183 protein-coding genes, 1 tRNA gene and 1 pseudogene (1 of these 185 only partly in view) are annotated in these 171,018 nt (G+C 68.2%); 111 read left to right on the top strand and 74 right to left on the bottom strand.

Features of this window, described 5'->3' with window-relative positions:
- The 3 genes from Ga0609869_RS14025 to tkt form a co-directional block, all read right to left on the bottom strand.
- On the bottom strand, positions 1-114 hold a 114-nt coding region (locus Ga0609869_RS14025; RefSeq protein WP_281273244.1), incomplete at its 3' end, for a glyceraldehyde 3-phosphate dehydrogenase NAD-binding domain-containing protein.
- Positions 115-201: 87 nt separating this feature from the next.
- Positions 202-345: a hypothetical protein gene (locus Ga0609869_RS14020; RefSeq protein ID WP_170168808.1), complete on the bottom strand. Its 144-nt coding sequence runs from the start codon at positions 343-345 to the stop codon at positions 202-204.
- A 4-nt stretch (positions 346-349) separates the two neighbouring features.
- Positions 350-2,365 carry a transketolase gene (tkt, locus tag Ga0609869_RS14015; protein ID WP_125404803.1) on the bottom strand — a complete coding sequence of 672 codons (2,016 nt, stop codon included), beginning with the start codon at positions 2,363-2,365 and terminating at the stop codon, positions 350-352.
- Positions 2,366-2,560: 195 nt separating this feature from the next.
- Here tkt and Ga0609869_RS14010 point away from each other — a divergent pair, with 195 nt between their 5' ends.
- Together Ga0609869_RS14010 and Ga0609869_RS14005 are read left to right on the top strand one after the other, a co-directional pair.
- The gene (locus Ga0609869_RS14010) at positions 2,561-3,064 is read left to right on the top strand and encodes a hypothetical protein (RefSeq protein ID WP_125404805.1); all 504 of its coding nucleotides are present in this window, start codon (positions 2,561-2,563) and stop codon (positions 3,062-3,064) included.
- Entirely contained in the window at positions 3,057-3,458 is a 402-nt protein-coding gene (locus Ga0609869_RS14005; RefSeq protein ID WP_125404806.1) for a cell division protein ZapA, read from the top strand. Before Ga0609869_RS14010 ends, Ga0609869_RS14005 begins: the two co-directional genes overlap by 8 nt.
- 66 nt (positions 3,459-3,524) lie before the next feature.
- Here the strand turns inward: Ga0609869_RS14005 and Ga0609869_RS14000 are convergent, their stop codons facing one another.
- The 4 genes from Ga0609869_RS14000 to purL form a co-directional block, all read right to left on the bottom strand.
- Positions 3,525-4,373 (bottom strand): hypothetical protein, encoded by an 849-nt coding sequence (locus Ga0609869_RS14000; protein WP_125404808.1) that lies wholly within the window; start codon positions 4,371-4,373, stop codon positions 3,525-3,527.
- A 132-nt stretch (positions 4,374-4,505) separates the two neighbouring features.
- Positions 4,506-4,868, bottom strand: a complete 363-nt coding sequence (grxD, locus tag Ga0609869_RS13995; protein ID WP_125404810.1) for a Grx4 family monothiol glutaredoxin — start codon at positions 4,866-4,868, stop codon at positions 4,506-4,508.
- A 170-nt stretch (positions 4,869-5,038) separates the two neighbouring features.
- Positions 5,039-5,281 (bottom strand): BolA/IbaG family iron-sulfur metabolism protein, encoded by a 243-nt coding sequence (locus Ga0609869_RS13990; RefSeq protein ID WP_125404812.1) that lies wholly within the window; start codon positions 5,279-5,281, stop codon positions 5,039-5,041.
- 130 nt (positions 5,282-5,411) lie between these two features.
- Positions 5,412-7,571: a phosphoribosylformylglycinamidine synthase subunit PurL gene (gene purL, locus Ga0609869_RS13985; RefSeq protein WP_125404814.1), complete on the bottom strand. Its 2,160-nt coding sequence runs from the start codon at positions 7,569-7,571 to the stop codon at positions 5,412-5,414.
- A 115-nt stretch (positions 7,572-7,686) separates the two neighbouring features.
- Here purL and Ga0609869_RS13980 point away from each other — a divergent pair, with 115 nt between their 5' ends.
- Entirely contained in the window at positions 7,687-8,703 is a 1,017-nt protein-coding gene (locus Ga0609869_RS13980) for a DMT family transporter (RefSeq protein WP_211336801.1), read from the top strand.
- Positions 8,704-9,020: 317 nt separating this feature from the next.
- On the opposite strand, the gene Ga0609869_RS13975 is transcribed toward Ga0609869_RS13980, so the two are convergent.
- Complete coding sequence (locus Ga0609869_RS13975) at positions 9,021-9,929, bottom strand: LysR family transcriptional regulator (RefSeq protein WP_125404815.1); 909 nt, start codon at positions 9,927-9,929, stop codon at positions 9,021-9,023.
- Positions 9,930-10,084: 155 nt separating this feature from the next.
- Here Ga0609869_RS13975 and Ga0609869_RS13970 point away from each other — a divergent pair, with 155 nt between their 5' ends.
- From Ga0609869_RS13970 to Ga0609869_RS13925, 10 genes are all read left to right on the top strand, one after another.
- Positions 10,085-13,486: an indolepyruvate ferredoxin oxidoreductase family protein gene (locus Ga0609869_RS13970; RefSeq protein WP_125404817.1), complete on the top strand. Its 3,402-nt coding sequence runs from the start codon at positions 10,085-10,087 to the stop codon at positions 13,484-13,486.
- Between the two features lie 176 nt (positions 13,487-13,662).
- On the top strand, positions 13,663-14,535 hold the full coding sequence (locus Ga0609869_RS13965; RefSeq protein WP_125405406.1) for a lysophospholipid acyltransferase family protein: 873 nt from the start codon (positions 13,663-13,665) through the stop codon (positions 14,533-14,535).
- Between the two features lie 4 nt (positions 14,536-14,539).
- Positions 14,540-15,352 carry a glutamate racemase gene (locus tag Ga0609869_RS13960; RefSeq protein ID WP_125404819.1) on the top strand — a complete coding sequence of 271 codons (813 nt, stop codon included), beginning with the start codon at positions 14,540-14,542 and terminating at the stop codon, positions 15,350-15,352.
- Positions 15,353-15,408: 56 nt separating this feature from the next.
- Positions 15,409-16,437, top strand: a complete 1,029-nt coding sequence (gene argC / locus Ga0609869_RS13955) for an N-acetyl-gamma-glutamyl-phosphate reductase (protein ID WP_125404821.1) — start codon at positions 15,409-15,411, stop codon at positions 16,435-16,437.
- 11 nt (positions 16,438-16,448) lie between these two features.
- The gene (gene ccmE, locus Ga0609869_RS13950; protein ID WP_125404822.1) at positions 16,449-16,910 is read left to right on the top strand and encodes a cytochrome c maturation protein CcmE; all 462 of its coding nucleotides are present in this window, start codon (positions 16,449-16,451) and stop codon (positions 16,908-16,910) included.
- A gap of 63 nt (positions 16,911-16,973) precedes the next feature.
- Positions 16,974-17,585, top strand: a complete 612-nt coding sequence (locus tag Ga0609869_RS13945) for a holin-associated N-acetylmuramidase (RefSeq protein ID WP_125404824.1) — start codon at positions 16,974-16,976, stop codon at positions 17,583-17,585.
- Positions 17,576-18,112, top strand: a complete 537-nt coding sequence (locus Ga0609869_RS13940) for a holin family protein (RefSeq protein WP_125404826.1) — start codon at positions 17,576-17,578, stop codon at positions 18,110-18,112. Before Ga0609869_RS13945 ends, Ga0609869_RS13940 begins: the two co-directional genes overlap by 10 nt.
- Before the next feature lie 152 nt (positions 18,113-18,264).
- Complete coding sequence (locus Ga0609869_RS13935) at positions 18,265-20,244, top strand: heme lyase CcmF/NrfE family subunit (protein WP_125404827.1); 1,980 nt, start codon at positions 18,265-18,267, stop codon at positions 20,242-20,244.
- A gap of 8 nt (positions 20,245-20,252) precedes the next feature.
- Positions 20,253-20,705, top strand: coding sequence for a cytochrome c-type biogenesis protein (locus Ga0609869_RS13930; protein ID WP_438826883.1), 453 nt, complete (start codon positions 20,253-20,255; stop codon positions 20,703-20,705).
- Positions 20,706-20,768: 63 nt separating this feature from the next.
- Positions 20,769-21,545, top strand: a complete 777-nt coding sequence (locus Ga0609869_RS13925; RefSeq protein ID WP_125404831.1) for an enoyl-CoA hydratase-related protein — start codon at positions 20,769-20,771, stop codon at positions 21,543-21,545.
- A gap of 22 nt (positions 21,546-21,567) precedes the next feature.
- Here Ga0609869_RS13925 and Ga0609869_RS13920 read toward each other — a convergent pair whose 3' ends face one another.
- The 7 genes from Ga0609869_RS13920 to Ga0609869_RS13890 all read right to left on the bottom strand — a co-directional run bounded on the left by Ga0609869_RS13920 (position 21,568) and on the right by Ga0609869_RS13890 (position 27,851).
- Positions 21,568-22,263 carry a M48 family metalloprotease gene (locus Ga0609869_RS13920; RefSeq protein WP_125404832.1) on the bottom strand — a complete coding sequence of 232 codons (696 nt, stop codon included), beginning with the start codon at positions 22,261-22,263 and terminating at the stop codon, positions 21,568-21,570.
- Between the two features lie 38 nt (positions 22,264-22,301).
- Positions 22,302-23,447, bottom strand: a complete 1,146-nt coding sequence (locus tag Ga0609869_RS13915; RefSeq protein ID WP_125404833.1) for a M24 family metallopeptidase — start codon at positions 23,445-23,447, stop codon at positions 22,302-22,304.
- Between the two features lie 23 nt (positions 23,448-23,470).
- Entirely contained in the window at positions 23,471-24,655 is a 1,185-nt protein-coding gene (locus Ga0609869_RS13910) for a vWA domain-containing protein (protein WP_125404834.1), read from the bottom strand.
- A gap of 4 nt (positions 24,656-24,659) precedes the next feature.
- The gene (locus Ga0609869_RS13905) at positions 24,660-24,824 is read right to left on the bottom strand and encodes an apolipoprotein acyltransferase (protein ID WP_125404835.1); all 165 of its coding nucleotides are present in this window, start codon (positions 24,822-24,824) and stop codon (positions 24,660-24,662) included.
- Positions 24,821-26,179, bottom strand: a complete 1,359-nt coding sequence (locus tag Ga0609869_RS13900; protein WP_125404836.1) for a DUF2927 domain-containing protein — start codon at positions 26,177-26,179, stop codon at positions 24,821-24,823. The genes Ga0609869_RS13905 and Ga0609869_RS13900 overlap by 4 nt, the downstream gene beginning before the upstream one ends.
- A 4-nt stretch (positions 26,180-26,183) precedes the next feature.
- Positions 26,184-26,630, bottom strand: coding sequence for a GNAT family N-acetyltransferase (locus Ga0609869_RS13895; RefSeq protein WP_125404837.1), 447 nt, complete (start codon positions 26,628-26,630; stop codon positions 26,184-26,186).
- Positions 26,631-27,011: 381 nt separating this feature from the next.
- Positions 27,012-27,851 (bottom strand): AAA family ATPase, encoded by an 840-nt coding sequence (locus Ga0609869_RS13890; protein WP_125404838.1) that lies wholly within the window; start codon positions 27,849-27,851, stop codon positions 27,012-27,014.
- Positions 27,852-28,041: 190 nt separating this feature from the next.
- Here Ga0609869_RS13890 and dksA point away from each other — a divergent pair, with 190 nt between their 5' ends.
- The gene (gene dksA, locus Ga0609869_RS13885) at positions 28,042-28,464 is read left to right on the top strand and encodes an RNA polymerase-binding protein DksA (RefSeq protein ID WP_125404839.1); all 423 of its coding nucleotides are present in this window, start codon (positions 28,042-28,044) and stop codon (positions 28,462-28,464) included.
- Between the two features lie 52 nt (positions 28,465-28,516).
- Entirely contained in the window at positions 28,517-29,692 is a 1,176-nt protein-coding gene (locus Ga0609869_RS13880; protein WP_125404840.1) for an FAD-dependent monooxygenase, read from the top strand.
- Between the two features lie 6 nt (positions 29,693-29,698).
- On the opposite strand, the gene xth is transcribed toward Ga0609869_RS13880, so the two are convergent.
- From xth to Ga0609869_RS13850, 6 genes are all read right to left on the bottom strand, one after another.
- Complete coding sequence (gene xth / locus Ga0609869_RS13875; protein ID WP_125404841.1) at positions 29,699-30,478, bottom strand: exodeoxyribonuclease III; 780 nt, start codon at positions 30,476-30,478, stop codon at positions 29,699-29,701.
- A 65-nt stretch (positions 30,479-30,543) separates the two neighbouring features.
- Complete coding sequence (locus Ga0609869_RS13870; protein WP_125404842.1) at positions 30,544-31,272, bottom strand: hypothetical protein; 729 nt, start codon at positions 31,270-31,272, stop codon at positions 30,544-30,546.
- Between the two features lie 42 nt (positions 31,273-31,314).
- Positions 31,315-32,535, bottom strand: coding sequence for a BaiN/RdsA family NAD(P)/FAD-dependent oxidoreductase (locus tag Ga0609869_RS13865; protein WP_125404843.1), 1,221 nt, complete (start codon positions 32,533-32,535; stop codon positions 31,315-31,317).
- Positions 32,536-32,730: 195 nt separating this feature from the next.
- Complete coding sequence (locus tag Ga0609869_RS13860) at positions 32,731-33,345, bottom strand: cytochrome b/b6 domain-containing protein (protein WP_125404844.1); 615 nt, start codon at positions 33,343-33,345, stop codon at positions 32,731-32,733.
- Between the two features lie 3 nt (positions 33,346-33,348).
- A complete protein-coding gene (locus Ga0609869_RS13855; RefSeq protein ID WP_125404846.1) occupies positions 33,349-33,804 on the bottom strand; it encodes a c-type cytochrome in 456 nt (151 codons plus the stop codon).
- A 167-nt stretch (positions 33,805-33,971) separates the two neighbouring features.
- Entirely contained in the window at positions 33,972-34,301 is a 330-nt protein-coding gene (locus Ga0609869_RS13850; protein WP_125404848.1) for a HesB/IscA family protein, read from the bottom strand.
- A gap of 77 nt (positions 34,302-34,378) precedes the next feature.
- On the opposite strand from Ga0609869_RS13850, the gene Ga0609869_RS13845 reads away from it, so the two are divergent.
- From Ga0609869_RS13845 to Ga0609869_RS13810, 8 genes are all read left to right on the top strand, one after another.
- On the top strand, positions 34,379-35,524 hold the full coding sequence (locus Ga0609869_RS13845; RefSeq protein WP_125404849.1) for a deoxyguanosinetriphosphate triphosphohydrolase: 1,146 nt from the start codon (positions 34,379-34,381) through the stop codon (positions 35,522-35,524).
- 11 nt (positions 35,525-35,535) lie between these two features.
- Positions 35,536-37,359 (top strand): cation:proton antiporter, encoded by a 1,824-nt coding sequence (locus Ga0609869_RS13840; protein WP_125404851.1) that lies wholly within the window; start codon positions 35,536-35,538, stop codon positions 37,357-37,359.
- A gap of 49 nt (positions 37,360-37,408) precedes the next feature.
- On the top strand, positions 37,409-39,154 hold the full coding sequence (gene argS / locus Ga0609869_RS13835; RefSeq protein WP_125404852.1) for an arginine--tRNA ligase: 1,746 nt from the start codon (positions 37,409-37,411) through the stop codon (positions 39,152-39,154).
- A gap of 86 nt (positions 39,155-39,240) precedes the next feature.
- Positions 39,241-40,143 carry an SPOR domain-containing protein gene (locus tag Ga0609869_RS13830; protein WP_125404854.1) on the top strand — a complete coding sequence of 301 codons (903 nt, stop codon included), beginning with the start codon at positions 39,241-39,243 and terminating at the stop codon, positions 40,141-40,143.
- The gene (gene nagZ, locus Ga0609869_RS13825; protein ID WP_125404856.1) at positions 40,140-41,156 is read left to right on the top strand and encodes a beta-N-acetylhexosaminidase; all 1,017 of its coding nucleotides are present in this window, start codon (positions 40,140-40,142) and stop codon (positions 41,154-41,156) included. The genes Ga0609869_RS13830 and nagZ overlap by 4 nt, the downstream gene beginning before the upstream one ends.
- Positions 41,149-41,928, top strand: a complete 780-nt coding sequence (locus Ga0609869_RS13820) for a segregation and condensation protein A (RefSeq protein WP_125404858.1) — start codon at positions 41,149-41,151, stop codon at positions 41,926-41,928. The genes nagZ and Ga0609869_RS13820 overlap by 8 nt, the downstream gene beginning before the upstream one ends.
- Complete coding sequence (gene scpB, locus Ga0609869_RS13815) at positions 41,925-42,575, top strand: SMC-Scp complex subunit ScpB (protein ID WP_245972240.1); 651 nt, start codon at positions 41,925-41,927, stop codon at positions 42,573-42,575. The genes Ga0609869_RS13820 and scpB overlap by 4 nt, the downstream gene beginning before the upstream one ends.
- A gap of 19 nt (positions 42,576-42,594) precedes the next feature.
- Positions 42,595-42,804, top strand: a complete 210-nt coding sequence (locus Ga0609869_RS13810; RefSeq protein ID WP_125404860.1) for a hypothetical protein — start codon at positions 42,595-42,597, stop codon at positions 42,802-42,804.
- 42 nt (positions 42,805-42,846) lie between these two features.
- On the opposite strand, the gene ygiD is transcribed toward Ga0609869_RS13810, so the two are convergent.
- Both ygiD and Ga0609869_RS13800 read right to left on the bottom strand, forming a co-directional pair.
- The gene (gene ygiD, locus Ga0609869_RS13805; RefSeq protein WP_125404861.1) at positions 42,847-43,671 is read right to left on the bottom strand and encodes a 4,5-DOPA-extradiol-dioxygenase; all 825 of its coding nucleotides are present in this window, start codon (positions 43,669-43,671) and stop codon (positions 42,847-42,849) included.
- Positions 43,672-43,719: 48 nt separating this feature from the next.
- Entirely contained in the window at positions 43,720-44,142 is a 423-nt protein-coding gene (locus tag Ga0609869_RS13800) for a DoxX family protein (protein ID WP_125404863.1), read from the bottom strand.
- 132 nt (positions 44,143-44,274) lie between these two features.
- Between Ga0609869_RS13800 and Ga0609869_RS13795 the strand changes: the two genes are divergently transcribed.
- The 3 genes from Ga0609869_RS13795 (at position 44,275) to Ga0609869_RS13785 (ending at position 46,771) form a co-directional block, all read left to right on the top strand.
- On the top strand, positions 44,275-45,171 hold the full coding sequence (locus Ga0609869_RS13795; RefSeq protein ID WP_125404865.1) for a LysR family transcriptional regulator: 897 nt from the start codon (positions 44,275-44,277) through the stop codon (positions 45,169-45,171).
- Between the two features lie 50 nt (positions 45,172-45,221).
- Positions 45,222-45,887: a sulfotransferase family 2 domain-containing protein gene (locus tag Ga0609869_RS13790; RefSeq protein WP_125404866.1), complete on the top strand. Its 666-nt coding sequence runs from the start codon at positions 45,222-45,224 to the stop codon at positions 45,885-45,887.
- A gap of 185 nt (positions 45,888-46,072) precedes the next feature.
- A complete protein-coding gene (locus tag Ga0609869_RS13785) occupies positions 46,073-46,771 on the top strand; it encodes a Hint domain-containing protein (RefSeq protein WP_170168809.1) in 699 nt (232 codons plus the stop codon).
- Here the strand turns inward: Ga0609869_RS13785 and Ga0609869_RS13780 are convergent.
- From Ga0609869_RS13780 to Ga0609869_RS13745, 8 genes are all read right to left on the bottom strand, one after another.
- Positions 46,738-48,933, bottom strand: coding sequence for a 3-hydroxyacyl-CoA dehydrogenase NAD-binding domain-containing protein (locus Ga0609869_RS13780; protein ID WP_125404869.1), 2,196 nt, complete (start codon positions 48,931-48,933; stop codon positions 46,738-46,740). The two genes, Ga0609869_RS13785 and Ga0609869_RS13780, sit on opposite strands and share 34 nt — an antisense overlap.
- An 11-nt stretch (positions 48,934-48,944) precedes the next feature.
- Complete coding sequence (locus tag Ga0609869_RS13775; RefSeq protein WP_125404870.1) at positions 48,945-50,156, bottom strand: acetyl-CoA C-acetyltransferase; 1,212 nt, start codon at positions 50,154-50,156, stop codon at positions 48,945-48,947.
- Between the two features lie 22 nt (positions 50,157-50,178).
- The gene (locus Ga0609869_RS13770; RefSeq protein WP_125404871.1) at positions 50,179-50,814 is read right to left on the bottom strand and encodes a glutathione S-transferase family protein; all 636 of its coding nucleotides are present in this window, start codon (positions 50,812-50,814) and stop codon (positions 50,179-50,181) included.
- 309 nt (positions 50,815-51,123) lie between these two features.
- Positions 51,124-51,336 (bottom strand): hypothetical protein, encoded by a 213-nt coding sequence (locus Ga0609869_RS13765; RefSeq protein WP_125404872.1) that lies wholly within the window; start codon positions 51,334-51,336, stop codon positions 51,124-51,126.
- 35 nt (positions 51,337-51,371) lie between these two features.
- Positions 51,372-53,150 carry an acyl-CoA dehydrogenase C-terminal domain-containing protein gene (locus Ga0609869_RS13760; protein ID WP_125404874.1) on the bottom strand — a complete coding sequence of 593 codons (1,779 nt, stop codon included), beginning with the start codon at positions 53,148-53,150 and terminating at the stop codon, positions 51,372-51,374.
- Between the two features lie 26 nt (positions 53,151-53,176).
- The gene (locus Ga0609869_RS13755; RefSeq protein WP_125404876.1) at positions 53,177-53,575 is read right to left on the bottom strand and encodes a MerR family transcriptional regulator; all 399 of its coding nucleotides are present in this window, start codon (positions 53,573-53,575) and stop codon (positions 53,177-53,179) included.
- A 95-nt stretch (positions 53,576-53,670) separates the two neighbouring features.
- Positions 53,671-54,057, bottom strand: coding sequence for a MerR family transcriptional regulator (locus Ga0609869_RS13750; RefSeq protein WP_125404878.1), 387 nt, complete (start codon positions 54,055-54,057; stop codon positions 53,671-53,673).
- Between the two features lie 58 nt (positions 54,058-54,115).
- Entirely contained in the window at positions 54,116-55,267 is a 1,152-nt protein-coding gene (locus Ga0609869_RS13745; RefSeq protein ID WP_125404880.1) for a putative manganese transporter, read from the bottom strand.
- A gap of 101 nt (positions 55,268-55,368) precedes the next feature.
- On the opposite strand from Ga0609869_RS13745, the gene Ga0609869_RS13740 reads away from it, so the two are divergent.
- The 3 genes from Ga0609869_RS13740 to Ga0609869_RS13730 are packed head-to-tail and all read left to right on the top strand — an operon-like array spanning position 55,369 to position 57,636.
- Positions 55,369-55,806 carry a PaaI family thioesterase gene (locus Ga0609869_RS13740; protein ID WP_125404882.1) on the top strand — a complete coding sequence of 146 codons (438 nt, stop codon included), beginning with the start codon at positions 55,369-55,371 and terminating at the stop codon, positions 55,804-55,806.
- The gene (locus tag Ga0609869_RS13735; RefSeq protein ID WP_125404884.1) at positions 55,803-56,312 is read left to right on the top strand and encodes a PaaI family thioesterase; all 510 of its coding nucleotides are present in this window, start codon (positions 55,803-55,805) and stop codon (positions 56,310-56,312) included. The genes Ga0609869_RS13740 and Ga0609869_RS13735 overlap by 4 nt, the downstream gene beginning before the upstream one ends.
- Positions 56,305-57,636, top strand: a complete 1,332-nt coding sequence (locus Ga0609869_RS13730) for an MATE family efflux transporter (protein ID WP_125404886.1) — start codon at positions 56,305-56,307, stop codon at positions 57,634-57,636. Before Ga0609869_RS13735 ends, Ga0609869_RS13730 begins: the two co-directional genes overlap by 8 nt.
- A gap of 117 nt (positions 57,637-57,753) precedes the next feature.
- Here the strand turns inward: Ga0609869_RS13730 and Ga0609869_RS13725 are convergent, their stop codons facing one another.
- Positions 57,754-58,374, bottom strand: coding sequence for a sulfotransferase family protein (locus Ga0609869_RS13725; RefSeq protein WP_125404888.1), 621 nt, complete (start codon positions 58,372-58,374; stop codon positions 57,754-57,756).
- A gap of 207 nt (positions 58,375-58,581) precedes the next feature.
- Here Ga0609869_RS13725 and Ga0609869_RS13720 point away from each other — a divergent pair, with 207 nt between their 5' ends.
- The 3 genes from Ga0609869_RS13720 to mtnA all read left to right on the top strand — a co-directional run bounded on the left by Ga0609869_RS13720 (position 58,582) and on the right by mtnA (position 61,655).
- Positions 58,582-59,259, top strand: a complete 678-nt coding sequence (locus Ga0609869_RS13720) for a hypothetical protein (protein WP_245972242.1) — start codon at positions 58,582-58,584, stop codon at positions 59,257-59,259.
- Positions 59,181-59,921 (top strand): hypothetical protein, encoded by a 741-nt coding sequence (locus Ga0609869_RS13715; protein ID WP_245972244.1) that lies wholly within the window; start codon positions 59,181-59,183, stop codon positions 59,919-59,921. Before Ga0609869_RS13720 ends, Ga0609869_RS13715 begins: the two co-directional genes overlap by 79 nt.
- Positions 59,922-60,560: 639 nt before the next feature.
- Complete coding sequence (mtnA, locus tag Ga0609869_RS13710; protein WP_125404890.1) at positions 60,561-61,655, top strand: S-methyl-5-thioribose-1-phosphate isomerase; 1,095 nt, start codon at positions 60,561-60,563, stop codon at positions 61,653-61,655.
- A gap of 80 nt (positions 61,656-61,735) precedes the next feature.
- On the opposite strand, the gene Ga0609869_RS13705 is transcribed toward mtnA, so the two are convergent.
- The 4 genes from Ga0609869_RS13705 to Ga0609869_RS13690 form a co-directional block, all read right to left on the bottom strand.
- A complete protein-coding gene (locus Ga0609869_RS13705) occupies positions 61,736-62,782 on the bottom strand; it encodes a YeeE/YedE family protein (RefSeq protein ID WP_125404891.1) in 1,047 nt (348 codons plus the stop codon).
- A gap of 37 nt (positions 62,783-62,819) precedes the next feature.
- Positions 62,820-63,131 (bottom strand): ArsR/SmtB family transcription factor, encoded by a 312-nt coding sequence (locus Ga0609869_RS13700; RefSeq protein WP_125405418.1) that lies wholly within the window; start codon positions 63,129-63,131, stop codon positions 62,820-62,822.
- A gap of 107 nt (positions 63,132-63,238) precedes the next feature.
- Entirely contained in the window at positions 63,239-63,730 is a 492-nt protein-coding gene (locus Ga0609869_RS13695; protein WP_245972247.1) for a GlcG/HbpS family heme-binding protein, read from the bottom strand.
- 5 nt (positions 63,731-63,735) lie between these two features.
- Positions 63,736-64,137, bottom strand: coding sequence for a thioredoxin domain-containing protein (locus tag Ga0609869_RS13690; protein WP_245972249.1), 402 nt, complete (start codon positions 64,135-64,137; stop codon positions 63,736-63,738).
- Positions 64,138-64,204: 67 nt separating this feature from the next.
- On the opposite strand from Ga0609869_RS13690, the gene Ga0609869_RS13685 reads away from it, so the two are divergent.
- The 12 genes from Ga0609869_RS13685 (at position 64,205) to Ga0609869_RS13630 (ending at position 74,870) form a co-directional block, all read left to right on the top strand.
- Positions 64,205-64,942, top strand: coding sequence for a cytochrome c biogenesis CcdA family protein (locus Ga0609869_RS13685; protein WP_125404895.1), 738 nt, complete (start codon positions 64,205-64,207; stop codon positions 64,940-64,942).
- A gap of 21 nt (positions 64,943-64,963) precedes the next feature.
- Entirely contained in the window at positions 64,964-65,518 is a 555-nt protein-coding gene (locus Ga0609869_RS13680; RefSeq protein ID WP_125404897.1) for a thioredoxin family protein, read from the top strand.
- 175 nt (positions 65,519-65,693) lie between these two features.
- On the top strand, positions 65,694-66,176 hold the full coding sequence (gene soxX / locus Ga0609869_RS13675) for a sulfur oxidation c-type cytochrome SoxX (RefSeq protein WP_125404898.1): 483 nt from the start codon (positions 65,694-65,696) through the stop codon (positions 66,174-66,176).
- A 36-nt stretch (positions 66,177-66,212) separates the two neighbouring features.
- A complete protein-coding gene (gene soxY, locus Ga0609869_RS13670) occupies positions 66,213-66,632 on the top strand; it encodes a thiosulfate oxidation carrier protein SoxY (protein WP_125404900.1) in 420 nt (139 codons plus the stop codon).
- A 19-nt stretch (positions 66,633-66,651) separates the two neighbouring features.
- Positions 66,652-66,981, top strand: coding sequence for a thiosulfate oxidation carrier complex protein SoxZ (soxZ, locus tag Ga0609869_RS13665; protein WP_125404904.1), 330 nt, complete (start codon positions 66,652-66,654; stop codon positions 66,979-66,981).
- A 38-nt stretch (positions 66,982-67,019) separates the two neighbouring features.
- The gene (gene soxA / locus Ga0609869_RS13660) at positions 67,020-67,871 is read left to right on the top strand and encodes a sulfur oxidation c-type cytochrome SoxA (RefSeq protein WP_125405423.1); all 852 of its coding nucleotides are present in this window, start codon (positions 67,020-67,022) and stop codon (positions 67,869-67,871) included.
- A gap of 112 nt (positions 67,872-67,983) precedes the next feature.
- A complete protein-coding gene (gene soxB / locus Ga0609869_RS13655) occupies positions 67,984-69,675 on the top strand; it encodes a thiosulfohydrolase SoxB (protein WP_125404906.1) in 1,692 nt (563 codons plus the stop codon).
- 77 nt (positions 69,676-69,752) lie between these two features.
- The gene (gene soxC, locus Ga0609869_RS13650; protein ID WP_125404907.1) at positions 69,753-71,021 is read left to right on the top strand and encodes a sulfite dehydrogenase; all 1,269 of its coding nucleotides are present in this window, start codon (positions 69,753-69,755) and stop codon (positions 71,019-71,021) included.
- The gene (locus tag Ga0609869_RS13645) at positions 71,005-72,042 is read left to right on the top strand and encodes a c-type cytochrome (protein WP_125404909.1); all 1,038 of its coding nucleotides are present in this window, start codon (positions 71,005-71,007) and stop codon (positions 72,040-72,042) included. Before soxC ends, Ga0609869_RS13645 begins: the two co-directional genes overlap by 17 nt.
- 112 nt (positions 72,043-72,154) lie before the next feature.
- A complete protein-coding gene (locus Ga0609869_RS13640; RefSeq protein WP_125404910.1) occupies positions 72,155-72,748 on the top strand; it encodes a thioredoxin family protein in 594 nt (197 codons plus the stop codon).
- 60 nt (positions 72,749-72,808) lie between these two features.
- Positions 72,809-73,525, top strand: a complete 717-nt coding sequence (locus Ga0609869_RS13635; protein WP_125404913.1) for a c-type cytochrome — start codon at positions 72,809-72,811, stop codon at positions 73,523-73,525.
- Positions 73,526-73,604: 79 nt separating this feature from the next.
- Entirely contained in the window at positions 73,605-74,870 is a 1,266-nt protein-coding gene (locus tag Ga0609869_RS13630; RefSeq protein ID WP_125404916.1) for an NAD(P)/FAD-dependent oxidoreductase, read from the top strand.
- A 56-nt stretch (positions 74,871-74,926) separates the two neighbouring features.
- Here the strand turns inward: Ga0609869_RS13630 and Ga0609869_RS13625 are convergent, their stop codons facing one another.
- Positions 74,927-76,534, bottom strand: coding sequence for a peptide chain release factor 3 (locus Ga0609869_RS13625; RefSeq protein ID WP_125404919.1), 1,608 nt, complete (start codon positions 76,532-76,534; stop codon positions 74,927-74,929).
- Between the two features lie 112 nt (positions 76,535-76,646).
- Between Ga0609869_RS13625 and Ga0609869_RS13620 the strand changes: the two genes are divergently transcribed.
- Positions 76,647-77,012 (top strand): nuclear transport factor 2 family protein, encoded by a 366-nt coding sequence (locus tag Ga0609869_RS13620; RefSeq protein WP_125404922.1) that lies wholly within the window; start codon positions 76,647-76,649, stop codon positions 77,010-77,012.
- 4 nt (positions 77,013-77,016) lie between these two features.
- On the opposite strand, the gene Ga0609869_RS13615 is transcribed toward Ga0609869_RS13620, so the two are convergent.
- A complete protein-coding gene (locus Ga0609869_RS13615) occupies positions 77,017-77,862 on the bottom strand; it encodes a universal stress protein (protein WP_125404925.1) in 846 nt (281 codons plus the stop codon).
- 179 nt (positions 77,863-78,041) lie between these two features.
- On the opposite strand from Ga0609869_RS13615, the gene Ga0609869_RS13610 reads away from it, so the two are divergent.
- The gene (locus Ga0609869_RS13610; protein ID WP_125404928.1) at positions 78,042-78,665 is read left to right on the top strand and encodes a nucleotide-binding protein; all 624 of its coding nucleotides are present in this window, start codon (positions 78,042-78,044) and stop codon (positions 78,663-78,665) included.
- 3 nt (positions 78,666-78,668) lie between these two features.
- Here Ga0609869_RS13610 and Ga0609869_RS13605 read toward each other — a convergent pair whose 3' ends face one another.
- A complete protein-coding gene (locus Ga0609869_RS13605) occupies positions 78,669-79,724 on the bottom strand; it encodes a Hint domain-containing protein (protein ID WP_125404931.1) in 1,056 nt (351 codons plus the stop codon).
- Positions 79,725-80,083: 359 nt separating this feature from the next.
- On the opposite strand from Ga0609869_RS13605, the gene Ga0609869_RS13600 reads away from it, so the two are divergent.
- Entirely contained in the window at positions 80,084-80,863 is a 780-nt protein-coding gene (locus tag Ga0609869_RS13600; protein WP_125404934.1) for an SDR family oxidoreductase, read from the top strand.
- A 97-nt stretch (positions 80,864-80,960) separates the two neighbouring features.
- A complete protein-coding gene (locus tag Ga0609869_RS13595; protein ID WP_170168810.1) occupies positions 80,961-82,061 on the top strand; it encodes an ABC transporter ATP-binding protein in 1,101 nt (366 codons plus the stop codon).
- Positions 82,062-82,126: 65 nt separating this feature from the next.
- Here the strand turns inward: Ga0609869_RS13595 and Ga0609869_RS13590 are convergent, their stop codons facing one another.
- On the bottom strand, positions 82,127-82,507 hold the full coding sequence (locus Ga0609869_RS13590) for a rhodanese-like domain-containing protein (protein ID WP_125404940.1): 381 nt from the start codon (positions 82,505-82,507) through the stop codon (positions 82,127-82,129).
- A 234-nt stretch (positions 82,508-82,741) separates the two neighbouring features.
- On the opposite strand from Ga0609869_RS13590, the gene tatA reads away from it, so the two are divergent.
- From tatA to Ga0609869_RS13560, 6 genes are all read left to right on the top strand, one after another.
- Complete coding sequence (gene tatA, locus Ga0609869_RS13585; protein ID WP_125404943.1) at positions 82,742-82,954, top strand: twin-arginine translocase TatA/TatE family subunit; 213 nt, start codon at positions 82,742-82,744, stop codon at positions 82,952-82,954.
- A gap of 34 nt (positions 82,955-82,988) precedes the next feature.
- Positions 82,989-83,474 (top strand): Sec-independent protein translocase protein TatB, encoded by a 486-nt coding sequence (gene tatB, locus Ga0609869_RS13580; protein WP_125404946.1) that lies wholly within the window; start codon positions 82,989-82,991, stop codon positions 83,472-83,474.
- Complete coding sequence (tatC, locus tag Ga0609869_RS13575) at positions 83,471-84,373, top strand: twin-arginine translocase subunit TatC (protein WP_125404948.1); 903 nt, start codon at positions 83,471-83,473, stop codon at positions 84,371-84,373. The genes tatB and tatC overlap by 4 nt, the downstream gene beginning before the upstream one ends.
- Entirely contained in the window at positions 84,370-85,212 is an 843-nt protein-coding gene (locus Ga0609869_RS13570; protein ID WP_125404951.1) for an ATP-binding protein, read from the top strand. Before tatC ends, Ga0609869_RS13570 begins: the two co-directional genes overlap by 4 nt.
- A gap of 371 nt (positions 85,213-85,583) precedes the next feature.
- Positions 85,584-87,914, top strand: a complete 2,331-nt coding sequence (locus Ga0609869_RS13565; RefSeq protein ID WP_125404954.1) for a nidogen-like domain-containing protein — start codon at positions 85,584-85,586, stop codon at positions 87,912-87,914.
- Positions 87,915-88,157: 243 nt separating this feature from the next.
- Positions 88,158-89,036 carry a hypothetical protein gene (locus tag Ga0609869_RS13560; RefSeq protein WP_125404956.1) on the top strand — a complete coding sequence of 293 codons (879 nt, stop codon included), beginning with the start codon at positions 88,158-88,160 and terminating at the stop codon, positions 89,034-89,036.
- On the opposite strand, the gene Ga0609869_RS13555 is transcribed toward Ga0609869_RS13560, so the two are convergent.
- On the bottom strand, positions 89,027-89,770 hold the full coding sequence (locus tag Ga0609869_RS13555; protein WP_170168811.1) for a trypsin-like serine peptidase: 744 nt from the start codon (positions 89,768-89,770) through the stop codon (positions 89,027-89,029). The genes Ga0609869_RS13560 and Ga0609869_RS13555 overlap by 10 nt on opposite strands.
- 136 nt (positions 89,771-89,906) lie before the next feature.
- Here Ga0609869_RS13555 and yajC point away from each other — a divergent pair, with 136 nt between their 5' ends.
- The 10 genes from yajC to Ga0609869_RS13505 all read left to right on the top strand — a co-directional run bounded on the left by yajC (position 89,907) and on the right by Ga0609869_RS13505 (position 96,849).
- On the top strand, positions 89,907-90,236 hold the full coding sequence (yajC, locus tag Ga0609869_RS13550; RefSeq protein WP_125404962.1) for a preprotein translocase subunit YajC: 330 nt from the start codon (positions 89,907-89,909) through the stop codon (positions 90,234-90,236).
- Between the two features lie 8 nt (positions 90,237-90,244).
- Positions 90,245-91,906, top strand: a complete 1,662-nt coding sequence (gene secD, locus Ga0609869_RS13545; RefSeq protein ID WP_125404964.1) for a protein translocase subunit SecD — start codon at positions 90,245-90,247, stop codon at positions 91,904-91,906.
- Between the two features lie 10 nt (positions 91,907-91,916).
- The gene (gene secF, locus Ga0609869_RS13540) at positions 91,917-92,888 is read left to right on the top strand and encodes a protein translocase subunit SecF (RefSeq protein ID WP_125404967.1); all 972 of its coding nucleotides are present in this window, start codon (positions 91,917-91,919) and stop codon (positions 92,886-92,888) included.
- Positions 92,881-93,633 (top strand): sulfite exporter TauE/SafE family protein, encoded by a 753-nt coding sequence (locus tag Ga0609869_RS13535; RefSeq protein ID WP_125404970.1) that lies wholly within the window; start codon positions 92,881-92,883, stop codon positions 93,631-93,633. Before secF ends, Ga0609869_RS13535 begins: the two co-directional genes overlap by 8 nt.
- Positions 93,634-93,642: 9 nt before the next feature.
- The gene (locus Ga0609869_RS13530; protein ID WP_125404973.1) at positions 93,643-94,011 is read left to right on the top strand and encodes an Mth938-like domain-containing protein; all 369 of its coding nucleotides are present in this window, start codon (positions 93,643-93,645) and stop codon (positions 94,009-94,011) included.
- A gap of 90 nt (positions 94,012-94,101) precedes the next feature.
- Positions 94,102-94,716, top strand: coding sequence for a heme ABC exporter ATP-binding protein CcmA (gene ccmA, locus Ga0609869_RS13525; protein ID WP_125404976.1), 615 nt, complete (start codon positions 94,102-94,104; stop codon positions 94,714-94,716).
- A complete protein-coding gene (gene ccmB / locus Ga0609869_RS13520; RefSeq protein WP_125404979.1) occupies positions 94,713-95,369 on the top strand; it encodes a heme exporter protein CcmB in 657 nt (218 codons plus the stop codon). The genes ccmA and ccmB overlap by 4 nt, the downstream gene beginning before the upstream one ends.
- 55 nt (positions 95,370-95,424) lie before the next feature.
- Positions 95,425-96,153, top strand: a complete 729-nt coding sequence (locus Ga0609869_RS13515; protein ID WP_170168812.1) for a heme ABC transporter permease — start codon at positions 95,425-95,427, stop codon at positions 96,151-96,153.
- Complete coding sequence (gene ccmD / locus Ga0609869_RS13510) at positions 96,150-96,308, top strand: heme exporter protein CcmD (RefSeq protein WP_211336802.1); 159 nt, start codon at positions 96,150-96,152, stop codon at positions 96,306-96,308. Before Ga0609869_RS13515 ends, ccmD begins: the two co-directional genes overlap by 4 nt.
- On the top strand, positions 96,301-96,849 hold the full coding sequence (locus tag Ga0609869_RS13505) for a DsbE family thiol:disulfide interchange protein (protein ID WP_245972255.1): 549 nt from the start codon (positions 96,301-96,303) through the stop codon (positions 96,847-96,849). The genes ccmD and Ga0609869_RS13505 overlap by 8 nt, the downstream gene beginning before the upstream one ends.
- Here Ga0609869_RS13505 and Ga0609869_RS13500 read toward each other — a convergent pair.
- Complete coding sequence (locus tag Ga0609869_RS13500; RefSeq protein WP_125404984.1) at positions 96,846-97,199, bottom strand: hypothetical protein; 354 nt, start codon at positions 97,197-97,199, stop codon at positions 96,846-96,848. The genes Ga0609869_RS13505 and Ga0609869_RS13500 overlap by 4 nt on opposite strands.
- Before the next feature lie 79 nt (positions 97,200-97,278).
- Positions 97,279-100,026, bottom strand: a complete 2,748-nt coding sequence (acnA, locus tag Ga0609869_RS13495; RefSeq protein WP_125404988.1) for an aconitate hydratase AcnA — start codon at positions 100,024-100,026, stop codon at positions 97,279-97,281.
- 206 nt (positions 100,027-100,232) lie between these two features.
- Here acnA and Ga0609869_RS13490 point away from each other — a divergent pair, with 206 nt between their 5' ends.
- Complete coding sequence (locus tag Ga0609869_RS13490; protein WP_125404990.1) at positions 100,233-100,931, top strand: DUF1223 domain-containing protein; 699 nt, start codon at positions 100,233-100,235, stop codon at positions 100,929-100,931.
- Here Ga0609869_RS13490 and Ga0609869_RS13485 read toward each other — a convergent pair.
- The 4 genes from Ga0609869_RS13485 to purB form a co-directional block, all read right to left on the bottom strand.
- A complete protein-coding gene (locus Ga0609869_RS13485) occupies positions 100,901-101,812 on the bottom strand; it encodes a lysophospholipid acyltransferase family protein (protein WP_125404993.1) in 912 nt (303 codons plus the stop codon). The genes Ga0609869_RS13490 and Ga0609869_RS13485 overlap by 31 nt on opposite strands.
- Positions 101,813-101,902: 90 nt before the next feature.
- Positions 101,903-102,928, bottom strand: coding sequence for a FliG C-terminal domain-containing protein (locus Ga0609869_RS13480; RefSeq protein ID WP_125404995.1), 1,026 nt, complete (start codon positions 102,926-102,928; stop codon positions 101,903-101,905).
- 136 nt (positions 102,929-103,064) lie between these two features.
- Positions 103,065-103,229: a hypothetical protein gene (locus Ga0609869_RS13475; RefSeq protein WP_170168813.1), complete on the bottom strand. Its 165-nt coding sequence runs from the start codon at positions 103,227-103,229 to the stop codon at positions 103,065-103,067.
- Between the two features lie 135 nt (positions 103,230-103,364).
- The gene (gene purB, locus Ga0609869_RS13470; protein WP_125404997.1) at positions 103,365-104,675 is read right to left on the bottom strand and encodes an adenylosuccinate lyase; all 1,311 of its coding nucleotides are present in this window, start codon (positions 104,673-104,675) and stop codon (positions 103,365-103,367) included.
- 80 nt (positions 104,676-104,755) lie between these two features.
- Between purB and Ga0609869_RS13465 the strand changes: the two genes are divergently transcribed.
- The 3 genes from Ga0609869_RS13465 to Ga0609869_RS13455 all read left to right on the top strand — a co-directional run bounded on the left by Ga0609869_RS13465 (position 104,756) and on the right by Ga0609869_RS13455 (position 106,893).
- Positions 104,756-105,169: a DUF6314 family protein gene (locus Ga0609869_RS13465; RefSeq protein WP_125405000.1), complete on the top strand. Its 414-nt coding sequence runs from the start codon at positions 104,756-104,758 to the stop codon at positions 105,167-105,169.
- Between the two features lie 65 nt (positions 105,170-105,234).
- Positions 105,235-105,834, top strand: coding sequence for a biotin transporter BioY (locus Ga0609869_RS13460; protein WP_125405003.1), 600 nt, complete (start codon positions 105,235-105,237; stop codon positions 105,832-105,834).
- A 258-nt stretch (positions 105,835-106,092) separates the two neighbouring features.
- The gene (locus Ga0609869_RS13455) at positions 106,093-106,893 is read left to right on the top strand and encodes a pyrroline-5-carboxylate reductase family protein (RefSeq protein WP_125405005.1); all 801 of its coding nucleotides are present in this window, start codon (positions 106,093-106,095) and stop codon (positions 106,891-106,893) included.
- Here Ga0609869_RS13455 and Ga0609869_RS13450 read toward each other — a convergent pair.
- From Ga0609869_RS13450 to Ga0609869_RS13435, 4 genes are all read right to left on the bottom strand, one after another.
- Positions 106,869-108,077 carry a bifunctional alpha/beta hydrolase/OsmC family protein gene (locus Ga0609869_RS13450; protein ID WP_125405007.1) on the bottom strand — a complete coding sequence of 403 codons (1,209 nt, stop codon included), beginning with the start codon at positions 108,075-108,077 and terminating at the stop codon, positions 106,869-106,871. The two genes, Ga0609869_RS13455 and Ga0609869_RS13450, sit on opposite strands and share 25 nt — an antisense overlap.
- Before the next feature lie 106 nt (positions 108,078-108,183).
- Positions 108,184-109,167: a hypothetical protein gene (locus Ga0609869_RS13445; protein WP_125405010.1), complete on the bottom strand. Its 984-nt coding sequence runs from the start codon at positions 109,165-109,167 to the stop codon at positions 108,184-108,186.
- 231 nt (positions 109,168-109,398) lie between these two features.
- Complete coding sequence (glnA, locus tag Ga0609869_RS13440) at positions 109,399-110,805, bottom strand: type I glutamate--ammonia ligase (protein WP_125405013.1); 1,407 nt, start codon at positions 110,803-110,805, stop codon at positions 109,399-109,401.
- Between the two features lie 76 nt (positions 110,806-110,881).
- The gene (locus tag Ga0609869_RS13435; protein WP_125405016.1) at positions 110,882-111,220 is read right to left on the bottom strand and encodes a P-II family nitrogen regulator; all 339 of its coding nucleotides are present in this window, start codon (positions 111,218-111,220) and stop codon (positions 110,882-110,884) included.
- A 176-nt stretch (positions 111,221-111,396) separates the two neighbouring features.
- On the opposite strand from Ga0609869_RS13435, the gene Ga0609869_RS13430 reads away from it, so the two are divergent.
- Positions 111,397-113,106, top strand: a complete 1,710-nt coding sequence (locus Ga0609869_RS13430) for an NAD(P)H-hydrate dehydratase (protein WP_125405019.1) — start codon at positions 111,397-111,399, stop codon at positions 113,104-113,106.
- 165 nt (positions 113,107-113,271) lie between these two features.
- On the opposite strand, the gene Ga0609869_RS13425 is transcribed toward Ga0609869_RS13430, so the two are convergent.
- The gene (locus Ga0609869_RS13425; protein ID WP_125405022.1) at positions 113,272-113,538 is read right to left on the bottom strand and encodes a Hint domain-containing protein; all 267 of its coding nucleotides are present in this window, start codon (positions 113,536-113,538) and stop codon (positions 113,272-113,274) included.
- Positions 113,539-113,716: 178 nt separating this feature from the next.
- Between Ga0609869_RS13425 and Ga0609869_RS13420 the strand changes: the two genes are divergently transcribed.
- Positions 113,717-113,801 (top strand) — tRNA-Leu (locus Ga0609869_RS13420).
- 24 nt (positions 113,802-113,825) lie between these two features.
- Positions 113,826-115,157, top strand: a complete 1,332-nt coding sequence (tig, locus tag Ga0609869_RS13415) for a trigger factor (RefSeq protein WP_125405024.1) — start codon at positions 113,826-113,828, stop codon at positions 115,155-115,157.
- A gap of 223 nt (positions 115,158-115,380) precedes the next feature.
- Here tig and rplI read toward each other — a convergent pair whose 3' ends face one another.
- From rplI to rpsF, 3 genes are read right to left on the bottom strand one after another with little or no spacing between them, the layout of a single operon-like run.
- Complete coding sequence (gene rplI / locus Ga0609869_RS13410; protein ID WP_125405026.1) at positions 115,381-116,022, bottom strand: 50S ribosomal protein L9; 642 nt, start codon at positions 116,020-116,022, stop codon at positions 115,381-115,383.
- 12 nt (positions 116,023-116,034) lie between these two features.
- On the bottom strand, positions 116,035-116,262 hold the full coding sequence (rpsR, locus tag Ga0609869_RS13405) for a 30S ribosomal protein S18 (RefSeq protein ID WP_125405029.1): 228 nt from the start codon (positions 116,260-116,262) through the stop codon (positions 116,035-116,037).
- 29 nt (positions 116,263-116,291) lie between these two features.
- Complete coding sequence (gene rpsF / locus Ga0609869_RS13400; protein ID WP_125405032.1) at positions 116,292-116,636, bottom strand: 30S ribosomal protein S6; 345 nt, start codon at positions 116,634-116,636, stop codon at positions 116,292-116,294.
- A gap of 313 nt (positions 116,637-116,949) precedes the next feature.
- On the opposite strand from rpsF, the gene Ga0609869_RS13395 reads away from it, so the two are divergent.
- The 6 genes and pseudogenes from Ga0609869_RS13395 to Ga0609869_RS13370 all read left to right on the top strand — a co-directional run bounded on the left by Ga0609869_RS13395 (position 116,950) and on the right by Ga0609869_RS13370 (position 121,507).
- On the top strand, positions 116,950-117,522 hold the full coding sequence (locus Ga0609869_RS13395) for a hypothetical protein (RefSeq protein WP_125405035.1): 573 nt from the start codon (positions 116,950-116,952) through the stop codon (positions 117,520-117,522).
- A gap of 106 nt (positions 117,523-117,628) precedes the next feature.
- A pseudogene (locus tag Ga0609869_RS13390) lies at positions 117,629-118,216 on the top strand (YceI family protein).
- Between the two features lie 125 nt (positions 118,217-118,341).
- On the top strand, positions 118,342-119,235 hold the full coding sequence (locus Ga0609869_RS13385; protein WP_125405038.1) for a glycosyltransferase family 92 protein: 894 nt from the start codon (positions 118,342-118,344) through the stop codon (positions 119,233-119,235).
- A 161-nt stretch (positions 119,236-119,396) separates the two neighbouring features.
- Complete coding sequence (gene fabD, locus Ga0609869_RS13380) at positions 119,397-120,341, top strand: ACP S-malonyltransferase (protein ID WP_125405040.1); 945 nt, start codon at positions 119,397-119,399, stop codon at positions 120,339-120,341.
- 11 nt (positions 120,342-120,352) lie between these two features.
- Positions 120,353-121,090: a 3-oxoacyl-ACP reductase FabG gene (gene fabG / locus Ga0609869_RS13375; protein ID WP_125405043.1), complete on the top strand. Its 738-nt coding sequence runs from the start codon at positions 120,353-120,355 to the stop codon at positions 121,088-121,090.
- A 183-nt stretch (positions 121,091-121,273) separates the two neighbouring features.
- Positions 121,274-121,507, top strand: coding sequence for an acyl carrier protein (locus tag Ga0609869_RS13370; RefSeq protein WP_125405046.1), 234 nt, complete (start codon positions 121,274-121,276; stop codon positions 121,505-121,507).
- A gap of 70 nt (positions 121,508-121,577) precedes the next feature.
- Here Ga0609869_RS13370 and Ga0609869_RS13365 read toward each other — a convergent pair whose 3' ends face one another.
- Positions 121,578-122,165, bottom strand: coding sequence for a hypothetical protein (locus Ga0609869_RS13365; RefSeq protein ID WP_125405049.1), 588 nt, complete (start codon positions 122,163-122,165; stop codon positions 121,578-121,580).
- Between the two features lie 178 nt (positions 122,166-122,343).
- On the opposite strand from Ga0609869_RS13365, the gene fabF reads away from it, so the two are divergent.
- Together fabF and mltG are read left to right on the top strand one after the other, a co-directional pair.
- Positions 122,344-123,606, top strand: coding sequence for a beta-ketoacyl-ACP synthase II (gene fabF, locus Ga0609869_RS13360; RefSeq protein WP_125405052.1), 1,263 nt, complete (start codon positions 122,344-122,346; stop codon positions 123,604-123,606).
- A complete protein-coding gene (gene mltG / locus Ga0609869_RS13355) occupies positions 123,606-124,760 on the top strand; it encodes an endolytic transglycosylase MltG (RefSeq protein WP_125405055.1) in 1,155 nt (384 codons plus the stop codon). The genes fabF and mltG overlap by 1 nt, the downstream gene beginning before the upstream one ends.
- A 15-nt stretch (positions 124,761-124,775) precedes the next feature.
- On the opposite strand, the gene Ga0609869_RS13350 is transcribed toward mltG, so the two are convergent.
- Positions 124,776-124,985: a hypothetical protein gene (locus Ga0609869_RS13350; protein WP_245972257.1), complete on the bottom strand. Its 210-nt coding sequence runs from the start codon at positions 124,983-124,985 to the stop codon at positions 124,776-124,778.
- 471 nt (positions 124,986-125,456) lie between these two features.
- Between Ga0609869_RS13350 and Ga0609869_RS13345 the strand changes: the two genes are divergently transcribed.
- The 19 genes from Ga0609869_RS13345 (at position 125,457) to Ga0609869_RS13255 (ending at position 140,340) form a co-directional block, all read left to right on the top strand.
- Complete coding sequence (locus Ga0609869_RS13345) at positions 125,457-125,753, top strand: hypothetical protein (RefSeq protein WP_125405058.1); 297 nt, start codon at positions 125,457-125,459, stop codon at positions 125,751-125,753.
- Entirely contained in the window at positions 125,710-127,032 is a 1,323-nt protein-coding gene (locus Ga0609869_RS13340) for a DNA-packaging protein (RefSeq protein WP_245972271.1), read from the top strand. Before Ga0609869_RS13345 ends, Ga0609869_RS13340 begins: the two co-directional genes overlap by 44 nt.
- 124 nt (positions 127,033-127,156) lie before the next feature.
- A complete protein-coding gene (locus Ga0609869_RS13335; RefSeq protein WP_125405061.1) occupies positions 127,157-128,329 on the top strand; it encodes a phage portal protein in 1,173 nt (390 codons plus the stop codon).
- The gene (locus Ga0609869_RS13330; RefSeq protein ID WP_125405064.1) at positions 128,326-128,568 is read left to right on the top strand and encodes a GTA head formation protein, RCAP_rcc01685 family; all 243 of its coding nucleotides are present in this window, start codon (positions 128,326-128,328) and stop codon (positions 128,566-128,568) included. The genes Ga0609869_RS13335 and Ga0609869_RS13330 overlap by 4 nt, the downstream gene beginning before the upstream one ends.
- A 14-nt stretch (positions 128,569-128,582) precedes the next feature.
- Positions 128,583-129,167 carry an HK97 family phage prohead protease gene (locus tag Ga0609869_RS13325; RefSeq protein WP_245972259.1) on the top strand — a complete coding sequence of 195 codons (585 nt, stop codon included), beginning with the start codon at positions 128,583-128,585 and terminating at the stop codon, positions 129,165-129,167.
- Between the two features lies 1 nt (position 129,168).
- Positions 129,169-130,356 (top strand): phage major capsid protein, encoded by a 1,188-nt coding sequence (locus tag Ga0609869_RS13320; RefSeq protein ID WP_125405067.1) that lies wholly within the window; start codon positions 129,169-129,171, stop codon positions 130,354-130,356.
- 144 nt (positions 130,357-130,500) lie between these two features.
- Positions 130,501-131,103 carry a head-tail connector protein gene (locus tag Ga0609869_RS13315; protein ID WP_125405437.1) on the top strand — a complete coding sequence of 201 codons (603 nt, stop codon included), beginning with the start codon at positions 130,501-130,503 and terminating at the stop codon, positions 131,101-131,103.
- Positions 131,100-131,438 (top strand): head-tail adaptor protein, encoded by a 339-nt coding sequence (locus tag Ga0609869_RS13310; protein ID WP_125405069.1) that lies wholly within the window; start codon positions 131,100-131,102, stop codon positions 131,436-131,438. The genes Ga0609869_RS13315 and Ga0609869_RS13310 overlap by 4 nt, the downstream gene beginning before the upstream one ends.
- On the top strand, positions 131,435-131,845 hold the full coding sequence (locus Ga0609869_RS13305) for a DUF3168 domain-containing protein (protein ID WP_125405072.1): 411 nt from the start codon (positions 131,435-131,437) through the stop codon (positions 131,843-131,845). Before Ga0609869_RS13310 ends, Ga0609869_RS13305 begins: the two co-directional genes overlap by 4 nt.
- Positions 131,846-131,864: 19 nt before the next feature.
- On the top strand, positions 131,865-132,278 hold the full coding sequence (locus Ga0609869_RS13300) for a phage major tail protein, TP901-1 family (RefSeq protein ID WP_125405075.1): 414 nt from the start codon (positions 131,865-131,867) through the stop codon (positions 132,276-132,278).
- Complete coding sequence (locus tag Ga0609869_RS13295) at positions 132,278-132,610, top strand: GTA-gp10 family protein (protein WP_125405078.1); 333 nt, start codon at positions 132,278-132,280, stop codon at positions 132,608-132,610. The genes Ga0609869_RS13300 and Ga0609869_RS13295 overlap by 1 nt, the downstream gene beginning before the upstream one ends.
- On the top strand, positions 132,597-132,791 hold the full coding sequence (locus tag Ga0609869_RS13290) for a rcc01693 family protein (protein ID WP_125405081.1): 195 nt from the start codon (positions 132,597-132,599) through the stop codon (positions 132,789-132,791). Before Ga0609869_RS13295 ends, Ga0609869_RS13290 begins: the two co-directional genes overlap by 14 nt.
- Positions 132,792-132,794: 3 nt before the next feature.
- Complete coding sequence (locus tag Ga0609869_RS13285; RefSeq protein ID WP_125405084.1) at positions 132,795-133,448, top strand: RcGTA-type gene transfer agent tail tape measure protein; 654 nt, start codon at positions 132,795-132,797, stop codon at positions 133,446-133,448.
- A 12-nt stretch (positions 133,449-133,460) separates the two neighbouring features.
- The gene (locus tag Ga0609869_RS13280) at positions 133,461-134,093 is read left to right on the top strand and encodes a DUF2460 domain-containing protein (RefSeq protein WP_125405086.1); all 633 of its coding nucleotides are present in this window, start codon (positions 133,461-133,463) and stop codon (positions 134,091-134,093) included.
- Positions 134,090-134,977, top strand: coding sequence for a phage/gene transfer agent baseplate hub protein (locus Ga0609869_RS13275; protein ID WP_125405089.1), 888 nt, complete (start codon positions 134,090-134,092; stop codon positions 134,975-134,977). The genes Ga0609869_RS13280 and Ga0609869_RS13275 overlap by 4 nt, the downstream gene beginning before the upstream one ends.
- Complete coding sequence (locus Ga0609869_RS13270; RefSeq protein ID WP_125405091.1) at positions 134,974-135,396, top strand: NlpC/P60 family protein; 423 nt, start codon at positions 134,974-134,976, stop codon at positions 135,394-135,396. Before Ga0609869_RS13275 ends, Ga0609869_RS13270 begins: the two co-directional genes overlap by 4 nt.
- Before the next feature lie 13 nt (positions 135,397-135,409).
- Positions 135,410-139,321: a baseplate multidomain protein megatron gene (locus tag Ga0609869_RS13265; RefSeq protein WP_125405093.1), complete on the top strand. Its 3,912-nt coding sequence runs from the start codon at positions 135,410-135,412 to the stop codon at positions 139,319-139,321.
- A complete protein-coding gene (locus Ga0609869_RS13260) occupies positions 139,314-140,024 on the top strand; it encodes a DUF2793 domain-containing protein (RefSeq protein WP_125405096.1) in 711 nt (236 codons plus the stop codon). Before Ga0609869_RS13265 ends, Ga0609869_RS13260 begins: the two co-directional genes overlap by 8 nt.
- A gap of 7 nt (positions 140,025-140,031) precedes the next feature.
- The gene (locus Ga0609869_RS13255; RefSeq protein ID WP_211336804.1) at positions 140,032-140,340 is read left to right on the top strand and encodes a DUF7742 family protein; all 309 of its coding nucleotides are present in this window, start codon (positions 140,032-140,034) and stop codon (positions 140,338-140,340) included.
- On the opposite strand, the gene Ga0609869_RS13250 is transcribed toward Ga0609869_RS13255, so the two are convergent.
- Positions 140,324-140,659, bottom strand: coding sequence for a TraR/DksA family transcriptional regulator (locus Ga0609869_RS13250; protein WP_438826878.1), 336 nt, complete (start codon positions 140,657-140,659; stop codon positions 140,324-140,326). The two genes, Ga0609869_RS13255 and Ga0609869_RS13250, sit on opposite strands and share 17 nt — an antisense overlap.
- 84 nt (positions 140,660-140,743) lie before the next feature.
- Between Ga0609869_RS13250 and cysE the strand changes: the two genes are divergently transcribed.
- Positions 140,744-141,568, top strand: a complete 825-nt coding sequence (cysE, locus tag Ga0609869_RS13245; RefSeq protein WP_125405099.1) for a serine O-acetyltransferase — start codon at positions 140,744-140,746, stop codon at positions 141,566-141,568.
- Between the two features lie 149 nt (positions 141,569-141,717).
- Entirely contained in the window at positions 141,718-142,926 is a 1,209-nt protein-coding gene (locus Ga0609869_RS13240; protein ID WP_125405102.1) for a permease, read from the top strand.
- A gap of 234 nt (positions 142,927-143,160) precedes the next feature.
- Here Ga0609869_RS13240 and Ga0609869_RS13235 read toward each other — a convergent pair whose 3' ends face one another.
- The 5 genes from Ga0609869_RS13235 to Ga0609869_RS13215 form a co-directional block, all read right to left on the bottom strand.
- Positions 143,161-144,477, bottom strand: a complete 1,317-nt coding sequence (locus Ga0609869_RS13235; RefSeq protein ID WP_125405105.1) for a pyruvate dehydrogenase complex dihydrolipoamide acetyltransferase — start codon at positions 144,475-144,477, stop codon at positions 143,161-143,163.
- Between the two features lie 13 nt (positions 144,478-144,490).
- A complete protein-coding gene (locus Ga0609869_RS13230; RefSeq protein WP_125405108.1) occupies positions 144,491-145,876 on the bottom strand; it encodes a pyruvate dehydrogenase complex E1 component subunit beta in 1,386 nt (461 codons plus the stop codon).
- A 14-nt stretch (positions 145,877-145,890) separates the two neighbouring features.
- Positions 145,891-146,901 carry a pyruvate dehydrogenase (acetyl-transferring) E1 component subunit alpha gene (gene pdhA, locus Ga0609869_RS13225; protein ID WP_125405111.1) on the bottom strand — a complete coding sequence of 337 codons (1,011 nt, stop codon included), beginning with the start codon at positions 146,899-146,901 and terminating at the stop codon, positions 145,891-145,893.
- Between the two features lie 170 nt (positions 146,902-147,071).
- The gene (locus Ga0609869_RS13220; RefSeq protein WP_125405114.1) at positions 147,072-147,374 is read right to left on the bottom strand and encodes an FtsB family cell division protein; all 303 of its coding nucleotides are present in this window, start codon (positions 147,372-147,374) and stop codon (positions 147,072-147,074) included.
- Positions 147,375-147,520: 146 nt separating this feature from the next.
- Positions 147,521-148,711: a phosphoglycerate kinase gene (locus Ga0609869_RS13215; protein WP_125405117.1), complete on the bottom strand. Its 1,191-nt coding sequence runs from the start codon at positions 148,709-148,711 to the stop codon at positions 147,521-147,523.
- A gap of 150 nt (positions 148,712-148,861) precedes the next feature.
- Between Ga0609869_RS13215 and Ga0609869_RS13210 the strand changes: the two genes are divergently transcribed.
- From Ga0609869_RS13210 to Ga0609869_RS13200, 3 genes are all read left to right on the top strand, one after another.
- A complete protein-coding gene (locus Ga0609869_RS13210; RefSeq protein WP_125405120.1) occupies positions 148,862-149,368 on the top strand; it encodes a peptidylprolyl isomerase in 507 nt (168 codons plus the stop codon).
- Positions 149,361-149,915: a peptidylprolyl isomerase gene (locus Ga0609869_RS13205; protein ID WP_125405123.1), complete on the top strand. Its 555-nt coding sequence runs from the start codon at positions 149,361-149,363 to the stop codon at positions 149,913-149,915. Before Ga0609869_RS13210 ends, Ga0609869_RS13205 begins: the two co-directional genes overlap by 8 nt.
- Before the next feature lie 110 nt (positions 149,916-150,025).
- Positions 150,026-150,994, top strand: coding sequence for a DUF3179 domain-containing protein (locus Ga0609869_RS13200; protein ID WP_125405126.1), 969 nt, complete (start codon positions 150,026-150,028; stop codon positions 150,992-150,994).
- Positions 150,995-151,341: 347 nt separating this feature from the next.
- Here Ga0609869_RS13200 and tyrS read toward each other — a convergent pair whose 3' ends face one another.
- Entirely contained in the window at positions 151,342-152,595 is a 1,254-nt protein-coding gene (gene tyrS / locus Ga0609869_RS13195) for a tyrosine--tRNA ligase (protein ID WP_125405129.1), read from the bottom strand.
- A gap of 66 nt (positions 152,596-152,661) precedes the next feature.
- Between tyrS and Ga0609869_RS13190 the strand changes: the two genes are divergently transcribed.
- Complete coding sequence (locus Ga0609869_RS13190; protein ID WP_125405132.1) at positions 152,662-153,762, top strand: anhydro-N-acetylmuramic acid kinase; 1,101 nt, start codon at positions 152,662-152,664, stop codon at positions 153,760-153,762.
- 31 nt (positions 153,763-153,793) lie between these two features.
- Positions 153,794-154,579 (top strand): sulfotransferase family protein, encoded by a 786-nt coding sequence (locus Ga0609869_RS13185; RefSeq protein WP_125405134.1) that lies wholly within the window; start codon positions 153,794-153,796, stop codon positions 154,577-154,579.
- Positions 154,580-154,635: 56 nt separating this feature from the next.
- Here the strand turns inward: Ga0609869_RS13185 and Ga0609869_RS13180 are convergent, their stop codons facing one another.
- A complete protein-coding gene (locus Ga0609869_RS13180; RefSeq protein ID WP_125405137.1) occupies positions 154,636-155,070 on the bottom strand; it encodes a cupin domain-containing protein in 435 nt (144 codons plus the stop codon).
- 183 nt (positions 155,071-155,253) lie between these two features.
- On the opposite strand from Ga0609869_RS13180, the gene Ga0609869_RS13175 reads away from it, so the two are divergent.
- A complete protein-coding gene (locus Ga0609869_RS13175; RefSeq protein ID WP_125405140.1) occupies positions 155,254-155,451 on the top strand; it encodes a hypothetical protein in 198 nt (65 codons plus the stop codon).
- Positions 155,452-155,554: 103 nt separating this feature from the next.
- On the opposite strand, the gene eno is transcribed toward Ga0609869_RS13175, so the two are convergent.
- The 5 genes from eno to Ga0609869_RS13150 all read right to left on the bottom strand — a co-directional run bounded on the left by eno (position 155,555) and on the right by Ga0609869_RS13150 (position 161,249).
- Complete coding sequence (gene eno, locus Ga0609869_RS13170) at positions 155,555-156,829, bottom strand: phosphopyruvate hydratase (protein WP_125405143.1); 1,275 nt, start codon at positions 156,827-156,829, stop codon at positions 155,555-155,557.
- 46 nt (positions 156,830-156,875) lie between these two features.
- The gene (locus Ga0609869_RS13165; RefSeq protein WP_125405145.1) at positions 156,876-157,751 is read right to left on the bottom strand and encodes a DMT family transporter; all 876 of its coding nucleotides are present in this window, start codon (positions 157,749-157,751) and stop codon (positions 156,876-156,878) included.
- Positions 157,752-157,818: 67 nt separating this feature from the next.
- A complete protein-coding gene (locus tag Ga0609869_RS13160) occupies positions 157,819-158,232 on the bottom strand; it encodes a Fur family transcriptional regulator (RefSeq protein ID WP_125405148.1) in 414 nt (137 codons plus the stop codon).
- A 149-nt stretch (positions 158,233-158,381) separates the two neighbouring features.
- Positions 158,382-159,644, bottom strand: coding sequence for a cation:proton antiporter (locus Ga0609869_RS13155; protein WP_125405151.1), 1,263 nt, complete (start codon positions 159,642-159,644; stop codon positions 158,382-158,384).
- A 165-nt stretch (positions 159,645-159,809) separates the two neighbouring features.
- Positions 159,810-161,249 carry a protein adenylyltransferase SelO gene (locus Ga0609869_RS13150; protein WP_125405155.1) on the bottom strand — a complete coding sequence of 480 codons (1,440 nt, stop codon included), beginning with the start codon at positions 161,247-161,249 and terminating at the stop codon, positions 159,810-159,812.
- 86 nt (positions 161,250-161,335) lie between these two features.
- Between Ga0609869_RS13150 and Ga0609869_RS13145 the strand changes: the two genes are divergently transcribed.
- A complete protein-coding gene (locus Ga0609869_RS13145; RefSeq protein WP_125405158.1) occupies positions 161,336-163,147 on the top strand; it encodes an ABC-F family ATP-binding cassette domain-containing protein in 1,812 nt (603 codons plus the stop codon).
- Positions 163,148-163,245: 98 nt separating this feature from the next.
- Here the strand turns inward: Ga0609869_RS13145 and Ga0609869_RS13140 are convergent, their stop codons facing one another.
- The 4 genes from Ga0609869_RS13140 to Ga0609869_RS13125 form a co-directional block, all read right to left on the bottom strand.
- Complete coding sequence (locus tag Ga0609869_RS13140; RefSeq protein WP_125405161.1) at positions 163,246-163,863, bottom strand: hypothetical protein; 618 nt, start codon at positions 163,861-163,863, stop codon at positions 163,246-163,248.
- Complete coding sequence (locus Ga0609869_RS13135) at positions 163,863-164,618, bottom strand: SDR family NAD(P)-dependent oxidoreductase (RefSeq protein WP_125405164.1); 756 nt, start codon at positions 164,616-164,618, stop codon at positions 163,863-163,865. Before Ga0609869_RS13135 ends, Ga0609869_RS13140 begins: the two co-directional genes overlap by 1 nt.
- Positions 164,619-164,711: 93 nt before the next feature.
- Positions 164,712-166,103, bottom strand: a complete 1,392-nt coding sequence (locus Ga0609869_RS13130; RefSeq protein WP_125405167.1) for a pyridoxal phosphate-dependent decarboxylase family protein — start codon at positions 166,101-166,103, stop codon at positions 164,712-164,714.
- A gap of 86 nt (positions 166,104-166,189) precedes the next feature.
- A complete protein-coding gene (locus Ga0609869_RS13125; RefSeq protein WP_125405170.1) occupies positions 166,190-166,531 on the bottom strand; it encodes an MmcQ/YjbR family DNA-binding protein in 342 nt (113 codons plus the stop codon).
- Positions 166,532-166,693: 162 nt separating this feature from the next.
- Here Ga0609869_RS13125 and cysS point away from each other — a divergent pair, with 162 nt between their 5' ends.
- The 4 genes from cysS to Ga0609869_RS13105 form a co-directional block, all read left to right on the top strand.
- Entirely contained in the window at positions 166,694-168,097 is a 1,404-nt protein-coding gene (gene cysS / locus Ga0609869_RS13120) for a cysteine--tRNA ligase (RefSeq protein WP_125405173.1), read from the top strand.
- 142 nt (positions 168,098-168,239) lie between these two features.
- A complete protein-coding gene (gene cimA / locus Ga0609869_RS13115) occupies positions 168,240-169,859 on the top strand; it encodes a citramalate synthase (RefSeq protein ID WP_125405176.1) in 1,620 nt (539 codons plus the stop codon).
- Complete coding sequence (locus Ga0609869_RS13110) at positions 169,859-170,575, top strand: class I SAM-dependent methyltransferase (RefSeq protein ID WP_125405178.1); 717 nt, start codon at positions 169,859-169,861, stop codon at positions 170,573-170,575. The genes cimA and Ga0609869_RS13110 overlap by 1 nt, the downstream gene beginning before the upstream one ends.
- Positions 170,572-171,018, top strand: partial view of a squalene/phytoene synthase family protein gene (locus Ga0609869_RS13105; protein ID WP_125405181.1) — the 5' portion only. The gene runs 321 nt beyond the window's last position; 447 of the gene's 768 nt are visible here — the first part of the coding sequence; its start codon is at positions 170,572-170,574; the stop codon falls past the right edge of the window. The genes Ga0609869_RS13110 and Ga0609869_RS13105 overlap by 4 nt, the downstream gene beginning before the upstream one ends.

Below are 171,018 nucleotides of genomic sequence, written 5' to 3'. Positions count from 1 at the left end.
CCCGAGATCGTTGATCGCGACCACCTCGATATCGGTGCGTCCCGATTCCACGATGGCCCTGAGAACGTTCCGCCCGATGCGGCCGAACCCGTTGATGGCGACTTTAACTGTCATCTTGTTGTTCCTCTCTCTGTCTCTGGTGCTGTCTTCCGGCGCCAGATGCGGAAAATCCGCCCCAAGGTCAAGCGCCCGAGGGGCGCGTCAGCGCCAGAAGGCGAGATACTCGATCAGCCCGAAGAGCTTGCGGGCGAGAAAGAGCGTGCCGGCGCCATCCTGCAGCAGGATGTCGAGGCCGAGCGCGGCGGCAATGATCAGCAAGAGGATGGCGGCGATGCGGTTCGTCATCGGCCTAGAGCAGCGTCCGGACCTTTTCGGCCACCGCCTCGGCGGTGATGCCGAAATGGCGGTAGAGCTCGTCGGCGGGCGCCGAGGCACCGAAGCCGTGCATCCCGACAAAGCCCGATTTCCCGCGCTTTCCGCGTTCTCCGTAAAGCCAGCGGTCCCAGCCGAAGCGGATCGCCGCCTCGACGGCCACGCGGACAGGCCCGCCGGGGAGGATGCGCTTGCGGTAGGCCTCGTCCTGCTCTTCGAAGATCTCCCAGCAGGGCATCGAGACGACGCGGGTGCCGATGCCCTCGGCCTCGAGGATCGCGCGGGCCTCGACCGCGATGGCCACTTCGGAGCCGGTCGCCAGCAGGATCGCCCGGCGCCTGGCCTCGGAATCGGCGATCACATAGGCGCCACGGGCGGTGAGGTTGACGCCCTTGTGATCGGTCCTGAGCGTCGGCAGGCCCTGGCGCGACAGTGCCAGCACGCTGGGGGTGGCCGTGGCGGTCAGCGCCAGTTCCCACGCCTCGGCGGTTTCGACCGTGTCGGCGGGGCGGAAGACGTTGAGGTTGGGCTGGGCACGCAGGGATGCCAGCTGTTCGACGGGCTGGTGGGTGGGTCCGTCTTCGCCCAGCCCGATGCTGTCATGGGTCAGCACGTAGGTCACCGGCATGCCCATCAGCGAGGACAGCCGGATCGCCGCGCGGGCGTAGTCGGAAAACACCAGGAAGGTGCCGCCATAGGGGCGCAGCCCGCCATGCAGCGCGAGGCCGTTCATCGCCGCGGCCATGCCGTGTTCGCGGATGCCGAAATGCAGGTAGCGGCCCTTGCGGTTTTCCGGGGAAAACTCGCCCAGGTCGCCGGTCTTGGTGTTGTTCGAGCCGGTCAGGTCGGCCGAGCCGCCCACGGTTTCGGGCATGACCGGGTTGATCACCTCGAGCGCATGTTCCGACCCCTTGCGGGTGGCCAGCTTGGGCGCCTCGTCGCTGATCTGTTTCTTCAGCGCCTTGATCCGGGCCGAGAGCCTTTTCGGCGGCTCGCCGGCCAGGACGCGGGCGAATTCGCGCCGCCGCGCGTCCGACAGGGCCGCGCGGCGTTCTTCCCAGGCCAGCCGCTCGGCGGCGCCGCGGCGCCCGATCTCTTCCCACTGGGCCTTGAGGTCGGGCGGGATGTCGAAGGGCTTGCGGTCCCATCCATAGGCGGCCTTGGCATCGTCGATCAGCGTCGTCTCGGTCAGCGCGCCGTGGGCCTTGGCGGTGTCCTGCGCGCTGGTGCCATAGCCGATATGGGTGCGGCAGGCGATCAGCGTCGGGGTGTCCGAGGCCCTGGCGGCGCCGATCACCCGGTCGATATCCTCGGGGTCGTGGCCGTCGCAGTCGTAGACCGACCAGCCGGCGGACTCGAACCGCTTGATCTGATCGGTGCGGTCGGCCAGCGCCACAGCGCCGTCAATGGTGATGCCGTTATGGTCCCAGAACACCACGAGCCGGCTGAGCGCCTGGCGGCCGGCCAGCGTGATGGCCTCCTGGCTGACGCCTTCCATCAGGCAGCCATCGCCGGCAAAGACCCAGGTGCGGTGGTCGACCAGCCGTTTGCCGAAGCGCGCGCGCAGCATTTCCTCGGCGATTGCCATGCCCACCGCGTTGGCCAACCCCTGGCCCAGCGGGCCGGTGGTGGTTTCGATCCCGCGCGCCGCACCGTATTCGGGGTGGCCCGCCGTGACCGAGCCCAACTGGCGGAAGCGTTTGATTTCGTCCAGCGACACGTCGGGCGATCCGGTGAGGTAGAGCAGCCCGTAAAGCAGCATCGAGCCGTGGCCGTTGGACAGAACGAAGCGGTCGCGGTCGGGCCAGTCGGGATGGGCGGCGTCGAATTTCAGGTGTTTCCCGAACAGGACCGTGGCGATGTCGGCCATGCCCAGCGGCATGCCGGTATGGCCCGAATTCGCCGCGGCGACGGCGTCGAGCGCGAGCGTGCGCAGCGCGGCGGCCTGGCGCCAATGCTCGGGATGGGCCTGGGCAAGGGCTTGGATCTCCATGGCGCGCCGTCTCCTTGCAGATGGGGTCGGTTTTGCTTAGCAGGGCCGGCGGCAAGATCAAGCGCGGCGTCCGAAGGACGGGCGAGGGGGGGCGAAATTCCCCCGCGCATTGGCTAAGATTGTTCGATAATACGAGAGCCGATTCGCGCCCCCGCGGCGCCGGGATGAGTACAGACGGGACCGGGAGCAGGCAGCATGAGCGATATTTCGCAACTCGAAGGCCGCATAACCGCGGCGCTGGAGCGGATCGGTAATGGGGTCGAGGCGCTGAAAGCGGCGCCGGCGACCCCGCCGGTCGAGGACAAGAGCGCCGAACTGGCCGCGTTGGCCGAGGCGCTGGAGTCCGAGCGCACCGCCAATGCCCAGCTTGAAGAGCGGGTGAAGGCGCTGCACGAGAAACAGCAAACCAAGCTTGCCGGGCTTGAGCGGCAGGTGGCCGCGCTGAGCGAGCGCGCCGACCAGAGCGAGGCCGAGGCCGCGCATTTGAAAAAGGTGAATGCCGCGCTGCGCAGGGCCAATGCCGACCTGCGCGCGGCCAACGCCCAGGGGCTGGGCGATGCGGGCGCGATCAATGCCGGGCTGGCGGCCGAGCTGGAGGCGCTGCGCGCGCTGCGCGAGGGCGACCGGGCCGAGCTTGACGGGATTATCAGCGAAATCGCCGAGCTGGTGCCGGCCGAGGAGGAGACGCGCAATGCCTGACGTTCAGATCATGATCGGCGGGCGGGCCTTCGAAGTGGCCTGCCAGGAAGGCGAAGAGCCCTACCTGCGGGCGGCTGCCAAGCTTTTGGACGTGGAAGCCTCCAGCCTGGTGGAGCAGATCGGTCGCCTGCCGGAATCGCGGATGTTGCTGATGGCCGGGCTGATGCTGGCCGACAAGACCGCCGCGCTGGACGAAAAACTGAACAGCGTCGAGGCGGCGTTCGAGCAGCAATCGACCGAGATCGAGCGGCTCAAGGCCCGGCCCGTGCCGACGCCCGAGCGGGTGGAGGTGCCGGTGATCCCGGCGGCGGTGACCGAGACGCTGGCCGAGATCGCCGCGCGTGCCGAGTCGCTGGCCGATGCGGTGGACGACGCCGCGGCGAAGTCGGCGTAGGCCGCCGCGTTCCGGGGCAGGAATGGCAGGGTCAACGCGATGCCCGGACGGGCCGCGCGGGCGCGATCAGCGGGGGCGCGTGCGACCGCCGCGGGTTGCCTCGCGGCGCAGCCGGCGGCGGCGCAACAGCCCCTCGACGGTGTCCTGAACGTGCCCGTAGACCACGGCCGCGCCCAGCATGGCCATGATGGCGCCGACAAAGGTCAGCATGCCGCCGATAAAGCCGAAGAAGGCGCCGTCGGGCAGCCACCAGCCCAGCAACAGCATCACGATGCCCACAGCGCCGACGACCGCAAAGCTGCGCGCCATGCGAGCGGGGTCGCCCCAGTTCTGTGCCAGTAGCAGGCGTGCCAGCCGCGAGCCGGCCTTTTCGCCCTCGCCGGCGCTGGCCCGTTCGGCGAGGCCGGGCGAGCCCTGCATCTCTGCGGACAGGCTGTGGCCGGGCGCGGCCTTCCAGCCCTTGGGCGTCAGGATGTCGATGATCGGCGGGGTCTTGAACTGCAGGCCGGCGCGGGGGCGCTCGGCCGTCCCGTCCGCGTCGGTTTCGGGATCGGTCTGGGCATCGGACGTTTCGGTCATGGTATCGCTCCGTTCGGAGGAAGGGGGCCTTGAAACGATTGGATCGGCGGTTTCGATCCCCGCGGCCGCGGGGCGCGTCTGTGCGGGACGGGCGGGGGCCATTTTGCGGGCGGGCGCCGTGCCCACACGTTCGGCCCGGGCCTTCAGACGGGTCCGCAGGGTCTGCAGCGCCGGCCATGACACGAACAGTGCCGACAGCGCGACGACGGACAGCGCCAGGCCGGGGCCCGCCGCCAGAAACAGCGCGCCCGCCCCGTAGGCCGCGACCAAGATGATCACCAGGTCGCGCGACCGGTTCTGCTCTTGCGGCGGCTGGCTATCGTCGGGCGGGCTCATCGGGAGGTCTCCCTGCTATTTCGGCGGCGCCGGGTCGGCCAGCGCCGCAGGGCCTGACATCTGAACAAGATATGTGCCCTGCGGCGCGCAGTTGAAAAGGGGGCGGCGCTGCGGCGCCGGGTCGCGTGGACCTCAGGCGTTGGCAGCGCGGATCTTGTCGGCGGCAGCCTTGTCGTAGTTCACGCCCTTGTCCTCGAAAAGCTGGTCGAGCTCGCCCGACAGCGTCATCTCGGTGATGATGTCGCAACCGCCGACGAACTCGCCCTTGACGTAGAGTTGCGGTATCGTGGGCCAGTCGGAATAGTCCTTGATGCCCTGGCGGATCGCCTCGTCTTCCAGCACGTTCACGTCCTGGAAGTCGACCCCCATGAACCCAAGCACTCCGGCCACGCGGCTGGAAAAGCCGCATTGCGGCGCACCCTTGGTGCCCTTCATGAACAGCACCACGTCATTGGTGGTCACGGTGTCTTCAATGCGCGTCTTCGTGTCGGTCATCGTTGCGTTCCTCTTCCTGTTCGCGAGCCTTCACCGGCTCCATGATTGCCCATCCGCCGAGAACGGGGGCCAAGCCGCACGCCGTCGCCGCCAGGCGCGCATCGCCCACCCCGAACCGGCGGTCCGGCGTCCGCGTGGCAAACGTACCCTATTTGCGCTCGCGGCCATCCTTAGTCGGGCGCGCGGGTGGTCAGCGCCAGCGCGTGCAATTCCCCGTGAGAACCGTCCATCTTGCCCTTGAGCGCGGCGTAGACGGCGCGCTGCTGCTGAACGCGGTTCATACCGCGAAAGCTTTCGTCGATCACCTCGGCGGCGTAGTGATTGCCGTCGCCGGCGATGTCGGTGATGGTGATCTGCGCATCGGGAAACTGAGTGCGGATCAGGGTTTCGATCTCTTCGGGCGCAATGGCCATCTGGATGCGTCCTTTCTGTTGTCATTGAAGATGTAAGGGAGCGCCGGGGCCGGGGCAAGCCGTCAGCCCGCGCTGACCTTGCGAAGCATTCCCTTCACGGGCCACCCGTCCGCCGCGGCGCCTTGCAGGCCTAGCCCAGCGCCTTTTCGAACGCGCCGCGGTAGAGCGCCGAGAGTTCGGCCAGCGGCGCGCTGGCGCCGTCGAAATCGACCGTGCTGCCGCCGAAGCGGCCAATCGCTGTCAGCGTCACGCCGGCCTTGCCTGCCGCCACCATCAGCGCCTCGGCCGCGTCGAACGGCGCGGCGATCAGGTAGCGCGCCTGGTCTTCGCCGAAAAGCTTGCCGGTGTCGACCGCGTCGAGCTGTACGCCGACGCCGCCGGCCTCTGCCATCTCGAAGGCGGCGAGCGCGAGGCCGCCGTCGGACAGATCGGTGGCCGCCGCGATGAGCCGGCGGTTGTCGCGGATGAATTCGCCGTGGCGCCGCTCTGCCTCGAGGTCCACCGCCGGCGCGTCGCCGTCTTCGCGGCCGAACATCTCATAGAGCAGCGCGGACTGGCCCAGATGGCCCGCGGTCTCGCCCAACAGCAGCGCCACGTTGCCGGGCTGCGGCACGCCAGCGATCAGATCGTCGAGATGGTCGAGCAGGCCCACCGCGCCGATCGTGGGCGTGGGCAGGATCGGCGCGCCGTCGGTTTCGTTGTAAAGCGACACGTTGCCCGACACGATGGGCATGTCGAGCGCGGAACATGCCGCGCCGATGCCTTTGATGGCGCCGACGAACTGGCCCATGATCTCGGGCTTTTCGGGGTTGCCGAAATTGAGGTTGTCGGTGGCGGCCAGCGGCCGGGCGCCCACCGCCGAGAGGTTCCGGTAGGCCTCGGCCACCGCCTGTTTGCCGCCCTCGACGGGGTTGGCGCGCACGTAGCGCGGCGTCACATCCGAGGTGAAGGCAAGCGCCTTGTCGGTACCATGCACCCGGATCACGCCGGCGCCGAGGCCGGGGCGGCGCAATGTATCGGCCATCACCTGGCTGTCGTATTGTTCGTAGACCCACTGCTTGGCGGCGTGGTTGGGGCTGCCGAGCAGCGCCTTCAGCCCCTCGATGGGATCGATCGCCGGCACCTCGGCCATTTCGGCTGCCGCCGGGGGCTCGACCCACGGGCGGTCGTATTCGGGGGCCGAGGAAGAGAGTTTGGACAGCGGCAGATCGGCCCAGCAGGAGCCCTTGTGCATGATGACGAAGCGGTCCTCGGCGACGGTTTCGCCGACGATGGCGAAATCTAGGTCCCATTTGTCGAAGATCGCGCGCGCCTCGGCCTCTTTGTCGGGGCGCAGCACCATGAGCATCCGCTCCTGGCTTTCCGACAGCATCATCTCGTAGGCGGTCATCGCGGTTTCGCGCTGCGGCACCTGGTCGAGGTCCAGCCGGATGCCCAGGCCCCCCTTGTCGCCCATCTCGACGGCCGAGCATGTCAGCCCCGCCGCGCCCATGTCCTGGATCGAGATCACCGCGCCCGAGGCCATCAGCTCCATGCACGCCTCCATGAGGCGTTTCTCGGTGAAGGGGTCGCCGACCTGCACCGTGGGGCGCTTTTCCTCGATGCCCTCGTCGAACTCGGCCGAGGCCATGGTGGCGCCACCCACGCCGTCGCGCCCCGTTTTCGCGCCGAGATAGACCACGGGCATGCCGACGCCCGAAGCGGCCGAGTAGAAGATCTTGTCGGCCTCGGCGAGGCCCGCGGCAAAGGCGTTGACCAGGCAGTTGCCGTTATAGGCGGCATGAAAGCGGACCTCGCCGCCCACGGTGGGCACGCCGAAGCAGTTGCCGTAGCCGCCGATGCCCTCGACCACGCCATGCACCAGTTGCCGCGTCTTGGGATGATCGACCGCGCCGAAGCTGAGCGCGTTCATTGCCGCGACGGGGCGCGCGCCCATGGTAAAGACATCGCGCAGGATGCCGCCCACGCCGGTGGCCGCGCCCTGGTATGGCTCGATGTAGGAGGGGTGGTTGTGGCTCTCCATCTTGAAGACCACGGCCTGACCGTCGCCGATATCGACGACGCCGGCGTTCTCGCCCGGCCCGCAGATCACCTGGGGGCCGTCGGTTGGCAGGGTGCGCAGCCATTTCTTGGAGGATTTGTAGGAACAGTGCTCGTTCCACATGGCCGAAAAGATGCCAAGCTCGGTAAAGGTCGGGTCCCGGTTCAACAGGCGGACGATCTCGGCGTATTCCTCGGGGTTCAGCCCGTGTGCCTGGATCAGTTCGTCGGTGATCTGCGGTTCGGTCATGCGGTGCGGCCCTTCGCGTCATTCGTTGCCCGCTCATAGGCCATGCTTTGCAGGGAAGGAAGGGGTGGTCGGCACGCGCGCCGCGCATGGTCTTCCTCGCGCCCCGCGGTGAGTGGTGGACGATCGCCGCGCGGCTGCCGGCCCTGCGCGCTTTCTTAGCCCTTTCGCCTGTGCCACTGTCGCGCGTGACAATCCCGACACAGGTGGCGCGGCAATGGCAAAAGCGGGCGGACTGGTATTTGCGCCAAGCTCGAACCCGACCGGGATCGTTCTCATGGCGCTGGCCATGTTCTTTTTCGCTTCCGCGGATACGATCGCGAAGTTCATGACTGCGGGATACCATCCCATGCAGATCGTCGGAATCCGGCAGCTTGGCCTGTTCGTCGGCGCGCTCGTCTACCTTTCGATCAAGGGCCTGTCCAAGCTCCGCAGCCGCCGTCCGGGCCTGCAGTTTCTGCGCGGGGTCTGCGCGACGCTGTCGGCCGCGCTGTTCGTCATCGCGCTGAGCTTCATTCCGCTCACCGATGCCGCCTCGATTGCCTTCGCCGCGCCCTTCTTCGTGCCCATCCTGGGTTATCTTCTGTTGGGCGAGCCTGTCGGCGTGCGGCGGTGGGCTGCGATCGTGGTCGGCTTCATCGGCACCCTGATCATCATCCGGCCCGGGTTCGAGTCGTTCCACCCGGCCTATTTCCTCGTCGTTCTAGCCGCGTTTCTGTTCGCCGCACGCCAAGTGATTTCGCGCATCCTTGGCGCCACCGAACCGACGGCGACAACGGTGCTCTTCACCGCGCTGACCAGCGTCGCGTTGCTGGCCCTGGTTCAACCCTTCGTCTGGCGGCCTGTCGCGGCGGGCGATGTCTGGCTTTTCGTTCTCTATGCCGCGGCAGCCGGGTTGGGTGAGTTCCTGGTGATCAAGGCGCTGGAGATCGCGGAGGCCGTGGTGGTCGCCCCGCTGCAATACACCATGATCTTCTGGACAACGGGGTTCAGCTTTTTCGTTTTCGACGCGATGCCCGATACCGTGACCTTTGCCGGTGCGGCCATCATCATCGCGTCGGGAATTTACTCGCTCTACCGTGAACATCTGGCGCATCAGCGCGCCGTGGGCCCGCGGGGTGTCGATAGCAAGTAGGGCCTGCTGGGCGTGCCGGAGGCAGCCGTGTGACCGGGCGACGGGCGACCAACGAGGCGAGCGCCAGCTCGCGCCCCGGACCGGCGCCGTGTCGGCCTGGATAGGGGACCATGACGAACCGCCGGCGCGTGACGCCGTTCGGCAGCTTGGCCTCGCGGCAAAAAAGAGGCCGAGACAAAGCTCGGCCCAAGTCCAACAGGGAGGTAAAGGGAAAGCCTCAACTTTCACCTTCCCTTTCGAAATATTGAGCCAAAACTATACATTCAAGAACAAAAATGCTTCGGCGCGGCAAAGCCGTGATGCCTGTTGCACATATCTCACGTCTTTGGCTGGTCCTTGCGGCGCTGCGCGGAGACGGCGATCTCTTCCATGACGAAGTCACGAAAGGCGCCGATGCGGCGGGAATGGCGTAACTCCTCGGGGTAGGCGAGGTAGACCGGCACTTCGGTGCTTTCCAGATCGGGCAGCACGCGGACCAGCGTGGGAAAGTCCTCGGTCACGTAGTCGGGCAGCACGCCGATTCCCAGCCCGTTCAGTACGGCCTGCAACACGCCGAAATAGTTGTTCACCGTCAGGGTCGAGGGGATGTCGTGGGTCATCAGCTCCTGCACCAGCCGCGCGCCGGCATTGACCTGGGTCGAGGCGATGTTCTGGCAGATCAGGCGGTGCGCGCCGAGATCGTCCATGTTTTCGGGCACGCCATGGGCGTCCAGGTAGTCGGGCAGGGCGTAAAGGCGCATTTTCACGCTCATCAGCCGGCGGCGGATCAGGTCGGCCTGGCTGGGTTCTTTCATGCGGATCGCCACGTCGGCCTCGCGCATCGGCAGGTCGAGCACGCGCTCTTCCAGCATCAGGTCGATCTTGAGCTCCGGGTACTTGGCGTAGAGCTTGGGCAGGCGCTTGGCGAGCCACAGCGAGCCGAAGCCGGTGGTGGTGGTCACGCGCAATTCGCCGAACACCTCTTCGACGCTGTCGCGGATGCGCGCCACGGCGGCGTCCAGCCTCTTGTTCATGGCGGTGGTGGCGTCGAACAGCAATTCGCCTTGCTCGGTGAGAATCAGCCCCCGTGCGTGACGGTGAAAAAGCGTGGTGTTGAGGCTTTCCTCAAGTGCGCGAATCTGCCGGCTGACCGCCGATTGCGACAGGTGCAGCGTATCGCCCGCATGGGTCAGCGACCCCGCGTCCGCGACCGCGTGAAATATTCTGAGCTTGTCCCAGTCAAGCATGGCAATATTGCATTGCCGGTTCTCCTTTTACGCAACACTCTTACCGTTGCGCTTTCACGATTGGCAATCGGAACGGGCGCGGGGATTTGATTTTGTAGGTCAGACTATTTGACCTAACATAGGGCCCAAACTCAAAGAGCAAAGGGAGGGTTCGCATGACTCGTCATGACGTGAGCCTGAACGACCGGTACGACCTGTCGAAGACGCCGGTGCTGTTGAACGGCACACAGGCGCTGGTGCGGCTGATGCTGATGCAGGCCGCCCGCGACCGGGCCGCGGGGCTGAACACCGCGGGCTACGTTACCGGCTATCGCGGCTCGCCGCTGGGCGCGGTCGACATGCAGATGGCCCGCGCCCACGACGTTCTGCAGGCGGCCAACGTGCGCTTTCAGCCGGGGCTGAACGAAGACCTTGCCGCCACCGCGCTGTGGGGAACGCAGCAGGCGGAATTGCGGGGCGAGGGAAGATACGACGGCGTCTTTGGCCTGTGGTACGGCAAGGGGCCGGGGGTGGACCGCTCGGGCGACGTGATGCGCCACGCCAATATGGCCGGCACCGCGCCCCATGGCGGCGTGCTGATGGCGATGGGCGACGATCACACGGGCGAGTCCTCGACCACGTGCCACCAGTCGGACTGGGCGATGGTCGATGCCTACATGCCCGTGCTGTCGCCCGCCGGGGTTCAGGAGATCCTCGATTACGGGCTTTACGGCTATGCGCTGTCGCGCTTCGCGGGGGTCTGGGCGGGGCTGAAGCTGATGAAGGACACCGTCGAGGTGACCTCGGTCGTCGATGGCCGGCCCGACCGGATGTCTTTTGTCACGCCCGGTTTCGACATGCCCGAGGGCGGCCTCAACATCCGGCTGAACGATCACTGGGTGCCGCAAGAGGCGCGCATGATCGACCACAAGCGGTTCGCGGCCGAGGCCTTTGCCCATGCCAACCGGATCGACCGGCGGGTCTGGGGCGGGCCGGGGGCAAAGATCGGGCTGGTGGCCGCCGGCAAGAACTGGCTCGACCTCGTCCACGCGCTCAGCCTTCTGGGCATCGACGAGGCCGAGGCCGAGCGGCTGGGCATCGCCACCTACAAGGTGGGCCAGACCTGGCCGCTGGACATGAAGGGCTTTTCCGATTTCGCCGAGACGCTCGACCTGATCGTCGTGGTCGAGGAAAAGCGCAAGCTGATCGAGGTGCAGGCGAAAGAGGCGATCTTTCACGACCGGCGCGGCCGGCGCATCTACGGCTGGCAGAACGACCGCGGGGAAGAGCTGTTCCCGACGCGGTACGCGCTCGATCCGGTGACGATCGCCGAAAAGCTGGGCGGCATCCTGATCGAGGAAGGGCGCGAGAGCGACCGCCTGCGCGCCGCGCTGACCCGTATTTCCGAGGCCCGCCGCGCCGACAATGCCGAGGAGCTGGCCGCGCGGCTGCCCTATTTCTGCGCCGGCTGCCCGCACAACACCTCGACCCGCCTGCCCGAGGGCAGCCGCGCCTATGCCGGGATCGGGTGCCACATCATGGCGATGTGGATGGACCGCGAGACCTCCGGCTACACCCACATGGGCGCCGAGGGGGCCAACTGGATCGGCGAAGCGCCGTTTTCCACCACGGGCCATGTGTTCCAGAACATGGGCGACGGCACCTATAACCATTCCGGCCGGCTGGCGATCCATGCCGCCGTCGCCGCCGGCGTGACCATGACCTACAAGATCCTCTACAACGACGCCGTGGCGATGACCGGCGGGCAGGGCAACGATGGCGGCCTCGGTCCGCATCAGATCGTGGCCGAATTGCTGGCCGCCGGGGTCAAGGCCGTCGAGGTGGTCTATGACGAGAAAGAGGATATCGACCCCAAGAGCTTCCCCGCCGGTGTGTCCTGCCACCCGCGTGACAAGCTGATGCAGGTGCAGGACCGGCTGAAGCGTACCGAGGGCGTGACCGCCATCGTCTACGTCCAGACCTGCGCCGCCGAAAAGCGCCGCCGCCGCAAGAAGGGCGCCTTTCCCGACCCCGACACGCGGGTCTTCATCAACACCGATATCTGCGAGGGCTGCGGCGATTGCGGGGTGCAGTCGAACTGCGTGGCCATCGTTCCCGAAGAGACCGAGCTGGGCCGCAAACGCGCCATCGACCAGTCGGCCTGCAACAAGGATTTCTCGTGCCTCAAGGGGTTCTGCCCCAGCTTCGTGACGCTCAGCGGCGCGACGGTGCGCAAACAGGCCAGCGCCGAGGTCGATATCGGCGATCTGCCCGAGCCCGTGCTGCCGGCTATCGACGGCACCCATAACATCGTCATCACCGGGGTCGGCGGCACCGGCGCCGTTACCATCGGCGCGATCCTGGCCATGGCCGCGCATCTCGACGGCAAGGGCGCGGGGATGATGGAAATGGCCGGCCTCGCCCAAAAGGGCGGCGCGGTGCATATCCACTGCCGCATCGCCGAGCAACCGGGCGACATCTCGGCCATTCGCGTGGCGACCGGAGAGGCCGACGCGGTGATCGGCGGCGACCTGGTGGTGACGGCCGGGGCCAAGACGCAAGGCTTGATGACCAAGGGGCGGACCGGCGCGGTGGTCAATTCGCACGACATCGTCACCGGCGCCTTTACCCGCGACCCCGAATTCCGCATCCCCTCGGGCCGGCTTCGCCTGTCGCTCGAGGCGCGCATGGGCGAGGCGGTGCAATTTCTCGACACCAGCGAACTGGCCCGCCGCCTGATGGGCGACACGATCTTTTCCAACATGATCGTGCTGGGCGCGGCCTGGCAGCGCGGGCTGGTGCCGGTCGGGTTCGCCGCGCTGGATCGCGCGATCGAGCTGAACGGCGCCGGGGTGGCCGCCAACCGCCGGGCGTTCGAGATCGGGCGCTGGGCGGCGGCGCACCCCGACAAGGCGGCCGAGGCGACCGCGCCCGAGGTGGCCCGGCCGAAGACCCTGGAAGATGTGATCGGCTTTCGTGAAACCCACCTGCGGGCCTACCAGTCGGGCCGGCTGGCCCGGCGCTACCGCCGGCTGGTGGAGCGCGCCGACGACGTGCGCCTGAAAGAGGCCATCGCCAAGGGCTATCACAAGCTTCTGGCCTACAAGGACGAGTACGAGGTCGCGCGGCTGCACCTGGAAACCGAGGAAAAGGCGCGCGAGGTCTTCGACGGCGATTTCGACATCGCCTACCACCTCGCGCCGCCGTTCCTGCCGGGCGGGGACGCCGACGGCCGCCCGGCAAAGCGGCGCTTCGGGCAATGGATGGGCGGGGGCTTTCGCGTGCTGGCCGCGCTACGGCCGCTGCGCGGCACGCCGCTCGACCCGTTCGGCTGGCAGCACGAGCGGCGCCAAGAGCGCCGGCTGATCGCGCAGTACGAGGCCGACATGACCCGCGCGCTGGCGGCGATGACGCCCGACACGCGCGACGCGGTCATCGCGCTGGCCGAGCTGCCGTTGCAGATTCGCGGCTTCGGCCCGGTGAAATCCGCGAACCTGGCCGAGGCCGAGACGCGGCGCGCCGAGCTATGGGCCGCAATCGACGCCGGCGACGCACCGATGCGCGAAGCGGCGGAATAGCGGGGCCCGGAATTTCCTGAAATTCCTGGCAGTATTCCTGCCGGAATTTCGGGCCTGAACAGATGGCCCGGCGCGCGCCGGCGCGGCTTTATAAAAGCTTTGCCGGGGCGCCGTTTTGGTGTAGCTCCGCCTCCAGCCCGGCATCGGAGGCGGGGTACGAGGAGAACGAGGCGGCGATGCGCAGCCAGGTCGCGCGGGATATCAGCTATGCCGGTTCGGCCCAGACCAAGGGGGGGCGGGTGCTGATCCGGGTTCTGGAAAACGCGACCGGCAGGCTCGGCCTGATCCGCAGGGCCGAGGGGTATGACCGCGAGGTCGCCGCCGGGCGCGACTTCTGGGAGGTCATGGCCGAGCGGTACGGGCTCAGCCTTCAGGTCATGGCCGGCAGCCTCGACAACATCCCGGCCGAAGGCCCGCTGATCCTGATCGCCAACCACCCCTACGGCATCCTCGACGGGCTGATGATGGGCTATATCCTGTCCACCGTGCGGGGCGATTTCCGCATACTCGCAAATTCGGTGTTCCGCAAGGCGGCGGAGCTGAACCGCATCATCCTGCCGATCGGTTTCGAGGAAACGAAAGAGGCGATGCGCCAGAACATCGAGACCCGCCGCCTGGCGCTCGATTACCTCGCGCGCGGCGGCGCGGTGGGGGTGTTTCCCGGCGGCACGGTCTCGACCGCCGCGCGGCCCTTTTCCTGCCCGATGGACCCGGGCTGGCGGGGCTTTACCGCGCGGATGGTGGCCAAGTCCCACGCGCAGGTGGTGCCGCTCTATTTCGAGGGGCACAATTCGCGGCTGTTCCAACTGGCCAGCCACCTGCACGAAACCCTGCGCCTGGCGCTCTTGATCAACGAGTTCCGCGCGCGGGTGGACGAGCCCGTGCGCGTGGCCATCGGCGAGCCCATCGACCGGGCGCGACTGAATGCCCATGCGGGCGACACGAAGGCGATGATGGATTTCCTGCGCCGGGCCACCTATGAGTTATCTCCAAGCCCTCTGAAGTCGTTCGATTACGGCTTCGAATTCGATGACAGGCACAGGATCTAGCGCAATGGCGGTCGGCATATTCGATTCCGGGCTCGGCGGTCTTACCGTGCTGGACGCCGTCACGCGGCGCCTGCCCGACGTGCCCTTCGTCTATTACGGCGACAACGCCCACGCGCCCTACGGCGTGCGCGATGCCGATGACGTGTACCGCCTGACCACCACGGGGGTCGAGCGGCTGTTCGCAAGCGGCTGCGACCTGGTGATCCTGGCCTGCAACACCGCCTCCGCCGCCGCGCTGAGGCGGATGCAGGAATCCTGGGTGCCCGAGGGCAAGCGCGTTCTGGGCGTGTTCGTGCCGCTGATCGAGGCCCTGACCGAGCGGCAATGGGGCGACAACTCGCCCCCGCGCGAGGTGGGGGTCAAGCATGTGGCGCTGTTCGCCACGCCGGCCACGGTCGCCTCCCGCGCGTTCCAGCGCGAACTGGCGTTCCGCGCCATCGGCGTGGATGTCGAGGCCCAGCCCTGCGGCGGTCTGGTCGACGCCATCGAACAGGGCGACGAGATGCTGGCCGAGGCGCTGGTGCGCTCTCATGTCGAGGCGCTGAGCCGGCGGATGCCGCACCCTGAGGCGGCGATCCTCGGCTGCACCCATTACCCGCTGATGGAGGCGGCGTTCCAGGTCGCGCTCGGCCCCGACGTCACGGTCTATTCACAGGCCGATATCGTGGCCGAGAGCCTCGCCGACTATCTCGAGCGCCGCCCCGAGATGGTGGGCGCGGGCAAGGAAACCATGTTCCTGACCACGGGCGAGCCCCGGACGGTATCGGACAAGGCCACCCAATTCCTGCGACGACGGATCGAATTCGCCGCGGCGTGATTGCGCGGCGCGCGTCCATTCCCTAAATATCCGTCACGTTCCAGGAAGGTCGTTCAATGACCCACTCTATCGCCATCCTCGGCGCCTCGGGCTATACCGGGGCCGAGCTTGTCCGGCTGATCGCCACCCATCCCGATCTGCGCATCGCCGCGCTGTCGGGCGAGCGCAAGGCCGGCCAGCCCATGGCCGCCGTCTTTCCCCATCTGCGCCATCTCGACCTGCCGGACCTCGTGAAGATCGAGGAAATCGACTTTTCCGGCATCGACCTGGCGTTCTGCGCGCTGCCCCACGCCACCAGCCAGGCCGTCATCAAGGAGCTGCCGCGCGATCTGAAGATCGTCGACCTCTCCGCCGATTTCCGGCTGCGCGACCCGGCCGCCTACGAGAAATGGTATGGCAAGCCCCACGCCGCGCCGGAGATGCAGGCCGAGGCCGTCTACGGCCTGACCGAGTACTACCGCGAAGAGATTCGCGCCGCCCGGCTGGTTGCCGGCACCGGCTGCAACGCCGCGACGGGCCAATATGCGCTGATCCCGCTGATAAAGGCCGGGGCGATCGACCTTGACGAGATCGTGATCGACCTCAAGGCGGGGGTTTCGGGCGCGGGCCGTGCGCTGAAGGAAAACCTGCTGCATGCCGAGCTGTCCGAAGGCTTTCACGCCTATGCCGCGGGCGGCGTCCACAGGCATCTGGGCGAGTTCGACCAGGAGTTCAGCAAGGCCGCAGGCCGCCCTGTCGAGGTGCAGTTCACGCCCCACCTTATCCCGGCCAACCGCGGGATTCTGGCCACCGTCTACCTGAGAGGCGAGGCGGGGGCGATTCATGACGCCTTGGCAAGCGCCTACAAAGATGAGACTTTCATTCAGGTTTTGCCCTTGGGCGAGCATCCCTCGACGCGCCATGTGCGCGGCTCGAATTTCGTGCATATCGGGGTGGTGGCCGACAGGCGGCCGGGCCGGGCGATGGTGATCGCCGCGCTCGACAACCTGACCAAGGGCTCGTCGGGGCAGGCGATCCAGAACGCCAACCTGATGCTGGGGCTCGACGAGGCGGCGGGGCTGATGCTGGCCCCCTGCTTTCCGTAAGGGAGAGAGACATGCGCGGACTGAAGAAGAAACGGCGGATACAGGTGATCCTGGTCGCCTTCGTGGCGCTGGCGGTGTCGACCGGGCTGATCGGCTATGCGATGCGCGACGGGATCAATTTCTTCCGCTCGCCCAGCCAGATCGCCGACACCCCGCCGGCCCCGACCGAGGTGTTCCGCATCGGCGGGCTGGTCGAGGAGGGCAGCCTGGTGCGCGGTCAGGGCGAGACCGTGCGGTTCAACGTCACCGATGGCGGCGCTGTGGTGCCGGTCACCTACAGGGGCGTGCTGCCCGACCTCTTCGCCGAGAACCAGGGCATGATCGGCACCGGCCGCCTGGTCGATGGCGTGTTCGAGGCCAGCGAGATCCTGGCCAAGCACGACGAAAGCTACATGCCCAAGGAAGTGGTCGACGCGCTGAAAGAGCAGGGGGTCTACCGCGACGCGGAGGGCGAGGCACCGAACGGTAGCTGAGCCCGGCGTTAACCCCGCCCGAGAAATCGTGCCCCCGGTTTTCATTGAAGCCGGGGGTTTTTCATGCGGTCCGTCCAGCAGCTTGCCGAAGAGATCGTCGCCCGAGAGGGCGGCTATGCGAACGACCCGGACGACCCGGGCGGCCCCACCAGGTACGGCGTCACCCTGCACACGATGCGCCGGCTGGGGATCGACCTGACCGGCGACGGTCGGGTCGATGCCCGCGACGTGCAGCGGTTGGGCCGGGCTGAGGCGGCCGAGATCTTCGTCGAGCATTATTTCCGCCGCCCGCGCATCGACGCGCTGCCCGAGGCGCTTCAGCCGGGGGTTTTCGACATGTACGTGAACGCGGGCCCCAACGCGGTGCGGCTGTTGCAGCGGCTCTTGAACGACATGGGGCAACGGGTGTCGGTCGACGGGGTGATCGGCCCGCAGACCATCGCCGCGGCCGAGGCGGCGGCCGCCGCCGCGCCGGGCCATATCGCCGACGCCTACGGTATCGCCCGGCGCAACTACTATTACAGGCTCGCCGACCGCCGCCCGGCCAGCCGCAAATACGCCCGCCGGCGCGACGGCGGCAAGGGCGGCTGGATCCTGCGCGCGGAAGAATTCATCGCGCCGCGGTATCGTCTCAGCGCGGCCGAGCATCGGGCGAGGGTCGCGGCATGGGGCTGATCGAGGGTTTGTTCTCGTTGGTCTTCGGGCAGGGCCGCAACGTGGTGGCCGAGACGGCCGAGGTGTTCCGTGTCAACGCCGAAGGGGCCGACGCGCGCGAGGCGGCGTTGCGCAACGCGGTGCTGGCCGAGTTCGCCGCCGAATTCGCCCACCCGCGCAGGGCGGCGTTCGATCGGGTTGTGGACGGGCTGAACCGCCTGCCGCGCCCGGCGCTGGCCTTCGGCACGCTGGGGCTGTTCGTGGCGGCGATGGTCGACCCGGCCTGGTTTGCCGCGCGGATGCAGGGGCTTGCGCTGGTGCCCGAGCCGCTTTGGTGGCTGATGGGCGCGATCGTCAGCTTTTACTTCGGGGCGCGGCACCAGGCCAAAGGGCAGGAGTTCCAGCGCGCCATCGCCGAGACGCTGGCCCGTGCACCGCTGGGCGTGGCGGCACGCGCGGCGGCGCCGGCGACGGGGCCGAATGCGGCGCTGTCGGCGTGGCGCGGGCAGGCGACGGCAGAGTACCGGGTTGCTGACGCCACGAGCTGAGGGCGGCGCTGGCCCCGGCATACCGCATGCGGTTGCCGGACCCCTTCCCGACATCGCCGCGTGCGGCCCAACGCTCACGTTTGCGTAACCCCCGCCCTGTGCCTTGCGAAAACCCATTGGCGTGCGGGGCCGTCAAGTTTAAGACATGGCTCATGTTTATCGAGCTTGGCCACTTTGCCCTGACCCTCGCTTTCGCCGTCGCCCTGGTGCAGATGGTGATCCCCCTCATCGGTGCCCACAAGGGCTGGAGCGGCTGGATGGCCGTGGCCCAGCCCGCCGCGACCGCGCAGTTCCTGCTGACGGCGTTCAGCTTTGCGGCGCTGACCTACGCGTTTGTCACCTCTGACTTCTCGCTGAGGGTCGTGGTCGCCAACTCGCACACGCTGAAGCCGATGCTCTACAAGATCTCGGGCGTATGGGGGAACCACGAGGGTTCGATGCTGCTATGGGTGCTGATCGTGACGCTTTTCGGCGCCATGGCGGCATGGTTCGGCGGCGGCTTGCCGCCCAGCCTGCGGGCGCGGGTTCTGGCGGTGCAATCGGCCATCGCCGTGGCCTTCTTCGCCTTTATCCTGTTCACCTCCAACCCGTTCGAGCGGCTGGCCTTCCCGCCTTTCAACGGCCAGGACCTCAACCCGCTGTTGCAGGATCCCGGCCTCGCCTTTCACCCGCCCTTCCTCTACCTCGGCTATGTCGGTCTTTCGATCTGCTTTTCCTTCGCGGTGGCCGCGCTGATCGAGGGGCGCGTCGACGCCGCCTGGGGCCGCTGGGTGCGGCCCTGGACGCTGGCCGCCTGGATCTGCCTGACCGTGGGCATCGCGCTGGGCTCGTGGTGGGCCTATTACGAGCTTGGCTGGGGCGGCTTCTGGTTCTGGGACCCGGTGGAAAACGCCAGCTTCATGCCATGGCTTGTGGCCGCCGCGCTGCTGCATTCCGCGATCGTGGTGGAAAAGCGCGAGGCGCTGAAAAGCTGGACGATCCTTCTGGCCATCGTCGCTTTCGGGTTTTCGCTGATCGGGGCGTTCATCACCCGCTCGGGCGTCATCACCAGCGTTCACGCCTTCGCCTCGGATCCCGAGCGCGGGGTGTTCCTGCTGCTGATCCTCGCGGTGTTCATGGGCGGTGCGCTGACGCTCTTTGCCGCAAGGGCCAGCGCGATGGAGGCCAAGGGCGTCTTTGGCCTGGTCAGCCGGGAAACGGCGCTGGTGTTCAACAACATCCTGCTGGCGGTTTCGGCGCTTGTGGTCTTTGTCGGCACGATCTGGCCGCTGGTGGCCGAGATGGCCTTCGACCGCAAGTTGTCGGTCGGCGCGCCGTTCTTCAACATGGCCTTCACGCCGTTCATGATGATGCTGGGGGCGATCCTGCCCATCGGCGCCATCCTGCCGTGGAAACGCGCGCGGCTGGGCCAGGCGCTGCGCCGGCTCGCCCCGGCGCTGGGGCTGGCCGTCGCGCTGGGCGCGCTGGCCTATGCCATGCAGACCGGCAAGACGGCGATGGGGCCGATCGGCGTGATGCTGGGCACCTGGCTGATCGCGGGCGCCGCGGTGGATCTGTCGGTGCGCGCGGGCCGCGGCGGAACCGGCGCCAAGCTGCGCCGCATGGCCCGGCTGCCGCGCTCCGACTGGGGCAAGGCGGTGGCCCATTCGGGGCTCGGCATCACCATGCTGGGCATCGCCACGCTGTTGGCCTGGCAACAGGAAGACATCCGCGTGGCCCAGGTGGGCGAGCGGTTCGAGGTGGGCGAATACGGCATTGTCCTGGAAAAGGTCGAACGCATCGAGGGCCCCAACTACATCTCGACCACCGGCACGATGAGCGTCTGGCGCGGCGATAACAGGGTCTCGACGCTGTTTCCGGAAAAGCGCGTCTATCCGGTGGCGGGGATGCCGACCACCGAGGCCGCGCTGGATAGCGGCGTGTTCCGCGACATCTACCTCGTGATCGGCGATGCGCAGGCCGACGGCGGGTGGGCGGTGCGCACGTATATCAAGCCGTTTGCCAACTGGATCTGGTCGGGTGCGATCATCATGGCGCTGGGCGGGCTGCTGAGCCTTTCGGACCGGCGCGTGCGTGTCGCGGCCGGCGCGCGTAAACAAACCCCGCCCTCGGGCGCGGTGCCCGCGGAGTGACACCGATGATCAAACGCCTTGCCCTGGCCCTTGCCCTGCTCGCGCCGCTGCAGGCCGCCGCGGTCGAGCCCTCGGAAATACTGGCCGACCCGGCGCTCGAAGAGCGCGCGCGCGAGATATCCAAGGGCCTGCGCTGCCTTGTCTGCCGCAACGAGAATATCGACGATTCCAACGCGTCGCTTGCCAAGGACCTGCGGCTGCTGGTGCGCGAGCGGCTGACCGAAGGCGACAGCGACGAAGAGGTGATGGACTACGTGGTCGACCGCTACGGCGAATACGTGCTGCTGCAACCCACCCTGACGGGTTCGAACATCGTACTATATATCGCGGGGCCGGCGATGCTGCTGTTGGGTCTCGGCATCGCCTTCGTCTATATCCGCGGCCGCCGCCGGCAGGAGACCGCGCAGCAAGGGCTGTCGCCCGAGGAAGAGGCCCGCCTGAAAGAGATCATGGGCGAGTAGCCCCTTTCGCCCCCCCGGCTCCTTTGCCATGGTGCGCGCGGCAGGGGCAGAAAGGGCAGCGCCATGGTCTACAAGGTCATAGAATACCGGGTCGAGGCGGATGTGGCGGTGATCACGCTGAACCGCCCCGAGGTGATGAACGCGCTCAACACCCAGATGCGTGCCGAGATCCTCGACGCCATCGGCCACGGCGCGGCCGAGGCGCGCGCGCTGGTGCTGACCGGCGCGGGCCGCGCGTTTTGTTCGGGGCAGGACCTGGGCGACCGGGTAAGCACCGCCAGCCACGACCTGGAGCGCGTGTTGCGCGACGAATACGAGCCGATGCTGAAGGCGATCACCGATTGCCCGATCCCCACCATCGCCGCTGTCAACGGCGCGGCGGCGGGGGCGGGGGCCAACCTGGCGCTGGCCGCCGACGTGGTGATCGCCTCTGAAACGGCGATGTTTCTGCAGGCCTTCGCCCGGATCGGGCTGATCCCCGATGCTGGCGGCACCTATTGGCTGCCCCGGCAGATGGGGCTGGCCAAGGCGATGGGCGCCGCGCTGTTCGCCGAGCCGATTTCGGCGCGGCAGGCTGCCGACTGGGGCATGATCTGGGAGGCCGTGCCCGAGGACCGGTTCGAGGCCCAGTGGCGCGCCCGGGCCCGCCACCTCGCCGAGGGGCCGACGGCGACCTACACGCGGCTGAAACAGGCGCTCAGGGCCAGCTTCGACAACGATCTGGACACCCAGCTTGCGCTTGAGGCGCACCTCCAGGGCGAATGCGGCGAAAGCCGGGATTTCAAGGAAGGCGTGGTGGCCTTTCTGGAAAAGCGCAAGGCGCGGTTCGAGGGCCGGTAGGGGCGCCGCGCGCGCGGTGGTCTCAGTCCGTCGGGACGGCCTGCCAGCGCGCCTCGAGCGCCTCGATGGCGCGGACGCGTTCCTCGGTCTTGGGGTGGCTCATCAGCCAGGCGGGTACTGCGCCGCCGCGCGCCTCGGTCAGCTTTTCCAACTTGGAAAACAGCGATTTCTGCGGCTCGGTGCCGATCCCGGCCTTGGTCAGCAGGGCCGCGGCATAGGCGTCGGCCTCGTATTCGTCCTGCCGGCTCAGCCGCGCGGCCAGAAGCGTGGTCAGCGCGTTCGCGATGTAGATTCCGATGCCCGGCAGGATTCGGCCCAGCACCATGGCCAGCGCCGTCCTGAGCGCGTTCTGCCCGGAAAAGTCGATCATCCGCCGCCGCGCATGGCCCAGCGCGACATGGCCCAGCTCGTGCGCGATGACGCTGGCCAGTTCCTCGGCGCTGACCTCGCCATCGCGGTAGCGGTTGTAGAACCCCCGCGTCAGGAAGATGCGCCCGTCGGGCGCGGCCAGCCCGTTGACCGGGTCGATCTCGTAGAGGTTCACCCTGATGCGCGGCAGATCCAGCGCCTTGGCCATCCGGTCGGTCAGCGATTTCAACCGCGCATCGGCCAGTTCCGACGAGCGCGCGTCCAGCTCGCGCGACGTGCGCCAGCTCGAAAAACGGTACATCGCCAGCGCATAGAGCACGGCAAGAAGGATCGGGGTGAACTTCAGCATGGTTCAGATATGGGGCCGCGGGCCGGTATGGAAAAGGGTTAAAGCGCGATCAGATCGGGCGCGTGGCGCGACAGGCGCTCGGGGCCGGTTTCGGTCAACAGCACCGAATGGCCGAGGCTCATGGCAAGCCCCGCCTCGCTGTCCATCAGGATCATGTGCAGAAAGAACACCTGGCCCGCGTCCATGGGCTGCGGGTTGCCCGCGAAAAACATCGGGAAATCCACCCAGATCGGCGCAAAGACCGCGCCCATGCCGTAGCCGCAGGCCCTGAGCCGGGCATGGCTGTAGCCCGCGCGGTCCAGCACCTCGGCATGGGCGGCGTAGACATCGCCCATCGGCGCGCCGGGCCGCATCGCCGCCTCGCAGGCCACAAGCGCCGCGCGGGCGGCGTCGTACATTCGCCGCTGCGCCGCGGGTACCGGGCCGATCACGACGGTGCGCATCATCGCCGCGTGATAGCGGGCATGGCTGCCGGCCCATTCGATGGTCACCTGGTCCTCCTCGCCCAGCCGCCAGCGCCCGGCGAAAGACCGGCACATCAGCGCCGCCTGGCCCGAGCCGAGGATGATCTCGTTCGCCGCGGGCTCGCCGCCGCCTTTCAGCATGGCGCCCTGCATCGCGGCCAGGATGTCGCCCTCGAAGGCGCCCGGCCCGAGACAGCCGAGCGCGGCGTCGAGCGCGGCGTCGGCCAGCGCCGCGGCGCGCCGGTGATGGGCGATCTCGGCGGGCGATTTGACCCGGCGCAGATCGCGGATGATCTCGTTGGCCTCTTCCAGCCCCTCGACCGCGCCGGCCACCATGCCCCCGTTATGGGCGGTCAGCCCCGCCGTCCGGGTTTCGATGCCGACCCGGCCCGCGATGCCGAGCCTGTCCAGCAGCGCGGCAAGTGCGCGCTCGGGCGCGGCCCCGGCGGCGTCTTGCCAGATATGGATGCGTTCGCGCGGCAGGGTCGAGGTGAACAGCGCCTGGCGCAGGTCGGGGGTGCGGGTCAGCAGGTCGATCCGGCCGTCGGCATCCAGCACCATGCACTGGAACATGGCAAATCCGAACGTGTCGTAGCCGGTCAGCCAGTACATGCTTTCGGGGGCGAAGATCAGCAGCGCGTCGAGCCCGGCCTGGCGGAGCGCGGCGGCGGCACGGGCGACGCGGGCGGCATATTCGTCGTCGGTGAAATGACGTGGCATGAAACGGATACCTCTGGAACGATTTAACGCCCCAGCATTTTCATCCCCCGCTCGATTCCTTCAAGCGTCATCGGCACCATGCGCCCGTCGAAGATCTCTCGGATCATGCCGATCGACTGGGTGTATTCCCAGAACCGTTCGCGCGTGGGGTTGATCCACAGGTGGTCGGGCCATTGTGCGCGGGCGCGTTCCAGCCAGACCTGCCCTGCCTCGGCGTTCCAGTGTTCGTTGGCGCCGCCGGGGTAAAGCACCTCGTAGGGCGACATCGCCGCGTCGCCCACGAAGATGCATTTGTAATCGGGCCCGTAGGTGTTGAGCACCTCCCAGGTGGGGGTCTGGGCGTCCCAGCGCCGGGCGTTGTCGCGCCAGACGCCTTCGTAAAGGCAGTTGTGGAAATAGTAGTGCTCGAGATGCTTGAACTCGGTCCGCGCGGCCGAGAACAGCTCTTCGACCACCTTGATATGGTCGTCCATCGACCCGCCCACGTCGAAGAAGAGCAGCACCTTGACCGCGTTGTGCCGCTCGGGCCGGGTCTTGACGTCGAGATAGCCGTGGTCGGCGGTGGCGCGGATCGTGCCGTCGAGGTCCAGCTCTTCATGCGCGCCTTCTCGGGCCCAGCGGCGCAGCCGTTTCAGCGCCACCTTGATGTTGCGGGTCCCCAGCTCCACGCTGTCGTCGAGATTGCGGAACTCGCGCTTGTCCCAGACCTTGACCGCCCGGCGGTGGCGGCTTTCGTCCTGCCCGATGCGCACGCCCTCGGGGTTGTAGCCGTAGGCGCCGAAGGGCGAGGTGCCGGCGGTGCCGATCCACTTGTTGCCGCCCTGGTGGCGGCCCTGCTGGTCCTTCAGGCGCTCTTTCAGCGTGTCCATCAGCTTGTCGAACCCGCCAAGCGCCTCGATCTCGGCCTTTTCGGCCTCGCTCAGGTGCTTTTCGGCCAGCCTCTTCAGCCAGTCGCCGGGCAGGTCGACGGCCTCGACCACCGCCTCCATCGGGATCGCTTCGAGCCCCTCGAACGCCTGGGCGAAGGCCCGGTCGAACCGGTCGAGATGGCGCTCGTCCTTCACCATCGCGGTGCGCGCCAGGTAGTAGAACCCCTCGACGTCGTAGGTCACCAGCCCCGCGTTCAGCCCCTCCAGAAAGCTCAGGTACTCTCTGAGGGAGACCGGGATGCCGGCATCGCGCAGGGCATGGAAGAAGGGCAGGAACATCGGTCTAGTACAGACGGTCGAGCAGTACCGAGGCAAAGAGGCCCAGCAGCGCGAAGGCGATGCCGTAGCCCGCCGCGTATTGCGCTATGTCGTAGCCGTTGCCCTTGCGCCGCCGGGCCAGAAGCCCGCCCCAAAGCGCGCCGGCAAGCGCGGCCGGTATCACGATCATGGTCGCCTCCCCGGGCTGAGCGCCGCGATATCGGAAAGTCGGGCGCGCACCTCCTTGTCCGCGCCGAAGCCATAGCGCGCCCAGCCGAGGCTGTCGAGGCGCACCGCCCGCGCCTCGGCCGGGCGGCCGAGATCGTCCAGCGCCTCGGCCTTGATCATCATCATCGTTGCCAGCAGGGCCGCGTTCTGCGCCCGGGCGGTGGCGGCGAGATGGGCATTGATCACGCCAAGGGCGGCATCGGGCTGGCCCGCCGACAGCGCAAAGGCGGCCAGGTGCATCGCCACATGGGCGGCCTGCACCCGCGTTTCGGTCGAGCCTGCATAGATCTGCCCGGCCTGCAGGAAAGAGGCCAGCGCCAGCTCGCCGTTCTCGGCCAGCGCGAGCCGCCCCTGCGCGAACAGGCTGAAGGCCAGCCGCGTGTCGGACCAGCCCTGTCCGCGGGCGATGGCCACCGCGCGGGTGGCGGCGTCGCGGCGGCGGCCGGGCGCGGTGCCGGGGCCGAGCGCGGTTTCGATCGTCTCGATCCAGGCGCGCGGGGTTTCTGGCAGGGGCGGCGGCGCGGGGCGCTGGCCCGCCGGGTTGAGCCGGGCGAGAATGGCGGGCAGGCGGTCGGCCACCGCCTCGCGGCTCATGCCGTTTCTCAGCTCCGGCGCGTAGTAGACGCGCAGGATCAGCATGTCGAACCCGGTCAGGACGGTGTTGAAATTGTCGTCGTTGAAAACGCTCTCGGGCAGCCGGTAAAGGTCGTTGAGCGGCCCCAACGCCTGGGCGATTTCCTCGTGCAGGCAGTCGCGCACCTCCTGCGGGCTGACATCGCCGGGCAGGAAGATGGCCACCTTTTCGCGCCGGGCCAGGGTCGTCCAGTCCAGCGTGCGGCTGCGGCGGGCGCGGCGGTAGGCCTCCCAGCTGTCCACCCGCGGCGCGACGAAGCAGGCGGCCTGCGGCACGGCGCGCTGCAGGGTGGCCCGCGGCACGATCTCGACGGTGATGTTGGCCGGCGCAGCGGCGGGCACGCGGCGGATGCCGATGCCCGCCTCGCGCTGCAGACGGCCGAGCAGGGCGGCCAGGTCGGGCCCGAGGCTGGCCGGCGCGGCGCCGTTGACGCGCAGCGTGATCGGCTCGGCAAAGCGGGTGAGCACCGGCAGCTCCCGGCCGCTTTCCATCCGAAAGGCGAGGTCGAGGAAATCCTTGGCGATCAGCGCATTCGGCCGGGCGGGTGCGCGCGGCCGGGCGATCGAAAAGGTTTTCATGGGCGGCAGTTGCCCGGTGGGCGCGCTGCGGCGGGCGGCGATGTCGTCGGACGGGGCCGCGCAGGCGCCGAGCGCGAGCGCGGCGAGGATCAGCCAGCGCTGCATCGCTTTAGCCCCGCACATATTTGACGAAGGGGGTGAACCGGCCGATGCGGTCGTAAAGCTGCCGGGCGGAATCGTTGAACTCCTGGGTCAGCCAGTAGACCGAGGGCGTGCCGGCGGCGTCTGCCGCGGCATAGACCGCCTCGATCAGCGCGCGACCGATGCCGCCGCCGCGCGCCTCGGCGTCGACGAAGAGGTCCTGCAGGTAGCAGACATCCTCGACCCGCCAGCAGTGCCGGTGACGGATGTAATGGACAAGGCCGGTCGGGGTGCCGTCCTCGATCGCGATCAACCCGTTCATGTCTGGCATGCCCGGGTCGAGAAGCCGGGTAAAGGTCGCCTCGTAAACCTCTGGGGGCAGAGCTGTCTGGTAAAAGTCTAGGTAGGCGCCCCACAGCCGGTCCCAGGCGGCGCGGTCGTCGCTGCGGAGCGGACGGATGATCGGATCGGGCATCGGGGCTGCGGGTCCTTCGGGGATCGGAGCCACAGGATACGGGCGTTCGCCGCATGTGCAAGCGGCGCGCCGATCACATGGGCGGGAAGGGGGCGCAAGGGCGCGCCGTGGTCCGGCGGGTGCGAACGGGGCTGTCGCGGTGGTCATGCCGGTTCGCTGTGCCGGATGGAGCGGACACCGGCATTGCGGCGGCGCTGGGGGGCGCTGCCCCCCGTCCTTCGGACTCCCCCCGGGATATTTGCGGCCAGAAGAACCCATCGCCTGCTTCTGCTTGGTCCAAATACCCCGTCGGATCGCGTTGCGAAGCAAGGCGAATCCGATCTCCGCAAGCGGCCATGGGGCGACCGAGCCCTGTTCGGGAGGGCGTGTCGGTGCCTGCCCTCAACCGCCCCGCCGCGCCATGAAGGCCAGCCGCTCGAAAAGCTGCACGTCCTGCTCGTTTTTCAGCAATGCGCCGTGCAGCTTGGGCAGCGCCGACTTGGCGTCGCGGCGCAGGTCCTCGGGCGTGAGGTCTTCGGCGAGCAACAGCTTCAGCCAGTCGAGCACTTCCGAGGTCGACGGCCGCTTCTTCAGCCCGTTCATCTCGCGGATCTCGTAAAACTGCGTCAGCGCGGCGGTCAGCAGCCGCTCCTTGATGCCGGGGAAATGCACCTCGACGATTCGCTTCATCGTCTCGGCGTCGGGGAAGCGGATGTAGTGGAAGAAACAGCGCCGCAAGAAGGCGTCGGGCAACTCCTTCTCGTTGTTCGATGTGATGATCACGATGGGCCGCGTCGCGGCGCGCACCGTCTCGCCGGTTTCGTAAACGTGAAACTCCATCCGGTCGAGTTCCTGCAGCAGGTCATTGGGAAACTCGATATCGGCCTTGTCGATCTCGTCGATCAGCAGCACCACCTTTTCGGTGGCCGCGAAGGCATCCCACAGCTTTCCGCGCTTGATGTAGTTGGCGATGTCGTGCACGCGCTCGTCACCGAGCTGGCTGTCGCGCAGGCGCGAGACGGCGTCGTATTCGTAGAGCCCCTGCTGGGCGCGGGTGGTCGACTTGATGTGCCATTCGATGATCGGCAGGTTCAGGCTTTCGGCCACCTGGCGGGCAAGTTCCGTCTTGCCGGTGCCCGGTTCGCCCTTGACCAGAAGCGGCCGTTCCAGCGTGATCGCGGCGTTGACGGCGAGCGCGAGGTCGTCATCGGCGACATAGGTTTCGGTTCCGGCGAACTTCATCGGGCATCCTCGGCGGGCAGGGCGATCCTGCCGGCGACCATAGCGCCGCAACTCTGCGCTGCAAGGGCCTGAAATTCGGCAGATCGGCTAGTGACACGGGCGCGCGCTTGGGCTACACGCTGCCGCAGGATCGCCGGGGGGTCGCGCCCCGCAGGGAGCGGCAGGCCCGGCCCGTACCGAGGGAGCAGGGATGAAAGCCGAAGTTTTCTTGCCCGAAGATTACCGGCCCGCCGAAGACGAGCCGTTTATGAACGAGCGCCAGCTCGAGTATTTCCGCCGCAAGCTGAATGCCCTGAAAACCGAAGTGCTGGACGAAAGCAAGAGCACCATCGAGGGGCTGCAGGACGGTGCGCGCAACATCCCCGACATCGCCGACCGCGCGAGCGAGGAAACCGACCGCGCGCTCGAATTGCGGATCCGCGATCGCCAGCGCAAGCTGGTCGCCAAGATCGACTCTGCGCTGCGCCGCATCGAGGAGGGCGAATACGGCTATTGCCAGGAAACCGGCGAGCCGATTTCGCTGAAGCGGCTGGACGCACGGCCGACCACGACGCTGAGCCTGGAAGCCCAGGAACGCCACGAACGCCGCGAGCGGGTACATCGCGACGATTGATCGGGCGGGCTGGCCCACGGGCCCGGCTGCAGGCTTCCGGGAGGGGAAGCGCATGACGTTGAGCGGGCGCAAGATCACCATCCTGGGGGCCGGCATCGCCGGGCTCTGTGCCGCCACGGCCATGGCCCGGCGCGGCGCCGACGTGACCGTGCTGGAAAAGTCCGAGGCGATCCGCGAGGTCGGCGCGGGGCTGCAGATCAGCCCCAACGGCGTGGCCGTGCTCAGGGCGCTGGGGCTGGAACGGGGCCTGGGCGAAAGCGCTGTGCGCGCCGACGCGGTGGTGCTGCGCGACCATCGCGAAGGGCGCGAGGTGATGCGGCTCGACCTGACGCGCAACGCCTATCCCTATTACCTCGTCCACCGGGCCGACCTTATCGCGCTTCTGGCCGAGGCGGCGCGGGCGGCCGGCGTGTCGATCCGGCTGTTGCACGAGATCACGCGGCTGGAACTCGACCCCGGGGGCGCGCGGCTGACCACCGCCCAGGGCGCCAAGTTGCAGGCCGATCTTCTGGTCGGAGCCGACGGGTTGCATTCGGTGGTGCGCAGCGCGCTCAACTCGCATGCGCGGCCGTTTTTTACCGGGCAGGTGGCGTGGCGCGCCGTCGTGCGCGCAGACGGCCCCGTGCCGCCCTTCGCCATCAACCATATCGGGCCCAACAGGCATCTGGTGCATTACCCGCTGCGTGGCGGGCAATCGGTGAACATCGTCGCGGTCGAGGAACGCAGCGCATGGACCGAGGAGGGCTGGAACCACCCCGACGACCCGGCGAACCTGCGTGCCGCGTTCGCCGAATTCCCGCCGGAACTGCGCGCGCTGCTTGATCGGGTGGAAGAGGTTTACCTCTGGGGGCTGTTCCGCCACAGGGTGGCCGAGACCTGGTACAAGGGCCCGGCTGCGATCATGGGGGACGCGGCGCACCCGACCCTGCCGTTCCTGGCCCAGGGCGCCAACATGGCGCTGGAGGACGCCTGGGTGCTGACCGAGGCGCTGGCCCGGTACGACACGATGGAAATGGCCTTGGCCGCTTACCAGGCCGCGCGCCGCCCCCGCACCGAGCGCGTGGTCGAGGCCGCCAGCCGCAACGCCTGGGCCTATCACATCTCCGCCCCGCCGATCCGCGGGGCCGCCCATGGCGCGCTCAGGCTCGCCAACAAGCTGGCGCCGGGATTCCTGGCCGACCGGTTCGACTGGCTCTACCAGCACGACGTCACGGCCCGGTCGGACTAATCGGGCTCAGGCGTCCAGCGTGATCCAGAGCGGCACGTGGTCCGAGGGTTTCTCGCGTCCGCGCATCTCGGTCTCGATCCGGCAGTCGGTCAGCAGGTCGGCGGCTTGCGGGGTCAGCAGCGCGTGGTCGATGCGGATGCCGTCGTTGCGGTTCCAGGCGCCGGCCTGGTAATCCCAGAACGAATAGTGGCCGGGCCCGCGCGTGCGGGCGCGAAACGCCTCGGTGAAGCCGAGGTTGAGAACGCGGCGAAAGGCGGCGCGGGCTTCCGGCAGGGCCAGCGCATCGTCCTTCCACGCCTCGGGGCGGGCGGCGTCTTCGTCCTGGGGGATGACGTTGTAATCGCCCGCCATCACCGCCGGTTCTTCGGCCGCCAAAAGGTCGCGCGCGCGGGCCTCCAGCCGTTTCATCCAGCACAGCTTGTAGTCGAATTTCGGCCCCGGCGCGGGGTTGCCGTTGGGCAGGTAGAGCCCGCAGAGGCGCACTGCGCGGGTGCCGACCACCGTGGCCTCGATCCAGCGGGCCTGTTCGTCGCCGTCATCGCCCGGCAGGCCGCGGGCGACGTCCTCCAGCGGCAGCTTCGACAGGATCGCCACGCCGTTGAAGCCCTTTTGGCCGTGGGTTTCGAGGTTGTAGCCGCGATCCTCGAACGGCTCGCGCGGGAACGCCTCGTCGACCGACTTGATCTCCTGCAAAAGCGCCACGTCGGGGGCGGCAGCGTCGAGCCAGTCGAGCACGGTCTGCAGGCGCGCCTTGACGCCGTTGATGTTGAAGGTCGCAATCTGCATGGCGGTCTGTCCCCTTGTCGGCCGGACTATCCCCGGCGGCGCGGCGAAAGTCCATGCCCGCAGGGTCAGGCGGTCATCTCGCGGGCGGGGCGGTGGCCGGAGGCGGCCAGCCACAGCGCGTCGAGCGCCGAAAGCGCCCCGGCGTCAAAGCCCTGCGTCTCGTCCCAGTAGCGGCCCGAAGGCACCCGATAGCCCAGCGCCGCCTCCTGCACCCCGGCGGCGGCGGCCAGCGCGCCGTCATGGGGCAGGGGCAGGGCGGCGGCCAGCGCCTTGGGCGTGCCGCGGGGAAAGACCAGCCGGCTGGGGCCGCGCGACAGGTTGACCAGCGCACAGCCCTGCCGCGCCGCGCAGATCATCAACCGCGCGGCCTTGGCTTCGAGCGATTGCAGGGTGACGTCGGCGCGCAACGGGTCGGGCGTTCCCTGACCGTAGAAATGGGTGGGGCCTGTGGTAGGGTAGACCATGTCGCAGCCGAGAAAGCCGATGACCTTGGGGCGCAGCGCGAAAAGCGCCCAATAGGCGGCGGTAAAGGTCATTGTTGCGCCCGCGTAAACAATGCCGCCGAAGGCATTGACCGCGGGGATGAAGTCCGCCTCGCGGATCAGGCGCTGGCGGGCGTCGGTCGCGGGCGGCATGCGTCGGGGCGGAAAGTCGTAGGGCGTCACCAGGTCGTCCCAGTCGGGGCGCACGCGCCAGGCGTTGTTGATCGCCACGATCCGGTCGAAGGGCGCGCGCGGCCATGCGCGGCAGGCGGTGACCGAGGGGCCCGAACCCAGCATCAGAACGACGGTCATGGCGCCACCGGGCCCTTGCGTGCAAAGCGATGTTACCGGGTTTTAGCGCGCGGCGGCACCCTGACCAGCCCCGGCGGCGCGCCGGGCCGCGATGGCGGTGCCCGCGGCCCAGCCCGAGGACCAGGCCCACTGGAAATTGTACCCGCCCAGCCAGCCGGTCACGTCCACCGCCTCACCGATCACGTAAAGCCCGGGCTGGTTGCGGCTTTCCATGCTGCGCGCGTCCAGCGCGTCGGTCGCGACGCCGCCCAGCGTGACCTCGGCGGTGCGGTAGCCCTCGCTGCCCGAGGGGGTGATGCGCCAGTCCGACAGGGCGGCGGCCATGTCGCGCAGCGCCGCGTCGGAGAGGTCGGCCATGTTGCCCCGCGGCGCGAGACTGGCGCCCAGATGCGCGGCCAGGCGGCCGGGCAAGAGCGCGGCCAGCGCGTTGGCGGGGCTCTTGCGCCCGGCCTCGGCGCGCAGGGCGCGCAGCGCGGCGAGGGCGTCCCGCCCCGGCAGCAGGTCCAGCGCCACCGCATCGCCCTCGCGCCAGTACGACGACACCTGGAGAACCGCGGGGCCCGACAGGCCGCGATGGGTGAAGAGCAGCGCCTCGTCGAACCCCGCGCCGTTGCAGGCCGCACGCACCGGCAGGCTGACCCCCGCCAGCGGTTTCAGCGCCTCGAGCGGCGCGCCCGACAGCGTCAGCGGCACCAGCGCGGGCCGCGTGTCGGTCACCCTGTGGCCGAATTGCCGGGCGACGCGGTAGGCGAAATCGGTGGCGCCCATCTTGGGGATCGACTTGCCGCCCGTGGCCAGCACCAGCGCCGGGGCGGTCGCCGTCTCGCCGGTCGACAGCGTCAGCACGAACTGCCCGTCACGATGGTCGATCTCGGCCACCGACACGCCGAGGCGCAGCACGGCACCGCCGCGGCGCGCCTCGTCGCGCAGCATCGAAACGATCTGGCGGGCCGAGTCGTCGCAAAAGAGCTGCCCCAGTGACTTTTCATGCCAGGCGATGGCGTGGCGGTCCACCAGATCGATGAAATCCCACTGGGTAAAGCGGGCCAGCGCCGATTTGGCGAAGTGGGGGTTGTCCGACAGGAAATTCTCGGGACCGCAATAAAGGTTGGTGAAATTGCACCGCCCGCCGCCCGAGATCCGGATCTTTTCGCCCGGGACCGCGGCATGGTCGATCAGCAGCGTGCCGGGCCCGGCATGGGCGGCGCACATCAGCCCGGCCGCGCCGGCGCCGATGATGATGCAGGGATGATCACTGGTCATGGCGCTGGCCTACGCAGGTCCGGGTGCAAGGCGCAAGGGGGCCGTGACCCGACGGCCGACGCAGACGGCGCCAGGCGCTTCGCGGGCGTTGTGCGCGATGCAGGCGGGGCGATCGCATTTCGGCAATTCGCAGCGCAGCGGCCATCCGCATTGCGCCCCCGGCGCCGGCCCTGTCGGCGTTGCGCGGTCGCGGCCCTAGCCGTCCTTGCGAACGGTCTTGCGCCCGGTCACCATCGGGCGGATCAGGTTTTCGCCCTTCCATTTCTTGTAAAAGGCGATGGCGGCGATGTGCAGCGCGACAAGCCCCAGCACCACCCAGCTGAGCATCGCGTGCCAAGACAGCGCGGTGCGGGCCCCGTCGTTGCTGACCCAGCCGGCCAGCGGGCCGACGTTGATGTAATCCTCGGGGTCGGCGAACAGCCCCGTGCCGGCATGCACCGCCAGCACGCCCAGCAAGAAAAACACGAACAACCCGCCCACCGGGTTATGCCCGCGCCAGTAGCTGGGCCGCCTGGCGAAGATGCGTCCGACGTAGCGGGCAATCTTGCCGGGCCCGTAGGCGAAGTTGGAAAACCGGGCATGCTCGGGGCCGATGAGGCCCCAGAGCAACCGGAAGGCAAGAAGGCCGAGCACCGCGTAGCCGAAGTAGAAATGCAGGGTCATGATGTCGGGGCCGAACTTGCCCAGCCCCCAGGCGCCGACGACCGCGATCGTCAGCGACCAGTGGAACAGGCGCAGCAGCGGGTCCCAGACCCGGACGGTTTCCAGCGTTTCGCCGTCGGCGTCGCGCGCGGTGCTCGTGTCCTTCATGGCTTAGAAGTCCTTGGCGCGGTAGTCGTCGTGGCAGCCCTTGCAGGTGCCGCCCAGTTTTTGCACGCCCGCGGCGAGTTCGGCCTTGTCGAGACCGGCGACCTCGTTCAACTCGTTCACCGCCTCGACGAAGGCCATGCCCTTTTCCTGCACGCCGGCCATGTCGTCCCAGATCTCGGGAAGGGCGCGGGTCTCGCCGGGCAGGTCGGCTTTCGACGTGCCGGGGGCGTAGAGATGGCCGAGGTTGTAGTTCGTCAGCGTGACGAGGTTGGCGGCATGGGTCTGGGCGGTGGCGCCGTCATACTCGGCCTCGCCCTTCACCATGGCGACCAGTTCGCCCATGTTGGCGCCGAGCAGTTTGTAATAGCCGCGGCGCGCCTCGACGAGGTCTTCAAGCCCCTCGGCCATGGCGGTGGCGGGCAGCGCGGCCAAAACGGCCGTAAGAACGATCTTGCGCATGTAGTCTCTCCAAAGGTTGTGGATGCGTCGCAACGCGGACCTAAAACGGACAGGTCACGATTTTCCGTCGCATTTTTTCCGCGGATCGTTCTACGCGGCGTTGTGACACGTGCGATGAAAATCACCGGCACGACGGGTCACAGTTGCGTGAGGCGCCCGGATTCGCGTCACATCGAGAACGAGGTGCCGCAGCCGCAGGAGCTACTTGCATTGGGGTTGTCGATCGTGAAGCGCGCGCCGATCAGTTCTTCGCTGAAATCGATCGTCGCGTCGGACAGGAAAGGCAGCGACACGCTGTCGATGACCACCTTTTCGCCGCCGCGTTCGAGCACCAGGTCGTCCTCGGAGGGGGCGTCGAGCGTGATCTCGTACTGAAAGCCCGAGCAGCCGCCGCCCTCGACCGCGACGCGCAGGGCCTTGCCCTGGGCGGCGACGCCGATTTCTGACAGCCGCGCGAAGGCGCGCTCGGTCACTTTGGGGGGCAGGGTGAGCGTCATCTCGGCAAATCCCGTATGAAAACCGTTATATCTCGAATATATGGGGCTGGTCAGGCGACGACAAGAACGGGGACGACATGCTGGCACCCTATGCCTGCCGGCCCGAAGACACGCGGGGGCGGCTCTATCCGGAGGACGAAAGCGCCTTCCGCTCATGCTTTCAGCGCGACCGCGACCGGATCATCCACTCCTCGGCCTTCCGTCGGCTGATGCACAAGACACAGGTCTTCGTGGTGCATGAGGGCGACAATTTCCGCACGCGGCTGACCCATTCCATCGAGGTGGCGCAGGTGGCGCGCACCGTTGCCGGTGCCCTGGGCCTGAACGAGGAACTGACCGAGGCCGTGGCGCTTGCCCACGATCTGGGCCACACCCCCTTCGGCCATACCGGCGAGGATGCGCTGGCCGCGCTTATGGCGCCCTATGGCGGGTTCGACCACAACGCCCAGGCGATCCGGATCGTGACGCGGCTGGAGCGCCACTATGCGGGGTTCGACGGTCTGAACCTGACCTGGGAGACGCTGGAAGGCATCGCCAAGCATAACGGCCCGGTGGGCGGCGAACTGCCCTACGCGCTGGCCGAGTACAATGCCCGCCACGATCTGGAGCTTTCCACCCATGCCAGCGCCGAGGCGCAGGTGGCCGCGCTGGCCGACGACATCGCCTATAACAACCATGACCTGCATGACGGCCTGCGCGCGGGGCTGTTCACCGAGGCCGACATCGCCGCGCTGCCCATCGTGGGGGCCTGCTATGCCGAGGTCGACGCGGCCCACCCCGGGCTCGATCCCAAGCGGCGCCGGCACGAGGCGCTGCGGCGGGTTTTCGGAGTGATGGTGGGTGACGTTATCGCCCAGGCCCAGGCGGTGCTGGCCGAAACCCGGCCCGACAGCCCCGCCGATGTGCGCCACATGGGCCGGCCGGTCATCCGGTTTTCCGATGCGCTCTGGGCCGATCTCAAGCAGATCCGGGCCTTTCTGTTCGCGCGGATGTACCGCGCGCCCTCGGTGATGAAGGTGCGCGCCGAGGTCACCAAGGTGGTCGAGGGCCTGTTCCCGCTCTACCTGAAGCGGACTGAGCTATTGCCCGAGAAATGGCGCGAAGACGTGGCCGCGGCGCCCGGCGAGACCGCGCTGGCGCGTATCGTGGCCGACTATATCGCGGGCATGACCGATCGCTTCGCGCTGCAAGAACATGCCCGCCTTCTGGGCGGCTCAGGCTGAAAGGACGGATCATGGCGACAGGGGCGGAAGGCGCGATGGCGCCGGTGATGGCCTTCGCTCTCGTGGGCGCATTGGGGGTGGGGGCGCAATGGCTGGCATGGCGTTTGCGGTTGCCGGCGATCGTGCTGATGCTGCTGGCGGGGCTGATCGTCGGGCCCGCGACGGGTCTGTTCGACCCGGCGCGCGATATCGGCGACCTGATGGGGCCGATGGTGGCAATCGCCGTGGCGATCATCCTGTTCGAAGGCGGGTTGACGCTGAACTTGCATTCGCTGCGCGATGCCGCGCCGGGGGTGGCGCGGCTGGTGGTGATCGGCGCGCCGCTTGGGTGGCTTCTGTCCTCGCTGGCGCTGCATTACGTGGCCGGGCTGGGCTGGGCGACCTCGGCCGTGTTCGGCGGCATCATGATCGTGACCGGCCCCACGGTGATCGCGCCGCTGCTGCGCCAGGCGCGGCTGGCGCGCCGCCCCGCGCAATTGCTGCAATGGGAGGCCATCGTCAACGACCCCGTGGGCGCACTGGCCGCGGTGCTGGCCTTCGAGGTGGTGATCGTGCTGGCCTCGCCGCTGTCGCCCGGCGACGCGGCCTGGGACATGGTCCGCGGCATCGCCTTTGCACTGGTCCTCGGCGTCCTCGCGGGCTGGGGCATCTCGGCCGCGTTCCGCCGGGCGCTGGTGCCCGAATACATGAAGGTTCCGGTGCTGTTCGCCGTGCTGCTGGGCGCCTTCGCGCTGTCAGACTGGGTGCTGCACGAAAGCGGCCTGCTGGCGGTCACGGTGATGGGGCTGGTCATCGCCAATGCCGATCTGCCCTCTTACGCCGAGATGCGCCGGTTCAAGGAACACGCCACGATTCTGCTGGTGTCGGGCGTGTTCATCCTGCTGGCGGCCAACATGAAGGTCGAAACGCTGGCCATGCTCGACTGGCGCGCGGCGGCCTTCGTGGCCGTGATGGTGCTGATCGCGCGCCCGGTGACGGTGCTGGCCTCGCTGGCGTTCTCGCGCGTGCCCTGGCCCGAGCGTTGGCTGGTGGCGCTGACCGGCCCGCGCGGCGTGGTGCTGGTGGCCGTGGCGGGGCTTTTCGGCGAGCGGCTGACATCGCTGGGCTTCGAGGACGGCGCGCGGGTCGCGCCCCTGGCCTTTGCGCTGGTGGCCGCGACGGTGGTGATGCACGGGTTCTCGCTGGCGCCGCTGGCCCGCGCTCTGGGGCTGGCCGGGGCGCAGACGCCGGGGGTGCTGATCGTCGGTGGCTCGCGCTTTGCCACGGCTCTGGGCGAGGCGCTGAAACGGGCCGAGCTGCCGGTGCTGATCGCCGACCCAAACCGGGCGCGGCTGAGCCGCGCGCGAGAGGCGGGGCTGCCCACCTTCTACGGTGACATCCTTTCGGAAACCGCCGAGCACAGCGTCGAACTGGTCAGCTACGGCATGGTGATCGCGGCCACCGACAACGATGCCTACAACACGCTGGTGGCCACCGACGTGGCGCCCGAATTCGGCCGCGAGAACGTCTTTCAGCTCAAGCGTGCCAAGCAGAAGAGCCGGCGCCACGCGCTGCCTGCCACGCTGGGCGGCAGGCCGATCGGCGGCGGGCACGGGTATTACGAAATGAACCGCCTGATGACCGAAGGCTGGCGCATCCGCCTGACCGGGCTGACCGAGGATTACCCGTTGGAAACCTGGCGCGAGGCCAACCCCGAGTCGGTCGTGCTGGGCGTGATCGCGCCCACGGGCGCGCTGAGGCTGGTGGCCGATAGCGACGAAGATCTGCGCGCGGGCGAGGGCAGCAGCCTGCTGTCGCTGAGCCCGCCCGACGAGGCGCAGGCCGAGGCCGGTTGACGCCCCGCGTTCCCGTGGTAGATCACGCCCGACCCATAGGACGCATGACATGAACCTGTTCACCGACATCCGCGCGCTCGTGATCGACAGCCTCGCCGCGATGCAGGCCGAGGGCGCGCTGCCCGAGGGGCTGGATTTCGCCAACGTCGCGGTCGAGCCGCCGCGCGATGCCGCCCATGGCGACATGGCCACCAACGCCGCGATGGTGCTGGCCAAGCCGGCGAAAGCCAAGCCGCGCGAGATCGCCGAGGCGCTGGCCGGCCGGCTGGCCGACGATGACCGCATCGAGATCGCCGAGGTGGCCGGGCCGGGTTTCATCAACCTGCGGCTGGCGCCGGCGGTCTGGCAGGGCGTGATCGACCTGGTGCTGGCCGATGGCGCGGGCTTTGGCCGCTCGGCGATGGGGCGGGGCGAGAAGGTCAATGTCGAATACGTCTCGGCCAACCCCACCGGACCCCTGCACGTGGGCCACACCCGCGGCGCGGTGTTCGGCGACGCGCTGGCGAGCCTTCTGGATTACGCGGGCTACGACGTGACCCGCGAATACTATATCAACGACGGCGGCGCGCAGGTCGATGTGCTGGCCCGCTCGGTCTACCTGCGCTACCTCGAAGCGCATGGCGAGAGCGTCGCCTTCGAGGACGGCACCTATCCGGGCGAATACCTGATCACGGTGGGCGAGGCGCTGGCGGCCGAGGTCGGCACCGCCTATGTCGATCAGCCCGAGGACGTGTGGCTGGCCGAGGTGCGCGCCTATGCCACCGACAAGATGATGGGGCTGATCCGCGACGACCTGAAGGCGCTGGGCGTCGAGATGGATGTCTTTTTCAGCGAGAAATCGCTTTACGGGACGGGCCGGATCGAGGCGGCGATCGAGGCGCTGCGCGCCAGGGGTCTGATCTACGTGGGCGTGCTGGAGCCGCCCAAGGGCAAGACCCCCGAGGATTGGGAGCCGCGCGAGCAGACGCTGTTCAAATCCACCGAACACGGCGACGACGTGGACCGGCCGATCATGAAATCCGACGGCGCCTGGACCTATTTCGCCCCCGACATCGCCTATCACTACGACAAGATCGAGCGCGGCTTCGACCAGCTGATCGACGTCTTCGGCGCCGATCACGGCGGCTACGTGAAACGCATGAAAGCCGCCGTCGCCGCGCTGTCCGACGCCCGCGTGCCGCTCGACATCAAGCTCACGCAGCTGGTCAAGCTCTACAAGAACGGCGAACCCTTCAAGATGAGCAAACGCGCGGGCACCTTCGTGACCCTGCGCGACGTGGTCGAGCAGGTGGGCCCCGATGTCACCCGCTTCGTGATGCTCACGCGCAAGAACGACGCGCCCCTGGATTTCGACTTCGACAAGGTGCTGGAGCAGTCCAGGGACAACCCTGTCTTTTACGTCCAGTACGCCCATGCCAGGGTCTGTTCGGTGCTGCGCAAGGCCGCCGAGGCGGGGATCGCGGTCGACGATCTGACGCTGGCCGCGGCCGATCTTTCGCGGCTCGACCACGAGGCCGAGCTGTCGGTGGCGAAAAAGCTGGCCGAATGGCCGCGCCTGGTGGAAATCGCCGCCCGCACGCACGAGCCGCACAGGGTCGCGTTCTACCTCTACGAGCTTGCGTCGGAGTTCCACGCGCTGTGGAACCGGGGCAACGACACGCCCGCGCTGCGCTTTGTGCAAGAGGACGACCCCGCGCTCAGCCAATCGAAAATCGCCCTTGCCCGGGCCGTGGCCGTTGTTATTTCCGCCGGTCTTGGTATCCTTGGCGTGACCCCCGTGCAGGAAATGCGCTGAGACAAGGCGCACCGGCGCGGGGCTTTGCAGGCAAGAGTATCGGGCGGTGCCACTCATGTGCCGCCCTGCGGGCAGTGAGGCGGAGCATGGCAGAATCTACCTATGACGCATTCGATGCGGGCACGGCGCAGACCGCGCCCGGACGTTCGGCCGCGCGGATCGTCGCCTGGGCCGGGGGGCTGACCTCGGCGGCGCTGGTGGCCGGTCTGGCGGTCTGGGGCTATCAACTGGTCGTGCGCGACGTGTCGGGCGTGCCGGTTGTGCGCGCGCTGGAAGGTCCGGTGCGCATCGCGCCCGAAGACCCCGGCGGAGAGCGGGCGGCCTATCAGGGGCTCGCCGTCAACCGTGTGGCCGCCGAGGGACAGGCCGCGCCCGCGCCCGACCGCGTGGCGCTGGCCCCGCGCCCGGTGTCCCTGACCGACGAGGACAGGCCGGCGGCGGATCTGAGCCCGGCCCGACGGCCCGCGCTGTCGGCCCTGCCCGAGACCGGCGACGCGGCCGGGCAGACCCCCGAGCCCGCCGCGCAGGCAGACGCGGCTGGCGCCGACGCGGCCGCCGAGGAAGAGGGCGCCACGCTGCCCGCCGGCGCGATCGCGCGCACGGTTCCGGGCGTCGCCCATTCGCCGCGCCCGCCGGCGCGGCCCGAGGGCGACCTTGCGGCGCGCATGGCCATTGCCGCGGCCACCGCCGCCGTCTCCCCCGGCATCCCCGACGAGTTGCCCGCGGGCGAGATCATCGCGGGCACGGTACTGGTCCAGCTCGGCGCCTTCGATACACCCGACGAGGCGCGCAGCGACTGGACCCGGCTGAGCGGCCGGTTCGACAGCTTCATGACCGGCAAAAGCCGCGTTGTGCAGGGCGCCGAAAGCGGCGGGCGCAGTTTCTATCGGCTGCGCGCGGCGGGGTTCGCCGATCTGGCCGACGCGCGCCGGTTTTGCGCCGCGCTGATGGCCGAGGGGGCAGACTGCATCCCGGTGGTCGCACGGTGACCGAGGGCGCCGGGGCGTTTTTCTCCGGTTGCGCCGGCCCTGTGCTGAGCGAGGCCGAGCGGCGCTTTTTCGCCGAGGCCAGGCCGCTTGGCTTCATCCTTTTCGACCGCAACATCGAAGATCCCGGCCAGCTGCGCGCGCTCACCGGTGCGCTGCGCGAGGCCGTGGGCCGCGACGCGCCCATCCTGATCGACCAGGAGGGCGGGCGCGTGCAGCGCATGAAGCCGCCCTATTGGCGGCAATGGCGCCCGGCGCTGGAGCAGATGCAATCGGCCGATCCGGGCCGGGCGGCGCGGGCGATGTTCCTGCGCTCGCGCCTGATCGCCGAGGAATTGCGCGCCGTGGGCATCGACGTCAACTGCGCGCCCGTGGCCGACCTTGCCCGCCGCGACACCCACCCGGTGCTGAAGAACCGCTGCTATGGCAGCGATGCGGTCACGGTGATCGGCGCTGCGCGCGCGGTGGCCGAGGGGCTGCTGGCCGGCGGTGTGCTGCCGGTGCTGAAACACATCCCCGGCCACGGCCGGGGCACGCTTGACAGCCATATGACGCTGCCCCGTGTCAGCGCCGACCGCGCCACGCTGGAGGCCGAGGATTTCGCGCCGTTCCGCGCGCTTGCCGACCTGCCGATGGCGATGACCGCCCATATCGTCTACGATGCGATCGACCCCGACCGGGCGGCCACGGTCTCTCCGCAGGCGATCGGGGTGATCCGCGACGAGATCGGGTTCGACGGTCTGTTGATGAGCGACGACATCTCGATGCAGGCGCTCTCGGGCGACATGAAACGGCGCACGGTCGCCGCGCTGCGCGCGGGATGCGACGCGGTCTTGCACTGCAACGGCGATATGGCCGAGATGGAGGCCGTGGCCGAAGAGGCCGGGATGCTGAGCGAGGCGGGCGCGCTGCGCGCCGCAGCGGCGCTGGCGCGCCGCAGGCCGCCCGCGCCCGCCCAGGCCGAGGCGCTGGAGGCGGAACTGGCCGAGATCCTGAAGGGTGACGTTTATGGATGACGCCGGCGAGATCGTGGACAGCATCGAGGCACGCCGCGCCGCCGAGGCGCTGATCGTCGATGTGGACGGCTTCGAGGGGCCGCTCGATCTGCTGCTGTCTCTGTCGCGCACGCAAAAGGTCGATCTGCGCAAGATCTCGGTGCTGCAACTGGCCGAGCAATATCTCGGCTTCGTCGAGCGCGCCAAGGCGCTCAGGATCGAGCTGGCCGCCGACTACCTGGTGATGGCGGCGTGGCTGGCCTTTCTCAAATCGCGGCTGTTGCTGCCGCCCGACCCCGAGGACGAGGGCCCCACGGGCGAGGATCTGGCCGCGCATCTGGCCTTTCAGCTCGAACGCCTGCAGGCGATGCGCGACGTCGCCGCGCGGCTGATGGGCCGCGACCGGCTGGGGCGCGATGTCTTCGCCCGCGGCACCCCCACCGACGTCACCCGTATCCGCCGCGTGACCTACACCGCCACGTTGCTTGACCTGATGCAGGCCTATGCCCGCATCCGCACCCGCGACGATTTCAGGCCATACGTGATGGACCGCGACTCGATCTACACGATGGAAGAGGCGCTTGACCGGATGCGCGGGCTGATCGGCTATGCGGGCGAGTGGATGACGCTGTCGAACTGGCTGCCCGAGGGGTGGGAGACCGACCCGGCGCGGCGCCGCTCGGCCACGGCGGCCAATTTCGCGGCCTCTCTCGAACTTGTGAAACAGGGCGCGGCCGAGATCCGCCAGTCTGCCACATTCGCGCCCATCGAGATCCGTAAGGTGGCGCGGTGAGCGAAGACGACGACGCCCCAACCGAAAGCAGCCTCTTCGAGGCACCGCCCCTGTCGGAACAGGAGCGCATGGTCGAGGCCGTGCTGTTTGCCAGTGCCGAGCCGGTGGGCGTGGCCGACCTGAACGCGCGGCTGCCGCATGGCTGCGACGCCGCCCGCGCGCTGGAGATGCTGCGCCGCCGCTACGAGGGGCGCGGAGTGCGCGTTGTGCGGGTGGGCGAGGCCTGGGCGATCCGCACCGCACCCGACCTGGGGTTTTTGATGCAGCGCGAGACGGTCGAGATGCGCAAGCTGTCGCGCGCGGCCGTCGAGACCTTGGCGATCATCGCCTATCATCAGCCCGTCACCCGCGCCGAGATCGAGGAAATCCGCGGGGTTTCGGTCAGCCGGGGCACCATCGACCAGCTTCTGGAGCTGGAATGGATCCGCTTCGGCCGGCGGCGGATGACACCGGGCCGGCCGGTGACCTATGTTGTCACCCAGGGCTTTCTCGACCATTTCGGGCTGGAAAGCGCGCGCGACCTGCCGGGGCTCAAGGAATTGCGCGCCGCGGGCCTGCTCGACAGCCGGCCGCCGCCCGGCGTGTCCGAAGACGGCGAAGAGGCCGAGGACGAAGGCCAAAGCGACATGTTCGAGGACGAAAGCTGACCCCAAGGAGGGCACGACGATGAATGCGAACCGAATGATCAACATGGCCGTGCGCATCGTGATGCGAAAGCTGATGAACAAGGGCATCAACGCCGGCGTCGATCTCGCCGCGCGGCGCGGCCAGGGCAACGATGACCCCGCCGACCCGCAAAAGCGCGCCGCGGCACAGCAGACCGCCAAGCGTGCGCGCCAGGCGATGCGCGTGACCCGCCGCATGGGGCGGTTCTAGCACCCGGCCGGGCGTTCGCGCCGGTTGCCCGGCGCCCGTGCCTTAGGCTGCGTGGAACACGAAGGACCGCATCGAGACCGAGCCGAGGTCGATGGCGTCGGTCATGAAGCTCAGCGCGTCGCGCGCATCGGACGCGCCGGCGATGGTCAGCGCGGGCAGGTAATGGTCCACCGTCGGGTGCGCCATGGTCAGCAGGGGCCCCAGCCCGCCGCGGTCGGTCAGCGCGGCGAGGTCGCGCGCGGCCAGTCGTTCGGCGAAGAGGGTGTCGAACTCCAGCGCGAAATCCTGAGGTTTGCCGCCGGGGTGCATGGCAGGCAGGTTGTGCACCACGTTGCCCGAGCCAAGGATCAGAACGCCCCGGTCGCGCAGCCCCGAAAGGGCACGACCGACCTCGATCTGGTGGTCCAGCCCCCGGCTCATGTCGATCGAGACCTGGAACACGGGCACATCTGCGTCGGGGTAAAGGAACTTCAGGATCGTCCATGCGCCGTGGTCGAGGCCCCAGGTGTCGTCCTCGGCGCCGTGGTGGCTGGCCAGCAGCGTCGCCACCTCGCGCGCGAGATCGGGCGCGCCGGGCGCGGGATAGTCCTGTTGGTAAAGGGCGTCGGGAAAGCCGTGGAAATCGTGGATCGTGCGCGGCAGGGCCGAGACATCGACCAGCGTCGTGCCGCGGGTCATCCAGTGGGCCGAGACCACGAGGATGGCCTCGGGCCGCGGCAGGCTGCGGCCCAGATCGGACCAGGCGCGGCTGAACGCGGTGTCTTCCAGCGCGTTCATCGGGCTGCCGTGGCCGAGGAACACCAGCGGCATCCGGTCTGAGGGTGCCAGCCGGTCACGAAGTCCGGTCAGGGCCTGGGCGGTGCTCATGTCGGGTCTCCTCGGGGCAGGGGGCCGCCTTGCGGCGGCCCGTTCGGGTCAGGCGAACTGGCCCAGCGTCCTTTGCAGGACCGGAAGGCGCAGTGCGTAGGCGCCGCTGCCCATCAGCACGAGCGCGGCTTGCGCGACGGCCCAGAACAGCGGGTATTCCCAACCGCCGCCTTCGCCGGAAAAGCTCCAGCCATTGCCCCAGTGCGCCCAGGTCGCGCCCAGCAGAACCGGGATCAGCGCCAGCGACACCAGCCGCGTGGCAACGCCGAGGATCAGTGCCAGCCCGCCGGCGATTTCCGCGAAGATAACCAGGTAGGCGAGGATGCCGGGCAGGCCGAGGCTTTCGAAGAAGGCCACGGTGCCGGGGATCGTGAAGACCTGCACCTTCATCAGGCCATGGGCGACGAAGAGCGCACCGCTGGTCACGCGCAGGCCGAGGGCGGCATAGTCGGATTGGGTTGGAGTGGTCATGACTTGGGTCCTTTCCTGCGCCGCCCCGATGGCGGCCCTTGTTGATCTGCGTTGAAATTAGAGCTTGAGGCTTCTCAACGAAATGGCGAAGCTGGTGAATAACTATCCTCAAAACGTTCCTAATGGGGCGCCATGGACATCGTCGACGAGCTCAAGGCCTTTGTCGCCACAGCCCAGACGGGCTCTTTCACGGCAGCCGCCGATCAACTGGGCGTGTCCAACCGCCTGACCTCGAAATACGTGGCCGAGCTAGAGGGGCGGCTGGGCGTCCGGCTGTTTCAGCGCACCACCCGCAAGGTCGGGCTGACCCCCGCGGGCGAGGACCTGATGGCGCGCGCGCCTGCGCTGCTGGACGACCTCGACGACCTGCTGGCCGAGGTTGCCGAGGGGTCGCGCGGGTTTTCGGGTGTCATCCGCATTTCCGCACCGGTGACCTTCGGCGAGGTCTACGTGGTCGGGATGCTGGAGCGGATCGCCCGCCGGAACCCCGGCCTGACCTTCGACCTGCGGCTCAGCGACCGCTACGCGGACCTCGCCACCGAGGGCATCGATGTCGCGTTCCGCATGGGCCGGTCCGAGATGCTGTCGCTCAAGGCGCGCAAGCTGGGCACCTTTCGCAGCATGGTGGTGGCAAGCCCGGGCTACATCGCGCAACACGGCGCGCCGGCCGCGCCCGCCGAGCTGGCCGACCACGGCTGCATCGTCGATACCAACCGGCGATCGCCCCGCCGCTGGGTCTTTCACCGGGACGGGGCCGAGCATGCGGTCAACGTGCAAGGGCGGTTTCACGTCAATTCGGCGCGGGCCGCCGTGCACCTGGCGGCCAATGGCTTCGGCATCGCCTATGCCCCGCGCTTCGTGCTGTTCGACATGCTCGACGAGGGCGCGCTGGTGTCCGTTCTGGAGGCCTACAGCGAGGAAACCGGCCCGCTCAGCGCGGTTTATCTGGAGGGGCGTGTCCTGCCGCGCAAGGTGCGCGCGCTGATCGACTTCGCGGCAGAGGATATCCGGGCCGCCGGCATACTCTGAGGCGCGGCAAAGGCGCTTGCCACCGGCGCCCGTCGGGTTAGCCTGCGGCCATGATCATCTCCCGCGGGCGGCGCTACATCTTCGTGCACATCCCCAAGACCGGCGGCACCGCCCTTGCGCTGGCGCTGGAGGCGCGGGCGATGGCAGACGACATCCTGATCGGCGACACGCCGAAAGCGCGCCGCCGCAAGCGCAGGCTGGAGGGCGTGCAAAGCGCCGGGCGGCTTTGGAAGCACTCGACCCTGGCCGATATCGAGGGGCTGGTGGCGCCCGAGGAGTTCGGTGGATTTTTCACCTGCGCGCTGGTGCGCAATCCCTGGGACCGGGCGGTGAGCTATTACCATTGGTTGCGCACCCAGCGATTTGACCACCCGGCCGTGGCGCTGGCCCGGCGACTGGCGTTCGGCGCGTTTCTCGACCATCCGCAGACCCGTGCCGGTCTGGCGGCGTGGCCCTACGGCCGTTACCTGCGCGACGGCACCGGCGCGGAACGCTGCACCGCCTGGCTGCGGCTGGAGCATCTGGCCGAGGATATCGCGCCATTCGAGGCGCATCTGGGGTTTTCCCTGCTGCCGCTGGCGCGGGTCAACGCCTCGGCGCGGCACCCCGATTTCCGCCCCTATTTCTCGTCTCGCACCGCCGAGCTGATTGCGGAGATCTGCGCCGAGGATGTCGCGCGCTTCGGCTATAGCTTCGAGGACGCGGCGCAATGTTGACCGATCGTGCGCAAACCGTCCCCCAATGGGTCATTTTTGCCGTTTTAGGGACAATGCCCCTTTTTGGGCCAGGTCGCGTCGCAATCCGGACGCGTTAACCATTTCCTATGCAGGGCACGGGCCGACTCGGCCGACGCAGACGCCGATCTGGCCCGGCGGTATCGTGTTTGACCTTGAGGGACGCCATGTTGACGCAGTTGACCCAGGCGCTTGGCGGCGAAAAGCGCAATAACCCCGGCCAAGGGGCGGGGGCCTCCGGCACCGCTGTCGTCGGGAAGGCCGCAGGATTGCCCGTGGGCACGCTTCTGGCCTGCGATGGCACTTGGCGTCGGGTCGACTCGCTTGAGCCCGGCGACCGCGTGCTGACCTTCGATCACGGCCCCCAGCCCATCGTCGAGATCGACGAAGAGGTGACCTGGTGCGAGGGTGCGGACGGCGCCGGCGAAGACTGGCCGTTCCTCGTGCCGGCCGGCGCGTTGGGCAATGTCGAGCCGATGGAGTTGATGCCCGATCAAAGCGTGCTGATCGAATCCGACCTTGCCGAGATTCTATACGGCGATCCTTTCGCACTTTTGCCGGTGGCGCTGCTGGAGGGCGTCAACGGAATCCGCCGTCGCGGCCCCACCCGCGACGGCGTCGATCTCTCCCGGCTGATTTTCGAGCGTGACGAGGTGGTCTTTGCCAACGGATCGGCGCTGCTCTACTGCCCGTGCCTGCGCAAGGGAGCAGGCAGCGCCCATGCCACCGGCTACCCGATGCCGTCGCGCGAAGAGGCGAAGGGGCTGGCGCGGACCTACGCGTCAGCGGCGGCGGGTCCGGCCGGCGCCGCCACCGAGCCCGACCTCGACCCCTATGCCGCCGCGGCCGGCGCGAAACGGTCGTAAAACCGCGCGCCGCTTTCGGCCATCTCGCGCAACAGCGCCGGCGGGGCGAACCGGCCCCCGTGCCGCGCGGCCAGCCCCTCGCATATCTCCACAGCCCGCGCCGCCCCGATCATGTCGAGCCATGAAAACGGCCCGCCCGACCACGGCGCAAAGCCCCAGCCAAGGATCGCGCCCACATCGCCCTCGCGGATATCGGTGAGCACGCCATCCTCAAGCGCGCGCACCGCCTCCAGCACCTGCGCGAAGAGCAGCCGGTGCTGGACCTCGGTCAGGCCGGGCTGGTCCGCGTCGGGGGGGAACCGTTCGGCAAGGCCGGGCCAGAGGCCGGTGCGCTTGCCCGCATCGTCATAGGCGTAAAACCCGGCCTGCGCCTTGCGCCCCATCCGGCCATCACCGGCCAGCCAGAACAGCACCTCGTCCACCGCGCCGTCGGGATAGGCGTCGCCCATCGCGGCCCTTGTCGCCTTGGCGATCTTCACGCCCAGATCGATCGAGGTCTCGTCCACCAGTTGCAGCGGCCCCAGCGGCAGGCCGACCAGCTTGGCCGCGTTCTCGACAAGCGCCGGGTTCACGCCCTCGCCGACCATGCGGATGCCCTCGTTGAGATAGGGGATGATGCAGCGGTTGGCGTAGAAAAAGCGGGCATCGTTGACCACGATGGGCGTCTTGCGGATCTGGCGGACGAAATCCAGCGCCTTGGCCACGGCCCGCGCGCCGGTCTCGCGGCCCTTGATGATCTCGACCAGCATCATCTTTTCCACCGGGCTGAAGAAATGGATGCCGATGAACTGCGCAGGCCGGGCGCTTGCGCGCGCCAGCCCGGTGATCGGCAGGGTCGAGGTGTTGGTGGCGAAAACCGCGTCGGGCCCGAGGACGGCCTCGGCCCGCTCGGTCACCCCGGCCTTTACATCGGGGTCCTCGAACACCGCCTCGACGACCAGGTCGGCGCCTTCGAGCGCGTCATAATCGGCGGTGGCGGTGATCCGGCCCAGCACTTCGGCCTTCTTCTCTTCCGTCGCCTTGCCGCGCTTGATGCCCTTGTCCATGTAATCGGCGGCATAGGCGCGGCCCTTTTCGGCGGCCTCCGCGCTCTGGTCGACCAGCACCACCTCGATGCCCGCCTGCGCGGCCACCAGCGCGATGCCGGCCCCCATCATCCCCGCGCCGAGGATGCCGATTTTCCGCACCCTCTGGTCGGGCACGCCGGCGGGGCGCGAGGCGCCCTTCTCCAGCGCCTCCTTGTTGACGAAGAGCGAGCGGATCATCGCCCCCGAGGACGGGTTCATCAGCACATGGGTAAACCACCGCGCCTCGATCTTGAGCGCGGTGTCGAAATCGACAAGCGCGCCCTCGTAGACGGCCGAAAGCAGCGCCTTGGCCGCCGGGTACACGCCCTTGGTCTTGCCGTTGACCATGGCGTTGGCGCCCACGAAGGTCATGAAGCCCTGCGGCGTGTAGGGCGCGCCGCCGGGCATCTTGTAGCCGCGCGCGTCCCACGGCTTGACCAGATCGGCGTCTTTCGCCTGCAAAACCCACTCCCTGGCGGCGGCGGCGGGGTCCTCGGCCACCTCGTCGATCAGCCCGGCCATCCTGGCCTTTTTCGGGTCCGAAAGCTTGCCCTCCAGCAGGAAGGGCGCCGCGGCCATCGCCCCCATCTTGCGCACCAGCCGCGTGGTGCCGCCCGCGCCCGGAAAGATACCGACCATGATCTCGGGCAGGCCGATCTTGGCCTTCGCGTTGTCGGCGGCAAAGATCCGGTGGCAGGCCAGCGGGATTTCCAGCCCGATGCCCAGCGCCGTGCCGGGCAGGGCGGCGGCGATCGGCTTGCCGCCTTTCCTGGTCTTGGGGTCCATCCCGGCCAGCTCGATCTTGCGCAGCAGGGCGTGGATCTTCATCACGCCCTCGAACAGGCCCCTTGCCGGGTCGTCGCCCGCCTCCTGCTTCATCCGCGCGATAGCGTTGAGGTCCATGCCGCCGGCGAAATCGGGCTTGCCGCTGGTCAGCACGATGCCCTTGACGCTGTCATCGGCCAGCGCCGCGTCGACAAGCGCCTCAAGCTCGGCAAATCCTGCCAGGCTCATCACGTTCATGCTGCGGTCCGGTACGTCCCAGGTGATGGTGGTGACGCCGTCGGCGTCGGTTGCGCTGTGAAACTCGGCCATTGTCGCTCTCCTCACACCCGTTCGATCACGGTCGCAGCCCCCATGCCGCTGGCCACGCACAGCGTTGCCAGCCCGACCTGCCTGTCGGCGCGCTCCATCTCGTCCAGCAGCGTGCCGAGGATGATGGCGCCGGTCGCTCCCAGCGGGTGGCCCATGGCGATGGCGCCCCCGTTGACGTTGACCCGCTCGGGATCGGCGTCGAAGGCCTGAAGAAACCGCAGCACCACGGCCGAAAACGCCTCGTTCACCTCGAAAAGCTCGATATCCGAAATCGCCATGCCCGCCTCGGCGAGCAGCTTTTCGGTCACCGGCACGGGGCCCGTCAGCATGATCGTCGGGTCGGTGCCGATCTTGGCCGAGGCGCGGATGCGCGCCCTGGGCGTCAGCCCGTGGGCGCGGCCGAAATCGGCATCGCCGATCAGCACCGCCGCCGCCCCGTCGACGATGCCGCTGGAATTGCCGGCATGGTGAATGTGCTCGATCCGTTCCAGGTGCGGGTATTTCATCACCGCCACCTGGTCGAAGCCCGGCATCACCTCGCCCATCTCCTTGAACGCGGGTCTGAGCGCGCCGAGGCTTTGCATGTCGGTCTCGGGGCGCATGTGCTCGTCGCGGTCGAGGATCGTCAGGCCGTTGACGTCGCGGACCGGCACCACCGATTTCGCGAACCGACCCTCGGCCCAGGCCCGCGCCGCGCGCCGCTGGCTTTCGACGGCCAGCGCGTCGGCCTGATCGCGGGTGAAGCCGTGTTCGGTGGCGATGATGTCGGCCGAAATCCCCTGCGGTACGAAATACTGCGCCATGGCGACGCTGGGGTCCACGGCGACCGCCGCCCCGTCGCTGCCCATGGCCACCCGGCCCATCATCTCGACCCCGCCCGCGATATAGGCCCGGCCCGCGCCGGCGCGCACCTGGTTGGCGGCCAGGTTCACCGCCTCCAGCCCGCTTGCGCAGAACCGGTTGATCGAAAGGCCGGGCACCTTCTGGTCCAGCGACGAGGCCAGGACCGCGGTGCGCGCGAGGCAGCCACCCTGTTCGCCCACCTGGGTCGCGTTGCCCCAGATCACGTCCTCGACCGGTGCTGCCTCCAGCCCGTTGCGCGCAACCAGCGCGTCGAGCATCTGCGCCGACAGGCCGAGCGCGGTGACCTCGTGCAGGCTGCCGTCCTGGCGGCCCCGGCCGCGGGGGCTGCGCACGGCGTCATAGATATAGGCGTCGGTCATGATCGGACCTCCCGTCGATGTGTCAGGCCCGGTCGGTGGGCGAGCCGGGCATAAGGTCATAGGGGTGTTTCCAGCCGGGCAGGGCGGCAATGCCGTCAAGCCAGCGGTCGATATTCGGCAACGCGGCGCGGTCGAAGCCGAAGGGCTCGGGATAATAAAGATACCCGCAACACGCCAGATCGGCCAGCGTGGGCGCGCCGCCCACCAGCCAGTCGCGCCCCTCCAGCGCGTGGTCCAGCGTCGTCAGCGCCGCCCGCACCCGTCCCGTAAGCCAATTGATCGCCTCGGCCGGTCGCTTTTCCTCGGGCAGGAAATTCATCATGAAGCGCAGCGCGCCGGCCTGGGACGACATCTTGTGATTGTCCCAGAACATCCAGCGCATCACATCGCGCCGCTCGGCCTCGGTCGCGCCGTCGAACCGGCCCGTCTTCTCGGCGACGTAGTACTGGATCACGCCCGACTGGCTGAGCGTGATATCGCCATCGACCATCACCGGCGCCTCGCCCATCGGGTTGAGCGCACGGAACGCGGGCCCGCGCGCCTCGCCGTTGAAGAAATCGACGAAGACCGGTGCCCAGTCGAGCCCGGCCAATTCCAGGGTCAGCGCCGCCTTGTAGGAATTGCCGCTTTCGCCGAAGCAGTAGAGCTGGATGGTCATCGTCCTCTCCCTCCTTTGTGTCTTATCCCGGGCGGCGCGCCCGGCCGAACCGCGGCGCCGTGGGTATTTTTGCCAAGAAGAAGCAGCAGGGCGCGCGCGGTAACCGACCGTTAACCATGCGCGCGCCACCCTTGGCGAGCGGTACAGGCTGGGGAGCCGATGACCGCCCAAGGAGAAGGCCCTCCGCCCCGCGCCTCCACCCCGGTATCGGCCGGGGGCGTCGTCGGGGCGGGGGGCTGGCCAGCCTGCTTCTTCTTGGTCGAAATACCCAATGGCCCGACGCCGGCCACGGGCGCGCCGCGCCCCGGGTCATCGTTTCCGCGCCTCGAGCTCGGCGTTGAAGAGGCGCAGCCGGTGGGTCAGGATCTCGTGGTCGGTCACGCTGTCGAAATGCTCGAACAGAAACGACAGCGCCTCGCCGTCGTCGAGCCCGGCCTCGCGGGAGAAGCGTTTCAGCCGGCGATAGCCGTCTTCGGTCATCGCGACGGGGAAGCGGCGGGTCAGGCGCAGGCGTTTGGGCATCGGCATCTCCTGTCTCGCGGAAAACTGCGCTCAGACTAGAACCTGTCGGCGGGCAGCGCCATGACCGTGTCGGCCCCGGTTTCGATCCGCGCAAGATGAAGCCGGGTCGCGGGCAGGTGGCGGGCCATGTAGTAGCGCCCGGTGGCGAGCTTGGTCTCGTAAAAGCCCGCGTCGCCGCGGCCCTCGGCCAGCGCGGCGCGCGCGGCAGCGGCCGTTTTCGCCCACATCAGCCCCAGGCAGACATGGCCGAAGAGGTGCAGGAAATCGCTGCTGCCGGCCAGCGCGTTCTCGGGCTTTTTCACGCCCTCGGCGACGAAATACATCGCCGCGGCCTGCAGGTCTTTCGAGGCGGCCTTGAGCGGGTCGAGGAAATCGGCCTTCAGCTCCGCGTCGTCCGCATGCGTCTTGACGACCGCCTTCACCATGTCGAAGAAATCCCGCATCGCCTGCCCGCCATCGAGCGCCAGCTTGCGCCCCACCAGGTCGAGCGCCTGGATGCCGTTGGTGCCCTCGTAGATCATGGTGATCCGGGCGTCGCGGACGAACTGGTCGAGGCCGAGGTCGCGCGTGTAGCCGGCGCCGCCGGGCACCTGCTGGGCCAGCACCGTGGCCTCGAACCCCTTGTCGGTGAGAAACCCCTTGATCACCGGGGTAAGCAACGAGATCAGCGCGTCGGCTTGCGCATCTTGCGCCCGGTTCGCGCGGTCGATCAACTCGGCGCCCCAGAAGACCAGCGCCCTGGCCCCTTCGACGAGGCTTTTCTGGTGCATCAGCATGCGCCGCACGTCGGGATGCACGAGGATCGGGTCGGCCGGGCCGTCCGGGTTGGCCGGGCCCGACAGTGCGCGGCCCTGCAACCGCTCGCACGCGAAGTCCAGCGCGCCCTGGTAGGCCGCCGCCGCCTGCGCGTAGCCCTGCAGCCCGACGCCCAGCCGCGCCTCGTTCATCATGGTGAACATCGCGCGCATGCCCTTGTGCGGCTCGCCCACGAGGAACCCGGTCGCGCCCTCGTAGCGCATCGCGCAGGTGGCGTTGCCGTGCAGGCCCATCTTGGATTCGAGGCCGGTGCAGGCGACGGCGTTGCGCTCGCCGGGGTTGCCCTCGGCATCGGGCAGGAATTTCGGGACGAGAAACAGCGAGATGCCCCGGGTGCCCTCGGGCCCGCCCGGTATTTTCGCCAGCACGAGGTGGACGATGTTCTCGGCCAGGTCGTGTTCGCCCGCCGAGATCCAGATCTTGCTGCCGGTGATGGCGTAGCTGCCGTCGGGGCGCGGCTCGGCGCGGGTCTGGATCAGGCCCAGGTCGGTTCCGCATTGGGGCTCGGTCAGGTTCATCGTGCCGGACCATTGCCCGGTGATCATCCTGGGCAGGTACGTGGCCTTTTGCGCGTCGGAGCCATGCACCTGCAGCGCCGAGATCGCCCCGTGGGTCAGTCCCTGGTACATGTTGAAGGCCATGTTGGCCGAGGCGAACATCTCGCCCACCGCCGAATGCAGCAGATAGGGCATGCCCTGCCCGCCATGGTCAGGGTCGGCGTCGAGCGCCGTCCAGCCGCCCGCACACATCTGCCCGTAGGCCGCCTTGAAACCGTCGGGCGTGCGCACGACGCCGTTCTCCAGGTTGCAGCCCTCGGCATCGCCCACCGCGTTGAGGGGCGCCAGCAGCTCGGCCGAGATCTTGCCGGCCTCTTCCAGTACGGCGGCGGTGAAGTCGGGCTCCATCTCGCCATAACCCGGGATGTCGGCGCGGGCGACCTGCAGCACCTCGTGCAGCAGGAACTGCATGTCGTCGACCGGGGGCGTGTAGCTGGGCATTGCGGGCGCTCCCTTTTCGTCGCGGGCTATTCGGCGGCGCGGTTTTGCGGCGTGTCGGCCAGCACGCTTTCGCCCCATGCCAGCCGCTCTTTCAACTCGTCGATGGCCTCGTTCAACTCGTCGCGCTGGCGTTCCATGTCGTCGAGGCGGTCGCGGGCCAGTTCGTAGACCCGGCGCAGCTGCGTGGCGTTGGGATCGTGCGGATCGTAAAGGTCGAGCAACTGGCGGATCTGTTCGAGGGTGAAGCCGAAGCGCTTGCCGCGCAGGATCAGCTTGAGCCGGCCACGGTCGCGCCGCGTGAACAGCCGCTGCTGGCCCTTGCGCACCGGCGCCAGCAATTCCTTGGATTCGTAAAAGCGCAAGGTGCGCGCGGTCACCCCGAAGGTGCGGCACATCTCGCGGATCGTCATCAGGTCGTCGTTCATCTAGTGGGTCCAGTAGAAAATCTAATGCCGCAGAGGTGCCAATGCGCGGCGCCGAAGACAATACCCGGTTACGTTGACGTTAACGTAACGTTGCGTCATTGCGCCGCCGGGGGCTTGCCGATCTGCTGTGCCACGCGGTTGCGCAGCTCTTTCAACTCGGCGATCGACGCTTCGAGTTGGGCCTTTTGATCGGTCAGAACCTTCAGTTGCCGATCGGCCAGCCCGATCACGGCCTGCATCTGCGCTTCGCTGCCGTCCTGGTCGTAAAGATCCAGCCATTGCCGGATCTCTTCGAGGCTGAAGCCGAACCGCTTGGCGCGCAGGATCAGGGTCATCCGCGCGATCTCTCGCGGGGAATAGAGCCGGGCGCGCCCGTCGCGTTCGGGCTGCAGCAATTCGATGTATTCGTAGTAGCGCAGCGTGCGGGGGGTCACCTCGAACCGCGCGCACATCTCCTTGAAAGTCAGGGTTTCGTCGGGCATCCGTCCGGCTCCGCCTGCGCATGGCCGAAGCGTAGATCAACGCCGCCGTCCGGGCAATTCAGTTCAGCAGGCCGGGCGCGAATATGTGAACGGAGTAGGCCACGATCACCGCAGGCACCGCCGAATAGGCGGTGGCCAGCACCGCCGCGCGCGGGTTGAGCGCAATGGCCGGGAACAGCGCGTCGCCGTCGTTCGAGATGGCGTTGCCGATCAGCGCGGCGAAGGGCAGCGCCCCGTTGATGTAAAGCGTGGTGACCAGAACCTGCGGGCCGCAGCCGGGCACGAAGCCCACCACGATGGCGATCAGCGGCAGGATCGGTGCGACCGCGCTGAACCACGCGGCCAGGTCGAGCCCGGCGAAGACGGTGGCGTAATCGTAGGCCAGGTAGGCGCCGATCACCCAGACCGAGATAAAGCTCGTCTCCTCGGCCATACGGGTGACGGGGCCGTCCTTGGCATTGCTCATCGCCTGAAGCGGCGAGGCGGCCCAGATGAACAGGCCCATCGCCGTGCCGGCCAGCGCCAGCCACATGACCGGCAGGCCCAGAACATTCCCGATCTCGACCTGGGCCAGTTGCGCCGCGCCCACGGCCAGGCCCGGCAGCACAGGCACGAGGTAGGCCAAATCGCGGGCGCGCAGCCGGCCGATGCGCGGCGCGATCTCGCAGTCGCCGCCCTTGAAGGTGGCGAACTCGATCCGGTTGAACCGGTCCACGACCCAGCCCGACAGGATACCCAGGACCAGCGATACGGGCAGCACCACGGCGGCCGCGTCGGGCCGGGTTGCAATCAGCAGGAAGGCCGCGTCGCCCATCGTGGCGGTCAGCGCCGCCACCACGGCGCCAAGGCCCACATTGCCCGACGAATAGGCCGCGACCACGATCACCGCGCCACCGCAGCCGGGCGTCATGCCCAGCAGCGCGGCCAGCGGCACCTGCCAGCGGCGTGCGCCGTGCAGCGCGGTGCCGATGTCGAAGCGGAACAGCCGCTCGGCGCCGTAAAACAGCATCAGCGTGGCCGCCACGAAGACGCTGACCTGCACATAGGCGTCGGTCATCAGCCCGCGGGTGACCGCACCCAATTCGCCAGGGGCGGCGGCCAGCGCCATCAGTGCCAGCGCGACGGCCAGCCGCTTGCCGCGGAACGGACCCAGGAAGTCAGACGGCAGCCGGATCTCGTCGGCCGCGGTGCGGAGGAGCCTCGTGGTCATGTTGTCCTGCAATTGCGAATAATTCTCAAATTCGGAAGTTAGCACTTGCAGCACGGCTGGCAAGCCCCAATAAGCGAAATGATCCAAAAAAGGGGGCCGAAATGGGCAATGACCAGGCCGAGGCGGCGCGCCAATTCATTGAATCGATCCCGCATTGCCGGGCGCTGGGCATCCGGGTGGATGACATCGGCGCGGGCGTGGCAGAGCTGTCGATGCCCTACGACCCGAAACTGATCGGCGACCCGAAAAGCGGGGTGATCCATGGCGGCGCGGTCTCGGCGCTGATGGACACGTGCGGCGGGGCCGCGGTGATCAGCCACCCGGCCGGCGCCGCGGGCACGGCCACGCTGGATCTGCGCATCGACTACATGCGCGCGGCCACGCCGGGCCAGCGCATCAGCGCCCGCGCCGAATGCTATCACGTCACCCGTTCGGTTGCCTTCGTGCGGGCCACCGCCCTGGACGAGGATCGAGACAAGCCGGTGGCCACCGCCACGGGCGCCTTTACCGTGGACCGCACCCGGGAGGGCGGGGCATGAGCCGGCCCGCCCCCGAACCCGTCCAGACCATCAAGCAGCGGCGCGACGCGGCGCTTTCGGCGCTGGTACAGGGCGTTCCCTATATCCGGTTCCTCGGCATCGCGTTCGAGCGGCGCGGCGACGAGCTGACGGCGCTGCTGCCCTTTGACGACGCGCTGATCGGCAACCCCGAGCTGCCCGCGCTGCATGGTGGCGTGACCGCCGCCTTTCTGGAGGTCACCGCGATCATCGGGCTGAGCTGGGCGATGATCTGGGACGACCTGGAAAGCGGCGCGCTGGACCCGCTGTCGCTGACCCCCGACACCCTGCCGCGCCTGCCCAAGACCATCGACTTCACCGTCGACTACCTGCGGGCCGGCCTGCCGCGCGACGCCTACGCGCGCGCGCGGGTCAACCGCTCGGGCCGGCGCTATGCCTCGGTTCATGTCGAGGGCTGGCAGGACAAGCGCGCGCGGCTCTTCGCGCAGGCGACGGGGCATTTCCTGATGCCGCAACGCGATGGCTGATATCGCCCGGCCGCCGCCGCCGCTGCTGGGCCATGGCCGGGTCCTCAAGATCGCCCTGCCGATCGTGCTGTCGAACGCCACGGTTCCGATCCTTGGCGCGGTCGATACCGGCGTGGTGGGCCAGCTTGGGCAGGCCGCGCCGATCGGCGCGGTCGGGATCGGCGCGATCATCCTGTCGGCGGTCTACTGGATTTTCGGCTTTTTGCGCATGGGCACCACCGGGCTGACCGCGCAGGCCTGGGGCGCACGCGACCACGCCGAGGTCGACGCGATGCTGTCGCGCGCACTGATGATCGGCCTTGCGGCGGGCTGTGCGATGATCGTGCTGCAACAGGCGATCTTCGCGGGCGCTTTCATGCTCTCGCCCGCCTCGGCCGAGGTCGAGGGTATGGCGCGGCAATACATGGCCATCCGGGTCTGGTCGGCGCCCGCGGCGATCGCGATCTACGGTCTTACCGGGTGGCTGATCGCGCAGGAACGCACCAGCGCGGTGCTGGCGATACAGCTCTGGATGAACGGGCTCAATATCGGGCTGGACCTGTTGTTCGTGCTGGTCTTCGACTGGGGGGTGCCGGGCGTGGCGGTGGCCACCTTCCTGGCGGAATGGTCGGGGGCGGGGCTGGGGCTGTGGCTGTGCCGCGGCGCGTTCCGCGGGACCGCCTGGAAGGACTGGCCGCGGGTCTTCGACCGGGCGCGGCTGCGCCACATGGCCAGCGTAAACACCGACATCCTGATCCGCTCGCTGCTGTTGCAGGCGATCTTCGTCTCGTTCCTGTTTCTCGGCGCCGATTTCGGCGATGTGCCGCTGGCGGCCAACCAGATCCTGCTGCAATTTCTCGAAATCACCGCCTACGCGCTCGATGGTTTCGCCTTCGCCGCCGAGGCGCTGGTGGGGCAGGCGCTGGGCGCCAGGGAACGGCTGGCGTTGCGCCGGGCGGCGCTGATGACCTCGTTCTGGGGGCTTCTGGCCTGCGCCGGGCTGGCGCTGGCCTTCGCGGCTTTCGGCGGCGCGATCATCGACACGATGACCACGGCCGAGACGGTGCGCGCAGAGGCGCGGCTCTACCTGCATTACATGGTCGCCGCGCCGGTGGCGGGGGTGGCCGCGTGGATGCTGGACGGTATCTTCATCGGCGCCACGCGCTCGCGCGACATGCGCAACATGATGCTGTTGTCGGCGGCGATCTACGCCGCCGCGGCGGCGGCGCTGGTGCCGGCCTTCGGCAATCACGGGCTCTGGATCGCCTTCCTGATCTCATTCGTGGCGCGCGGCATCACGCTGGGGCTGCGTTACCCCGCGCTCGAGGCGCAGGCCGCGGGGTAGCGCCACGTTGTTCGGTGCGTTTCGCTGCAAGGCGGTGGCTCGCCTGGCCGGCGATCGGGACGTTCAGTATCGACAGGGAGCCTGTAGCGTTCGCCACCCCGACCGCCGCGCTCCCGACTATTTCCGCAGTTCGATATTCCGCTCCTGGAACGCTGTCGTCGCGTTGGTGTGCGGATAGGGCTGATCCGGCACGGGGACCCCGAGGAACGCGCAGAGCGGCACCCAGCCGGAGCCGAGTTCATGCACCAGCAAACGGTCGGCCGGGATCGCCGACTTCACCTCGGCAGCATGTGCCTCGAACTCCGCCATCGCCCGCTCCTTGGTGTCGAAGCGGTCGCCGAGGAAGACCGTGATAAACTCCTGGATCTGGCGCATATGCGGCGCGTCCGGCGGCATTTCGGTCTCTCGAAAGACCTTGATCGTCTTGCTGTAAGACTCGTACCAGTCGCCGGGATCGCGCATCGACAGGATCACTTTCGCATCCGGGTACCGCTCCGCCGACTCGCGCCAGAAATGGGCGCCGGGCCAGTCGACCTGGGAGCGGTAGCCGTCGAACAGGAGGTCGAGATCGAGCTTTGCACCTCCGCAGAGATGCTCGTGCCACGGCTTCGCCTTTTCGGGATTGTCCCGGATTTCGTGCATGTGATGGCAGGGTCCGAAGCCGAGAACCGTCAACGCCTCGCGCATTGAATCCGTGCCGGTACGGCCAAGGCCCGCGCCGATAATATCCAGTGCCATTCTCAATTGCCTCCTGAAATGCGCCAACCGATCTCGCGGCGAGATTGCTGCGGGACGCGGCAAGGCTTTGGTGAGTGTGGCCGATGCGCGTGTCTTTGCATAGGACCAGTGACCGGTGCCCGAAGTCCGTCTTGCGCTTTCAGCCCTGTGCGGCCGGGGTCCCGGCATTCGGCCGCCTTGGGACGATGAACGGCAGGCGTCGCCCGGGTGACGTCTGATGATGCCCCGATCATTGGGCGAGTGCATTGGAATCAGACGGGTTTCGCGGATGACCCGTTGCCGAGCGCGGCCCTGTCGGGCGTCGTCGCGCTGTCGCAGGGCGACACCGTGGCCGCGGCCGCCATCAATGCCCTCCCCAAAATGAGCAATCTGGGCTACGCTCTTTGTGATCGGAGGAAAACCATGACACCCGTTGTGCAAGCCTGCGCCGTGGCCGCGATCGCCTTTGGAACAGGGGCGGCGACGTTGAGCGCGATGAAGGACGATCTGGCTGACTTGGCGGTGCCGAGCGTTACGTGGGAGCCGGGTGCCGCACTTGACGGCCGCGTTTTCTACACGGAGGACACGATCGAGGAAACCGGTGAAGTGATGCACGATGAGTTGCGTTTCGTGAATGGCCGGTTCCAATCCTCAAGGTGCCAACTCTACTGTGATTTCGGCTGGTCCGACTACAAGACCTGGGCCGAGGGCGACGTCATCCACTTCACCACGACGACCTATTGCCCCGACGCCCCGCACACCGTCGTCTGGTACGGCAAGGTGACAGGTGACCAAATGCGCTTCGACGGGACATGGACCACCCGGCGATGGTACTGGACGCGGCAACTCAACGTTGCCGGACAAGGATCCGTCACACCGCACGACAGCGTGGCCAGTTCCGGGTGAGCGAGCAATCGCGGCCGCCCGGGACCCTCGGCCCGGTCAAGATCGCGCTGCGCCTCGTGGGGCTTCTTGCGGTCGTGATCGCGGCGACCTGGGCGTCACACCTGCTGCGCGAGACGTTGAACCTGGAAATCATGCCAGAGAACGAACAGCAGGTGCACCGGATGATCATGCTCGGATCGGTGGCCTACATAGGGCTCTTGGCGCTGCCCTTCGTGCCGGGGGCCGAGATCGGTCTCGCCATGTTGACTGCATTCGGTGCGGCAATCGCCCCGCTGGTCTATGCATCGACAGTGGTGGCGATGATGCTGTCCTACACGGTGGGCCGCCTTTTGCCGGTCACGGCGCTGGCGCGTCTTTTGTCGGTCTTGCGGATGCGCCGCGCCGCCGCACTGGTGACGCGCGCCGCGCCACTGTCGCCCAGCGCTCGTCTGGCGATGCTGATGGAAAACGCACCGCCCCGCACGGTCGGGCTTGCTTTGCGTCACCGTTACATCGCGCTTGTGCTTACGGTGAACATGCCCGGCAATGCCGTGATCGGTGGCGGCGGCGGGATCATGATGGTGGCAGGTCTGAGCGGGATCTTTGCACCGGTGCCGACGTTTCTTGCGATAGCAGTCGCGGTGTCACCGGTTCCGCTCGGCATCGTGTTGCTGGGCGCTTGACCTCTGGGCCGCACGGTCCGCCACGCAGCAGCCAGAGCCCACCGCACCGAACGGCCGCTCGCGTTTGCTGTCTTTCGTGACCGGCGCGGCGAGCTGTTGTTCCGAGCCCCAAGGGGGCACCCAGGTCGGTGAAAGGTTCTGCTCTCCCAGAAACGCGAGGGATGCAGGGAAGAACAGGCCGGTCGGAACGGTCCATGGTCGGGGGCAGGGCGCCGTCCCAACCGAGACGCCCATCCTTTCAGGTGCTGCAGGACCGACAGGGCCGCTGGGCAGCTTGTGGCGACAGGCCGTATTCATGCGCCCGCAGGCGCTATTTCGCTGACCGCCGGCGATTCATCTGCGCTGATTTCTCTTGGCGCAAGACTGCGAAAAGGCGACAGGCAATCACGCATCGCACAGGGGATTTTTTGGGATGTGGTCTTGGGGCTGCAGGCTGGCAAACAGCCGTTCGGCAAGCGAAACCCTGCGAAATCTTCGGTTTCCACGCGAACTCGTTCTTGCGTTGCAGACCGGCTTGCCTTGGTCTTTCGCCATGATGCCGCATCGCTGGGGCAAATCGCCCGTGCCCGGAGCGGTTGCACGCGGGCGCGGCTTGGTGGACTCTGGGGCGGCGACCGGGCCAGCGCGAAAGGAAAACGCATGAAAATCGACGGCACCCATTATCGCTCGATCTGGCGGACGGCCGAGGGCCGGGTCGAGATCATCGACCAGCGCTGGCTGCCGCACGAGCTGCGCATCGTGGCGCTGGAGACGCGCGCCGATGTCGCCGCGGCGATCCGCGAGATGTGGGTGCGCGGCGCGCCCCTGATCGGGGCCACGGCGGCCTACGGGGTGGCGGTGCAGATGGCCCACGACCCGTCGGACGCGTCGCTGGCCGAAACCTGGGAGGTGCTGCATGCCACCCGGCCCACGGCGATCAACCTGCGCTGGGCGCTCGACGAGATGAGGCGGATCTTGCAGCCCATGGCGCCCGCCGACCGGGCCGACGCGGCGTTCAGGCGCGCGGGCGAGATCTGCGACGAGGATGTCGAGATCAACCGGCGCATCGGCGAGAACGGCCTTGCCATCATCCGCGACATCGCCGCGCGCAAGGGCGGGGGCCGGGTCAACGTGCTGACCCATTGCAATGCCGGGTGGCTGGCCACCGTCGACTGGGGCACCGCCACGTCACCGATCTACCATGCGGTAGAGGCCGGCATCGACGTGCATGTCTTCGTCGACGAGACGCGGCCGCGCAACCAGGGCGCGCACCTGACCGCCTGGGAGATGAACCATCACGGCGTCAGCCACGACCTGATCGTGGACAACGCCGGCGGGCACCTGATGCAGCATGGCGAGGTCGACCTGTGCATCGTCGGCACCGACCGCACCACGGCGCGCGGCGACGTGTGCAACAAGATCGGTACCTATCTCAAGGCGCTGGCGGCACAGGCCAACGGCGTGCCCTTTTACGTGGCGCTTCCCTCGCCGACGATCGACTGGACGGTGTCGGACGGGGTGCGCGAGATCCCGATCGAGGAGCGTGGGCAGGACGAGGTCACCCATGTGCAGGGCCGGCTGGAAGATGGGCGCATCGGTCATGTGCTGATCTCTCCCGACGGGACGCCGGCGCGCAACCCCGCCTTCGACGTGACGCCGGCGGCGCTGGTGACCGGGCTGATCACCGAGCGCGGCGTCGCCGAGGCCAGCGCCGCGGGGCTGGCCGCGATGTTCGCGGAGCGGGCAGTGGGGTAGGCGGTCCGCCCCTCCGATCCGACCCGATGGGCGCAGCTCGACTTGGGGTGCGGCGCGGTGTCGTGTGGGTGGGTCGCCGCTCAGTCCGGCTGGAACCCGGCGATCAGCCGCCGCAGCCCCAGATAGGCGCCGGCGCAGATCGCGATCAGCGTGACCGGGGCGGAATAGGCGAGCGTGGCAAAGGCGGTGACGCCCTGGCCCACGGAACACCCCAGCGCGACCACGCCGCCGATGCCCATCAACGCCGCGCCGCCGACCTGTCGGCCCAGTTCGCGCGGGTCTTCGCAGGCTTCCCAGCGGAAGGTGCCCTTGCGGAGCGAGCCCAGCCAGGCGCCCAGCAGCACCCCCAAGACCGACCCCACCGAAAAGGACAGCCCGCCGGCCGACGAGGTCATCAGCCACATCAGCGTGCGCCCGAGCGGCGCGGTAAATGTATGCCCCTCGACCGGCACCGCGCCCAGGCTGGCCGCGTACAATGCCGACGTGCCCCAGAGCGCCCCGGCGATGGCCAGTCCGGCGCCCGCGCTCCAGGCAATGCGCGCGGGCTCTTCCCTCAACGGGCGATAGCTGAGCGCCCAGCCGAAGAAGGCGAGCGAGACCAGTGCCGCGAATGCCAGCGGCGGCAGGCCAAGCTGATCGCGCACCAGATGCGCAAACCCCTGCATCCCGCCCGAGGGCACCTGCGGAAAGGCCCAGTCGCGCAGCGGCGCGAGCGGACCCGACAGCGTGACGAAGCCGAAGATCGAGATCACCACGACGATCACCAGCGAGCGCAGGTCGCCGCCGCCGAAGCGGGCCAGCGCCCCAAAGCCGCAATTGCCCGCCAGCGCCATGCCGTAGCCGAAGGCGAGCCCGCCGAGGATGCTGGCCAGCGGCATCCACGCGACGGCGTGATAGGCGGTCTCGCCGAGGTTGACCTGGCCCAGCGCGGCCAGAAGGTAGGTGGCCAGCACGCCCGTCCCCAGCACCACGCCCCACATGCGGAGCCGGCGCTGGTCCTGTCCGTAGATCGCGGCCTCGATGGCGCCCAGCGTGCAGAACTCGCCCAGCCGCGCGGCCAGGCCCAGCACAGTGCCGGTGATCAGGCCAATCAGCGCAGCCCAGGCGCCAACCGGAATGATGTCCATCTTGCCTCCCCGCCGGGGGCCGGGCGTGGCCCGACGCCTAGCCTTTGGTCTTTGCCGGCGGCGCGGTCTCGCCGCCGCAGAACATTTCGTACATCAGATCGAGGATGCGCCGCGCCTTGTCGTCGGACAGCGAATAGTAGATCGCCTTGCCCTCGCGCCGGTGCGACACCAGCCCTTCGAGCCTGAGGCGGGCCAATTGCTGGCTGACCGCGGCCTGGCGCGAGGACAGCAGGTTTTCCAGCTCGGTCACGGTCTTTTCACCTGTCGACAGGTGGCACAGGATCATCAGCCGCCCCTCGTGCGAGAGCGCCTTTAGAAACCCCGACGCGCTTTCGGCGTGGTGCATCATGTCGTCGGCCTGGATCTCGCCTTTGCCCTCGATCTTGTCGGGGTCGGCCGGCGGACCGGATCCGTTGGGGTGCGCTGCATCTGCTGTCATGATTGCCGTCATTGGGGTCAGAACCCCATCAGTTGTTCCTCGATGGCGGCGATGCCTTCTCGCGCGCATGCGTCGTCAAGATCGGGGCCCGGAGCGCCCGACACGCCGATGCCGGCGACCAGCGAGCCCGCGGCCTCGATCGGCACGCCGCCGCCCAGCGCCAGCGGCTCGCTCAGGTCGCGGATGCCGGAAAAGATCGTGCCCGGTGCCGTCAGTTCGCCCAGCGCCAGCGTATCGGTGCGGAAGCTGACCGAGGTCCAGGCCTTGCGGCGGGCGGTTTCCTCGACATGGGCGCCGGCGAAGCGGTCGCGCACGAAGGCCTGCATGGTGCCGAACCGGTCGACCACCGCGACGCCCACCTGATAGCCCTCGCCCCGGCAGTATTCCATCGCCGCCACGGCGGCCTCGAGCGCCACCTCGGGCTTGAGCGCCTGGAATGTCACGAAGGCGCCCTCGTCCTGCGCCTGGGCCGACCCTGCCGTCAGCGCAAGCGCTGCGGCACATACCATTTTTCTCATCCTTCGACTCCTCCCTTTTCGATGAGGGACTGTTCCCATTCGGGTTGCTCTCGCAGCATTTTCCCGATCAGTCCCCAGAAAAAATCCTCTCCCGGGTAACCTTCCAGCCGGTCGATCTCGACGCCGTCGCGCAACAGCACGAATGTCGGGGTGAAGACCGGCTTCGACTTGATCGACAGGCCCTCGGGCAGGGGCCCGCGCAGGTCGATCGTCATCAGGGGCGCAACGGCGGCCTCGGGCGTCTTCGGATAGATCGGCCCGATCTCGTTGTGCCACATGATGCAATAGGCACAGCCCGCTTGCTCGAACATCGCCAGGCGAAGCTCCGCCTGCGCGGTCGATGCCATCCCGATCACCCCGAAAAGGGCGAAAAGCCATGCCGAAAATACACGTTTCACTGAAGGTTGTCCCATTACATACATAAATCGTAATTTGTTTTCACGTCTACGGCAAGGGAGGGCCTCGATGCTGGATATTTCCTATGGTGGTGCAGCCATTGCGGGCATCTTGTCGTTCCTGTCGCCCTGCATCCTGCCGATCGTGCCCTTCTACCTGTGCTACATGGCCGGCATTTCGATGTCCGAGTTGCGCGGCGAGGACCACATCCCCGCCGGCGCGGTGCGGCGGCTGGTGATTTCGGCGGTGTTCTTCGCCCTCGGCGTGACCTCGATCTTCGTGCTGCTCGGCATGGGGGCGACGGCGCTGGGGCAGGGGTTCCGCGCCTGGCAGGACGAACTCAGCTACGTGGCGGCGGCGATCCTGCTGCTATTCGGGCTGCATTTCCTCGGTGTCATGCGCATTCCGTTTCTCTACCGCGAGGCAAGGATCGAATCGAAGGCCGAGCCCACCACGGTCGTCGGGGCCTACCTGATGGGCCTGGCCTTCGGCTTTGGCTGGACGCCCTGCGTGGGTCCGGCGCTGGCGGCGATCCTGATGGTGGCCAGCGGGATGGGCGACGTGGTCAAGGGCGGGCTCTTGCTGCTGGTCTACGGGCTGGCGATGACCTTTCCGTTCGTCATCGCGGCGGCGTTTGCCAAGCCGTTCCTCGCCTGGATGCAGCGCAACCGCAAATACATGGGCCATGTCGAAAAGGCGATGGGCGTGATGCTGATCCTCTTTGCCGTGCTGATCGCCACCAACTCTGTGGCCTACATCGCCCAGTTCATGATCGAAAAGGCTCCGTGGTTTTCCAAGATCGGTTAGAATTCGAAGGGAGGACTTGAGATGAAAATGACGACGCTTCTGGCCGCGGCGCTCATCGCGCTGGCAACCCCGGTGCTGGCCGCGCCGATGGGCGATGACGGGCTGCACAAGCCCGACTGGCTGCGCGACACGTTCAAGGACATGTCCGAGGACCTGGCCGAGGCCAAGGCCGAGGGCAAGCGCATGCTGGTCATCTGGGAGCAGCGCGGCTGTCTCTACTGCAAGAAGATGCACGAGGACGTGTTTCCCGATCCGCGCATCCAGGCGCTGATCGAGGAAAATTACTACGTGGTGCAGATGAACCTGTTCGGCGATGTCGAGGTGACCGATTTCGACGGCACCGCGATGAGCGAAAAGGACATGGCCCGCCGCTGGGGCGTGTTTTTCACGCCCACCATGATGTTCATGCCCGAAGACGTGCCCGAATCGGGGACCGCGGCCGAGGCGGCGGTTGCAACCATGCCGGGTGCTTTCGGCAAGGGCACCACTCGCGCCCTGTTCCAATGGGTTCTGGAAAAGGGCTATGAGGGCGACGAGCATTTCCAGAAATACGTGGCCCGTGTCACCGCCGAGTGAAGTAACTGACAAAGGGTCTGGCACGACGTGCGGCGCCCGCTGGGCGCCGTGCGAAACAGTCCTGGTCGGGCGTGCCCGACAAAAGCATGCAAAAAATTAGATTTGTTATTGCATACCGTGGCGCACCTCCGCTACGTTCTGTCGCAGCAATAGGACACTGGGAGGAGTCTTGAAGATGAAAAAGCTTGCGCTAAGCGCTCTGTGTCTCGTGGCCGGAATGGGCATCGCCTCGGCCGAGGTGGTCGCGCCGGGCCAGGTGACCATGGACGAGTACGGCTTCGTTCCGGAACCTCTGACCGATCAGCCGGGTGACCCTGAAAACGGCCGCAAGATCGTCGGCTCCAAGAGCATGGGCAACTGCGTCTCTTGCCATGCGATCACCGACATGGCCCAAGACGTGCCGTTCCACGGCGAGGTCGGACCGCTCCTCGACGGGCTCCCGGACCGCTACCCCGAAGCGATGGTCCGCGGCATTCTCGTAAACTCGAAAAACGTGTTCCAAGGCACCGTGATGCCCGCCTATTACAAGGTGGACGGGTTCATCCGCGTGGGCGACGGCTACACTGGCAAAGCCCTGGAGGGCGAGGTCGAGCCGCTTTTGTCGGCTCAGCAAATCGAAGACGTCGTTGCGTATCTTATGACGCTCAAGGACGAATGATCCCCTAGGGGGTCGTATCCGGAAAAGGAGATGAACATGGAATTCACCAGACGTGGAGCAATCGCGCTCGGCGCCGGCGTGGCCGTCACCCTGATGCTGCCTGCGCGCGGCGCACTGGCCGCTGCCGAAGACAGGATCGCCGAATTCACCGGCGGTGCCGCGACGGGCGAGGGCGGCATCACGCTGACCACCCCCGAGATCGCCGAGAACGGCAACACCGTGCCGATCGAGGTCGACGCCCCCGGCGCCGTGTCGATCATGGTGCTGGCCTCGGGCAACCCGACGCCGGACGTGTGCACGTTCAATTTCGGTCCGCTCGCCGGCGCCCAGCGCGCCTCGACCCGGATCCGCCTGGCCGGCACGCAAGACGTTGTTGCCGTCGCCAAGATGGCCGACGGATCCTTCGTGCAGGCCCAGAACACTGTGAAAGTCACCATCGGCGGCTGCGGCGGCTGAGCGTAGAGGAGAGAAAGACATGGCAGAAGGTGTCAAACCCCGCGTGAAGGCCCCCAAGTCGGCCTCGGCCGGCGAAACCGTGGTCATCAAGACCCTGATCAGCCACCAGATGGAATCGGGTCAGCGCAAGGATAGCGACGGCAACGTCATTCCGCGTTCGATCATCAACCGCTTCACGTGCGACTACAACGGTCAGAACATCATCGACGTGACCCTCGCCCCGGCGATCTCGACGAACCCGTATTTCGAGTTCGAGGCCGTGATCCCGGACGCCGGCGACATGAAGTTCACCTGGTACGACGACGACGGCTCGGTCTACGAAGAGACCAAGTCGGTCGCCATCGCCTGAGGCGCAACGCACGTTTCAAGGGAGGGAAACGCATGAAAATGGCATCGCTCAAGACGATGACCGCCTCGGTTGCGACGCTGGCGCTGTGCGCCGGCGTGGCCACCGCAGATGAAAACGCCGAACTCGTCGTGAACGGCGAAATCCACATGGTCACGCGCACCGATGCGCCCGAGCATTTGGAAAACATCGACGTGATCCGCTCGGGCTGGACCTTCCGCACGGAAGAGACCCAGGCCCTGCAACTGGACGATTTCGACAATCCCGGCATGATCTTCGTGGAAGAGGCGATCGAAGATTGGGACACCGTCGAAGGGTCCGAGGGCAAGGCCTGCGCCGACTGCCATAACGCCGTCGAAGACACGATGGTCGGTGTGCGCGCGGTGTATCCCAAGTGGAGCGAAGCGGCTGGCGAGGTCCGCACCCTCGAAATGCAGATCAACGATTGCCGTGAAAACCGCATGGGCGCTGAAAAGTGGGGCTACACCTCCGGCGACATGACCAACATGGTCGCGCTGATCTCTTCGGTTTCGCGCGGCATGCCGGTCGATGTGGCCATCGACGGCCCGGCGCAAGAGACCTGGGAGACAGGCAAGGAGATCTACTATACCCGCTACGGGCAGCTCGAGATGTCCTGCGCCTCCTGCCACGAGGAAAACTACGACAACTACATCCGCGCCGACCACCTGAGCCAGGGTCAGATCAACGGTTTTCCGACCTACCGGTTGAAGAATGCCAAGCTGAACTCGGTTCATGCGCGCTTCAAGGGCTGCGTGCGCGATACCCGCGCGCATACCTTCAGCCCGGGCTCGCCGGAATTCGTGGCGCTTGAGCTTTACGTCGCCTCGCGCGGCAACGGTCTGTCGGTCGAAGGGCCGTCGGTCCGCAACTAAACCTCGGAAAACCCCGCGCCGGGCGGCTCTGGCGCGGGGTTTTTCCGCTCTGAAATATTCAGTTTCGCGCATGTGAATGGGTGCGAAACCGCTGAGAGAGGACGCTCACACCATGATTTCGCGGAGAGACTTCCTGCAGGCGACGGTCGCGGCCTCGGCCATCTATGGCGCCTCGGGGATCGGCAACTGGGCAAAGCTCGCCGCCCAGCAGGCGTTGACCCAGGACCAGTTGCTGGAGTTCGACACGTTCGGCAACGTGACCCTGATGCATGTCACCGACATTCACGGCCAGCTCAAACCGATCTATTTCCGTGAGCCCGAGATCAACCTCGGCGTCGGCGCCGTGAACGGCCTGCCGCCGCATGTGACCGGCGAAGACTTTCTCAAGATGTTCGACATCAAGCCCGGCACGCCCGAGGCCTACGCGCTGACCTATGTCGATTTCGTCTCGCTGGCCAAGAGCTATGGCCGGATGGGCGGGCTGGACCGTGTGGCGACCGTGCTGAACGCGATCCGCGCCGACCGGCCCGACGCGCTGTTGCTGGACGGCGGCGACACATGGCATGGCTCTTACACCTGTCTGAAGACCGAGGCGCAGGACATGGTCAACGTCATGAACGCGCTCAAGCCCGACGCGATGACCAGTCACTGGGAATTCACCCTCGGCATCGACCGGGTGAACGAGATCGTCGAGGGGCTCGACTTCCCCTTCCTTGGCGCCAACATCTTCGATGCCGAATGGGACGAACCCGCCTACGAGCCCTACCAGATGTTCGAGCGCGGCGGCGCCAAGATCGCGGTGATCGGCCAGGCGTTCCCCTACATGCCGATCGCCAACCCCGGCTGGATGTTCCCCGGCCTCAGCTTCGGCGTCCGCGAAGAGCGGATGTACGAGGTGGTGCAGGAAGTGCGCGACGCCGGTGCCGACCTGGTGGTCGTGCTCAGCCATAACGGGTTCGACGTGGACCGCAAGATGGCCGGCCAAGTGCCTGGCATCGATGTCATTCTCACGGGTCACACCCATGACGCGCTGCCCGAGCCGGTGCTGGTGGGCAACACCCTGCTGATCGCCAGCGGCAGCAACGGCAAGTTCGTCACCCGCCTCGACCTGGACGTGCAGAACGGCCAGATGATGGGATTCCGCCACAAGCTGATCCCGATCTTCTCGGACGTGATCGAGCCCGACGCGGATGTCGCCACGCTGATCGACGAACAGCGCGCGCCCTACAAGGCCGAGTTGGAAGAGGTGCTGGGCACGACCGACACCCTGCTTTACCGCCGCGGCAATTTCAACGGCACCTGGGACGATCTGATCTGCAACGCGCTGATCGAGGAGCGCGAGGCCGATATCGCGCTCAGCCCCGGTTTCCGCTGGGCGCCCAGCCTGCTGCCGGGCGACCCGATCACCCGTGAGGATCTGTTCAACGCCACCTCGATGTCCTACCCCGCGGCCTACCGTTCAGAGATGACTGGCGAGACGCTGAACGTGATCATGGAGGACGTGGCCGACAACCTGTTCAACCCCGACCCCTACTACCAGCAGGGCGGCGACATGGTGCGCGTCGGCGGCATGGGCTACCACATCGACGTCAGCAAGCCCCAGGGCAGCCGGATCACCAACATGACCCTGCTGAAGACGGGCGAGCCGATCGACCCGGCCAGAAGCTATGTCGTCTCGGGCTGGGCCAGCGTCAACGAAGACACCGAGGGCCCCGCGATCTGGGATGTGGTGGAAAGCTACATCAAGCGCATGGGCACGGTGCATGTTGACCCGAACAAATCCGTCAAGGTGACGGGGCCCTGAGCGCCCCCGATCCGGCCCCGACAGCAACTCACACCAACCGACACGAAACATTCCGAATTGAGGAGGAGGTTGCAGACATGACCGACCAGTCACAACCCTCGACCACGCGGCGCGGCTTCATCAAGGCCGGGCTTGCCACCGGCGGCGCCATCGCCGCGGGCGGCGCGGCCAACGCGGCAGAGCCCGACCCGCTCATCACCGAGATCCAGCCCTGGGCGCAGGGCCTGGGCGATGGGGTCGATGCCGTGCCCTACGGCCTGCCCATCGAGTACGAAGACGACGTCATCCGCCGCAACGTGGAATGGCTGACGGCCGACACGATCAGCTCGATCAACTTCACGCCGATCCATGCGCTGGACGGCACGATCACGCCCCAGGGCTGCGCGTTCGAGCGGCACCATTCGGGCGCGATCGAGCTGCGCAAGCAAGACTACCGGCTGATGATCAACGGCCTGGTCGACCGGCCGCTGATCTTTACCTACGAAGATCTCGAACGCTTCCCGCGCGAGAACCGCGTTTATTTCTGCGAATGCGCGGCCAACTCGGGCATGGAATGGGCCGGTGCGCAGCTCAACGGCGCACAGTTCACCCACGGCATGATCCACAACATGGAATATTCCGGCGTTCCGCTCAGGACCCTGCTGGAAGAGGCCGGCGTGCAGACCGAGGGCAAGTGGATCTATGTCGAGGGCGCCGACGCGTCGTCGAACGGCCGTTCGATCCCGCTTGAAAAGGCGATGGACGACGTGCTGGTCGCCTTCAAGGCCAATGGCGAGGCGCTGCGCAAGGAACACGGCTATCCGGTGCGGCTGGTCGTGCCCGGCTGGGAAGGCAACTTGTGGGTCAAGTGGCTGCGCCGCATCGAAGTGACCCCCCAGGCCATCCAGAGCCGCGAGGAGACCTCGAAATACACCGACACGCTGGCCGACGGCACCAGCCGGAAATGGACCTGGGAGATGGACGCCAAGTCGGTCATCACCAGCCCCAGCCCGCAATCGCCGATCACCCACGGCCCCGGGCCGCTGGTCATCACCGGGCTGGCCTGGTCGGGACGCGGCGCGATCGAACGGGTGGACGTCACCATCGACGGAGGCAAGACCTGGCAGACCGCGCGCCTGGCCCAGCCCGGTCAGGACAAGGCGATCAGCCGCTTTTACCTGGATATCGAGTGGGACGGGTCCGAGATGTTCCTGCAATCGCGCGCGGTGGACAGCACCGGCTACGTGCAGCCGACCAAGGACCAGCTGCGCGAGGTGCGCGGCCTGAACTCGATCTATCATAACAACGGCATCCAGACCTGGTGGGTCAACGGGAACGGGGAGGCGGAGAATGTCGAAATTTCGTAATCTGGTGATCGGAACGGCGCTGGTCGGCACCCTGACCGCCGCGCCCGCCTTCGCCGAGAAATTCGGCCTGGGCCGCCCCGCGCTGCCCGAGGAAATCGCAGCTTGGAATGTCGACGTGGCCCCCGACGGCACCGGCCTGCCCGAGGGCTCGGGCTCGGTCGAGGATGGCGAGAGGCTGTTTTCCGACAATTGCGCGGTCTGCCACGGCGAATTTGCCGAGGGCGTCGGCAACTGGCCCAAGCTGGCCGGCGGCGAGGGCACGCTCGACCACGAGGACCCGCTCAAGACCGTGGGGTCCTACTGGCCCTACCTGTCGACCGCGTGGGACTATGTGCACCGTTCGATGCCCTTCGGCGGCGCCCAGTCGCTGAGCGTGGACGAGGTCTACGCGATCACCGCCTACATCCTCTACTCCAACTACCTGGTGGAAGAAGATTTCGTGCTGTCGAACGAAAACTTCCTCGATGTCGAGATGCCGAATGCCGACGGGTTCATCGTCGATGACCGCGAGGAAGCGGAAGCGCATTTCTGGAACGCCGAGCCTTGCATGGAAGACTGCAAGGACAGCGTCGAGATCACCATGCGCGCGGCGGTGCTGGACGTGACCCCCGAAGAGGAAACCGACGAGGTCGCCACCGAGCAGGAAGAAATCACGGCCGCCGCCGACACCCAGGAAGCCGCCGCCCCCGTCGCCGCGCCAGACCCCGAACTGGTCGCCGCGGGCGAAAAGGTCTTCCGCCAGTGTGCGTCCTGCCACCAGATCGGCGAGGATGCCAAGCACCGGGTGGGCCCGGTCCTGAACGGCGTCGTCGGCCGCAAGGTCGCTCAGGCCGAGGGCTTCAGGTACTCGCCGGCGCTGCAAGAAGCGGGCGAAGAGGGCATGGTCTGGGATCACGAGACGCTGGACGCCTATCTGGAAAGCCCGCGTGACGTAATCAAGCGGGGCCGGATGTCGTTCCAGGGTCTGCGTAAGGACGAAGATCGCGAGGCGGTGATCGCTTACCTGCGTTCGTTCAACTGACGCCGGTTTTCCTCCCGATCGGCCCAGGGCGGCCCCCGGACCACAGGGGGTCGCTTTTTCGTGTTTTCGGGCCGGGCTGATTCGATGGTACGGTTCCGTCCGGGAGGACGAGATGCCGACACGACGCCATATGATCGCCGGCGCGCTGGCGCTGGCCGCCGCGCGACCGTCTTTCGCCGACGCCCGCGTTGGCGATGACGGTCTGCACAAGCAAGACTGGTTTCTCGACAGCTTTCTCGAGCTGGGCGACGATCTGGCCACCGCCGCGGATCAGGGCAAGGGCCTGATGGTGCTGTTCGAACAGGCCGGCTGCCCCTACTGCCGCGAATTGCACCGGGTCAATTTCGAACGCGCCGAGATCGTGGATTACCTGACCGCGCGGTACGACGTGGTCCAGCTCGACCTCTGGGGCGCCCGCGCGGTGCTGGATTTCGACGGGCAAGAGCTGGAAGAACGCGCGCTCGCGGCGAAGTGGGGGGTGAACTTCACCCCCACCACGGTGCTGTTTCCCGCCGCGGCGGCCGGGGCCGAGAGCGCCGCCCAGGCAGAGGCGTTCCGCCTGCCGGGCTATCTGAAACCCTTCCACTACCTTTCCGCGCTGGAATACGTGGCCGAGAACGAATTCCGCGAGCAGCCGTTCCAGCGCTACCTGCAGGACAAGTTTGCCGCGTTGCGCGAACAGGGGATCGACCCAGACGTGTGGTGATTTGTCCCACGAGACAAAAGCAGTTGCTTTTCTCGTGCGAGTTGGGCGACGGTTAAAGTCATGAGGGAGAGAGTTTTTTTTGCTCTTGCGCTCGCCTTGGGAGGGGCGGGCGAGGGCGCGGCGGACGGCCATGCCGAGGCCATAGGCGATGCCGAGCGCGGCGCCGAAATTTGGGTCTATTGCAGCGGGTGCCACCAGATCGGCCCGGACGCCGAGATCGGCATCGGCCCGCCGCTGACCGGCATTTTCGGGCGCCGCGCGGCCTCGGTCGAGGGGTTTCCCTATTCCAAATCGATGTCGCGGATGGGCAGCGACGGGCTGACCTGGACGTTGACGACGCTGGATGCCTATATCGAAAATCCGCTGGTTCTTGTCTCGGGCACGCGGATGAGCTTTGAAGGGCTCGAAGACCCGACCGAACGGGCCGACCTTCTGGCCTTCCTGCGCGAGTATTCCGACAAACCGTCGAACATTCCCGAGGCCGCGCCGACGGCCCGGCCCGACTATCCGAAACTGTCCGAGGAAACGCTGGCCCTCGTCGGCGACGAGGCCTATGGCGAATACCTCTCCAGCGAGTGCACCACCTGCCACCAGCGCGACGGGTCCGACCAGGGCATCCCGTCGATCACGCTATGGCCGGAAAAGGATTTTGTCGTCGCCATGCACGCCTACAAGCAAAAGCTCAGGCCGCATCCGGTGATGCAGATGATGGCCAGCCGCTTGTCCGACGAGGAAATCGCCGCGCTGGCCGCCTATTTCGGGTCGCTGAGCAACTGACACGACACCGCCGGGGCAGCCCCCCGGCCACCGATGTGCCTTTGGAAACGCGCATCATCCAAAACGGGAGGAAACTGGGATGACATTCAACCGACGTAACTTTCTCGGCGTGGCCATCGCGGGAACCGCGGCCTTGTCCGCGCCCCGCGTGCTGGGCCAGGCCAAGCCGCACGTGGTGATCGTGGGCGGCGGCGCCGGCGGGGCAACCGCCGCGCGCTATATCGCCAAGGATTCCGACGGCGCGATCGACGTGACCCTGATCGAGCCGACGCGCAAATACTATACCTGCTTCTTTTCCAACCTATATATCGGCGGCTTCCGCGACTTTGCCTCGATTGGCCACACCTACGGCGGGCTCGCCTCCGACTACGGCGTGAACGTGGTGCATGACTGGGTGATCGGGGTGGATCGCGATGCCATGACCGTGACCACCGCCGCCGGGCACAGCTTTGGCTACGACCGGCTGATCGTGGCGCCGGGGATCGATTTCGTCGAGGGCTCGGTGCCGGGCTGGAGCACGGCGGCCCAGAACAAGATGCCCCATTCCTGGAAGGCCGGCAGCCAGACCCAACTTCTGAAAGCGCAGATCGAGGCGATGCCCGAAGGCGGCACCTACTGCATGGTGGCGCCGCCCAACCCCTTCCGCTGCCCGCCGGGGCCCTACGAGCGGGTGTCGATGGTCGCCCATGTGCTGAAGGCCAGCAACCCGACCGCGAAGATCCTGATCGTGGACCCGAAGGAGAAGTTTTCGAAACAGGCGCTGTTCGAGGAAGGCTGGAACAAGCATTACGCCGGCATGATCGAACGCGTCGGCCCGGATTTCGGCGGCGCCAACGTGTCGGTCAACCCCGACGCGATGGAGGTGGATATCGACGGAACGGTGGAAAAGGTCGACGTCTGCAACGTCATCCCGGCGCAGAAGGCGGGCCATATCGCCCATGCCATGGGGCTGACCAACGACAGCGGGTTCTGCCCGATCGACCCGGCCACGATGCAAAGCCAGGTGGATGAAAACATCCACGTCCTCGGCGATGCCACCATCGCGGGCGACATGCCGAAATCGGGCTTTTCGGCCAACAGCCAGGCCAAGGTGGCGGCGATGGCGGTGCGCGGCGCGCTGACCGACTCCCGCGTCTTCCCGGCGAAATACTCCAACACCTGCTGGTCGCTGATCGACACCGAAGACGGCATCAAGGTGGGCGCCTCCTACCAGGCCACCGACGAAAAGATCGCCAAGGTCGACGGGTTCATCAGCCAGACCGGCGAGGACGCGGCGCTGAGAAAGGCCACCTTCGAGGAATCGCTGGGCTGGTACGCGGGGATCACCGCCGACATGTTCGGCTGATCCGCCGCCCGACAAAACGCAGGCTCCGCCCGGCAGGGCGGGGCGGCACGACCGGGCTAGACCTGCATTTCCTTGGTGGCTGACAGGGTCAGTTCCGGGTGATCGCGAGTCACCCGGTCGATATCCCATTGCAGGCGGGTCATGTAGACCACGTCGCCATCGTTGTCGGTGGCCATGTGCTGCTTGTTCTTGGCGGTAAAGGCATCGACCTCGGCCTTGTCGCCATGCACCCAGCGGGCCGAGGTGAACTGTGTCGGCTCGAAGCGGACGGGCAGCCCGTATTCCAGCTCGATCCGGCTGGCCAGCACCTCGAATTGCAGCTGCCCCACCACGCCCACGATGAAGCCCGCGCCCAGCATCGGCTTGAACACCTTGGCCGCGCCCTCCTCGGCGAATTGCATCAGCGCCTTGTCGAGATGCTTGGCCTTCATCGGGTCGCCGGCGCGGCAGTTTTTCAAGAGCTCGGGCGCGAAGGACGGGATGCCGGTGACGCGCAGCGCCTCGCCCTCGGTCAGCGTGTCGCCGATGCGAAGCTGGCCGTGGTTGGGAATGCCGATGATGTCGCCCGCCCAGGCCTCTTCGGCCAGTTCCCGGTCGGAGGCCAGGAACAGCACCGGGTTGGACACCGTCATCGGTTTCTTGCTGCGCACATGGGTCAACTTCATGCCGCGCTTGAAATGCCCGCTCGCCATGCGCAGGAACGCCACCCGGTCGCGGTGCTTGGGGTCCATGTTGGCCTGCACCTTGAAGACGAAGCCCGTCACCTTGTCCTCTTCGGGGGCGATCTGGCGCGGTTCGGCGGCCTGGATCTGCGGTTCGGGCCCGTAGCGGCCGATGCCGTCCATCAGTTCCTTCACCCCGAAGGAATTGATCGCCGAGCCGAACCAGATGGGCGTCATGTGCCCCTCCAGCACCGATTGCGGGTCGAGCGTGGGCAGCAATTCGCGCGCCATCTCGACCTCTTCCAGCAGCTGCTCCAGCAGGTGCTCGGGGACATTCTCGGCGAGCTTCGGGTCGTCCAGCCCCTCGATCTTGATCGACTCGGCCACCTTGTTGCGGTCGGCGCGGTCCATCAGCTCCAACCGGTTGTTGAGCATGTCGTAGCAGCCCAGGAAATCGCGCCCCTGGCCGATGGGCCAGGAGGCGGGCGTCACGTCGATGGCGAGGTTTTCCTGGATTTCGTCGATGATGTCGAAGGTGTCGCGGCTTTCGCGGTCCATCTTGTTGCAGAAGGTCAGGATCGGCAAATCGCGCAGCCGGCAGACCTCGAACAGCTTTCGGGTCTGGCTCTCCACGCCCTTGGCGCCGTCGATGACCATCACCGCGGCGTCCACGGCGGTGAGCGTGCGGTAGGTGTCTTCGGAAAAATCGCTGTGGCCCGGCGTGTCGACCAGATTGAAGCGGAACTTGCCGAAATCGAACGACATCGCCGAGGCCGAAACCGAGATACCCCGGTCCTGCTCCATCTTCATGAAGTCCGACCGCGTGCGCCGCGCCTCGCCCTTGGCGCGCACCTGGCCCGCCATCTGGATCGCGCCGCCGTAGAGCAGAAACTTTTCGGTCAGCGTGGTCTTGCCGGCATCGGGGTGGCTGATGATGGCAAAGGTCCGGCGCCGGGCAATTTCCGGCGGCAGGTCGGGGCGGTTGGTGGGGGCGTCCAGCATGGGGGCGGATATAGGCGAGGGGGGAAGGGGGTGCAATCGTGAAGCCCTGTCTTGCCGATGTCGCGCGGCCGGCGCAGGCTGGTGAGATCATCGGCGCATCAGGGAGGATGCCATGACGTTCGAAGAGATTGCCAACGACCTGGTCGCGGGGGTGCGCGAGGGTCGGGCCAAGGCCAACCTGGACACGCTTTACGCCCCCGACGCCGTCTCGGTCGAGGCGGCGGATATGGGGCAGGGGCGCGAAACCCGCGGGCTGGACGGGATCAGGGCCAAGCATGACTGGTGGGAGGGCGCGATGGACATGCTGGAGGCCACGACCGAGGGGCCGTTCCTGCATGGCCCCGACCGCTTTGCCGTCTATTACGCGATCAAGGCCCGCAGCCGCGAGTCCGGCGATGTCAGCGAGATGCAGGAGGTCGGGCTTTACACCGTCGCCGACGGCAAGATCGTGCGCGAAGAGTTCTTTTACACGATGTGAGGGCTCAGCCCGCCGTGCCGGCCCGCGCGATCAGCAGGTCGCAGGGCGGGTCGCGCATCATGTCGTTGGCCAGACTGCCCAGCAGCGAGGGCGCGGCGCCGGCACGGCCATGGGCCCCCAGCGCCAGAAGGTCGGGGCGCAGCGCCTCGACCTGGCGGGCCAGCACCGTGTGGGCCGCTCCCTCCATGATCTCGACTTCGCCCAGCCGTCCGGGCACGTCCGGGCCCGCGCGCCACGCGGCGAGCTGCCTCTCGGCGTGGTGCAGGAAGGGGGCGCCGGTGCCAGCGCCGCCCGCGGCCGCGACGAAACCGTGATAGGGGACATGCACGGCGTGGACCCCGCATAGATCGGCCTCGGGCGCGATCCGGTCGGCCAATACCAGCGCGGCGGTCGAGGCCGGGGCGAAATCGAGCGCGGCCAGCACCCTTGCATAGGCGTGGTCCACAGGGTCGCGCACCAGCAGCACGGGCCGGGACGAGTGGCGCACGATGCGTTCCATCGTGGTCTCGCGCAGCATGTCGAGAAACGGGCGCGGGCGGTGCAGGCCCAGCACCAAGAGATCGGCGCGGGCGGCTTCTGCCATGGCCGGGATCGTTGCGGGCGGATCGCCGACGAGAACCCGCGTGTCGTGGCGTACCCGGTCGGAATAGGGGATCGAGGCGGCGAACTGCGCCAATTTCAGCTCGGCCGCGCCGCGCATCTGTTCGGCCATGTCCGCCGGCATCGCCTCGTCGATGACGCTGAGCAGGATCACCTCGCCATCCAGCCAGGCCGCGATGCGAAACGCCCGTTGCACGGCCCGGTCGGCGCGGGGCGAGAGATCGGTCGAGACGAGAACGGTGAAGGACATCGACAATCTGCCCTGCTGCGAAACACGACGCGTCCAGCATCGGGGCGGGGTGCGACGGCTGTCAACCCGCTGGCGAAAAGTTGGGGATATACATTGCTTAAGAGGTCGACTTGCCTATGCTGGACGACCCATTGCCCTGGGCCGCGCGCATCGTCCACGAGACAAGAGGAGGCCGCATCTTGAAGACCGTCCTGATCGCCAACCGCAAGGGAGGATGCGGCAAGACCACAATCGCGATCACGCTGGCCGCGGCGCTGGCCGATGGCGGCTGGCGGGTGGCGCTGGCCGATGCCGACCCGCAGAAATCGTCGCTGCGCTGGCTCAAGCGCCGTCCGGGGCGGGCGGCGCGCATCCATGGGCTGGACTGGACCGCGCCGCGCCGGCTGGGCCAGGCACCAAAAGGCACCGACTGGCTGTTCGTCGATGCGCCCGGCGCGCTATACGGCGGCGCGGCCGAGCCGCTGGTGGCCGAGGCCAAGTCGGTGATCGCGCCGATCCTGCCATCTTTCTTCGACGCCGAATCCACCCGCCGCTTCGTCAAGGATCTGCAGCAGATCAAGCGCATCCGAAAGGGCAAGGTCGGCCTTGAGATCGTCGCCAACCGGGTGCGCCCGCGCAGCCGGGGCGCGGCGCGGCTGGATGCCTTTTTCGAGGCGATCGGCCAACAGCCCGTTGCCACGCTGACCGAGCGCGCCGCCTATGCCGACCTCGCCGAGGAGGGGCTGACGATCTTTGACAAGCCGCAAAAGCTCTACGCGCCGATCCGTGCGCAATGGACCCCGCTTCTGGCCGCGCTGATCTGAGGCTCAGGACTGGCCCAGCAGGCGGCGCAGCTCTGCCGCGCCCTTGCCGCGCAACAGCGCGCCGTCGGCCTCGGTGCCGAAATGCGGCCGCTGGGCAAGCAGCGGAAACCGCCGCGCGACCTCGCGCGCCAGGTCCTCGGGCATCCGGCCCAGCATCGCCTCGTTGACCAGCAGGCTCTCGGTCGGGATGCCCTCGGCATAGAGGATCTCGTGGCGGTCGAAGACCAGGTGGAAATACTCGACGAAGCCGCCCTTGCGGATATAGGCGGTGTCGCCGTCCACCAGGTGCTGGGCCTTGACCAGCGCCTCGGCGGTCGAGGTCAGCCGCTGGCGGCCGCGCTGGTAGATGAACAGGCGCTGGTGCTGGCTGACGATCAGGTCGCTTGCGTTGCCCAGCGTGCCCTTGGCGATGACGACGGGCGCGTAGGCGCCGACCCCGCGCACCGTGCGCCGGCCGATCCAGCGCAGCGGTTGGGCGCCGTGGTCGCGGGTCAACAGCCGGTCGCCGACGGACAGGGTTTCGATCGGGCGCTGCTCGCCACCCGCCACCGCGATCATCGTGCCCCGCGTGAAGGCCACCGAGGTGATGTCGGCCAGCCGCACCGGGCCGGGCGCGGTATCGACGCGGATCAGCGCATAGCCGACCCGCGGCTCGACCGGGCCCAGCGGCAGGAAGGCCAGCCGGGCGGCCGGCCCCTCGGAGAGCAGGACCAGCAGCAACTCGACCTGCGCGCCGTCGGGCGCCATCAGCGTCAGCTTGCCGTCGATGCCCAGCCGCTCGCCCGGCTGGCCGATCTCGGTTCCCGCCGCGATCTCGGCCGCCTCGTCGCCTGCGCGCAGCACATGTGCCGACCGGGCGCTGGCGGCCGCCGCGTCGGCGACCGAAAGGTACAGCGCCTCGGCCGCTTCGCGCATCTCGTAGACATCGCCCGGGCACAGCGTCTCGCACGGGGTCAGCGCGTCGCCCTGATTGGCGCCCGCCACGGCAACCAGATCGGCCGCGTCGAAGACGTGGCAGCCATAGCTGGGGGCAGGGGGCTTGGGGATGGAACCGGTCATGGGGCAGCTCGCCAATCGACTTCCTGGGCGCTTTCACTTGGTCTGGCCACGGGCTGCCCCCAATGTGCCGCGCCGACCGCGTCCTCGTTATGGCAATTTTAGGCCCAAAGCGGCGTATCTGCAATTTGCCCGGGGGTCTCGGGACCGGTTTTCAGCGCGCCATCGGGATGCGTTGGCCGCGCCCCGGCGACAATGCCGGGCCGGAAGGTGCCATTGTTCACGCCGGCGCCGCCGGCCCGTCCAAGGGCGCGGCAGGGCGGCCGGGTCGAATCGCCGCGGCGGCCCTTTCGTGCCGCGCGCCGGGCTGGTATCGGGAAGGCGCGGGCAGGCAGGCCCGCAACGGGAAAGGGGAAACGCCGATGGAACTGGGAATCGCGGGAAAGCGGGCGCTGGTCTGTGCCTCGTCCAAGGGGCTGGGGCGCGGCTGCGCCGAGGCGCTGGCAGGGGCAGGGGTCGACCTGGTGATGAACGCGCGCGGCGCGGGCGCGCTGGAAGAGGCGGCCGAGGCGATCCGCGCGGCCAATGGCGTGGCGGTCACCGCCGTGGCCGCCGACATCACCACCGAGGACGGCCGCGCCGAGGTGCTGGCCCAGGCCGGCGACGTGGACATCCTGGTGACCAACGCGGGCGGCCCGCCGCCGGGCATGTGGAGCGACTGGGGCCGCGAGGATTTCATCAAGGCGCTCGACGCCAACATGCTGACCCCGATCGCGCTGATGAAGGCGCTGCTGCCCGGCATGATGGACCGGGGCTGGGGCCGCGTGGTCAATATCACCAGCCAGTCGGTCAAATCGCCCATTGCGGTGCTGGGCCTGTCGAACTCGGCCCGCGCCGGGCTGACCGGCTATGTCGCGGGCACATCGCGGCAGGTGGCGCCGCACGGTGTGACGATCAACAACCTGCTGCCGGGCATCCATGACACCGACCGGGCCGACGCGCTGGACAAGGGCGTGGCCGATAAGGAAGGCATCACGCTGGAGCAGGCACGCGCCAAACGGGCCGAGACCATTCCCGCCCGCCGCTACGGCACGGCCGAGGAGTTCGGCGCGATGTGCGCGTTTCTGTGCTCGCAGCATGCGGGATTTGTCGTGGGGCAGAACATCCTGCTGGATGGCGGCGCGGTGAACGCGACGCTTTGAACCGGGCCGCAGGGCCGGACTTGCCGCCGCCGGGGCGGCTTGCTATGTGTTGCCGAATTCCGAGTGTTTTCATCGGACATGATGCGTGAGGCAGACGGTGAGCACCCCGACACCCCGGCTGGAAATCAGGAACATCACCCGGCGCTTCGGCGGCCGGGCGGTGGTCGACGACGTGTCCCTTACCGTGATGCCAGGGCAGGTGACCTGCCTGTTGGGCCCCTCTGGCTGCGGCAAGTCCACCACGCTGCGCATCATCGCCGGCGTCGACATGCAGGATCAGGGCGAGATCTACATCGACGGCAAGCTGATCTGCGACACGGTTTTCCGCATCCCGCCCGAGCGGCGGGAGGTCGGGCTGATGTTTCAGGATTTCGCGCTTTTTCCGCATCTCAGCGTGGCCGAGAACGTGGCCTTCGGCCTCAACGGCCCGAAAGAGAAAAAGCGCGCCCGGGTGCAAGAGCTGCTGGCCCGGGTCGAGCTCGCGCGGTTTATCGACGACTACCCGCACGAGTTGTCGGGCGGCGAGCAGCAGCGCGTGGCGCTGGCGCGGGCGCTGGCGCCGCGGCCGCGGATCATGCTGATGGACGAGCCGTTTTCGGGCCTCGACAACCGGCTGCGCGACGAGATCCGCGACGAGACGCTGAGCGTGCTGAAGGATGAGGGTACGGCGGTGCTGCTGGTCACGCACGAGCCCGACGAGGCGATGCGCATGGCCGACGAGATCGCCCTGATGCGCGCGGGGCGCATCGTGCAGCAGGGTGCGCCCTATAACCTCTACAACGCGCCGATCGACCGGGCCGCGGCGGCGTTTTTCAGCGATATCAACGTCATCAAGGGCAAAGTTCAGAATCTTCTTACGGATACGCCCTTTGGCCAGTTCCTCACGCCGGCGATGCCCGATGGCGCCGAGGTCGACATCATCATCCGGCCGCAGCACGTCAAGATCGACTTCGACCGCAACGGCCGCGGCCCCAACCCCACGCCCGATGACGGCGTGCCCGCCCGCGCGGTGGTCGAGCGCGCCCGCTTCATGGGGTCCGAAAGCCTGGTGGAGTTCCGGATGGAGTTCGATGGGTCGGTTCTGAAGGCGACCGTTCCCGCCGTGTTCCTTCCCAAGCCCGGCACGCCGATGTGGCTGATGATCCGGCGCGACCGCTGTTTCGTGTTTCCGGCCCCGGGGCAGGAACGGGCGGCCTGAGGGGCGGCGCGGCCGGCCGGGGCGGGCGCTTGCCGACATCCACCCATAGGCGCCCGCCGGGCCGGTCAGGCCCCGCCGACAGTCACCGGCGCGCCGGTGGCCATGTCGGTGCCGATATAGGGCTTGCGCGCCGTCTTCCAGGCCGCGAAGCCGCCCTCCAGATGCGCGGCCACGTCATGGCCCGCCGCCAGATAGGCCTCTGCCACCTTGCGCGAGCGCACGCCCGAGCCGCAGTGGAACACGATCTTCTTGTCGCCGCCCTCGGGCAGGAAGGCGGGGTCGTAGGCCGCCATCGGCAACAGCAGCGCGCCGCGGATATACTCGAACATGTACTCCTGCGGGGTGCGCACGTCGATCAGCAGCACTTCGCCTTGCTTCATGGCCTGTTGCAGGTCGTCGCAGTTCCAGTGCTCCAGCGTCTTGCCGTTCATGTCCTCGGTATGCATGTCCCTGACTCCCATGGGATGAGATGAATCGGTTCGTCCGACCCAACCTTTGGGGAAACCGCAAGGCCGCCGCAAGGCCGTGCGCCCCGCGTACGGCCGAGGCGGGGGGCAATAAATCGCGGTTTTGCGGCGGAATGGGGCTTTGATCTGCCCGCGGAAGCCAATACATGTGTCAAACAGATTTCAAACCGGGACCCGGAGGTGCGCAAGGCGCGGGTCCGTAGGGAGACAGCCATGCTGAACAATATCGGCCTGCCCGGCCTTCTTCTCATCGCCGTCGTCGTGCTGGTGCTTTTCGGGCGCGGCAAGATCTCGTCGCTGATGGGTGAGGTCGGCAAGGGCATCACCGCCTTCAAGAAGGGCGTCAAGGAAGAGACCGAAGAGGCCAAGGAAAGCCTTGAGGCCGCCCGCGACGTGACCCCCGAGGAAGAAAAGGACAAGGTGTAAGCCACCTTGCCCGCTGCCCTGAGGGCCTGATCCCATGTTCGACCTCGGCTGGACCGAACTCTTGCTGATCGGCATCGTTGCGCTGATCGTGGTAGGCCCCAAGGACCTGCCCGGCATGTTCCGTACCCTGGGCCGGTTCACCGCCAAGGCGCGCAACATGGCGCGCGAGTTCCAGCGTGCCATGGATGACGCCGCCGACGAGGCCGGGGTCAAGGAGACCGCCAAGGACCTGCGCGAGATGACCAACCCGCGCAAGATGGGGCTCGACGCGGTCAAGGACGCGGCCGACAGGTTCGAGAAATGGGAGCCCAAGTTCGGCAAGGACAAGGGCAAGACCGACGAAGAGGACGCGCCGGGCCCGGCCACAGCCGAGATGACCGACGAGCGCGCCGCCCATGCCGAACGCTACCGCGCCGCCACCGCCGAGGCGGCCCGCAAGCGCAAGGCCGAAGAGCGCGCCGCCGAGCAGGCCGAAAGCGCCGCCGCCACGACAGGCCCTGACAGCAAGAGCGACGCATGAGCCACGAAGACCAGATCGAAGACAGCTCCGCCCCGCTCATCGAACATCTGGCCGAGCTGCGCACGCGGCTGATCTACTCGGTGGCCGCGTTCGTAGTGGGCATGGTGATCTGCTTCACCGTCTGGAACACGATCTTCAACTTCCTCACCCACCCGATCTGCGGCGCGCTGGCCGAGCGCGGGCAGGATTGCGGGCTTTACCTCATCAAGCTGCAGGAAGGCTTCTTCGTCGCCATCCAGATCTCGCTTTTGGGCGGGTTCGCGCTGGCCTTCCCGTTCATCGCCTACCAGATGTGGCGGTTCGTGGCGCCGGGGCTTTACCGGAAGGAAAAAAACGCTTTCCTGCCGTTCCTGCTGGCCTCGCCGATCATGTTCTTTCTCGGCGCGTCCTTTGCCTATTACGTGGTCACGCCGCTTGCCTTCGACTTCTTCCTGAACTTCCAGCAGGTCGGCCAACTCGCCTCAGAAGGCGAGGAAATCAAATCGGAAACCGCGGGCATCACGTTCCACGGTTCGGTTCAGGAATACCTCTCGCTGACCATCAAGTTCGTCCTGGCCTTCGGGCTGTGCTTTCAGTTGCCGGTGCTTCTGACGCTGATGGGCAAGGCGGGGCTGGTCTCGGCCGCGGGGCTGGGGTCGGTCAGGAAATATGCGGTCGTGGCCATCCTGGTGCTGGCCGCGCTGGTCACGCCGCCCGATGTCATCACCCAGGTCATTCTGTTTGTCGTGGTCTACGGGCTGTACGAGATTTCCATCCTGCTGGTCCGCCGCGTCGAGAAGAAGCGCGAGAAGGAACTGCGCGAACAGGGGCTGTGGTTCGAGGACGACGAAGACGAGGCCGACGACCCGCTGATGCGCGAATTCGACGAGGGCGAGGACACCCCCGAGGGCGGGCGGTGAGCGAAGAAAGCCTGGCCCGCATCGCCGAGGCGCTGGAACGGCTGAGCCCGGCCCCCGCGCCGGCCCCCGACTTCGACGCCGCCGATGCCTTCGTCTGGCATGCCGCCCCCGACCGCCTGTCGCCCGTGGCGCGGGTCAACCGGGTTGATCTCGCGCTGTTGCAGGGCATCGACCGGGCGCGCGACACGCTTTTCGAGAACACGCGCCATTTCGCCCGCGGCCTGCCGGCCAACAACGCGCTTTTGTGGGGTGCGCGGGGCATGGGAAAGTCGAGCCTGGTCAAGGCCATCCACGCCGCCGTGGTCAAAGAGGGCCACGCGCTGAAGATCGTCGAGATCCAGCGCGAGGACCTGCCCACCATCGGCCGGCTGCTTACCCTGATGCGCGCCGCGCCCGAGGCGCGTTTCCTGCTGTTTTGCGACGACCTGTCGTTTTCTCATGACGACGAGCATTACAAGTCGCTCAAGGCGGTGCTGGACGGCGGAATCGAGGGGCGGCCCGACAACGTGATCTTTTACGCCACGTCGAACCGCCGCCACCTGATGCCCCGCGACATGATCGAGAACGAACGCTCGACGGCGATCAGCCCGTCCGAGGCGACCGAGGAAAAGGTTTCGCTGTCGGACCGGTTCGGCCTCTGGCTGGGGTTCCACCCCTGCACCCAGGACGAATACCTCGCCATGATCGACGGCTATTGCACGGCCTACGGCGTGCAGGTCGAGGCCGACACGCTGCGCGCCGAGGCCATCGAATGGCAGGCCACCCGCGGCGCCCGGTCGGGCCGGGTCGCCTGGCAGTTCTTCACCGACCTCGCCGCGCGGCAAGGTGTGCGCCTCTGAATTGCGACATCCGCGGACCCGCCGCGCGCGCCGGGAACAGCGGTTGCCAGCCGGTATGACGGGCGGTCCATACGCCGTGCCTTTTGCTGACGGCGCCGGTCGCGCGGGTTTTATTTTGCCCGCTTGGCAAGGATGGCCTTCGGGGCGATGCCGTCAAATCTCGCCGGGTCGCTTCGGCGGTCGCGCGATGCGCCATCGGGGGGTGTTCGGCCGGGCTGGGGCGACGACTCTTTGCAAAACCGAGGATATTCGGTCTCACCTCGCCGCAAAATTGCCGAATCCACCGGCTACGGTCTTGCCCGTGTGCCGCGCTTGTCTGACGCTTGGCGCATAACGTGAGAGCATGAGCAGACCTCTCGGAGGAAAAGACTATGGCAGGTGTCCTGATTTCGGGCCTCGGCGGCGGCGCAGGGTTCGGCGAGCAGGTTGTCGATCGCAATGACGACGGATCGACGGCGGAAATCGATGTCAGCGAGATTTTCGAAGACGGGCTGAGGTTTTTCGGCCGCAGTTTCGACTCGCTCTGGGTCAATACAAACGGCAGCGTGACGTTCAGCGCACCGCGGCGCACCTACACGCCCACCGCGATCACCGAGGCCAGCGGCAACCCCGAGATCAGCCCGTTCTTCGCCGATGTCGACACCCGCGGCGGCGCCGTGTCGCCGACGCCGGGCGGCGTCTCGCAGGGGACCAACCTCGTCTATTACGATTTCGACGCCGAGAACGACCGCTTCGTCGTCACGTGGGACGATGTCGGATATTTCAACTCGCATACCGATTTGCTCAACAGCTTTCAGCTGATCCTGAGCGACCGCGGCGACGGCGATTTCGATATCGAGTTTCGCTACGAAGAGATCAACTGGACCACGGGCGATGCCAGCGACGGCGTGGGCGGCCTGGGTGGCTCGGTTGCCGTGGCCGGCTATACCGCGGGCACCGGCAACCCGGCCGCCTATTACGAATTGCCGGCCTCGGGCAATCAGGACGCGATCCTCGATCTGGAAAACAGCTTGGGCAACACCGGCGAGGAAGGCTATTGGTTTTTCCGCGTCCGGTCGGGCGACATCGCCACCGCCGATCTGCCCGCGGCGCCGGACTCCGGCGCGACCGGGTATCTCGCGGGCGTGGGCCACGCGGTCACGATGGACGGGGTCAGCTATGATTTCCGCGCCGCCGGCGAATTCGTACTGTTGCGCCAGATCGACGGCGGCCCCTTCGAGGTGCAGGTGCGCATGGTGCCCGAGGGCGACAACGGCACCGTTGCCCAGGCCGTCTCGATGCGGCTGGGCGAGCATGTCGTGCAGATCGATGCGGCCGACGAAAACCCGTTCCGCGTCGACGGGGTGGCCACGCGAGTGGTCAATTTCGGCTCGCTCGACGTTGGGGGCGGGCGCATCTACCGCCTGGACGAGTTGTTCGTGGTGGTCTTCCCCGGGCTCGACGGCGTGGTCAATGACGGCGACGCGCGGCTCAGCCTGCTCGTCGACGACGACGCCCAGCGCATGGACGTGACCATGGAGTTGAACCAGGAACTCATCGGCGGGCTCGAGGGGCTGCTCGGCCTGGCCAATGGTGACCCGGCCGACGATATCGCGCTGCCCGGCGGCGAGGTGCTGGACCGGCCCGTGGACCCCGACACGCTTTACGGCGATTACCGCGAAGCCTGGAGGGTAACGACCTACGACCAAAGCCTTTTCACCTACGATGCCGAGGGCGCGCTGGCCTGCGAACTGGGAGAGACGATCGACTGCTTCGACCGGCCCGACCATCCAAGCAACCTGCTTACGATCGACGATCTGGACGCGGACATCGTGGCCAACGCCCGGATCGAGGCGCTGGAGGAAGGGCTGACCGAGGGCACGTCCGCCTTCGATCAGGCGGTCTTCGACTATGCCCTGACGGGCGACGATACCTTCATCGACTCGGCCGAGGCCCGCGCCGACACGACCGGGACCTTCGGCCTGACGGGCGTGATGCTGGCCGGCAGCGCCGGCGCCGATGAACTGAGCGGCAGCTCGGGCGCCGACAACCTGCACGGGCTGGCGGGCGCCGACCGCCTGGTGGGCCGGTCCGGAGATGACTTCCTCTACGGCGGCGACGGGGCCGATCAGATCAATGGCGGCGCTGGCGATGACAGCATCCTCGGTGGCGCGACCGCGGCCGATGGCAATGACGAGATCTATGCCGGCACCGGCGCCGACCGCGTTCTGGCGGGCCATGGCGACGATGTGGTCTTCGGCATGGACGGCGACGACCTTATCAGCGGCGGCTTCGGCTTTGACGCGCTGCGGGGGCAGGATGGCGACGACGTGATCAGCGGCGGCGCCCAGTCCGACCTGATCTTCGGCGGCGACGGTGACGATTTCATCAATGGCGGCTACGGCTACGACCGCGTCAACGGCGGTGCCGGGGCGGACATGTTCTACCACCAGGGCAGCCTGGGCCACGGCATCGACTGGGTGCAGGATTTCAGCGATGCCGAGGGCGACATGCTGGTCTTCGACTATCCCTATGCCGACCGGTCCGATATCGAGGTGCGCTTTGCCGAGACGCCGGGCGCGGGCGAGGACGGGGTGGCCGAGGCCTTCATCGTGCATCCGCGTTTCAGCCAGGTGGTCTGGGTGCTGATCGACGGGGCCGAGCTCGACTCGATCGACGCGGTGTTCCAGGGCGGCACCTACGACCTGTTGGAGCTGGTCTGAACCGGAACCACCGGCGAATGCTGCAAGCCCGCATGAGGATCGCCTCGTATGGGCTTGGTTTCAAAAATGAAAACCCCATTTCCGCGACTGGCCGTGACCTCGCGCCGCAGGCCGGCTGGGCGGGTCTTTGCCGATGCCCGATGGGGGTGTCGGCGGAACACCGCCTCGTTAACCGCATCTTGTTTGACTTGCCCTTAGCCCTGTCCGAAGCACGCGGATTGAACGCAGCGATGGTGGGGACCCATGAGCAACTCGATTTCACGCCGTCCGGCGCATCTTCTGGCCGCGGCGCTTTTTGCGATGTCCGCCGTCGCGGCCCAGGCCGGGGCGATGTGCGATAACGCGCTCACCCGTGCGATTCCGGCGCGCGCCGCCGGGGCTCCGGGCGGCAGCGCGGTGGTCGAAAAGGTGCGCACGCTCGGCGGCAGCGCGCGCGACGCGGTGATCGCGGGCGAGGTGCTGTCGGGCAACGTGCCGGGCTTTCTGCGCCGTCTGACCCCCGTCGTGCTCAGCGGCCGTGCCGCTGACGGTGCCGCGGTCGAGATCACGCTCTGTGTCACGCCCGGCTATCTGGCCGTGGGCAGCGACCGCGACTTCGTGCGCGTGCCGCTGGGCCTGCCGGCGGCGGCCGAGATCGCCGACCGGTTCGATTTCCTGCTGCCGACGACCCGCATGGTCGATGCGATCCACCGGCAGGCGACGGTTGTTCTCGCGCCGAGCCCGATGGCGCCGACATCGGAAATGACATCGACCGCCTATTTCGCGCAGCACAGCGCCACGATCGACCGCGCCCTGCCGGGCAAGCGGTCGCTGTCGCTGCTGACCGCCGGCCAGAAAAAGGACCTGGTGCTGTCGATGCGGCTGCGGCAGGCGCCGGGGCGGGTGGCGATCTATGGCTGGCACCGCACCAACGGCCGGCCGATCCAGCCGCTCAGCACCGTGCACGGTGCGCGCTATGCCGATTACAGCCACGGTGTGCGCCTGGTCAGCCGGACGGCCTATATCGACGGTCAGCCGCGCGCGCTTGAGGACGTGATGCAGGACAAGCGGCTGGCGCATCTGGTCTCTAGCGAGGGTCCGATCTCGAACGCCCGCGGCCTGCTGGCTTCGCTCTACCGCTGAGGCGGGGCCGCCCCGTCGGCCAGGCCCAGAAACCCCGCCCCGGGCCGCGCGGCGACGGTCTGCACCGCGCTCTTGCCGTTGCGCCCGGCCGAGACGACCCCGACCACCCGCCAGCCCTCGGGCCCCTCGGCCAGCACCGGCGCCCCCGAGACGCCGGTCTGGACCGCGCAATCGAGCCCCAGCAGCCCCGCCCGCCGCGCCAGCGCGGTGCAGGGGCCGTGGCGGCTGAGCGCGTGCGGCCGGTCGCTGCGATAGGCGAGAATGGTGAACGGGCCCTCGGCCGGGTCGCGCGGCGAGGCCGCCGGGATCGGCCGTGCCGCGGCCCCGTCGATGGGCGCGGTCAGCCGGATCAGCGCCAGATCGCCCCGCAGCGTGGCAAAGGTGATGCCGGCGCGGGGGTGATAGGCGGGGTGCAGGATGATCTCGGCGGCGCGGCGATGGGCGGTGAAGCGGCCCTTCAGCCAGCCGGCGAGGAAGTGCACCTGGTGCGGCTCGGCGATCTTTGCGGGGCCCAGCGCATAGAGACAATGGGCCGCGGTCAGCACCAGGTCGGGGGCGATCAGCGTGCCGGTGCACATGCCGCCGCGGTCGAATCCGGTGACGTTGATCCGGCCGATGGCGTGCCAATGCGCATGGGCTGCGTCGTCCAGCACCGCGGGCCGCTCGTCGGCGGCGGCGGGCGGCACGGCGGCAAGCGCGGCAAGAAGCGCAAAGAGGCGGACGAGGGCGGTCACACCCCTTGATATGGCGCCCGAACGCGGCCATGTGAAGCGTCGGTCGGCGCGCCTTGCCAAGCCCGAGGTCTGGCAATAGGGTGCGCCGCGACACGGAACCGGGCGGCCCAGCCGCCCAAGACGGGGACAAAATCTCATGTTCGCAACGCCTGCCTTCGCGCAAGCCGCCGGTGGCGGCGCCGCCGGCGCCTTCGGCTCTTTCATCCCGCTGATCCTGATCTTTGCCATCATGTATTTCCTGCTGATCCGTCCGCAGCAGAAAAAGATGAAAGAGCATAAGGCGATGGTCTCAGCGCTGCGCCGCGGCGACCAGATCGTCACGCAGGGCGGGCTGATCGGCAAGGTGTCGAAGGTCAAGGATGAGGAAGAGGTCGAGGTCGAGCTTGCCGAGGGCGTCAAGGTGCGCGTCGTGCGCCAGACCATCGCCCAGGTTCTGAACAAGACCGAACCCGCCGAGAAAGCCTGAGCCCAAACATGCTGAGCATTCCCCTCTGGAACCGGGTGGTCATCTGGGCGCTGGTCGCGTTCGGCCTGCTCTTCGCGATGCCCAACGCCTTCTATTCCCGAGTCGAGGGGCATAACGATGCGGTCAAGGCGATCGAGGCGCAGGCCTCCACGCCCGAACTGGAGGCCGCCAGGGGGGCCTGGCCCGACTGGCTGCCGGCGACCATCGTCAACCTCGGGCTCGACCTCAGGGGCGGCGCGCATCTCTTGGCCGAGGTGCAGGTCTCCGACGTCTATGCCGACCGGATGGACGGGCTCTGGCCCGAGGTGCGCGATGCGCTGCGCGACGAGCGTGCCACGGTCGGCACGATCCGCCGGATGCCCTCGGCACCCGATGCGTTGCGGGTGCGGATCTCGCAGCCCGAGGGGATGGATGCCGCGCTGCGCGCGGTGCGCGACCTGGCCCGCCCGGTGACGACGCTGACCGGCGTCGGCAGCGCCGATATCGAGGTCGCGTCCGACGGCGACGAGGTGGTGGTGCGCCTCAGCGAGGCCGAAAAGCTGGCCACCGACAGCCGCACGGTGCAGCAGTCGCTGGAAATCATCCGCCGCCGGGTCGACGAGGTGGGCACGCGCGAGCCCAACATCCAGCGCCAGGCCGAGGACCGGATCCTGATCCAGGTGCCGGGCATCGGTTCGGCCGCCGAGTTGAAAGAGCTGATCGGCACCACCGCCCGGCTGACCTTTCACCCGGTCGTGAGCCGCACCGAAGACCCCGACCAGGAGCCGGGGCTGAGAAACGTGCTCTACCCCTCGATGGAGGACCAGGGCGTCTACTACATCCTCGAGCAGACCGCCGTGGTAAGCGGTGAGGATCTGACCGACGCCCAGCCCGCCTTCGACCAGAACGGCAGGCCCTCGGTCACCTTCCGGTTCAACCCCTCGGGCGGGCGGCAATTCGGCACCTACACGTCCGAGAACGTGGGCTCGCCCTTCGCCATCGTGCTGGACGGCGAGGTCATATCGGCCCCGGTCATCCAGGAGCCGATCCTGGGCGGCTCGGGCCAGATCACCGGCAATTTCACCGTCGAGGAATCGACGCAGCTTGCCATCCTGCTGCGCGCCGGCGCGCTGCCGGCCGAGCTGACCTTTCTCGAAGAACGCACCATCGGGCCCGAACTGGGCGCCGACAGCATTGCCGCGGGCAAGGTGGCCAGCATCGTGGCCTTTACCGCGGTGCTGGTCTTCATGGGGCTGAGCTATGGCCTGTTCGGCATCTTCGCCAATGTGGCGCTCTTGCTGAATGTCGGGCTGATCTTCGGGCTGTTGTCGGCCATCGGCGCCACGCTGACCCTGCCGGGCATCGCGGGCATCGTTCTGACCATCGGCATGGCGGTCGACGCCAATGTGCTGGTCTTTGAACGCATCCGCGAGGAGCTGAAGACCGCCAAGGGGCCGGCGCGCGCCATCGAGCTGGGCTATGAAAAGGCGCTGTCGGCCATTCTCGACGCCAACATCACCACCTTCATCACCGCGTCGATCCTGTTCATGCTGGGCTCCGGCCCGGTGCGGGGCTTTGCAATCACGCTGGGTCTGGGCATCCTCACCTCGGTCTTCACCGCCATCTACGTGACGCGGCTGATGATCGTGATGTGGCTGGAACGCCGCCGCCCGCGCACCATAACCGTCTGAGGGAAAGCCCATGCGACTGAAACTGGTTCCCTCCGAAACCAACTGGCAGTTCTTCCGCGGCTCGAAGATGACCTTCGGCGCGTCGCTGGTTGCGATGGTGCTGTCACTGCTGCTCTTCGCGATCCTGGGGCTGAATTTCGGCATCGACTTCCGCGGCGGCACCACGATCCGCACCGAAAGCACCCAGGCGGTGGACGTGGCCGCCTATCGCGACGCGCTGGCGCCGCTGGGGCTGGGCGACGTGTCGATCACCGAGGTGTTCGACCCCGCGTTCGGGGCCGACCAGAACGTGGCGCAGGTGCGCATCCAGGCCCAGGAAGGGCAGGAAAGCGTGACACCCGAGGTGATCAACGCGGTCGAGGCGGCGCTGCAAGAGGTCGATCCGACGATCACCTTCCCCTCGGTTGAAAGCGTGGGCCCCAAGGTCTCGGGCGAGCTGGTGCGCACGGCGATCCTGGCAGTCGGTCTCGCGATCGCGGCGGTGCTGGTCTATATCTGGCTACGCTTCGAATGGCAGTTCAGCCTCGGCGCGGTGGCTGCGCTGGTGCATGACGTGGTGCTGACCATCGGCATCTTCGCGGCGCTCCAGATCAAGTTCGACCTTGCGATCATCGCGGCGCTGCTGACCATCGTGGGCTATAGTCTGAACGACACCGTGGTCGTCTTCGACCGGGTGCGCGAGAACCTGCGCCGCTACAAGAAGATGGACCTCAAAGAGGTGCTGAACCTGTCGATAAACGAAACGCTCAGCCGGACGGTGATGACCTCGTTCACAACGCTGCTGGCGCTGATCTCGCTTTTCGTCCTCGGCGGCGACGTGATCCGCGGTTTCGTGTTTGCGATGATCTGGGGCGTGATCGTGGGCACCTATTCGTCGGTCTTCGTCGCTTCGAACATCTTGCTGATGCTGGGCGTCAAGCGGGACTGGTCGAAATCGGGCGACGGCGGCGCGGGCACGCAATTCGCCAATGTCGATGCCTGAGGCGCTGGGGGCGGCGCTGGCTGCCCCCGGACTTGCCTGGCTGATCCTCGTCTTTCTCGCGGGCGGCCTCGTGCGCGGGTTCACCGGTTTCGGCACGGCGCTGATCGTGATGCCCGTGGCCGGCCGTTTCCTGCCGCCGGCCGAGGCGATCGTCCTGCTGACCGTTTCGGGCATGCTGACATGGCTGGCCATCGTGCCGCGCGCCTGGGCCGAGGCCGACCGGCGCGAGGTGGGCGTACTGGCCGCTGGCGCGGTCATGGCCGCGCCGCTGGGCGTGTGGCTGTTGAGCGTGCTGGACCCCGCGCCGGTGCGCTGGGTGGTCGCCGTGGCCGCGACGGTGACGCTGGCCGCGCTGGTGTCGGGCTGGCGGTATCGCGGCCGGGTGGCGTGGCCGGGGCTGGGCGGTGTCGGCGCCTCGGCGGGCGTGCTGGGCGGGCTGACGGGGCTGACCGGGCCGCCGGTGGTGCTGTTCTACCTCGCCGGGCCGGGCCGCGCGGCGCAGGTCAGGGCCAACACGATCCTGTTTCTCGCGATCCTCGATATCGGCATCGTGGCCAACCTCTTGGCGCGCGACATGGTGACGGGCCGGGCGCTGGGCCTCGGTGCGCTGCTGGCGCTGCCTTACGTGGCGACGATCCTGATCGGCCAGCGGCTGTTCACGCCTGAGCGCGAGGGGTTTTATCGCGCCGCCGCCTATGGGATCATCGGTGCCGCGATCCTGAGCGGGCTGCCGCTGTTCGATTAGGGGGGCGACATGCGCCTGAAAGAGATCCGATATCCCGACGGTTTGCCGGTGGACGGCTACGGCCCCGGGTTCTTTCGCATCGCGGGCGAGCTGTGCGAAGGGCCGGTGCTGATCGCCGCGGGCGCGCTGGTGCCCTGGGCGGGGTTGGAGGACGAGACGCCGTTGACGGCGCTGGCAGGGCGGGTCGATCTGGTGCTGGTGGGCACCGGCGACGTGATCGCGCCGCTGCCGAACCGCTTGCAGGCGCGGCTGGAGGCGGACGGGCTGGGGGTCGAGATCATGGCCAGCCCCTCGGCCGCGCGTACCTACAACGTGCTGCTGTCGGAGGGCCGGCACGTCGCCGTGGCGCTCTTGCCGGTAACGCGGGCGGGCCGGTGAGCGCGGCGCCTTTCGGGTATTTCGACCAAGAAGAAGCGGCGGGGTTTTCCCGCTTTCGGCCTATTGGTCTTTGGGTTATGCGGTGATCCCATGGAATTGGCGGTGAGCGATCTGGCCTGCGCGCGGGGTGGGGTGCCCGTGCTGGAGGGGGTGAATTTCACCCTCGCCGGCGGCGAGGCGTTGTTGCTGCGCGGGCCCAACGGGATCGGCAAGACGACGCTGTTGCGCACGCTGGCGGGGCTGCAGCCGGCGCTGGCCGGCAGCGTGTCGGTGCCGCCCGAGGCGATGGCCTATGCCGCCCATGCGGACGGGCTGAAGGCGACGCTGAGCGTGGCCGAGAACCTGCGGTTCTGGGCCCGTATCTTCGGCACGTCGGGGATCGACGCCGCGCTGGAAGGTTTCAACCTGGTCGAGCTGGCCGACCGGCAGGCGCATAACCTGTCGGCCGGGCAGAAGCGGCGGCTGGGGCTGGCGCGGCTCTTGGTGACCGGGCGGCCGATCTGGGTGCTGGACGAGCCGACCGTGTCGCTCGACCTGGCCTCGGTGGCGCTTTTCGGCGACGCGGTGCGGCGGCATCTGGACGGCGGCGGCGCGGCGCTGATCGCCACCCATATCGACCTGGGGTTCACGGCACGGGAGCTGGACGTGACCGCGTTCCGCGCCGCGCCGCGCAGGCTGGACGCGTTCGACGAGGCTTTTGCATGATCGCGCTGCTGGTCCGCGACCTGACGCTGGCGATCCGGGCCGGGGGCGGGTTCGGGCTCGGGCTCGCCTTTTTCCTGATCGTCGTGGTGCTGGTGCCCTTTGGCGTGGGCCCCGAAGGCGAGATCCTGTCGGCCATCGCGCCGGGCATCCTGTGGGTGGGCGCGCTCTTGTCCTGCCTGTTGTCGCTCGACCGGATCTTCGCCCTCGATTTCGAGGACGGATCGCTGGACTTGCTGGCCACCGCGCCGATCCCGCTGGAGGCGGTGGTGGCGATGAAGGCGGTGGCGCATTGGCTGACCACGGGCCTGCCGCTGACGCTGGCCGCGCCAGTGCTGGGCCTTTTGATGAACCTCGATCCGGCGGGGTACAGCTGGCTGGTGGCGAGCCTGGCGCTGGGCACGCCGGCGCTGAGCATGATCGGGGCGTTCGGCGCGGCGCTGACCGTGGGGCTGAAGCGGGGCGGGCTTTTGTTGTCGCTGCTGGTGCTGCCGCTCTACGTGCCGACGCTGATCTTCGGGGCCGAGACCGTGGGGCGCGGGGCGGACGGGATGGCGACGGCGACGCCGATGCTGATGCTGGCCGGCATCACCCTGGCCACGCTGGCGCTGTTGCCCTTTGCGGCGGCTGCGGCAATCCGTATCAACCTGCGCTGAGCACCTCACGCGCTATTCAATTGAGAAGCATACCTTAGGCTTATAGGAAATCTTCATGTCGCTCTGGGAATACGCCAATCCGCAGAAATTCACGCGCACGGCGTCGGCGCTCTTGCCCTATGTCGGCGGGCTTGCGGCGCTTTGCCTGGCCGTCGGCCTCGGATGGGGCTTTTTCCTGACGCCGGAGGCCGCGAATTTCGGCTCGACGGTCAAGATCATCTACATTCACGTGCCCGCCGCGCTGATGGCGATCAATGCCTGGCTGATGATGCTGGTGGCAAGCCTGATCTGGCTGGTGCGCCGGCACCATGTCAGTGCCCTGGCGGCACGCGCCGCCGCGCCCATCGGGCTGACCATGACGCTGATCGCGCTGGTCACCGGCGCGATCTGGGGCGAGCCGATGTGGGGCACCTACTGGGCCTGGGATCCGCGGCTGACCTCTTTCCTGATCCTGTTCCTGTTCTACCTCGGCTATATCGCGCTCTGGGAGGCGATCGAGAACCCCGACGCGGCGGCCGACCTGACCAGCGTGCTGTGCCTCGTGGGCTCGGTCTTTGCGGTGCTCAGCCGCTACGCGGTCAATTTCTGGAACCAGGGCCTGCACCAGGGCGCCTCTCTGAGCCTGGACAAGGAAGAGAACGTGGCCGATGTGTATTACCAGCCGCTTTTGTTGTGCATCGCGGGCTTCGTGCTGCTCTTCGTCGCGCTGGTGCTGTTGCGCACGCGCACCGAGATCCGCGCGCGCCGGCTGAAGGCGCTGATCGCGCGGGAGCGGATGGGATGATGCCGGAACTTGGGAAATACGCCGCCGCGGTGCTGTCGTCCTACGGCATCTCGCTGGTATTGATGATCGGGCTGGTCGTGCTGTCGCTGATGCGTGGCGCGCGGGTCCGCAGGCAGTTGGACGAGGTGGAGGCGCGCAGGAAGGCCGATGGCTGAGCAACGCAAGATATCATGGCTGATGCTGCTGCCGCCGCTGATCTTCGGGGCGCTGGCACTGCTGTTCTATATCGGGGTCACCCGCGACGACCCGAACGCGCTGCCCTCGACCCGCGCGGGGCAGCCGGCGCCGCCGGTTGCGCTGGTGCAGTTGGGCGAGGGCGCGCCGTTCACCGATGACACGCTGCGCGAGGGCGGGGTCAAGCTGGTGAACTACTGGGCCAGCTGGTGCGCGCCCTGCCGGGCCGAGCACCCGATCCTCGAGGCGCTGGCCGAAGAGGGCGTGGCGATCTACGGGATCAACTACAAGGACGAGCCCGCCAAGGCGCTGCGCTTTCTGTCCGAGCTGGGCAATCCCTTTGCCGCGATGGGCGCCGATCCGGCGGGCCGCACGGCGATCGAGTGGGGGGTGTACGGCGTGCCGGAGACCTATGTCATCGACGCCGAGGGCACGATCCTGATGCGCCATGCCGGGCCGCTGACAGAGCGCATCGTCGCGGACAAGCTGCGCCCGGCACTCGATGCGGCGGCGGCGCGTTAGTTCGCGCCTGCGACAAGCAGAATCAACGCTCCAAACGCGAGAAACTCGAAGAGCGGCATACAAACGGGGATATGTGGGATACGCTGTTTCATGAACCCAGCATAATCCAAAACGCCCTGATTTGGACGATTCTTTAAACGGAATGCCAGAAACGAAATGTTTCCCGAGGCCGTTTCCGGCCGTTTTCGCGGGGCAATCTCGGGGGCCGGGCGGCACTGTTGCCCGACCATGAAAAGCGCCACATTTCCGCCGGCGGCAGGTCCCACAAAGGCGCGCGAAAAACCTGTATCGCGCCGCGAATGAGGCAGGCGGCGATTCGCTGCTGCTTCATGTCGCATTTCGCGGCTCATGGAGGCGCGTGCCTGACGTATCGGGGGGGATGGCCCCGCCGCGGCCCGACGGCCGGCGGCGGGGCAGGGGCGCGGCCGCTCAGGCGGCCTTGGCCAGGTTGCGCAGCACGTAGTGCAGCACACCGCCATGTTCGACGTATTCCTTCTCGATGGCGGTATCGATCCGGCATTTCAGCGTGATGGTCTTTTCGCTGCCATCGGCATAGCCGATGGTGCAGGGCACTTCGGCCCCGGGCTTCAGATCGCCCTCAAGCCCGGCGATCGAGAATGCCTCGTCGCCCTTCAGGCCCAACGACGAGCGGGTGTCGCCGGTGAACTCGAACGGGATCACGCCCATGCCCACGAGGTTGGAGCGGTGGATGCGTTCGAAGCTTTCGGCGATGACCGCCTTGACGCCCAGAAGCGCGGTGCCTTTGGCCGCCCAGTCGCGCGACGAGCCGGCGCCGTATTGCTCGCCACCGATCACCACCAGCGGCACCCCGGCCTCCTGCCAGGCCATGGCGGCCTCGAAGATCGAGGTCTGCTGGCCGTCCGGGCCCAGGGTATAGCCGCCCTCGACCCCGTCCAGCATCTCGTTGCGGATGCGGATGTTGGCGAAGGTGCCGCGCATCATCACCTCGTGGTTGCCGCGCCGCGAACCGTAGGAGTTGAAGTCGCGCACGGCGACCTGGCGCTCGGTCAGGTAGCGGCCGGCCGGCGTGGTGTCCTTGAAGCTGCCGGCGGGGCTGATGTGGTCGGTCGTGACCATGTCGCCGAGGATGGCCAGTGCCCGCGCGCCTTCCAGATCGGCGATCGTGCCGGGCTCGGTGTCCATGCCCTGGAAATAGGGCGGGTTCTGCACGTAGGTCGAACTCGCGGGCCAGTCGTAGGTCTCGTTCTCGGTGGTCTCGACCGACTGCCACTTCTCGTCGCCCTTGAAGACGTCGGCGTATTTCGACCTGAACGCCTCGCGGGTCACGGTGCTTTCGACCAAGTCGGCGATTTCCTTCTGGCTCGGCCAGATGTCCTTGAGATAGACCGCGTTGCCGTCCTTGTCGGTGCCGATGGGGTCGTGGGCGACGTTGATGTTCAAGTCGCCGGCGATCGCGTAGACCACGACCAGCGGCGGGCTGGCCAGGTAGTTGGCGCGCACGTCGGGGCTGATCCGGCCCTCGAAGTTACGGTTGCCCGACAGAACGCTCGTGGCGATCAGGTCGTTGTCGTGGATCGCCTTGGAGATCTCCGGCGCCAGCGGGCCCGAGTTGCCGATGCAGGTGGTGCAGCCATAGCCCACCAGGTTGAAGCCCAGCGCGTCTAGATCCTCTTGCAGGTTCGCCGCCTCCAGGTATTCGCTGACCACCTGGCTGCCGGGCGCGAGCGAGGTCTTGACCCAGGGCTTGGAGGTCAGGCCCAGCGCACGCGCCTTGCGCGCCACCAGCCCGGCGCCGATCATCACGTAGGGGTTCGAGGTGTTGGTGCAGGAAGTGATCGAGGCGATCACCACCGCGCCGTCGCGGAGGGTGTAATCGGCGCCCTCCACCTTGGCCGATTTGCGCGGGTCCACCAGCGCGTCGGGGACGGGGCCCTCAGAGGCCATCGCGGCGGCGTCGATGCTCTCGTCCTCGCCGCGGTACTCGGCCACGACGTTGAAAAAGCTGTCGGCCGCCCGGTCGAGCGGGGTGTGGTCCTGCGGGCGCTTGGGGCCCGCGATCGCCGGCACCACCGTGCCCATGTCCAGCTCCAGCGTGTCGGTATAGACCGGGTCGTAATCGGGCCCGCGCCACAGGCCGTTTTCCTTGGCATAGGCCTCGACCAGTGCGATACGGCCCTCGTCGCGGCCGGTCTGGCGCATGTAGCGCAACGTCTCGTCGTCGATGGGGAAAAAGCCGCAGGTGGCGCCGTATTCGGGGGCCATGTTGGCGAGGGTCGCCCGGTCAGCCAGCGGCAGGTGGTCCAGCCCGTCGCCGTAGAATTCGACGAACTTGCCGACCACGCCCTTCTGGCGCAGCATCTGCACGACCTTCAGCACGAGGTCGGTGGCGGTGGTGCCCTCGACCATCGCGCCGGTCAGCCTGAAGCCCACCACCTCGGGAATCAGCATCGACACCGGCTGGCCCAGCATCGCGGCCTCGGCCTCGATGCCGCCCACGCCCCAGCCCAGCACGCCCAGACCGTTGACCATGGTGGTGTGGCTGTCGGTGCCGACCAGTGTGTCGGGGTAGGCCACCGTCTCGCCATTCTGGTCCTCGTCGGTCCAGACCGTCTGGGCCAGGTATTCCAGGTTCACCTGGTGGCAGATGCCGGTCCCCGGCGGGACCACGCGGAAATTGGCGAAGGCCTTCTGGCCCCATTTCAGGAAGGTGTAGCGCTCGATGTTGCGCTCATACTCGCGGTCGACATTCATCTGGAAGGCGCGCGGGTTGCCGAACTCGTCGATCATCACGGAGTGGTCGATCACCAGGTCGACCGGGTTCAGCGGGTTGATCTTTTGCGCGTCGCCCCCCAGCGCCACGATGCCGTCGCGCATCGCGGCCAGGTCGACGACCGCCGGCACGCCGGTGAAGTCCTGCATCAGGACGCGGGCCGGGCGATAGGCGATCTCGCGGGCGGTCTTGCCGCCCTGCGCGGCCCAGTCCGAAAAGGCGCGGATGTCGTCGAGGCTGACGGTCTTGCCGTCCTCGAAGCGCAGGAGGTTTTCCAGCACCACCTTGAGCGCGGCGGGCAAGCGGGTGAAATCGCCCAACCCGGCGGCCTCGGCGGCGGGAATCGAGTAATAGGCGACGCTCGCGCCCCCGGCGGTAAGCGTCTTGCGCGTATTGGCGCTGTCCTGTCCGACTGTGATGGGCATGGCGGACCTCCGTCATTGATGCGTGGCAGGTTTCACGCTGCTCTTGCCCCATCGGACGGCGTCGATCAAGAGGGCTGCGCACATTTGTATACAATCGTGCACAAGGGCCGGGGCGCCACATCGCGGAAAATCTCGATTCCTTGATTGGCGCGGAGCGGGGGGGTGGGCTAGGACAACGGTAAGAAAACGCAGGGGAAGGGAGATTTATGCCTCGCATCGTCCGCGCGGTCACGTTGATCTGGATCGCCCTTTACGGCGTCGCCCAGGCCGAGGACAGACCGGTCATTATCGAACTGTTCACCTCGCAGGGCTGTTCTTCCTGTCCGCCGGTTGATGCCATGGTGGCAGAGTTGGCCAAGCGCGACGACGTGATTCCTCTGGCGCTGCATGTCGATTATTGGGATTACATCGGCTGGAAGGACGTCTTTGCCCAACCCGGTTTCACCCGCCGCCAAAAGGCCTATGCCCGCGCCGCCCACACCCGCTCGATCTACACGCCGCAAATCGTGGTCGGCGGGGTGGATCACGTGGTGGGCTACCGGCCGATGGACGTGGCGCAGCTGATCGAGGCGCATCGCGACGCGGCAAGCCCGGTATCGCTGAGCATCGTCCGTGACGGGGACGACGTGGTGATTACCGCGAACTCGACCGAGACCTTCGCCGAGGACGCGGTCTTGCAGGTGGTGCGCTACATCCCCGAGCGCGTGGTCGATATCGGCCGGGGCGAGAATGCGGGGCGCACCCTGCGCTACACCAACATCGTCGATGCCTGGAAGGCCGTCGCGCGCTGGGACGGCGCGGCGCCGCTGGTGGTCACGCTCGAGGCAGACGGGGAACATCCCGTCGTCGCCATCGTGCAAAAGTCCGGCCCGGGTCAGATCCTCGCAGCCGCCCGCGTGCGCTGAGCGGCCTGCCGCTCGGGCTTCCAGCGGCGGTGGATCCACAGCCACTGATCCATGTGCGCGCGCACCTGCGCCTCAAGACTGTCGTTCAGCGCCTGTGTCATGGTCTCGGGGTCGGTATGGGCGATGGGCGCTTCGGCCACGATGTCGAAGTTGAGGCCGTCGGGCCGGCGGATGCCGTAGATCGGCACCACCAGCGCGTCGTATTTCAGCGCCATCTCGGCGGCTGACAGCGCGGTTGGCGCGGTCTTGCCAAAAAAGGTCATTGGCGCGCCCTGGCGCATGTACTGGTCGATCACGATGCCCAGCATTCCGCCGCCGCGCAGAAAGCGGATCATGTCGGCGAGGCCCTGCCGCCCGCGCGGAAAGACCGGCGTGCCGATGCGCGAGATTGCGCGCACGTAATGGGCGTTGAAATAGCCGTTGCGCATCGGGTTGTAGAGCCCACCGACGCGATAGCCGCGGGCGATCAGCGCCGCGCGCGGCGCGTCGTAATTGCCGAAATGGCCCGTGACCAGCAGCACCGGGCGGCCCTGCGCGTGCGCTTGCTCCAATGCCTTGGCGCCCGGCCCCTTGACCGGCTCGTCCGCGACGCGGGCGGCGAAGGCGGGGCCGGAATAGATCTCGATCAGCGCGCGGCCGAAATTGGCGGGCACGGCGCGCACCAGCCGCGCCACCTCGGGATCGGGCAGGTCGGGGCAGGCATGGGCGAGATTGGCGCGCACGCGGCGGCCGTAGCCCGCCAGCGGCGCCACGAGGCGCGACACCGCCCAACCGGCAAAGGGAACCCGCCAGCGATAGGGCAGCGCCAGCGCCGCGCCCAGCACGGCGCGGGCGGCGAGGTTTTGGATGAATTCGCGGGGGCCCGTCCGCGGATCGGCCATGGCGCTGCCTGTCGGTTTGCGGCGGCGCGGGGCCGCCTGCGTGCGGCAAGAGATACGCGCCGCGCCGCGCGACCACAAGCCGGGGCCGGGCTATCGCCCGGCCGCGGCGCCCTCGGACAGCACGATATCGCCCGCCTCGGCCTGCTCGCGCAGGCTGGTGACGAGGCGCAGCATCGCATCCTCTGCGACGCGGGGCTTGACCGGGCCACGCTCTTCGATCTCTTCGCGCAGCTGGTCGGCCAGCCGGTGCGAAAGGTTCGACAGGATGAACCCGGCAGCGGCCTTGCTGTCGTCGCGGCCGGCGAGCGCGCCCGACAGCGCCGTGACCAGCACCTCTTGCGGCACGTTGCGCGCCAGCATCGGCACGTCGCGCGGCGACAGGCGGTCGGGGATATGCTCGAAGGTGAAGATCGCCCGGCGCACGCGTTCGGCCAGTGCCGAATCCGCGGCGTCGAGCCCGGCCAGCAGCTCTTCTCTGGTCAGCGCCTGGGCGACGTTGAGAATGGCGCCCATCCGCTCCTCCGGCGGCTCGGTGAAGGCCGGGCGCGGCGCGGCGTCCAGCGCTTCGGACAGGGCCGCGCCGATCCGGGCCACCGTGTCGGGGCCGATCTGGCTGGTGCGCGAGACGGCCAGCGCGATCTGCCGCGCCCGCGCCCCGGGCAGACGCCCCAGAATCGCCGCGGCCTTGGGGTGGGAGAGTTTCGACAGGACGACGGCGGCCACCTCGGCGCCCTCCGCGTCGATCAGCGCGACCAACTCGGCCTCGTCCAGCCCGGCGATCCGTTTCCAGGGGTCGCACGCGCCGCCCTCGCCGCGCAGATCGGCGGCGGCGCGCGCGCTGATCTGCCCTTCCAGCAGGTTTAGTGCGCCGTCCACGCCGCCGGGAAAGGCCAGCCCGCCGTCCTCGATCCGGTCGGCGAACTCGGCCACCACCCGCTCGAGCGTGGCGCCGTCGACAAAGCGGGTCTGGGCCATCTCGCGCGCCAGCCGCGCCTGCAACGCCTCGGGCAGCGTGTCGATGGGCAATGTCACGCCCTCGCCAAGGGCGAGCCGCACGATGACCGCGGCCTTGCGCGCGGGCGGCAGGGCGGGCAGGGCGTCGGGCGGGGGCTGCATCGGCGGGCTCCGGGCTGTGGCTCGGCCCGACCATCCGGCCCCGGGGTTAAGCCGCGCTTAGCGCCGGCGCCCCCGGACAAAAAAAGCGGCGGACCCGACGGGCCGCCGCAAGGCTGAATGAGGGTCGTACGCGGGCCTAGCTGGTCGCCTGGTCCACGCAGGTGCCATTGGTGGCATCGAAGGTCTGGCCCTCGGCACACTGGTTGGCATTCATCTTCTTTTCCCAGCCGCAGCCACCGGCCAGCGCCAAGGTCGGTGCAAGCGCCAGGATCAGCGCCGAAACGATCGTCTTCGCGGACATGAGGTCATCTCCCTGTTTGCGATGGGCCACAAGGTAGCACGAATTGGAGCCATTCCAAATGCGCTTGTGCGGCATCCGCCGGGACCGACCCCCAATGCCGGCCGAATATGCGCCCGGCCGCCCTCAGCGCCGCCGTCAGGACGCCGCGCCGAACACCCGCGCGAAGATCGTGTCGACATGCTTGGTATGATATCCGAGGTCGAATTTCTCTTCGATCTCGGCGGGGCTGAGCGCCGAGGTCACGTCCGGGTCGGCCAGCAATTCCTCTTTGAAATCCTTGCCTTCTTCCCAGACCTTCATGGCGTTTCTTTGCACCAGCTTGTAGGCGTCCTCGCGCGACACGCCCGCCTGGGTCAGCGCCAGCAGCACCCGCTGGCTCATCACCAGCCCGCGGAACTTGTTCATGTTGGCCAGCATGTTCTCGGGGTAGATAACCAGCTTGTCCACGACGGTGGTCAGCCGCGCCAGCGCGAAATCGAGCGTCACGGTGGCGTCGGGGCCGATATTGCGCTCGACCGAGGAATGCGAGATGTCGCGCTCGTGCCAGAGCGCCACGTTTTCCATCGCAGGGATCGCCATGCCGCGCACCAGCCGCGCCAGCCCCGTCAGGTTCTCGGTCAGGACCGGGTTGCGCTTGTGGGGCATCGCGCTGCTGCCCTTCTGCCCCTTGGCGAAGAACTCTTCGGCCTCCAGCACCTCCGTGCGCTGCATGTGGCGCACCTCGATGGCGATGTTTTCGACCGACGAGGCGACAACACCCAGCGTGGCGAAGAACATCGCGTGCCTGTCGCGCGGAATGACCTGGGTCGAGATCGGCTCGGGCGCCAGGCCCAGCTTCTCGCAGACATGGGCCTCGACCGCGGGGTCGATATTGGCGAACGTGCCGACCGCGCCCGACAGCGCGCCGGTGGCCACCTCCTCGCGCGCGGCCCGCAGGCGGGCGCGGTTGCGGTCCATCTCTGCGTAAAAGCGGGCGAAGGTCAGGCCCATCGTGGTGGGCTCGGCATGGATGCCGTGCGAGCGGCCGATCCTGACCGTGTCCTTGTGCTCGTGGGCGCGGCGCTTGAGCGCGGCGAGCAGCCCGTCGAGATCGGCCAGCAGGATGTCGGCGGCGCGCACCAGTTGCACGTTGAAACAGGTGTCCAGCACGTCCGACGAGGTCATCCCCTGGTGGACAAAGCGCGCCTGGTCGCTGCCCACGATCTCGGCCAGGTGGGTGAGAAAGGCGATCACGTCATGGCGCGTCTCGGCCTCGATCGCGTCGATGCGGGCGACGTCGAACTCGACATCCCTGGCCTTCCAGACGGCCTCGGCGTTTTCCTTCGGGATCACGCCGAGGGCGGCCTGCGCATCGCAGGCATGGGCCTCGATCTCGTACCAGATGCGGAACTTGGTCTCGGGCGACCAGATGGCCACCATCTCGGGGCGGGAATAGCGGGGGATCATCGGCGGCGCTCTTTCTCTTGGTCCGGGCTTCGGCGGTCTGATAGACCGCCCGGGCGGGCGCAGCAAGCCGCAGGAGGACGATGCCGGAACTTGAGGCTTTCGCGGGCGCATGGACGCTCGACCGCGTGATCGAGGACGCACGGGCGGGCCATGCGGCGCGGCTGGAGGGCCGGGCGGTGTTCACGCCCGGCGCCGGCGGGCTGATCCTTGACGAGACGGGCATGTTGAGCGTGCCGGGACAGCGGCCGATGCCCGCGACGCGCCGCTACATATGGCGGCAGGGGGCGGAGGGTATCGAGGTCTTCTTCGCCGATGGCCGGTTCTTTCACGCCATCGCGCCGGGCGCCACGCCCCGGGCACGGCACGACTGCCCGCCGGACCTCTACCTCGGTGCCTACGATTTCAGTGCCTGGCCCGGCTGGACCCTCGCCTGGCAGGTCGACGGCGCGGCGAAAAGCTACAGGATGAAAAGCCGCTACCGCCCGGCACCCTGAGGGCTTGCGCGCCGCCCGGGGCTCGGGCAAAACGGGCGGAACGGAATGAAGGGGAGTATCCGATCATGGCCCAGGCCCTGACCGACAAGGTTCTTGCTGAAACGCTTTGGCCCGCGCAGGGCGCGGCGCTGCGCGTGCGGCAGGCGGTGCTGGTGATCGCCGGCATCGCGGCGCTCATCGTGGCGGCGCAGATCAAGGTGCCGATGTGGCCGGTGCCGATTACTATGGGCACCTTCGCGGTGCTGACCGTTGGCGCGGCCTACGGGCCGCGGATGGGGCTTGCCACGATCCTGGGCTACCTGGGGCTCGGCGCGCTGGGCTTCGACGTCTTCGTGGGCTCGGGGGCCGAGTTGAACGGTCTCGAATACATGATGGGCGGCACCGGCGGCTATCTGCTGGGCTACGTCCTGGCCGTGGTCGCGCTGGGCTACGCCGCCCGCGCCGGCTGGGACCGCTCGGCCGGCCGCATGGCGCTGGCCATGCTCATCGGCAACGCGCTGATCTACATCCCCGGCCTGCTCTGGCTCGGCCAGCTCTACGGCTGGGACCAGCCGATCCTCGCCTGGGGGCTTACGCCGTTCCTGATCGGCGACGCGCTTAAGCTGGCACTGGCGGCGCTGTTGGTACCGGGCCTGTGGAAGCTGATCGGACGCGCCCGCGGCTGATCTGCCGGACACCGAATGCCAAAGGGGCGCGGCCACGAAGCCGCGCCCCTTTTTCGTGGCGCCGCCGGCACGGGCGGACCTTGGGTATTTTGACCAAGAAGAAGGGCAGGGGCGCGCCCGGGCCCTTCTTCTTGGCAAAAATACCCCGATCCGGCGCATGCCCCAGGCGGTGGCGCGGCTTTGAGGGCGGGCCGTCGCCCGCCTCTTGCATCGCTGCCGGGCTGCCTTAGGCTGGGCGGCGGCACAGGAGGGCGGGGCATGGCACGGATCGGGATTGTCGGGGGCAACGGCGCGCTGGGCAGCGCTATAGGCGCTGCCTTGCTGGCAGCGGGGGTGCCGGAGGGGCCGCTCTGGATCGCGTCGCGCTCGGGCACGGCCGGGCCGCTGGCCGGGCGCGCGGTGCGCGTCACGGAAGACGCGCAGGAACTGGCCGAGGCGTGCGACGTGATCCTCTTGTCGGTGCCGCCGGCCGAGGCGGGGCGGATCGGCGTCGCCGCGCCGGACAGGCTGGTGATCTCGGTGATGGCGGGGGTCACCCATCGCCGCCTGGCCGCGCTGACGGGCGCGGCCCGGGTGGTGCGCGCGATGTCCAGCCCGGCGGCGGCGCGGGGGCTGGCCTATTCGGTCTGGTTCGGCGGCGGTACGCTGACGGGGGCCGACCGGGCGCTGGTCGGCGGGCTTTTCGCCGCCTGCGGGGAGAGCGACGAACTGGCCGAGGAGAGGCAGATCGACCTCTTCACCGCGATGACCGGGCCGGTGCCGGGCTTCGTTGCCTATTTCGCGGATTGCATGCAGGGTTATGCCACCGAGCGCGGTGTGCCGGCGCCGATCGCCGAACGCGCCGTGCGCCAGCTGTTCCTCGCCGCGGGGCAGAGCCTGGCCGGCGATCCCGAAGGCCCGGCGGCGCAGGTTCAGGCCATGGTCGACTACGCCGGCAGCACGGCGGCGGGGCTGACGGTGCTGCGGGCCGGGCCGCTGGCCGCGGCCCTGGCCGAGGGGCTGGACGCGGCGGCCGAACGGGCGCGCGCCCTGGGTCAGGCGAGCGACGTTTCCACCTGAGAGGCGCGTTCCAGCGTCTGGTGCACGGGGCATTTGTCCGCGATCTCGACCAGCCGCGTGCGCTGGTCGTCATCCAGATCGCCGCTCAGGCAGATCTCGCGGTGGAACCGGTCGACCTTTTGCGCCTTGCCGGCCTCGGCGTCCTGGGCGTGCACCTTGTCATGGGTCACGTCGACCCGGACATCGGCCAGCGGCCAGCCCTTTCGGCGGGCATACATGCGGATCGTCATCGAGGTGCAGGCCCCCAGCGCGGCGGCGAGCAGACCGTAGGGCGAGAGCCCCCGGTCGGTGCCGCCATAGGCCTCGGGCTCGTCGGCCAGCAGGTGATGGGCCCCGGACGTGATATCCTGCAAAAACCCCTCCGGGTCGGCCTCGGCGACGCGGACGACGCCCTCGGGCGCGCCGGGGGGCGGCGCGGGCGTTTCGAGTTCGACATATCGCGCGGCCCAGGCGGCGATCACGCCAGCGGCGTATTCCGCGTCGCCCGCATCCGAGATCAGATGGTCGGCGCTGTCGAGGGTGACGAAGCTTTTGGGGTGCTTCGCGTGGGTGAAGATCTGGGTGGCGTTCTCGATGCCCACCACCGCGTCGCGGGGCGCGTGCATCACCAGAAGCGCGCGGCCGAGGCCGCGGATCGCGGGGTCCAGCGATTCGGCGGCCACGTCTTCCAGGAAATCCGGGCCGATCCGCACGGGCCGGCCGCCGAGGGTCAGCTCCATCACGCCCCGGGTGTCGATGCGCGGATCGGCCGCGGCGAAGTTCTGGGTCACATGCTCGGGGTCGAAGGGCGCGGCGAGGGTGACGACGGCGCGGGCCGAGGGGATGTCGGCGGCGGCCTTGAGGATCGCGGCGCCGCCCAGCGAATGGCCGATCAGCAGGTCGGGGGCGAGGCCGCGCGCCTCGAGATGCCGCGCGGCGGCGACCAGATCGGCCACGTTGCTGGTGAAGGTGGTGTTCTCGAACTCGCCCCCGGAATGGCCGAGGCCGGTGAAATCGAAGCGCAGCACGGCAAAGCCCAGCGCGGTCAGGCGCTGGGCGATGCGGCGCGCGGCGTGGATATCCTTGCCGCAGGTGAAGCAGTGGGCGAAGAGCGCGGTGGCCTTGGGCGGTCCCTCTGGCAGGTCGAGCCGGGCAGCGAGGTCGTGGCCGGCATGGCCCTCGAAACTGATCTTTTCCATCTTCATGGCGGGGCTCCGGGCTGAGTTGCTCAGACCGAGAGTGTGGGCGCGCGCTGCGTGCCGCAAGCCCCGAGGGGCCCGGTTGACGGCAAGGTGAGCGCGCCCGCCCGCCTCAGATCAACTGCATCACGGTATCGGTGATGCCGGACATGTTCATGCTGAAGCCCACGCCGGTCAGTGCCATCACCCGGGCCGTGGCCTTGAGGCTTTCGCCGGCCAGGATGTTGTAGATCAACATGCCGAAGCCGACCGGGAAGGACAGCACCATCAGCGTGGCGGACATGACGTAGACCGCCAGCTGTTCGGGGATGGCCACGGGTTCCTTCGGGGCCTCGAATTTCACGCTTTCGATCTCGATCAGGTCGCTGGCAAAGATCGACCGGCGCGAGCGGCGCAGGTTGTCGTCGTTGGGCGCTATGTCGGGCAGGCGCTTGGCGGCTCGGTTGGCCTCGTTCTCTTCGGCGGCGCTGCGCGCGAAGGCCCCTGCGTCGATCATTTCGGGGCGGGGGGTGCTGACCGGGCGCGAGATCGGGCGGCGCGGCCGGGCGGTGGCGGCCTTCGGCTGGGCCTCGGCGGCCGCGGCACGGGGGGGAGTGCGGGACTGGACAGGGGGGATCTGGACGGTGGGCGTTTCCACCTCGTCGGCGATGAACACGCTGTCGGTGTGGTGCCAATAGACGAAATCGGCATCCTCTTCGCGCAGAAGGTGGCGCACAACGTGGTAGCAGGCCGCGACCAGCACCCGAGGGGCCACGCTGCCGCCGGTCTGGCCGGGGCGGCCAGGACCGTTGCCGGCCTCGATGCACAGCGTCTCGGCGAACTCCATGTCGTCGAGCCCGGTATCGGTACGTGCCGAGCTGCCCGCGGCGCGGCGCAGGGCGCCGACGGTGACCGGCGCGGACCCGCGCGAAATGCGCAGATGCATCTTGTCGCTGGAGAACAGTACCTCGCGGTCCCCGTCGGCCTCGGTGTGGTCGAATTCCAGTGCAATGTTGCGGAACGGCCGCTTGAGGCCGTCGACCATCCCGTCAAAATCGAAGTCCTGCGGGACGGTGAAAAGGATCGTCGCAGCAGCACTGGTCAGTTGATCAGACATTCTTGTCTCCATCGCTCGGAAAAGCTCCGTTGACGCCAAGATGGCCTTCGATTGTGGGAACAGTAGGGCGCAGATAAGAAATTTGTCCCCGTTCGCGGGCCCAAACCGACGATGGTCGCCACATTCGCGACAACTTCGCCAAGGGCGGCGGATTGTTTCCGCGGGACGTGCGCGCAGGAAAAAGGGCGGCCCGAAGACCGCCCTGAGGATCGTGTCATGCGCTGCGTGCAATCAGCAGCTGTAGTACATCTTGAATTCCACCGGGTGCGGCGTGTGTTCGAAGGCGTAGATCTCTTCCCATTTGAGTTCCATGTAGCCTTCGAGCTGGTCCTTGGTGAACACGTCGCCGGCCAGCAGGAAGTCGTGGTCGGCCTCGAGCGACTCGATGGCTTCGCGCAGCGAGGCGCATACGGTCGGGATGCCTTCCAGCTCTTCCGGCGGCAGGTCGTAGAGGTTCTTGTCCATCGCCTCGCCCGGGTCGATCTTGTTCTTGATGCCGTCGAGGCCGGCCATCAGGAGCGCCGCGAAGGCGAGGTAGGGGTTCGCCGCCGGGTCGGGGAAACGGGCCTCGACGCGCTTGGCCTTGGGGCTTTCCGTCCACGGGATCCGCACGCAGCCCGAGCGGTTGCGCGCCGAGTAGGCACGCAGGACCGGGGCTTCGAAGCCCGGGATCAGGCGCTTGTAGGAGTTGGTGGAGGGGTTGGTGAAGGCGTTCAGCGTCTTGGCGTGCTTGAGGATGCCGCCGATGTAGTAAAGCGCCTCCTGGCTGAGATCGGCGTACTTGTCGCCGGCAAAGAGCGGCTTGCCGTCCTTCCAGATCGACATGTTGCAGTGCATGCCGGTGCCGTTGTCGCCCGCGATGGGCTTGGGCATGAAGGTGGCCGACTTGCCGTAGGCCTGGGCCACGTTATGGATGACGTACTTGTACTTTTGCAGGTTGTCGGCCTGCTCGGTCAGGCTGCCGAAGATCAGGCCGAGCTCGTGCTGGCACGACGCCACTTCGTGGTGGTGCTTGTCGACCTTCATGCCCATGCGCTTCATGGTCGACAGCATTTCCGAACGCAGGTCCATCGCGTCGTCGGTCGGGTTGACCGGGAAATAGCCGCCCTTGACGCCCGGACGGTGCCCGGTGTTGCCCATCTCGTACTCGGTGTCGGTGTTCCACGACGCATCGAGCGCGTCGACCTCGTAGGACACCTTGTTCATCTCCAGCGAAAACCGCACGTCGTCGAAGATGAAGAACTCGGCCTCGGGGCCCCAGTAGGAGACGTCGCCGATGCCCGACGACTTGAGGTAGGCCTCGGCCTTTTCGGCGGTCGAGCGCGGGTCGCGCTCATAGGCTTCGCCGGTGTCGGGCTCGACAATCGAGCAATGCACGCAAAGCGTCTTCTCGGCATAGAACGGATCGAGATAGGCGCTTTCGGTGTCGGGCATAAGCTTCATGTCCGAGGCTTCGATTGACTTCCAGCCGGCGATCGACGACCCGTCGAACATGAAGCCCTCGTCGAGGAAATCCTCATCGACGAGATCGGCCATCACCGTCACGTGCTGCAGCTTGCCCCGCGGGTCGGTGAAACGGATATCGACGTATTCGACATCCTCTTCCTTGATGGTCTTGAGAACTGCGTCTTTGCTCATGTGACCCTTTTCCCTTCTTTCTGGATTGGTCGCTCTCGGCCGGGCCCGCCCGACCGGTCCATATCGACGACGCGCGTCAGAGCGCGTCTTCGTCGGTCTCGCCAGTGCGGATGCGGATCGCTTGCTCCACGGGCGAGACGAAAATCTTGCCGTCACCGATCTTGTCGGTCTTGGCTGCGTTCACGATGGCCTCGACGGCGGTCTCAACCTGATCATCGGAGAGCACGACCTCGATTTTGACCTTGGGCAGGAAATCGACGACGTATTCCGCGCCGCGGTAGAGCTCGGTATGGCCCTTCTGGCGGCCAAAGCCCTTGACCTCGATTACCGAAAGGCCCTGCACCCCCGCCTCCTGAAGCGCCTCCTTCACCTCGTCGAGCTTGAAGGGCTTTATGATCGCTTCGATCTTTTTCACCGGTGCCGACTCCCTGCTTGCTGGCGGTTCGCCGCTCGACAGACCACTTTCCCTCGCGCGCGACAATTGGGTAGGATGACGCGCAGCTTGGCGCCCGGCGAAATCTGAGTTGTGCGCCTAAATTTTGTGCAAAACGCCTGCTCATGCGGCGAACTGGAAACTCGATAGGCGGCGCGATGGCCGAGCTTCTCACCTCTGCCCAAATGCGCGCCGTCGAGCAGGCGGCGATTGCCAGCGGTTCGTCAAGCGGGCTGACCCTGATGGAACGCGCCGGGCGGGCGGTGGTGGACGCGGTGTTCACCGAGTGGCCCGACCTGGCCGAGGGGCGGCATCGCGCGGTGGTTCTGTGCGGGCCGGGTAACAATGGCGGCGACGGCTTCGTGATCGCCCGCCGGCTGGCCGTCCGGGGCTGGCAGGTGGAGCTGTTCCTGCTGGGCGACCCGGACAAGCTGCCGCCCGACGCGCGGCGGATGCACGACCTGTGGGCCGCGATGGGGCCGGTGCGCGGCCTCGCCCCCGAAAGCGCGGGCGCGGGGGCGCGGCCCGATCTGCTGGTCGACGCGCTCTTCGGCACCGGGCTCAGCCGGCCGATCCCCGAGGCGGCGGTGGGCGCGTTCCGCGCGGTGCGTGAGCGAAAGGCCGGCGGGCTGCGCACGTCGCCCTGCCGGGTGGTGGCGGTCGACAGCCCCTCTGGGCTCGATTGCGACAGCGGCGAGATGTTGTTGCCAGCTCTTCCGCAAACCGCCGGCCGCGCGGGCGACGTCCAAAGCGTCGCCCCGGCCGCCCGCATGTCGCCCGACGTGCCCTTGCCCATCTCGGCCGATCTGACGGTCACCTTTCACAAGCCCAAGCTCGGCCACTACCTCGGCCATCCGCCAATGCCGTCGGGCAAGCTCGCCGTCGCCGATATCGGGCTGGCCGACTGGGACCGCCCCGAGACGCTTGCGTCTCAACCGCCCAGCGCTGAAAGGGTGCGTCTCGTCGGCCGTATCCAGCACGGCGCGCCGATGCCGGGGCGGATGTGGCCGGGGCCTCTGCTGAACGTTCCCGGGCCGGGGCTGCACAAATACGCGCGCGGCCATGCGCTGGTGCTGGCCGGCGGGCCGGGGCGCGGCGGCGCGGCCCGGCTGGCGGCGCGCGCCGCGCTCAGGGTCGGGGCGGGGCTGGTGACGGTGGCCTGCCCGCCCGAGGCGCAGGCCGAGAACGCCGCGCGGCTTGACGCGATCATGCTGCGCCCGCTGGCCGATGCCGAAGCGCTGGCCGAGATGCTGACGGATAGACGGTTGAGCGCGGTCTGCCTCGGCCCCGGGCTGGGCGTGGGCGCGGCCACCGCGGCGCTGGTGGCTGCCGCCTGCGCGTCGGCCCCCCGGGCGCCCGCGCCCCGTGCCGTCGTGCTCGACGCGGACGCGCTGACCAGCTTTGCGGACGATCCCGACGCGCTTTTCGCCGATCTGCACGCGCGCTGTGTGCTCACGCCCCATGAAGGCGAATTCGCCCGCCTCTTCCCCGATCTCGCCGCGCCCGCGCGGCGCGCGCGCGGTCAGTCCAAGGTGGAGGCCTGCCGCGCGGCGGCCGCGCGCGCCGGCTGCACCGTCCTGCTGAAAGGCCCCGACACGGTGATCGCCAGCCCCGGCGGGGCGGCCTCGATCCACGCCGCACTTTACGACCGCGCGGCCCCCTGGCTGGGAACGGCTGGGGCCGGCGACGTGCTGGCAGGGATGATCGCGGGGCTCTTGGCATCCCCCCAGGCATTCGCCAGCCCGCATCCGCACGTCGAGGTCGCCGCCTGGCTGCATGTGGAGGCCGCGCGCACCTTCGGTCCCGGCCTCATCGCCGAGGATCTGCCGGAAACCCTGCCGCGCGTTTTCCGCGACCTAGGCCTGTGACGTCCGCCCGATTGCGCGCCTGCGGCGCAAGCCTATCTTTTTTGCCGCCCTCCGGGCGGATTCGGGTATTTGGGCCAAAGAGAAGGGGCAAGGGCGCGCCCTGTAGCTTCTTCTTGGCCAAAATACCCTCGCCGAAGGCATCGCGGCGGTCGCCGCGACATGGGCTCAGTTCAGCGCGGCGGCGGGGACTTCCATGCCGTCCGCGTAGATCACCTCCGGCGCATCGAAGCGCAGGGCGAAGCGGCAGGCGCCGTCGTGGTGGATGTCGCGCAGGACACGGGCCCCGGCGCGGGTGACGATACGGTCGCCGGGGCTGAGGAATTCGACCGGAAGCGCGCCGTCCATCGTCAGCACGATGGTTCCGATCGCGAGGTCTCGGGCCTCGGCGCGCTGCGCCTGCGGCCGCGCCAGCCCGGGGGACATGTCGAACATCGCAATACCCGCTCGTTGTTTGCCTGTACTTTTTTGCGCCGAGAATATGGCAAAATTGGGTTGACGGCGAGCCCGAAAGCGGGCGCTTTTTCCGCTCGCATCCTTGGCGGGGCTTTGTTAGAAGGACGCGGATTTGACGGGGCGGCCCTTCGTGGTGCGGGGTCGCCCCGGTGGTTTTGCGGGTGTGGCGGAACTGGCAGACGCACCAGATTTAGGTTCTGGCGCCGCGAGGCGTGGGGGTTCAAGTCCCTCCACCCGCACCAGATGGGATGAGAAGGACGACAAAGATGCAGGTCACCGAGACCCTGAATGACGGCCTGAAACGCAGCTACAAGATCACCGTTTCCGCTGCGGAGCTGGACGCGAAGGTCGACGAGAAGCTGGCCGAGGCGCAGCCGCAGGTGGAGATGAAGGGCTTTCGCAAGGGCAAGGTGCCGATGGCGCTGCTAAGGAAGCAGTTTGGCAAGCGCCTGCTGGGCGAGGCGATGCAAGAGACCATCGACGGCGCGATGAACGCCCATTTCGAGGAATGCGGCGACCGCCCGGCGCTGCAGCCCGACGTCAAGGTCACCAATCCCGACTGGAAGGAAGGCGACGACGTCGAGGTCGAGATGTCCTACGAGGCGCTTCCGGAGATCCCCGAGCCCGCGCTCAAGGAGATCGCGCTGGAGAAACTGGTGGCCAAGGCCGGCGAGTCCGAGATCGACGACGCGCTGGGCAAGCTCGCCGAGAACGCCCAGAGCTTTGCCAAGCGGCGCAAGGGATCCAAGGCCAAGGACGGCGACCAGGTGGTCATCGATTTCGTCGGCAAGGTCGACGGCGAGCCCTTCGAGGGCGGCGCGGCCGAGGATTACCCGCTGGTGCTGGGCTCGCAGAGCTTCATTCCCGGTTTCGAGGACCAGCTACTCGGGGCCAAGGAAGGCGAGGAGGTGACCGTCACCGTGTCCTTCCCCGCGGATTACGGCGCGGAAAACCTGAAGGGCAAGGAAGCCACCTTCGACTGCACCATCAAGGAGGTGCGCGCGCCCAAGCCCGCCGAGATCGACGACGAGCTGGCCAAGCAGTTCGGCGCCGAGGATCTGGCCGCGCTGAAGGCGCAGATCGCCGAGCGGCTGGAGGACGAATACAGCGGTGCCGCGCGCGCGGTGATGAAGCGCGCGCTGCTGGACAAGCTGGACGAGACCGTCGCCTTCGACGTGCCGCCCAGCCTGCTGGAGGCCGAGGCCAAGCAGATCGCGCACCAGCTCTGGCACGAAGACAACCCCGATGTGCAGGGCCACGACCATCCCGAGATCGAGCCCACCGACGAACATCTGACCCTGGCCGAGCGCCGGGTGCGGCTGGGGCTCTTGCTGGCCGAGATCGGACGCAAGGCCGAGATCGAGGTGTCGGACAACGAGATGACCCAGGCGGTGATGAACCAGGCGCGGCAATACCCGGGCCAGGAGCAGCAGTTCTTCGAGTTCGTCCGGCAGAACCAGGCGCTGCAGCAGCAGATCCGCGCACCTATCTTCGAGGACAAGGTCGTCGATTACATTCTCGAACTGGCCGAGGTGACCGAAAAGGAGGTCTCCAAGGAAGAGCTGGAGAAGGCGGTCGAGGCGCTCGACGAAGAGTAGGCCTGCCGCCAGACCTCAGGATCCAAACGCCGCCCTTGGGGGCGGCGTTTTTCTTTTGGCCGGCGCTGCACCATCGGCGCGACATCGACCTGGGTGAGGCCCTGGTTTGCCGGCGCCACATTCGGTATGTCGCTGGCCGGGTCGCGGCTGGCTGCCATGGCCGGCGCAACGAAGAAGGGCCGCGCCATATGGCGCGGCCCTTCGTGATCGCGGTCGGTGAGGTTCAGTCCTCGTCGTCGGACTTGGCGCCGTTGCCGGATTCGCGCTCTTCCTCTTCGATCGCCTCGGCCAGGGCGTCATCCTCGGATGCGGCCGAGCCGATGTCCTCGAAGAGTTCGGAGATTTCGAACTCGGCGGCGGCCTCTTCCTCGGCGGCGAGGTCCTGGATCGACTTGCCGGTGGCCTGCAACTCGGCCTCTTCGGGCGAGCGGGCGACGTTGAGCTCGATCGTGATCTCGACCTCGGGGTGCAGCGCGACGGCCAGCTTGTGCAGGCCCAGCTCCTTGATCGGCGCGGTCAGCACGACCTGCTTGCGGTCGACGGAAAAGCCGGCTTCGGAGGCCGCGTCGGCGGCGTCGCGTGGCGTGACCGACCCGTAGAGCGCGCCCGAGTCGGAGGCCGAGCGAATCACGACGAATTGCTGGCCGTCCAGCCGTGCGGCCATCGCCTCGGCCTCTTTGCGGGTTTCGAGGTTGCGCGCTTCGAGCTGGGCCTTTTCGGCCTCGAAGCGGGCGATGTTGACCTCGTTGGCGCGCAGCGCCTTGCCCTGCGGCAGCAGGAAGTTGCGGGCGTAGCCGTCCTTGACGGAAACGACGTCGCCCATCTGGCCGAGCTTGGCCACGCGTTCGAGTAGAATGATGTCCATCTGTCGCGTTCCTTACTTCACGGCGTAGGGCAGCAGGGCGAGGAAGCGGGCGCGCTTGATCGCGCGGGACAGCTCGCGCTGCTTCTTCGATGAGACGGCGGTGATGCGCGAGGGCACGATCTTGCCGCGCTCGGAGACGTAGCGCTGCAGCAGGCGGGTGTCCTTGTAGTCGATCTTCGGCGCGTTGTCGCCCGAGAAGGGGCAGACCTTGCGGCGGCGGAAAAACGGTTTAGCGGCCATGTCTTACAATCCTTTCCTGAGGCTCTGTATCAACGACGCTCACGGCGCTCTTCGCGCTTTTGCATCTGTACCGAGGGGCCGTCGTCGTGCTCGTCGACCTTGATGGTCAGCACGCGCATCACGTCGTCATGCAGGCGCATGAGGCGCTCCATCTCCTGCACGGCGGGTGCGGGGGATTCGGTGCGCATGAAGGCGTAGTGGCCCTTGCGGTTCTTGTTGATCTTGTAGGCCATCGTCTTGACGCCCCAGTATTCGCTGTCGACGACCTTGCCGCCGTTGTCAGCCAGTACCGTGGAGAAATGTTCGACGAGGCCCTCGGCCTGCGCGTTGGAAAGGTCCTGACGCGCGATAAAGACATGCTCGTAAAGCGGCATGCGAACTCCAGTTCTTTTTACGGGCGCACTTCAAAGGATGGGCTGACCTTCCGCGCCCCACCCACGAGAGGCTGCACCGAGCTTCATTACGTCTGCGGAAGGAATGCGCGGGTTATACACGTCGCGCGACGCCGCGCAAGGGCCGGGGGGCGAGCCGCAGGATTTCTCCATTATTAACACGTTGACGGCGAAGTGGTGCCGCATTCGGCTGCCAGTTTGCGCGCAAACAAAGAAAATGGAGCACTCCGCGATGACCGTTCTCTCGACACATCCGAGTTTGGGGGTGACGCGTGCCCGGCCAATGCATGTTTGTGTGTGTGAAACCAACTGGGGCTACGTGTTTCGATCCGGCACGACCTTCAACGATCGGGCCGCCCTCATCGAACGGGTTTCGGCGATTGCCGGGCTGACCTTCTTCGTGCTGGCCGTGGGCCACTGGTTCTTTCCCGATGCCGATGTTGTCATGCACACGCCGATGGAGCGGCTGGCGTCGAGCTTCGGGCTGGCGTCTGCGGGGCTTGCCTTCGTTTGGATTTCCGAACGCGGCCTGCGCCACGACATCCAGGTCGATCTGGAGCGCCGGCGTCTGCGGCTGACCACCACCAACCGCCGCGGCAAGGCGCGCATCGTGCGCAGTTTCGCCTTCGCCGAGATCACCAGCCTGTTCGTCAAACGCTCGGCCGAGCCCGGCAGACCGGCGCGGCTGTGCCTGCGCGTGGCGGGAAATCGCTGGGATGTCGAGCTGATGCGCGGCAGCGCGGCGGCCCTGGCGGTGCTGCATGGACGGATCGCGGGCGATCTGCGCCCGGTCATGCCGGTTGCCGACGGTTGGGAAAAGGTGGGCCACAAGATCCGGCCGTCCGAGCCCGACGGCGAGGCCGCCTGACAAACGCTGTTCGCCAGCGAATACCGGCCGTTGAGCCCTGGGGACTTGGCCATGCGCGCCAGCGGATGACATCTTCGATATCGTATCACGCAACGGAGTATCGCAGGTGAAGAAATCCGTGTTCGCAGCGGCCGTGGCCGCCTTGGCCGCCGCGCCCGCCATGGCCGAGCGGCAGAAATGCGTGCTGGATTCGAGCTACAGCCAGAACCTCTTTTCTTAAGAGCATCTGGGCTTTTCCACGACTTGGGGGATGTTCTCGGGCGGCGAGGGCGAGATCGTGTTCGACCGCGCGGCGCCGGAACAATCGTCGGTCTCGGTGGCGTTTCCCGAGACCAGCATGTTTACCGGCTGGCAAGCGCGGTTCGAGCATTTGATGTCGGAAGATTTCTTCGGCGCAAGCCCGGACGAGAACGTCACCTACACCTCGACAGGTATCGAGGTCACCGGCGATGAGACCGCGCTGATCATCGGCGAGTTTACGCTGAACGGCGTGACCCGGCCGGTCGTGCTGGACGCACGGCTGACCCAGCAGGGGATGCATCCGATGGCCGAGAAACCCTGGGCCGGCTTTTTCGCCACGACCACGCTGAAGCACAGCGATTTCGGGTTGGGGGCCTATGTGCCCGCGGTCAGCGACGAGGTCGAGCTGCGGATCTCCATCGAGGCGATGCGGGATGAGCCCAGCGATAGCTGAGCCCGTCGTGCCCGGACGCTAAACGCCGCCGCGCCCCATCGCGGCGGCGTTTCGCTGTGGGCTGGCCTGACCCGCCGTGGCGGGCTAGGACTGGGCCGGGGCCGCGGCGGGAGGAAAGGTGCGCGATGCTGGCAGGGCTGTTTTCACCTCGGGCCGTCACCAAGCTGGCCTTCGCGCCGCCTGTGCCGCTGGCCGCGCGGTCCGGGCTGGCGCTGGTGCTGATCGTCCGCAACGAGGCGCGCCATATCGGCGAGTGGGCGGCGTTTCACCGCGCCGCCGGCGTGGCCCATGTGCTCGCCTACGACAATGGCTGCACCGACGCCACGATGCAGGTGCTGTCGCGCGAACTGGGCGACGCGCTGAGCGTGGTGCCCTGGGCGCAAAAGCTTTCCGAAGCCGGAAGCGGCCGGGAGATTCACAACCAGGTGCTGGCCTATGCCCATGCGATCTGCAATTTCGGCCCGCGCTTCCGGTGGATGGGGTGCATCGACGCCGACGAGTTTCTGGTGCCCAAGGGGGCGGGCGATCTGAACGCGGCGCTGGCGGGGTTGGCGGAGTGCCCCAACATCTCGCTGCCGTGGCACAATTTCGGGCGCAACGGGCACCAGGTGCCGCCCGAGGGGGGTGTTCTGGCCAATTACACCCGCCGTGCGGCCGACCCCATGAGCGGCGCGCGCGGCGTGACCAATTTCAAGTGCCTGTTCGACCCGGCGCGGGTGACGGCGGCCAAGGTGCATCAGTTCGACGTCGACGGGCAGGCCGTGACCTGGAATGACCGGGGCGAACGGTTTGCGGTGAAGGACCGGGTGCAGCGGGCGTTCTACTCGGCCGAGCGGATTCAGCTGAACCACTACTACACCCGATCCGAGGCCGAGCTGGTGGCCAAGATCGCCCGCGGGTCCAACCGCACGGTCGCGGCGCGCCGGCATGCCGCGCGGGTGCGGCGCAACGTGGCCAATATCGAGGCCGACGAGGTCGAGGACCGCTGCGCGCTGGCGTTTCTGGAGCGGGCCGGCTGACCGCTCGGGTTGTATCGCGGCGCGGGCGCTAACCCGACGGGAAAGCCAACGCAATTTTACCGCCCGGGCGGGGCGGGGTGCGGCCGGATTGCGCCGGCCCGCGTCTTGTGAAGCGCCGGTCGAGCGGGTAGACCCGTGCGAAATTCTGCTGGAGGCAGGGGATGAGCCGAGCATTCATTTTTCCCGGGCAGGGCGCCCAGACGATCGGCATGGGCCGGGCGCTGGCCGAGACCTACCCGGCGGCGCGCGCGGTGTTCGACGAGGTCGACGCGGCGCTGGACGAAAAGCTGAGCGCGCTGATCTGGGATGGCGATATCGCGGAACTGACACTGACGCAGAACGCCCAGCCGGCGCTGATGGCCACCTCGATGGCGTCGATGGCGGCGCTGGAGGCCGAGGGCGTGGGCGTGACGTCGGCGTTCTATGTGGCGGGCCATTCGCTGGGCGAATATTCCGCCCTTTGCGCGGCCGGGGCGATTTCGCTGGCCGACACGGCGCGGCTGCTGCGCGCCCGCGGCCAGGCGATGCAACAGGCGGTGCCTGTGGGCGAGGGCGCGATGGCGGCACTTCTGGGCCTCGACCTGGAGACCGTGCAGAGCCTTGCAAAGGCGGCGGCGCAGGAAACGCAGGCGACCTGCCAGCCGGCCAATGACAACGACCCGGCGCAGGTGGTGGTGTCGGGCAACAAGGCGGCGGTCGAGCGCGCGGTGGAGCTGGCGAAAGAGGCCGGGGCCAAGCGTGCGGTGATGCTGCCGGTTTCGGCCCCGTTCCATTGCGAATTGATGGGGCCCGCGGCCGCGGCGATGGACGAGGCGCTGAGCCATGTGGCGATCGCGCCGCCCAAGGTGCCCCTGGTGGCCAACGTGCTGGGCCAGGGCACCAGCGACCCGGCGGCGATCCGGTCGCTGTTGGTCGAGCAGGTGACCGGCATGGTGCGCTGGCGCGAGTCCATCGAATGGACGGCACGGCAGGGCGTGACTGAATTCTGGGAAATCGGCGCGGGCAAGGCCTTGTCGGGGATGGTGCGGCGTATCGCCAAAGGCGCGGCGACGCGTACCGTTGGCACACCCGACGAGGCGAAGGCCGCGGCGGACTCCGCAAGGTGAGAGGAACAGCGATGTTCGATCTGACGGGCAAGGCGGCGCTGGTGACCGGCGCTTCGGGGGGGATCGGCGGGTCCATCGCGCGGGCGCTGCATGCGCATGGCGCGACGGTCGCCCTGTCGGGCACGCGGGAGGCGCCGCTCAAGGCGCTGGCGGATGCGCTGGGCGAACGGGCCCATGTTCTGCCCTGCGATCTGTCCGACCCGGCGGCGGTCGAGGCGCTGCCCAAGGACGCGGCCAAGGCGATGGGCAGCCTGGACATCCTGGTCAACAATGCCGGGATCACCCGCGACAACCTGCTTTTGCGGATGTCCGACGACGAATGGCAAAGCGTGATCGACATCAACCTGACAGCGCAGATGCGGCTGTGCCGCGGGGTGCTGCGGGGCATGATGAAGGCGCGCTGGGGGCGGATCATCAATATCGGGTCCATCGTCGGCGCGGCGGGCAATCCGGGCCAGTGCAACTATGCCGCGGCCAAGGCCGGGCTGGTGGGGCTGTCGAAAAGCCTTGCCGCCGAGGTCGCCAGCCGCAACGTCACGGTCAACTGCATCGCGCCGGGTTTCGTGACCACGCCGATGACCGACAAGCTGACCGAAGAGCAGAAGGCCGGCCTGTTGGCGCAGGTGCCGCTGGCGCGGATGGGCGACCCCGAGGAGATCGCCGCCGCGGCGGTCTATTTGGCCAGCCCCGAGGCGGGTTACGTCACGGGCGCGACGCTGCATGTAAACGGCGGCATGGCAATGCTATAGTGGCTTTCCGGCGCGGGCCGAAAGCGTTTGCCTCGCGGAAACGATGTGCTATAGGCGGCGCAGCTTTTGCCGGGGGCATTCCCGCGCTTGGCACTTTCCCGCACAGCGCGGGGCTTGGAGCGGCCCCTTGGGGCCAACAGCAAGAAACGGGCACGGACCCCGAGGAACATGTGAGGAATTGACATGAGCGACATCGCCGATCGCGTGAAGAAGATCGTTGTCGAGCATCTGGGCGTGGAGGAAGACAAGGTGAGCGAGAACGCCTCGTTCATCGACGACCTCGGCGCCGACAGCCTGGACACGGTAGAACTGGTGATGGCCTTCGAAGAAGAGTTCGGCATCGAGATCCCGGACGACGCGGCCGAGACCATCCAGACTTTCGGCGACGCGGTGAAGTTCATCAAGGAAGCCGCCTGAACGGACGGGCCTTGAGACCGACAGAGGGGCGGGTGCCGGAAAGGCGCCCGCCCTTTTTTGTCGCATCGGGCTAAAGCGCGGCGTTAACCGCCTGGCGCAGCTCGGGGTACATGACCCAGACGAAATGTCCGGTTTCGGGATCGGCGGGTCCGCCGAACGCCAAGAGCATTGTGGCGATGTCGCCTTCGCGCGTGGCCGACTGCGGGGCGGGCAGGGCGAGGATGTCGCCGATGGCCCGACCGGCCCTTCCGTAAAGCGCATTGGCCGTTTCGTGGCCCCGATAGCCCGCCGCGGCGGCCAGCGCGCCTGCGGTCAGGCCATCCTCGCCCGCCGCGGCGTGCGCCTGGAGCATGGCGATCTGGGCCTTTGACAGGGCGGCGCGATGGAGCGCGGTTTCATATTCCTGCGTGCTGGGCACCGCGAGGCCGGTATCGGGGTGGATGCGACGGTCGGCGTGGCGCGCCGTCTCAAGCGCGTCGAGCTTGGCCTTGAGGGCGCGGATGGCCGCCTGGGCGGTGGCCCCTTCGGTCTGGGCGACGATACCGCCGCCGGTCTCGCCGCCCTTGGTGAAGGCGCGCGCCAGATAGTCTTGGCGACCAGGCAGTTTGCCGGCCTTGATGGGATGGCCCAGATGCGCGGTTTCTACGATTTCGGACACGGCGGTCTCTCCGGAATTGAGTCGGTCTATTGCGTTTGATCCTTGGGTTGTAACACCGAACCGGGCGGTCGCGACATAGCGTTCGGCGGAATGCGCCGACGACTCCTTGCCCCCCGACTGTTTTGCGCTGTATCAGGAACGCCGAACAAGGCGAGGCAGCCGAACGAGGAGGGGGCAGATGCGTCGAGTGGTGATCACCGGGTTGGGAATGGTCTCTCCGCTGGCCTGCGGGGTGGAGGAAACCTGGTCGCGGCTGTTGGCCGGGCAATCTGGCATCGGCGCCATAACCCGGTTCGACGCCTCGCGGCTGGCCACGTCCTATGCCGCCGAAATTCCTTATGGCGACGGGTCGGACGGCACGTTCAACCCCGACGACTGGATGGAGCCCAAGGAGCGGCGCAAGGTCGATGATTTCATTCTCTACGGAATTGCCGCGGCCGATCAGGCGGTGCGCGATTCCGGCTGGATGCCCGAGGACACCGAGGGGCGCGAGCGCACCGGCGTGATGATCGGGTCGGGAATCGGCGGTCTGAACTCGATCGCCGACACGGCGGTGCTGATCAAGGAGCGGGGGCCGCGGCGCGTTTCGCCCTTCTTCATCCCCGGCGCGCTGATCAATCTTGTCTCGGGGCAGGTGTCGATCCGATTTGGTTTCAAGGGCCCGAACCATGCGGTTGTGACGGCCTGCTCCACCGGTGCGCACGCCATCGGCGACGCCTCGCGGCTGATCATGTTCGGCGATGCCGACGTGATGGTGGCCGGCGGCGCGGAGAGCCCGATTTCCGAGATCGGCGTTGCCGGGTTCAACGCCGCGCGGGCGCTGTCGACCAAGCGTGGCGACGCACCCCACACGGCCTCGCGCCCCTGGGACGCCGACCGCGACGGGTTCGTGATGGGCGAAGGCGCGGGCGTGGTGGTGCTGGAGGAATACGAGCACGCGAAGGCCCGCGGCGCCAAGATCTATGCCGAGGTTCTGGGCTACGGAATGTCGGGCGACGCCTATCACATCACCGCGCCGGCCGAGGACGGCGAGGGCGGTTTCCGGTCGATGCAGGCCGCGTTGCGCCACGCCAAACTTACGCCGGCGGATGTGGATTACATCAACGCCCACGGCACCTCGACGATGGCCGACACGATCGAGTTGGGTGCAGTGGAACGTCTGCTGGGCGAGAGCGCCGAGACGACCACAATGTCCTCGACCAAATCCTCGGTCGGGCACCTTCTGGGTGCGGCCGGCGCGGTCGAGGCGATCTTCTGCGTGCTGGCCCTGCGTGACCAGATGGCGCCGCCGACGCTGAACCTCGACACCCCGCCCGAGGGCACGCGCATCGACCTGGCGCCGAAGGCGGCGGTCGAGCGCGAGATCAGCGTGGTCCTGTCCAATTCCTTCGGCTTTGGCGGCACCAACGCGTCGCTCGTGATGGGGCGGGTCGAAGGCTGATGTGGCGCGCGGTAGCCTCCAACGGTCTGACCCTGCTGGTCGTGGTGCTGTTTTGCGGCGCGGGGCTGGTGCTGTGGGGGCAGCGGCAATACACCCAGCCGGGCCCGCTGGAACAGGCGATCTGCCTGCGCGTGGAGCGCGGCGCGACGCTGTCGCGCGTGTCCGAGCAGCTGGCGGCCGAGGGCGCGGTGACCCACCCGGCGATCTTTCGGCTGGGGGCGGATTACACCGGCCGGTCGGGGCAACTGAAGGCCGGCAGCTTCCTGGTGCGGCCCGGCGCCTCGATGGACGAAATCACGGCGGCCATCACCCAGAGCGGGCGGTCGACCTGCGGCACCGAGTTGAATTTCCGCATCGGCATCGCCAATGCCGAGGTGCAGGTGCGCGAGTTGAACCCCGAGACCGAGCGCTACGAGGTGACCATAGAGTACGATCCGGGCGCGGAGGCCGCCCCCGAGGGCTATGCGGAGCTGGCCGCGCGCGCGGATCTGCGCTACCGCGTGACGCTGGCCGAGGGGGTGACCAGCTGGCAGGTGGTCGAAGAGCTGAAATCGGCCGAGTTCCTTGAGGGCGCGGTGGCCGAGCTGCCCGCCGAGGGCAGCCTTGCCCCCGACAGCTACGAGGTGACGCGGGGCGCGGAACGCGAAGAGCTGATCGCGCGGATGCAGCAGCGACAGGCCGCGATCCTGGACGAGCTGTGGGCCGAGCGCGAAGAAGGTCTGCCGCTGGACAGCCGCGAGGAGGCGCTGATCCTGGCCTCGATCGTGGAAAAGGAGACCGGTGTGCCGCAAGAGCGCGGTCAGGTCGCCAGCGTGTTCATAAACCGCCTGAACCAGGGCATCCGCCTGCAGACGGACCCAACGGTGATCTACGGGCTGACCGAGGGCCGCGCGCCGCTTGGCCGGGGCTTGCGCCAAAGCGAGCTGCGCTCGAACACGCGGTGGAACACCTATGTCATCGACGGGCTGCCGCCCACGCCGATCGCCAACCCCGGCAGGGCCTCGATCGCGGCGGCGCTGAACCCGGACGAGACCGATTTCCTCTACTTCGTGGCCGACGGGACCGGGGGGCACGCCTTTGCCGAGACCCTGGCCGAGCATAACGAGAACGTCGCCCGCTGGCGCGAGATCGAGGCCGAGCGCGGGGGAAACTAGGGCGAGGGGCGCGCGCTACGGCGCCATGAACCTGCGCCGCGCGTCCACGGCGATGTTGTAGCGTTGGTCCAGTTTTGCGATCAGCGCCATGGCGAGGCGCTTTTCTTCCGTGGTCTCGGCGCTTCTGTACGCCAGTTTCGCCCCCGCGAGGAGTTTCTTGAACTCGAACGCCTCGGGCAGCGCGCCCGCGTCGGCCATGATCCGAACCGCCACCTGGGTGGCCATGTCGGTGAAGGCCGCGCCGGACCTGTCCGGGAGCGATGGCCGACCCCCTTTAGATGATCGAGCTTGCCCTCGGCGATTGCCTTGGCGATCTGGCGTTCGACGAGCCCTTGCAGGGATCGGGGCATGTGGTGTCCAACTCTTTTCGGGCGGGGGCCGCGGGGCCAGTGGCAGGCGCCCGCCAGGCTGTGCTGACTGGCCGATCTTATCATTCTTTTGGCCGGGTCTGGCGGTCAAGCCCGGTGCCCTGACATGGCCGCTCATTTTCCATTAACCCTTTGTTAATAATAAACTTCTTGACTCTGCGGGCGGTCCCGGGTATACCTTTGGGCAAGCTGGAAGAAGTGGGCAAGCGGCCAGGGGGCAACCCCCGGGCCGCTTTTTCATTTCTCTCGTGCGGCGGGGCATGAGAAGCGGATCGAAACAGGAATGACAGTTATTACGGCCCTCCGGGGCGAGGCGGCGGCCCAGGCGGTGCTTGAAGAGGCCGAGGCCCATTACCGCCGTACGATTCACGCGCTCGACGCGATTATCGGCGAGATCGAGGCCGGCCATTCACAGCGCGCGAAGGCGTTGAAGGGCGCATTGAGCGACCTTGGCAAGGCGGCCCAGACCGCGTTCGACGAAAGGGAACGAGTTGAAAAGCGTCTCAGAACCGAAACCGGGGGCGAGTGCGGATACGCGCTCGACCTTGCCGAAGCGCGCGCCGAGATCGGGCGCCGACTGGATCGCCTCCGCGCCGCCCAAGCAGCGCGAGGCGTTCCTGAATGAGTTGAGCGAGGGGGCGCTGCTGGCGCTGCCCTACCTTTTCGAGTTCTGGGCGATGCCGCACCAGCTGCCGCCCGAGGGGCCGTGGCGGACCTGGGTGATCCTGGGCGGGCGCGGCGCGGGCAAGACGCGGGCGGGTGCGGAATGGGTGCGCGCGCAGGTCGAGGGTGCGCGGCCGCTGGACCAGGGGCGGGCGCGGCGGGTGGCGCTGGTGGGCGAGACCATCGAACAGGCGCGCGAGGTGATGGTGTTCGGGGAGAGCGGCATCCTGGCCTGCTCTCCCCCCGACCGCCGCCCGACATGGGAGGCGACGCGGCGGCGGCTGGTCTGGCCCAACGGGGCGGTGGCGCAGCTTTATTCGGCGCATGACCCCGAGCGGTTGCGGGGCCCGCAATTCGATGCCGCCTGGGCCGACGAACTGGCCAAGTGGCCCAAGGCCGAGGCGACCTGGGACATGCTGCAATTCGGGCTGCGGCTGGGCCCGTATCCACGGCAATGCGTGACGACAACGCCGCGCAACGTGGCGGTGCTGAGGGACATCCTCGCGCAGCCCTCGACGGTGGCGCGCCATGCCGCGACCGAGGCGAACCGGGCGCACCTGGCGGCGAGCTTCCTGGCCGAGGTGCGGGCGCGCTATGCGGGCACGCGGCTGGGCCGGCAGGAGTTGGACGGGGTGCTGCTGGACCAGGCCGAGGGGGCGCTCTGGTCGCTCTCGGGGCTCGACGCGGCGCGGGTGGCCGAGGCCGGGCCGCTGGACCGGGTCGTGGTGGCGGTGGACCCGCCGGTGACCGGAAACAAGACCTCGGACGAATGCGGGATTGTCGTCGTCGGAGCAACGGTCGAGGGGCCGCCGCAGGACTGGCGCGCGGTGGTGCTGGAGGATGCCAGCGTCGCGGGCGCGGCGCCTGCCGCCTGGGCCGAGGCGGCCATCGCGGCGATGGAGCGCCACGGGGCGGAGCGGCTGGTGGCCGAGGTCAACCAGGGCGGCGACCTGGTGGAAAGCGTGATCCGGCAGATCGACCCGCTGGTGCCGTTCCGCGCGGTCAGGGCCGCGCGGGGCAAGGCGGCGCGGGCCGAGCCGGTGGCGGCGCTCTACGAGCAGGGGCGGGTGAAGCACCTGCAAGGGCTCGACGCGCTGGAGGACCAGATGTGCCGGATGACGGCGCAGGGTTTCGAGGGGCGGGGCAGCCCGGACCGGGTGGACGCGCTGGTCTGGGCGATTCACGAGCTGATGATCGCGCCGGCCGCCCGTTGGCGGCGGCCGCGGCTGCGCGAGCTTTAGCCAGCGCCGCGCAGGCCGAGGGGGCGGGGCCGCCTCCGGCGGGGATATTTCAGGCCAGAAGAACTGGGGGCGGCGGGTCCGGGCGGCGGGCGCGCGCGATGGGTCATGCGAGGAGCGTAGCGAGATGAAGATCAATCCTTTCCGGCGGGCGGCGGCGCGGGCGCCCGAGGCCAAGGCCAGCGCGACCGGCGCGGTGATCGCCTGGGCTGGTGCGGGCCGGGCGGCCTGGACGCCGCGCGATACGGTGTCGCTGACCAAGACCGGGTTTTCCGGCAACCCGGTGGGGTTTCGCGCGATCAAGCTGATTGCCGAGGCGGCGGCGGCGCTGCCGCTGACCTGCCAGGACGCGGCGCGGCGCTACGACACCCACCCGGTGCTGGCGCTGTTGGCGCGGCCGAACCCGGGCCAGGGGCGGGCCGAGCTGTTCGAGGCGCTTTACGGGCAGCTTCTGCTGTCGGGCAACGCCTATCTGGAGGCGGTGGGCGGCGAGATCGGGATGCCCCTGGAGCTGCATGTGCTGCGCTCGGACCGGATGCGGCTGGTGCCCGGGGCGGACGGCTGGCCGGTGGCCTATGACTACGCGGTCGGGGGACGCAAGCACCGGTTCGACATGACCGGCGCGGCGCCGCCCGTTTGCCATATCAAGAGCTTTCATCCGCAGGACGACCATTACGGGCTGTCGCCGATGCAGGCCGCGGCGGCGGCGCTGGACGTGCACAACGCGGCCTCGCGCTGGTCGAAGGCGCTGCTGGACAATGCCGCGCGGCCCTCGGGCGCCATCGTCTATCGCGGGGCCGACGGGCAGGGGACGCTGAGCGAAGAGCAATACGCACGGCTGCAGGACGAGATGTTGAGCTATCACCAGGGGGCGGCCAATGCCGGGCGGCCGATGTTGCTGGAAGGCGGGCTCGACTGGAAGCCGATGGGCTTTTCCCCCTCGGACATGGAGTTTCAGGAGACCAAGGCGGCGGCAGCGCGCGAGATCGCGGTGGCCTTCGGGGTGCCGCCGATGCTGCTCGGCATTCCGGGCGACGCGACCTACGCCAATTACCAGGAGGCCAACCGGGCCTTTTACCGGCTGACGGTGCTGCCGCTGGCGGCCAAGGTTGCCGGCGCGATGGCCGCATTCCTGGCCCGCTTCGGGGCGGGCGAGGTGGAACTGGCGCCCGATCTCGACCGGGTGCCGGCGCTGGCGGCCGAGCGCGAGGCGCACTGGCGACGCATCGCGGCGGCCGATTTCCTGAGCGAGGACGAAAAGCGCACGCTGCTGGGCCTGCCGAAACGGGTGGGTGCATGAGCGGGACGCCGGAGCGATCGGGCTCGCGCTTTCTCTACGCGCCGTTCGAGGTGGCGAATGCCCGGATCGACGCGAACGAACGGGTCGCCGACGAGCGTTGGGCGGCGCTGGAATTCCGGCTGGGGCGGATCGAGACGGCGCTGGAGCGGCTGGAGCGGCGGCTGTGGCTGGCCGTCTATGGCGTGGTGGCCGTGGTGTTGGCGGAAGGCGCGGCCTCGGTGGTGGCGCGGCTGCCGTGAGAAAGGGGACGGGGATGAACGAGACCGACATGGGGCTGGAACGCAAGTTCTGCGCCCCCGAGGCACCGCTCGCCATCGGCGAGGGCGCGGTGATCGAGGGCTATGCATCGCTCTTTGGCGCGGCCGACCAGGGCGGGGACGTGGTGCAGGCGGGGGCCTACGGGGCCTCGCTGGCAGCGCTGGCGTCCGCTGGACGGCGGGTGAAGATGCTGTGGCAGCACGATCCGGGTGAGCCCATCGGCGTGTGGGACGAGGTGCGCGAGGACGGGCGGGGCCTGTTCGTGAAGGGCCGCCTGCTGACCGAGTTGGCCCGCGGGCGCGAGGCGGCGGCGCTGATCGGGGCGGGGGCCATCGACGGGCTGTCGATCGGCTATCGCACCCGGCGCGCGGCACGCGACGGCGCCGGGCGGCGCCTGCTCAGCGAGCTGGAGCTTTGGGAGGTGTCGCTGGTGACCTTCCCGATGTTGTCGCAGGCCCGGGTGGGGAGCAAGGCCAAGCCGGTCCCCGATGCCTGGGCGGGCGACATTGCGGCGGCCTTTGACGAGGCGCGGCGCGCGTTGGGCCGGGGCGTTGAGCCCCGCAATCAGACGGGAAGGTGAGATGAGCGAGACCGAGAGGAACGAGGCACCGGGCCACGATGGGCCGGCGCTGGAAGTGAAACGGGCGCTGAACGGGTTCCTGAGCGATTTCAGGACGTTTCAGGGCGACATCGAAACACGGCTTGAAAAACAGGAAGAGCGACTGACCATGCTGGATCGGAAAACCCAAATCGCCGGGCGCCCGGCGCTGTCGAGCGCGGCTGCGGCAGAGGCGCCCCACAAGAAGGCCTTTGCGGCCTATCTGCGCTCGGGCGACGACGAGGGCCTGCGCGGGCTGGAGCTGGAGGGCAAGGCGCTGTCCAGCGGCGTGGGGTCCGATGGCGGCTATCTGGTCGATCCCGAGACCGCCGAGACGATCAAGGGCGTGCTGCATTCCACCGCCTCGATCCGCTCGATCGCGCAAGTGGTGAGCGTCGAGGCGACCTCGTTCGACGTGCTGGTGGACCATTCCGATATCGGGTCGGGCTGGGCCAGCGAGACCGCCAACCAGGTGGAGACCGACACGCCGCAGATCGAGCGGGTGACGATCCCGCTGCACGAGCTGTCGGCGATGCCGAAGGCCAGCCAGCGCCTGCTGGACGACAGTGCCTTCGACATCGAGGGATGGCTTGCCGCGCGGATTGCCGACAAGTTTTCCCGCGCCGAGGCGGCGGCGTTCCTGACCGGTGACGGGGTGGACAAGCCCAAGGGGTTGCTGGGCCATCCGCAGGTGGCCGACGGGTCCTGGTCTTGGGGCAATCTCGGCTATATCGCCACCGGCAGCGACGGCGATTTCGACGCGATCTCGCCGGCCGACGCGATCCTCGATCTGGTCTATGCGCTGGGGGCGGAATACCGCGCCAATGCGAGCTTCGTGATGAATTCGAAGACCGCGGGCGCGGTGCGCAAGATGAAGGATGCCGACGGGCGCTTCCTGTGGACCGACGGCATGGCCGCGGGCGAGCCCGCGCGGCTGATGGGCTATCCGGTGCTGATCGCCGAGGACATGCCCGACATCGCCGCGGGCGCGGTGGCCGTCGCCTTCGGCGATTTCCGCGCCGGCTACACCATCGCCGAGCGGCCCGACCTGCGGGTGCTGCGCGACCCGTTCTCGGCCAAGCCGCACGTTCTGTTCTACGCGACCAAGCGCGTGGGCGGGGATGTGAGCGATTTCGCCGCGATCAAGCTGCTGAAATTCGCCGCGGTCTGACCGGCCGCCGCGATGGCCGCGCCCGTCGGGGTGCGGTCTGGCGCGCGCCGGGGTTTGCCGCCCCGGTCCAGTTGCTGCCTCCGCCCGGGCGGGGCGGGCCGGCGCGCGCTCTTGATGTGTTCCGGAGGTGCTCGGAGAGCGATGATGATAGTGATGGAGCAAGGCCCGGTGCCCGACGCGGCGCTGCCGGTGGACCGGTTTCGGGAGCATTTGCGCCTGGGGACGGGGTTTGCCGACGACGGCGCGCAGGACGCGGTGCTCAAGGCGCTGCTGAGGGCTGCGCTGGCTGCGGTGGAGGCGCGCACGGGCAAGGCGTTGCTGGCCCGCAGCTTTACCTTTGCGGTCGACGCCTGGCGCGAGGCGGATCGGCAGGCGCTGCCGGTGGCCCCTGTCACGGCGATCCTGTCGGTGGTCCTGCTGGACCGGGCCGGCGAGGTGCATCCGGTCGATGCCGACACGTATGTGCTCAGGCGCGACACGCATCGGCCGCAGCTGGCCGCGGTCAGCGGGGCCTTGCCGGTGGTGCCGCTGGGCGGCTCGGCCGAGATCGCCTTCGAGGCCGGGTTCGGCGCCGACTGGGCGCAGGTGCCGGCCGATCTGGCGCAAGCGGTGATGCTGTTGGCGGCGCATTACCACGAGCATCGCCACGAAGCGGCGCTGGGCGATGGCGGCATGCCGTTTGGGGTGATGGAACTGGTCGAGCGCTGGCGCACGGTGCGCATCCTGGCGGGGGGGGGTGTGCGATGAGCCCCCCGGTACTGGGCCGCAAGCTGGTACTGGAGGCGCCCGAGCGGGTGGCCGACGGGGCCGGCGGCTATGCCGAGACCTGGGTGGCGCGCGGCACGCTCTGGGCCGAGGTGACGCCGCGGACGGGGGGCGAGCGGTCGGGCGAGGAGACTGCGCTGGCCCGCGTGCCCCACCGCATCGTGGTACGCGGGGCGCCCGAGGGGGCGCCGTCGCGCCCTGTGGCCGGGCAGCGGTTTCGCGAGGGCGGGCGGCTGTTTTTCATCCGCGCGGTCGCCGAGGCCGACAGGCGCGGCCGTTACCTGACCTGTTTCGCCGAAGAGGAGGTGGCGTCATGAGCTATGGCCAGGCGTCGGCCTTGCAGAGGGCCGTTTACGCGCGGCTGGCCGGCGATCCGGCGCTGGCGGCGCTGGTGGGGGGCGCGATCTATGACGCGCTGCCGCCCGGGCCTGTGCCGGGCACCTATGTCAGCCTGGGCGCCGAGGACGTGCGCGACGCATCGGACATGACGGGCGCGGGCGCGCTGCACCGGTTCACGGTCAGCGTGATCAGCGATGCGGCGGGGTTTCAGGCGCCCAAAGCGGCGGCGGAGGCCGTGGCCGACGCACTGACCGGTGCGGCGCTGAGCCTCGACCGGGGGCACCTTGTTGGGCTGTGGTTCGACCGGGCGCGGGCGAAGCGCGTGGGCGCGGGCGACGGGCGCCGGATCGACCTGCGCTTTGCCGCGCGGGTTTCGGACGACTGATTTAGCGGAGAATGGAACAATGACGGCGCAGAACGGCAAGGATCTGTTGATCAAGCTCGACATGACCGGCGACGGTCAGTTCGAGACCATCGCGGGGCTGCGGGCCACGCGCATCGGCTTCAACGCCGAGACGGTGGACGTGACCAGCCTGGAATCGGCGGGGGGCTGGCGCGAATTGCTGGCTGGCGCGGGCGTGAAAACGGCCTCGATCAGCGGATCGGGCGTATTCAAGGACGCGGGCACCGACGAGCGGGCGCGGCAGATATTCTTCGACGGGGAGACGCCTGATTTTCAGGTCATCATTCCCGATTTCGGGGTGGTGCAGGGGCCGTTCCAACTGTCTTCGATCGAGTATGCCGGCAGCCATAACGGCGAGGCCAGCTATGAGTTGAGCCTCGCCTCGGCCGGCGCGCTGAGCTTTACCGCGCTGTGATGGCGAACCCATACGCGGGCGAGGTGGTGCTGGTGCTGGACGGCCGGCGCCACGTGCTGAAGCTGACTCTGGGCGCGCTGGCCGAGCTGGAGGCGGCGCTGGAGGCAGACACGCTGGTCGCGCTGATCGAGCGGTTCGAGGAGGGGCGGTTTTCGGTGCGCGATGTGCTGGCGCTGCTGCTTGCGGGGCTCAGGGGCGGCGGCTGGCAGGGCAGTGCGGCCGAGCTGTCCGCGGCCGAGATCGGCGGCGGGCCGGGGGCGGCGGCGCGGGCGGCGGCGATGCTGCTGGCCCGCGCCTTCGCCACGCCGGGGGCGGGCGATGACGCGCTTTGACTGGCCGGCGCTGATGCGCGCCGGGATCGCGGGGCTGGGGCTGAGACCGGCCGAGTTCTGGGCGCTGACGCCGGTGGAATTGATGCTGATGCTGGGGGTCGGGGCGGGGCCGCCGCCGATCAGCCGGGCGCGGCTGGACGAACTGGCGCGCGCCTTCCCGGATATTTCCGAAAAGGGCTGAGAAATGACGGATATCGACGACCTGGAGGCGCAGATCGACGCGCTGGAGGACACGATGGGCGGCGCGCGGGGCGTGGCTGCGGCCTTTGCGGCGGAACTGGCAGGGATGCGCGAAAGCCTGACGCTGACCAACCGCGAGGTAGGAACGCTGTCGCGCTCGATCGGTCGGGGGCTGCGGGGGGCCTTCGACGGGCTGGTTTTTGACGGGGTGAAGGCGTCGGAGGCGATGCGCGGGCTGGCGCGGTCGATCCTCGACGCGACCTATTCGGCGGCAGTGAGGCCGGTGCAGAACCACCTGGGCGGTTTGATCGCGGGTGGCATCGAGGGGCTGGTGAGCGCCGCGGTGCCGTTTGCAAAGGGGGCGGCCTTTACCCAAGGGCGCGTGGTGCCCTTTGCCAGCGGCGGCGTGGTGCGCGAGGCACGCACCTTTCCGATGCGGGGCGCGACCGGGCTGATGGGCGAGGCGGGGCCCGAGGCCATTTTGCCGCTGGCACGCGGGGCCGACGGGCGGCTGGGGGTGGCCAGCGCGGGCGCGGGGCGGCAGGTGCATGTGACGATGAACGTCACCACGCCCGACGTGCAGGGCTTTCGCCGCAGCCAGAGCCAGATCGCCGCCGAAATGGGCCGGGCGCTGGCGCGCGGCCAGCGAAACCGCTGAGGGGAGAGAAATATGGCATTCCACGAGGTTAGGTTTCCGGCCAATCTGAGCTTTGGCTCGGTCGGCGGGCCCGAGCGGCGCACCGAGATCGTCACCCTGGCCAACGGGTTCGAGGAGCGCAACACGCCCTGGGCCGATGCGCGGCGGCGCTATGACGCCGGGGTCGGGCTGCGTTCGCTCGACGATATCGAGACGCTGATCGCGTTTTTCGAGGCACGGCGGGGGCAGCTCTACGGATTTCGCTGGAAGGACTGGTCGGACTACAAGTCGTGCCGCCCGTCGCGGGAGGTGGCGTTCGACGACCAGATCATCGCCCATGGCGACGGCGCGACGCGCGATTTTCAGCTCATCAAGACCTACCACTCGGGCGGGGTGCGCTATGCCCGGCCCATCGTCAAGCCGGTGGCGGGCAGCGTGCGGATCGGCCTCGACGGCGAGGCGCTGGTCGAAACGGTGCATTTCACGGTGGATGCCGCGACCGGGTTGGTGAGCCTGGTCGACGCGCCCGATATCGGGGCCGAGGTGACGGCCGGGTTCGAGTTCGACGTGCCGGTGCGCTTCGATACGGACAGCATCCAGACCTCGGTGGCCAGCTTCCAGACCGGCGACGCGCCGCAGGTGCCGGTGGTGGAGGTGCGGGTATGAGTGTGCCGGAGGGCTTGCAGGCGCATCTTGAAACCGGGGCCACGACGCTGTGCCGGGCCTGGGCTGTGACGCGGCGCGACGGGGTGGTGCTGGGCTTTACCGATCACGACCGGGATTTGCGCTTTGGCGGGGTGCTGTTCCGCGCCGAGAGCGGGCTGACGGCACGGGCGCTGAGCCAGACCACGGGGCTGTCGGTGGACAATACCGAGGCCGTGGGCGCGCTGACCGCCGAGGCCCTGCGCGAAGAAGAGATTGCAGCGGGGCGCTACGACGGCGCCGAGGTGCGTGCCTGGCTGGTGAACTGGGCCGATTCCGATCAGCGGGTGGAGCAGTTTCGCGGCACGCTGGGAGAGATCACCCGGCGGGGCGCGGCCTTTCAGGCCGAACTGCGCGGACTGGCCGAGGCGCTGAACCAGGTGCAGGGGCGGGCTTATCAGCGGCCCTGTTCGGCTGTGCTGGGCGATGGGCGCTGCCGGGTGGACCTGAGCGCGCCGGGGTATTCCTCGGAACGGATGGCGGAAGAGGTGGCGGGGGCGCAAGTGTTCCGTTTTGCCGGGTTCGCGGGGTTCTCGCCCCGGTTTTTCGAGGCCGGGCGGCTTAGGGTGCTGTCGGGCGCGGCTCAGGGGCTGGTCGGTTTGATCAAGAACGACCGGGTAGACGGCGCGGCCCGTGTTGTCGAGCTGTGGCAGGCGCTGGGGGCCGAGGTCGTGCCCGGAGACATGCTGCGGCTGGAGGCGGGGTGCGACAAGCGGGCAGAGACCTGCCGGGTGAAATTCTGCAATTTCATAAACTTCCAAGGCTTTCCGCATCTGCCGGGCGAAGACTGGCTGATGGTCTACCCGGTGAGCGACGGGACCAACGACGGCGGGAGCCGACGGGCGTGAGCCGGGCGTTGACCGAGGCGCGGGGCTGGATCGGCACGCCCTACCGCCACCAGGGCTCGGCCAGGGGCGCCGGGGCCGATTGTCTGGGGCTCTTGCGCGGCGTGTGGCGCGCGCTTTACGGGGCCGAGCCCGAGGCGGTGCCGGCCTACACGCCCGACTGGTCCGAGCCTGCGCGCGATGAACGGCTATGGTCCGCCGCCCGGCGGCATCTGATCGACAAACCTCTCGGCCAGGCCGCGCCCGGCGACGTGATCCTGTTCCGAATGCGCGCGGGCGGGGTGGCCAAGCATCTGGGCGTGCAGGGCGAGACCGGCCCGCACCCGACATTCGTACATGCCTATTGGGGGCACGGCGTGGTGGAAAGCCCGCTGACCGGCCCCTGGGCGCGGCGCATCGTGGCGCGCTTCGCGTTTCCCTGAGGAAGGACAGACCATGGCGACAATCGTTCTTTCGGCCGTCGGCGCGGCGGCCGGTGCGGCTATGGGTGGCTCGGTGCTGGGGCTGTCCAGCGTCGTGGTGGGCCGCGCGATGGGCGCGACCCTGGGCCGGGTGATCGACCAGAAGCTTCTGGGCACGGGGTCCGAGGCGGTAAAGACCGGTCGTGTCGATCGCTTTCGCCTGACCGGCGCGGGCGAGGGGGCGCCGGTGGGAAAGTGCTGGGGCCGGGTGCGGCTGGCCGGCCACGTGATCTGGGCCTCGCGCTTTCTGGAAACCGTCACCACCTCGGGGGGCGGCGGCAAGGGTGCGCCCTCGGCCCCGGAGGTGCGCGACTACAGCTACTCGGTGAGCCTGGCGATTGCGCTTTGCGAGGGCGAAATCCGGCGGGTGGGGCGGGTCTGGGCCGACGGCGGCGAGATCGCCCCGACCGGGCTGAACATGCGTGTCTATACGGGCTCTGTCGACCAGTTGCCCGATCCGAAGATGGAAGCCGTCGAGGGGGCGGGGCAGGTGCCGGCCTATCGGGGACTTGCCTATGTGGTGATCGAGGATCTGGACCTTTCGCGTTTCGGCAACCGGGTACCGCAGTTTTCCTTCGAGGTGGTGCGTGCGGCCGACAGCGAGGTGCCCGATCTGGCGCGGCAGGTGCAGGGTGTGGCGCTGATCCCCGGCACGGGGGAATACGCGCTGGCCACGACGCCGGTGAACTATGCCGAGGGGCCGGGGGCCTATCGTGCGGCCAATCTGAACGCACCCTCGGGGCTGACCGATTTCCAGACGTCGCTGGAGCAGCTGCGCGCCGAGCTGCCCCGGTGCCGCTCGATCTCGCTGGTGGTGAGCTGGTTCGGCGATGACCTGCGCTGCGGGCAGTGCCGGGTGCGCCCCAAGGTGGAGCAGACCGAGGTCGATGGCGAGGAGATGCCCTGGCAGGTGTCGGGGCTGGCCCGCGGGGAGGCCGAGACGCTGGCCACGCTGGACGACCGCGTGGTCTATGGCGGCACGCCCACCGACCGCGCGGTGATGGAGGCGATTGCCGAGATCAATGCCGGTGGGCAGGAGGTGATGTTCTACCCCTTCATCCTGATGGAGCAGATGGAGGGCAACGGATTGGCCGACCCATGGAGCGGGGCGGACGACCAGCCGCACTTGCCCTGGCGGGGGCGGATCACCCTGTCGGCAGCGCCGGGGCGGGAGGGCTCGCCCGATGGAACGGCAGAGGCGAATGCGCAGGTCGCGGTGTTTTTCGGCACCGCCGCCCCGGACGAGTTCGAGGCGGGGCCGGAGGGCGTATCCTATACCGGCAGCGACGGCTGGTCGTTCCGCCGCTTCATCCTGCATTATGCCCATCTCTGCGTGGCGGGCGGGGGCGTGTCGGCGTTTTGCATCGGGTCCGAGATGCGCGGGTTGACGCAGATCCGCGGTGCGGGCGGCGGCTTTCCGACGGTGACGGAACTGGTGCGGCTGGCTGATGACGTGCGCTCGATCCTCGGGGACGAGACGAAGATCGGATATGCCGCCGACTGGTCGGAATATTTCGGCTATCACCCGCAGGACGGGTCGGGCGACCTTTACTTCCATCTCGATCCGCTTTGGGCCAGTCCGAACATCGATTTCATCGGCATCGACAATTACATGCCGCTCAGCGACTGGCGCGACGGGGACGAGCATGCCGACGCGTCGTGGGGCTCGATATATGCGCCAGGCTACCTGCGCGCCAATATCGAGGGCGGCGAGGGCTACGACTGGTTCTACCCCTCGGACGAGGCGGAGGTGGCGCAGCGGCGTGTGCCGATTACCGACGGGGCCTATGAAGAGCCGTGGGTCTGGCGCTACAAGGATATCCGCAACTGGTGGGGCAGCCACCATTACGAGCGGGTGGGCGGCGTGCGCAAGGCCACGCCCACGCCATGGGAGCCGCAGTCGAAACCGGTCTGGTTTACCGAGCTCGGTTGCGGCGCCATCGACAAGGGCACCAACCAGCCCAACAAGTTTGTCGACCCGAAATCCTCGGAAAGCGCGTTGCCGAAATATTCCAGCGGGGCGCGAGACGATCTGATCCAGGCGCAATATCTGCGCGCGATGTTGGGCTATTGGGCCGAGCCCGGGGTGAACCCGGTGTCTGAGGTCTATGACGGGCCGATGATCGACCTCTCCCGCGCCCATGTCTGGGCCTGGGATTCGCGGCCCTATCCTCAATTTCCGGCGCTGGCCGATCTCTGGGCCGACGGCGAGAACTACGCCCGCGGGCACTGGATCAACGGGCGCGTGTCGGCCCAGAGCCTGGCCGCGGTGGTCGACGAAATCTGCCGCAGGGCGGGGGTGCCGGCGGTGGATGTCGCGCAGCTTTACGGGCTGGTTCGGGGCTATGCGCTGGAGGGGTTGAGCGAGGGCCGGGCGGATTTGCAGCCCTTGATGCTGGCCTATGGCGTGGAGGCGGCGGAGCGGGAGGGGAAGATCGTTTTCCGCAACCGGACAGGGCGGGCGGACGGGGCGGTGGACCGGGCCCGGCTGGTCGAGTCCGAAGAAGGCGCCGATCTGGAGTTGGTGCGCAGCCCCGAGGCCGAGACCGCGGGGCGGGTGCGGCTGAGCTATGTCGAGGCCGAAGGCGATTTCCAGACGCGGGTGGCCGAGGCGGTGTTTCCCGACGAGGACAGCCTAACCGTGGCCGCCACCGAGTTTCCGCTGGCGCTGAGTGGCGGCGAGGGGCGGGCCATTGTCGAGCGCTGGCTGGCCGAGGCGCGGGTGGCGCGCGACACGGCGCGCTTTGCCCTTGCGCCTTCGGCGCTGGCGCTGGGGGCGGGCGACGTGCTGCGCCTGCCCTCGGAGGCGGGCGAGGCGCTTTACCGGGTCGACCGGGTGGAGCAGGGCACCGGGCGTGCGATCGAGGCGGTCCGGGTGGAACGCGGGGTCTATGTGCCCTCGGACGCCGTGGAAGATCGGGTGGCGCTGGCCCCCTTCGTGCCGCCCGTGCCGGTCTACCCGCTGTTTCTCGACCTGCCCTTGCTCAGGGGCGACGAGGTGCCCCATGCGCCGCATCTGGCGGTGGCCGCCGTGCCCTGGCCGGGCAGCGTGGCCGTTTACAGCGCCGTCAGCGATGCCGGCTATCGGCCGAACCTGACGCTGCGGGCGGGCGCGGTGATCGGGCGGACCGAGACGCCGCTTTACCGGGCCGAGCCGGGGCGCTGGGACCGGGGGCCGGCGCTGCGGGTGAAGGTCTTTTCCGGGGCGCTGAGCTCGGCCGAGATGGCCGAGGTGCTGGCGGGCGCAAACGCGGCGGCGATCGGGGACGGGACCTCGGAAAACTGGGAGGTGTTGCAGTTTTCCCAGGCCGAGCTGGTGGCGCCCTCGACCTACGAGTTGCGGCTCAGGCTCAGGGGGCAGGCGGGCAGCGAGGCGGTCATGCCCGATGCCTGGCCGGCGGGCAGCCTCTTTGCCCTGCTCGACGGCCGGCCCAGGCAGATCGACGTGCCGCTGTCGGCGCGGGGGTTGGAGCGGCATTACCGGATCGGCCCGGCGGGGAGGCCCTATGACGACCCGTCCTACCGGCACCGGAGCGAGGCATTTCGCGGCATCGGGCTGAGGCCCTACGCGCCCTGCCATCTGCGCGCGGCGCGACGGGCCGACGGGGCCATCGCGCTGGGCTGGGTGCGGCGCACGCGGATCGACGGCGATAGCTGGGAAGGGGTCGAGGTGCCGCTGGGCGAGGGGCGCGAGACCTATGCGGTGCGCGTGGTCTCGGGCGAGGGCGCGATCTTGCGCGAGGCGCAGGTGGGCGTGCCGGAATGGAGCTATGGCGCGGGGATGCAGGCCGCCGACGGCGCCGTGCCGCCCTTTTCCATCGAGGTGGCGCAGATATCGGACAGCTACGGGCCCGGGCCCTATCGGAGGATCGAGATCGATGAGTGACACGGCGAATTTGCAATTGCCGCTGGTGCAGGCAGCGCAGGCGCAAAAACATGTGACGGTAAACGAGGCGCTGCTGCGGCTGGATGCGCTGGTGCAGTTGCGCCTGCAATCGGTGGAAGAGACGACGCCGCCGGTGGCGCCGGCGGACGGCGATGCCTGGGGCGTGCCGGCGGGTGCGGTGAACGATTGGGAGGGCCAGCAGGGCAGGGTGGCGATTGCCGACAACGGCGGCTGGGTGTTTGTGCAGCCCCTTGCAGGCTGGCGCGCCTGGGTCCTGGACCGGGGCGGGCCGGCGGTGTTCGACGGGGCGCTTTGGGTGCGGGGGCTGACCGGTCACGGGGTGTTCGGGGCGGGACTGCGGTTCGAGACGCTGGATATCGAGCATGACATCGTGGCCGGCGGCGCGCAGGACACCGGGCCCGCGATCCCCAGCCATGCGATGGTGTTCGGGGTGACGGGCCGCGTGCGCGAGGAGATCACCGGCACACTGACCTCGTGGCGGCTGGGGGCGGACGGGTCGGACAACCGCTTTGGCAGCGGCATGGGGCTGGCCGTGGGGTCCTACGCGATCGGGACGCTGTCCGCGCCGCTGACCCATTACGCGCCCTTGCCGCTGACGCTGACGCCGGAGGGCGGAGAATTCGCCGGCGGCAAGGTGCGGCTGGCGGTGCATTACTGCGCCTTGAGCCTGCCCGACCTGTGAGGCGCCGATGCGGCCTGTTTTGCATGGCGACGCGGTGGCCGCGGCGCTGGCGTTGATGCCGTTGCCCGAGGCCGCGCGCGCGGGCGCGATCACCGCGATGCTGGCGCGGGCCGGGGCGGCGGATGCCTATCGCAAGCGGTTTGGCCGCTCCCATCCGCGCTGGGGCGACGGGTCGCTCATGGCGCTGGCGCGCGGCCGGCCGCTGCCGCCCGAGCCCGCGCTCGACGACGCGGGCTATTGCCGCTGCCTGTCGCTTGTGTTTGCGGCCATCGCCGAGTGGCGGGACCAGAAGGCGCGGCTTAGCGGGCGCAGCTGATGCAGGTCGGGGTGGTCGGGTCGAGGTCGAGCCTGCCATGGGCGATTTCGTCGCCGCATTCGGTGCAATAGCCGAACTCGCCCTCCTCGATCCGGGCCAGCGCGGCGCGGATGCGCGTCGCCTGTCCGGCGCGGCGGGCCTGTGTGGCCTTGGCCATCGCCTGCTGCTGCAACGCATCCATCCGGCTGAGCCGGCCCACCGATTGCTGATCGAGTATCACCGTCTCGGTGCCCTCGGCGCCGCGAAGGCTATCCTGTTCCAGATCGCGCAGCATCTGCTCAAGCATGGCGCGAAAGGTGGCAATCTCTTCGTTTGTCACGGTCACAACCTCGCGCGTTGGGCGTAGATCTTGGCCTTTGACTCCTATGTAGTGTAATCTCGCCATGCAATGAAAGGACGCGCCATGGCCAAGACACAGCCCCGCCTGACCGAACTGGACCCGGTTTGGAAGCGCATCTGCGACGAGGCCGAAGCCGCCGTCGCACAGGAACCGCTTTTGGGCGGTCTGATGCATTCGAGCCTTTTGCACCACGAGGGCTTTGCCAGTGCCTTGGCCTATCGTTTTGCCTTGAAGCTGTCTTCGGGCGAGATGTCCGAGCAGTTGCTGCGCGAGATCGCCGATGCGGCCTATGCCGCCGAACCGGTGCTCGGCAAGGCCGCGCGCGCCGACTTGATGGCCGTCTACGACCGCGACCCGGCCTGCCACCGCTACATACAGCCGATCCTGTTCTTCAAGGGGTTCCAGGCGTTGCAGGCCTATCGCGTCGCCCATCACCTGTGGATGCAGGGCCGGCGGGACATGGCCTATTTCGTGCAGATGCGCGTGTCGGAAATGTTCGGCGTCGACATCCACCCGGCTGCCAGGCTGGGGCAGGGAATCATGATCGACCATGCCCATTCCATCGTCATCGGCGAAACGGCGGTGGTGGGCGACAATGTCTCGATGCTGCATTCGGTGACGCTGGGCGGCACCGGCAAAGAGGAAGAGGACCGCCACCCCAAGATCGGCCACGGCGTGCTGATCGGTGCCGGCGCCAAGGTGCTGGGCAACATCACCGTCGGCCGCTGCTCGCGGGTCGCGGCGGGGTCGGTGGTGCTGGCCGATGTGCCGCCCAACTCGACCGTGGCGGGCGTCCCGGCCAGGATCGTGGGCGAGGCGGGCTGCGCCCAACCCTCGGTCGAGATGGATCACCGGCTGGGACGCGATTGCGGCTGCACCGAGACCTGAGTGCACCGCGGGGCTTTCGGCCCCGAACGATTGCCGCTGCAAAGCAATGGCCGGGGAACATTTAGAGGCCACGAACGTTCGCCTGAGAAACGCAACCAGGTAAAATCGGCGGGCTCCCGTGCGGGGCCCGCCTGAGAAAGCAGCCTTTCATGCGATTTCTCGAGCTTTGGGGCGACGCCGCCCTGACCACGGCAGGCTTCTTTTGGACGGCGTTCTGGGCCTTTGCACTGGGCTATGCCATCAGTGCGGCGATCCAGGTCTTCGTCAGCCGCGACGGGATGCGCCAGGCGATGGGCACCGGCGGGGCGCGTAGCGTCGCGCTGGGCACGGTTTTCGGCTTCATTTCTTCTTCATGCAGCTTCTCGGCGCTGGCCACCGCGCGAGCGCTGTTTGCCAAGGGCGCCGGTTTCGTGCCTGCGATGGCCTTCCTGCTGGCCTCGACCAACCTGGTGATCGAACTGGGGATCATCATCCTGGCATTTCTCAGCTGGCAGTTCGTGGTCGGCGAATATGTGGGCGGGTTGGTGCTGATCCTGCTGATGTGGGGGGTGGTCCGGCTGACCCGGCCGCGGCGGCTGATCGAGGATGCGCGCCAACGGGTCGAGGCGGGCCACGAGGACACGCGGCACCGGCTGAACGAGCTGTTTCACGGTCTCGCCGTGTGGCGGCTGCTGGCGCGGCGCTATTTCGGTGAATGGCAGATGGTCTGGAAGGATGTCACGGTGGGCTTCACCGTGGCGGGCATGATCGCCGTTTTCGTACCGCCCGCGTTTTTCGCCTGGCTCTTTCCGGGAACCGGTGCGGATGTGGATCCGACCGCGTGGCAGGCCGTGCAGCATGCGGTGATCGGGCCCGTGGCTGCCTTCATGACCTTCATCGGGTCAATGGGCAATATTCCACTGGCCGGTCTTCTCTATGCCAACGGGGTGAGCGTGGCCGGCGTGATGGCGTTCATCTTTTCCGACCTTGTGGTGTTGCCGGTTATCCGGGTCCATGCCCGGTTCTATGGTTGGAAGATGGCGCTTTATATCGCCGGCGTGTTTCTTGTGGCGCTGATCGCGGCGGCGCTGGTCATCCATTTCGGATTCCAGCTTTTCGGCCTTACCCCAACGCCGGAAGGCCACGGCTTGATGCAGCCCGAAGAGCGGTTTTCACTCGACCATACGTTCTTTTTCAATCTCGGGTTCGGCCTTGTGACACTTGCCTTCGCGGCACTCGCCGCTGCGCCCGGCGCGAAGGGCGAGCATCAACACGATCACGACCACGGCGGTGCCATCGATCGGGTGCTTTACTGGCTGGCGCTCGCCGCTTTTGCCTGGCTCGGTGCCGGGCTGCTGCTGGCCGTTTTCATCACGTGAGCGGGGTCGGCCTTGGGGCGCCGGTGCCGGACATCAGCGCCCGGCGTGCGCGAGGTGTGATCGGGCCCCGAAAAGCGTTCGCACGCCGCTCTTTGCATCGCGCAGCACTCTTTCATGGGAGCGCGGCGCAGGGCGAGGTCGTTCGCCCCGTCCGTAGGGCGTCCCCGATGCCCGTTTTCCCCCGGCGCGCCGCGTGATCCGCGGGCGCCCTGCGGCAGTTCGCGCCGCGGCGGATCAAACCAGCATGGAAAGCGGGTTTTCCAGGTTGTCCTTGATCGCCTGCAACAGCTCGGCGCCGAGCGCGCCGTCGATCACGCGGTGATCGACGCTGAGAGTGACCGACATGACGGTTGCCGTCGCAAGCTGGCCGTCTTCGCCCACCACGGGTTTTCTGACACCAGCGCCGACCGCGAGGATCGCGCCGTGGGGCGGGTTGATGACGGCATCGAAATTGTCGATGCCGAACATCCCCAGGTTGGAAATCGCAAAGCTGCCGCCCTGGTATTCGTGGGGCGCGAGCTTGCGGTCGCGCGCGCGGGCGGCGAGGTCTTTCATCTCGGCGGACAGCGCCGAGAGGGTTTTCGCCTCGGCATCGCGGAGCACCGGCGTGAAGAGCCCGCCCTCGATGGCCACGGCCACGGCCACGTCCGAGGGATTGAGTTGCAGGATGCGGTCGCCGGCCCAGACCGCGTTGGCCTTGGGCACCTGTTGCAGGGCCAGCGCGCAGGCCTTGATGATGAAGTCGTTGACCGAGAGCTTCACGCCGCGCGACTCGAGCTGGCTGTTGAGGGTCTTGCGGAAGTCGAGCAGCGCGTCCAGGCGGATGTCGCGGCGCAGGTAGAAATGCGGGATCGTCTGCTTGGCCTCGGTCAGGCGCTGGGCGATGGTCTTGCGCATGCCGTCGAGCGCGATCTCCTGGTAGTCGCGGTCGGCATAGATCTTGGCGACGGCCGCGGCGTCGGGGCCGGCCGGCATCGGCGCAGCAGCGCCGGACGCGGCCGGGGCCGCGGCGGAGGGCTGCGACGCCTCAGCGGGTTTGGCGGTCTCGACATCGGCCTTGACGATGCGGCCGCGGGGGCCGGAGCCTGCTATCTGCGCTAGATCGAGCCCCTTTTCCGCGGCAATCCGGCGGGCGAGCGGCGAGGCGAAGATGCGCGAGCCGTCGCTGGCCTCGGGTGCTGGCGGCGCGGCGGCCGGCGCGGAGCCCCCGTCGGGGGCCGCCTTGCCGCCCGCGTCGGCCTTTTCGGCCTCCGGCGCGGGTTTCGGGGCGGGGGCCGAGGCGTCGCTGTCGATATCGTCGGCGCTTTCGCCCTCTTCCAGAATCACGGCGATGGGGGTGTTGACCTTCACGCCCTCGGTGCCTGCCTCGACGAGGATCTTTCCCAGCGTGCCCTCGTCGACGGCCTCGAATTCCATCGTGGCCTTGTCGGTCTCGATCTCGGCCAGAAGGTCGCCGGCCGACACGGTGTCGCCCTCTTTCACCAGCCACTTGGCCAGCGTGCCTTCCTCCATCGTGGGGGAGAGGGCGGGCATCAGGATTTCGGTGGGCATGTCGCGCGCCTCCTCAGCGATAGGTCACTTGGCGGGCGGCCTCGATGACCTCCTTGGTGGTCACCAGCGCCAGCTTTTCGAGGTTGGCCGCATAGGGCATGGGCACGTCCTTGCCGGTGCAATTGATCACCGGCGCGTCGAGCCAGTCGAAGGCCTCCTGCATCAGCACCGCCGAAATGTGGTTGCCGATCGAGCAGACCGGCCAGCCCTCTTCGACGGTTACGCAGCGGTTGGTCTTTTTCACGCTTTCGATGACGGTCGCGGTGTCGAGGGGCCTGAGCGTGCGCAGGTCGATCACCTCGGCCTCGATGCCGTCCTTGGCCAGGGCCTCGGCGGCCTCCAGCGCGTAGGTCATGCCGATGCCGAAGCTGACGATGGTCACGTCGGACCCTTCGCGCCAGATCCGGGCCTTACCGAAGGGGACGGTGAAATCGTCCAGCGCGGGCACGTCGAAGGACCGGCCGTAAAGGATCTCGTTTTCGAGGAAGATCACCGGGTTGGGGTCGCGGATGGCGGTTTTCAGCAGGCCCTTGGCATCGGCGGCCGAATAGGGCTGAACCACCCTGAGCCCCGGCACCTGCGCGTACCAGGCGGCGTAATCCTGGCTGTGCTGGGCGGCGACGCGGGCCGCCGCGCCGTTGGGGCCGCGGAACACCATCGGGCAGCCCATCTGACCGCCCGACATGTAGAGCGTCTTGGCCGCCGAGTTGATGATCTGGTCCATCGCCTGCATCGCGAAGTTGAAGGTCATGAACTCGACGATCGGGCGCAGGCCGCCAAAGGCTGCGCCGACGCCGAGCCCGGCGAAGCCGTGTTCGGTGATCGGCGTGTCGATCACGCGCTTGGCGCCGAACTCGTCCAACAGGCCCTGGCTGATCTTGTAGGCGCCCTGGTACTCGGCCACCTCCTCGCCCATCAGAAAGACAGTGTCGTCGCGGCGCATCTCTTCGGCCATGGCGTCGCGCAGCGCCTCGCGCACGGTGGTGGATTTCATCTCGGTGCCCTCGGGCACCTCCGGCTCGGGCGCGGGGGCGGCGGCCTTGGGTTCGGCCGGGGGGGCGTCCGGCGCGGAGCCCCCGTCGGGGGCCGCCTTGCCGGCCGCGTCGGCCGCGGGCGCGGCCTCCTGCGCCTTCGCCGCGGCGGCCTCGGCATCCTCGCCTTCTTCGACCATCACGGCGATGGGGGTGTTGACCTTCACCCCCTCGGTGCCGGCGGGCACGAGGATCTTGCCCAGCGTGCCCTCGTCGACGGCCTCGAATTCCATCGTGGCCTTGTCGGTTTCGATCTCGGCCAGGATATCTCCGGCCGATACGGTATCGCCCTCGTTCACCAGCCACTTGGCGAGCGTGCCCTCTTCCATGGTGGGCGAGAGGGCGGGCATCAGGATTTCGGTGGCCATCTGCGTCTCCTCCCTCAGGCGTTCTGCGGCGCGACGTCGGCGTAGATGTCGGTATAAAGCTCTTCGAGCGCGGGCTCGGGGCTTTCCTTGGCGAATTCGGCGGCCTCGTTGACGACCGCCTTGATGTCCTTGTCGATGGCCTTGAGATCGTCATCGCTGGCGTGCTTGCCCTGCAGGATCAGCTCGCGCACATGCTCGATCGCGTCGCGCTCTTCGCGGATCTTCTGCACCTCTTCGCGCGAGCGGTACTTTGCCGGGTCCGACATGGAATGGCCGCGGTAACGATAGGTCATGATCTCAAGGATATAGGGGCCCTTGCCGGCGCGGCAGTGGGCGACGGCCTTTTCGCCGGCGGCCTTGACCGCGAGCACGTCCATCCCGTCGACCGCCTCGCCCTCGATCCCGTAGGCGGCGCCGCGTTCCCAGAAATCGGGGCTTTTCGTTGCGCGCTTGACCGAGGTGCCCATGGCGTACTGGTTGTTCTCGATCACGAAGACCGCGGGCAGGTCCCAAAGCTCGGCCATGTTGTAGGTTTCGGCCACCTGGCCCTGGTTCGCGGCACCGTCGCCGAAATAGATGAAGGTGACGCGATCGGTGCCCTTGTACATGTCCGAGAAGGCAAGGCCCGCGCCGATCGGCACCTGGGCCGCGACGATGCCGTGGCCGCCGTAGAAATGCTTCTCTTTCGAGAACATGTGCATCGAGCCGCCCTTGCCCTTGGAATAGCCGCCGTCGCGTCCCGTCAGCTCGGCCATCACGCCCTTGGGGTCCATCCCGCAGGCCAGCATGTGGCCGTGGTCGCGGTAAGAGGTCACGCGCTTGTCGCCCTCGTCGGCCGAGGCCTCGAGCCCCACGACGACCGCCTCCTGGCCGATATAGAGGTGGCAGAAGCCGCCGATCAGACCCATGCCGTAAAGCTGGCCGGCCTTTTCCTCGAATCGCCGGATCAGCAGCATATCGCGGTAGTATTGAAGCAGCTCTTCTTTGGAAATGTTTGGTTTCGCGGTCGATTTTCGCGTGGCCATCGGGCAGCGCCTCCCTGCGCGGCAAATGGTTTAACGTTAAACAATCTGTATCAGACCTGTGGCGCGAATGCGAGGGGGTTTCTGGGCGTGGCGCGGCCGCCGAACGCGGCCGGGGATGCTGCAACCGCGTTCCACCAAGGATTTTGTGCACGACGCCGGGTTGCGGGGCCTCAGCGGATCACGATCTCGTCGGCGCGCACCAGGCCCAGCACGCTGCGCGCCTGTTCGTCGAGAAGATCGAGATCGAGGTAGTCGTCCGACAGCCGGTGCGTCTTGTTGCGCATCACCTCGAGTTCGGCCGTCAGCGCCGCATGGCGGGCGCGCAGCGACTGCGCCTCGGCCTCGATCTGAACCCGGCGGAACAGGCCGAAATCACCCTGCACCGCGGCAAAGGTGAAATACATCCCCAAAGAGAAGATGACGGCGACGTAAAGGACCGCGCCTAACGCGGGGTGCTTGCGGGTGCTGCTCATGCGATCTGCCTCGAAACGCCTCTGACGGGCGCCTCCGCAAACCATCGCACAAGTGATTCGGGTTGTGAATCCCCTTTCGTCCGAAAGCCCTTATTTTTCGGACGAAAGGTCGGGCACGGGCGCCGCGCGCCCGCGCCCCCAAGGGGTCAGCCTTCCAGCGCGGCGACGCCGGGCAGGGTCTTGCCTTCCATCCATTCCAGGAAGGCGCCGCCGGCGGTCGAGATATAGCTGAAATCGTCCGCCGCGCCGGCGCCGTTCAGCGCCGCCACCGTGTCGCCGCCGCCGGCGACCGAGACCAGCGTGCCGGCCTTGGTCATGTCGGCGGCCTTCTTGGCAGCGGCGTTGGTCGCGGTGTCGAAGGGCGGGATCTCGAAGGCGCCCAGCGGGCCGTTCCAGATCAGCGTCTTGCACTTGCCGAACACCGCATCGACCTCTTCCACCGTCTTCGGCCCCGCATCGAGGATCATCGCGTCGGCGGGGCAGGCGTCGGCGGCCACGGTTTCGTTCTCGGCGCCGGCCTTGAACTCGCGCGCCACTACGACGTCGACGGGCAGCACGATCTTGCAGTTGGCCGTGTCGGCCTTTTGCATGATCTCCTTCGCCGTGCCTGTCATGTCATGCTCGGCCAGCGACTTGCCCACGTCGATGCCCTGGGCCGCGAGAAAGGTGTTGGCCATGCCGCCGCCGATCACCAGGTAATCGACCCGGCCCACGAGGTTGCCCAACAGATCGAGCTTGGTCGAGACCTTGGCGCCGCCCACCACGGCCACCACCGGCCGCTCGGGCGCGGTCAGCGCGCCTTCCAGCGCCGTCAGCTCGGCCTCCATGTTGCGGCCCGCGCATGAGGGCAGCAGCTTGGCGATGCCCTCGGTCGAGGCATGCGCGCGGTGCGCGGCGGAAAACGCGTCGTTGACATAGACATCGCCCAGCGCGGCCATGGCGGCGGCGAGCGTCGGGTCGTTCTTCTCTTCACCGGCGTGGAAGCGGGTATTTTCAAGCAGCAGGATGTCGCCTTCGCTCAGCGCGGCCACTGCCTGCTTGGCGGGAAGGCCCACGCAATCCTCGGCGAAGATCACGCCGCGGCCAAAGGCCTCTTCCAGCGCGGGCAGGGTGACCTTGAGGCTCATCTCCGGCACCACCTCGCCCTTGGGCCGGCCGAAATGGGCCAGGAGCACCGGCTTGCCGCCCTTCGCCAGGATGTCGCGCACGGTGGGGACGATCCGCGCGATGCGCGTCGCGTCGGTCACCTTGCCGTTGTCGACAGGCACGTTGATATCGACGCGGGTCAGAACCACCTTGCCGGCAAGATCCATGTCGTCGAGGGTTTTCCAGGCCATTCCGTCCGTACTCCTCCGCGGGAAATCCATTCGCGCGCCACTTGACCCATTCGCCGCCCGCCCGTCAACTGCAGCCCCCGGCTTTGGGCTTCCCTTCAGCGATATGCCGCACTAGGTTGCCGCGCGAAACGCAGCCAAGGAGCGCCCGGAATGGCCGAGATCAAGGACCCCGAAAACACCATCGTCATCGCGCTGAAGGACGGCCCGGTGACCATCGAGCTGTTGCCCGACGTGGCGCCCGCCCATTGCGCCCGGATGAAAGAGCTGGCCCGCGCCGGCGCCTATGACAACGTGGTGTTCCACCGGGTGATCGACGGCTTCATGGCGCAGACGGGCGACGTGGCCAACGGCAATGCCGAACAGGGGTTCGATTTGCGCCGCGCTGGCACCGGCGCGTCGGACCTGCCCGACCTGCCGGCCGAGTTCTCGCGCATCCCCCATGACCGCGGCACCCTGGGTGCGGCGCGGTCGTCGAACCCCAACTCGGCCAACTCGCAATTCTTCATCAATTTCGCCGACAACCATTTCCTCAACGGCCAGTACACCGTCTATGGCCGCGTGATCGAGGGGATGGAACATGTCGACGCCATCACGCGGGGCGAGCCGCCCGCGACCCCCGACCGCATGCTCAGCGTCAAGGTGGCCGCCGATGCGTAAGCTCGCCCTCGCCTTCGCCCTGACCTTGGCCGCGGGCCCGGCGCTGGCCACCGGCCTCGAGATCGAGGTCGCCGGCGAGGGGGCCAACGGCACCATCGTGGTCGACCTGCTGGAGGATGTCGCCCCCGCCCATACCGCCCGTATCGTCGAGCTGGCCCAGGAGGGGGCCTATGACGGGGTGGTGTTCCACCGCGTCATCGACGGCTTCATGGCGCAAACCGGCGACGTGGAATTCGGCACGTTCGGCGAAGACATGCGCCGCGCCGGCATGGGCGGGTCGGAAAAGCCCGACCTGGCCGCGGAGTTCTCGGATGAACCCTTCGCCCGCGGCACCCTCGGCATGGCCCGCGCGGCGGACCCGAACTCGGCCAACAGCCAGTTCTTCATCATGTTCGCCCCGGCGCCGCATCTGAACGGTCAATATACCGTGGTCGGCCGCGTGACCGATGGGATGGACGTGGTCGATGCCATCAAGCGCGGCGAGGGCCGCAACGGCGCGGTCATGGGTCAGCCCGACCGTATGGTGACGGTCACCGTCACCGAGTGACGCCCGCGCCCGGCGCGCCCGGCACACGCCGCGTCACCTTCCGGTGAGCCGGGCTCGGCAGGCGGGGCGGCATCTGCCATTCTTCGCTTTTTCGAAAGGGAGGACCGGCGATGCCACCGACACGGCTTTTCGCGCTCTTTGCGCTCTGGCTCTGGGCCGGGTCCGCTGCGGCCGATCCGACCTTCTGGGCCAACGAGTTCCCGAAAACCGATTTCAGCCGCAGCGCCGTGGGCGGCTGGGGCGAGATCGTCTCGGGCGGGCCGGGGCGCGACGGCATCCCCGCGCTGTCCGCCCCGGCCTTCCGCCCGGCGGCGGGCGAGACCCGGCTCTCCGACCGCGAGCCCGTGATGGTGCTCGACCTCGGTGCCGGGCCGGCGCGCGCCTACCCGATCCGCTACCTCACCTGGCACGAGATCGTGAACGACACCGTCGCGGGCCGGCCCGTCGCCGTCACCTTCTGCCCCTTGTGCAATTCCGGCCTCGTTTTCGACCGGCAGGTGGGCGGCGAGGTGCTCGATTTCGGCGTCACCGGCAAGCTGCGCAACTCCGACATGGTGATGTACGACCGCCAGAGCGAAAGCTGGTGGCAACAGGCCACCGGCGAGGGCATCGTCGGGCGCTACACCGGCACGCAGCTCACCCAACTCCCCGCCTGGATGCAAAGCTGGGCCGCCTTCCGCGCCGCTCATCCCGAGGGTCTGGTGATGGATCAGCCCGATTGGCCCCGCGCCTATGGCCGCAACCCCTATGTCGGCTACGACGGCGCGCGCCGGCCCTTTCTCTACCGGGGCGAAGATCCGCCCCACGGCATCCCGCCGCTCGCCCGCGTGGTGCGGGTGGGTGCGCGCGCCTGGCCGCTTTCGCGGCTGCGCGACGCCGGCGAGATCGCCGAGGCCGGCGTGGTGATCAGCTGGCGCGCGGGGCAGGCCTCGGCGCTCGACAGCGCGGCGATCGGGCAGGGCCGGGATGTCGGCAACATCCGGGTGCGCGACGGCGCGGGCCGCGACCTGCCCCATGACGTGCTGTTCGCGTTTGCCTTCCACGCCTTCTGGCCCGAAGGGACATGGATGGTCGACTGACGGCCGCTCCGGGCTGGGCGGTCTGACCGACGGCGCGATCGCCACGGACAACGGGAACGTCGTCGAAGGGCCGGACCATCGATCCGACGATCACCTTCCCCGCCGACGATATCCGCGATTTCACCGCGATCACGCTGCATGTGGACGCGTCCAACGGGGCGGCGGCGCGCCCTGGCCCGGCGCGCGCGGCCTGGCCGATCCGTGCGGGAGGCGCCTTGCGGCGCCTGCCTCCGGCGGGGATATTTCTTGCCAGAAGAAGCGCAGGGGTGGCGCGCCGCCCTTGCCCTTCTTCTTGGTGCAAATACCCAAACGGCGCCACGCCGGCCCCGGGGCGCGGCGCCGGGGGCTCAGCCGTCCAGCGTCACCAGCGCGTGGCGCTTCTTGCCGGCGCTGAGCTTGATCGGCCGGGCCAGGTCGGCGGGTCCGATCATCAGCCCCGCATCGGTCAAGGGCGCGTCGTTCAGCCGTGCGCCCTGGTCGGCGATCAGCCGCTTGGCCTCCTTGCCGGACTTGGCGAGACCCGAGCGGGTAATCAACTGCACCACCGAAATGCCCTCGCCCAGCTCCGCCGCGCTGAGCGTCAGCGTCGGCAACTCGTCGCCGGCGCCGCCCTTTTCGAACACCTCGCGCGCGGTGGCTTCGGCGGCGGTCGCCGCCTCGGCCCCGTGGCAGAGCGCGGTGACCGCGTTGGCCAGCACGATCTTGGCGTCGTTGATCTCCGAGCCGGCGAGCGCACCCAGCCTTTCGCACTCCTCGATCTCCAACTCGGTGTAGAGCTTGAGAAACCGGCCCACATCGGCATCCGCCGTGTTGCGCCAGAACTGCCAGAACGCGTAAGGGCTCAGCATCTCGGCATTCAGCCAGATCGCGCCCTCGGCCGATTTGCCCATCTTCTTGCCGTCCGCCGTGGTCAACAGCGGCGAGGTCAGCCCGAATACCTCGTCGTCGAGGATGCGGCGGGTCAGGTCGATGCCGTTGACGATGTTGCCCCACTGGTCCGAGCCGCCCATCTGCAGCCGGCAGCCGTAGCGGCGGTTGAGTTCGAGGAAGTCATAGGCCTGCAGGATCATGTAGTTGAATTCGAGAAAGCTGAGGCTCTGCTCCCGGTCGAGCCTTGATTTCACGCTTTCGAAGCTGAGCATCCGGTTGACCGAGAAATGCCGCCCGACGTCGCGCAGGAAGTCGAGGTAGTTCAGCCCGTCCAGCCACTCTGCGTTGTTGAGCATCAGCGCATCGGCCGGCCCGTCTCCGAACGTCACGTAGCTGGAAAAAACCTCCTTGATGCCGGCGATGTTGGCGTCGATCTGATCGGGCGTCAGCAACGGCCGCTCGTCGGCGCGAAAGCTGGGATCGCCCACCTTGGTGGTGCCCCCGCCCATCAGCACCAGCGGCCTGTGCCCGGTCTTTTGCAGCCAGCGCAGCATCATGATCTGGATCAGGCTGCCCACGTGCAGCGACGGCGCCGTGGCGTCAAAGCCGATATAGGCCGGTACGACCCCCGCGATCAGCGCCTCGTCCAGCCCCTGATAATCGGTGCAGTCGGCCAGATAGCCGCGCTCGATCATCACGCGCAGGAAGTCTGATTTGGGGTGATAGGTCATCGGCCCTTGTCCCTTGGTGTGGATTTCGCCAGTGATATATCGGGGCTGGCTGGGAAGGGAAAGGCCATGGGCGATGCGCGGCCGTTGCGGGCGCTGGGCACGATGTCGGGCACCTCGCTCGACGGGGTGGACGCCGCGCTGGTGGTCACCGATGGCGAAACCGTTCTCGAATTCGGCGAGACCGCGTACCGTCCCTATTCCGAGGCCGAGCGCGCGACCCTGGCCGCCGCCCTAGGCCGCTGGCCCGGCGAGGCCGGGGTCGAGGCCGCGGCAGAGGTCGTGGAGACCGCCCATGCGGAGCTTTTGTCCCGCTTCGACGGTGTCGAGCTGATCGGCTTTCACGGCCAGACACTGGCCCACGATCCCCGCGGGCGCGGCACGCATCAGGCCGGCGACGGGCGCGTGCTGGCCGAGGTGCTGGGCCTTCCGGTGGTGTGGGATTTCCGGTCGTCCGATGTCGAGATGGGCGGGCAGGGCGCGCCGCTTGCCCCGTTCTTCCATTTCGCCTGCGCGCGGTGGATCGGTGCCGAGGCGCCGCTGGCCTTCGTCAATCTCGGCGGGGTGGGCAACCTGACCTGGGTCGATCCCGCGTGCGCCCGACCCGAGGCGCCGGGCGCGCTGCTGGCCTTCGACACCGGCCCGGCCAACGCGCCGCTCAACGATCTGATGCAGGCGCGCCGCGGCCTGGCGCTGGACCGCGACGCCGCGCTGGCGGCGGAGGGCATTCCCGACGAGGGGGTGATCGCTGTGTTTCTGGACCATCCCTATTTCCTGCGCATGCCGCCCAAATCGCTGGACCGCAACGCCTTTGCGGGACTGGTCGACGCGGTGGCGCCGCTGCCCGATGCCCATGCCGCCGCGACGCTGACCGCTGCCGCGGCGGCGGCCGTGGCGCGCGGGCTGGAACATTGCCCCGAGCCGCCCGAGCGTCTTCTGGTTGCGGGCGGCGGGCGGCTGAACCCGCTGATGATGGAAATGCTGATCGAACGGTCTCAGGTGCCGGCGCTGCAGGTCGAGGCGGTGGGGCTGAACGGCGACATGCTGGAGGCCCAGGCCTTTGCCCATCTCGCTGTCAGGGTGGCGCGCGGATTGCCCACATCCGGCCCGTCCACGACGGGGGTCGCCGCGGCGGTGGGCGGCGGGCAGGTCAGCGCGCCGCCCCGTTGACCTTGGACCCGGCTCGGGGCAACAGGGGGCCATGGGCCATAAACGCATAGACAAACTGCTGGAACCGGCGGCGCGCGCGCTCTCGGCGCGGCTGTTGCCGTTTTACCGCCGCTATCCCTATCGGGGCCGGTGCAGCCTTTTCAAGGTCGACCCGCGGGGCGCCTATTCGCCGGCCGACGGGTTTTTCTACAGCCGCGTGCCCAAGGCGGCGAACACCACCGTCACCTCGGCGCTGGCAGAGCGGTCCACCTACCGCCGCCGTTTTGCCAAGGCCGGCGACGTGAAGGACGCTTACCTGCGCCCGTCCTATCTTTCGGCCCGAAGCGTCCGCGCGCTGGAGGCGGGGGTCAAGTTCACCTTCGTGCGTGACCCCTATACCCGCACGCTTTCGGCCTTTTCCGACAAGATCCTGGGCCGCCGCCCGCAGGCGCGCCCCTTTACCGAATGGTTCGGCGACTGGCCGGATGACGCACCGCCCGGGTTTGCCGATTTCTGCCGCTTCCTCGATGCCGGCGGGCTGACGCTCGACCCGCATTGGGCGCCGCAGACCGATATCCTGCTGTTGCCGGTGGCGGCGTTCGATTTCATCGGCCGCACGGAGCGGCTGGAGGAGGATCTGGCCGAGGTGCTGACGCGCATTTTCGGCCCCACCGACGCCAGGGCGATCGAAAGCCGGGGCCGGCGCACCGGCGCCAGCGACCGCGTCGCACAGGCCTACACGCCCGAGGCGCTGGACATCGTCAACCGCCTCTACGCGCGCGATTTCCGGGAGCTGGACTATCCAGTGCGCCAGACGCTGCCCGCGACCGCGACCTAGGCCGCACCCGAAAGGCGCAGTGCCGGCCGGCGCGCTGAAGGCCGGTTCAGCACCCGTCAGCCCTCAGCCCGCGGAATGTCGAGGCCCGGCGGCGCCATCTCGAACCCGTCGAAGCGAAAGCCCGGGCTGACCGTGCAGCCCGCCAGCGTCCAGTCGCCCGTGCTCTCCGCCGCCTGCCAGTGATGCGCGGGCACGATCAGCTGCGGCAGGGCACCCGCGGCCAGGTCCGGCCCGAGGGTGAGGTCGCGCGCCGGGCCGGCCTGCGTTTCGGCCAGCGACAGGATCAGCGGCGCGCCGGCGTAGAAATGCCAGATCTCGGTGGCATCGACCCGGTGCCAGTGGCTCTTTTGCCCCGCCGCCAGCAGATAGTAGATCGCGGTGCCCGCCGGCCGGGCCGATCCCTCGGTCTCGGCCACCCAGGTTTCACGATACCAGCCGCCTTCGGGATGGGGCCGAAGGTCGAGATGGGCGATGATGGTTTCTGCATGCATGGGCATACCTTACCCCCGGATATTCGCGCCGGAAAGAGCCTCCCGCCCGGCGCAATGCTGCCTTGCGGAAATTGGGGCCGGGGCCGGATTGCTGCAATGCAGCAATTCTGCTACCTGTCGCGCGAAACCAGCAAGGCGGCGCCCGGCCCGGCGCCGCAATCTGCGTAGCGGGAAACGCGACACATGAGCAACGACGACATTCTGACGCGCATCTTCGGGGTGACGCGCCACTTCATGCACCCGGCCGAACGGCCGGATCAGGCCGCCCGTGGCCGTGGCTGGGTCGATGCCTGGGGCCGACCCACCGAAGACGGTCGCGACCTGATCGATGCGATGCAGGATCAGGAATCGACGCGGGGTGTCTACCGCCTGCTGGGCTAGGCCCGCCGGCGCCGGTATCATCGGCCGCTGACTTCTTCTTGGTCCAAATACCCAACTTGCGCGCGCAGCGCGCGGCGCCGCCCCTTGGGGCGGCGCTTTCGCATCATTTCAGGATCGACGCACCCGCGTAGACGGCGCTTTCGTCCAGCATCTCCTCGATGCGGATCAGCTGGTTGTATTTCGCCAGCCGGTCCGAGCGCGACAGCGACCCGGTCTTGATCTGCCCGCAATTGGTGGCGACGGCCAGATCGGCAATCGTCGCGTCCTCGGTCTCGCCCGAGCGGTGGGACATCACGTTGGTATAACCCGCGCGGTGCGCCATCTCGACGGCGGCCAGCGTCTCGGTCAGGGTGCCGATCTGGTTGACCTTGACCAGCATCGAGTTGGCGACACCTTGCGAAATGCCGTCGGCCAGCCGCTTGGGGTTCGTCACGAACAGATCGTCGCCCACCAGCTGCACCTTGTCGCCCAGCGCCTCGGTCAGGGCTTTCCAGCCCTCCCAGTCATCCTCGGCGCAGCCGTCCTCGATCGAGATGATCGGGTAGTCGGCGCAGAGCTTGGCGAGGTAGTCGACATTCTCGGCGGCCGAGAGCGACAGGCCCTCGCCCTTCATCTCGTATTTGCCGGCCTCGAAATACTCGGTCGAGGCGCAGTCGAGGGCGAGGTACACGTCCTCGCCCGGTTTGTAGCCGGCCTTCTCGATGCTCTTGAGTATGAAATCCAGCGCGTCGCGGGTGGACGAGAGGTTGGGCGCAAAGCCGCCCTCGTCGCCGATGCCCGTCAGGTGGCCCGCCGCCGAAAGCTCTTTCTTCAGCGTGTGGAACACTTCCGAGCCCATGCGCACCGCGTCGCGCATCGTGGGCGCGGCGACCGGCATGATCATGAATTCCTGGATGTCGATCGGGTTGTCGGCGTGCTCGCCGCCATTGATGATGTTCATCATCGGCACCGGCAGGATGCGCGCCGAGGTGCCGCCCACGTAGCGGTAAAGCGGCTGGGCGGTGTAATCGGCTGCGGCCTTCGCCACCGCCAGGCTGACGCCGAGGATGGCGTTGGCGCCCAGCCGCCCCTTGTTCTCGGTGCCGTCGAGTTCCATCATCGCGTGGTCGATGCCCACCTGCTCGGTCGCGTCAAAGCCCACCAGCGCCTCGGCCAGTTCGCCGTTGACCGCAGCCACCGCGTCAAGCACGCCCTTGCCGAGATAGCGCGCCTTGTCGCCGTCGCGCCTTTCCACCGCCTCATGCGCGCCGGTCGAGGCGCCCGAGGGCACCGCCGCGCGGCCCATCGTGCCGTCTTCGAGGATCACGTCGACCTCGACGGTCGGGTTGCCGCGGCTGTCGAGGATCTCACGGCCGATGATGTCGATGATGGTGCTCATGGGGGGGCGTCCCTTTCTATGCTGCACTCGCAAACTCGGGGGTCTTCTAGCGCCGGGCGCGGCGCATGGAAAGGGCCCGTTCCCGGGTCAGCGTGTAGAGGCCCGAGGCGATGATCAGCGCGGCCCCAGTCAGGGTCGCGGCGTCGGGCCGTTCGGCGAATACCGCCATGCCGATCAGGATGGCGAAGACCAGCCGGGAGTAGCGAAACGGCGTCACCACGGCGACTTCGCCCATGCGCATCGCCTCGACGATGGCGTAATAGCCCGCGGTGCCCATCACCAGCGCGCCGGCAAGGCGCAGCGCGTCGGCCCCGCCGATGGGCACCGGGCCCGGACCGAGGGCCAGCATCACCGCCCCGAGCGGCACCAGCAGGGCAAAGGCATAGGCGGCCAGTTGCAGCGAGCCCACGTTGCGCGGCGTCGCCCGCGTGGCAAGATCGCGCAGCGCCAGCCCCACAACCGCCTGCACCGCGAAGAGCGAGGCCGGCTGGAACCCCTCCAGCCCCGGCCGCACGACCAGCAGGACCCCGGCAAAACCCACCCCGATCGCGCTCCAGCGCCGCCAGCCCACCTGCGCGCCCATGAACAATGCCGCGCCCAGCGTCACCGCCAGCGGTGTCGCCTGGATGATCGCCGAGGCCGAGGACAGCGGCGTTTTCGAGATGGCGGTGACAAAGCCCGCGGTGGCGACGATCTCGCCGAGGTTGCGCAGCATCACCGGACGGGTGAACAGAACCGGGGTCAGCAGGCGCTGGCCGCGCAACCGGGCCAGCGCACCGAAGATGACCGCGCCGCCCGCGCCCAGCACCATCAGGATCTCGCCCACCGGCAGGCTGTCGGCCACGCGCTTGACGAACATGTCCTCGATGGCAAACCCCGCCATCGCGGCGACCATCAGAAGAATGCCGCGCAGGTTTTCCATGAAGGCCGATCCCAAAGACGAGCGTTTGCCACCGCTTAGCCTGCGCCGCGGGGCGGGGGAAGGGGACTCAGCCCTTTTTCAGGGGCACGCCGTAAAGCTCCAGCCGGTGGCCTTTCAGCCGATAGCCCAGCTTTTGCGCGATCCTTTCCTGCAGCGCCTCGATGTCGGGGTCGACGAATTCGATCACCTCGCCGGTGTTGAGGTCGATGAGGTGGTCGTGGTGGTCGCGCTCGGCATCCTCGTAGCGGGCGCGGCCGTCGCGGAATTCGAGCCTTTCGAGGATGCCGGCCTCCTCGAACAGCTTGACCGTGCGGTAAACCGTGGCGATCGAGATCTTCGGGTCAACGGCGCTGGCGCGGGAATAAAGCTCTTCCACGTCGGGGTGGTCGTCGCTCTCTTCCAGAACGCGGGCGATCACCCGGCGCTGGTCGGTCATGCGCAGGCCCTTTGCCTCGCAGCGGGCGATGATGGTTTCGGTCATGGCCGCTCCTCGCTTCGGAGCGTCGGTTTAGCGGCAGCGCCGCGGCGTTTCCAGCCCCCGCGGTGCGCTCAAAGCGGGGCCGGGCCAAGAAAAACCGAATTTCCGGGCAAAATTCCTTGCAGGGGTTTCGTGCCCGCGGCGCGCGGGGCTCAGACGAGGTCGGGTTCGCGTCCCAGCCGGCGCGCCAGCGGCGCCACCGTCAGCCCCTGCACGATGATCGAAAAGACCACGACGACATAGGTCGCCGTCAGGATCAGCGGCTTCCACTCGCTGTCGGGCAGGCTGAGCGCCAGCGCGACCGATATGCCGCCCTTTAGCCCGCCCCAGGTCATGATCGGGATCGTACCGGGCGAAAAGTCCCGGAACGGGCGCAGCAGCATGACCGGCACGGCGACGGCCACCAGCCGCGCCACCAGCGCCAGCCCGATCGCCGCCACCGCCGCGGGCAGGAAATCGGCGTCGAACACCACGGCGAAAACCTCGACCCCGATCAGCAGGAACAAGACCGCGTTGAGGATCTCGTCGACCATCTTCCAGAAGGCGTCGACATAGTTGCGGGTTTCCTCGGACATGCCGTATTTCATGCCCACATGCCCGATCATCAGCCCCGCGACCACGGCCATGATCGGCGCCGAGACATGGAGCGCGACGGCCAGCTCGTAGCCGCCGAAGGCCAGCGCCAGCGTGATCAGCACCTCCAGCGCGTAATCGTCGATCCGCTTCATCACCTGGAAGGTCAGCCAGCCCAGCACCGCGCCCAGCACCGCGCCGCCGCCGGCCTCCTGCACGAAGAGCCGGAGCGCGTCCAGCACCGGGCTGGCCTCGTCGCCGTGGCCGCCATGGCCGCCGCCCGGAAAGGCAAAGCCCACGAGGACGAGGAACACGACATAGGCCACCCCGTCGTTGAACAGGCTCTCGCCGGCGATCTTGGTCTCCAGCGACCGGCGCAGGTTGGCCTCGCGCAGAACGCCGAGCACCGCCACCGGGTCGGTCGGCGAGACGATGGCGCCAAACACCAGCGCCACGATGAGCGGCATACCGGTGAGCCAGGAAAACCCCGCGCCGACCACGGCGACCGAAAGCGCCACGCCCATCGTCGCCATCAAGAGCACCGCCCAGGCCTGGACGCGCAGATCCTCCAGCTTTACATGCAGCGCCCCGGCGAAGAGCAGCAGGCCCAGCATCCCCTCCAGCAGCGCGTCGGAAAAGTCGATATCGAGCACCGCGGCGCGCAGGGTGTCGGCGATGCCGAGCCCCGGCACGGCCAGGTCGAGCGCCATCGCCGCGAGCGAGGCGCCGAGCGCGACGATCAGGATGCCGATCGCCTGGGGCAGGCGCAGCACGAAATAGTTGATCGCGCCGAAGGCGGCGGCGAGCACGATCAGGAGGGAGGCGATCTGAAGGATATTCATGGGCCGGTCCGCTGGTGGGGTTCGGTCGGGCCATAACACGCCGGAACGGGCCGCGGCGAGGCGGCATGGCGGCGTTTCGGGGGCGCTGCCCCCGCCGCCCGTTGCCGGGCGGCCCCCCCGGGATATTTCGGGCCAGAAGAAGCCCGGGCCGTCCGCGGCGGGCGGTCAGGTGCCGCAGAAGGTCTGGCGCACCTCTTCGGCGGGCTCTGGCGGTGCGGCGAGGTCGGCAACGGCGGGGTCGTCGGCGAAGGGCTTGGCCAAGGCGCCGGTCAGCCGCTCGAACGGGGCGAGATCGCCCGCGAGCGCCGCGGCGATGGCCGCCTCGACCCGGTGGTTGCGCGGGATCAGGGCGGGGTTGGCCCGTTGCATCTGCGCGCGGCGGGCCTCGGGCGATTGCGGGTCGCGGGCGAGCCGGGCCTGCCAGTCGGCCGCCCAGGCGTCGAACCGGGCGCGGTCCTGCACCTGCGCGCGCGCCCGGCCCCCGGCGAGCGCGCGGAAGCTGTTGGTGAAATCGGCGCGCTCGGCGGCCATGAGGTCGAGCAGGCGGTGGATCAGCTCGGCATCGCCGTCTTCCGCGCTGGCGAGCCCGATCTTGGGGCGGAAGGTGGCCAGCCAGTCGGATTTGAACCGCTCGGGAAAGGCGTTCAGCGCGGCGGTGGCGGTTTCGACCGCGGCATCGCGGTCCGGGTCGATCAGCGGCAGCAGGGTGAGGGCGAATTGCGCGAGGTTCCACGCGGCGATATCGGCCTGGCGGGCATAGGCATAGCGCCCCTGCACGTCGATCGAGCTGAACACCGTCTCGGGGTGGTAGCCATCGAGGAAGGCGCAAGGCCCGTAGTCGATGGTCTCGCCGGCGACGGACATGTTGTCGGTGTTCATCACGCCGTGGATGAAGCCCACGCCCATCCATTGCGCGACCAGCCGCGACTGGGCGGCGATGACCGCCTCGAAGAGGCCAAGGGCGTTGCCGGCCTCGGGGTAATGGCGCGCGATGACGTGATCGGCGAGCGCCGTCAGCGCCTCGGTGTCACGCCGGGCGGCGAAGAACTGGAAGGTGCCGACGCGGATATGGCTGGCCGCGACCCGGGTCAGCACGGCGCCGGGCAGGCGGGCCTCGCGGAAGACGTCCTCGCCCGTGGTCACCGCGGCCAGCGCGCGTGTCGTGGGGATGCCAAGCGCGTGCATCGCCTCGGAGACGATGTATTCGCGCAGGACCGGGCCGAGCCAGGCCCGCCCGTCGCCCATGCGGCTGTAGGGCGTGCGCCCCGCCCCCTTGAGCTGGATGTCGCACCGCCGCCCGTCTCGGTCCACGACCTCGCCCAGAAGGATCGCGCGCCCGTCGCCCAGTTGCGGCACGAAGCCGCCGAACTGGTGCCCGGCATAGGCCTGGGCCAGGGGCGCGGCGCCGTCGGGCACGCGGTTGCCCGCCAGCATGGCGATGCCCGCTTCGGTGGCCAGCGCCGCCGGGTCGAGGCCCAGCGCCTCGGCCAGCCCCGCGTTGAGCTTGATCAGCGCGGGCGCGCGTACCGGAACCGGATCCTGCCGGGTGAAAAAGCGGTCGGGCAGGCGGGCGTAGGAATTGTCGAAGGCGATTTGCAGGGTCATACCCCTGATATAGGGCGGCGGGCCGCCCGGTGAAATCCCGCGCCTGCGCGGTTGACGGGGGCGCGGCAGCCCTCTACCTCGCCGCCATGGCCCGTGCCCCCCTCTTGCAGCTGTCCGACATCGCCCTCACCTTCGGGGGCGATCCCGTCTTCGATGGGCTGGACCTGGTGATCCAGCCGGGCGACCGGGTGGCGCTGGTGGGCCGCAACGGGTCGGGCAAATCCACGCTGATGAAGGTGATGGCCGGGCTGGTCGAGGCCGATCGCGGCGCGCGCGTGCTCTCGCCGGGCACCACCGTGGGCTACATGGAGCAGGATCCCGACATTTCGGGCTTTGCCACGCTGGGCGATTTCGCCGCCTCCGCGCTGGCCCCCGGCGAGGAATATCGCGTCGACATGGTGTCGGAGGGTCTGAAACTCGACCCCGCCGCGCCGGTCGAGACCGCCTCGGGCGGCGAACGGCGGCGCGCGGCGCTGGCCAAGCTGCTGGCCGAGGCGCCCGGCTTGATGCTGCTCGACGAGCCCACCAACCATCTCGACATCGCGGCGATCGGCTGGCTGGAGACGCATCTGAGCGAAACCCGCACGGCCTATGTGCTGATCTCGCACGACCGGGCGTTTCTGCGCGCGCTGACCCGCGCCACGCTCTGGATCGATCGCGGCCGGGTGCGCCGTCAGGAGGCGGGGTTCGGTGATTTCGAGGCCTGGCGCGACAAGGTCTGGGCGGAAGAGGATCTCGCCCGCCACAAGATGGACCGCAAGATCAAGGCCGAGGCGCGCTGGGCGGTCGAGGGCATCTCGGCCCGGCGCAAGCGCAACCAGGGCAGGGTGCGCGCGCTGCAGGCGCTGCGCGAGGAACGCGCGGCGATGATCCGCCGCCAGGGCGCCGCGGCGATGGCGCTGGAGGCGGGGCCGAAATCGGGCAAGCGGGTGATCGAGGCGCGCGGCATCTCGAAGCGCTTTGGCGACCGCACGATCCTGCGCGAGTTTTCCCTGCGCATCCAGCGCGGCGAGCGGGTGGCGCTGGTGGGCCCCAACGGGGCGGGCAAGACGACGCTGCTGGAAATGCTGATCGGCCGGCTGCCCCCCGATACCGGCGAGGTGATCCTCGGCACCAATATCGAAATGGCGGTCTTCGACCAGAACCGCGCCGCGCTCGACCCCGATCTCAGCCTTTGGGATAGCCTCACCGGCGCGCCCGGTATGCGCGTCTCGGGCCAGTCCGACCAGGTGATGGTGCGGGGCCAGCCGCGCCACGTGGTGGGCTACCTCAAGGAATTCCTCTTCGACGAGGCCCAGGCGCGCGCGCCGGTCTCGGCGCTGTCCGGCGGCGAGAAGGCGCGGCTCTTGCTGGCCCGCATCATGGCGCGGCAGAGCAACCTGCTGGTGCTTGACGAGCCGACCAACGATCTCGATGTCGAAACGCTCGATCTTCTGCAGGACTTGCTGGGCGAGTATGACGGCACGGTCCTGCTGGTCAGCCACGACCGCGATTTCCTCGACCGTGTGGCCTCGACCACCATCGCGATGGAGGGCGACGGGCGTGCCACCGTCTACGCCGGGGGCTGGTCCGACTACCGCGCCCAGCGGGGCGCCGTCGCCGCGCCCAGGGAAGACCGCAAGCCAAAGCCCTCCGCGCCCGCCGCCAGGTCCCGCGCGATGGCGCAAAAACCGGCGCTCAGCTTTACCGAAGAGCACCGCCTCGCCGAGCTTCCCGGCCTGATCGAGCGGCTGGAGGCCGAGATCGCAAAGCTCGAGGCATTCCTCTCCGACCCGGAGCTTTTCAGCCGCGAGCCCCTGAAATTCAAGAAGGCCAGCGAGGCTCTCGTCGCGCGGCAACAGGCGCTGGCGGCGGCCGAAGAGGAATGGCTGAGCCTGGAAGAGAAAGCCGCCGGATAACGCGCCGCGCTTCCGCTTCTTCTTGGCAAAAATACCCACGGCGCACGCTTGGCCACGGGCTGTGCGTCTTTATTGATGCAATGCCTGAGAAAAACGCCCTAAGACAAAGCAATAAAAACGGAAAGGTGGAGCTTTGGCCGATACCCTGCCGCCAGCACGCGCAGGCTCGGCTCCGGCGTCAGCACCGTGAGCGTCCCGCGCGGCCGCGGGCCGGCGGCGTCATAGCCGGAGGGGCTGTAGCGCAAGGCGCGCTGCCCCTCGATCAGCCAGGCCGTCGCGTCCTCGGGGTGCAGCACGAAGGCGCCGTCGGGCAGGTCTTCGGCGCGGGCCAGATGCCGGCGCTGGCGAAACATGCGCGGCACCGCGCGGGCGGCGTGCAGCGCTGCGTCGATCTCGGCGGCCGCCGGGTCGCCGCCCCAGGCGGCGCGGTAGCGCCGGTAATCGGCGCGGCGGCATTCCGCGCAGGGCCGGTGCCCTGCGGCCAGCGCCACCGCCTCGTCGAGGAAGAAAAGCTCGGTATAGGCGCCCGGCGCCATCACTGCCCGCCTGCGCCCCTTGAACGACACTTGGCAACAGATCCAGGCCTTGTGCCGCCAGCGCCTGTGGGTCAGCCGCCCGGCGGCGTCGTGCAGGATGCCGCGGTTGCCCATCAGCGTGCCGCGCGCGGCGGTGGCCAGGAAGGTGCCATCCGGCGCGACGCGGTTGGGCCGGGGCATCAGCGCATCCTCAGCGCGCCGTCCAGCCGGATCACCTCGCCGTTGAGATAGCCGTTTTCGATGACGTGGCGCACCAGCCCGGCGAACTCTGCCGGGTCGCCCAGCCGTTTCGGGCAGGTCACCTCGGCGGCCAGCCCGTCCATCACCTCGGGGCCCAGCCCCTCCAGCATCGGCGTGCGGAACACGCCGGGCGCGATGGCGACCACCCGGATGCCCAGCGACGACAGGTCGCGCGCCACCGGCAGGGTCAGCCCCGCGACGCCGGCCTTGGCGGCGGCATAGGCGGCCTGGCCCTTCTGCCCGTCATAGGCGGCGATCGAGGCGGTGTTGACGATCACCCCGCGCTCGCCATCGGCATCGGGCGGGTTCTGCGCCATCTCGGCGGCGGCCAGCCGCATCACGTTGAACGTGCCGATCAGGTTGATCTCCACCGTGCGGCGAAAGCTGTCGAGGCCGTGGGCGCCGTCGCGGCCCAGCGTGCGCTGGGCGGTGGCGATGCCGGCGCAGTTGACGCAGACATTGATGCCGCCCATCTGGTCGGCCGCCCCCCCGATGGCCTGCTCGACCGAGGTTTCGTCGGTCACGTCGAGGGGCTGAAACCCGGCGCCGATCTCGGCGGCCAGCGCCGCGCCCGCCTGAGCATCGCGGTCGAGAATGGTGACCGCGGCATCGGCCGCGGTAAAGGCGCGGGCGGTGGCCGCGCCCAGCCCCGAGGCGGCGCCGGTGACGATCGCCTTGACTTCGGAAAACTGCATGGGCGTCCCTCGTTATGCGTGGCCCGGGCAGTGCTAGCGCCCGGGTGGCGGCGCTGTCCAGCCCCTAGCGCCGGCGGCGGCGTCCCGCGCCGGTCATCCGCCGTGCCCGGCCAGATCGGCCAGGACGGCGGGAATGGTCGTCACGTCGTCGCGGGTGCAGTCGAACTGGCCGACCTGCACGCGGATGACGAATCGGCCCTCGTGCCGGGTCTGGGTCAGGTAGATGCGCCCGTCGTCGTTGATGCGCCGCAGCAGTGCCTCGGTCGCGGCGTCGTCGGTGCAGGCGAAGGTGAAGAGCGACAACCGCGGCGCGGTGACGATCTCCAGGCCGGGCAGGGCGGCGATGGCCGCCGCCGCCTCCTCGGCCCAGGCGACGTGGTTGCGGATGCGCGCGCGCAACCCCTCCAGACCGTAGGCGCGCAGCGTGAACCACAGCTTCAGCGCCCGGAACCGGCGGCCCAGGGGCAGCGTCCATTCGTTGAAGTCGGTCACATCGCTTTGACCGAGCGTTTCCAGGTAATCCGGACGCAGCCCGAGGGTTTTGACCTGCGGCGCCGGGTCGGCGAGGAATTGCAGCGAACAGTCGAACTGCACGCCGAGCCATTTATGCGGGTTCATCACGATCGAGTCGGCACCGTCGATGCCGGCCCAAAGCGGTCGGAACTCGGGGCATATCATCGCCGAGCCCGCCCAGGCGGCGTCGACATGGGTGTAAAGCCCGTGCGCCCTGGCCACCGCCAGGCTGTCGCCGATCCGGTCCGAGGCGCCGATGCCGGTGCCGCCGACGCAGAGGATGAGGCCGGCGGGGCGATACCCCGCCGCCAGGTCGGCCCGGATCGCGGTGTCGAGCGCGGCCGGGTCCATGGCGAAATCGGCGTCGGTGGCCACCTTGACGAGGTTGTCCTGCCCGATGCCCGCCACCCGCGCGGCCTTGTCGACCGAGGAATGGGCCTGGGCGCTGGCGTAAAGCCGCAGCCGCGGCTGCAAGGCCAGCCCGGCAGTATTGCCCGCCCAGCCCAGCGCGCGCTCGCGCATGGTCAATACCGCTGCCAGCGTGGCGGTGGTGGCGCTGTCGTGGATCGTGCCGGTGAAATGCGGGGCGAGCCCCAGCGCCCGGCGCATCCAGCCCAGCATGACCTCTTCGATCTCGGTCGCCGCCGGGGCGGTCTGCCAGAGCATCGCCTGGGCGGCGATGGCATTGGCCAACTGCTCGGCCAGCATCGAGGCGGGCGCGGCATTGGCGGGGAAATAGGCGAAGAAGCGGGGGTGCTGCCAATGGGTCATCGCGCCGGGCACGAAAGCCTCGAAATCGGCGAAGATCGCCTCCATCGGCTCGGGGGTCTCGGGGGCGGCCACGGGCAGGCGGGCCGCGGTGTTGCCGGGGCGCGTCTGCGCCCGGACCGGGCGGTCGCGCAGCCCGGCGTGATAGGCCCGCGCCCAGTCGGCGGCGCGTTTCGACCAGTGGGCGAGGTCGTCGTGGTTCATCGGGGCCCTCCGCTCTGGCCGCCCGTCCTGTCGGCAAGCGGTGCGAAGTGGGTATTTCAGCCAAGAAGAAGGGGCAAGGGCGCGCCTCAGCGCAGGCCGTCGCGCACCTTCCGGGGCAGCGAATGGAGCACCGCCTCGTAGCTGGCCATGAGCCGTTCTTTCAGCTCGGTCTCGTCGGTGGTCGAGACCGGTACGGCGATCCAGCCGCCCCGGGGCAGGTAGGGCGCCTTGCCGGCGCGCCCGGTGGAGACCAGCATGTCGGCGATCTCGGCATCGGCGCATTTCAGCGACACCCGATCGCTGCCATGGGCCATCATCGCGAAGATCTTGCCGCCGATCTTCCACACGTCGGTCTGTGGCCCGAAGGGCTGTTCGCGGGTGGCGCCCTTGCGGGCGTCGCAGAATGCGATGAGGTCGTCTTCCGTCATGCCTACCAGCCTAGCCCGATTCGCGCGCTGCCGATCCGTTCATTCGGCCGCAGGCTGACGGGGTTGCGTGACAGGCGCGTGACGCCGCGCGGCCGGTCGTATTTCCATCGCCGCCGATCTGTGCCAGAACCCGGGCCGAACCTGCGGTAGGGATACGTGCCGATGACCGAGATCAGGCTTTACAACACGAAAACGCGGGCCAAGGAGCGGTTCGAGCCGCTCGATCCGGAGAATGTGCGGATCTATGTCTGCGGGCCCACGGTCTATGACCGGGCGCATCTGGGCAACGCGCGGCCGGCGGTGGTGTTCGACATGCTCTACCGGCTGATGCGCCACGTCTACGGGGCCGGGCACGTGACCTATGTGCGCAACATCACCGATGTTGAGGACAAGATCATCGCGCGCGCCGAGGAGCGCGGGATTTCCATCGACGACCTGACCGAGACCACGACGCGCTGGTATCACGAGGACATGGCCGCGCTGGGGGTGGATTATTCGGGCGACCCGCAGTTTCACGAACCCCACGCCACGGCGTTCATCGCCGAGATGGTGACGATGATCGAGGCGCTGATCGCCAAGGGCCACGCCTATGCGGCCGAGGGGCATGTGCTCTTCGACGTGAAGAGCTATGCCACCTACGGGGCGCTGTCGGGCCGGTCGGTGGACGACATGATCGCCGGCGCGCGGGTCGAGGTGGCACCCTACAAGCGCGACCCGATGGATTTCGTCCTGTGGAAGCCCTCGGAGCCCGATCAGCCCGGCTGGGACAGCCCCTGGGGCCGCGGGCGGCCGGGCTGGCATATCGAGTGCTCGGCGATGAGCCATGCGCTGTTGGGCGAGAGCTTCGACATTCACGGCGGCGGCAACGACCTGACCTTCCCGCACCATGAGAACGAGATCGCCCAGAGCTGCTGCGCGCACCCGGAGGGGCAGTTTGCCCGGGTCTGGATGCATAACGAGATGCTGCAGGTGGAGGGGAAGAAGATGTCGAAATCGCTCGGCAATTTCTTCACCGTGCATGAGCTGTTGGAGCAGGGCATTCCGGGCGAGGTGATCCGGTTCGTGTTCCTCGGCACGCATTACCGCAAGCCGATGGACTGGACCGCCGAGAAGGCGCGCGAGGCCGAGGCGGTGTTGCGCAAGTGGCGGGGGCTCGTCGCGGGCATCGAACCCGCGCCGGGCCCCGCGCCCGAGGTGGTGGCGGCGCTTTCCGACGACCTGAACACGCCGGGCGCGATCGCGGCGTTGCACGCCCTGGCGGGGGCGGGGGAGGCGGCTTTGCTGAAGGCGTCGGCCGGGCTGATGGGGCTCTTGGGCGACGACCTGGGGGAGTGGGCCGCGGCGCCGGAGGTGGATCTGAGCGGCTGGGAGGCGCGGCTGGCCGAGGCGCGGGCGACAGCGATGGAGAGCAAGGATTTCGCCGAGGTCGACCGTCTGAAGGCGGCCTTGGTGGCCGCGGGCGTCGAGGTGCGGATGAGCAAGGCGGGGGTCGAGCTGGTGCCGGGGGCTGGGTTCGACCCGGCGAAGCTGGCGGATCTGGAAATGGGTGCGATCGAATGGGAATGAGCGCAACAGAGGGCCGCGCCCGGCCCGCGGGGAGGGCGCAATCGCGCCCGCCCCGGGGGGGCGGGTCGGGCGCGGCCCGGGCCGCTGGCCCGGGCGGGGCAGGCGGTGAGGCTGGCGCTTCCAAACGACCCGGGAGCCACCCATGACGCGCGAACGCCTTTACCTCTACGACACCACGCTCCGCGACGGGCAGCAGACGCAGGGCGTGCAGTTCTCCACCGACGAGAAGATCCGCATCGCCCAGGTGCTGGACGCGCTCGGCGTCGATTACATCGAGGGCGGCTGGCCTGGGGCCAACCCCACCGACAGCGCGTTTTTCGAGGCCGCCCCCGACACCCGCGCGCGGCTGACCGCCTTTGGCATGACCAAGCGCGCCGGGCGCAGCGCCGAGAACGACGAGGTGCTGGCCGGCGTGATGAATGCCGGCACTCCGGCCATCTGCCTCGTCGGAAAGACCCACGATTTCCACGTCACCAAGGCGCTGGGCATCGCCCTTGAGGAAAATGTCGAGAACATCGCCCGGTCCATCGCCCATGTGGTGGCCCAGGGCCGCGAGGCGCTGTTCGATGCCGAGCATTTCTTCGACGGCTACAAGGCCGACCCGGCCTATGCCATCGACTGCTGCAAGGCCGCGCACGAGGCCGGCGCGCGCTGGATCGTGCTCTGCGACACCAATGGCGGCACGTTGCCCGCCGAGATGGGCGAGATCACCGCGCGGGTGATCGCAGCGGGCATCCCCGGCAGCCATCTCGGCATCCACACCCATGACGACACCGGCAACGCGGTGGCCGGCAGCCTGGCCGCCATCGAGGCGGGCGTGCGGCAGGTGCAGGGCACGCTCAACGGGCTGGGCGAGCGGTGCGGCAACGCCAACCTGACCTCGCTGATCCCGACGCTGAAGCTGAAAGAGCCCTTCGCCGGCCGGCTCGAGACCGGGGTCAGCGACGAGGCGCTCGCAGGGCTGACCCGCGCCTCGCGCCTGCTTGACGAGATCCTCAACCGGGTGCCGCTGAAAAGCGCGCCTTACGTGGGCGCCTCGGCCTTTGCGCACAAGGCGGGGCTGCATGCCAGCGCCATCGCCAAGGACCCCTCGACCTACGAACATGTCGAGCCGGGCCGCGTGGGCAACGCGCGCATCATCCCGATGTCGAACCAGGCCGGGCAGTCGAACCTGCGCAAGCGCCTGGCCGAGGCGGGCATCGCGGTGGAAAAGGGCGACCCGCGCCTTTCCCGCATCCTCGAAGAGGTCAAGCTGCGCGAGGGGCAGGGCTATTCCTACGACACCGCCCAGGCGAGCTTTGAGCTGGTGGCGCGCCGGGTGCTGGGCGAATTGCCCGAGTTTTTCGAGGTCAAGCGCTACCGCGTGACGGTGGAACGCCGCCGCGACAAGCGCAACCGGGTGGTCAGCCTCTCCGAGGCGGTGGTGGTGGTCAAGATCGGCGGCGACAAGAAGCTTTCCGTCTCCGAAAGCCTCGACCCGCAGGGCAACGACCGCGGCCCGGTCAACGCGCTGTCGCGCGCGCTGGCCAAGGACCTGGGGCCGTACCAGAGCTATATCGACGATATGCGGCTGGTGGATTTCAAGGTGCGCATCACCAATGGCGGCACCGAGGCGGTGACCCGCGTCATCATCGACAGCCAGGACGGGCAGGGCAACCGCTGGTCGACCGTGGGCGTGTCGGCCAATATCGTCGATGCCAGCTTCGAGGCGCTGCTGGACGCGATCGTTTGGAAGCTGGTGCGCGACGGGGCGCCGGCCTGATGGATTGGGCCGCGTTTTTCACCCTGCATCGGGGCCTGCCGCGCGAAGGCCCGGGCGACCGGGACAGCCTCGATTGGGCGCTTGGCCTCGCCTCGCCGCCACCCGATGGCGCGATCTGCGATGCCGGCTGCGGGCCCGGCGCCGATATCGCCGGGCTGCTGGCCCATGTGCCCGAGGGCCGGGTCGAGGCGGTGGACCTGCATGCGGGCTTCGTGGCCCAGGCCGCGGCGCGGTTTGCCGGGGAGCCCCGTGTGACCGTGCGCCAGGGCGACATGGGCGAGCTGACGGGCCCCTATGACCTGATCTGGTCGGCCGGTGCGCTCTATTTTCTCGGGGTGAGCGAGGGGCTGGGGCGCTGGCGCGCTGCGCTCGCCCCCGGCGGCGCCGTGGCCTTTTCCCAGGCATGCTGGTTCACCGATACGCCGTCAGAGAGGGCGCGCGCCTACTGGGCCGCCGAGTACCCGCAGATGACCGGCGTGGCAGGCGTTACAGCGCAGGTGCGCGCCGCGGGGTTTCAGGTGCTGGGGCAGCGCCCGGTGTCCGATGCGGCGTGGGAGGCCTATTTCTCCCCCATGGAACAGCGCGTCGCCACCCTGCGCCCGGGCGCCGACGCGGCCCTGGCGGCCGTTCTGGACGAGGCCGACGAGGAAATCGCCACCTGGCGCGCCTGCCGGGCCGAGTACGGCTATCTCGTGACCGTGGCGCGCCCGGCATGAGCATTGCGGCCTGCGCCGACCTGGTCCGCCGCGGCGACCCCGACCGCTTTCTCGCCGCCATGGCGGCGCCGCCGGGTGCGCGCGCGGTGCTGTTTCCGCTTTATGCCTTCAACCTCGAGGTCGCCCGCGCCCCCTGGGTCACGGCCGAACCGCTGATCGCCGAGATGCGCCTGCAATGGTGGCGCGACGCGCTGGCGGAAATCGCCGGCGGCGCGCCGGTGCGCCGCCACGAGGTGGCCACCCCGCTGGCCCAGGCGATCGGACCCGACGAGGCGCGCCTGCTCGACGCGCTGGTGGCCGCCCGCCGCCGCGACATCGCCGGCGCGCCCTTTCCCGATGCCGCCGCCCTCGAGGCGTATATCGACGCCACCTCGGGCCACCTGGTCTGGGCCGCGGCCCGCGCGCTGGGGGCCCGGACGGGCGAGGGGGCGGTGCGCGACCTG

Origin of the sequence: Rhodovulum iodosum (assembly GCF_041020385.1) — a bacterium.
Classification (GTDB): domain Bacteria; phylum Pseudomonadota; class Alphaproteobacteria; order Rhodobacterales; family Rhodobacteraceae; genus Rhodovulum; species Rhodovulum iodosum.
The sequence above is the reverse complement of the archived record's forward strand: the minus strand, read 5'-3'. Positions and strand labels throughout refer to the sequence as shown.

Excerpts from the sequence above, each read along its gene's own strand:
- Ga0609869_RS13780 (WP_125404869.1), bottom strand. The coding sequence starts at position 48,933 with ATGGCCGAGTTTCACAGCGCAACCGACGCCGACGGCGTCACCACCATC.
- Ga0609869_RS13735 (WP_125404884.1), top strand. The coding sequence starts at position 55,803 with ATGAGCCGGCCCGCCCCCGAACCCGTCCAGACCATCAAGCAGCGGCGC.
- Ga0609869_RS13130 (WP_125405167.1), bottom strand. The coding sequence starts at position 166,103 with ATGAACCACGACGACCTCGCCCACTGGTCGAAACGCGCCGCCGACTGG.
- Ga0609869_RS13485 (WP_125404993.1), bottom strand. The coding sequence starts at position 101,812 with ATGGCCGATCCGCGGACGGGCCCCCGCGAATTCATCCAAAACCTCGCC.
- Ga0609869_RS13335 (WP_125405061.1), top strand. The coding sequence starts at position 127,157 with ATGAAGATCAATCCTTTCCGGCGGGCGGCGGCGCGGGCGCCCGAGGCC.
- Ga0609869_RS13210 (WP_125405120.1), top strand. The coding sequence starts at position 148,862 with ATGGCCGAGATCAAGGACCCCGAAAACACCATCGTCATCGCGCTGAAG.
- Ga0609869_RS13740 (WP_125404882.1), top strand. The coding sequence starts at position 55,369 with ATGGGCAATGACCAGGCCGAGGCGGCGCGCCAATTCATTGAATCGATC.
- Ga0609869_RS13880 (WP_125404840.1), top strand. The coding sequence starts at position 28,517 with ATGACGTTGAGCGGGCGCAAGATCACCATCCTGGGGGCCGGCATCGCC.
- Ga0609869_RS13430 (WP_125405019.1), top strand. The coding sequence starts at position 111,397 with ATGGCCGAGCTTCTCACCTCTGCCCAAATGCGCGCCGTCGAGCAGGCG.
- Ga0609869_RS13865 (WP_125404843.1), bottom strand. The coding sequence starts at position 32,535 with ATGACCAGTGATCATCCCTGCATCATCATCGGCGCCGGCGCGGCCGGG.
- Ga0609869_RS13840 (WP_125404851.1), top strand. The coding sequence starts at position 35,536 with ATGGCGACAGGGGCGGAAGGCGCGATGGCGCCGGTGATGGCCTTCGCT.
- dksA (WP_125404839.1), top strand. The coding sequence starts at position 28,042 with ATGAAAGCCGAAGTTTTCTTGCCCGAAGATTACCGGCCCGCCGAAGAC.
- Ga0609869_RS13760 (WP_125404874.1), bottom strand. The coding sequence starts at position 53,150 with ATGCCCAGCTACACGCCCCCGGTCGACGACATGCAGTTCCTGCTGCAC.
- fabG (WP_125405043.1), top strand. The coding sequence starts at position 120,353 with ATGTTCGATCTGACGGGCAAGGCGGCGCTGGTGACCGGCGCTTCGGGG.
- Ga0609869_RS13850 (WP_125404848.1), bottom strand. The coding sequence starts at position 34,301 with ATGACGCTCACCCTGCCCCCCAAAGTGACCGAGCGCGCCTTCGCGCGG.
- Ga0609869_RS13590 (WP_125404940.1), bottom strand. The coding sequence starts at position 82,507 with ATGCATACCGAGGACATGAACGGCAAGACGCTGGAGCACTGGAACTGC.
- rpsF (WP_125405032.1), bottom strand. The coding sequence starts at position 116,636 with ATGCCGCTTTACGAGCATGTCTTTATCGCGCGTCAGGACCTTTCCAAC.
- fabD (WP_125405040.1), top strand. The coding sequence starts at position 119,397 with ATGAGCCGAGCATTCATTTTTCCCGGGCAGGGCGCCCAGACGATCGGC.
- tig (WP_125405024.1), top strand. The coding sequence starts at position 113,826 with ATGCAGGTCACCGAGACCCTGAATGACGGCCTGAAACGCAGCTACAAG.
- Ga0609869_RS13730 (WP_125404886.1), top strand. The coding sequence starts at position 56,305 with ATGGCTGATATCGCCCGGCCGCCGCCGCCGCTGCTGGGCCATGGCCGG.
- soxZ (WP_125404904.1), top strand. The coding sequence starts at position 66,652 with ATGGCAGAAGGTGTCAAACCCCGCGTGAAGGCCCCCAAGTCGGCCTCG.
- Ga0609869_RS13140 (WP_125405161.1), bottom strand. The coding sequence starts at position 163,863 with ATGCCCCGGCCCAACCGCGTCGCGCCGGATGGCACCTTCCTGGCCACC.
- ccmB (WP_125404979.1), top strand. The coding sequence starts at position 94,713 with ATGATCGCGCTGCTGGTCCGCGACCTGACGCTGGCGATCCGGGCCGGG.
- soxA (WP_125405423.1), top strand. The coding sequence starts at position 67,020 with ATGGCATCGCTCAAGACGATGACCGCCTCGGTTGCGACGCTGGCGCTG.
- Ga0609869_RS13230 (WP_125405108.1), bottom strand. The coding sequence starts at position 145,876 with ATGGCCACCGAAATCCTGATGCCCGCCCTCTCGCCCACCATGGAAGAG.
- Ga0609869_RS13685 (WP_125404895.1), top strand. The coding sequence starts at position 64,205 with ATGCTGGATATTTCCTATGGTGGTGCAGCCATTGCGGGCATCTTGTCG.
- mltG (WP_125405055.1), top strand. The coding sequence starts at position 123,606 with ATGTGGCGCGCGGTAGCCTCCAACGGTCTGACCCTGCTGGTCGTGGTG.
- Ga0609869_RS13475 (WP_170168813.1), bottom strand. The coding sequence starts at position 103,229 with ATGTCCGCGAAGACGATCGTTTCGGCGCTGATCCTGGCGCTTGCACCG.
- Ga0609869_RS13175 (WP_125405140.1), top strand. The coding sequence starts at position 155,254 with ATGAGCAACGACGACATTCTGACGCGCATCTTCGGGGTGACGCGCCAC.
- Ga0609869_RS13330 (WP_125405064.1), top strand. The coding sequence starts at position 128,326 with ATGAGCGGGACGCCGGAGCGATCGGGCTCGCGCTTTCTCTACGCGCCG.
- Ga0609869_RS13960 (WP_125404819.1), top strand. The coding sequence starts at position 14,540 with ATGGCGGTCGGCATATTCGATTCCGGGCTCGGCGGTCTTACCGTGCTG.
- Ga0609869_RS13600 (WP_125404934.1), top strand. The coding sequence starts at position 80,084 with ATGGAACTGGGAATCGCGGGAAAGCGGGCGCTGGTCTGTGCCTCGTCC.
- Ga0609869_RS13680 (WP_125404897.1), top strand. The coding sequence starts at position 64,964 with ATGAAAATGACGACGCTTCTGGCCGCGGCGCTCATCGCGCTGGCAACC.
- yajC (WP_125404962.1), top strand. The coding sequence starts at position 89,907 with ATGTTCGCAACGCCTGCCTTCGCGCAAGCCGCCGGTGGCGGCGCCGCC.
- Ga0609869_RS13945 (WP_125404824.1), top strand. The coding sequence starts at position 16,974 with ATGCGGTCCGTCCAGCAGCTTGCCGAAGAGATCGTCGCCCGAGAGGGC.
- Ga0609869_RS13905 (WP_125404835.1), bottom strand. The coding sequence starts at position 24,824 with ATGATCGTGATACCGGCCGCGCTTGCCGGCGCGCTTTGGGGCGGGCTT.
- Ga0609869_RS13280 (WP_125405086.1), top strand. The coding sequence starts at position 133,461 with ATGGCATTCCACGAGGTTAGGTTTCCGGCCAATCTGAGCTTTGGCTCG.
- soxC (WP_125404907.1), top strand. The coding sequence starts at position 69,753 with ATGACCGACCAGTCACAACCCTCGACCACGCGGCGCGGCTTCATCAAG.
- Ga0609869_RS13810 (WP_125404860.1), top strand. The coding sequence starts at position 42,595 with ATGAATGCGAACCGAATGATCAACATGGCCGTGCGCATCGTGATGCGA.
- ygiD (WP_125404861.1), bottom strand. The coding sequence starts at position 43,671 with ATGAGCACCGCCCAGGCCCTGACCGGACTTCGTGACCGGCTGGCACCC.
- Ga0609869_RS13180 (WP_125405137.1), bottom strand. The coding sequence starts at position 155,070 with ATGCATGCAGAAACCATCATCGCCCATCTCGACCTTCGGCCCCATCCC.
- ccmA (WP_125404976.1), top strand. The coding sequence starts at position 94,102 with ATGGAATTGGCGGTGAGCGATCTGGCCTGCGCGCGGGGTGGGGTGCCC.
- tyrS (WP_125405129.1), bottom strand. The coding sequence starts at position 152,595 with ATGACCTATCACCCCAAATCAGACTTCCTGCGCGTGATGATCGAGCGC.
- Ga0609869_RS13775 (WP_125404870.1), bottom strand. The coding sequence starts at position 50,156 with ATGACCGACGCCTATATCTATGACGCCGTGCGCAGCCCCCGCGGCCGG.
- tatB (WP_125404946.1), top strand. The coding sequence starts at position 82,989 with ATGTTCGACCTCGGCTGGACCGAACTCTTGCTGATCGGCATCGTTGCG.
- Ga0609869_RS13450 (WP_125405007.1), bottom strand. The coding sequence starts at position 108,077 with ATGAAGATGGAAAAGATCAGTTTCGAGGGCCATGCCGGCCACGACCTC.
- mtnA (WP_125404890.1), top strand. The coding sequence starts at position 60,561 with ATGAAAATCGACGGCACCCATTATCGCTCGATCTGGCGGACGGCCGAG.
- Ga0609869_RS13190 (WP_125405132.1), top strand. The coding sequence starts at position 152,662 with ATGGGCGATGCGCGGCCGTTGCGGGCGCTGGGCACGATGTCGGGCACC.
- tatC (WP_125404948.1), top strand. The coding sequence starts at position 83,471 with ATGAGCCACGAAGACCAGATCGAAGACAGCTCCGCCCCGCTCATCGAA.
- Ga0609869_RS13505 (WP_245972255.1), top strand. The coding sequence starts at position 96,301 with ATGGCTGAGCAACGCAAGATATCATGGCTGATGCTGCTGCCGCCGCTG.
- Ga0609869_RS13755 (WP_125404876.1), bottom strand. The coding sequence starts at position 53,575 with ATGAACGACGACCTGATGACGATCCGCGAGATGTGCCGCACCTTCGGG.
- Ga0609869_RS13325 (WP_245972259.1), top strand. The coding sequence starts at position 128,583 with ATGAACGAGACCGACATGGGGCTGGAACGCAAGTTCTGCGCCCCCGAG.
- rpsR (WP_125405029.1), bottom strand. The coding sequence starts at position 116,262 with ATGGCCGCTAAACCGTTTTTCCGCCGCCGCAAGGTCTGCCCCTTCTCG.
- Ga0609869_RS13900 (WP_125404836.1), bottom strand. The coding sequence starts at position 26,179 with ATGCAGCGCTGGCTGATCCTCGCCGCGCTCGCGCTCGGCGCCTGCGCG.
- argS (WP_125404852.1), top strand. The coding sequence starts at position 37,409 with ATGAACCTGTTCACCGACATCCGCGCGCTCGTGATCGACAGCCTCGCC.
- Ga0609869_RS13455 (WP_125405005.1), top strand. The coding sequence starts at position 106,093 with ATGGCACGGATCGGGATTGTCGGGGGCAACGGCGCGCTGGGCAGCGCT.
- Ga0609869_RS13715 (WP_245972244.1), top strand. The coding sequence starts at position 59,181 with ATGGTACTGGACGCGGCAACTCAACGTTGCCGGACAAGGATCCGTCAC.
- Ga0609869_RS13515 (WP_170168812.1), top strand. The coding sequence starts at position 95,425 with ATGTCGCTCTGGGAATACGCCAATCCGCAGAAATTCACGCGCACGGCG.
- Ga0609869_RS13620 (WP_125404922.1), top strand. The coding sequence starts at position 76,647 with ATGACGTTCGAAGAGATTGCCAACGACCTGGTCGCGGGGGTGCGCGAG.
- xth (WP_125404841.1), bottom strand. The coding sequence starts at position 30,478 with ATGCAGATTGCGACCTTCAACATCAACGGCGTCAAGGCGCGCCTGCAG.
- Ga0609869_RS13615 (WP_125404925.1), bottom strand. The coding sequence starts at position 77,862 with ATGTCCTTCACCGTTCTCGTCTCGACCGATCTCTCGCCCCGCGCCGAC.
- Ga0609869_RS14020 (WP_170168808.1), bottom strand. The coding sequence starts at position 345 with ATGACGAACCGCATCGCCGCCATCCTCTTGCTGATCATTGCCGCCGCG.
- Ga0609869_RS13560 (WP_125404956.1), top strand. The coding sequence starts at position 88,158 with ATGAGCAACTCGATTTCACGCCGTCCGGCGCATCTTCTGGCCGCGGCG.
- Ga0609869_RS13990 (WP_125404812.1), bottom strand. The coding sequence starts at position 5,281 with ATGGCCATTGCGCCCGAAGAGATCGAAACCCTGATCCGCACTCAGTTT.
- Ga0609869_RS13530 (WP_125404973.1), top strand. The coding sequence starts at position 93,643 with ATGCGCCTGAAAGAGATCCGATATCCCGACGGTTTGCCGGTGGACGGC.
- Ga0609869_RS13785 (WP_170168809.1), top strand. The coding sequence starts at position 46,073 with ATGTTGACGCAGTTGACCCAGGCGCTTGGCGGCGAAAAGCGCAATAAC.
- grxD (WP_125404810.1), bottom strand. The coding sequence starts at position 4,868 with ATGACCGACACGAAGACGCGCATTGAAGACACCGTGACCACCAATGAC.
- Ga0609869_RS13370 (WP_125405046.1), top strand. The coding sequence starts at position 121,274 with ATGAGCGACATCGCCGATCGCGTGAAGAAGATCGTTGTCGAGCATCTG.
- Ga0609869_RS13125 (WP_125405170.1), bottom strand. The coding sequence starts at position 166,531 with ATGACGGAAGACGACCTCATCGCATTCTGCGACGCCCGCAAGGGCGCC.
- tatA (WP_125404943.1), top strand. The coding sequence starts at position 82,742 with ATGCTGAACAATATCGGCCTGCCCGGCCTTCTTCTCATCGCCGTCGTC.
- cysE (WP_125405099.1), top strand. The coding sequence starts at position 140,744 with ATGGCCAAGACACAGCCCCGCCTGACCGAACTGGACCCGGTTTGGAAG.
- Ga0609869_RS13145 (WP_125405158.1), top strand. The coding sequence starts at position 161,336 with ATGGCCCGTGCCCCCCTCTTGCAGCTGTCCGACATCGCCCTCACCTTC.
- soxX (WP_125404898.1), top strand. The coding sequence starts at position 65,694 with ATGAAAAAGCTTGCGCTAAGCGCTCTGTGTCTCGTGGCCGGAATGGGC.
- Ga0609869_RS13310 (WP_125405069.1), top strand. The coding sequence starts at position 131,100 with ATGAGCCCCCCGGTACTGGGCCGCAAGCTGGTACTGGAGGCGCCCGAG.
- cysS (WP_125405173.1), top strand. The coding sequence starts at position 166,694 with ATGACCGAGATCAGGCTTTACAACACGAAAACGCGGGCCAAGGAGCGG.
- Ga0609869_RS13700 (WP_125405418.1), bottom strand. The coding sequence starts at position 63,131 with ATGATGCACCACGCCGAAAGCGCGTCGGGGTTTCTAAAGGCGCTCTCG.
- argC (WP_125404821.1), top strand. The coding sequence starts at position 15,409 with ATGACCCACTCTATCGCCATCCTCGGCGCCTCGGGCTATACCGGGGCC.
- Ga0609869_RS13385 (WP_125405038.1), top strand. The coding sequence starts at position 118,342 with ATGCTGGCAGGGCTGTTTTCACCTCGGGCCGTCACCAAGCTGGCCTTC.
- Ga0609869_RS13255 (WP_211336804.1), top strand. The coding sequence starts at position 140,032 with ATGCGGCCTGTTTTGCATGGCGACGCGGTGGCCGCGGCGCTGGCGTTG.
- Ga0609869_RS13695 (WP_245972247.1), bottom strand. The coding sequence starts at position 63,730 with ATGGTATGTGCCGCAGCGCTTGCGCTGACGGCAGGGTCGGCCCAGGCG.
- soxB (WP_125404906.1), top strand. The coding sequence starts at position 67,984 with ATGATTTCGCGGAGAGACTTCCTGCAGGCGACGGTCGCGGCCTCGGCC.
- Ga0609869_RS13215 (WP_125405117.1), bottom strand. The coding sequence starts at position 148,711 with ATGGCCTGGAAAACCCTCGACGACATGGATCTTGCCGGCAAGGTGGTT.
- Ga0609869_RS13635 (WP_125404913.1), top strand. The coding sequence starts at position 72,809 with ATGAGGGAGAGAGTTTTTTTTGCTCTTGCGCTCGCCTTGGGAGGGGCG.
- Ga0609869_RS13800 (WP_125404863.1), bottom strand. The coding sequence starts at position 44,142 with ATGACCACTCCAACCCAATCCGACTATGCCGCCCTCGGCCTGCGCGTG.
- Ga0609869_RS13275 (WP_125405089.1), top strand. The coding sequence starts at position 134,090 with ATGAGTGTGCCGGAGGGCTTGCAGGCGCATCTTGAAACCGGGGCCACG.
- Ga0609869_RS13425 (WP_125405022.1), bottom strand. The coding sequence starts at position 113,538 with ATGTTCGACATGTCCCCCGGGCTGGCGCGGCCGCAGGCGCAGCGCGCC.
- Ga0609869_RS13285 (WP_125405084.1), top strand. The coding sequence starts at position 132,795 with ATGACGGATATCGACGACCTGGAGGCGCAGATCGACGCGCTGGAGGAC.
- Ga0609869_RS13645 (WP_125404909.1), top strand. The coding sequence starts at position 71,005 with ATGTCGAAATTTCGTAATCTGGTGATCGGAACGGCGCTGGTCGGCACC.
- Ga0609869_RS13220 (WP_125405114.1), bottom strand. The coding sequence starts at position 147,374 with ATGAGCAGCACCCGCAAGCACCCCGCGTTAGGCGCGGTCCTTTACGTC.
- eno (WP_125405143.1), bottom strand. The coding sequence starts at position 156,829 with ATGAGCACCATCATCGACATCATCGGCCGTGAGATCCTCGACAGCCGC.
- Ga0609869_RS13320 (WP_125405067.1), top strand. The coding sequence starts at position 129,169 with ATGAGCGAGACCGAGAGGAACGAGGCACCGGGCCACGATGGGCCGGCG.
- Ga0609869_RS13910 (WP_125404834.1), bottom strand. The coding sequence starts at position 24,655 with ATGTTCCTGCCCTTCTTCCATGCCCTGCGCGATGCCGGCATCCCGGTC.
- Ga0609869_RS13150 (WP_125405155.1), bottom strand. The coding sequence starts at position 161,249 with ATGACCCTGCAAATCGCCTTCGACAATTCCTACGCCCGCCTGCCCGAC.
- Ga0609869_RS13565 (WP_125404954.1), top strand. The coding sequence starts at position 85,584 with ATGGCAGGTGTCCTGATTTCGGGCCTCGGCGGCGGCGCAGGGTTCGGC.
- Ga0609869_RS13935 (WP_125404827.1), top strand. The coding sequence starts at position 18,265 with ATGTTTATCGAGCTTGGCCACTTTGCCCTGACCCTCGCTTTCGCCGTC.
- Ga0609869_RS13890 (WP_125404838.1), bottom strand. The coding sequence starts at position 27,851 with ATGAAGTTCGCCGGAACCGAAACCTATGTCGCCGATGACGACCTCGCG.
- Ga0609869_RS13925 (WP_125404831.1), top strand. The coding sequence starts at position 20,769 with ATGGTCTACAAGGTCATAGAATACCGGGTCGAGGCGGATGTGGCGGTG.
- Ga0609869_RS13265 (WP_125405093.1), top strand. The coding sequence starts at position 135,410 with ATGGCGACAATCGTTCTTTCGGCCGTCGGCGCGGCGGCCGGTGCGGCT.
- purB (WP_125404997.1), bottom strand. The coding sequence starts at position 104,675 with ATGATCCCCCGCTATTCCCGCCCCGAGATGGTGGCCATCTGGTCGCCC.
- Ga0609869_RS13940 (WP_125404826.1), top strand. The coding sequence starts at position 17,576 with ATGGGGCTGATCGAGGGTTTGTTCTCGTTGGTCTTCGGGCAGGGCCGC.
- ccmE (WP_125404822.1), top strand. The coding sequence starts at position 16,449 with ATGCGCGGACTGAAGAAGAAACGGCGGATACAGGTGATCCTGGTCGCC.
- Ga0609869_RS13790 (WP_125404866.1), top strand. The coding sequence starts at position 45,222 with ATGATCATCTCCCGCGGGCGGCGCTACATCTTCGTGCACATCCCCAAG.
- Ga0609869_RS13465 (WP_125405000.1), top strand. The coding sequence starts at position 104,756 with ATGCCGGAACTTGAGGCTTTCGCGGGCGCATGGACGCTCGACCGCGTG.
- Ga0609869_RS13795 (WP_125404865.1), top strand. The coding sequence starts at position 44,275 with ATGGACATCGTCGACGAGCTCAAGGCCTTTGTCGCCACAGCCCAGACG.
- secD (WP_125404964.1), top strand. The coding sequence starts at position 90,245 with ATGCTGAGCATTCCCCTCTGGAACCGGGTGGTCATCTGGGCGCTGGTC.
- Ga0609869_RS13445 (WP_125405010.1), bottom strand. The coding sequence starts at position 109,167 with ATGTCTGATCAACTGACCAGTGCTGCTGCGACGATCCTTTTCACCGTC.
- Ga0609869_RS13500 (WP_125404984.1), bottom strand. The coding sequence starts at position 97,199 with ATGAGCCGCGAAATGCGACATGAAGCAGCAGCGAATCGCCGCCTGCCT.
- Ga0609869_RS13260 (WP_125405096.1), top strand. The coding sequence starts at position 139,314 with ATGAGTGACACGGCGAATTTGCAATTGCCGCTGGTGCAGGCAGCGCAG.
- Ga0609869_RS13110 (WP_125405178.1), top strand. The coding sequence starts at position 169,859 with ATGGATTGGGCCGCGTTTTTCACCCTGCATCGGGGCCTGCCGCGCGAA.
- Ga0609869_RS13920 (WP_125404832.1), bottom strand. The coding sequence starts at position 22,263 with ATGCTGAAGTTCACCCCGATCCTTCTTGCCGTGCTCTATGCGCTGGCG.
- Ga0609869_RS13490 (WP_125404990.1), top strand. The coding sequence starts at position 100,233 with ATGCCTCGCATCGTCCGCGCGGTCACGTTGATCTGGATCGCCCTTTAC.
- Ga0609869_RS13165 (WP_125405145.1), bottom strand. The coding sequence starts at position 157,751 with ATGGAAAACCTGCGCGGCATTCTTCTGATGGTCGCCGCGATGGCGGGG.
- Ga0609869_RS13155 (WP_125405151.1), bottom strand. The coding sequence starts at position 159,644 with ATGAATATCCTTCAGATCGCCTCCCTCCTGATCGTGCTCGCCGCCGCC.
- Ga0609869_RS13965 (WP_125405406.1), top strand. The coding sequence starts at position 13,663 with ATGCGCAGCCAGGTCGCGCGGGATATCAGCTATGCCGGTTCGGCCCAG.
- Ga0609869_RS13750 (WP_125404878.1), bottom strand. The coding sequence starts at position 54,057 with ATGCCCGACGAAACCCTGACTTTCAAGGAGATGTGCGCGCGGTTCGAG.
- rplI (WP_125405026.1), bottom strand. The coding sequence starts at position 116,022 with ATGGACATCATTCTACTCGAACGCGTGGCCAAGCTCGGCCAGATGGGC.
- Ga0609869_RS13860 (WP_125404844.1), bottom strand. The coding sequence starts at position 33,345 with ATGAAGGACACGAGCACCGCGCGCGACGCCGACGGCGAAACGCTGGAA.
- Ga0609869_RS13895 (WP_125404837.1), bottom strand. The coding sequence starts at position 26,630 with ATGCCCGATCCGATCATCCGTCCGCTCCGCAGCGACGACCGCGCCGCC.
- Ga0609869_RS13625 (WP_125404919.1), bottom strand. The coding sequence starts at position 76,534 with ATGCTGGACGCCCCCACCAACCGCCCCGACCTGCCGCCGGAAATTGCC.
- secF (WP_125404967.1), top strand. The coding sequence starts at position 91,917 with ATGCGACTGAAACTGGTTCCCTCCGAAACCAACTGGCAGTTCTTCCGC.
- Ga0609869_RS13830 (WP_125404854.1), top strand. The coding sequence starts at position 39,241 with ATGGCAGAATCTACCTATGACGCATTCGATGCGGGCACGGCGCAGACC.
- Ga0609869_RS13315 (WP_125405437.1), top strand. The coding sequence starts at position 130,501 with ATGATAGTGATGGAGCAAGGCCCGGTGCCCGACGCGGCGCTGCCGGTG.
- Ga0609869_RS13915 (WP_125404833.1), bottom strand. The coding sequence starts at position 23,447 with ATGCCACGTCATTTCACCGACGACGAATATGCCGCCCGCGTCGCCCGT.
- fabF (WP_125405052.1), top strand. The coding sequence starts at position 122,344 with ATGCGTCGAGTGGTGATCACCGGGTTGGGAATGGTCTCTCCGCTGGCC.
- pdhA (WP_125405111.1), bottom strand. The coding sequence starts at position 146,901 with ATGGCCACGCGAAAATCGACCGCGAAACCAAACATTTCCAAAGAAGAG.
- Ga0609869_RS13820 (WP_125404858.1), top strand. The coding sequence starts at position 41,149 with ATGGATGACGCCGGCGAGATCGTGGACAGCATCGAGGCACGCCGCGCC.
- Ga0609869_RS13630 (WP_125404916.1), top strand. The coding sequence starts at position 73,605 with ATGACATTCAACCGACGTAACTTTCTCGGCGTGGCCATCGCGGGAACC.
- Ga0609869_RS13135 (WP_125405164.1), bottom strand. The coding sequence starts at position 164,618 with ATGCAGTTTTCCGAAGTCAAGGCGATCGTCACCGGCGCCGCCTCGGGG.
- soxY (WP_125404900.1), top strand. The coding sequence starts at position 66,213 with ATGGAATTCACCAGACGTGGAGCAATCGCGCTCGGCGCCGGCGTGGCC.
- Ga0609869_RS13460 (WP_125405003.1), top strand. The coding sequence starts at position 105,235 with ATGGCCCAGGCCCTGACCGACAAGGTTCTTGCTGAAACGCTTTGGCCC.
- Ga0609869_RS13205 (WP_125405123.1), top strand. The coding sequence starts at position 149,361 with ATGCGTAAGCTCGCCCTCGCCTTCGCCCTGACCTTGGCCGCGGGCCCG.
- Ga0609869_RS13200 (WP_125405126.1), top strand. The coding sequence starts at position 150,026 with ATGCCACCGACACGGCTTTTCGCGCTCTTTGCGCTCTGGCTCTGGGCC.
- Ga0609869_RS13290 (WP_125405081.1), top strand. The coding sequence starts at position 132,597 with ATGACGCGCTTTGACTGGCCGGCGCTGATGCGCGCCGGGATCGCGGGG.
- Ga0609869_RS13845 (WP_125404849.1), top strand. The coding sequence starts at position 34,379 with ATGCTGGCACCCTATGCCTGCCGGCCCGAAGACACGCGGGGGCGGCTC.
- Ga0609869_RS13295 (WP_125405078.1), top strand. The coding sequence starts at position 132,278 with ATGGCGAACCCATACGCGGGCGAGGTGGTGCTGGTGCTGGACGGCCGG.
- Ga0609869_RS13535 (WP_125404970.1), top strand. The coding sequence starts at position 92,881 with ATGCCTGAGGCGCTGGGGGCGGCGCTGGCTGCCCCCGGACTTGCCTGG.
- Ga0609869_RS13350 (WP_245972257.1), bottom strand. The coding sequence starts at position 124,985 with ATGGCCACCCAGGTGGCGGTTCGGATCATGGCCGACGCGGGCGCGCTG.
- Ga0609869_RS13855 (WP_125404846.1), bottom strand. The coding sequence starts at position 33,804 with ATGCGCAAGATCGTTCTTACGGCCGTTTTGGCCGCGCTGCCCGCCACC.
- acnA (WP_125404988.1), bottom strand. The coding sequence starts at position 100,026 with ATGCCCATCACAGTCGGACAGGACAGCGCCAATACGCGCAAGACGCTT.
- Ga0609869_RS13765 (WP_125404872.1), bottom strand. The coding sequence starts at position 51,336 with ATGCCCAAACGCCTGCGCCTGACCCGCCGCTTCCCCGTCGCGATGACC.
- Ga0609869_RS13185 (WP_125405134.1), top strand. The coding sequence starts at position 153,794 with ATGGGCCATAAACGCATAGACAAACTGCTGGAACCGGCGGCGCGCGCG.
- Ga0609869_RS13725 (WP_125404888.1), bottom strand. The coding sequence starts at position 58,374 with ATGGCACTGGATATTATCGGCGCGGGCCTTGGCCGTACCGGCACGGAT.
- Ga0609869_RS14010 (WP_125404805.1), top strand. The coding sequence starts at position 2,561 with ATGAGCGATATTTCGCAACTCGAAGGCCGCATAACCGCGGCGCTGGAG.
- Ga0609869_RS13235 (WP_125405105.1), bottom strand. The coding sequence starts at position 144,477 with ATGCCCACCGAAATCCTGATGCCCGCCCTCTCCCCCACGATGGAGGAA.
- Ga0609869_RS13745 (WP_125404880.1), bottom strand. The coding sequence starts at position 55,267 with ATGACCACGAGGCTCCTCCGCACCGCGGCCGACGAGATCCGGCTGCCG.
- Ga0609869_RS13160 (WP_125405148.1), bottom strand. The coding sequence starts at position 158,232 with ATGACCGAAACCATCATCGCCCGCTGCGAGGCAAAGGGCCTGCGCATG.
- Ga0609869_RS14000 (WP_125404808.1), bottom strand. The coding sequence starts at position 4,373 with ATGAGCCCGCCCGACGATAGCCAGCCGCCGCAAGAGCAGAACCGGTCG.
- Ga0609869_RS13305 (WP_125405072.1), top strand. The coding sequence starts at position 131,435 with ATGAGCTATGGCCAGGCGTCGGCCTTGCAGAGGGCCGTTTACGCGCGG.
- Ga0609869_RS13640 (WP_125404910.1), top strand. The coding sequence starts at position 72,155 with ATGCCGACACGACGCCATATGATCGCCGGCGCGCTGGCGCTGGCCGCC.
- Ga0609869_RS13240 (WP_125405102.1), top strand. The coding sequence starts at position 141,718 with ATGCGATTTCTCGAGCTTTGGGGCGACGCCGCCCTGACCACGGCAGGC.
- purL (WP_125404814.1), bottom strand. The coding sequence starts at position 7,571 with ATGACCGAACCGCAGATCACCGACGAACTGATCCAGGCACACGGGCTG.
- Ga0609869_RS13975 (WP_125404815.1), bottom strand. The coding sequence starts at position 9,929 with ATGCTTGACTGGGACAAGCTCAGAATATTTCACGCGGTCGCGGACGCG.
- Ga0609869_RS13605 (WP_125404931.1), bottom strand. The coding sequence starts at position 79,724 with ATGACCGGTTCCATCCCCAAGCCCCCTGCCCCCAGCTATGGCTGCCAC.
- Ga0609869_RS13770 (WP_125404871.1), bottom strand. The coding sequence starts at position 50,814 with ATGACCATCCAGCTCTACTGCTTCGGCGAAAGCGGCAATTCCTACAAG.
- Ga0609869_RS13480 (WP_125404995.1), bottom strand. The coding sequence starts at position 102,928 with ATGCAGCCCCCGCCCGACGCCCTGCCCGCCCTGCCGCCCGCGCGCAAG.
- Ga0609869_RS13300 (WP_125405075.1), top strand. The coding sequence starts at position 131,865 with ATGACGGCGCAGAACGGCAAGGATCTGTTGATCAAGCTCGACATGACC.
- Ga0609869_RS13705 (WP_125404891.1), bottom strand. The coding sequence starts at position 62,782 with ATGGACATCATTCCGGTTGGCGCCTGGGCTGCGCTGATTGGCCTGATC.
- Ga0609869_RS13970 (WP_125404817.1), top strand. The coding sequence starts at position 10,085 with ATGACTCGTCATGACGTGAGCCTGAACGACCGGTACGACCTGTCGAAG.
- cimA (WP_125405176.1), top strand. The coding sequence starts at position 168,240 with ATGACGCGCGAACGCCTTTACCTCTACGACACCACGCTCCGCGACGGG.
- glnA (WP_125405013.1), bottom strand. The coding sequence starts at position 110,805 with ATGAGCAAAGACGCAGTTCTCAAGACCATCAAGGAAGAGGATGTCGAA.
- ccmD (WP_211336802.1), top strand. The coding sequence starts at position 96,150 with ATGATGCCGGAACTTGGGAAATACGCCGCCGCGGTGCTGTCGTCCTAC.
- tkt (WP_125404803.1), bottom strand. The coding sequence starts at position 2,365 with ATGGAGATCCAAGCCCTTGCCCAGGCCCATCCCGAGCATTGGCGCCAG.
- Ga0609869_RS14005 (WP_125404806.1), top strand. The coding sequence starts at position 3,057 with ATGCCTGACGTTCAGATCATGATCGGCGGGCGGGCCTTCGAAGTGGCC.
- Ga0609869_RS13870 (WP_125404842.1), bottom strand. The coding sequence starts at position 31,272 with ATGACCGTCGTTCTGATGCTGGGTTCGGGCCCCTCGGTCACCGCCTGC.